We start from the raw sequence: 220,955 nt of genomic DNA, 5'->3' as shown, positions 1-220,955 counted from the left end.
CTGTTCATAGGCCTTGGCCTGGTACTCGGCCATTTGCTTCGATTGCTGGCCTTCCGCCAGCGCGCCGCCGACCGAAAGCGCCGTACCGATAAGAGCTAGTGTGCACATGGTCAGCCTCGTTCGCCGGCGGGAATGAATTTGCTTTTGATGCCGTCGACCGGCGCGCCGATCGCAGGGCGCCGGTCGAGCACGCCGCCCGGGCTGAGGAAGGACAAAAGCAGCCGGTCGGCCTGGATCGCCGGGCGGCTGAGACGCGACGGCGCGGCGGCCCGCGGGCCGGCCATGGCGGTGCGCCGGATGGTGGTCAGGTTGACCTTCAGGCCGACGGCGCCGTCGGCATCGAAAAGGCCGTTGGCGGCGGTGACGGCGCGGCTCAAGGCATCGGCCGCGAACAGCTCCTGGCGCAGCTGTTCGATCAGCCAGTGGACCGTGCGCCAGCGCTCGCCGAGAGCCTCGGCCTTTGTCCTGACCTCGTCGCCGGGCGCCGGCGTGGCGGCGACGGCTTCGGCGGGGGGTTCGTCCAGGGGGGCGCCAACGCGGCGCTCGTCCGCGTTCTCGATGGTTTTCTCGATCAGCGCGATTTCAGCGTTGCAGTCGTCCAATGCGGCACGCGCCGCCGTCAAATTGCCGGCGCCGAAGATCGCGTGAAACTTTTCCGTTTCCAGCTCGCCCTTGCGGGCGATCGCATCGTTGAGGTCGGTGTCGAGCAAGGCGCGGATGGCAGCGAAATCGGCAGCCGTCCGCGCCCTGCCGAGTTGCTCGGCATGGGTTGGGGTCACTGGTGGGTTCCTTGGTTGGGGAAGCGATGGAAGACGGAGCGGGTGATCTCCCCCCTCGAGGGGGAGATGGCCGGTAGGCCAGAGGGGGTCGTCTCGCGTGGAGCGCCGGCGTTCTTCCCCCGCGATGGAGGCGATAGGAGGCCGCGTCAGGACGAACCGACCCCCTCTGTCGCCTTCGGCGACATCTCCCCCTCGAGGGGGGAGATCAGCAGTTTCTACGGCTCGGCGTCGAACACCGGTGTCATCACCCTGATCGTGCAGGGCGTTGGATTGACGTGGCGGATCTTCACCCGCCCCTGCCCTTCCCAGCTATCGTCGATCGGCACCTCGACATTGCCGGTGAACAATTTCGCCATGCCGTCGGGTGCAACCACGGACGGGATGCGAACCTGCTCCCAGCGGCCGCGGATGAACGACTGGACCTGAAGCCCGGTTGTGTCGGTTTCCAGCAGCGAAAGAATGAGCTTGGCCACCTTCTTGCGCCGCCCGACAATCGATCCGTCGCGGCCGCCGACATCGAGCTCCAGCGTGTTGGCTTCGGACTGGTAGCCGAGCCCGACCTGCCATTTGGCTGCCATAGCCCCACCGGGCAGCGAGACCGCGCCAGCGGCCACAGCAAGGCCCTGGTAGACCTTGCCATCGGCCAGGACGTCGGCTGTTTCGCCGTTGAGATGATCAAGCCCTGAGACCGTGCCCACAGCGACGCCACCATAGCTCAGGCCGCAGTCGACTTCGAATGCATCGCCGATCCCGCCATACTCGAACGGCGCGGTCTTTATTTCGATATAGCGCCTGGTCACGCCGCCGATCGTGCGCTTGACGATCAGCCAGAGATCGTCGTTGCCGTCCTGGCCGGGCGTCACCACGGCGCTTTCGACAACGGCCCAGTTCGATCCTGCGAAGCTTCCGGCGATCTGGTGGATATGCATGCCGCGAACGTCCTGCGACGGCTGGTGCGTGTAGCCACCGAGTTCGCCATCCCCGAGCGGGAACCACAGCAGCGGATCGGGGTCGGTCTGGAAGGCGAGTTCGACGACGCCTTTCTTGGGAATGTGCTCCGATATCTGACCGACATCGTCGGAGGTGAAGCGGCCGGTGGCGTTTTGCGTCAGCTCGGCGATCGATTTGCGGGAGCGGGTGACATAGAGGAACGACTGCCCCGCATCGACGGGACGCAGCGGGGCACAACCGAAAGTCCGCGACCGGCGGTTCTTGAACGAGGACGGCGTCAGCGCCTCGTCGATGCCGGAACCCGACAGCGCCCTCACCCCGCCAAGCGTTCCGATGATCAGCGCGCCGTCCGATTCCGCCACCCACGTAATGTCATTGGCCTGGCCGCCACCTGCCTGCACGAATTCCAGCGCGTCGGTGTCTTTCTCACCGGTGGCGAAGTTGTCGAAATCGCCGGTTTGCGAGGCATAGACCGAGAATTTTCGGCTGAACGCCAGGCGCTCCTCGTAAAGCGAACCGCTCTGGACGTACTTGCCGGGCACGAACGTGCCGAGACGCCAGCGGATGATCGGGCTGAGATCGGGCAGAGCATGCCCGTACAACTGGACCGTGACCACCGTGGTGCTGGTCCGGGCAACGATCTTGGCCCAGCGCCAGAAGCCATCCGCGCCAAGCAGACGAATGGCGCGGCCGATATCGCTGGTCTGGAAGCCGATGCCGTCGTTGATGCCGACGATCGAGGAGGCTGAAAGATCGAACGGCGTTTGCGACGGCGCGTATTCGTGCAGGGCCAGTTCGGCGATAGCGGTTCCGTCGCTGCCGCCACCTGAAAACAGCAGCTGATAATATTCGTAGGCAACCGTGTTGTTGAAGCCGTCGAAGAAGCGGGTTTCCGACTTGGACCAGCCGGTCTCTCCGTCCCGGCTGTCGAGCGTCGTCCAGTCGGTGCCGTTGTGCGAGGCCTGGAATTGCCACTGGGTCGGCGATGCAGTGTCTGAGTGATCATTCGTGGCGGTAATCCAGTAGGCGTCGACCGTCTTGGCCCCGCCGCCGAACTGGTAGCGCAGATACCCGCTCGGAAAGCCCGCTATGTTCTCCCCCTTCTGCTTGTCGCCATCGAACACCTGCCACACGTCGGATGAGCCGTTGCTGTTGCTGACCGTGCCGCTTGGCAGCGTATTCGCGACCATGACCGGCATGGCGTTGCCGGTTGCGGCCGGCGTTAGCGTCGTGGCCGTGGTGTTGATCTTGTCGTAAGGGCCGTCGAGAAAGACGAAATCGGCCAGCGTCCAGGTCGTGTGCGCAGTGCGCGTCAGCACTTTGACCGGATGATCCTTGTGGGTGATCCACATCTGGTCTGCCGACTGGACGAATTGCAGGTCGAACAGATCGGCCTCGGGATAAGGCGAAACGACTTCGATCGTGCCGACGCGCGCGCCATAGGCATAGACGCGGATGTAGAGATCGCCGAATTCGAGCGCATAGGCCTGATCGGCCGAGAAGATGAACGGGATCAGCCGTGTCGCCTTTGACGGAGCCTTCACCTGCGCGCAAAAATACGTGCCGCCGCGTTTCCTGATGCCGCCATGCGGCAGCGTGACGAAGTTCGTGCATTTCGACAGCGCCGCCCGGTAAAGGTCGAGCGAGGCGCGAGCATGCAAGCGGGGAGAAATCTCGCCGCGGATGAAAGCATCCTGGACCGGATAGAGCGTGGTCATCGGCCGACGAACCGGCTGTCGCCGCGCTGGAAAGCCCAGGACGTCGTGGAAAATCTGCCGCCGCGCTGGATGGCATTGGCTGAATAGGCGGCGTCCAGCGCCCTGTCATAGGCGCTACGGGCGACGTCGATCATGCTGGCCTTGTGGGTCAACGGATGGGCGATCTTGATGGCGAGCGCCGCCATCAGCACTTCGCTGAACAGCGCGTCCCAGTCGTTGGGATCGGTCAGATTGGCGACATAGCGGATGACGCGCGGTCCGGCCTGATCCGAATAGATCAGCCCGGCCTCCTGCCGCCATGAGAGCGGAACGCCATCCGGCTCGCCATTCCCTGTCAGCGGCAAGGGCCGCAGGCAATCGGCGGGAAGCTCATAGGCGAAGTTCAGCGTGCCAGCGCCGCTGCCGGTGTCGAAGCCGGCGACCGAGGCCGCCAGGATGGCGAAGACAAAGGCGTGCTTGGTCAATTCGGCCTCGCGGGTCAGGTCGAAATGCAGATTGAGCAGGCGTGCCGCCTTGGCGTCCTGGTCGAGGCTTTCGATCGGCGCCTCGTCGAGCACGGCGAGCGCCATGTTGGCGATGTCGAGCGGGGTGATGGCCATGGCTCAGGCCTCTGTCTGTATGGTTGGTCGGAGAAAACGGGGCATGGTGCCTCCACGGCAAAAAGCCGCTTCGAAGCGGCTGGGGATTTTTTGTGATTTGTGGCTTGGGCAGAACGTTGCACGTCTCGTGCATCGAGCGTCACAACGCCAACCGCCCGTCAGGACACGGGTTGCAGGCGCTGCGTGATCCGTCTCTTTTCCGTTCGAAGCAAGGAAGCAATGCTTCGGCTATTGCGGTTCACGACACCGCCGCGCATCGCGGCGATGTCTTGCATGAATTGTGTCAGCCGATGCGTGCGCTGGTCGAGATCCCTGTTTCAGCTGACTTGGCAAAGACGCTTGCTTTCACCCTTCCGGCACCTCCCGCCAAAGCCAAGCCCCTGTCCAGGGCGCCCTGAAGACTTGGCGTGTAGTAGGCGGTGTCTTCCAGGCCGCTGAAGAAGTTTATGCGATGAACTTCCCCCTTCTTGCTCATGACAATGCCCGCTTTTCGGAGCACTTCCTGAACTGTTTTGTACTTCATGTTCATGGTGACCTCCCTTACCAAGACAAGGCAGCATCGCCCTTTCTTGTAACTGTTTGGTGCCGTCGATTGACCGAAGGGCAACACGAATAATGTGGTGAACGCCAAAAGTCGCACTCTGGTGCAGCGCAGTGGGTGAACTTGGGGTTCGCCACATCGGCCGACCTGGCGTCCCGAAGGGGCGGGAGTTCTTCACTCCTGCCCCCTTCCAGCCCGATCAGGCCTCGGTCGTCTTCAGCGCGATGAACGTCATGTGCTTGACGCTAGACGCCGTGCGGTCCCAGTTTGCCGCCAGTGCCAGCTCGGCATCGGTGGCGAATTCGCCGGCCGAGGACGCGTCGAGAAAGCGGGTGCCCGGCACATGCGGCACGAAATGCCGGCGGCCGACCATTTCGGTGACACCACCGCCATGGCCCTGCCGCGGCTTGCGGTCGAACTCGAGCGGGCCGCCTTCGGTGTTGACCGGCAGTTCGTTCCACAGGATTGCCTTGTCCTTGAACATGAACGCCGTGTAGACGCCGCTGGCAACCGGAATGTCGTCGTCGACGACGGCCCTGAGCCCCATGTAATAGGGGATCAGCGGCCCGCCCTGCTCGGACGACGGCACATAGTCGATGAGGTCGGCGAGCTTCAGCGCCTTCATCTGCTTCGAGTGCATCCAGATCGTCTTGAACTTGTCGGCGCGGTCGCCCATCAAATAGGCGGCCTCGATGATGTCGGTGTCGACGATGGAAGCACCGGTGATGCGCACCAGGTCGCCTGCGTCATTGGCAATGTTGTCGGCCAGCACGCCTTTCAGTATGCCCAGCAGCGTCAGCTTGTTGGCGCGCTGCCAGTAGTCGGTCTGGCGGCGCACGATAAGCTTCTGCGGATCGTCGCCGGCAAGGATCGAGGTCAGATCCGGGATGCCCCAGGCCTGCGCACGCACATTGCGGGCCGCGACTTCGCGGCGCGCGCCGATCTTCTTCATTTCGATCGAGTCGGCCGGGTCGTCATTGACCGGCTCGGACGGATCGTTGCCGAGGTCCTTCCAGCCGGGCATGTCGACGGAACGTCCGCCCAGGCTGAGCTTCGAGGCGATCGACGGTTCGGAAAACAGGATCCCGGCCTGGTAAATCTCCAGCGACTGGACGTGCTCCTCGAACGAGTATTGCGCATAGACGGACGGAACGATCGCGTCCGCGATACGGGTATAGGCGTCTGCCATTTTTGTCTTCCTTCAGGTTTGGGTTAAAGAGGATTGTTGGGCATCCACAGGTCGGGATTTTCGCCGGCCTCGCGTGCCAGCCGCCGGGCGCGGGCGGGGTCGCTTTTGACCAGGGCTGAGATGCCAGTCAGGTTGCGCTCGCCGGCGGCATTGCGCTTGAAGGGATTGCCTCCGCTCAAGGCAGCATTGCCGTCGATCGTGTCTTCGCGGAACATCGCCTCGCCGATGGCGTGGAACGCCTTGGCGATCTGCGGGTCGGTCAAGGCACCGTCCGGCAGAAGGATGCCCTTCGCCTTGTAGGCATTGACCAGTCCGAGCTTTTTCATCGCCCGGTTGGCGACCTCGAGCTTCTGGCGAAAGCCATCGCTGCCGGTCGGTCCCCAATCCCTGACGAGGTCGTCGTGGGTCGTCTCGACCGAGCGGGCAACAGCGATTTGCTGTGCCTTGGCCTGCTCGGCCATGTAGCCGACGAAGCGGTCGTGATAGGCCTGTGCGACCTTCGGGGTAGCACCTGCCTCGACTGCCCAGGCCTTGGACGCATTGGCGAGCTCGTCCGAATACGCGAAGTTTTCGGGAAGCCCGTCGGGGCGCCTGTACTCGACCTTGTCGGGCGAGGTCAGCGGACGCATCGCCTCGGGCAGCCGGGCGTGGAACCTGTCCCAGTCTTCCGCGGCTGCATCGGCTGCCGGAACGCGCAGGCTCTCGCCCTGCTGCCGCTCCAGCTCCGCATAGGAGTTGAAAACCCGATCGAGGCTGTCAGGCTTGGTCCAGCCCTTGGTTTCAGCAAGCTTGCGGTTGCCTTCGGAGAGACCGTCAAACCAGCTTGTGGCCGCAGGCGGGGCGGACCCGCTGTCCCCGTTGGCCGGTGGCCGTGCAAGGTTGCCCGCCGGTGGCGCCGCCACCACGGACCCGGCGTCTGCCAGATCTGTCATGAGAAGATTCCTTTTGTTACAGAATTAAAGGCCGGTGATGAGAGCACTGGCGGCGAAGCTTGGTATCTCCCCCCTCGAGGGGGAGATGGCCGGCAGGCCAGAGGGGGTAGCCGCGCGTGGAGCGCCGACCTCATCTGTCGCCGGGCGTCGCGCCCGGTCGAACCGACCCCCTCTGTCGCCTTCGGCAACATCTCCCCCTCAAGGGGGGAGATTAGCGCCTACGCATTATCGCCCCAGTTCTCCCAGAGCAGCGTGATGGTGCCCGACACCGCCAGCGTGCCGTCGGCGTCGATATCGGTGCCGGTCGCAAACGCCAGGTTGAGATAGAGGTCGACCGGCGTCACGGTGCCGTCGAGCGTCAAGGCTGCGGCAACATCGGCAATCGACGCGCTCGACGGCGCGGCACCCGCGCCATCCAGCGTACGTCCGGTCGCGGCCAGCACGTTCACCATGGTGCCGGCAAGCACAGCGCTCGACGCTGCCGCCGAGCCGAGCGACCAGGTCAGCGCGGCATTGTCGTTGATGGTCGAGGCGCGCGGCGTCAGCACGGCGAACTGCAGTCTTGCCGTGCCGCCCTTGATCCGCACCTTGCCATCGAGAAAGTCGAAGAGCTTCTGGCTGGCAAAGCCCTGCGCATCGGTGACCGGCACCGGCATGGCATTGAACGAAAAGGCGGTGCGGTAGGCGCCGCCCTGTCCGGTCGTCCTGGCTATCAGCCCTGCCCTGGGTGGGGCAAGGCCGGCTTCTCTGGCGGCGGCACGCGAAAGCGTCCGGGCAAGACCTCGGGTCATTTGGTATCTCCATTCTTGCGGAATTGAAAACGGGGTCGGCTGGGCCGCCGCACGCAACAGCGGCAAAAGCGCATGGACATTTGGATCAGTTATGTGTATCTATACACAACATGAAGAGCGCCGATGTCATCCACAGGCTGTTGGCGGATGGCTGGTACGAAGTGGCTCGAAAAGGAAGTCACGCCCAGTTCAAGCACAAATCCAGGCCGGGCCGGGTGACAGTTCCGCATCCCAAGCGCGACATCCCGATCGGCACTCTCAAGAGTATTGAAAAACAATCCGGCGTGAAGCTGAGGTAGAGAAATGCGGAACTATATCGGATTGATCCACAAGCAAGCGGACAGCGACTTCGGCGTCTCCTTTCCCGATTTTCCGGGCCTGGTGACAGCCGGCGTCAACCTGGATGATGCCCGTGCCATGGCCGGGGAAGCACTGGCCTTTCATGTCGAGGGGCTGGTCGAGGATGGCGAGGCCATTCCCGAGCCGTCATCCCTGGAGGAAGTGATGTCGGACAAGGACAATCTGAGCGGTGTCGCCATCCTGGTTCCCTTGAAAGCTGAAGCTGCGAAGGTCGTGCGTGTCAACGTCACCATTCCGGAAGATGTCCTCGATCAGATTGACCGATATGCGGAGCGCCACGGCTACAGCCGATCCGGATTTCTGGCCGCTGCGGCGAAGAAGGTAATGCAGATCGAGGCAGCGTAGGGCTCTCGAAGGTCGACTGGAGATGAAGCTCTTTGGGTCTTGTTCGGTTACTTTCTTTGCGGATCAGGCCGTCAGACAAAACAACCATGTCTTATTTCGTGAGGCACGGTGCCTATGTTCCGCCGCAAATGCGACCGCACTTGGCAAAATCGCCCCGTGTATTAGTTCATAGGTTTCAAGGGAGTACCAGACGATGACCATGTCCAGAGCCATTGCCGCCATGCTCGTGACCGCCGCATTGGCAGGCTGTGCGCAGACCGAAGCACAGCAGAGAACCAGCACCGGCGCGCTGCTCGGCGCCGGCGCCGGCGCGCTCGCCGGCCAGGCGATCGGCGGCAACACCAAGAGCACGGTCATCGGTGCCGGAGCCGGCGCCCTGCTGGGCGCCGTCGTCGGCAACGCCACCACGCCGCAGCCGCCGCCCGGCGAACAGCTTTGCCGCTATCAGGACCGCACCAGCGGCCGCATCTACACCGCCCCCTGCGACGACCGGTATTATAACGGCGATTATTGAGCCGGCGCGGGCTGCAAATCACGACAAGGCCGGCGGGACAGCACCCCCCTCTGGCCTGCCGGCCATCTCCCCCTCAAGGGGGGAGATTGGGTATCTTGTCTGCTTCCGCCAATCACCAACGTTGCAGGATTGGCGGCTAGGGCGAAGCTGCTGATCTCCCCCCTGGAGGGGGAGATGGCCGGCAGGCCAGAGGGGGGCGCCTCGCGCCTTTCGGACCTTATCCTACCTCCCCTCCGCCCTCGCCGCCTTCTCCAGCGCAGCCAACTGCGCCTCGTCCAGTGTCAGGAACCCCATAATATGCTGCACCACTTCGGCCCGCGCATTGCTGAGCGCGCTGTGCAGCTCGAAGCCGTTCGGCGTCTTGGTCTTGGCCAACCACTCGCCATAGGACGGGCGGCGGTAATAGCCGGTTGCGGCCGCCAGGTCGGCCAGCACGATCTCGCCGTCCTGGCCCGAGAACACCCTGAGATAGGCCTTGGCCAGCGCATCCCGCGCCTTGGCCGGGCCGCCGGCCTGGCTGGAATGGGCGAAGCGTTTGCCGCTCATGCGCCCTGCCCGCCCGAAGCATCTTGCACAGCCTGCGGCATCAGCCCGTCGAGCAGGCCGCCGTCGCGCGCCTGCACTGCCGCCGGCACGGCATCCCTGGCGACCTTGCCGGCGGCAGCCATCGCCGCCATGCCGGCCTGTTCAGCTTGAGCCTTGGCTCTGGCATCGCGGATGCCGGCCACCTCGTCCTGGCGGCGAAAAATGCGCTGCGGGCTGCGGCCGGCGCCCTGCACGATCTTCAGCGCCTCGTCGCCGTCGATATTGTCCATCACGCCGGGGTCGAACTGCGCCATCTGCATGGCTGTGGTGACCACCTGGATGGTGTCGCGCGCCTCGGCCGAGCGGCGCAGCACGTCGAGCGGACCGGTGAAGGTCGGCCGCAGCGCCTTGCCGGCGAGGCTCGCGGGTGGCAGGAAGCGGCTGTCTTCCTCGTAAAGTCCCTTGTCTTCCAGAATACCCAGCTCGCGGTCGAGATTGCTGGCAAAGCCGGCCTGGATGATCGAACCGGACGGCCCGAGCAGCGCGCCCTTCTCCTCCTGCCGGATCAAGGCTTCGGTCGCCGTCATCTGCGGGTTCTGCACCAGCGTCTGGAACAGGTTGACGAACATCATGTCGCGGATCTCCTCGGCCCGGCTGTCGGCATAATTGAACGCATAGGTCGGGTTCTGGCCGGTGGCGATCGGCGCGATCAGCGGCCGGCCGGCATCGTCGATGAGGCCGGGATAGTTCTCGCCGGGATTGAGCACCGGCACATAGTCGAGCCTGGCCTTGGAGGCGGTCGCCGGATCGGTGATCTGCTGCAGCGCGCGAAGGCCGGAGCGCCGCACCGCGTTCTCTTCGCGCACCGTCGTCAGTGCCTCGATGGTCGGCGAGATGCCGTACGGATCGCCTTCGTAGCGGCGCCAGTTGAAGCACGACACCGGGAACGAGCGAAACCCGCTTTCCCTGACGATCGCCTCCTCGTCCTCGATCACGTGATAGGAAGCGAACGCCGTATCGAGATACTGGTAGGAGCCGCTCAGACTGTACATCTTGCGCTCGTCGCGCGGCTGGACGCACTGGATCAGCGAGATTTTCGTCTCGCATTTGACGGGGTCGTCGACCAGAATCTTGATCCGCGCCGGCAGTCTGTCGTAGCCGAGCAATTGCGCCGCCTGCCGCGCCGTGCGCTCGTAGCGGCGGTGGAAGATGTCGACCTGGCCCCAGCGGTTGCGTGAGAGATAGCCTTCGACCACAGGGATCGAGGCATAGCGGATCAGCGTGCCGCCAAAACCTTCCTCGGCATAGAGATAGGCCGGGCCGTAGCGCACGACATTGCGCAGGCAAGCCTGCGTTGCCGGCACGAAATTGGAATTGGCGGAATAGCGCAGCGAGAACAGGAAGTCGCGCAGCGCTTCCGCCCATTCCTTTTCCTCGTCGGTCTCCTCGTCGTTGATGGCTGCAGTCGACAACCCATGCCATTTCTCCGACTGCGGAATGATCAGGCTTTCCAGCCCCGCGGCCAGCCGGTTGGCGGCCGAGTTGATGGTGTTGGCGTAGACGCGCGCACCGCGCCGCTCCTGCCGCTCAGCCTGCGAATCGACGCCGGCCTGGCGGCGGCCACTCCACATATCGGGCGCGTCGGGATCGCAGAATTCGGACACCGCCTCCCAGACATGCTCATACTGGCTGCGCTCGCTCTCCAGTTCAGCCTGTCGCGCCAGGATATCGCGGGCACGGGAATCGCTCATGGTCAGCCTCGCTTGATGAACTCAATGGGGAAAAGAAAGAAATGGCGGGACGCCGAGGCTGCCGATCTCCCCCCTCGAGGGGGAGATGTCCGGTAGGACAGAGGGGGTCGTCTCGCGTGGATCGGCGACCCCCTCTGTCGCCTTCGGCGACATCTCCCCCTCAAGGGGGAGATTGGAAGCGCCTTATTCCGCCGGCGTCGTCTCCAGCGCCGGGCTCCGCCCAAAGCGCTGCACCACGAAACGGCCCATCTTCTGGCCGGGTACTTCGATCAGCATGTAGGTGATCCAGGACAGCAGGCACACCACTGGCAAGACGACGACAGTGACGATCGCGAAGCGCAGCGGCGCCGACAGCTCGTGGCCGAACTGGGTGATGACCAGAGCCGCAACCGGCTGGAGAACCAGCAGATGGATCAGATAGATGCTGAAGGAAAGCTCACCCATCAAATGAAAGAACCTGTTGGCGAGCATCATGGCGATGTTTCTGGCCACGATACCCGCCATTCCCGGCAGCATGCGGTAGAGAACCAAGGCAAAGAACCCCAGGACGAGCGCTTCGCGCATCAACAGCTTGCTCAGCCCATAGCCGCCGCCGAACGGCAGCGCCGCCAGCAGCATGGCCAATGCCAGATGCACGAAGGGCCGCTTCTGCCTTTGATGGACGACGCCCGCCAGCAGCATCCCGCACAGGAAAATCTGCATCTTCAGCGGCAGGAACGACGGCATCGGAAAATGCACCGACAACTGCCCCATCAAGAACACCATCGCGCTGCCGGTCGCCGCGACCAGCATGGCCGCCCATAGCCAGTCAAGCCTGCGGACCAGCAGCATGATGGCCGGAAACAGTGCGTAGAACTGCATCTCCAAGCCCAGGCTCCAGTCCGGCAGCGGCGTGCGATAGGCGAAATTCGGCACCAGGCCGAACAGGAACAGCAGATGGGCGCCGATATTCTTCAGGCCGCTGTCGAGATAACGCTCGGGCGCCTGCGGCGACCGCAGCAGGAACTCGTCGATGACCATTCTCGACCCGTAGAGATAGGGGCCAAGCGCCAGGGCAACGAACAGCATGATGTAGAACAGCGGCGCTATCCTGAAATAGCGGCGGGTCCAGAATTTCAGCCAGGTTTCCGGCCTTTGCCAGGGCTCCTTGTCCTGTCGCAGCTGGTAGTGGAACACCATCAGGAAGCCGGACAGCATGATGAACAGATCGACGCCGAGATCCGGTTCGCCAAGAACAGGAATCTGCCAGCCGGTCAACAACAAGCAGTGCCCGATGAGCACCCAGATCGCGGCAAGCGCCCGAAGCCCGTCCAGGCACTCGATGCGCGATGACCGGGCTTCTGTCATGCCGAACTCCTCGATTGCCATGTTGCAATGCAGCATGGCGGCTGAGGGAGGAATGTCAACCGTGCGGAAGGAACACGATTTGCGCTGTGCTGTTACGGAAAAGGCGGAAGCTGCCTTGACCTTCTCCCCTTGTGGGAGAAGGTGGCCGAGCGAAGCTCGGTCGGATGAGGGGTGTTGGACCGATCGCTATTTTGCAGAGGTAAGCTCTTCAAATCGCTAAAGGTTTTTTCGCCTCATTCCTTCCAGCACCCCTCATCCGGCTCGGCGCTGCCGCACCGATCCACCTTCTCCCACAAGGGGAGAAGGAAGAGCCCTCATCCCGCCTCTCTTCTTCACCAACCGCGCATGCCGCCGCCAGTACCACCACGCCAGCACCCGGTTGCGGAACACTCTTCTCATGGCGCCCATGTCACACCCCCAGCAGCACGCGGCGCTGGCCGGTGAGCTCACTGGGCGACAAATCGGTCTTCACGGTTCCGGCGGTGCCGTCATTGGCCGCAAGCTGGGCCCGCAAAGCGGCTTCGCGCGCCTGCACGTCCTTGTCGGCAATGGTCGGCGTCGGCGGCAACGGCTTCAGCGCCGGCGGTTTTTGGAAGAGGCACATGGTTTTCTCCAAAGTGAGAGGCTCTTGTCCAGTCGTAGAGCAGAAAATCCTCGCCGTTCCGGCCATAGCCCGGCAGGCGGCAGCGTTGCGTTGCACCCAGCCGGGCAAGCCAGCGCAGCGCCAGTTGATTGGCGGCCAGCGCTCGCGCCTCGACCCGCCAGGCGCCGCGCGCCGCAACTTCAGGCCCGAGCACGGCATGAAAGAATTCCGTAATGCCAGGCACGCAGCGCCTCATGCGACGCGTGCCCCAGCTCCAGGCGATCCAAAGTCCGCTCCGCTGTTCGGCAGCGCCGAAGCCGGCCTCCGGATTGCCGTTTAGCTCGGCGACATAGGCAAAACCCTGCAGCGCCGTCAACGCCAGCAGCGCCGGCGACCAGTCGTCGAACTGGCAGTCGATCTCGGCCCGGTCCTCGGGCCGGAGGTTGGCAGCGATGTAGGAGAGATCGCGCAGCGTGGCGGGAATGATGCGGATTGTCATGCTCGGCGAACCTTACCGTCCACTGCGGCGCTAGAAGGCGGCGGTCGACCTTGCATGCGGTCCAGCATTTCAATCAGCCCGGCCTCGACCGAGCCAGCGAACTGGGTGCCAAGCCTCTATTTGTAAGCCACTGCTGCGCTTGCAGGTCCCGCCAACGGAATAATCTCGCAGCGACTAAACCCTGCCTCTTTGCACCACTCGGTGAACTGGGCGCCGGTGAAGTCAAACGCCTCGCCAAATTCGATCAGCATGTTCAGCGACATCATGAGACCGAAGCCGTTTTGCCTGCGTTCATCGTCGATGATGTTCTCGATGGCGACCAACGCGCCGCCGGTCGGCAATGCACGATAGGCCTTGGCGATCAGCATTTTCTTGTTCTCGAGATTCCAGTCGTGAAGGATCATTCCCATCGTGATGATGTCCGCCTTGGGGAATTCGTCCGCGAAGAAGTCGATCGTCTCGGCGATGACCCGGCCGCCGAGATTGCGCTCCCTCAAGCGCCGTTCGGCGATCGGCTGCACATCGGCGAGATCGCACGTCCGGCATTGCATGTGCGGATGCCGCGCCGCGACGATGGCCGAAAGCTGCCCGGTTGCGCCGCCTATATCGGCCAGCGTCTTATATTTGGAAAAGTCGAATTTCTCGGCAAACGCCGTGAAATTGCCCATGGAGATGCCGCTCATCGCGTCCATGAACTGCTCCAGGCGCGCCGGGTCCGCATAGAGCTCGCCGAACATCGACTTGCCTGTCTCCTTGATCTCGTTTTGAGGCTTTCCGGTTTGCAATGCCGGTGTGAGATCGCCCCAGAACCGATACAGTCGTGCGTTCGCCATCTCAAGGATTCCACCGATGTATTGGGGGCTCCGCTTGACCAGGAACAGCGCGGTCGATGGCGTATTGCCGTATTTGCCGGTTTCGCCGGCGCCGTCCCTCTGCAGCAATCCGAGCGCGACGAGGGTGTCGAGAAAATCATACGTTGCGCGCGGATGCAGCCCCATCGCGCCTTGCAGTTCGAGGCCCGTTTTGGGGCCGTCCGCAAGCAGCGAGAAGAGTCCCAGTTCCACGGCGCTCAACAATGTCTTGGCTGGCCAGAACCCAAAGCCAATTTGCAGTATGTGGTCTGGAGAAATTCCGTTTTGCATCTGATCCTCCCCTATCGGCGAATGCCCCCGTGAGGCCACGCCGATGCGTCCCTTGAGCGGGATCATTCGATGCTACACCACGTCCACGGACGTTCACTACAGTTTTCCAATCGGAGCCGGAGCGCATTGCCTCCCTCCCCGATTTTCCTCACCGAAACGCCCCCAGCGGATCGGCCTGCCCGGCCTTTCGCCGCGCGGCCTTGAACACCGCCGGGTCGACTGCCGCCTCCCTCAGCATCATCACGCCGTAGCGTGTCGCCGCCATCAAATCGTCGCGCAGCTTCACCACCTGGCCGTCCCTGCGGTGGTAGAGCCGGAATTCCTCGAACCAGGGCAAAAGCGTCGAGAACACCTTGAAGCGGCCTGATTGCATGCGGTCCAGCATGTCCATCAGCCCGGCCTCGACCGATACGGAACCGTCGGCGAACTGAGCATGGCTGGCGAGCATGTTCAGCCCACGTGCCGAATATTGCCTGGCAAGGGCGATGCCGGCACCTTCCAGCGTCTCGCGGCGGCCGTCGCGCGGCCATGCCCATGGCAGCCATTCGCCCCACGGTTTCAGCGTCAGCGCCTGCATGGCGGGCGTCTGCTGCGAAGCGCGGCAGGCTTTCGTGACATAGACGACATCGGCCTCCGTATCCCAGGCAAGCTCGACCGCCGCCGAGGGATGGTCCCAGCCGAAATCGAGCGCGCCGAGCCTTGGCCAGTAGCGCGGCAGCGGGAACGGCTCGCAGGCGATCAGCTCCTCGGCCACCGGAAAGATGCGGCCGGAGCCGAGCACCGGAATGCCCTTGGCCCGCGCCTCGCGCTCATGCGCCGGATAGGCGGCAATGATCTCGGCGCGCTGCTGCGGCGTATAATGTTCGGCATCGTCGATGGTCATGAAGGTGACGTGACGGGTCATTGTTCTCACCCTCGCGGCAGTGAATCGTGGTGGCAGGTGCGCGCTCCAACGCCCCGCCTCGCAGCTCCGTTTGCATCGCTCGGAACACCTGCCACGGAGCCGGTCGAAAAGTCGGGATCAGATCGCCCGACGTTTGATGCGCATGACTTTCGGCGCCTGTGCATCCATGAACATGTAGCACCGGCCTAGCAGCGCCTTTTTGCCAAAATCATCGAATACGTTCTGCCCGAGCGGCGTGAACAACACCTCGTCGGTCGTCAGTCCGTCCTGGTGGCGAGCCTCGATCTCTGGCCAATGCGCCTTGGCAATGTCGGTCAGCACGACGTTGAAGGCAGGATGATTGTAACTGACCAACAAATTGCCATCGTCCATATCGGACGGTTTCATGTCCGGGTGGTAGTTGTAGATCTCGGCAAGCGTCTGGATGGCTGCCAAGGATGCAGCGCCATCGGAAAGACCAGCCTCCGTCAGCACACAGGTGCCGTTTTCAAGGATGGCAAAGTCACGCTCCTGGTTGAAGTAGTAGCCAAAGCGCTCCTCGATGCGATCGATGGGCTGCGAAAACGATGGCCGCCATTTCGGAACGGGAGGAAAAGTTGCTGACATGCCGACGTTGCCTTCTGGTGATACGACAATTGACGAAAGGCCGCCGATCAACACCATTCGTCTATTCATAGTTGTGATCTCCCGCCCAATGTAGCCAGTCTAGTTCCGGATCATGGCTTGGCAACCGCGCTGGTCATGAAGGGGACGTGGCGGCTCATGCGAGATACCTTGCTGGAGCAAAACCGGGACGGCGCGCGACGAACACAGGCGGGCCGGCTAATGGCCCTGAAGTATCTTGATCAACTTACTTTCGTAGGTAGGTCGCGACAATCCATTTTTGTAATCCGCATACGTCATTCGTCCGCTCATCGCCGCATCAGTCCAGCGTTTGCAGTACACCTCTGGCAACGCTTCAACACTTGTGTTTATTATTCTAGCCCATTGTTTGCGGTAAGCTAGTGGCTTTGCCCCCAATCCCACCGCACACTGAGTCATAAAATCCTTTTTGAAAGCTGGACTTCTTTGTATTCCAGCGTTGATTGTGTTGAACCGGCTCTCAGTCACTACGCATCCTGAAAGCATTATTGCACCGATCACGACTAGCGACCGATAGTGATTTCCCACTGCCCACCCCTCCGTTACGGCTCTCATCCTCCGTCCAAATAACTACAATTTTGCTGCAAGAGAAGTGCTCCACACTTATTCCGTGCGCCACAGTCAGCTGGGATAATGATTGCGCCGGGCTGGCTTATTCAGCCGATTGCTTCCCCTTTCACCAATGAACTCGACCTGCTCAGCCGACAAGAACAGCAGCACCACATCGCTCATGCCGAGCAACGGCGTGAAGGTGACGATGGTGATGCCGCCGGTGGCGTTGGTACGGGTCAGCCCTTCGGAATAGATGTCGAGCGGCGGCTCCTCGTCGAACCAGACGCCGTGCAGCGTCTCGCCCTGCCATTTCTCGCGACCCTTCTCGTAGCTTTTGAACGACAGCACCGATTCGTCGGCCTGGGCATCGCCGCCGCCGCCCCAGCGCACCACGACGCTGTCGAGCGCGCCCGGCGCCCGCCCCGCCATCGTGCTGACGATGGCGTCGGCCGGGATCATGCCGGTGCCCCAGGCCGCCTGCTGCTGCGGCGGGCCGATCAGGATGCGCTGCGGGTTGTCGCGCGTGCTTTCGCCGGTGACGCCGGCCGCCCACATCCGAACCGGACAGTCGAAAACCTTGCCTTGCCACCAATCTGGATAGCGGCCGGTGAGGTGCATCGCCCATTCGGCGCCGCCGGCCCTGGTCTTGCCGAGCTGGTTGCCGGCCATGAACAGGCGCTCGCGATTGGTCGCGCCGGCTGCATGGAACTCGGCCTGCCTGGGATAGGGCCGATAGGCGGCAAGCTGGTTAGTGCGGCGCCTGCGGTCCAGCTCCGCCAGCAGGCTGAGATATTCTGTCCTTGCCGCCCGGGTCTGCGAGGCCTTTTGCGAAGCCCGGCTTCTCGAGGAACGGCCTAAGGACGGCTTCGAGGCCGCGGATGCGCTGCCTGATTTCGTCATCGCTCAATGCATCCAGATTGTTGATGTTGACATTAAGATCCTTGGGCAGCACCGACAGCACGAGCTTCAGATACTGATCGGGCTTTTCGACGCGCACCTCGGCGATGACGCCGGCGCCATGGGCGCGAAAATCGGCGCGGATCGCTTCGAGAAAGCCGTCGGCCAGCGTCTTCTTCGGCCGCCTGGTTCGGCCGAGCTTGCCGGGTGCTTGATCGTGCGGCTGCGGATCGCCGGCGGAAGGAGCCTTGGCCATGCCCTACTCCGCTGTCCCGGGGGACATCGGCTTCTTGTTGCCTGGCCGCACGATGCGCTTGCGCGGCCTGGCCTTCTTGCCGGCGCGTGCCGACTTCGGCTTCCGCGGCTGGCTTGCCGGTTTCGCATCAGTCGTCGTGCCGGGCCTCATCGCAGCGGCGTCGGGCAAGGCATTCAGCCTTGCCCTGAGAATTGCCACCGCGTTGCCGTCGAGTGCTCCCGACGGGAAGCCGAAGCCGCCGACCGCATCGACGCTACCGCCGCGCACCATGCCGATCCGCACGCCGGCGGCCACCTGCTCGAAGCGGCCATGGCGTGCATAGGGTGCGGCGCCGGCGAACTCGCCAATAGCGCTGACGACCTCGCGGCCGTCATCGTCGGTGATGATCGTGGCGTAACGGTTGGACATGGGGTGTTCTCTGAAATGGGCGCACGGGCGCGTTGGGAAATCTATGGACGATAGGTGGTTGCGGACCGGGATAGTCGGTCGCGTTCATTCGCGCCGACATGCCTCGGCAGCACACGCAACATTCGGTCGAACAGGAGCCCGAAATGAAAAACCCGCCTCGGCGGGCGGGTCGTTGGAGCCAATTGGCACCATACCCAAATTAGTAGCATAGCTGCCGGCACAAAGCAAGAACAAAATGTGGCACGGCGGCAGAAAAATGCGAATTCCGTTCAGCGCCTCGCCTTGTCCGCCTCCCGATTAACGTTCCAAGAAGACCGCTAGGCTGCATTCCTTCGCGCCCCTCTCTGTCCTGCCGGACATCTCCCCACTTGGGGGGAGATCGGCTTTCGCGCCGGCTTTCGCCAATCTCCAGCGTTGCAGGAAGAGCGCAGCGCCGAAACCGCCAATCTCCCCACGTGAGGGGGAGATGGCCGGCAGGCCAGAGGGGGGTACTGTCCCGGGCGCCGTCCCGCCGACTTCACAGCCGGCAACACAAGCAACGTTCGATCGAAAAGAGGCCTGAATGAAAAACCCGCCTCGGCGGGCGGGTCGTTGGAGCCAATTAGCACCATACGCAAATTAGTAGCATAGCTGCCGGCACAAAGCAAGAACAAAATGTGGCGCGGTGGAAGAAAATGCACTGACGACCTCGCACCCTCGTCGGTGAACGGCTGGAAGGAGGGGCGAAAAAGGCGGGCATTGCGTGAGACTTGCGTTGATGGGATGGTGGTTGCGCTTGAGGGGAACGCGTCATGGGCAATGTCACCAGTCACTACGGCAGCGACGGCATCGTCGATCGCATATTGGCCGCGATCCCGGACGCCGACCCGGCCGGAAAACTCGCGGCCGCGCAACTCTATCCATTCGATCAGCTCCATGGCCGCGAACTGATCGCCACGCGGGAGCATGCGGCCCGTCTTGCTCCTTCGCCGACAGATCGGATCCTGGATATCGGCAGTGGCATTGGCGGGCCGGCAAGGTTTCTGGCCTCGACCTATGGCTGCCAGGTCGACGGCATCGACCTGACACCAGCCTTTGTCGCCGCGTCGAGCCGACTGACCGCACTCAGCGGACTGGCAGACAAGATTCGCTTCCATCAGGCCGACGCAACGAAACTGCCTTTTGGCGACAGCACCTTCGATGCGGCGATCTGCTTCTATGTCGGCATGAACATCGAGAACAAGGCCGCGGTCATCGACGAGGCCTGGCGCGTGCTGAAACCGCGAGGCAGGCTGATCTGGACCGAAGCCGTGCTCGCCGGCGGCGAGCCCTACTATCCCATGCCCTGGGCGGTTTCTGCGGCGACCAGCCACCTCGCCGATCGGGAAAAATTGAAAACCCTGTTTGTCGATGCCGGATTTCGCATCGACGAAATCGTCGACGAAACCGGCGAACATGTTGAGCTGGCGCTGAAGAGGGCCAATTCCGGCGTCGTGCCCTCGCCGGCGCAGCAGCAGGCAAATGAAGTCGTCATGGGCGCGGAATTCCTGCAGCGCCGCCGCAACTACATCCGAAGCCTGAGTGACGGAAAACTCGCCTCGCTCGCCGTGATCGTCTCCAAACCGGCCTGAAACAAAAAACCCGCCTCGGCGGGCGGGTCGTTGGAGCCAATTGGCACCATAACCAAATTAGTAGCATAGCTGCCGGCACAAAGCAAGAACAAAATTCACCTGAGACGCGAAAAAATGTGAGAATACCCCTCGCCTGCTCGCTTTGGTGGCGCCGCGCGGACCATTTTGAATTCGGCCTCGTTCCTTCGACCGGCAATAGAAATTTTGCCCAGAACCGCTTATTGCATAGTCAATTCAATGCTTTGCTGCACGCGTTGGTTGAGGACGTGGAATCAAGGTGTCGACATGGAAGACGGTTCGAGCTCTCTGCTCGGCATTATTATCAGCTGGCTCCCGATGGTTCTGATGCTCGGGGTGTTCGGATATTTCGTCATGAAACTGGTGCGCGTTCAGCGCGGGTCAGTCGCGGCTCTCGAGATCATTGCGCAGAAGCTGAGCGACATCGATGCTCGCCTGGCCAAGAACCCTGCAGAGCCATCGCCACCCGACCGGTCGTAGACTGCCCCGCTGTCCCACACTGGATCGCAACACGCGCTGGCGCGTTTGAACCCTAGCCAATGGGAGCAAAAGCCATGAACGTCGCCAATCTGCAACTCGAAGGCCTGCTGATGGCCATCGCATCGATCAATCAGGTCCTGGTCCGCAAGGGCGTGCTCTCCGTCGAGGAGATAGACATCGCCTTGCGCAAGGCCGAAGCCAGCGAGACCAACGAGGAAAGGTCCGAAGGCATGTCGGCGTCGAGCCGCGACGCCGTCAACTTCCCGATCCGACTGCTGGAGTTGGCCAATCAATGTCAGCCGGAGACGGACATGCCGTCCTTTTCGAAACTGGCGCGCATGGTCGGTCAGATCAAGGAACCTTACAACGACCAGATGTGACACCGCGATCGGAGCTGACGCGGCGATACCAGCTTTGCCGCGCCGGGGCGGCAAGACTGCTGGCGGCGCCTGCTAGCGGCCCTGCAGGATCTTGATCAACTTGCTGCTGTCGGCCCCCGGCGAGGAAAGCCTGCGGTAGTCCGCGTAAGTCAGCCTGCCATTTGCAACGGCATTAAAGAGCCGGTTACAAAAGGCGCTGTCGTATTTTGCGACACTGACATTCATGATTGCTGCGTAAGTCTTTCTTTCGTTGAGCGGCGTGGATCTCTCGCGTGCAATGCATTCGTTGATCGCCACGCGCTTGGTGACAGGGCTGCCTTCAAGCGTGGTATGCATCGTGTTGAATTCGCCTTCGGTCAAGGTAGTGCAGCCGGCAAGCAGAGACGTGCCGATCATGGCGGCAGCAAAACGCGTGGCGATGTTCATGAATTCCCCCTCAAGACCCGTGTCTTGCTTAGCCCGCCGAAAGTTGGAAGTACAGAGGGAATGCAGGCGCATCTACAAAAAGCATAAACCTCGAACGCTCGTACTTTAGCTGTCGCTTTTATTGCGCGCGACCTGCGGATGGCCGGAATGACGGTACCCGGCCGCTCTCGATCGTCACGACGATGCTGGTGCGGATCGTGCTGCCGATCTGGCCCTGGTCGCGGTCATAGACCCGACCGCCATTGTCGCAGCCACCCTTCTGAGCGCCTTTACGAGAACGCCGCCTCCGAGATTGGGGATCACCCCCTGCCAAGCCTCAGCGCCAGGACCCTGCCCGGCCCATGCACGGCGGCAAACAGCAGCCCGGCCAGGAAAGTGAAGTGATCGACGAAGAAGCCGAACTCCGCCTGGTTGCCGGCCCAGTGCGACGGCCCGTGGAAGGCAAAGCCGAGGAACAGCACATAGGCGCCGGCGACGAGTGCTGCCCATGAGAAGAAGGCGCCGGTCAGGAAGCATAGAACGAGGACGACCTCGAGCAGGGCTGCGCACCAGGCCAGGAACAGCGGGAACGGAAACCCGGCCGCCGCGATATAGCCGGCGGTGGCGCCGATATCGATGAATTTGAAAATCACGGCCATCAGGAAGACGGCGGCGAAGATCAGGCGGGCGATAAGGATTGCCGCGGTCTGCCACGGCGACTGAACGGATGATTGAGCGGTTTCCAAGGTCATGATGTCCTCCCAAGAGTTACGATGGTTGTGCCCCAAGGACGCACCACCAGCCGCAAGCCCGACATCATCCCCCGAAAAACCTGCAGGATACAAGCGCGGCACCAAAGTGGCGCCTTCCCTTCTCCCCTTGTGGGAGAAGGTGTCGCCGAAGGCGACGGATGAGGGGTGCTCCAGCTTGGCGCCGGCGGCACTCCGTCCAACACTCCTCATCCGTCTCGGCGCTGCGCGCCGATCCACCTTCTCCCACAAGGGGAGAAGGAAGGTTGTACTACCCCACCTTGACCCCCGGCTTGCTGATCGGCTCCCGTACCGTTCCATACTGGCTGCCCCAGCGGTCGGTCATCGCCCAGCGTATGTCCCAGAGTTCCGGGAAGAAGCGGTGGCGGGCGCCGGCTTCCAGCAATTCGACCGGCCGGCCCTTCAGCGATTTCGCGCCGAGGCCGATCGTGCGGTGGATGAGATAGAGGTGGTTGGCGCGGAATTTCTGGAACAGCTCGTCGAACTCGATCAGCGCTTCGGCAACGACATAGCTGTCGCCGTGATCGTAGCCGGTATCGTAGACATCCTCGACCGAAAGGCCGCGGTCGTCGAGGTACGACGCCTTGAAGGCCCGCCACAGATCGGGCGGCAGGCGCAGCAGCTGCTTGAAACCCGGCGATTCCTGGCCGCTGCCATTGCCGAGCTGCAGCCGGATCTGCTGGTACTCCTTGGGCGACATGGTTTCGAGCAGGTCGAGCTGCGCCGTCATCAGCCGCATCAGCCGATGCACGCGCCCCATCAGCGTGACGATGCGATGCGTGTCCTGCTTTTCCAGGAAATCGACGACATCGACCAGCGTATAGGCGATGAGCTTCATCCACAGCTCCTCGACCTGATGAACGATCTGGAACTGCAGCTCGTCGGCATTCACCATCTCGGCCAGCGGCTTCTGGCAGGCAAGCAGCCTGTCGCATTTGAGGTAGACGCCATAGTCGCGCATCTCAGGCGTTTCGATGCGGGCGTAGTAATCCTGCTTGTCCATGGCCATGCTCCTTGCCGCGGCCGTTGGGCCGCAGGCGTTTGTTGGATCCCAGCCCGAGTCTAATCGCTTTCTTGCCGAACATTGTCCCTTTCTGTTATTCGATTGGCGGGAAACGAAGGACGAAAATTGTCACTGAAGCAGATTGGAAGAACGAATGATGCTGGATGCGGTCGACCGGAAGATCGTCGCGGCGCTCGAACGCGAGGCCCGCATCTCCTTTGCCGCGCTCGCCGATGAGGTCGGCTTGAGCAAGACGCCGTGCTGGAAGCGGGTCAAGGCGCTTGAGGACGCCGGCGTCATCCGCGGCTACTCGACCCGGATCGACCCGGCCAAGCTCGGCTTCGGCATCGAAGCCTTCATCCAGGTGTCGATCGATTTCGAGCTATCGGACGCCTTCGAGGCGGCGGTCAAAAAGCATCCGCTGATCCGCCGCTGCCACGCCACGACTGGCGAGGCCGACTATCTCCTGCAGATCGTCACCGTCGACATGATGGCGCTCGACAGGATGCTGCGCGAGGAGCTCAGCCGGCTGCCCGGCGTGCGGCGCACGATCACCTCGATGGCGATGCGCGAGATCAAGGGCGGCATCTCGTTCGCCAATGCCGTCGGGCATACGCAGACCAAGCGATAGACCGGTCAGGCCCTGGTCATCAATTCGCGTCCCAGCCGCTTCGGTTGCTCGGCGCGCAGAACCACATTTGTCGTCACCGTGCCGTAGTGGCCGATGCTGTCGACGATGCTTTCAAGATCGGGCGGTGACGGGACCACGACCTTGACCAGAAAACAATCCTCGCCGGTCACCCGCAGCACCTCGACCACCTCCGGCAATTGGGCGAACTTCTTCAGGCAGGCCTGGATATGCTCATGCGTGGTGCGCAGGCGGATGACCGCCATGGTGCCGAGCCCGAGCGCTGCCGAATTGATCACCGCCTTGTAACCGGTGATGACGCCACGCTCCTCCAGCCGCTTCACCCGTTCCGAGGTGGCGGGCTGGGACAGTCCGACGCGGCGGCCAAGCTCGGAGATGCCGATGCGGCCATCCTCCTGCATGATCTCAATGATCGCCAGATCGGTGGGGTCGAGCCTTGGCCGATAATCGCCGTTCCGCATGATCGCCTTTAATCCATCGGATTTCGTCGCTGCTTTCCGATGATCTCTCATTCCGCCACCTGGGAGAAGACCTAGAATTGCACGCGCTGCATCAGGAAAGAAGGGCTTCGCATGACCGACTTCATCATTGTGCCGGGCATCGGCGGATCGGGCAAAGCCCACTGGCAGACACGTTGGCAGCAGGCAAACCCGGCGATGCGGCGGTTCAACCCGGCGAGTTGGGACGCGCCGGACCTCGACGACTGGGTGGCTGCGCTGGAAACCGCTGTATGCCAGGCAAGGACACCGCCGGTGCTCGTCGCCCATAGCCTCGGCTGTCTGCTCGTCGTACACTGGCAGCGGATCTCCCCCCGCTCTATCGGCGGCGCGTTGCTGGTCGCGGTTCCGGACCCTGCGTCGCCGGCCTTCCCCTCCTCTGCCCGGGCCTTCGCCGACGCACCGCAACAACGGCTTCGCTTTCCGTCGCTGATTGTCGCCAGCACCAACGATCCCTACGGCTCGCTGGACTATGCCAGGGCGAAATCCGAGCGATGGGGCAGCGATCTCCATATCGCCGGACCGCTTGGCCACATCAATGGCGACAGCGGGCTCGGCGACTGGCCGGCGGGAATGGAGCTGCTGACAGCTTTTCTAAGTCAAACGCAGGCAATCGCCCGAGGCGCCGTGCTTCAGCCGTAACCGCACCAGGACGGCTATCGCGCCGCCGCCCTGATCTGGTTTGCGCCGCGCCTCAGTTCGATGCTGCGGCAGGCGTGCTGAGTTCGAGGAACGGTACGGTCGAGCCCGGGATCATCGACTTCGGCAATTCGCCGTTCCATCTCTCCGCCTTGGTCAGTTCGACCAGCAGCGGATTGTTGGCGATTGCGGCGGCGCGAGCCTTGATGGCGCCCGCGGTCGCATCGCCTTCGACCCTGGTCTTGTAGGCGCTGGCCTCGGCTTCGGCCTTGACGCTGTCGGCGCGGCCCTTGGCCTGGGTGACGGCGATATCGGCCTTGATCTTTTCCTGCTGCAGGTTCTGTTCCTGCTTCTGCACCTCGACCTGCGCCGTCATCCTGGCTTCGACCGCCTGCTCGTAGGCGTCGGAGAAGTCGATGTTCTCGACCTGCACGCTGTCTATCATCACCGGGCCGTCGGTTACCGCCGCGATGGCGTCGGCGACGTCCTTGTTGAACTTCGCCCGGTTCTGGATAACCGACACCGCGTCGTACTGGCCGAACACCGTCTTGATCTCCTGCGGTGCTTTCCTGGCAATGACACGGTCGGCCAGTGCCTCGATCGATCCATAATTGGTGTAGACGTTGCTGACTTCGGCGGCCGGCACGTGGAAGTTGACGGTAACGCGCATGTCGGCCGGCTGCTGGTCGCGCGAATAGGCCTGCATGGCCGGCAGGCCGCTGCAATCGTTCTGGTTTTCGCAGCCCCATTTGAGCACCTGCTGGCGCAAGCTGATCTTCTCGACGCGCTGCAGCCACGGCAGCTTGAAATGCAGTCCGGGATCGACGACCGAACTCAGCGCCCCGTTGGTCAAGAGCACGCCGCGGTCGCCCTGGTCGATCGTGTACCAGGACCCCAGGAGCGCAAAGACGCCGAGCGCCACGATGACGAGTGCGATCAGGCCGGAACCGATCGACCCCGATGCCATCCCCGGCTTGCCCTGCGGACGGCTTGAATTGCCTTGCGTTTCGGTCATCACCCCACCCCAACCTGATTGCCCGTGCTGCTTTTGCCCACAATAGTGGCGGCATTGCAATCCTCTGGATATGGAAGGACCTTCGCGCCAGCCGGCCGGACCGGCGGGGTGGTTCAGGCGGTCCAGGGCAATTCCCTACGCCGGAATTGCTTTACGGCACCTGTGTAATGCTGCCGCTGCCTCGGACCTCCGAACGCCGCATGGTCGGGTGCCCGTAGACGTCGACGTCACCGCTGCCGGAAATCGTGACATCCGCATCCGCCTGTGCGGTAATCTCTGCGTCGCCACTGCCGCGAATCTCGATCCGAGCGGATTGGGCGATAAGATTCCTGAGCCGGCCGGTGCCCGAACCGCGGATCTCCAGATCGACCGTCTGGGCGGTTCCGGTTGCGGTAACGCTGCCGCTGCCGCGGATGTTCAGCCGCAACCCGGGCTGATTGATCTGCGACAGGGCAAGGTCGCCGCTGCCGACCACTTTCCAGTCTGAAATTGCCGGCCCCGACACCCTGACATCGAGCCGGGATGCGAACCAGCCCGGTTCGCAATCCAAAGTGAGTCTGCTGCCTTCCATCCGCACATGGTCGATCAGGGTCGACTTGCCGCTGACGACGGCCTCAGCCTTGTCACCCGGCTGATAACGGACTGATGCTGGCAAAGCGATCGCGAAACTGCCGTCGTTGCGGAACGGCAGCGTAACCTCTTTTCTAGTCGATGTGGTTGCTCCGCAGGTTGATTGTCCGCCAATCCATGAACCCCCGGCGTTGATCCAGTCCGGCCCGGCTAGCCCGATGCCCACGGCCAGGAAGAGCGCGGCGCCGGCCAGTCCGGCCGCCGCGACGAATGCCAGTTTTCCAGTCATGGTCCGTTTCCTTCAACGTGATGACAAATTGCGAGCTTGGCACCGCTCAAGCCTGGTTGCGGTCCGGCTGGGTCAGACGGGAATGCATCCGTGCATAGCGCCCGAAGACCTGTATGCCCGCGCTCGAGCCCAGCAACAGCAGGGCGCCGCCGCCGAGGAAACCGCACACCAGTCCGGCGCCGATGAAGACGCGGCCAAGCGTCGCCGTGAGCGTGGCGCCGGGCTCGAACAGCAGCGTGGTGAGAATGATCTTGATGCCCAGCGCACCGATGGCGACAAGCGTGATGCCAAGGCCGAGCGCAAGCACGACCGCGGTGATGAGCAGCGGCAGCAGGAAGACGACGTCGACGAAGGCAAGGCCGGCAAGCGCGAACGTCGCCGCCAACATGTTCGATACGCTCCAATGCGTTTCAAAACGGCGCAGCCCAGCTTCGGCGCGGAGTTCGCGGGCAAGCCTGGCCGGGTCACCCAGGGCCGCGGCGACGTCCGCTTCGCTGCGGCCCGAGGCATCGGCGAAATGGGCGGCGTAGTCGCCAATGATATCCTCGATCTCCTGAGGCGGCAGGCCGGCGAGCTCCAGTCTCAATTTACGCAGGAAGGCATCCCTGGTCATGGCAAATCCTCAAGAAGTTTGTCGACCGCGCCCGCGAGCGAGCGCCAGTCGCGGCGATGGGCTTCGAAAGCGTGCCGGCCGAGCGGCGTGAGCCGGTAATATTTGCGCGGCGGCCCGCTGCTCGACTCGACGATGCGGGTGGCGACGAGGCCGTCATTCTGCATCCGCCGCATCAGCGGATAAATCGTGCCTTCTCCCATGTTCACAGCGGCGACCAGCGTGCTGGCGATCTCGTAGCCATAGCTTTCGCCCCGCGACAGCACGGCCAGGACGCACAGCTCGAGAGCGCCTTTTCGCAACTGCACCTGGATCGATTCGGTCATGCGCAACGTCCAAAATTCAAGGGGTGTATATAACACGCTACCTGTTTATGCAAGGTAGTTGTTGGCAGCTCGCCGTCAGGCTAGGCGGACAATGGAGATCGGCTTTGAAGCCGCTTGTCTGTTTGGCGCAGTTCCGGACGGAAGACCGCCGACACTTTCCTGGAACCGCCCTGGTTTCCGGAACCGCCCTAGCGGATTTCCCCTGCAGCCGCCGCAGCGGGCTGGGACGCGTTGCCTGGCGTCTCCTTCTGCCGTTCGGCATCGCTTTTGCGCTTCGGGCAATCCTCGTAATTGTGGTCGCGCCCGCCGCAGTAGGAGCAGCATTGTGCCGGCGCGTCGGGGCGAAGCATTGTTGGCATGCACAAGAATGCACTAAAACCCGACAGATTGCGAAGCCTTCGGCGCCGGCAAGGTCGATTTCACCACGGAACCGCTGGCGGCGCCTGAAAGTTATCTGCTCATTGCAACCGGAGCACAGGACATGGCCGACGACCAGAACCGCTACGAGACCGGCGCGAGGAAATATCCGGCAAAGACGAGCCCCGACGCGGCCGACGAATTCTCGCAGGATGCGGCCGGCAACAAGCCGCCTCCCGGCGGCATGGGATTGACCAGGCCGGCTGACGATTTCGACGACAAGACCCGGCATTCGGAGGGCCAGAACCCGCCGCGCACAGCGATCCGGCCAGACGGCAAGGCTACCGCCAAGAAGCCCGGCAAGGACGCAAGACGATGAACGTCGCCAATCTCCAGCTCGAAGGATTGATGATGGCGATCGCGGCCGTCAACAACGCGCTGGTCCACAAGGGCCTGCTGTCGGTCGACGAGGTCGACATGGCGTTGCGCCGCGCCGAGGCGGCGATGACCAGCGACGAGCGTCTCTATGAAGACATGTCGCCATCCAACCGCGACGCCGTCTGCTTTCCGCTCAGGCTGCTGCAGGCGGCCAACAATGCCCAGGGTGAAACCGGCGTACCGTCCTTTGCCGAACTGGCCAGGATGGTCGGCCGGACCAAGGAGCCCTATAACGACCAGATGTGATGGAGGACGCCATGGCCGACGACAAATCCAAGACCAAGCAGGATCGCAAACTGGTCTCAGGCGAAGAGCCTTACGAGGTCGCTGCCTTTGCCCGCAAATACGGCATACCGCAAAGCGAGGCCGCGACCATCATCAAGCGTTACGGCCCCTCGAGGAGGAAGCTCGACGCGCATATGGCGAGCCGCAACGCCTGATCCAATTCTGGCGGCGGCCGCCTTCATGCCGGAAGCGTCGCTGCCCTGCCGCCTTGTCGAGAGTATCGGCACCGTCAGCCGTGACCTGTCGGGTTCGCCCCTGTGGGATTCAACGCCTGGTTTTGACAGCCGCGGAATACTCGCGCGGCGCAACAACTCATTTACCTCGACGCTGTACCAGTCCGGTGAGCAAAGCCGGGGGTCGGATGCAGGAACAATTATTGCGCTACGAATGTGTCATGGAGCCGAACGGCCGTTGGATGGTGTGGGACATCGTTCACGATCTGCCGGCGCAATTTTCGGAAATCGCGCTGATCGGCCTGAGCCGTCGTGAAGCGGTTTCGCTCTGCCGGCTGCTCAACGAGACGAGCCGTTCCGAGACGCGGCAGAGCCGGGCCTCCTGAGAAGCGCGTGCGTCTCAGGCCTGCCCAGGCTAAGAGGATTTTACATGCGATCGACAATATTCGGTCTGGTCCTGCTGCTGCCGGCCGCCGCCCTGGCGGAGCCGATCGAGACCCAGAAGATCATCACGGCGGCGACCGGCGACTGGAACGGCGACGGCGCCGCCGATCTGGCGATGATCGTCGAGACCGAGCCCGGCTCTCCCATGGACCTGTATTTTTTCCTCAAAGATCGCAATGACGATTTTCTAAAACCTGCCGGGATCGTGCATGATCAGATTGACGGGGAATGGAAGGATTACGACCGGCCGGGCCCCGCCACATCCGACACCGAGCCCGAACTCACTACGCTCCCCAACGGTTCGATCAAGCTCTATATTCCGGCGATGGAGATCGGCAGCGAGCGGACCAACAAGACGCTGACGCTCGCCTGGCGCAACGGCACGTTCGTCGTCGCCGGTTTTGCCTACGAGTATTGGGATTACATGGACGACAATGTTGCCGGCGACTGCGACTACAATGTGCTGACCGGCAAGGGCAAAAGCAGCAAGAAGCTGGCGGACGGCACCACCAGGCAAGCGACCGTATCGGTCGAAGGCAAGGTCATCCCATTCGCGGAGTGGACCCCGGGCACTGGCTTCAGCGTTTGCGGAGAGTGAGAGGTTTCGGTTGCCTCACTGCAGCGGCGGCTTCCACAGCAGGCTGTTGCGATCGGCGGACTTGACGCGCAGCCAGGTTTCGCGGCCATCGCGCAGCACCCGGAGCGGGATCTCGGCACCCGCCGGGCCGCTCTTCCAAAGCTTGCGATAAAAATCGGCAAGCCCATCGACCGCCGTGTCGCGGACATCCGAGATGACATCGCCTTGGCGAAGGCCCGCCTGGGCGGCTGGACCGCCCTCGGCGACGCTCATCACCACGACCTTGCCGTCGCTCTCGGCCGAGAAGGCGCCGAGCCACGGCCGCGGCGGCCTGGCGACCTGCCCGCGCGTCAGCAGATCGTCGAGGATGGGCGGCAGAAGATCGATCGGCACCACCATGTTGATGTCGGCGACCTCGCCGTTGCGGCTCATCTGCAGGCGCAGCGAACCGATGCCGAGCAGCCTGCCATCCGCGCCGATGAGGCCGGCGCCGCCCCATGAGGGGTGAGCCGGCGCCGTGAAGATCGCCTCGTCGAGCAGATATTCCCAATAGCCGGCGAATTCCTGCTTGGTGACGATCCGCGCCCGCACGGAGCGGCCGACGCCGTCGGCGAGCACGACGGGATCGCCGATCTTGGCCCTGGACGCATCGCCGAGCGCAATGGCGGGCAGCCCGAGCGGCGCCAGCGCCTGCACCAGGCCGAAGCCCGACTCCTGGTCGTAGGCGAGCGCATGGGCGGGAACCACGCGCCCGTCCTGGTCGGCCAGCCAGACCTCCTCGGCCTCAGTGATGAGATAGCCGATGGTGAGTACCAGCCCGTCGCCGCGGATGACCACGCCACTGCCCTCGCGGCGGGTGCCAAGTGTATTTGCCGTGAAGGCGTCCTCTGGCACGGTGGCGCGGACGGCCACAATGGATCGCAAAAGGGGTTCGATATTCATGCTTTGGTTCCTGGCAATGTTCGCAGGCTGATATGGGCTATAGGTATGGCGCAGGTGATCAGGCGCAAGAGGCGGCGCCGGCTTTGGCGTGGACCGGCGCCGCGCCGTTCGCGCCGGGGTTTTGCAACAGCGCCGGCAGCCCTATCTGTACCTACGGCTATCCCAAGCTGCCCTATGCAAAGTTCCTCCGCCATTGCCCACGTTGATATCTGATATCCTCCCAACCCAACCCTTCCAAAGGCCTCCCAAATGAACGACTACGCAACGGACCAATACACGCCGCCAAAAGTCTGGACCTGGAACAAGGCAAATGGCGGCGCTTTCGCCAGCATCAACCGGCCGATCGCCGGCCCGACACATGACAAGCAACTGCCGGTCGGCAAGCATCCGCTGCAGCTTTATTCGCTGGCGACACCGAACGGCGTCAAGGTGACGATCATGCTGGAGGAACTTCTGGCGCTCGGCCACAGCGGCGCCGAGTACGACGCCTGGCTTATCAGGATCAACGACGGCGACCAGTTCGGCAGCGGCTTCGTCGAGGTCAACCCCAACTCGAAGATCCCGGCCATGATGGATCGCAGTGGGAAAAAGCCGGTCCGCATCTTCGAATCCGGATCGATCCTGCTCTACCTCGCCGAAAAATTCGGCGAATTCCTGCCGACGGAGCGGCCGGCTCGCGCCGAGACCCTGTCATGGCTGTTCTGGCAGATGGGCTCGGCGCCCTATCTCGGTGGCGGCTTCGGCCATTTCTACGCCTATGCGCCGACGAAGATCGAATATGCCATCGACCGCTTCGCCATGGAAACCAAGCGGCAGATGGACGTGCTCGACCGACGCCTCGCCGAAAGCGAGTATTTAGGCGGCAGCGACTATACGATTGCCGACATTGCGGTGTGGCCCTGGTATGGCGGGCTGGCCAAGGGCCGTATGTATGACGATTCCGGCGAGTTCCTGCAGGTGGAGCAATACAAGAACGTGCAACGCTGGGCCGACGCCATCGACGCGCGGCCGGCGGTCAAGCGCGGCCGCATGGTCAACCGCACCTTCGGCGAGCCTTCGATGCAGCTGCACGAGCGCCATGACGCCAGCGATTTCGAGACCAAGACGCAAGACAAGCTCGCGGCGGCCAAAAGCTAAGCGGACGACGCGCCGATCTCCCGCCTTGTAGGGGAGATCGGCAGCTTCGGCCGACTGCTCAAGCTCGCCTTCACCGCCGCCATCCACAGCCGGTCGATGTTGGCCAGGAATTTCTCGTCGAGTTTGTCGAGGTGCTTCCAGTACATGCCGTCCTCGAAGAGATAGCCGAGTTCCTTCTCGATCCTGTCGGCCTCCTCCGCCTGATCGAGCCGCAGGCCGGCAAGCATCTCGGCCTTCATTTCCGAAAGCTGCGAGGAAGAAAGCGCGCCGAGTTCATCGAGCGTCAGCCGCGGGAAGATCAGCCGGCTGCGCGGCAGGTCGGATAGGTTGACGCACAGGCAGCCGCGCCGAAGCGCATGGATGAGCAGGCGGGCCGACTTCGCCTCGAGGTTGCGCAGGGTGACGTCGTTGCGCAGCGGATCGGCGCGGCCGACGCCGTAAAAATGCGTGTTGCCGGGCTGGTCGTAGATCATGTCGCAGCCAAGGAATGCCAGCACGTCCGGCTTCTGACTGTGGATCGTCCAGTAGGCCGCCGTCATCGACATGGTGCCGCCGGCATAGACGAAGCCGCCAAAGCTGTTTTGCGCCGGCACGTAATGCGAGGCGCTGAAGATCTGCGCCTGCTGCAGGGGACCGCCTTGCGGCATCCGCTCCGCCGGGAAATCGCCGGCATGGACGAGGAAATCCCAGTCGGGGCGCACGCGCCAGGCGTTGTTGATGGCGACGATCTTGCCGAAGGCCTGCTTGGGCCAGGCGGCGGAGCGCACCACATCGGGGGCGCTACCGATCAGCAAGATCACGTTTGGCGTTCCGTCGATCACCACAACCCTCTCGACCGGCCGAAATGCATCTCGATGACGCCCGGTTGAACGGCTTTATAGCCTCAATGGCCCATCGAAAACACCAGCCGGATTTAAGCTGGCATCAACAAAAGGCAGCTTGCCAGCCGGTTGTAAAATGTGGCCTTAGGCACCGTCCTACAAGCAGCAGGCAGGTTTTCCCGCTAGCCCAAAAACGACGATATGAGTTGGGCGATATATATTAGTTGACTAAACTAGCGGAACGTCCAATGCACATTCCCAGAACCGAACATGTCCTGTCTAGACCATGATATCTATATGGGACATTACTACATAAGCTGAACGCGACCTCGACGGTTCGGCGGCACAGCCCTCAGACGCCGCGGCTTTGCCTCCGCGCTTTTCGCCCCGGATCCGTAGATCAACCGGACGACGAACAGGAAATATCCAACCTGCATGACGATCAAGGTCAAGATCGTCCAGGCCAGCGTCTTCCAGATTGAACCCGTCGCAAGGTAAGTCGAGATCGCCACGATGGACGATGTGGTGGTCAGCCCCACCAGGAACTGTGGAAAGTTCATGATTTTTCTGCGCCGCCCCGGAACTCGCTACAGCCGGGACGAACTCCCCTAACCCATTACCCCGCACCAACATTTCCACCATTTTAGCAATTGCGCAAGCACCAAATAGAACAGCAGTTAACGCATGCTTCCGTGATCAAGGGCTGCATGTCAGGTCACCAAGGTGGGCTGGCTTGGACGGCGGCTGCGCGTCCCCTCCTCCCCAACCAGCTCTCCATACCCCCTCACCGCCCCATCAAGCCCACGTATTCGCCACGTCTCCCCTTCCCGTGCCTCAAGATGGGACGGGCCGAGCGGGACTTTCCCTCCGCCGTCCGGCAGGTCCAGCACGTAGACGGGATTGCAGATGCCCGACAGGCGCGCACGCAAGGCGCTGACCAGCGCCTGGCCCTCGGCGATCGTGGTGCGCCGGTGCGCCATGCCGCGCACGAGATCGCCGTGGTGCAGGTAATAGGGTTTGACGCCAAGGCGATACATCAGCTCGCGGCACAGCTCTTCCAGCACCTCGACCGTATCGTTCACGCCTTTCAGCAGAACGCTCTGGTTCAGCAGCACGAAGCCGCCCTGCCGCAACGTGCGGCAGGCCCGCTCGGTCGCCTCCGTGATTTCGCGTGGATGGTTGAAATGGGTGACGACAGTGACCATCAGCCGGCCCTGCAAGGCTTGCATCAACCCGCCGGTGACGCGCGACGGCAGCGCGACGGGTACGCGAGTGTGGATGCGCAACAGCCGCACATGCTGGATCGCCTCGACACGGGCGCGGATTTCCGCCAGCGCCCTGTCCGGCAGCGATAGCGGGTCGCCGCCGGTCAGGATCACCTCGCGGATTTCCGGATGGGCCGCGATATAGGCGAAGGCTTCGTCGAGAGCTTCGCGCGTATAGCCGCGGCCGATCGACGTCAGCTGCTCCTTGCGAAAGCAGAACCGGCAATAGACCGCGCATTGATAGGTCGGGAACAACAGAACCCGGTCGGCATGTCGATGCGTCAATCTAGGCACGGGACTGAAGGCGTGGTCGGCGATCGGATCGTCGAGTTCGCCCTCCTGCTCTGCCAGTTCGTCGGGCGACGGGATGACCTGAAGCCGTATCGGATCGGCGGGGTCGTTCCAGTCGATCAGGTCGAGATAGGCCTTGGGAATGCGAACCTTGTGGCGCGTGGCCGCGGCTTCGGCCGCCGCCCGCTCGGCTGGCGACAGCGGCAGCGAATCCAGATCGCCTACATGCCGCACGCCCTCGCGAACATCGTCCCGCCATGCGGCATCCGCCTCGCGAGCGCGCCGGTCATCGGCTGCCACGCCGGCCGCATCGACCGCCATGCTGGCGTCGGGGATGTCGGGATGTGAGGTCATCGCAGGCTCCTTGAATTTCGGGCCGGGGTACAGCATTGGAGCCAGGACTTGAAGGCAATAAGCGGTGTTTGGCCGGGTTGGAGGGCGCGGCAGGAAGCCACAACCGGCCACTGATCAGAACAATCGTCCAACATCGCTGACGCAAAACATTAGCTTGCTCTTATATTAGCTTGAGCGTATACACATAAACGGCCGGTGATCTACCCCCCAACCGGTTAGGCTCGGCGCCAGTTCCCTCCCTACCCCTCAGGTCAACGACGCCGGGCCGCTCGGGTTCGCCCGGTCGCCCGCGGTCGAGACCGGATCGTCGACCTCTTCGATGTCGATCATCCCCCTCAAGCAGCACCCAACTGAACATACCAGCTGAACACATCGGCGATGCCCGCGTCTCTCGGCCTTCCCGTCGCCGGCCGCGGTCGCTAATCTCGGATTGCGAAAAAGCTGGAGAAGAGCGTATGGCGAACGACTTGTCGCCAAGGCTTTTGGAGATCGTCAATGCGCTGCCCTTGCGGCAGGGCATGCGAGTGCTGGAGATCGGCTGCGGACCGGGTGCTGCAGCGCGCGAGATCGCGCGCCGGATCGGCGGTGGGCACGTGCTGGCGATCGACCGCTCGGCCAAGGCCATCGCGCAGGCCGGGGCCGCCTCGCGCGCCGAGATTGCGGCAGGCCGGCTGAGCCTTCGCCAGATCGCCATCGAGGATTTCGAGTTGGAGGCCGATGAGAAGCACTTCGACATTGCCGTTGCCGGTGCGCGTCGGCGCGCTGGACGGGCGTCATCCCGAAGCAGGAAAAATTGCCCTGCGACGGCTCAAGGCGGCGTTGACCGCGCAAGGCCGGCTGTTCATCGACGGCGGCGATCCGCTGCGCGAAATTGCGATACATGGCTGAGCACCTCGTGCTTGGCCTCCGGAACCGAGCGTCTACGTGACCGTGAGCGGCAGAGCCGGCCTCAGCTCCGCAACCCCGGCGCCTCCTGCCCGGTGCGCTCGACATATTCGGTATAGCCGCCGCCATAGGTGTGGATGCCCTCGGGCGTCAGTTCCAGCACCCGGTTCGACAGCGCCGCCAGGAAATGGCGGTCGTGCGAGACGAACAGCATGGTTCCCTCGTACTGCGACAGTGCCGTGATCAGCATCTCCTTGGTGGCGATGTCGAGGTGGTTGGTCGGCTCGTCCAGCACCAGCAAATTGGGCGGATCGAACAGCATCAGCGCCATCACCAGCCGCGCCTTCTCGCCGCCCGACAGCACGCGGCATTTCTTCTCGATCTCGTCGCCGGAAAAGCCGAAGCAGCCGGCCAGCGCCCTGAGCGGCGCCTGGCCGGCCTGCGGAAATGCATCTTCCAGCGTCTGGAACACGGTGCGCTCGCCCTCCAGCACTTCCATGGCGTGCTGGGCGAAATAGCCCATCTTGACGCTGGGCCCGCGCGCCACCGTGCCATTGTCCGGCTCGGAAGCGCCAGCGACCAGCTTCAGCAGCGTCGACTTGCCGGCGCCGTTGACGCCCATGATGCACCAGCGCTCGCGGCGGCGCACCTGAAAATCCAATCCCTCGTAGATCGAGCGGCTGCCATAGCCCTTGTGCACGTTCTTCAGCGTCACCACGTCCTCGCCGCAGCGCGGCGCCGGCTGGAAGTCGAACGATACCTTCTGGCGGCGCTTGGGCGGCTCGACCCGGTCGATCTTGTCCAGCTTCTTCACCCGGCTCTGTACCTGGGCGGCATGTGAAGCCCGCGCCTTGAAGCGCTCGATGAAGGCGATCTCCTTGGCCAGCATCGCCTGCTGGCGCTCGAACTGCGCCTGCTGCTGCCGGTCGGCAATCGCCCGCTGCTGCTGGTAGAATTCGTAGTTGCCGGAGTAGGCGGTCAGCGAACCGCCGTCGATCTCGACCACCTTGTTGACGATGCGGTTCATGAACTCGCGGTCGTGCGAGGTCATCAGCAGCGCGCCGTCATAGTTCTTCAGGAACTGCTCCAGCCAGATCAGGCTTTCGAGGTCGAGATGGTTGCTCGGCTCGTCGAGCAGCATGGCGTCGGGCCGCATCAAAAGGATCCTGGCCAGTGCCACGCGCATTTTCCAGCCGCCGGACAGTTTGCCGACGTCGCCGTCCATCATCTCCTGGCTGAAGCCGAGCCCGTCGAGCACCTCGCGGGCGCGCCCGTCCAGCGCGTAGCCGTCGAGCTCCTCGAAGCGGTGCTGTGCCTCGCCGTAACGGACGATGATCTCGTCCATTTCACCGGCGCGATCGGGGTCGCCCATGGCGTGCTCGAGCTCGCGCATCTCGGCCGCCACTTCGCTCACCGGCCCGGCGCCGTCCATCACTTCGGCCACCGCACTGCGGCCCTCCATGTCGCCGACATCCTGGCTGAAATAGCCGATGGTGACGCCGCGATCGACGGAGACCTGGCCCTCGTCGGGCTGCTCCTCGCCGTTGATCATGCGAAACAGCGTCGTCTTGCCCGCGCCGTTAGGCCCGGCCAGCCCGACCTTCTCGCCCTTCTGCAACGCGGCGGAGGCTTCGATGAAGACAATCTGCCTGCCGTTCTGCTTGCTGATATTTTCGAGACGAATCATGGTTTTCCGGGGAAGGCCAAAGGAGAGTTCCCGCGCCAATACGCGATAGGCCGCGCTTGCGGAAGCCCGCAATTGATGAGGCGCCCCGCGCCAAATTGTCTGAACCCGCCAGTTGCTTCCCGGCTGGATCAGGCTTTGACGGCGTAGGGATGAGCCGGCGGATCAGCTATCGGTCAGGGCTTTTGTCGTCGCCAGTTTGACCCCGGCGGCGGCAAATGCCGCATTGTGTCGGGCGATGATCTCCGCGGCGGTCTCGCTGGCGGCGTCGAGCGTGCTGTGGGCGTCGGAAACCACGGTGACGCCCAGGCCCGCTGCAAAGGCGCCCTTCACCGTGGCCGCCACGCAGAAATCGGTCTGCGCGCCGATCAGAACGACCTCGCCGGCGCCCTGCCCGGCCACCCATTCTGCAAGGGCGGCATTGCTGAACGCATCGCCGACACGCTTGGCGAAAGTCGGCTCGTCCTCGGCCTGGCCGAGCGCCGGCCACACCGACCAGCCCGGCTCACCCGGCGCCAGAGGATCGCCCTGCGGGCCGTCATGCCTGATGAAGGCGATCTTGCGCCCGCTGCGCCGTGCCCATTCGATCAGCGCGCGGGTGCGGGCAACCATGCCGTCGGCATCATGGATCGGCGGTTCGGCGACACCGTCGAACATGCCGGTCTGAAGGTCAATCACGATGAGCGGCGCGGTGGCCGCGGGGCTGGTCCCTGACATGGTTTTTTATAGCACGAGGGCGGAGCTGATCAAGGATCAGGGCCGCGATGGCGCGCACGGGCAACCGCAAGTGGCTGGAGTTCGAGATATGTGACAATCCGCTTGCGGCAGCGCTAACATAGCGCGCCATTGGGATGTGGGTCAGTTCGAAATTCTGGCTATCGGCCGTGACCGGATTGCATTCGTGGCAAGCTCCTGCGAAGAAATTACCATGACACATGCAGCCGTAGCTTTCCTTGCGATCGTGACTTCGGTGTTGGTCGCGATCCTACCCGCACAATCGCAAGAGTGGACGCCCTCGGAGGACGCGGTTCGAGATGCAACGGAAACGGTTGGTCGCTATTTCCTTTCGCTCGATAGCCAAGAGTATGGGCGGGTATACGAAATGATAACTGATACCGCCAAAGCTTCGATCCCATCGAACGCCTTCGTGGAGCAAAGTAAACATTTTCATTCTCAGGCCGGCGCTGTGCGCGAGCGCCGGCTACTCAAATTCACGTGGTTGAAGGACCCAGAGAACGCTGCCTTTCCTGGCGTCTATGCCGCAGTCGACATAGCGGCGAAGTTTGAAAACATCGATCGTTACTGCGGCTATATTGTCCTCTATCAGCGGCCGTCAGGTGGAAATTTTCGAGTCATGCGGGTCGTAAGCAACTTCATCGACAACGCTACCGCGAAAAGCATTGAAAAGACCCAATCGAAACTCGAATTGGATCGAGCATGGGCCGAGTTGTCGGCTAACTGTCCGAATTTTCCATCGTGAAGGTGAGGCGGTCCGTTTTTGTACCTTCCGCGACCATCGGCTTTTCGGTTTCCCTCGCTTCGATCAGCGCAACGATGTCGGTGAACTCCTACAGTTTGCCGGCCCGAGGATGATGAACGCGGGGAGAGCGCAGCTTTTGTCCTCACCCAATCCCGCCCATCACGGCATAGGTGCCGGCGGTGCGCTTGTCACTAAACCCAAGCGCGATGTTTATCTCGTCCGATCGCCCTTCGCAAAGTAGCCGGCGGCCCGGACGATCACACCTGGCCCGATGTCCCATCCTCGCCAAAAATCCCGGTCACGCAGTCGATGAACACGCGTACCCGTGGCGCCAGCTGGCGGTTCTGCGGATAGAGCGCCGACAGCGGTGTCGGCGACGGCGGGTAATCCGGCAGCACTTCGACAAGCGTGCCGCGTGCGAAATCACCGGCGAAGCGGTAGTGCGGCGCCTGCACCAGGCCGAAGCCGAGACGCGCCAGCTCCGCCATCGTGTCGGAGCCGTTGACCGTCACCCGGTTGGGCAGGCTGACATAACTCAACGCGCCGCCGACGGTGAATTCGAGCGGCATGACCTCGCCGGTCCGCGACGAGCGGAAGCCGACCATCAGATGGCCTTCGAGATCGTCGAGGGTTGCCGGCAAGCCGAGGCGTTCGCCCGCGAAGCAGCGCGACCAACCTGACGAAAGCGCCAATGACGGCCAATGTCCCCCTCACTTCAATTCCACCCAGACCGGCGCGTGGTCGCTGGCGCCGGTCTCGCCACGCACGTCGCGGTCGATGCCCGCCGCTACCAGCCGGCGCGACAGCTTCTTGCTGAGCAAGATATGGTCGAGGCGCAGGCCGGCATCGCGCGGCCAGCGGTTGCGGCGGTAATCCCAGAATGTGTAGAGCGTCTCGTTCGGGTGCTTCTTGCGCAGCGCGTCAAGCCAGCCCTGATCGAGCAGCCGCTGGAACGATGCGCGGCTTTCCGGCTGGACCAGCGCGTTGTCGTCATAGGAGCGGGTCGGGTAAATGTCGCGCGGCTCGGGCACGATGTTGTAGTCGCCGGCCAGCACCACCGGCAGGCCGGTGTCGAGCAACTGCGCCGCATGCGCCTCCAGCCTTTCGTGCCATTTGAGCTTGTACTGGAATTCGGGCCGGGCTGCGGATTGCCGTTCGGCGCGTAGAGGCAGGCGACGACGATGCCGTTGACCGCAGCTTCGATGTAGCGCGCCTGCTGGTCGCTATCGTCGCCGGGCAGCGCCTCGCGGGTCAGAACGGGTTCTGCGCCACGCGAAAGGATGGCGACGCCGTTCCAGGTCGGCTGCCCGACCCAAACCGCGCCGTAGCCGGCCGCCGCCAGCGCAGTGCGCGGAAACTGCGTCTGTCTCGCCTTGAGCTCCTGCAGGCAGGCGATGTCGGGTTTGGCGGCGGCCAGCCATGCGAGCAGGTTCGGCAGCCGGCTGTTGATGTTGTTGACGTTGAAGGTGGCGATCTTCATCGGCCTGCTTCAGCGCACGATGCGTTCGGTCCACGCTTTCACTGCTTCAGCGAGCGTCTTCAGATGATCGGCGGTGGAGAAGCCGGAGATGTTTTTGCGCGGCTTCAGATCATGGTCGCCGTCTTCCAGCCAGAAAATCTCGATTGCGTCGGACAGAGCATAGGTCGCGACCTCGTCTTTGGTCCCGAACTCGTCGCGCGTGCCCTGGAAGATCACTGTCGGCGTCTTGAGATCGGCGAGGTGCTTTGTCCGAAGCTGCGTCGGTTTGCCCGGCGGATGGAAGGGATAGCCAAGGCAAAGCAGGCCCGAGATCTCGCCCTTTGAAAACATCTCGTCGGCGATCATCGAAGCGACGCGTCCGCCCATCGACTTGCCGCCGATGATCAGCGGACCCTTCACGCCCTTCGCCCGGAGGTCGGCGATCGCCTTGACGTATTCCGGGTTAACCGTCTCGGCGCGCGGCGGCGGCTTGCGGTGGCCATAGCGGCGGGCCGCCATGTAGTGGAATTCGAAGCGCGCAAGGCGGAAGCCGGCCGCCGCGAGCGCCTTTGCCGTGGCTGTCAGCGAGGGGGAGTCCATAGGAGCGCCTGCGCCATGGGCGAGCAAGATGGTGATTGGGGCGGTGTCGGGGCCGTCGAAGAGGAAGGTTGTCATGGGGACTCCAACGCTGGTGACCCCTTCTCCCCTTGTGGGAGAAGGTGGCCGAGCGAAGCTCGGTCGGATGAGGGGTGTTCCAGGGAACGCCGACGCCTCATTTCTTCCAACACCCCTCAACCGTCTCGGCGCTGCGCGCCGATCCACCTTCTCCCACAACAAGGGGAGAAGGAGGCGCTACTACCTCACCCCGCCGACATCCGCGCCAGCTGCAAATCCACGAACTGTATCCCCTTGGCGGCCGTGCGCGCCCATTCGGAGTTGGGATCGAGTTCGAGGTAGCGCACCCAGCGACGCCGCGCCTCGGCGAGATTGCCGGCGTCGAACTCCAGCCTCGCAAGGTTGAATACCGCGTCGGCATAATTGGGATCGAGTGCGATCGCCTTGAGCAAATGCCGGCGCGCCGACGCCGCCCGCCCCTCTTCGCTCATCAGCCCGGCGAGATTGAACCAGGCCTCTACGAAGCCGGGATCGAGCTTTATCGCGCGGGCATAGTCGTGCGCCGCCTCGGCCGCGTGGCCGGCGGCGCGCAGGCAGTTGGCGCGGTTGAAAGCGGCGATGGCATCGCTTGGGTCGATGACCAGGCAGCGCCGGTAGAGCGCCGCCGCCTGCTCGTGGTCTTCAGCCCCTTCCGCCGCCTCGGCATCGGCGAACAGCTCTTCCAGCGTGTCGTCATCCTGCGTTCCCAGATCGAACAGCAGCTGGCCGTCGAGTTCGCTCTGGCCGCCCTCGAGATAGATCGCATCGGCCCGCCCATGCTGTGAGCCGACGGCGAGCGACTTGGCGGTGAGCGAGGCGACCGGGCCCGACCGGTGCACCGAGCGCGCAATCGCCCCCCATGAGGCGCCGCCGGCAACCAGCCCGGCATATTTGCGGGCGAGGATCAGGTCGCGAAAGGAATACGGTTCGCAATCATGCTCGAAGGCATCGAACAGCGACAAAAGGTCGAGATCCTCGCCGGTCAGCCGCGACTGGTCGATCAGCGACTGCCGCGACAGCGCCGAAGCCTCCGGCGCTTTCATCAGGCCGAGCAGGCGCAGGAAGCCGTTCTCGCTGACCAGCTTGCGCCCGGCCGCGCGCTCGGTGACGACGCGGCGCTCAATCTCGGCATCATCGGCCTTGGCGAGGAACGTCCGCCCGAATACCACATGGGTGGTCCGTCTGGTGACTCCGCGCCGCAATTGGCCCTGCCGGCGCGCGACCTCGCGCGCCGCCATGCGAAGCGGAAACGCCGCGAGCGCGCCGATAGTGCCGAAGATCGTGCCAGTGGGCGCCGTCACCCTTTGCTCTTACCGACGGCCTGCAGCAGATTGGCCTTGAGCGGGTTTTCCTTGGCGCCGCCCTTGGCGGACTTTGCTTTGGCTGCCGGTTTCGTCGCCTCATCGGCCTTGCTCTTGGACTTGGCCGGCGGCTTGGCCGATTGGGACAGGCTCGCCTTCAGCGCATCCATGAGATTGATGACATTGCCGCGCTCGGGGGCCGCCGCGATGATCGGCTTATGGCCCTTCAGCTTCTCGCGGATCATCGCCATCAGCGCGATCTCGTAGCGGTCCTCGTAATTCTTCGGTTCGAAGGTGGTTTCCTTCTGCTTGATCAGCGCCTCGGCCAATTGCAGCATTTCGGGATCGGGGTTTCCGGCCGGGATATTGCCGAAATACTCAGCCGTGGCACGCACTTCGTTCGGATTCCTCAAGGTGCAGACGAACATGCCGTTCTCGCGCGCGCCGATCGTCACCACGCGCTCGCGGCTGGACAGCACCAGGCGGGCGATCGCCAGCTTGCCGGATTTGCGCATGGCTTCGCGCAGCACGGCGAAGGTCTCCTCGGCCATTGCGCCGTCCGGCGCCAGGTAATAGGGCGCGTCCTGATAGATGACGTCGACCGAATGCTCGTCGACAAAGGCCTCTATGTTCATCGTATGATTGGATTCGATGCGTACCGCATCGAGATCGGAGTCCTCGATGATGATGTACTGCTTGTCCTCGTATTCGTAGCCCTTGACCAGGTCTGAACGCTCGACCAGCCCGAGTTCGGGGTCGACCGGCTTCATGTTGATGCGGTTGTGCGTCTTCTTGTGCAGCTGGTTGAAGCTGATGCGCTCGCTGGCGCTGGTCGCCGGATAGAGCCGGACCGGACAGCTGACCAGACTGAGCTTGAGGTAACCTTTCCAACTTGCCCTGGGCGCCATGAAATACTCCTACGCGGCCTTGTGCTGTCGAACTGTTCGCAGCGTTCATTCGTCCGGAGGACGAACGGGACTGCCGAAATCCTACATTGCCCCTTACAATACCGGCAAATCCCTAGCGAAATCTTCCTCCGCTGAGAGCCGCCTGCAGGCAAGGGATCCGTGGCGAAGAATAATTCAAATTTTCCGGAGCGTCGATGGATTGCAGATCGGACCGGCGCACCGCCGTCACCATTCTACCGGACGGCTCTGTGCAGCGGCCAAAAGATCGGCCAAACCTGTGCCTCGACCCGCTTTGATGCTGGAGTTTCAATCTGATAACGCCGTTTGCGATCGGCCATGACCGATCGCCGGCCGGCTGGCAGACAATCGGCCAAATGATCGGCCAATTTTTCTATTAATCTAGAAAAAAACTATTTATGATTATGTACTTATTAATTCTGAAGATCGGCCAAAAATTGGAGGCAGCCGTACCATGGAAGAAAGCGTACAGCGGATCGAACCGGCCCGTCTGGAGGAAGTATCCGAGGAAATCTCGGATGCCCTGGCGGAATTGTCGGCGGCGTCCGCTACGTTGGGCGGCAGCCTTCATCCCCGTACAGCTGCCAACCTCGCCGATCTCGTGCGCATCATGAATACCTATTACAGCAACCTCATAGAGGGCCATGACACGCGTCCGCGCGACATCGAGCGCGCGCTGGCAGGAAATTTCGACAAGGATGAGGAACGGCGGAACCTGCAACTTGAAGCCGCCACTCACGTCAGGCTCCAGGCCGAGATCGACCGGATGGCTGCGCGGGGCCGATTACCTGATCCGGCTTCCCGCGCCTTCATCCTGTGGCTGCATCAGGAATTCTATCGGGATGCCGAGGAACTCATGCTGCGTGTCAAGGGTGCAGGGCGCGAATTTCTCATGGTGCCCGGGGAATGGCGATCGAAACTTGAGCACGATGTTGCGGTCGGCAGGCATCAACCGCCATCCAGCGTCCGCGTCGACGATTTCATGTGCTATTTCGAAACGCGCTACGGCTTCGCAAAGCTCGGCAAGGCAGGCCGGATACTCGCCATTCCTGCTGCGCATCATCGCTTCAATTTCATCCATCCATTTCCCGACGGCAACGGGCGCGTCAGCCGCTTGATGAGCCATGCGATGGCACATGAGGCAGGTATCGCCGCTCATGGATTGTGGTCGATTTCACGTGGACTGGCGCGAGGGCTGAAGAGTCGCAAAGACTACAAGACCATGATGGATCATGCCGACATGCCGCGCCAGGGCGATCTCGACGGCAGAGGCAATCTCTCACAGCGCGCGCTAGCGGATTTCACCCTGTGGTTCCTGCGCGTCTGTGTTGACCAAGTGACCTTCATGTCCGGCCTTTTTGATCTCGCCACGCTGGCAAAGCGTCTTCGCGCCTACGCTACAAGCAGCGAGTTGAAGCCGGAAGCCAGCCGTCTGCTGGAAGAGGCGCTGATACGCGGCGAATTCGAGCGAGGCGAAATCTCGCGCATTACCGGACTGCCCGAGCGGACCGCGCGGCGGGTTTTCAATGATGTCATTTCGCTTGGGCTGCTGGAATCCGAGACGCCCAAAGGGCCGGTATCCCTGCGCTTTCCCGCCAAGGCCTTGGACACGCTGTTCCCGAGGCTGTTTCCCGAAACATGAATCAACAGTCAGCCAGCCTCAGGTCCAACCGGCGGCAAATCCCTGGCGAAATCTTCCATGTCGGCCCAGGGATCGCCTGACGTCGCCAGCAGGCCCGGCAGCGACGAATAATTCAGATCCTGCGGAGCGTCGATGGATTCCAGATCGCTCCAGCTCACCGGCGTCGAGGCCGGCAAATTGGTGCGGGCGCGCAGCGAATAGGGAGCCGCAGAAGTGTGGCCGCGCGCATTGCGGTGATAATCGATGAAGATACGCCGCTTGCGGTTATCCTTGCCCATGGTGGTGGTGAAAGTGTCGGGCGCGGTGGCGGCAAGATGCGTCGAGATGGCGCTGGTCGCCTGGTGCAATTTCTTCCAGTTCTGCTTTTGCGTCACCGGCACTGATATGTGGATGCCGTGGCCGCCGGACGTCTTGGCGAACGGCACCAGCCCTAGCGCTTCCAGCTCGCCCTTAATGTGCACCGCCGCCTCAACCACCTCGCGCCAGGCGATCCCCTCGCCCGGGTCGAGGTCGAAAACGATCAGGTCCGGCTTGTCGAGCCGCGTGCGATGGGTGCCCCAGGTGTGGAACTCGACGACACCGAACTGCGCCAGCGCCAGATAGCCCTTGGCGTCTTCCACCGAGAGATAGGATTTGGTCTCGCCCTCCGAATTGGTCGCTTCGAAAGTCGCCACAGAGGACGGCATGCCGGTGAAGGCGTGGCGCTGGAAGAAACAGTCCTGCGGCCTGCCGGTCGGGCAGCGCACCAGCGACACCGGCCGGCCGAGAATGTGCGGCAGCATGAAATCGCCGACCAGCGCGTAATAGACGGCAATGTCGAGCTTGGTCGGGCCGGTCTTGCCGAACAGCCGTCGCGTCGGGTTGGTCACCCAGATGGTGGCGAGGTCGGCCTCGGCGATCAGCCGCTTGCGCTTGGCCGAAACCGGCGTCGACAGGCCGACGTCGCGCAGGCCGCGGAACACGGCATGGCGCAGCGCATTGTCGGTGGTCCGGTTGGCGTAGTGGATATGCGCCGAAAGCAGCGGCCGCACCCAGTTCATCTCGCGCATGATTTCGCGGGGAACCCCTTCGGGCGCGGATGCCCCGGCGCGCAACGGCTCCAGCCGCGCCAGCAACTCGCCGGCGGTGGCGGCGTCGAAGCCGGTGCCGACCTTGCCGCGATAGTGCAATTCGCCATCCTCGAATTCGCCGAGGCCGAGTGCGGCCAGCCCCTCGGCCGCATCGGAGACTGTGTAGCCGGCGATAACGAAATCGCCGGTCTGAAGCGCCTTGGTCTTGGTCCAGGTCTTGGTGCGGCCGCTCTGGTAGACCGCCGTAGCACGTTTCGAGACGACGCCCTCCAGCCCCATTTCCGATGCCTGGTCATAAAGCGCCTGGCCGTCGCCCTCGGCGTGATCGCTGTACTGGATGGCGGAGTTGGCGCCGAGACCGGACAGCAGCTGCGAAAGCAGCGTCTTGCGCCGGCGGAGCGGCACTTGCCTCAGGTCCCAGCCGTCGAGATAGAGAAGGTCGAAGGCATAGAAGTGGAGCTTGTTGCCGGCGCCTTCGGCCAGCGCATCCTGCAAAAGGGCAAAGCGGCTGATGCCCTTGGCGTCGAGCGCGACGACCTCGCCGTCGATGATCGCCTCGCGGCACGGCAGCCTGGCGAAGGCAAGCGGAAGGTCGCCATAGCGCTTCGTCCAGTCGAGGCCGGCGCGGGTGATCAGCCTGACCTTCCCATCGGAAACATGCGCCATGGTGCGGTAGCCGTCGAACTTGATCTCGTGCAGCCAGGCTTCGCGCGTTCGGGCCGCTGGGTCATCGCCGCCCGGCGGCTTCGGAACCTGCGTGGTCAGCTGCGGCTCGATCCGGGAAGGCGGCGGCGCCTTGACGGCGCCCGGCAAAGCGCCGGGTTTCAGCACCACCGGCCTGGCAGGTTTGGCGGCAGGCTTCGGCGTTGCCACCAGCTCCTCGATGCGGCGTCCGGATTTGACGCTTTCCGGCCGGGCTTCCAGTATGTCGAGCTTGGCGTCGGCGGCGAGATCGCGCTCCTTGAACAGCAGCCAGTTCTTCTTGCCCTCATCGTCGCCGGGCTTCGGTTTCAGCCGCGTCAGCATCCAGCCGCCATTCAGCTTTTCGCCGGCGAGGCGGAACTTGAAGGAACCGGTGCGCAGGCTCTTCTCGACATCGTCCATCGGCGCCCAGACGCCGGTGTCCCAGACGATCATCGGCCCGCCGCCATATTCGCCTTCGGGAATGACACCTTCGAAGTCGATATACTCGAGCGGATGGTCCTCGGTCTCGACCGCCAGCCGTTTGTCGGCGGGGTTGAGCGACGGGCCGCGCGGCACCGCCCAGCTCTTCAGCACGTCGCCGACCTGCAGGCGCAGATCGTAGTGGTCGGCGGTGGCGTGATGCTTGTGGACAACGAAACGATTGCCCTCAACCAGACCGCCGGCTGGTTCCGGCGTCCTCGTGAACTCGCGCTTGGCGCGATAAGCCTTGAGCTTCGAAGGAGCTGGCATGGACTAGGCGCGGGTGGTGGGCAAAAGCAACGAGCGCGGCATCAAAATCCCATCGCAGCGGCGCTCCAATGTCACGGCATGGATCCCAGGGTCTCCGCGACGTCGCTTAGCTCCTGCTCCGCCCTGGGATGACGAAGGATGGCAGGTCACGCCGCTCAATCGTCGGTGGCCGGCGTCAATTCGAGTTCGGCCGGCGACAGGCCCTGCTGCAGCTGGCTGAGCCGGAATTCGTCGACCCAATAGGCCTCGCCGTCGACCAGCACGCGCGCGCTGTAGCTGCCGGCCGAAAAACGCTGCGCAGTGATGTACACCTTGTGGCGGTCGAGCGCGTTCCGCACCGCGGCGCGCTTGGATTTCTGACTGGCGACGGAACTGGCCATGCTGGTTACTCACGCACAAGCCGCAAGGCGGCGTGCCTTAAGGATGGCCGAGAGCGGCTCGGCTGTCAATTTGGCGGCCGCACTGAGCCCTCGCGCGGTGGCGCCTCCCGCTCTGTGGAAATCGAGCCGGTGCGCTATATTGCCCTGGCGGCTTGGAACGCGATGCTGGTCCGGAGAGCTTCACATGACAGTGACGATGCGCAAACTCGGCAGCCAGGGGCTGCAAGTCTCGGCAATCGGTCTCGGCTGCATGGGCATGAGCCAGTCCTACGGCCCGGCCGACGAGGCGGAATCGACCGCCACGCTGCACCGCGCCATCGAACTCGGCTGCACCTTCCTCGACACCGCGGAAGTGTACGGGCCGTTCACCAACGAGGAACTGCTCGGCCGCGCGCTGAAGGGCCGGCGCGATGAGGTGACGATCGCGACGAAATTCGGCTTCCGCATTGAAAACGGCAAGCAAGTCGGCACCGAGCGCGACAGCCGGCCCGAACATATCCGCGAGGCTTTGGAAGGTTCGCTGAGGAGGCTCGCCACCGACCACGTCGACCTCCTCTATCAGCACCGCGTCGATCCGGCGGTGCCGATCGAGGATGTGGCGGGCGCTGTCGGCGAGCTGATCGCTCAGGGCAAGGTCCGCTTCTTCGGCCTCTCTGAAGCCGGCGCCGCCAATATCCGCCGGGCGCATGCCGTGCATCCGGTGTCGGCCGTGCAGAGCGAATATTCGCTGTGGGAGCGCAATCTGGAGCCGGAAATCATTACGCTGCTGAAAGAGCTCGGCATCGGCCTGGTGCCGTTCTCGCCGCTCGGCCGCGGTTTTCTCACCGGCGATGTCAGGCGCGCCGAAGACTATCCGGAGGGCGATTACCGGCGCGGCGATCCGCGCTACCAGGGCGCCAACTATGACGCCAACATGCGGGCGGCGGCCACGGTACTCGACATCGCCGCGGCGAAGCCCGTCAAGCCAGGTCAGATCGCGCTGGCCTGGCTGCTCCACAAGGGGAGCGACTTCGGCATCGACATCGTCCCGATCCCCGGCACCAAGCGCAGAAAATACCTCGAGGAGAACGTCGCCGCGGCTTCGATCAGGCTCGACCCAGCCGAGATGCAAGTGCTCGACGACGCGCTGGCGCCGGGAAAGGTCGCCGGGCCGCGCTACGGCGAGCGCACCATGGTGATGATCGATCGGTAGGTCTTGCCTGCCCCCGTTCTTGCGCAAAGCTCCGGCCTTGGCTAGCATCCGCCGGCAGGCACCGAGCGGAGGAGAACGTCGCGGTGGACCGGCTGGAGCGCCGTGCGTCCCTTCAAAGCGAGTTGGGCGCTCAAAGGACACTCCATTTTTGAATCGACGCAAGGAACCTTCCGGAAAACCCATTCCGGTTTCGGGGTCATGCGCTCATCTGGGAGGAGACTAAATTGATCAACAGACGTGAATTCCTGCTGTCGTCGGCGGCGATGGGCGCCTTGGCGCTAGCCGCTCCGCGACTGGCTTTTGCGCAGGACAAGCTGACCATCCTTGGTTCGGTGCCGAGCCTCGGCTTTCCATTCTTCGTGCACATGCTGAACCAGATCAAAGCTGAGGCCCAGGCGCAAGGCGTCAACCTGGTCGAGAGCGACGGCCAGAATTCGGCGCCCAAGCAGACCGCCGATATCGAAGCGGCGCTGGTGCAGAAGGTCAACGCCATCGTCATCTCGCCGCTCGACGTCAACGCGCTGGCCCCAGCCATCGAGGAAGCGGTCAAGGCCGGCGTTCCCGTCGTCACCATCGACCGCCGCGTCGAAGGCGTCGAAGGCATCCTCGCCCATGTCGGCGCCGACAATGTCAAGGGCGGCGAGGCCGAAGCACAGGCCATGGTGGCGGCGTTCCCGAACGGCGCCAAGATCTTCCATCTGCAGGGTCAGCCCGGCGCCGGCCCGGCGATCGACCGTAACAAGGGTGTGCACAACGTCCTCGATCCCATGAAGGACAAGTACCAGATCATCTTCGAGCAGACCGCCAACTTCGCCCGCGCCGAGGCGCTGTCCGTCACCGAGGCCGGCCTTGCCGCCAACGGCAAGCCCGACGCGATCATCTGCGCCAACGACGACATGGCGCTTGGCGCGGTTGAAGCCTGCGCGGCGCGCAACTTCACCGACGTCAAAATCTATGGCTTCGACGCGCTTCCCGAAGCGCTGGTCGCCGTGCGCGACGGCAAACTGGCCGGCACGGTCGAGCAATTCCCCGGCGAACAATCGCGCACCGCCGTGCAGATCGCGGTCGCTTACGCCAGGGACAAGACCGAGCCAAAGGAAAAGCTGGTGCTTTTGACGCCGATCGTCATCGGCAAGGACAATCTCGACAAGGCGGAGAGGCTGGGCGAGACGAAGTAGGCGAAGCCGACGGGACAGCCCCCCTCTGGCCTGCCGGCCATCTCCCCCTCAAGGGGGGAGATTGGATGTCACGTCGGCTTTCGCTAGTTTTCGATCTTGCAGAAGAGGCGAAGCCAATGAAGCTGCCAATCTCCCCACTTGAGGGGAGATGGCCGGCAGGCCAGAGGGGGGCGCTGCCCCGCCAGCCTTGCGTGACAACCGAATGATCGAGGAGCAAACTTTGCCCAAGGCAGCCGCCATCGCGCCCTCTCCCGCCCTGCTCACCGTCGAGGGCGTGACCAAGCGCTTTGCCGGCGTCACCGCGCTGAACGACGTTTCGCTCGAAGTCCGCCCCGGCGAGATACTCGGCCTGCTCGGCGAGAACGGCGCCGGCAAATCGACGCTGCTCAAGATCCTGTCCGGCGTGATGCCGCCGTCCAGTGGTCGCATCGTCTTCGACGGTGTCGAATTCAATCCGCACAATCCGCAGGATGCCAAGCGCCACGGCATCGTCACCATCTACCAGGAACTGAGCCTGATCCCCACGCTGACCGTGGCGGAGAATATTTTCATCGGCCGCGCGCCGCTCGGCCGGTTCGGGCTGGTGAGTTGGCGGCGAATGGAGCAAGATTCGCGCGCGATCATCGCCCGCGTCGGTCTCGACCTCGACCCGGCGACGCCGGTTTCCGCATTGTCGGTGGCCGAGCAGCAGCTGGTCGAGATCGCCCGCGCGCTATCGCTGAAGAGCCGCTTGATCATCATGGACGAGCCGACCTCGGCGCTGACCGAAACCGAAGTGCACAGGCTGATGTCGATCATGGACCGGCTGCGCAAGGATGGCGTCGCCATCATGTTCGTCACCCACCGGCTAGAGGAGGCATCGGCGATCTGCGACCGCATGACGGTGCTGCGCGACGGCAGGCTGGCCGGCCATCTCGACCGCGAAGGCGGGCCGATCAGGTTGCCGAAGATCATCGAGAAGATGGTCGGCCGTGCCGCTTCCGAGCTCTATGCCAGGCCGACGCAGCGCGATGTCGCCGGCGACGTCCGGCTCTCGGTGCGCGGCCTGCGCACGGTGCGCGATCCGCAGGCGCCGCACGCCATCGTGCTCGAAGGCGTCGATCTCGACCTCAAGGCGGGCGAAATCCTCGGCGTCGCCGGGCTCGTCGGCTCCGGCCGCACCGAGCTCGCCCGCGCCATCTTCGGCGCCGACCGCATTGCAGCCGGCACCATCATGCTCGACGGCAAGCCGATCGCGCCCGCCTCACCCGCCGACGCCATCGAGCTCGGCATCGGGCTGGTTCCGGAAGACCGCAAGCACCAGGCAATCTTCGCAGCACTCGCCATCCTCACCAATTTCTCGATCGCCGCGCTCGACCGCTACTCCAATGTCGGCTTCATGGCCGAGCGGCGAGAGCGCGAGGCGTTGGCGAACTACAGGAAGACGCTGTCGATCCGCATGGCCTCGCCCGAGCAGGCGATCGAGGGACTATCCGGTGGCAACCAGCAGAAGGTCATCCTTGCCCGCTGGCTGGCACGCGATCCCAAGGTGCTGATCGTCGATGAACCGACGCGTGGTGTCGATGTCGGCGCCAAGGCGGAGGTGCACCAGATCCTGGTAGAGCTCGCGGCACGCGGCATCGCCATCATGATGATCTCGTCCGAGCTGCCCGAAGTGCTTGCGGTGTCGGACAGGATCGTCACCATGCGGCGCGGGCGCATTACCGGCGAGATGCCCGGCATCGAGGCGACCGAGGAGAAACTGATGGAACTGATGGCGCTCGACCAGAAGCAGGAAGCAACGCAATGACCAGCACGACCGAACGAAGCCAGCGCGGCGGCGTCAATCTTGCGCGCCTGCTGATGAGCTTCGGCCCGCTGATGTTCCTGGCGTTGCTGATTGTCGTCTTCACCGTGCTGAAGCCGAGCTTCATCGACCCGATCAACCTGTTCAACATCATGCGCCAGATCTCGATCACCGGGCTGATCGCGCTCGGCATGACCTTCGTCATCCTGACGGCCGGTATCGATCTGTCGGTCGGCTCGCTGCTCGCCTTCTGCGGCATGGTCGCGGCGGTGGTGGCCAAAGGCGGCACCGCCAACACGCTGTCGCTGTCGACGTCTGGCACGCAAGGCTACGGCTGGTTCGCCGCCCTTCTCGCCGCCGTCGTCGTCGGCGCCATGGCCGGCGGCGTCCAGGGTTTTGCCATCACCAGGCTGAAAGTGCCGCCCTTCGTCGTCACGCTCGGCGGCCTCACCGTGTTTCGCGGCCTGACCTTGACGATTTCCAATGGCGGCCCGATCTCCGGCTTCGACGCCTCGATGCGCTGGTTCGGTACCGGCCTGATCGGCCCGGTGCCGGTGCCGGCGATCATCTTCGCGATTGCCGCGATCCTTTGCCATATCGTGCTGCGCTACACACGTTACGGCCGCGCGGTCTATGCCGTCGGCGGCAATGCCGAGGCGGCACGGCTCTCCGGCCTGCGTGTCGACCGCATCCTGATCTCGGTCTACATCATCGTCGGCTTCTTCGCCGGCCTTGCCGCCTTCGTTTTGTCGGCGCGGCTCAACTCCTCCGAAGCCGTCGCCGGCATCGGCTACGAGTTGACGGTGATCTCGGCGGTCGTTATCGGCGGCACCTCGCTGTTCGGCGGCATCGGCAGCGTCGGCGGCACGGTGGTCGGTGCAGGACTGATCGGCGTCTTGCAGAACGGGCTGCAGTTCAACAACGTCTCGTCCTACACGCAAAGCATCGTCATCGGCCTGATCCTCATCCTCGCGGTGGCCTTCGATCGCTGGCTGAAATCGCGGGTGAGGCGGTGATACAGGTGCCATACCTATCCAGGTCGGCGGGCCAGCACCCCCCCTCTGTCCTGCCGGACATCTCCCCCTCAAGGGGGAGATTGGACGTCGCTCCAGCTTTCGCCAATCTCTAAAGAAGGGAGAACTTTCGGCGAAGCTGCCAATCTCCCCCCTTGAGGGGGAGATGTCCGGCAGGACAGAGGGGGTGTTCAAGCGCAGCATAGAGAAGATGGGCAAGTTTCGCGCTGAGGAATAGAAGTAGTGAATCACTATCCCGTACCTCCCCGTAACCGCGGCAATGCGCGCAAGATGCGCAAGGCCATGACGGCTGCCGAGCTGAAGCTCTGGAATGAGGTCCGGGCGCATCGACTCATGGGGCTGGCATTTCGGCGGCAGATGCCAATTGCAGGCCATATTGTCGATTTTGCCTGCCCGGACAAAAAGCTGATTGTCGAACTGGATGGCTCCCAGCATGCCCGGGCCGATGCCTCAATATGGGACGCTACCAGAAGCGCACGGCTTGAAGCGCTGGACTGGACTATCCTGCGGTTCTGGAACGACGACGTCATTCGCGATATCGATAATGTCTGCCAGCACATAGTCATGGTGGCCGGCGCGGATGTGCGCTGAACTCAGCCGTGCAGGGTCGGCGGGACAGCACCTCTCTGTCTTGCCGGACATCTCCGCTCAAAAGGGGCAGGTTTCTGAGGCGAGGTGCCAATGACCCAGATAAGAACCATGACCGAACAGGACGTTCCGGCGGTGTCGCGGCTGCTTGGAGGGTCCTGGCGCTACACCTATTCGCCGATCCTGGGTGCCGAGACCACGGCGCGGCTGTCGGATGAGAGGCACGCGCCGGAGCGGCTGGCGGCCGAGCTCAGGGACGACAGCAAGATGTCCTTCGTCGCCGAGCGGGCTGACGGCTCGCTCGCCGGTTATGCGATGGCCGCGATGGACGACAAAGGCGAGGTCATGCTCGAGCGGCTCCATATAGACAAAAGCGAGTACGGCACCGGCCTTGCCGCCGACCTGCTGCATGCCGTTCTTGCCGCGCATGCGGGTATTCCCAGCATCGCCCTGGAAGTGATCGAGGGCAACGACCGCGCAATCGCCTTCTATCGCAAGCACGGCTTCGAGGTCGTCGAGCGCCGGCCGGCTGCACACGGCGTGGGCGGCCACGCCTCGCTGATCATGCGCCGGCTGCTACCACGGGCTTAGCAAGCGAAAGCGGCTGAGCGCGTAATCTCCCCCCTTGAGGGGGAGATGTCCGGCAGGACAGAGGGGGGCGCCTCGCGTGAAGCGCCAACCTTCTCTTTCGTCCCACAGGGCGTCGCGCCAGGACGTACCGACCCTCTCTGTCGCCTTCGGCGACATCTCTCCCTCAAGGGGGAGATTGGCGACTTCTCCGACCGCTCAGACCGGCGTTGACGCGCTGTGCGCGCGTTGCCCAGTCGGCAACCGTCGCGCCAGCAACGCTCTCGCCGGCAACCATCCCGCTCGTCTGCGGCGCAAGCAGGTCGTTGCGGCGGGCGAGGGCGACGAAGGCGGACACGGTCCATCTGCCGTTTCGAAGTCGCGCTTTGGAAGCCTGGCCTTAGAAGTCCATGCCGCCACCGCCGGGCATCGGAGGCATGGGCGTTTCCTTCTTCGGCTTCTCGGCCACCATCGCCTCGGTCGTCACCAGCAGGCCGGCAACAGAGGCGGCACCCTGCAGGGCAGTGCGTACGACCTTGGCCGGGTCGATGACGCCTTGACTGTAGAGGTCGCCGAACTCGTTGGTCTGCGCGTTCCAGCCATAGCCGAAATCGGCCGTCTCGCGCAGCTTGCCGACGATGATCGAACCTTCGGCGCCGGCATTTTCGGCGATCTGGCGCACCGGGGCCTCGATCGCGCGACGCACGATCTCGACGCCGGTCTTCTGGTCCGGATTGTCGACCTCGATATTGTCGAGCGCCTTCGCCGCCCTCAGCAGCGCCACGCCACCGCCGGGCAGGATACCTTCCTCGACCGCCGCGCGTGTGGCGTGCATTGCATCGTCGACGCGATCCTTGCGCTCCTTGACCTCGATTTCGGTCGAGCCGCCGACACGGATGACGGCGACACCGCCTGCGAGCTTGGCCAACCGCTCCTGCAGCTTCTCGCGGTCGTAGTCGGAGGTGGTTTCCTCGACCTGCGCCTTGATCTGGCTGACGCGCGCCTGGATTTCATCCTTGCGGCCGGCGCCGTCGACGATGGTGGTGTTTTCCTTCTCGATCAGCACCTTCTTGGCGCGGCCGAGCATCTCCAGTGTGACGTTCTCGAGCTTGATGCCGAGGTCTTCCGAGATCGCCGTGCCGCCGGTCAGGATGGCAATGTCTTCGAGCATGGCCTTGCGGCGGTCACCAAAACCCGGCGCCTTGACAGCTGCAACCTTCAGGCCACCGCGCAGCTTGTTGACGACAAGCGTCGCCAGCGCCTCGCCTTCGACGTCCTCGGCAATGATCAGCAGCGGCTTGCCGGATTGCACGGCGGCTTCGAGCACGGGAAGCATGGCCTGGAGGTTGGAGAGCTTCTTCTCGTGGATCAGCACATAGGGTTCTTCGAGTTCGACGCGCATCTTGTCCTGGTTGGTGATGAAATAAGGCGAGAGATAGCCACGGTCGAACTGCATGCCTTCGACCACTTCCAACTCGGTCTCGGCGGTCTTGGCTTCTTCGACAGTGATGACGCCCTCATTGCCAACCCTTTCCATCGCCTCGGCGAGGAAGCGGCCGATCTCGGCATCGCCATTGGCAGAGACGGCGCCGACCTGGGCGATTTCGTCGTTCCTGGTCACCTTGCGGGCATTGGATTTCAGGTCGGCGACGACGGCGTCGACCGCCTTGTCGATGCCGCGTTTCAGGTCCATCGGGTTCATGCCGGCAGCGACGGCCTTGGCCCCTTCCCTGACGATGGCCTGAGCAAGAATCGTCGCGGTCGTGGTGCCGTCGCCGGCGGTATCGCTGGTCTTCGAGGCGACCTCGCGCACCATCTGCGCGCCCATGTTCTCGAACTTGTCCTCAAGCTCGATCTCTTTCGCCACCGTCACGCCGTCCTTGGTGATGCGCGGCGCGCCGAACGATTTGTCCAAGACAACGTTGCGGCCCTTGGGACCGAGCGTCACCTTCACCGCATTGGCAAGGATATCGACGCCGCGCAACATCTTCTCGCGGGCTTCGGTATGAAATTTCACATCTTTGGCAGCCATTGGAACACTCCTCGATAGGCAGCTTTTCGTTGACTGGAATGCTTGTTCAGGCCCCGCTCAGGCAGCCTTCTTCATTTCGCCCGTGGCTTCGATCACGCCCAGCACGTCGCTCTCTTTCATGATGAGCAGATCCTCGCCATTGAGTTTGATCTCGGTGCCGGACCATTTGCCGAACAAAATGCGGTCGCCGACCTTGACGTCGAGCGGCTGCAACTGGCCGCTGTCGTCGCGCGCGCCGGGGCCGGCGGCAATGACCTCGCCCTCCTGCGGCTTCTCCTTGGCGGTGTCGGGGATGATGATGCCGCCCGCTGTCTTTTCGTCGACCTCGATGCGGCGGACTAGGATGCGGTCATGCAATGGACGGAACGCCATGTCGTTCTCCTCTCGGGACAAACAGATTTTCGAACATCCTCCTGACCGGACCGGCAATATCGGCCCGGCACGGGGTGCGCGACCCCTTCATCAGGCATCGCGCGCATACGAACTAGTCGCGCTTTTTTCAGCTTTCAAGAGGATAATGCAAAAATTTTAGCACTCGACGCCTGAGAGTGCCAATACGCTGTAATTGTTCGCACATTCGCCGTCTCCGGCGCGATGACCCGGCCGGATTTCCAAATCTGTCCGTCTCCTGAGCCGCTTGCGGCGGCTGGAACCTATGTGGAAGGCGAGGCGTTTTGCAGACCGAGGTTCATTGGGAAAGGAAGGATTGCATGACCAGCAGGGACTTTCAGCTCCAGATGCAAGGGTTTGGCCTCACCACGGCGGAGATCCACTACCGTCTGCCCGACCATCGAAGCCTGCTTCAGCTCTATATCTGGCAGGAATACGATATCGCCCCTGATTTCCCGACGCTGAAGCATTTCCTCGATTTCTGGGAGCGCGAGATCGAAGGCCCGCTGCATTCGGTGCGCGTCGCCCATCATCACCTGATCCAGCCCTCCGAATGGCGGGCCGTAAACGGCATTATTACCGTCCACTGAGGAGCAACCCGATCAGCCGCTAGACAGCGGACAAAGTCTCCGAAGCGGGGGAGAGAGGTAGCTAACTCTCCCCCACTTGTTTTGGGTCTCACAATGTCGGAGGGGTCCGGGCTAGCCGGCGTGGTCGACAGGCTTGCGGGCCGATGCGAGCAATCCAGCCTTGCGCGCCGCCCTGACGAAGGCCTTGCGCGCATCACGCGCGGTGCGCCAGCCGTGGAGCGCGTCGCGGCAGGTCCGATAGGCGGCGCGCCAACTCCGGCCGCGTGCACGGTCCGGCCACTGCTGGCGCATGCATTCGATAGCTTCCCAACTGCTGGCGACCTTGCGCTCGCTGGATTGGAATTTCAACGTGATTGGCTCGGCAAAGCGGACGTCGTCCATCACTTCCTCCTTGTTTTCTGATCGTCTTCTTGTTTGAGCAAGCAACGTTATGCTGGCAGGCACCGGCGGCCGGCCGGCGCCGCTGAAGGACATGGTTCGTCTCTCTGCGCGGTTCAAGAGCATCGCGGCAACAGCCGGTTATTCCTCCTCGTCGGGCCCTTGCAGCAGTTCGATCAGCGTCGCTACTCTTGCCGTCGGCAGCGGTCGGCCCTCGTTCACCAACGCCTCGTCGGCGGCGATCCAGGCCAGGGCCTCGCGCAATTCCTGGACCGTCCCGTCCGTCGCCGCAATGTCGGCGATCACGGCTTCGTCGACCGGGCCCAGCACAGAAATGATCTCGTCGCGTGTCATGGTCAGCTCCATCTGCGAGTGCCGGGAACGGGCCCGGCAACACAAGAAATCTGGGTCTTGACCTGCTGCAGACAATAACCGGCCGGGGAAGTCAGCGTTGGCGATTGAAACCAAACAGGCAATCTCCTGCCGGACATCTCGCCGCAAAAAGGGGGATTGGCAGCCTCGCCGAGCCGACCGAAAACCGGCCCCAAAAAACCGGCAAAGCGAAAGCCACCGGGTCTTGACTTGCGGCGGACAATAACCAGATCGAAGGCACCGGTCGCCGAAATGGGGCCGGCGAAGCCAGGGAGCGCCAGCTCTTTGGCGCTCCTCGTATCTATGTTGCTCGATGGAGGATGTAGCTATGAGAACCGCATTCGACTTTTCCCCGCTCTATCGGTCGAGCATCGGCTTCGACCGCGTCTTCAACCTGCTGGAAAATGCGCCGCAGGCTTTCGACGCCTGGCCGCCCTATGACATCGCGCGCAGCGGCGAGAACAACTACCGCATCACTATCGCCGTAGCCGGGTTTTCCGAGGACGACCTCGAAATCACCCATGAACCCAACCTCCTGATTGTCTCCGGCCAGCACAAGGAGCCGGACAACGCGGAGTATCTGCATCATGGCCTCGCCACACGGCCCTTTACCCGCCGTTTCGAGCTTGCCGATCACGTCAAGGTCGCAGGCGCCTCGCTCGACAACGGCCTGCTCAGCATCGATCTGGTACGTGAGGTGCCCGAGGAGATGAAGCCTCGGCGCATCGCCATCGCGACCGATGTCGCCTCGCCGAAGACCGGGCCAAAGGTCGCGCAGGTCGAAGCAAACAAGCAGGCTGCCTGAATGCACCAGTCGAGAAAGGAGACTATGCAATGGCTATTCGTGATCTCATTCCCTGGGGCCGGGAGAACAATCACGCCCCCAGCCTGTTCCGTGACGCCGATCGCGATCCCTTCCTGACGCTGCATCGCGAAATGAACCGCCTGTTCGACGAGGCGTTCCGCGGCTTCGACACGCGGCTGCCGTCGCTCGGTGGCTTCTCCGCTGCCCGCGTCAGCTGGCCCAGTATCGACATCGCCGATGGCGAAAAGGAGATCCGCGTCACCGCCGAGATCCCCGGCATGGACGCGAAGGACGTCGAGCTGCTGCTCGATGACGGCGTGCTGACGCTGCGCGGCGAGAAGCGCGAAGAGACCGAGGACAAGGACAGGCAGTTCTCCGAACGCTTCTATGGCCGTTTCGAGCGGCGTATCCCGCTCGGCTACGAAGTCGACGAAGACAAGGTGAACGCCGCGTTCCGGAACGGTGTGCTCAGCGTGACGCTGCCCAAGACGGAGCGCGCCCAGGCAAAGGCCAAGCGTATCGCCATCAGCGGCGGCGACGGCAAGTCCTGACGGCTCGTAGGACGACACCCCTTCTGCCTGCCGGTTCCGGCGGGCAGAAGCGGGCAAATGTCGATGACCCGTTCTCCCGACGCTCCGGTTCCGCCTGACCAGGCGCAGCACGCCCTGCAGTGCCTGACGACCGAGCATTTCGTCCTGCAAAACGCTCGCGCCGCGACCATTCAGGAAGCGAACCAGAGAGCCGATCTGTTCCTGACCTCGGTCTCGAGCGCAACGATTGCCTTGTCCTTCGTCGCGCAGGTCACGGAGATGGGCAGGCCGTTCGTGTTGTTCAGCCTGATCTTGCTGCCTTGCCTTTTCTTCATCGGACTGGTCACCTTCGTGCGCGCGGTGCAGGTTGCCATCGAGGACATGGTGCATGCCCGCGGGATGGCCAGGATCCGCCACTATTTCGTCGAACTGGCGCCCGTCCTGCAAAGATACCTCGTCAATTCCACGCATGACGACCCCTCGGCGGTGCTGGTCGACAAAGGTCTCAGACCCTCGCCGCTGCAATATTTCATGACCACCGCGGGGATGGTGGGCACGATCAATGGCGCCATCGCCGGCGTCTTCACCGGCATCGTTGTAAAGTCTGCGTTTGGCGGGGGCATGACGCGCGGCGTGATTTGCGGGCTGCTGGTCTTCGCCGCATGCATTCTCATCCTGCGGCGTTACCATAATCGCGCCTGGACGGCGGCCGAACAAAGTTTGCCCGCCCTGTTCCCGGGCGACACGGTCAAAGCGAGGACATAGCCGCCCGGCAAGTTTGCGGAAAGTGGTGGGCGCCGCCCTTGCGTCTTGCGCGCCAATTGACCATCCTCGCCAACATCACTTTGCACCGCGGCCGGGGGGTTCGCACATGCCGACGCTTTATGCGCTGAAACCGGCCTTCCAGGCCAGGTTGCGGCCGCTTGCCGACGGACTGGCCAGAGCCGGCGTCACCGCCAACCAGATCACGTTGCTGGCCGCTGCCCTCTCGCTCGCCACCGGCCTTGTGGTGGCAGCCCTTGACGGCCACCGCGTGGTCTTTCTGCTGATGCCGCTCGTGCTGTTTACGCGAATGGCGCTGAATGCGATCGACGGTATGCTCGCAAGGGAACATGGCCAGGCCTCGAAGCTCGGCATGTATCTCAACGAGTTCTGCGATGTTGTCTCCGATCTCGCTTTGATCCTGGCCTTTGCCGTCATTTTTCCTGTCTGGGGCGTCGTCGCATTTGCGATCGCGGCGGTGATTGCGGAATTCGCCGGCGTGCTCGGCATCGCGGCCGGAGCGGGGCGCAGCTATGCCGGCCCGTTCGGCAAAAGCGACCGGGCGCTGGCGCTTGGCATCCTCGCCGTGCTTATCGCGTCCGGCCTGTGGCTCCCGGCGCTCACGACGCTCGTGTTTCCGGCCATGGCTACACTCTCGCTGGCGACCGCCATCAACCGGATACACAGCGGCCTTAACGGGAGCGGCAGCTGAATTCGGGTCTCGCCAGGGAGAACGACATGCTTCACCAACAGACGGTTGCGGCAGTGGCTTCAGCCAACATCGAGCGGGTGGCGCAGGAGCGCAGCTTCAAGAGCCATGACGGCACCGATATCTTTTACCGCTGTTGGCCGGCGCTGTCGGAACACCGCAAGGGTGCCATCCTGCTGTTCCATCGCGGCCACGAGCATGGCGGCCGCATGGCGCATCTGGTCGACGAACTTGAGATGCCCGACCACGCCTTTTATGCCTGGGATGCGCGCGGCAATGGCCGCTCCGCCGGCGAACGCGGCTATGCGCCGTCGTTTGCGGCGCTGGTGCGCGACATCGATTGTTTCGTGCGCGAGATTGGCAGCGACGGCTTTGCGCGGCGCGACATCGCGCTGATCGCGCAATCCTTCGGCGCCGTGCTTGCCGCCGCCTGGGTGCATGACTATGCGCCTGACATTCGCGCCCTGGTGCTGGCCTCGCCGGCCTTCTCGGTCAAGCTCTACGTGCCCTTCGCCAAGCAAGGCATTGCGTTGTGGCAGAAGCTGAAGGGCCGCTTCTTCGTCAATTCCTACGTCAAGGCGAAATTCCTGACGCATGACCCCGAGCGCATCGCCTCCTTCGACGCCGACCCGCTGATCACCCGGCCGATCGCCTCCAACATCCTGGTCGAGCTCTACGACCATGCCGCGCGCATCGTCGCCGACGCCCGCGCCATCACCGTGCCGACACAGCTTCTGATCTCCGGCAGCGACTGGGTGGTGCGCCATGGACCGCAGCACGAGTTTTTCGTCAATCTGGCGAGCCCGGCCAAGGAGCGGCATATTTTGCCCGGCTTCTTTCACGACACGCTGGGCGAGCGCGACCGCCACAAGGCACTCGACCTGATCGGGCCTTTCCTCGAAAGGCAGTTCACAGCGCCGGAAAAGCCGGTCGACCTGACCGAGGCCGACCGTGCCGGCTACACACGCGACGAGGCCGACCGGCTGGCCTCGCCGCTGCCGCTGCTGTCTCCCAGGGGGCTCTACTGGACAATCAGCCGCGCTTCGATCCGCATGGGCGCCTGGCTGTCGTCCGGCATGAAGACGGGGATTGCCACCGGCTTCGATTCCGGCTCGACGCTCGACTATGTCTATGAGAACGAGGCGCGCGGCATCAGCCCCATTGGCCGCATGATCGACCGCACCTTTCTCGATGCCATCGGCTGGCGCGGCATCCACCAGCGCAAGCTGCATCTGGAAGAGCTGATCGGCAGCGCCGCCGCCTCGCTCAAGGCCGCCGGCCGGCCGGTCCATATCGTCGATATCGCCGCCGGCCATGGCCGCTACGTGCTCGATGCCGTGCAGAAATGCGCCGCGCCGCCGGCAAGCGTGCGGCTGCAGGATTTCTCCGAGCTCAACGTCTCGCTCGGCCGCAAGCTGATCGCCGAGCGCAAGCTGCCGGCGACCGTCTCGTTCCATCGAGGTGACGCCTTCGACGCCACGATGCTGGCCGGGCTCGACCCGGCGCCGGATCTCGCCATCGTCTCGGGGCTCTACGAATTGTTTTCCGACAATGCCATGATCGCCCGCTCGCTCGGTGGACTGGCCAGCGCCATGCAGCCCGGAAGCCTGCTCGTCTACACCAACCAGCCTTGGCATCCGCAGCTCGAGATGATCGCGCGCAGCCTGACCTCGCATCGCGGCGGCCAGGCCTGGGTGATGCGCCGCCGCACGCAGACCGAGATGGACCAGTTGGTGGCGGCCGCCGGCTTCGAGAAGCTCGACCAGCGAATCGACCAGTGGGGCATCTTCACCGTTTCGGTCGCGCGGCGCGTCTGAGCATGGACTTGCCTGCCTCTGCCTTACCTCGCGATGCCCCTGCCCTTCCGGCCTTGCCGCGCGAGCCGTATCCCGGGATAGTCCTGCGCGCCGCATTGTGGCTGTCATTTCTGGCGCCGTTCTTCTACGCCACCTACGGCTTCGCCAACTGGCTGGCGTCGCGGCGCGACGACGTCGGCAGCATCGTCTTCGGCTGGGAGCATGGCATCCCGTTCCTTGCCTGGACGATCGTGCCCTACTGGTCGATCAACCTGTTCTATGGCTTGTCGTTGCTGTTGAACAATTCAAAGAGCGGCGTCGACCGCCTTGCCGGCCGCTATCTGACGGCGCAGATCGTCGCCGTCGCCTGCTTCATCCTGTTCCCGCTGACTGCGACGTTCGTGCGCCCGCAGACGAGCGGCCTGCCCGGCTTCATGTTCGCCGTGCTCGGCGGCTTCGACAAACCCTTCAACCAGGCGCCGTCGCTGCATATCGCGCTGCTGGTCATCATCTGGGACCATTGGCGTCACAGATTGACCGGCATCGCCGGCGTCGCCTGGCATGTCTGGTGTTTCCTGATCGGCGCCTCGGTGCTGACGACGTGGCAGCACCATTTCATCGACATTCCGACCGGCGCGCTGCTCGGCCTTTTCGCGCTGTGGCTGTTTCCGCGCGACGGCGCCTTGCCTTTCGCCGGCTTCCGCCTGACCGCGGACCCGAAAGCGCGGCTTCTGGCGCTGTTCTATGCGCTTGGCGCAGCCTTTGCGCTGGCCGGCGCTGCTGCCGGCGCATTGGTCTCGGCGCTGTGGCTCATCCTGTTGTGGCCGGCACTGGCGCTGGCCATAGTCGCTTTCGCCTATGCCGGCGCCGGCGCCAAGGTGTTCCAGAAAACAGCCGATGGCCGCGTGTCGCTGGCCAGCCGTCTTCTGCTGTGGCCCTACCGGGTTGCCGCCAAGGTCAATGTGTGGGCATGGACGCGAAAGCTTCCGGCGCAGATCGTCATTGCCGACGGTGTTTCCCTTGGCCGTTTTCCGACCGCCGCCGAGGCCGACGCCTTCGGCACGGTGATCGACCTTGCCGGCGAATTGGAAAGGCCGCGTGGCGCCTCGATCCACTGGTTGAGCCTGCCCATGATCGACCTTTTGCCGCCGTCTCGCGAGGCGCGTGCGCAAGCGGTGGCGGCGATCGAGACGGCGCGGGGCCAGGGCACGGTGCTGGTCTGCTGCGCGCTTGGCTTCCAGCGCAGCGCCGCCGTCGTAGCCGAATGGCTGGTCGCCAGCGGCCGGGCCGACACGCCGGATCAGGCGCGAGGCAAGCTCGCTGCCGCCGGCCGGCCTGTGCATCTTGGCGTGGACCACCCGGCATGACCGCCTATCGTGACAGGGCCGAAGCATTCGCTGCCGGGCTGATGGTGCAGGTGGCATGGCCGCTGCTGCTGGTTGCTGCTGCCTTGCTGGCGGCACCGGTCATCGGCCTGGCGGCAGTGCCGCAAACATCATCGCTGTCCGCGGTAGTCTGGCTGATCGCCGCCGCGAGTGCCATAGCCACAATCATTCTCTCGGCCCTGCTTTTGTTCGACGCGCTGCTGTTCCGGCTGATGGCCAGCCACGCCAGCGAAGCAGGCGGCGGTGCGGCGATCGACGACGTGCTGGCGCGCATGCGGCTGAAACCCACGGCGGCCGGTGGCCGCTCGCTCGACCAGCGGATGGCCGGCACGCGCCGTCTGCTCGCCAAGCAGCGTATCGCCTTCAGCCTGTTCGCGGCGGCCTCGGTCGTCGCGGCATTCTTTTGAGCCCGTCCATGACAAAGCTTCGCGTCAGCACCTATACCCTGCTGCAGACGGTGACCTCGGTCGGCCTGTCAGCACTGGCCTGGGTAGTCACCGGAGTGCGGCCGATCTGGAACGGCAGCCAGCCATCGGACCGGCAGCGCATCTACTTCGCCAACCATGCCAGCCACGGCGATTTCATCCTGCTGTCGGCCTGCCTCAGCGAGAAGGAACGCGCCCGTACCCATGCGGTGGCGGCCGCCGATTATTGGAGCAAGACGCGGCTGCGCCGTTTCATTGCCGAGGACATGCTGTCTTCCGTGCTGATCCACCGGCAGTGGACGGATGAAACGCAGCACCCGATCTCGATCATGCTGTCGGTGCTCGACCAAGGCCATTCGCTGATCCTGTTTCCCGAAGGCACGCGCAACATGACCGACGAACCGCTGCTGCCGTTTCGCTCCGGCCTCTACAATCTGTCGATGGCGCGGCCCGATGTCGAACTCATCCCGTGCTGGATCGAGAACATGTCGCGGGTGCTGCCCAAGGGCCAATTCGTGCCGGTGCCGCTGCTTTGCCGTGTCGTCTTCGGCGCGCCGATCGCCATTCAACCGGGTGAGGAACGCCGCGCCTTTCTCGATCGCGCCCGCGAAACGCTGCTGGCGCTCAACCCCCGGCCGCAGCGAGACGATTGAGGACCAAGGCAAAATGCTGCCGATGATGCACGAAACCCTCATTCTGATTGTCGGCCTGCTGGCGGTGCTGATCAGTGCCAGCGTCGTCGCCGGCGTCTTGTCATGGCGCGCGCCAAAGCCGTTGTCGCCGACGCTGGTCAACCTCACCCAGCGCATCAATGCCTGGTGGGTGATGGTGGTGGCGATCACCGTCGCCTTCTTCTTCGGCCGCCCCGGCATGACCATCCTGTTCGCGCTGATTTCCTTCGCCGCCCTGCGCGAATTCGTGACGCTGACGCACAGCCGCCGCAGCGACCACTGGGTGCTGCTCGGCATGTTCGGCATCGTCATCCCGTTCCAGTACTGGTTGGTGTGGACCGCCTGGTACGGCCTGTTCACCATCTTCATCCCGGTCTACTGCTTCCTGCTGATGCCGGCGATCACCGCGCTGCACGGCGACACCGAGCGCTTTCTCGAGCGCGTCTCGGCGCAGCAATGGGCGGTGATGATTTCGGTCTACTGCGTCAGCCACGTGCCGGCGCTGCTGACGCTCGAGGTGCCAGGCTTCGAAGGCCGCAACCTGTTGCTGATCGCTTTCCTGATCATCACCGTGCAAGGCAGCGACGTGCTGCAATATATTTTCGGCAAGCTGTTCGGCCGGCATCTCCTGGCGCCGACGGTCTCGCCGTCGAAGACTTGGGAGGGGCTGGTCGGCGGGCTGGCGGCATCGAGCCTGCTCGGCGCGCTGCTGTCGTTCCTGACGCCGTTCTCGCCGCTGCAGGCAGCCGGCGTCGCCTTCATCGCCTGCCTGATGGGCTTCCTTGGCGGGCTGGTCGCCTCCGCCATCAAGCGCGATCAAGGCGTCAAGGACTGGGGCCATCTGATCGAAGGCCATGGCGGCATGATGGACCGTGCCGACAGCCTGGTCTTCGCCGCCCCGGTCTTCTTCCATACGGTGCGCTATTTCTGGACTCTATGAAGGTTGGCGCCGTTTGCCGCGGCGGACGGTTCAGCGCGACCTTGCGAAGACAACCTGATCCGTTTCGTTATTGCCACTTTCGCGAAAGCGGTAATAACCCGACCTGCCGCAGTCTTCGCCGCGCTCATTTTGCCGCGGCGAGCGGCTCTTTCTTGCGCGCCGGCGTCAGGCGGCGCATGCGGCGTTTGGCGGTGGTCTTCAGCGCCACCGGCGGAGCGCTGGACAACGCACCGAGCACCGCGCCTACCATGCCATGTGCGACGAAATCGGCGTTGATCTCGTTGGCCAATCTGGCATCTGCCTCCTGGTTGTCGCTGTCGGCTTCCGACCACAACACGATGCCCACTCGCAACCTTGGTTTGGCGCGTTTCAGCCGACGGACCAGGAACCGCCCGTGCTTGACGGAATCCCGGTTCAAAAATCCGACGACGACACTATCGACGGGGTCGAGCTCAAGGCGGCGAATGCTCCCCGGTTCCATCTCGGCGAAGCTCGCTCTCAACACCGTAGCGCCCTGGACTTCGAGCACCTGCGCCAGCATGGCGGCAGCCGCGTCGTCGAGCTCGCCGCGCCCTCCGGCGCACAGCACCGACATGCCCGTGCCATCCGGCAGTTCGGTGTCTTCCTCGCCCTGAACCTCCCCCTGAACGTGCTTGTCCTCGCGTGAGCCGTTGTCCTCGGCCGCGGCCGTGTCGTCCGCTTCCGCCTCCTCCTGCGCGCTGTCGTCGAGGTTCGCCACCATCGTCAGCGCGCTGCCCGCGACCTGCTGTCTTTGCTCATCGCTCAACACACCACGCACCCGGTCCTGCTCGCCGAGCAGAAGTGCGGGAATCGCGACCTTGTCGTAGAACTCGACCAGATATTCTTCCTCCAGCATCTCCTCGGCATGGTCCGTCGCTTCCTCGGGATCGCCGGCCAGCAGCCGCTGGTAAAGCCGGGCGTGCGGTTCGAGCACGGGTTCGTTGCCGAACAGAACGTCGAGGAATTCGAACTGCGGCACATGGCGGCCGAGCACGACGAGGCAGACCGTGAGCGGCGTCGACAGAACCAGGCCCAATGGCCCCCAAAGCCAGGTCCAGAAGATCGCCGCAACGATGATGGCCAATGGCGACAGCCCGGTGCGCGAGCCGTAGAGCCAAGGTTCGATCACGTTGCCGGTGATCAGTTCCACCACGACGAAAAGCCCTGCGGTCCAGAGCACGAGCGACCAGCCGGGCGCCACGGCCAGCGCCAGGAACAGAGGCAACAGCGTCGCTATGACCGGGCCGATATAGGGAACGAAGCGCAGCGCCAGCGCCAGCAAGCCCCACAGCAATGGATTGGGTATGCCCAGCAGCCAAAGTCCGATTGCAATTGGGACGGCATAGACGATGTTCACGACCAGTTGCATGAGCAGATAGCGGCCGACGCGCTTGCCGGCATCCTGCAGCGCCTCGGTGGTTCGATGCAGATCGCCATAGCCGACGAGGCGTATGAAGCGATCGCGCAGGTCCTCCCGCTCGAGCAGCATGAATATGACGACCACGACGATCAGTCCGGCCGATGCCAGCGGGCTCAGCAGCGGGCCGATCAGATTCTGGAGAACCTCGAGCGGTCGTTCGCGCGCGACGATTTCGACCGGGATCGGTTCCCGCGGAGGCTGATCGGCGGCGGGTTGTGCGGGCTCGGGTCTGTCGAGCTCCTGGCCGACGCGTTCGATCACCCGGCTCAATCTGGAAACGATGCCGCCGCCGACGCCGGTTTCCTTGAGCGACCGGACCTTGGTCAGGATATTCGCCTGGTAAAGCGGAATGTTCTGCGCCAGTTCACTGACCTGCGTGGCGACGATGAAGGAGAACAGAGCCAGCACCGTGAATGCGCCGAGCACACTGGCGATCACGGCAGGAAGACGCGGAATGCCGGCTCGCTTGAGTGCCGACACCATGGGCACGAGCGCAAAGGTAAGCAGCAGCGCGATTGCGATCGGCAGAAAGACCTCGCGCCCGAAATAGAGCGCCGCGACGGCCGTCACGACCGACGCTACGCTGGGCAACGATGTGCGCGGAAGCGCCCTGGCCGCGGAAACAATGCCCGCCCGCCGGGGCTCCGACAGGTGCGCGTCGTTTCGACGATTTGCCGCCACTTGATACCTCCGCCCCGCCGTCGCCATGATCGGGCATATTGAGCCGGCGTGCAACTTCGCAGCGTCTCACCCAGCTGGACGCCGATTGCCCTGGTCGGCAGCGCGGCAAATTCAGTCATGGTAGAATTTTTTGCATTAATGACGTCACGGGCAATCCTGTTCCATGTCTGCGCCAGAACGTGGAACTTTTGGGTCAAAACACCGTTCCTTCGTAGATCGCTGATGGACAACCTCAAAGCAGCAGCTCAGGAGGAATGATCATGAACATCAAGACGCTTTGCATGGGCGCGATGGCGCTTTCGATGATGACCGGCGCAGCGCTTGCCGCCGGTGCCACTGGCACTTCGGCGCTCGACGATCCGCAGAAAATGAACCCCTTCTTCACCGACGCCGGCATGAAGACCATGAAGTCGGAAGCCGAATTCAAGGCGGCATGGATGGCCATGTCCACGAGCGACCGAGCCATGATGTTGAAGGAATGCAGCGACGCAGGCATTGCCACGATGCATGCCGACTTCTGCAAGATGGCCAACCAGCTCGGTGGCGCCAACAAGTGATCGTTGCCAATTGAAATAACGCACCAAGCGAAAGGGCGGGCAGGTCTGTCACTGCGACCTTCCTGTCCGCACGGGCGGGCGCTCATCTATTTGAACTCGTGCCGGAATATCCGCGTAAAAGGCCACGACTTCGATTGCCGTGGCGCCATTGGCATGGCTTGGCCGGAGCGCATGTCGCGAAGCGGCAATGCCACTACCGCCCAGGGGGTCCCAGTCTGCTCACAATCCGGGTTTTCCGGTCGGCCGTCCGCCTGGCATTAGCGGTCGGCACGCTTGGTTACCGGCACGCTGCCCCCGGCACGCTTGACCTCGCCGCCAACCGTGGGATAGGCCGGGTAATGAGCCAACCACCTCCGCACCGGAGTCCCACGAAAGACCTGCCATGACCGACGCGATCATAAGAGACAGCAATGGCACGGCGCTGCACGAGGGCGACTCCGTGACCCTGATCAAGGATCTCAAGGTCAAAGGCACGTCGGAGACGATCAAGCGCGGCACGCTGGTGAAGAATATTCGCCTCACCGGCAATCCCGGCGAGATCGAATGCAGCACCAGGCAGGTGAAGGGCCTGGTGCTGAAGACCGAGTTTTTGAAAAAGGCGTGATCGCCTCGGCACCCTTCGCTTCGCTTCCATATCAGTCGCTCTCGAATCGCTCATGTGAGTGAATCGCCCACGCGAGGAACTGGAGGAGCCGCGCCCTCCCCCTATGTTGCACTGCGTTAGATTTGTTGCATTGCAATATCGTCGCATCGGGTCGAGCCTCTGCGAGGTGGGCATTCCTTGCATGAGGTGATTGTGTCGGCATCATTTCGGCCTGACATCGAAGGGCTGCGCGCGCTGGCGGTGGCGGGTGTCATCGCCTTCCATTTTGGTCTGTCCGGCCTGCCCGGCGGCTTTGCCGGCGTCGACATCTTCTTCGTCATCTCCGGCTATCTGATCACCCGTCACCTGGTTACGGAAATCACCGAGACCGGGCGGCTGAACCTCTGGCGCTTCTACGCCCGGCGCGCCCGGCGCCTGTTGCCGGCGGCACTGTTCGTCATCCTCGCCACGCTGTTCACGGGTTACTTCATCCTGTCGCCGGAGGAACAGGCGCTTTATTCGAAAGGCGCCATGTTCGCCTCCGCCTACATGATCAACCTTTGGCTGATCCGCTGGTCGTTCGACTATTTCGCCGCCGACGCCACCAACAACCCGTTCATCCACTTCTGGTCGCTCTCGGTCGAGGAACAGTTCTATTTGGCATGGCCGGCGCTGCTTCTCGCCGCCGCTTGGCTGCGTCCCGGCAAGCGCGCCGCTATAATCGTCATCGGCGTCGCCGGCGCGGCCTCCTTCGCCGCCTGCGCCTGGCTGACGGAAGTGTCGCAGCCCTGGGCGTTCTATTTCTCGCCGCTCAGGGCCTGGGAATTCGCCGCCGGCGGCCTCGCGACCATGGCGCCGGCAAAGATCTGGCGCGACCGGCCGCTGCTGGCCACGCTCCAGGCATGCCTCGGTCTGGCACTGATCGCCTGGGCCTATCTGATGCTGGACGAAGACTCGCCGTTTCCCGGGGTGAATGCGCTGGCGCCTGTTGCCGGCACCGTGCTGCTGCTGCTCAGCGGCAGCGGCGGCCGCAATCTGGCGAGCGCCGTGCTGGCGCTGCCGCCCATGCAATGGTTGGGCCGGCTGTCCTATTCGCTCTATCTCTGGCACTGGCCGGTCATCGTCTATGCGGCGATGGTGGTTCCCAGCCTGTCCATCCTGGACCGCCTTGCCTGCGCGGCGCTGACGCTGCTTCTATCGATGTTCACCTATCATTTCATCGAGAACCCGATCCGCCGCAACGGCTGGCTGATGGCCGGAGCAGCGCGGGCGCTGGTGCCCGCCGTCGCGCTGACCGGCGCCGGCGTGGTCGCGGCCTATGGCAATGCGCGCTTTGCCGAGCACAATCTCAGCCCCGAACAGCACGTCATCGCCGACAGCGCCGCCCAGCTCTCCACCGTGCGCGCGACCAATGGCGGCTGCGTGCTCGATTTCGAGACCGTCAAGCCGAAGCCCTGCATGTTCGGCCGCAAGGATGCCCAGCGCTCGGTCGTGCTGTTCGGCGACTCGCATGCCGACCATTGGTCGACGCCGCTGATCAAGGCGGCCGAGAAGAACAATTTTCGCGTCGTCACCTTTCTCAAATCCTCCTGCCGGGCTTCGCGGGTGACGACCTGGAACTGGCGGCTGAAGCGCGACTACACCGAATGCGATCAATGGCGCGAGCAGTCGGTCAAGGACATCATCGCGCTCCACCCGCAACTGGTGGTGATCTCGGAGTTCTCGATCGGAAATGTGATGAAAGAATCGCCCGAGGAGTTGAAGCACGCCGATTGGCAAGCGCAGTGGCGGACCGGCCTCAGCTGGACGCTTCAAGCCTTCAGCCAGGCCGGCATCAAGGTCGCGGTCATCAGGGACGTTCCCTACAATGCAAGCTACGCCGACAAATGCGTGGCGCGGGCGCTGTGGCGGGGCCAGACGCCCGCGACATGCGACACGCCGAGGATCATGGCGGCAAACGACGACATCGCCACCATCGAGCGCGATATCGTGCGCTCGACACCGAACGCTGCTTACATCGACATGACCGACCGCTTTTGCGACCAGACCACCTGCCATGTCTTCATCGACGGCAAACTAGCCTTCCGCGACCGCCACCACTTGGCGACGCCCTTCGCCGAAACGCTGGAACCGGCAGTGGAGCGGGCGCTGTTTTCGGATGTGATGGCGGCGGCCGTAAAGTAACGGTTCCGGATCTTGTCGGATCACGACCCAGCCCTCGGCAAGCAACCATGCGGGGGTCAGCTAAGGATAAGACCCGCCAGGAAAACCGTAAGGATAAGCGACAGCGGAACTGCAAGAAGGCAGCACAGCTCGAAAGCTCGCCAAGAAGTCATTGGGCGCTTTTCCATGTTGGCCTCCTCCCTCAACGGCCAGACCGAGACGGCAGTTCCGCTTAGATAGTGCTCACCCCCACCACTCATCATGCAATTGGCGCAACTCGTTCCGCTTCCTGGTCATCCATCGTGCACGCGCCAGATGTGTCGCCCACGCCCGGAAAGCCCTCTCCGGCTCCTGCTCCGGATCAATGTGCAGAACGATGCGGGCGACCTCACGCCAATCGGTCCCTTCAGCCGACGCGTCGAGCAGCCGGATATAAGTAAGCATGCGATCTTCGTCATAACCGGTCGGCACTGAAGACGTCGGCGCTGCGTTCGCGATATGAGAGTTTGGCGGCTTTGGCATTGCGACCTACCAGCAATGGCGCACCGTAGCAGCCTATAAAGAAGCCCGCGCCCTTTGATCGGAGGATGCGCCGATCGAGATTCGCCTCGACGGTCGGCAAATGGCGGCCTCAGGCGGAGTTCACCGCCCAGCTGGGCTCACGCCTCACCACGTCGTGATCGGGTCGAGGCAATCTATCTATTTTAGTGGAACCTAATTTAGTCGACGCAATTATGCGTGCGTGAGAAAGCGTGAAATCCAGACCGTCACTGAAAGCCGGCTATCGCGAGATCAGTTGGCCGATGATCCAGTGATTGCAGTCGATTTGACGGAACGGATATTACAGGCGGCCGACAACGACAGGATTGTCTGCCTCGTTGTGGCAACGGAGCAACTGGAAACCGACCGCATCGAGAAAGCGGAGCCTAAGGAGACCAGGATTGCCACAAGCTTCGTCCGGGACTTTGAGGTAATGCTGCTTGTTCTTTATGCGGCCTACGCCCTCGCTGTGCTGGGTGCGACCGCGTTCGTTTTGCTGGAATTGGGCCATGTTCTGTAGGCAGACGTCGGCAAAAGACGGGACTGACGCGCGATTGCCGCTGTTTGATGAGAGGAGCGGCCACGCTGCGTCGACGATCCGACCCCGGCGCAGCCAGCGGCGTTTTCGCGCCAGCAGGCGCTAAACTTCGGGCCCGTCCGTTCCTTACATCTTGCCAATCTATGGAACGAGGCTGCCCCTCGGGGGTTTTTCTATTAGAGGGACGTTAAAGAAGGAGGTAGCTATGAAGAAGCTCCTGCTTGCCTCGGTGATCGCCATCGCCTCGGCGGCTTCCGTGATCGGCCCGGCGAATGCCGGCGGCAGCGTCACGATCGGCATCGGCAACGGCTATGACGACGACTATTATTATCGCCACCATCGATATTCCGATTACGACGATGAGTACGTCCCCCGTTACCGCTATGATGTCTACGACGAGGACTACAGGCCGCGCTACCGGTACCACCACCGGCGCTGCCACACCGAAGTCATCAAGCACTGGCGTCATCACCACCGGATTATCGAAAGAATCCGTGTCTGCCGTCGTTGACGGATCGATCCGGCCGGTATTGCCGGCCGGATCGGCGGGGCTTCTCACCTCGGCTTGCGCATCAGCATCATGCCGTAATGCACGGCCAATATGTCGAGCCCGATCTTGAGTAGTTTCACCACCACGTCGCGCGGCTCGCCGGCCTGTTCGGCCAGGCTCTTGACCGTTGCGTCGGCACAGCAGACCTTTTGCACGATGCCGGCGATCTCCCAATGGACAAGCGCCCTGGTTGCCTCGGCATGGTCGCGGCCGGCGGACAGGATGTGTTCGGCGACGCCGCTGCCGGTACGGCCGCCGTCGACGCGCTCGGCCCAAGCCATCGGCTTGGCGGTTGCCTCGGACGAGTTGCGGAAATCCTGGCGGTAGCGCATGCCCGCCTCGCGCTGCTGGCGCGACAGCGAGGTGAGGCCGCTCAGCGGGTCGACGTTGCGCACCCGCACGATGCCGCCGGTCGCTGTGTGGCCGTCATTGGAAACCTCATAGAGGCGCGCGCCCTCCTGCGTCCCCTTGGCCAGCCGCTTGCGGCCGAACCTGTCGTCCTTCAGCGCGAAATTATGGCCGATCTCCTTGCGGATGCGCACCTGCTCGGCCTCGCCTTTCGGCAATCGCGGCGGCCTGGCTTTGATCTTCTGGACGGTTTTGGTGCTCATCGGCTCGGTCCTCCTGGGTTTTGGTCGTCGGGCTCTGGCGAACTTCCGTCATCCAACGGGCTCAAATCGCTTCGGCCGGCAGCGTGCGCAGGAAGCGCGCCGCGTGATAGGCGCAGTAGCTTTTCGATGGGTTCGTGCGCAGTCCGCAGCACAGCATGTCCAAACCGGGCCGGCTGCCGGGGGCATCGTTTTCCGCATCCTCCTGCAGCGTCGTGTCGAGCGGCGCGCGGCAGCGCTCGAACAGGCAATCGATGAAGCGCATGGCAACGAAATGCGGCTGGCGACCGCCGGCGGCGATCGGGCGCGGCGCCGGCATTTCGAGCGGCGCGCCATCTGACCCGGTGATCCGAGCCGGACCCGGCTGCCAGGCCGGCGGCGCCAGCCTGGCCGACAGCCTTGCCGGGCGGCAGCGTGGCTCGGCCTTCGGAGCCGACTCCGCTTGATCAGCAGTGCTTGATGGCTCAGGCGCCGAATTTCCGAGCCGGCCGCCAGAGCGTCGGCCACACCAGCCTTTGGATCTGGCAAGGCCGATGGCGCGCAGACGGGCGGTGCGGTGGACGATGCCGATGATGGCCGCGCGCGAGGCCGGGCGGCCGCGCAGCGCGGTCAACCGGGTGGCGATCTTCGCGGCCGACAGCCCGCTCATCAGCCAGTTCTCGATTTGTTCCAGTTCCGAGGCGGAATAGCGGGCGGCCATGATGTTTCATTTCCTGCAAAAATGGTTGTGTGCGGCGCCGGCTTCGCCGGCCTCAGGCTCGAAAGCCGGTCAGCCTTCGCGTGGTCTGCTGCGATCGAGCTTCATCTCGGCCGCCTGCCTTGTTGCGCCGGACACTGCCTTGCCCGTCCGCTCGTCGAAGGCGATGACCGCGCCGTCTTCGGTGCGGGTGCAGGAAACTGCGGCATCCGCATTGCCGGCCGGCAGGTAATTCGTGGCCGGAGCCGTGAGGGGAACGGCTCCGGCCGTTCCGGCCGCTTGCGCTGCCGGATCCGAGGCGCGAGCCTCGGGCATCGTCCCGGCCGGGGAGGAGGACAGCCGCGACGAAGGGGAAAGGTTTGGCACATGCATGGCCTTGGCGACCGGTTGTGGTACCGCCTCCAGGAGAGCGCTGCCGGCGCGCTGAAGGGCGGATTCGAGGACCGAAAGCTGGTGAAGCGACTTGTGCATGACCGTATAAGAGCATAACTCAATCAATTATGCAAGCGATTCTTGCATAGACGAAACCGATTCTTATGCCTCAGATGGAGCCATGGCGAAAACTGCACTGTCGATCAAGGTCGGAGCGGCGATCCGCCGGGCGCGCAAGCAGCGCGGCCTGGTGATGCGCCACATTGCCGAGCACAACGACACCGACGTCGCTGCCGTCGGCAATTGGGAAACCGGGCGCAACCTGCCCAAGACCGAGAACCTTTTGAAGACCGCCGCGTTCCTGCGCGTCGACCCGGTGGCACTCGGCAAGGGCGAGGTCGTTTTCCTCGAAGATGCCGGACCGGTCGCCGATGCCGAGATCGTCACCGATCCCGGCCCCCTGCCCGCCGGGCCGATGGACATCCAGCTTCTCGGCACCGCCGTCGGCGGCGACGATGGCGACTTCACCTTCAACGGCCAGCCGGCCGGCTATGTCCAGCGGCCGCCGGGGATCCGGCATCTGCGCAACGTGTTTGCGCTGCACGTGCTGAGCGATTCGATGGTGCCGCGCTACGAGCCCGGCGAGATGATCTATTGCGGCGGCCGCGAAGCGTTGCCCGGCGACCATGTGGTGATCGAGACCCTGCCCGAGGAGAACGAGCAAAACGGCAAGGCCTTCATCAAGAAGCTGGTCAAGCGCACCGCCGCCGAGCTGATCGTCGAGCAGTACAACCCGCCCAAGACGCTGTCCTTCAACCGCTACGCCATCAAGAACGTCTTCCGCGTCATCCCGCTCAAGGAATTGCTGGGGTATTGAGGGCTTGTTGCCTTCTCCCCTTGTGGGAGAAGGTGGATCGGCGCACAGCGCCGAGCCGGATGAGGGGTGCTGGAAGGAACGCGGCGGAGGAAATGTAGAAGCGATTTTTAAGCACTTACGCCATCAAGGTAGCGATCCGTCCAACACCCCTCATCCGACCGAGCTTCGCTCGGCCACCTTCTCCCACAAGGGGAGAAGGGAAGAGCAGCACGCCCGCCCCCTCAAGCCCGCCTCGACTGCAGCTCTCGACCGTTGAGCAGGCGCGCCTCGGCGCGGGTCCGTTGCCGGTCGTCGATGAAGGCGGCCTGGATCGAGACCGGCGGCGCCCGGCAGGCCGTCGGCCCGGCAGGCCTTGCAAATCAGGCGCCCCGAAAGTGCTGATAGCGGCGTCTCCGGCCTCACCCCATGCCGCTTGAGCTCGGCCGGCTTCCACCACCTGTTACGGCCGCAGTCGATGCATTCGACGGCAATCGAGACAACATCGGCGATCGTCGCTTCCTTGCCTGCCAATGCCATGGTCATCCCCATCATCGTTCCTGCTTTGTTCGCAACATTATCGGTTTTTGGAGCGGAGTCGAGTCGGTTCCGCTTACATCAACGTGAAAGTTTCACTTGTTCGATTATTTGAGTTATGCTTATACATGGTGTGGACTGGAATCGGCGCGAGCAACAGAACCGCAGCCGGCCGGCAGCAAGGGAATGACGATGGACCCAGCCCAGTTCGCCCATGCTTGCGGCTATAGCGGCGACAGCCCGGCCATGTTTGCCGCTTTCGCGGCCATCCGCCAGGACGGCATCCGCAAGGCACGCCAGGGTCATCGCCAGCGCAAGGCGGCGATCGACCGGTTGAAGCCGAGCCGCGCTCTGTTCCTGGCGGCGATCCGCCCGGCGCAGTCAGCCGAGGAGGCACTCGAGGATGCCGCCCGCTTCCTGTCGATGTTCCGCAACATGCCGTACTGGCGACAGGAAAGGCGCGCCGCCGACCTCACCCGCGCCAGGCAGCAGCGCCTGTTCGCCCGCTTCTTCCGCCGCTACGGCCACCGCCTCTGGGCGCTCGAGGCGGCGTAAGCCCGAGCGGAGCGGCCAGCCAGCCGATCAAAGCTGCTGGCTGCGAGCGAAAATGCGGCCGTAGCTGGCATCGTCGATCTCTGCGAAGTGATGGGAGCGCAGGAAACGCTGCAGCCGGGGATTCGGTGTGGCGCAGGTGGCGGCATGGACATTCCAACGGATCAGCTTGAATTGCCGATCGATGGCATAGGCCCGGACAAGCCTCCACAAGACGAGCAGGACGCCTTCGCCACCGCCGTCGATATGGGCAAAATTGACCAGAAGCGTGCCGCCATTGCGATTGAATTCGGCCAGGACGGTGGCGCTGCCCATGGCGAAGGAGATCGGCCGGCCGAAGGCCAGCAACGCATCCTGGTCCGCGCGCGACAGCGCCCTCAACGTCTCCAGGGAGACACCCTCGATTTCGATCCGCATTGAAGGGTTGACCCTCGCTAAGTTGCTCGCCTCGCCCATTGCCCTAGTCTGCTTGCCAGAAAGACAGCTGATAATCCTCCAGGTCTCTGGAGTCTGAAGCGAAAAACTCGACGACAAACCTTCGGTTCGCAAACTGCCATTGCAGTTTTGCCTCATAAATCTCCTTGAGAACCGAGCCGAGAAACACGAGTTTGTCGCGAGAGATGTCGGCGGCGCCCAAGGCGTGAATGTCGGCAATGTGCAGGTGGTTCATAACCGCTTCCACGGACTGTCGTGTGGCGTTGGGGTCTCGTTCAAAGCTTCGCAGGCCTTCCTCGCTAAACCCTTCCATCAAAACGTAGCGTTCGAACGTCACGAATTTCGGCCAGAAAATGGTGCTGTATCCCACAGCAAGCGCAAATCGGCCCTCGCACCCGACCCAGCTTTGTAGATCGATGCCGGACCCATTGTTCCAGGCTGCCAATTCAGCCTTCATGCTGGCTGGAACATCCATATCGTAGCCTCCCGATCTCGCCTGTCATAGGTCTTTCAACGGCTGCTTTCCAGTAGACCGGCAAAGTTGCATCCCTTCACGCTTGTCGTCCCCAAATCCGCGCCGTATGTCTCCACGCGATGAGCGAGATCGAATTCCGTCGCGCGCAGGCGCCCGACCTGCCGGCGATCGTTGCAATGCTTGCCGACGATGTGCTCGGCGCAGACCGGGAAGACCCGTCCACGCCGCTTGCGCCGTCCTATCTCGATGCCTTCAGCGCAATCGATACCGATCCCAACCAGTTGCTGGCCGTCGCCGTCAACGCCGGGCAAGTGGTCGGAACGCTGCAGCTCAGCTTCCTTCCAGGCATTTCGAGAAAAGGCGCCTGGCGCGGCCAGATCGAAGGCGTTCGCGTCGCCCGGCAATGGCGCTCGCGCGGCCTCGGCAAGCTGATGATCGAATGGGCGATTGAAACATGCCGTTCGCGCAATTGCAGCTTCGTCCAGCTCACCACGGACAAAGGTCGACGGGAGGCGCACGCTTTTTACGAGCGCCTCGGCTTCACCGCCAGTCATCTCGGCTACAAGATGGCGCTGTAGCGCTCGGCTGATTGCCGAAGTCGGCGCTGCCCCTCATCCGCCTGCCGGCACCTTCTCCCCGTATAGCGACGGGGAGAAGGGGCTGTCCGCAAACTCGGCACTTTCCTGCAACGTTAGTGATTGGCGAAGCCATCGACGAAAGCGTCCTTCTCCCCGTCACTATACGGGGAGAAGTGCCCGGCAGGGCGATGAGGGGCGGCGCCAACCTGAAGCGATTGCCCCTTCACCTGTCGTCCGCGCTGCTTGACAATTCACCCACAATGTTCTCTTTATGTTCTCATCACAACTCGAGACAATGCGGCGTTCGAACCGCCGCGGGCGAACGGGCCGGATGGAAGCCAACATCCTCCACGCGGATCTGGATGCCTTCTATGCCTCGGTCGAACAGTTGCTCGACCCGGCCTTGCGCGGCAAGCCGATTGCCGTCGGCGGCGGGGTAGTGCTTGCCGCATCCTATGAAGCCAAGGCGTTCGGCGTGCGCGGCGGTATGCCGGGACGGCGCGCGCGGGAACTCTGCCCGCAACTCATCTTCGTCGGCGGCCATTTCAAGGACTATCAGCGGCTGGGCGATGCGGCAATCAAGGTGCTCGGCGATTTCACGCCGGTGGTCGAGCGGATTTCGATCGACGAGGCCTTTGCCGACGTCGCCGGCTGCACCCATTTGTTCGGCTCGCCGGCCGAGATCGCCGGCAAGATCCGCGGCCGCGTGCGGGCCGAGCTCGGCCTGCCGATCTCGGTCGGCGTAGCCCGCACCAAGCATCTGGCCAAGATCGCCTCACAGGTCGCAAAACCGGACGGGCTGGTGGTGGTCGATCCGCGCCACGAGCTGGAGTTCCTGCACCACCTGCCGGTCGAGTTGATGTGGGGCGTCGGCCCGGTCACCAGGCAGCGGCTGGCCGGCATCGGCGTCAACACCATCGGCGAGCTGGCGAAGACCAATGGTGGGGCGCTTGAGCGCCTGCTCGGGCCGGCGGCGGGAGAGAAACTCAACGCGCTGGCGTGGAACCGCGATCCGCGCAAGCTCGAGACGCAGCGCCGGGCGCGCTCGGCGGGTGCGCAGTCGGCGCTTGGCCGAAAACCGGCCGAGGAGCAGGTCTTCGTGCCCGCTTTGCTGCATCTGGCCGACAGGGTCGCCACAAGATTGCGGGCGAAATCCCGGCCCGGCCGCACGGTGACGGTTCGCGTCCGCTTTGCCGATTTGCGCTCGGTGACGCGCTCGATCACGCTCGACCAGCCGATTTCGGCAACCGCCATGCTGGCCGAGATCGCCGAGGCGCTGGTGCGCAAGGTGCTCATCGACCATCCGCACGAAAAGACAATCTCGCTGCTGGCGATCGCCGTATCGCATCTGGAGCAGCATGCCGGCCTGCAACTGGAACTGCCGCTCGGGCTCGACGACGACCGCCGCCGCCCCGGCACCAGCAAGGGCGCGGCGCGCTGGACCGCGGATCGCGCCGTCGACAAGATCCGCGACCGCTTCGGCTGGGAGGCGGTCGGCTACGCCTCGGTCGCGCTCGGACTGCGGCGATCGGTTCCCGACGCATTTCGGGAGCTGGCCGAGAAGGAATTGTGAGCCTCGATTACACTTTGGTTGCCAAGTCGCCGGAATGACGTTGAAGGCTGCGGACTTGTGAATTTATCTTCGGTCCAGTTGGTCGTGCACCGGTTTGGGTATCGGCCAGACAGGGTAGCACCCGCCCGCAAATCCTTCCGCACCTTCATTTCGAACGACAGGAGATCGGCATGGGACAGAACGCCGGATATTTCGCACTCATCGTTGCCGGACTGGTGACCAATGCAACGACGCTGGCCAAGCCGCTCAACCCGGACCGGGCGATTCCATCCCTGGGCGATATCAACTCGCCGCTGGCCAGCCCGCTATTCAAGCAGGTCAAGGCTGGGCCGCTGGAGATAAAGCTTGAGGAAACCACGCTTGCCGATGTCGAAAAAGCCTTCGGCGGAGCCATGCACGATGAAGGTGACGCCGGAGATTCACGCCACTGGCTTTGCTATGCCGGCCCCGACGCCGGCGGATCGCCGTCGATCTTCTGGTTCGTATCCGGCGAGATGGGCGGCTCCGACCACGGTGTCCTGTCCGTCGCCCTGCAGCCGAACCCGGAAGGTAAGGTGCCGGAAGGATGCGCCGGCGCGCCTGCCAGCCTGACAGCTGTTGAACTCGATACGCCCGGCGTCGGAGCGCCGCTGAGCGACGTGGCCGCGAAATTTGGCGCCGCCAAGCCCGATCGTTACGGCCATTTCGGCTTCGCCGCCTCTTATCCTCCTTCGTCTCCCGACCAGAAGGACGCCACGGTCACGCAGACGCTCACCTACACAGCCGGGAACGGCAGGATAACCGGCGTGGCGGTGACGCAAGTCACCACCAATTAGGGTGTCCCCGCTCGGTTGGCGAATGGTTCACGTGTGAATGATCTGCCGCGCCCAAGCCAGGCGGCCTGGTTGCTGGCCACCTCGTAATGCAGACTGGTTCTGATGTGCCGCCCGGGCCCGCCCTCCACCTGCAAATTCCTGATCTTGAAATATTAGACCGCCATCATACACCTGCGCCGGCCGCACCGCCATCCTGTCGCGCCCACAGACGGCAGGCCAACGCAGTTTCTCGTCGAAATGGGTGAACATCCGCCCTGGAGTTGGCAAGGCCGATATCGGAACGGCAGAAATTGGGTCGGAACGGCCCTTCCGATCGCACCCGCGAAGGTCCCGAAATGACCCAGAAGCGGGCGTTCGGCAGCGATCCGAGCAGCAACCATTTTGGCAGGACAGGAAATCGGCATGGAATGCTGCAATCATCATCATGTCCCGTCCAAGTTGTGGACAGTTCCTTCTCAAAGGCGCACTCTTAGCGTGCGAAACGCGAGCTGGCGTTTCGTGCAATGCTTCACATGCTTGACTTGCGTCGGTGATTATCTGACCTACCCGGATACTTCCGGGTGGGCAGACCTCACATTGTGTCGCCTATCCGTGATCAGGCTACGGCCTAAGGCACGTTGCAGCCCGTTCCGGATCAACTGGGAGGTAAACAACATGCCTGATTTTCAGCGCAGAGAACTTCTTGTTCAAGGAAGCGCGGCTCTTGCCGCAATTGCTGCTCTCTATACCTCGCGCCGGGCTTACGCTTTTCCAACACGGCCGAACGAGGAAGTTATTCCATGGCTGGATCAGCCGACCGAAAATCCCGATCCGGCGGGTATCCAGAAGCAGCTTGTTTGGGAGGATTTGGATAGCTGGATAACGCCAAACGACAAGTTCTTCAGCATCTCGCATTTCAACCGACCAACGATCGACGAGAAGACATGGTCGATGGAGATCGGAGGCCTGGTTAAGAAGCCCCTGGAGTTAACGCTCGCCGACATCAGGGCGCGACCGCGGCAGGAGGTCGTTTTCACAGTGGAATGCTCGGGCAACCATGGGTTTCCCTTTTTCACCGGCGGCATCGGCAATGCTCGCTGGGCAGGGACGCCGCTCGCCCCGATCCTCGAGGAAGCCGGCGTTCTGGAGAAGGGCATCGAGGTCGTCTTTTTCGGTACCGACACAGGCGAGATCCCGATACGCGACGTCAAGATGCGGCAGAACTTCGCTCGCAGCATGTCGCTCGCCGACGCGATGAACCCGGACAATCTCCTCTGCTATGAAATGAACGGGGCCGCCTTGCCGGCGCCCAATGGCTTCCCGGTACGGCTCATTGCGCCAGGCTGGTACGGGATCGCCAACGTCAAGTGGCTAAAGCGCATCGAGGTTCGCGATACGCGGTTCATGAGCCTTCTGATGGCCCGCGACTATGTCACCATCCGGGAGGAGGACCACAACGGCGAGACCGTATGGGCCGAGACGTCAGTCGGGCGAGCGCTGATAAAGTCCGCGCCTGCGAAGGTTACCCGGAAAGACTCGGATTACCGCATCGTTGGGGCAGCCTGGGGGGCGCCGATCGACCGGGTCGAAGTGCAAATCGATCAAGGGCCTTGGACACCAGCGACCATTGACCACAGTGAGGAGGCAGAACACGCTTGGAAAATCTGGTCCCTGGCTTGGGCAAATCCCTCTCCTGGAGAACACACGGTGACCTCGCGCGCGGTCAGCACCACAGGACAAATTCAACCGGCGATGGACGATCCCTTGATTGCCAAGAAGCACACATACTGGGAAAGCAATGGCCAGGTGACGCGCCGCGTGCGTATCGGCTAGAGCATTTTGCAGCCAAAAGGAAGCATTTGGCGTCCGCATAGATGCGGGAAAGCAGATAGTTAGAGCGAGTTACCGGTTCCAAGAGAACCGGAACCGCTCTAAGAACGTGCTGCCATGTGGCAATTGCGTTTGGGTCACCCAGGAGGAGGCTGCCTGATCGCCATCTCCGTACCATTCCAGCCTTCTACTCACCCGTCCACCGTTTCAATCTCCGCGTCGACCAGACACCAGGGCGCATAGCGGAAATCGCGGATCTGGATGACCTGATCGTCCCTCCATTCGACCAGCATGAAGCCGCGCACAGCGCCGTCGGCCGCCTGCGGGTCGCGGATGAGGATCGCCGGCCGGCCGTCGACCACGCCGAGCGACAATGTCCAGTCGCGCAAACGATCGTAATTGCCGAAATAGGTCGAAACCTCGGCCTTGCCGCGCAGGCGGACGCGGTTGACGACGTCGAGCCGGACGTCCTCGGCGATCAGTGCCCGCACGGCGTCGAAGTCGCGCGCGTTGAACAGGTCGACATAGCGCCGCAGCCGGCGCTCGTCATCGGCGTCGAGCCTCGGCGCGAGCGCCTGCTCGGGCTGCAGCGCCAGCAGCTTGAGCTGCGGCCGCCCGCGATGCAGCGCGGCCTTGGTGGCGGCGAGCGTCGCGCCGGTCACTTCGCAGGTCTCATGCAGGCTGAGGCCGAGCACGTCGACCAGGATCACAGCGCTGCGCTGCGGCACCGAAAGCTGCATGAAGGAGCGCAGGCTGGTCTGGGCGGCGAGCCGGCTGTCGGCGCTGCCGGAGGGATCCTCGATGACGCTCATGTCGGCCTCGGTCATGCGCGACCTTTCCCGATTGCGCCGCCGCAGATGATCCTGCGCGGCATTGTGGGCGATGCGAAACAGCCATTGCTCGGGACGTTCGACGATCGCACCGCCGTCGATCGCCTGCAGCGCCTTGATCAGCACCTCCTGGACGATGTCCTCGCCGTCGATCACCGAGCCGGCCATACGCGCGCAGTAGCGATGCAGCCTTGGCCGCAACCCGACGAGCATCACCTCCAAAGTCGCCCTGTTCATTTTCGGCGTAGCGTCCCATTTCTGCGCGAGCGGCATGGCAGGCGCTACCCGGCTTTCTGATCCGCCAGCATACGGTAATTGCCGATGACTTTGACAGGCGATCGCAATGCCGGGGTCGAACGGCGCTCGGCGTGGTTTTCCGTAAACGCCTTGAAGGCCGCAAGCCCGGTCAGCGCCGACGAATCGCCGTCCTGGCCGACGATGTGGACGAACGAGCCGTCGTCCAGCTCGAGCACGAGATAACACACCGTCGGCGGTGCCGCCTCGCCCAGCGCTTCAAATACTTTTTCGACCAGCACGCGGTTATCTTCCAGGTCGGCTTGCTTCACACCGTATCGAATGAGCGCGTAGTTCATCGTCGTCTCCTGACTGGTTGGTATGAACGAAGGACGACCGGCTGCGCTGAAAAGATTCTCCTTGCCGAAGAATCTTTTCGGTTGCCCGCATCGTCTTTCCCGCGTGGGCGGCTGCGCGGCAGCCGTCAAGCAGGAGAGACGATCATGCATATCCAGTTTGCCGAGCTTCCGGTGTTCGAGCAGGACCGCGCCAAGGCGTTCTACACCAGGCATCTCGCCTGCCAGGTCATGGCCGACCAGAAAATGGGTGATGGCGGCTGGCGCTGGATCGAGCTGGCATTTCCGCATGCCGTGACGAACCTGCATTTTGTCAGGCGCGCCGACGACGCACCCGGCGCGGAGCCGGTATTGGTGCTGGTCGACGAAAATGTCGGGGCAATGATCGCAGCCATGAAAGCGGGCGGCGTCGAGATCGTCACCGAAGCGCATGAGGCGCCGTGGCAGCCGGGGCGCACGGTGGCGGAGTTTCGCGACAGCGAAGGCAACCGCATGGTCCTCGCCAGCCGATAAGGCACCGGAGCCCTCTGTCCGGCGGGGCGTCGTACCTAAGTCCTACCTCCGGCCGGACCATCGGCCGTACTTCCTTCGTATTATTATTTCGTGACCTCTGCGCGCCGGAACCTTCCCTTGCATCGGGCGTTCGGGCGCTGTATCGCGATGCCTCATATTTAGGCAGGCGGAGGAAATACGAATAGGGCGGGTGGCAAAACAAACATGGGCCGGGGAGGAGCATCTTACCATGTCGAACCGTAAAATCGGAATGTCCCACAGTTTGGGGCTGCGCGTCGCTGACCTCAAATCCAGAATGCAAAGTGCCCAGATTACCGAGCATGAGATCAAGACATTTCAAAAGGTTGCGGCCATTATGGGCGGCGCCAAAGGCTCACTGCGCCTCGATGCGGACGATCTGATCGCCGCGTCCTTCCTTGTCGATCCCTTGGAAGATCTCCCGCTCTCCAGTTGAAGGCGCTGAACGCAGGTCGAAATCCTATCGGGTTTGAACCTGCGATTGCCGCCGGCGGAGCATCCGCCAGCCCAAACCGCATGCGAGGATGACGTTGGCCAGCGCCAGACCGGAAAGCGCGGCCAACGTCCCGTGCGGGCCGAAGCGCTCCAGCAGCAATGCGCCGGCCGAGGGTGCCGCCGCCTGGGCGATCAGGCTCGGCATGGCGAGGCGGCCCATCAGCTTCGCATAGCCGTTCGAGCCGAACAGCGCGAGCGGCAGCGTTCCCCGGGCGATGGATTCGAGGCCGATGCCCGCGCCGTAGAAGCCGAGCGCCAGCGGGATGATCGGCATGCCGGCCCAGAGCGTCGAAACGCCGATCGCCACAAACGTAACCGAGGCAAACTTGGTGAAAATCGGATGGTGGTAGCGCGCGATCATCATCTCGATCGCGCGGGCCGCCACCTGGGACGGGCCAACCAGCACGCCGAGCCCGACGGCTGCGGCAAGCGCCATGCCGCTGCCTTGCAGGATGGTGAGCAGATGCACCGACAGCGTCGAGGAGATCACAGCCGCAAGTGTCAGGGTCGCGGCCAGAACGATCACGATCGACGGATCGGCTTGGTTGTCGAGAATGGGTGCCGCCTCCTTCAATCCTGGTTTGACTGCCGGTTGCGGCGGCTCCCGGGGCAGGATCACCAGATAGAGCGGAAGCGCAATTGCCAGCTGAAAGGCGGCGTAGACCAGGCAGGTGCCGCGCCAGCCGACCTCCCCCAGCAGCAAGGCTGAGATCGGCCAGCAGATGGTGCTCGCAAGGCCGCCGAACAGCGTCAGCATGGTGATGGCGGAGCGCGCGCCGTGGCCATAGTGGCGGCCAAGCGTTGCGAAAGCGGCATCGTAGAGCCCCGCCCCCATGCCCAGGCCGACGATCAGCCAGGCAGCGATATAGGCCACAAGGTTGGGGGCAACGGCCAGCCCAACCTGGCCGACCCCGATGCATCCAGCGCTGAACGCCAGGACATTGCGGCCGCCACGCCGCTCGATCGACGACCCGACGCGCGGAGAGATCAATCCGGCCACAAGCAAGCCAAGGGACAGGCCGCCGACAACCCATGCCAGCGGCCAGCCGGTATCGGAGGAGACTGCCGGCGCGATGACCGCGGGAAGATAGTAGGAAGAACCCCACGCCATGATCTGCGTCAGGCCAAGCGCGGTGATGATCGCGCCGCGGCTGCGCAGGATGGCCGGCGAAGGCGGCGAAAGACTCATGCCGCGACGCTGCAGCCACAGCCGCCTTTGCCGACCGCCTTCGCCTTGGCGTCGGCGACACAGCACGCATCCACCGCTGCCGGCGCCGGACCGCCGCAGCACCCCTTGTCGGCCACGCCGATCCGCGGCACGGTGCAGACGCCGGTCTCGGGCAGCACGAGCTGGACATTGTCGGCCGCCACCATGTCGCCGGCGATCGCCGCCGCGACCGAGCGGACCTGCTCATAACCGGTCAGCAGCAGGAAGGTCGGCGCGCGGCCATAACTCTTGATGCCGACTGTGTAGAACCCGTGCTCGGGATGGCTGAGCTCACGGTGGCCGTGCGGCGGCACGTCGCCGCAGGAGTGCTCGTTGGGATCGATCAACGGTCCCAGTGCCTTGACGCTTTCCAGCCATGGATCGAGCTCGAGCCGAAGCTCACGGGTCAGCGACAGATCCGGGCGTTGTCCGGTCGCGGCGATGATGCGGTCGACCGGGCCAAGCGCCTGCAAACCGTCCCTGGTCTGGCCTTCGACGACCAGCCGGCCGTTGGCATCGCGGATCGAAACAGCCGCAAAGCCCGTCACCAGCCTGACGCCGCCGCTCTCGGCGAGTTCGCGCACTTCGGCGCCGAGTTCGCCGCGTGCCGGCAATTGGTCGGCATCACCGCCACCATAGATGCGCACCAGGTCGGTGCCGCGCGTCGTCCAGATGAAAGCCGTGCCGGGCTCCACCTCCGCCAGCCTGGCGAGATCCAGCAAGGCATTGGCGGCCGAATGGCCGGAGCCGGCGACCAGCGTCGTCTTCCCCGCATAAAGGCTGCGGTCGCGGCCGAGAATATCGGGGATGCCGTAGGCTATGCGGTCGGCAAATTGCGCTTCGCCTACGGCATGAATTCCGCCGGCGCCGAGCGGGTTCGGCATCTGCCAGGTTCCCGACGCATCTATGACGGCGCGGGCGCTGTCGCGCCGCGTGCCGCTGGCGGTTTCGACCACCAGCATGAACGGCCGGGTTTCGCGTTCCTTGCTCGAGACCTTGTCGGCGCCCCAGCGCGAAATGCCAACGACGCGGGCGCCGGTTTCGATCGACGGCGACAATTGCGGAAGCTTTGCCAGCGGCTCGAGATAATCCGCGACGAGGTCGTTTGCGGTCGGGAATGCCTCGGGCTCCGGCATCCGCCAGCCATGCACCTCGAGCAGGTTTCTAGCCACCTGATCGACGCAATAGCGCCAGGGCGTGAACACCCGGACATGGCCCCAATCCCTGAGATTGGATGCAACCGCATTGCCGGCTTCGTAGACTTTGACAGGAATGCCCCGCGCGATGAGGTGGACCGCTGCCGCCAGGCCGACCGGCCCGGCGCCGATCACCGCAACGGGGAGCTTTTCGATCATCTCCATATCTTCTATCCTTCCGGTAGTTTCGAATTATACTGCCAAAAAAATCACGCCGCCGTCTTTGCCGTCGCTTCCGCCGATGCCGGCGCACAGGTGGCGTCGGCGCAGCATTCGTCTGCGAGGTATCCGATGAGCCCGTTCATGGCGGGATAGTTGGCCCGGCAGATCAGCGTCGTCGCCTGGCGCTCCTGTGTCACCAGGCCGGTGTCGACCAGCCGCTTTAGGTGATGCGACAGCGTCGAGGCGGCGATGCCGAGCCTGTCCTGGACGCGTCCGACCGGCAGCCCCTCATCGCCCGCCCGCACCAGCGTCCGATAGAGCTGCAACCGCGTCGGGCTGCCGAGGGCTTCAAGTTGCGAGGCTGCTTTTTCGAGTTTCATGGAAATAAGCTATTTCCAGAATCGCTGCACGTCAAGAGAATTTCGACAAAGATCGAAATAAGGCGATATCTAGACGACGCGCTTGCCGCTGGCGTCGATGACCACCTCGCCGTCCTCCTTGGTGAACGGGCCGATATCCGGATTGGGCAGGATATCGAGCACGGCTTCGGATGGTCGGGCGAGCATGGTGCCGAGCGGCGTCACCACGATCGGCCGGTTGATCAGGATCGGATGCGCCAGCATGAAATCGAGGATCTCGTCGTCGCTCCACTGCGGCTCGCCCAGGCCAGGTTCGGCATAGGGCGTGCCCTTTTCGCGCAGCAATTGGCGCGGCGTCATGCCCATCGCTGCGATCAGCTCGACGAGCTTTTCGCGCGACGGCGGATTTTTCAGATATTCGACCACCTCAGGCTCCTCGCCGGACTGCCTGATCATGGCCAGCGTGTTGCGCGAGGTGCCGCAATCGGGGTTGTGATAGATGGTGATGGTCATTGCGCAGCTTTCATCTGTCCGGCTGGTTTCGGTTGGGCGAGCAGCCACCCTGCCAATGTCATGGCGAGCAACGCGCCCAAAAGTTCGGCGCCGATGAAGCCCGGCAGATCGGCGGGGCGGATCCCGGCAAAAGTGTTGGAGAACGCACGGGCGATGGCGACGGCCGGATTGGCGAAGGATGTCGATGCGGTGAACCAGTAGGCGGCGGTGATATAGAGCCCGACCAGCCAGGGGATCGAATCCGGACGGGAACGCAGGCCGGCAAGGATGGTGAAGACCAGCCCGAATGCGGCGACCAGCTCCGCAATCCATTGCCCGCTTCCGGTCCGCACCGTCGCCGACACTTGCAGGATCGGCAGTTCGAACATCGCATGCGCGAGCAACGTTCCAGCGATGCCGCCGGCAATCTGGGCGGCGACGTAAGCCAGCGCTGCGTTCGTTTCGATCTCGCGTCGAAGCGCGAATACCAGCGTCACCGCCGGGTTGAAGTGCGCTCCGGATATCGGTCCGAATATGGTGATGAGCACGACCAGGATCGCCCCGGTCGGCAAGGTGTTGCCGAGCAAGGTGAGTGCGACCTCGTCGGTCAGCTTATCGGCCATGATACCGGAACCGACCACGGTGGCGACCAGAAGAGCCGTGCCGAGGGCTTCGGCAACAAGGCGGCGGGAGAGGTTGGCCAAGACGAACCTCCCCTAGCAGTTGCAGGTCACAGCCTGGATGACAGGCTGGCAAAGTTCCGGCGCGCCATTGCAGCAATCCTCCATGAGGTAGGCCAGCAGATCGCGAAACCTGGTCATGTCGGCGAAGTAGCGCACGCTGCGGCCCTCTCGTTCGGTCCGCACCAGGCCGGCATGCGACAGGATCTTGAGATGGGCCGACATCGTATTCGGGAACGCGGCGAGCCGTGAGGCGATCTCGCCCGCAGCCACGCCCTCGGCGCCGGCCCGCACCAAAAGGCGAAAAACGTCCAGCCGGGTCTCCTGGCCGAGCGCGGCAAGTGCCGAAAGGGCGAGCGTCTTATCCATGTTTCCAGATTTCCAGAAATGGGGAATAGAGTCAACGCGCGGTGTCGGTGGCGCAATGCAATCGCTCGAGGTTTGAAGTCGCCCTCTGCTCTGAGCGTTGGCGCTGCCCCTCACCTGCCTGCCGGCACCCTCTCCCCGTATAGTGACGGGGAGAGGGGTGCTCTCGTCGCTGCTTTCGCCAATCGCCAGCATTGCGAGAAGGGCGCCGAGGCCGCGGTCAGCCCCTTCTCCCCGTCCCTATACGGGGAGAAGTGCCCGGCAGGGCGATGAGGGGCGGCGCCGACTTCGATAATTGGCCGTCTCCAACACCAACCTGGCGCAATCGCCTGTCCAAAGCGATTGCCCCGCGCCGGCGACGGCCCACCCCGGCTGATCAGCCAGGCACTGTGGCGGCGACCGCATCAGCGCGACCAAGGCCGGCAACCGCTTTTCTGACCCGCTGCAAATGCGCCTGGCGTCCCGCGGCCGAGACGCTGTCCATCCGGTAGAGCGCCAGGAATTTGGTCCGGCACAGCGGATGGCAGACGGAGCGGAAGCCGCGCAGCAGGGTCCGCCGGCCGGGCTGTCCCATGATCCACGACATCAGCGGCGTGGCGCCACATGTGGTCATTGCGATCACCCGGCGTATGTGCCGCAATTTGGGCCGCGGGCCGCGTCGTTCCGTCGGCATCTCGAAAGCGAAGCCCGGCACCAGCACACGCTCCAGCCAGCCTTTCAGCATCGCCGGAAGGCCATACCACCAGGTCGGATAGATGAAGACGACCGCCTCCGCCCAGAGCAGCTCCTGCGCATGTTCGTGCACCGGTTGCAGGTTCGCCGCCTTGTCGTGGTAACCGCGCCATTCCCGCGTGCGCATGACTGGATCGAAGCCGGTCGCATAAAGGTCGAGCAGGTGGACCTGATGGCCGCTTTCGGCAAGCGTCTCCAGCACCGTGTCGCGCACGGCGCCGTTGAAGCTGTCGGTGCAGGGATGGCAATAAACGACGAGGACCTTCATCTTGGGCTCGGTCGCGAGAGTGCATGCAAGCGCGTCGCATGCAAACAAGCCACCCGCAGACGTAGTCGATCAGCTGTTTTCATGTGAAGCCCCGCAGCCCCGGTATCAAGACGCAACAGCTCCGGTCGCGTCAAGGCCCGTTCGTGCGCAGACGTGGGCTTGCTGGGGCCAAAACCTAACAGTGGATTCGGTTTTCGATCAGCATTGTTGCCCGAAAGCCTGCGCCCTAGCTTCACGGCGTGTCCAAAGCGTCAGGAGAGAAAACATGCACACAGGAAAACTGAGCGGCAAGATCGCCTTGGTGACGGGCGCCTCTTCCGGCATAGGCGAGGCGACCGCCTTGGCGCTGGCGGCCGAGGGCGCCACGCTGGTGATTGCCGCGCGGCGCACTGAGCGCCTAGACGACCTGGCGAGGCGGATCCGTGAGACCGGCAGCGCGGCACTGCCGATTGCCGTCGACGTCACCGACGAAACGCAAGCCACGGCGATGGTCGAGCGGGTCCAGCAGGAGTACGGCCGGCTCGACATGCTGCTTGCGGTTGCCGGCGTCGGCGTCGCCGCGCCGTTCCGCAACACGACGCCGGAAGAATACCGCCGGATGGTCGACGTCAACATCCTGGGCCTGCTTTATCCGATCCATGCGGCACTGCCGTCGATGCAGCGGCAAGGCGCCGGCCACATCGTCGTGGTCTCGTCCGGCACCGGCCGTTACATCCACCCTTCGGTGGTCTATTCCGGCACCAAGCACGCGGTGAGCGCGATGGCGGAATCGCTGCGCCGCGAGATCGGCAAGGATGGCATCCGCGTCACCTGCATCGAGCCTGGCGCCGTCAAGACCGAGTTCACCCAGAATATGCGCGCCGATGTGCGCCAGGCGGTCGAGCAAAGGCTGGGCGACATGGAGCAGCTGGAAAGCGAGGACATCGCCGCCGCCATCCTGTATGCGGTGAGCCAGCCGCCACGGGTCAACGTCAACATCCTGACGCTCTATCCGACCGAGCAGGCGTGAGGGCCGCAAAGGTGGTACCCTGCGCCCCCGCAGCCCTGCAGCATCATCCGCCGATCATCAGCGTGAACACAAGCTGCCGCAACTTGCCGCCCGGGCCGAATTCGACCCGGTCGAAATCGCGGCTCGCCTGCCGTTGTGCCTGCGAGATTCCGGCGAGCCGTCTCGTCACTTCGATCCTGATCTTGCTGCAGCCACGGTCATCGGCGACGGTCAGGCCAATGGTGGCCGCCTCGATCTTGTGCACCATGTCGACGATGCTGGCGCCGTGCACCTTCTCGTGGGCGGCGAGGCCAGCTGCGAAAACCTCCCAGTTCTTCTGGATTGCGCCCGGCAGCCGCGCGGCCGGCTTCGGCAAGGTGTAGGTGATGATCAGCTTCGGCTGCGCCGACACCAGCACGCAGGCGTCGCCTTGCGGCTTGTAGTCCCTCACCCAGGTCAGCTTGAAATTGGTATGCGCGATGACGCGGCGTTCGCCGAGCAGCGGCCCGCGCCCGCCGATCGAGGCGTAGAGCTCCGGCCCGGATTGCCCTGAGATGGCATAGGTCTCGACCTTCTCGACCGCCTGCCAGCCGGCATGCGCCGGCGATATCGGCAGGAAGGCGAGCAGCAGGCAAAGGCGAATGGCTGTTTTCATGCAAGTCCTCGCAGCCGCTGCGCACGACGCAAACGATATGCAGTTCCCTTCCGTGGACATAGCCGGCGGCCGGCTATAGTGGGATGCTCGTATACAAGAATCCACAGGCAACATCATGTCGCCGCGACCGAACATTGCCCGGCAACGCCCTGCCCCCGGGGCCCAGCCTCCCGGCGTCAGCCTCTGTCGCGCGCTGTCGAAGCTTGGCCTGTGCTCGCGCAAGCAGGCCGAGCTTCTGGTTGCCGAGGGGCGCGTGCGGGTCGCCGGCAAGATCGTGCGCAACGGCTCGATGCGCGTCGATCCAGGCCGCGATCGCATCGAGGTCGACGGCCGCCGCGTCGCCGCCGAGCGCAAGGTCTATCTGATGCTCAACAAGCCGCGCGGGCTGGTCACCACTCGCGACGACCCGCAGGACCGCGGCACCGTCTATGATTGCCTGGCAGGCCTCGACCTGCCTTTCGTCTCCCCGGTCGGCCGCCTCGACAAGGCCAGCGAAGGCCTGCTGTTGATGAGCAACGACACGCGCTTCGCGCAGCGCCTGCTCGATCCCGCCTCGCATGTCGCCAAGACCTATCACGTGCAGATCGGCGCGCTGCCCGACGAGGCCATGCTGGCGCGGTTGCGCGCCGGCGTGACAGTCGACGGCGAATTGCTGACGGCCCGGTCCATCGAGCTGCTGCGCGGCGGCACCAGCACCGCCTGGCTGGAGATCGTGCTCGACGAGGGCCGCAACCGTCATATCCGCCGGCTGCTCGCCGCCCACGATATCGAGGTGCTGCGCCTGGTACGGATCGCGATCGGCCAATTGCAGCTCGGCGAGCTTGCCAAAGGCAAGGCACGCCATCTGAGCGCGGAAGAGCTGGCGATGCTTCAGGCCTAGCCGGCTGGCGGCGACTCGATAGTCAGGCAGCTGCCAGTCGAAGCCCACGTGACGCAGCAAGCAGCGCGGGCGGACAAGGGTCGCTTTCGACTCCTGGCGGATATTCCTGACCGACCGCTCACACGGGTTCGACCGATATCAATGTCTGTCGGTATTACATTCCGTCAGCACACCACAGATCGCAGCCGGCGGCGTTGATTTCCTGCATAAAAATCTTGAGCGATTCTTGGGCAGGCATGGGAAGCTGGCCAACCAACGGGACAAACAAATCGATCAGGGCCTGGCGATGGTCTGGAGAGATGCTCTGCGCGAGATAGGGACCATCTGCTCTCAGCGATTCAACAAGAACTATCTTGTTTCCCTCCTTCAGAGCCGGGTCAGCCAGAAAAATCGAGGCGCCACGAAACATTTTCTCTATGCCTCCTCGAGCTTTGGCTCCGTTGGGGCGCAACATTTCGGCAGCGTTAGGTTGGTGCGCTAGGAAATCATTGAAAGCTATCTGCGAAGCGGCAGCAGCCCGAATCAAAAGCGCGAATGTCTGCGTAGCTTCATCCTGCAGAGGCAATGAGCTATTTTGGCTATAGAGCGCGAGTAGCGACCGACTTCTGTCCATTACGAAAGACAGTGCTACCAGGTCGCCCTCATCGTATGGCGGCGAACCTATCAAAGCCCCGCCGTCCCAAATCTTGTGCAGTAGATCCCGGTCCGTTGGATCTTCAAGATTTGGCAATTTGCCTTCAATCCGGCGCTGCTGCAAAAGTTCATCCAACTTGGCGAACAAATCCTTCGCATAAGCCGAGCCTGTTGGTGGAACATGGGCGTGAGCCCATGTCGAAAATAGGATGGCAAAAATCGACCACACCAAACGTTTCACGGCCGTTCCTTTACTTGACTACCTTCAGAGGGCGACGGCGTTGTGCAATCAAGGCCAAGCGATAATCGATATTGTCAATCGGAGCACCATGTTCCTTTGCTTCGAGTAGAAATTTGCGAGCCTCCTCGAACCTCAGCAAGCGCTTCTCATACAGGACCGCCAAAGCGAGCCTATGGGACCACTCGGTCGGTTCCATTTCGATCGCGTGCAACAACGCCTTTTCTGACTCGTCGTACCGGTCCGTCAATTCGCGAAGAAAAATACCGTATTGATTATAGGTCCAAGCTGAAACGCCCGAGAGTCCGAACACCTTGTCGAACGCCTTTTGAGCCTCTGTGGGCGTGTCTGTTTCGAACGCCATCAGAGCTGCCAGATTTTCCCACACCTTGACATAATCCGGCTTGAGTTCAATCGCGCGTCGATACGCCGCCTTGGCGTCGGCGAAACGGGCCAGATGATGATGATAGACAAAGCCGAGATTGAACCACGACCATGCGTGCTCCGGATCGATTTCAACGCACCGCAGTGCAAGCTTTTCAGCTTCATGGTAGCGGGCCAACCGGCGACGTAGCAGTCCCGACAACTTCCCTGTCGCCCAGCGATAGCGCGGATCAATTTCTATTGCCTGGCGATAGGCCTCTTCAGCCGATAAATAGTTGCCGATTGCATCGAGCATCTGACCGAACGATGCCCAGGCGACGCAGGCATCTTCTGTGGTTGCATCGAGGCGGCATTGCTTGAATGACTGATAGGTGGATTCCGCGATCTCCCGCGCCGAGTTCCCAAGGCGGTGTGTGTCGGCAACGCAATCCCAGATGATCGCGTTGCGCGGGTGCGCGGCTATTCCCCGTTGCAAGGCGGCCAAAGCCAGCTGCGGCGTTTCCATTTTGTCGCGCAGGAACAAGGCAAGCAGGATATAGTCCCGCCCGGTGTGCACCTCGCCCTCTGCGCGCGTAACGTTCTCGGCACATAAGTCAGGGAGATTGAGCTTCTTGAACTGCTGAGCGAAGAAAAGGCTCGTCTGCGCGCTACGGTGCGTATCGATTTTCCACCGCTCGTAGAAGGCATGGACGCTCGCTTCGCTCAAAGCCATAGTCGGCCCTTCGGCAACTCCGCAAAACCAGACAAAATTGTCGACAAATCGCCAAAGCTGTTCCCTGTCGGATACAGCATCAATTGCCCGCAAGAGAACCGACACCGCGGTGTCCAGGCTGCTTTCCTCGGCCTCCAGTTCGACAAGCCCTGTCCAGGGATCGAGGTTAGCGGGATCACGCTCTATCTTCGCAACCAACGTCTCGCGCGATTCAAATTGAAATGTAAGGGGTTCATCAGTTGTCATTGTCGGAAGAAGCCTTGGCTTTGCCGCACTGGGCCAGCACCTTGCCGATGGCGGCGGATGAGCCGGCAAGCGGAAAGCTGTTCTCGCCATATTTGCCCGAGGCGACCGTGACCTCGCCCTTGGAGCGCAGCAGGGCCAACAGCGGGTCGGTGCTGCTCAATTCCACGGTGAAGGTGTTGTACATTTCTTCGAGTTGAAGCGTCTTGGTCACCGCCTTGCCGCCGGCCTTGAACGCGAACGAAGCGATGCCGGGTTCCAGTTGCGGACCGCTGTCGCCCAAATCATAGCTCAGCGTCGGCTTGCCGAAACAGGCCAGCGTCAGCTGGGCGCCGCCATTCGATCCGCCGCAGACCGACGCCATCAGCACTTTGCCGCCCTCCTCTTCCTCCAGTTTCGCCGTCCAGCCGCACGGCGCGGCAAACGCCGGCTGCGCCGCTTGCAGGACGACCTGAGCGGCGACGCAACCCGCCACGACGAATTTCGCCAATCCGCTTCGCATGATCTTCCCTTCCCAAGTCATCGAACCATCGTCGGCCACGTGGCATCAAGGACTATACAAAACAAATTGTCCCGTGGCATTACCGGCGACACCAGGGCGCTGTAGCAATTCAGGCGATTGATTTTCGATCGAGTGGAAGCGGCACCAGCACCGCCTGGCTGGAGATCGTGCTCGACGAGGGCCGCAACCGCCATATCCGCCGGCTGCTCGCCGCCCACGACATCGAGGTGCTGCGCCTGGTACGGATCGCGATCGGCTCGCTGCGGCTCGGCGACCTTGCCAAGGGCAAGGCACGCCATCTGAGCGCGGAAGAGCAGGCGCTGCTTCCGGCCTGAGCGACCAGGCACTGGAGGCCCCTCGAACCGAAGCGGCAATTGACATTTGCATCTCTGTTTCATATTTTCCATTTGTGAAATCGAAATGCGCCGATGCAGTCAAAGTGTCAGGCTGACACGCATGGGCGAAGCTGGCTTGGAAGCCGGAGAGAAAACATGGCTACGGCGTTGCGGGCGGTTCCCAGATTCCTGGACGAATTGGGCACGTTTGGCGGTCTCAAGGGAACCGATATTGCAAACATCACCGACGTGTCCAAGGCCACGGTTTCGAGGTGGAAGGCCGGCGACATCAAGCCCCAGCCGCGCAGCGAGCTCATTCTATCGGACCTGCACTATATCGTCGGCCGACTGCAGGAATTCTACGAGCCAAGCGATATCCGCACCTGGCTTTACGCTCGCCACCCGCAATTGAACGGTGAAAGGGCGATAGATCTCATTCACGACGACCGTGCTCTCGACGTGCTCAAAGTCATCGATCGGCTTGAGAACGAGGTCTTTCTCTAGTTGGCGATCGCCGGGCGGAAACGACGCGATAGCCGGCTCATCGACGCTATCGAGGCAATAGTTCCGGTCGAATACTCCGGAACGGTTTGGCGTGTGGTGCGCCAGGGCCGCAGCCCGATCCAGTGCTCGAGCTCCGGTGGCCGTTGGGACGATGGAACATTCGACGTGCTCTACACCTCGCAGGAGCGCGAAGGTGCCTTGAGCGAGATGAGATTCCACCTGACGCGGGGGCAGCCAGTGGTCCCTTCGCGTGTCAGATACAATCTCTTCGAGATCGATCTTGCTTTGGACCGGACGCTCAGACTGCTCGACCTGGCAGCCTTGCAGATCCTTGGCCTCGACACCTCGCGCTACGGGCAGCTTTCGTATCAGGAAAAGCACGTGGAATATCCGAGGTCGCAAGACATCGGCGAGGCCGCGCATTTCCTCGATTATGACGGTCTGATCGTGCCCGGCGCGCGATATGACTGCCTGAACGTCGTCGCGTTTTGTGATCGGCTGCCGGCTGGAGCGATGACGATCAGAACCGATCACGGGGAAACTGCCTGGGCTAGCGGCGGCCCCGCTGCCGTCCATCCCCCGCACGGGTGATGCGGCCAGCGGAAGTGGCGCGCTAACATTGCCTCCAAGTGTAGAGCGTCTAACGCGCAAGGGAGGATCCATGCATATGCTCCGACTGATACCGACGCTGCTGGCGCTGCTGGCCGTCATGCCATTGAACGCTGAAGCGACCACGAAGAGGTACCCCAAGGGCCACGGCACGAATTGCGCCGAGAAGGACCAGGCGTGCCAGAAGAAATGCCAGGCTGTGCCGATCGACTACAATAGCGTCAGATCCATCAAGGGACGCAACGAATGTCTGAATAATTGCACCATCGGCTACGATCAGTGTCTCGGGGCACCCGCCCGAATCCAGGAACAGACAATCCAGGAAGACGCCGCGCAATAGAAGCCCGCTAGAGATGGCTCCAATGCGCAAGAGACATAGGTGTGATCGAATGACGGCGACAGTCCGCCGGTCGCCTTCATGTGCGGCCGCCGACTTCGTCGACATGGCGCAGCATGTCGTCGGGATCTTCATAGACGCGAAACGCGCCCGATTGGCGGAGCTCCTCGGTGCTGTAGCCGCCGCTGAGCAGGCCGACGCCGTCTCGATGCCCCCGCTGGTGGCGATCGCCCACGATATGCCCGCCTTCGTCAGCCAGACCAGCAATTCGCGCGCACCGGGGAGCGGACGGATGCGGCTCGCCGGGCGCTGATAGGCTTCGGCATGGCGCCGCCGCAGCCGGTCGACGCGCTCGGTGCTGATCTCAATGTCGGTTTCGCGCAGCAGCTGGTTGGCGAACAGCCCGCCACTCATGCCGATCTTGCGGTGGATGCGCCAGACCGACAGCTCGATATCCTCCTCGTCGAGCGCCTCCTTCCGGGCCAGCACATGCTGGTAGACGCTGTCGACCAACGTGCCGTCGAGATCGAACAGGAAAGCGGGTTGCATACGCATTGTTTTTCTCCTGGATGCTTTTCGATTGGTCGGACGTAGCGCGAGCTGACCGCAAGCACAGGCCGGGTAGTACCGCCACAAACCCGAGAATCGATCCATCCTCGCTGCCGAGTTGTGCGACCTGCCGGGCCGGCGCGATGTGTGCGCGCCGCGTCATGGATTTCGGCAAAATCCAGCCCATATTCCTAGATGTGGAGCTTTGAGCGTGAAACTCGCGCGTGCGGTCCTGCTTGCCGCGGCTTTCGTGGCTGTTGCGGCCGTTTGTCCCTCTTCCGCAACCGGAGAGGCGGACGGCCGGGAGAAAATTGTGTTGCGCGTCGAGATAGACGGCGCCATCGGTCCGGCGAGTGCCAGGCAGCTCGAGGAAGCGCTGGCGGTGGCCGCGGACCGAAACGCCCAGGCTCTCATCCTGCAGATGGACACGCCCGGCGGGCTGGTCACCAGCATGCGCGAGATGATCGCCGGCATTCTCGCCTCGCCGGTTCCCGTCATCGGCTATGTCGCGCCCGCCGGCGGGCACGCGGCGAGCGCCGGAACCTACATCCTCTACGCCACCCATCTGGCGGCGATGGCGCCCGGCACCAATCTGGGCGCGGCAACGCCGATCGAGATGGGCGGGCCGCTGCCATCGTTTCCCGGCGGCAAGAACGATGGCCCCGAGGCGGACAAGGACAAGAAGAACGCACCCGCGGGCGATGCGATGATCGCCAAGGCGACGAACGATGCCGTTGCCCTGATCCGCAGCCTGGCTGAATTGCGCGGGCGCAATGCCGAATGGGGAGAAAAGGCCGTGCGCGAGGCGGCCAGCCTGTCGGCCGGCGCGGCGCTGCAGCAGCATGTCATCGATTTCGTCGCCCGCGACACCACCGAACTGCTTCAACTGGCCGACGGCCGGACCGTCGAGATCGCCGGCAAGAAAGAGGCATTGGCGACGAAAGGGCTGCCGGTCGAAACGCTCGAGCCAGGCTGGCTCATCCGGCTTCTCGCCGTGATCACGGACCCGAACATCGCCGTCATCCTGATGCTGGTCGGCGTCTATGGCCTCGTCTTCGAATTCACGAGCCCGGGCGCGGTCGCGCCCGGCGTGATCGGCACGATTTGCCTTCTGCTCGGACTCTATGCGCTCAATCTCCTGCCGATCAGCTATGCCGGCCTTGCCTTGATGCTGCTTGGCATCATCTTCCTGGTCGTCGAAGCCTTGAACCCGACTGTGGTCCTTGGGCTGGGAGGCGTGGCTGCGTTTCTGCTGGGCGCTGCCATGCTGCTCAGGATCGAGGGGCCCGGCTTCGAGATGTCGTGGGCCGTTATCGGCACCGCCGCCGTCCTGACGCTCGGCCTGGCGCTGCTGACCGGCAGCTATCTGTGGGCGGCCCGCAAGAACGTTCCGCGTGTTGGCGCACAGGCCATGCAGGGGCTGCCGGCGGAGGTCCTCGACTGGCAGGGCAGCGAGGGCCACGTGCTCGCCCGGGGCGAGCGCTGGCGGGCAAAAGCCGACGAACCGCTTGCAGTGGGCGACAGCGTCGAGGTGGCCGATGTCAGGGATCTTGTGCTGACGATACGGCGCCGCAATGTGAGAAGCGATGGAGCAAGGCAATGATCATCGGTTATGTGGCCTATCTGGCAGCAGCGCTCGTCGTGGTCATGTTCCTATCCGCGGCCATTCGCATCCTGCGGGAATATGAGCGCGGCGTGGTCTTCACGCTCGGCCGCTTCACCGGGGTCAAGGGCCCCGGCCTTATCATCCTCATCCCCTTCGTGCAGCAGATGGTGAAGGTCGACCTGCGAGTGGTGGTCCAGGACGTGCCGCCGCAGGACGTGATCTCGCGCGACAACGTCTCGGTGAAGGTCAACGCGGTGCTGTATTTTCGTATCGTCGACGCCGAGCGGGCGGTGATCCAGGTTGAAGACTTCATGACCGCCACCAACCAGCTGGCACAGACCACGTTGCGCTCGGTGCTCGGCAAGCATGAGCTCGATGAAATGCTGGCCGAACGTGACAAGCTCAACAGCGATATCCAGGAGATTCTCGACCAGCGCACCGATGCCTGGGGCATCAAGGTCTCCGATGTCGAGATCAAGCATGTCGACCTCAACGAGAACATGGTCCGCGCCATCGCCAAGCAGGCCGAAGCGGAACGGCTGCGGCGTGCGAAAGTGATCAATGCCGACGGCGAACAGCAGGCGGCGGCAAAGCTCGTCGAGGCCGGCAAGATGCTGGCCGAAGCACCGCAGGCCATGCAGCTACGCTATTTCGAGGCTCTCCATGACATCGCCGGTGAGCGCTCGTCGACGGTCGTGTTTCCGGTGCCGATGGATCTGCTCGGTCATTTCATCAAGCAGGGTGGTGGAGGCGGAGGCGGCTGAGCGCGTAATCTCCCCCCTCGAGGGGGAGATGGCCGCGAAGCAGCCAGAGGGGGTCGTCTCACATAGATCGCCGACGCCTTCCTCTACGAGAGACGGCGCTGACGCTCCACGCGCCGCGACCCCCTCTGTCGCCTTCGGCGACATCTCCCCCTCAAGGGGGGAGATCAGCACCCTCACCTCCGCCACGGCGGGACCGGCGCAAAGCGTTTGCCGATCCAGTCGGCGAAGGCACGTGTCTTGGCGGCTTGCCCCTTGGCCGAAGGCATGACGACATAGACGGCGCCCTCGTCGGCAAGCGTCCAGTCCTCCAGCACTGGCACCAGCCGGCCGTCGGCGAGCTCGCGTCCGACCAGCCAATCCGTGCTCATCATCAGTCCGACGCCTTGCACGGCGGCTTCGACCAGCACCTCGGCGTCGTCGGTGACCAGCGGCCCGGAGACCTCGATACTGACGCGCCGGCCCGAACTGTCGGTCATCTCCCAGGCCGGAAAGGTCTGGAAACCCGAGAAGCCCAGGCAACTGTGTTCCAGCAGCGCCTCCGGCGCAGTCGGCGTGCCCCGGCGGGCGAGGTAGGACGGCGCGGCGCACAGCAGCCGCCGCCGTGTCGCGACCTTGCGCGCCACCAGCCGCGAATCCTGCAGCGCGCCGAGACGCACGGCGACGTCGAAATTCTCGGCGACGAGATCGACGAAACGGTTGGAGAACTCGGCCTCGATACGAACGTCGGGAAATTCGGCGAGAAACTGCGGCAGCAGCGGGCCGATCCACATGCGCCCGAACGAGCCGGGCAGCGCCAGCCGCAGCACGCCGCGCGGCCCGCCGCCGGCATGCGCCGACGCGGCAGCCTCGGCCTCGTCGACCGCAGCCAGGATGGCGCGGACGCGAACGAGAAATTCCGAACCCGCCTCGGTTAGCGACACGCTTCGTGTCGTCCGGTGCAGCAGGCGCACGCCCAACCGCTCTTCCAGCGAGGCAAGGCGCCGCGACAGGATCGTCGCGTCGCGGCCGATGCGAGCAGCCGCCTTGGTGAAGGAGCGTGCTTCGGCGATTGCCGCGAAGGCGGCCATTTCGACCAATGCTGCCGGTTCGTGCGATTGCTGCATCAGGCGCAGAGCTCAAATGTAAAACACAAGGATTATATACCAATAGCGCAGCAGCTAGTTTCACTCAATCCCGGCCCGTCAATCGGCCATCAACCGGAGTGAGACATGAAAGCGATCGAACTGACTGCCCCGAGACTGGACGCGTTTCGCGCGGCCACCGTTCCCACGCCTGAACCGCAGCGCGGCGAAGTGCTGATCCGCCTGCGCGCCGCAAGCCTCAATTTTGTCGATGTCGCGATAGCGAGCGGCAACTATCCAGGTCCGAGCTTTCCGCTCATTCCCGTCGTCGACGGCGCCGGCGAGATCGTCGGTATCGGCGAGGGCGTGTCGAGGCTCGCCATCAACGACCGCGTCATCGCCCATGCAAAACCGCGCTGGATCGGCGGCCGTCCGCGGCCTTATGAGACCAGAGAGATGCGCGGGCTGACACTGCCCGGCTCGCTCGCCGAATATGTCGCGCTGCCGGCCAATGCCGTTGTGCCGATGCCGGCGCATCTGTCCTTCGAAGCGGCAGCGACGCTGCCGATCGCCGGCACCACCGCGTGGAATGCGCTTCGCGCCGCCGATGCCGGGCCGGGGTCGGTCGTCGTCCTGCTCGGTACCGGTGGTGTCTCGATCTTGACCCTGCAGCTGGCCAAGGCAGCCGGCGCCACGGTCATCATCACCTCGTCGTCTGACGAAAAGCTGGCGCGCGCCAAGGCCTTGGGTGCGGATCATCTCATTAATTATCGTGAGACGCCGGACTGGGACGCCAAGGTGCTCGAGTTGACCGACGGGCTCGGCGCCGATCTGATCGTCGAAACCGGCGGCGCGGCCACCTTCGCCCGCTCCATCAATGCCGCGGCGCCCGGCGGCACGGTGTTCGCCATCGGCTTCGTCACCGGCGCCGAGGCCACCACGAACCTGCTGCCGATCATCATCAAGGCACTCAAGGTGGTGGGCAACAACACCGGTTCAGTATCCGACCTGCGCGACGCGGCGCGCGCCATCGGCGCCGCCCGTATCGATCCGGTCATCGACACGGTCTACGGCCAGCACCAGGCGACCGAGGCCTACGCCCATATGGCAGCCGGCGGCCGGCATTTCGGCAAGCTTGCGTTTACGTTGACGTGGTGAGCCTGGAAAGGCAGAGCGCGGCTTCATTCCAGCTTGGGTTCCTCACCCCACGAAAGTGGGGAGAGGTGGCTCGGCGAAGCCGAGACGGAGAGGGGAAACCGCGCTCTACGAAGGACCCCTCTCCGGGCGCGGAGCCTGTCCTCGGGCTTGCCGAAGGCAAGACCCGTGGGCGGCCACCTCTCCCCCGCCTCGCGGTGGGCGAGGAACCCAAGTCTTGAGAGGAGATTGGCAGCCTCACCGTCTGCCCCTAAATCAGCTTCTCCAGCGTGATCGGCAGATCCCGCACCCTTTTCCCGGTGGCGTGAAATACCGCGTTGGCGATCGCCGGCGCCACGCCGACAATGCCCAGCTCGCCGACCCCCTTGCCGCCAAGCGCCGAGGAATGCGGATCGGGAATACCGACCGAGATCACCTCGATGTCGGGAATGTCTGCATTGGTGGCGATGAGATAGTCGGCGAGGTTGTTGTTGACGATGCGGCCGTGGCGGCGGTCGACGATGCCCTCCTCGAGCAGCGCCTGGCCGATGCCCATGATGATGCCGCCCTTCCATTGGCTTTCGGCGAGCTTGGGGTTGTAGAGCCGGCCCGAATCCAGCGCCGACACCACGCGGGAAACGCGAACCGTGCCAAAGTCCTCGTCGACGCGGACTTCGATGAAATGCGCGCACCAGCTGTGGCGGGAATAGTCGCCCTCGGTGTGCGGCAGCGCCATGGCAATGGTGGTGTAGTTCTTGTAGCGGTCCTCGACCGTCGAATTGGCCGGCATGGTGTCGCCCTTCGCCTCGATATGCTCGCGCCCGACGCTCCTGAGCAGTTCGGCGATGGAAACTTCAGGGCCGTTGCCGCGCGGTGAAGCGATGCGGCCATTGGCGGCGACGAGCGTGTTGGCCTGCAGTGCATGGAACGGCGAAGCCGGATCGCTGATGGCGAGCCCGATCAGTTGGTCGAGCGCGGCACTCGCCGCCTTGTGGACGGCGCCGGTCATCACCCCGGCCAGCCGCGAACCGCCGGTGACGCCGGCACGGGCATAGCGGGAATCGCCAAGCTTGACGACGACGTTTTCCGCCGGCACGCCCACCACCTCGGCGGCGGTCTGCGCCAGGATCGTGTAGGTGCCCTGCCCCATGTCGATCGATGAGCTTTCGACCTCGACCGAGCCGTCGGCGAGAATGCGCACGACCGCCTCGCCATAGGCGCGCCGCACCGGGTAGGTGCCTGCCGCGACACCCCAGCCGATCAGCTGGTTGCCGTCGCGCATCGAACGCGGCCGGGGGTTCCGCTTCGACCAGCCAAAGGCTTCGGCGCCGGCCGCGAAGGCCTCACGCAGCTGCCGTGTCGACCACGGCTTCTTCGCATGCGGATCCTGCTCGGCATAGTTCCTGAGCCGGATTTCCAGCGGATCGATACCGACCTCATAGGCGAGCTCGTCGATGGCGCTTTCGATGCCGAAGGCGCTCGGGTTCTCGCCCGGCGCGCGCAATGCCCCCGGCACCACCGTGTTGACCCGCACGACGTTCTGCCGCGACGAGAAATTCGGCGTCGCGTACATGACCGAGGTGACCGAGCCGAGCGGCTCGACCCACATGCCGTCGACCGAGGTCTCGTTGACGCCGCGATGCACGATCGACTGGATCTGGCCCTCCGCGTTGGCGCCGAGCGCCACGGTCTGGCGCGTCGCCGCCCGTCCGCCATAGGCGGTGAAGGTCTGCGGCCTGGTGACCGCCAGCTTCACTGGCCGTCCCAGCATTTTCGCGGCGACTGCCGCTACAGCGCCGTAGCCATAGGCAAACGCCTTGGAGCCGAAGCCGCCACCAATATAGGGCGAGACCAGTCGTACATTCTCGAACGGCACGCCGAACCATTCGGCATAGGTCCGCGCCATGCCGTCGAGCCATTGGCTCGGCTCCCAGACCGTCAGCTGGTCGCCCTGCCACTTTGCGATCAGGCCATGCGGCTCCATCGGCGCCTGGTATTCGCGCGGCGTGTTGTAGGCGTTGCAGATCCTGACCGGAGCCGAGGCGAACGCTGTCTCCGCCTCGCCCCATTCCTTGGTCATCGCATCGACGGGGATGCCGTCGCCGGCCTTTGGATCGCTGAGGTCGACGATCGCCGGCGCCTCGTCATAGGCAATCTTGACCAGCGCTGCGGCCGCGACCGCCTGCTCGAAACTCTCGGCCACCACCGCCGCGACATGCTGGCCGCTGAAGGTGATGTCGCGCGCCAGCGGGCAATAGGCGACGTCCGGCGGCGGCGTACCCAGCCAGTCCGTTGCGGTTCTCAGCGGCAGGATATTGTCGGGCGTCAGCAACAGCAGCACGCCGGGCGACGCCTTGGCCGCGGCCGTGTCGATCGAACGCACCCGGCCGGCGGCAATGGTGCTCTCGACCAGCACCGCATGGGTAAGCCCCTCGAGCTGCTGATCGACGGCGTATTTGGCGGCACCGGTGATCTTGGCCGGGCCGTCGACGCGCGACAGCCGGCCGCCGACCTGATCGGGGAGGACGGCACCGTCCGAAGCGTCGCCGCGTTTGGCATCGCCGGGTCTTGTTCTCAACTCGTGAACGGTCATGCCGTTTCTCCCATTTTGAGGATGGCGCGGGCGACGACGCGCGGCGCCAGTTCGATCTTGTAGTGGTTGGCGCCATGGTCGACGGCGCCCTCGACGGCGAGCAGGCTGGCTTGCCTGACGACCTCCGGCTCGAGCACTTTGCCTTTCAGCGCCTCTTCGACGGCAAGGGCGCGCCATGGCTTGGTGGCAACGCCGCCAAGCGCGACGCGCAGATCGCGAATTGTCCTTCCGTCGGCCTCGAATTCAATGCCGACCGCAGCACTTGCGGCGGCGAATTCATAGGACTGGCGGTCGCGGACCTTGAGATAGGTCGAGCGGCGGGCGGCGGCCGAAGCGGGAATGCCGATCGCGGTGATCATCTCGCCGGGCTCGATCGCATGTTCCCTTTCGGGCGTGCTGCCAGGCAACAGGAAAAAATCATCGACGGCGACCTGACGGTCGCCGAGATGGACGATCGCGTCGAAGGCGACGAGTGCAACCGCCAGGTCGCCGGGATAGGTGGCGATGCAGGCCTCGCTGGTGCCGAGCACGGCATGGCCGCGGGTGACGCCGCCGATCGCCGAGCAGCCGCTGCCGGGCGAGCGCTTGTTGCAGGCGGGGAAATTCGCCGGATCGCGGAAATAGGGGCAGCGCGTACGCTGCATCAGATTGCCGCCGATCGTCGCCATGTTGCGCAGCTGAGCCGACGCCGCCTGCCACAATGCTTCCGAGACTGCGGGGAACCGACTCTTGATATCGGCATGGTCGGCGACGCGGCTCATCCTGGCCAGCGCGCCGATCGTGGCGCCCCGGTCATCAACGGCAATCGTGTCCAGTCCCTTGAGATGGGTGATGTCGACCACGGTCTCGGGTTCGGCAACGCCGCATTTCGCGAGATCGACAAGCGTCGTGCCGCCGGCCAGAAGCATGGCGCCGGGAAGTGCTGCTGCCTCACGGGCTGCATCGACGGAGCCGGCGCGGAGATACGAAAAGTCCCTCATGACGCGGCCTCCATGGCCGCCTGCCGCACGGCGGCGACAATATGCGGATAGGCGCCGCAGCGGCAGAGATTGCCGGCCATGTATTCGCGGATCTCCTCATCCGAGCCGGCATGGCCTTCGCGAATGCAGGCGACCGCCGACATGATCTGGCCCGGCGTGCAATAGCCGCACTGAAAGGCATCCTGTTCGAGGAAGGCGGCCTGCACCGCATGCAGCGTGCCATCCTCCCCGGCAAGCCCTTCGATGGTGGTGATGTCCCTGCTTTCAGCCTGAGTGGCAAGCGTCAGGCAGGCCAGCACGCGCTGGCCGTCGATATGAACGGTGCAGGCGCCGCACTGGCCCTGGTCGCAGCCCTTCTTGGTGCCGGTCAGGCCGAGATGGTCGCGCAAGGCGTCGAGCAGGGTAACGCGCGGTTCGACCTCCAGCTCATGTCGATGTCGGTTGATTCGAAGTTGGATTGAAGTTCGGGTTTTGCTTGTCATGGGGCGTCTGGCTCCGGTTGCTTGACGCGGGAGGGGATGATCTGGTGCCCGGCCGGCGAGCGGCAAGATCAGCTTATGGCTAGGTGAGCTAATCTCCCCCCTTGCGGGGGGAGATGCCCGGCAGGGCAGAGGGGGTCGGTTCGACTTGGCGCGAGCTCCGGGAAGGCTGCGGCTTGCGAGGTCGAAAGACGTGACATACCCGATCCCGTGATTACATGAGAAAGGCGCTCCACAATCGGAGGCGCCTCCGGTTATTACCTAAGGGCCTGCTCCGCCCTGTTCAAGCCCAGGATCGAAAATGATCAAAATTGGAGGAAATTGGCAGGGCAGCCGGCCGTCATGCCTGGAGACAAAAAAGCACCACCGGCCCAAGCCGGTGGTGCTCTCTGAACTGTCTGTAGGGGCAGGACAGTCCAATGATCCTGAGGGGATCGTGCTCAACGTGGGCTCATTTTTGCCCCACGGCATCGGCCGAACAGATGAGGAGTGCCAGCCGCGAGGAAATATCCTCCGTCGTCATCCACCGGCCGTGCACCGGAGGCGGGCAAGATGCCTCGCCTGCCGCAACGCCGACCCAGACTCGATCCTGTGATTATATTTACTTGCGATTATATTTGTCGGAGACGTAACGAAGGTGGAAGCGTCTGCGCTCTTGAAACGTGGCCTGCCTGTTCGGTTATGCTTCGGATCAACACTGGAGAAAAAATTGGCCGCGGAGCCGCCCGTCATTTCTGGAGACAAAACCGAAGCCGCCGTTGCAAAGCCGCTGCGCGCCGACGCGCAGCGCAACCGCGATGCGCTGGTCGAGGTCGCGGCAAAAGCCTTTGCCGCGCAAGGCGTCGATGCCTCGCTGGAGGAGATTGCGCGCCAGGCCGGCGTCGGCATCGGCACGCTTTACCGGCATTTCCCAACCCGCGAGCACCTGGTCGAGGTGGTTTATCGGCGCGAAGTGGAAGGACTGTGCCAGGCGGCCGACGAACTCGCCCACGATTATGCGCCCGACATGGCGCTCGAACAATGGATGCAGCGCTTCGTCGATTACATCGCCACCAAGCGCGGGCTGTCGACAAGCCTGCGCATCCTGCTCACGACCAACTCAACCCTGTTCTCCGACGTTTCGGGCAGGGTGACGCTCGCCTTGCGGCGGCTGATCGATGCCGCGGTCGCCGACGGCTCGATCCGCGGCGATGTCGATGCTTCCGACGTGCTGCATGCGCTGGGCGGCATCTATTCGGCACCGGACACCAAGGACTGGCGCGACCGCTCGCGCCGATTGGTGTCGCTGCTGATGGATGGGCTGCGGTTTGGAGCGGCCAAATCCGGCCCATCCAAGGAATAACGAATGCAGTGACTGTCCTTATTTCAGCGAGATGCTCATACCGCTGAGATCGGCATTGACTTGCAGGCCTACCTGCCTGCCCGTGAGTTCGAGTTGGGCACCCTTGTCATTGGTCATGACGATCACCTGGGCTCCTTTGCCGAGCGCGCCGCCACCGCCCGCTGCACCGTACACCCCCGTCACATCCCGGGCGCGGCGTATGTGGCGCACGGTACCTTTGAAATAGGTCTTGGAGGCGCCGAAGGCGAGGCCGCCCGAGATGCCGCCGACCGAGATGGGATATCGGCGACCATGGAAGGTCAGTGTGCCCTCGCCTCCGGAGCCGCCGATGAAAAAGGCCGCCTTGTAGATGGCGAAGCGGATCGTACCGCTGTCGGCATGCGCGACGCTGGCAAAGCTAACTGCCGCCGCAGCGATGACGGCAACTGCGACTGAACGAAATCTGGACGAAATCTTCATGATGAGAACTCCTCAAGATCGCCGCATGCCCAGCCGGCCGGGCACGTCGGCGTCATATCAAAGTCATAGCTGAACAGTCTCGCCCGTCATTGGTTCCAAGCACGCGGCCTGAATTCCGGCCGCAAGAAGACCGCCACGAAACGAGGCGGATGGCGAGCATAGTCCTGGCTGTAAGAACAGTGGCCGACCAGCGGGGATCTGTCGCCGGCGCTCCTATGAAAACGTAAGTGTTGAAGCGGAATGGTATTAGTCTGCGCTGTCTGGGGTTTCGGGAGCGCGGCAAAGGAATGGACTTCAACTCACGCCATGGCTACCTGCTGATCGGCGGCCTGATCCTGGTCGGCGCCGGGCTCCTGGTCGTTTCGCTGATCGTCAATCTTCGCGTGGCGCACAGTGTGCGTGACGACGTACGCCATCGTGAAAAGCTGCTGGAATATTATCGCAATATCTTTTCGCAGCTGGGCGTGATCCTGATCGGGATTGGCGTGTCCCTGTTCATCTTCTTTTTCCAGCAGAATTATCAGGACCAGCGCAAACGCGAAACGGAGCTCCAGCAGGTTCTCGCCAAACTGGCGGCGCGTGTTGCCCGCGACAGCGCTGTCGTGGAGGCCCTCGGCGAATTCGATGAGCTGCTGGATGATGGCGGCGCCTATGTCAGTCCGGAACTCGGCGGAAACAATGCCGCCGTCAGCGCCGACGGAACGGCGCTCGCCAAGCAGGTTTCGCAGATCCTTCTGGTCGAGCGCGACGTCGATGTTCAGGGGTTCGATATTCTCAATCTGTCACGCGATTTCGAAGCATCGTTCGTCGTCAACGAGCTCAACCCAATGCTATGGTTCAACATCGTCCGGGACGAGAGCGACATCAAATATGCCACTACCCAGATCGCCCTGGATTACAAGGACCTGCAGGATGCGATCGGCGGCGAGCCGATCGAGGTTGCGATCGCCAATCCCGAAAAGGAGCGGAAGATCAAGCAGGAGGTGCTCGACATCTTTTATGATGCCGACCTCCTGCGCCAGCGCAGCAGGCGGTTTCTCGGCCGCGCGTGCTGGCTTTTCAGCAACGGGCGCGGCTTCGTCAAGCTTGCGCCGGTCAACGAGATCGAAGCCGATGCCAGATCGCACCAGGAATGGCTCGACCGGTCGAAACCCTTCCTGACGCAGGCGACATCGGGCAGCGGCGATTGCTTCAAATTGCTCCGGTTCGGCCCGGCATCCTGAACCGGCAAAGGCTCCCTGATCGCCGGTGGCTAATCCCCCACGCGCTGCAGCGTACCGAGATGATTATCGTCGAGAAATTCGACGGTCATGGCCGACGCCTTGCCGTCGGGGCCGACGGCAAAGCTGACGGCCGAGGGCCTGTCCGGCATCTCGGCATCAGGGAAGGTCACGAAGAGGTCGCGGTCGAAATGCTTCAATGAATAGGACCGCACACCGGCGGGCCCGACCTTGAGGACAAGAGGGTCTCCTTCGCCCGACACAACCGCATCGCCGATGAAGTCGTTGAAGTAACGGCCTGCATAGGCACTGGCCGGCTCGGCCGGACTTGCTGGAGAGGGCGGCGCGGCATAGGTGGCCTTGGCCGCCGCAATGACCGGGCCGAACATGCTCGCATAGATATCATTCCATGCCTTTATCTTATCCTTGCCCAGCGTTCCGTCGAAGACGAGATCGGCGAAGCTGTCGGACAGTCCCTCCGGCACGCCTGTCGGAAAGGCGTTGGCGATGACGACGATGCCAAGCTTCTCCTCGGGAAAGAGCATCACCAGACTGCGGGCGCCGGCGCTGAAGGCGCCCGCATGACCCCAGATCGGCCCGTGCCGGCCGAATTCGACATTCCACCCGAGGCCGTAGAAGGCCTCGCCTCCGGAGACGGGGTTCTTGCCGCGAACCATCAAGGGAATATGTGTCTGGTCCAGCGCATCGGCGGCAATGAGTCTCTTGCCGGCGTAGGCCCCGTTGCCGAGCACAAGGCGCATCCATTGCGAGAGGTCGCGTGCGGTGGAACTGACGCCGCCTGCTGGCGCCTGCGCATCCGGATAGCGCTGGACCTTCGCGGTCCACGCGCCATCGATTTTGGCGTGGAGTTCGGCGCGGTTGGCGTGCTTGATGAAGTCCGAATGACGGGAGCTGGTCGAGGCCATTCCAAGCGGACGGTAGAGCTTCTCTTCGGCGACCTCTTCCCATGATTTGCCTGTCGGCTTCGCAGCCGCGACGGCACCCTCGGTCAGTCCGAAATTGCTGTAGGAATAGCCCGCACGAAAGCTCGATGACGGCGACACGAACCGCAGGCGGCGCAGGATCTCCGCGCGGTCATAGCCGATGTCCTCGAGGTCGTCGCCGGCGGTGCCGGGAAGCCCGCTGCGGTGCGCAAACAGGTCGCGGACCGTGAGTTCGCTGGTCGGATAGGGCTGGGCGAGCCGGAAAGCCGGATCGAGGTCGGCGATCTTCGAATCCCACGAAGCGATCCCCCCGCTGACCAGCGCCGCCACGACCGTGGCGGAGACAGGCTTGGAGAGCGAGGCAATCTGGAAGACTGTGTCAGCGTCGACGATCTCCGGTTTTCCGGCCTCGCGATGCCCAAAACCCTTGAGGAAGATCACCTCGTCGCCGTGCACGACGCCGATGGCCAGACCGGGCACGCTACCATCCGCGACGACGCCTTCGGCCAGTAATTCGAGCTTCGCAATGGCCGCGGCGATCCGGTCGGGCGTAATGGTGTCGGCCGACGCCACTTTCGGCGAAAGCGTAATGAGGGCGATGAAGGCCAACCTCCTCCACCGGAGGTGATTCCGGTTTGTGAATAGCCGCATGCTCAGCCCCTCCGCCTCACCGGCGTCCACTATTGCAGCCTGACGCAGGGGAGGCCAGCCCCAACGATCGCTTCCATCGACGGATGTCCGCTTCACACCAGTCGAAATTCAGACAGCCGCGCCTGAGCTAGGATGCGGCACGCATGCGGAGGCGCCGTCTGCTGGCGCGGGCCTTCTCCGCCACCGCGGCGGTGATCTCGACCACGCCGTCTTCACGCGGTCTGGCGTTGGTGACCTTGTGGAGCCGCTCGTAGGGCAACAGTTCCTTGACCCGGGCTTGAAGCGACGCGACTTCGGCTCGCAGATCCTCGCATTCCTGCCTCTGGACGTCGAACTGTATCTGTTCGGAAGCCTGCTGCAGGGAAAGCTGCGAAAAATTCGCGCTGACCGCGGAAAGGGTCATCTTGTCGTTTTCGCTCTCCTTCGTGAGAGCGGACAATTTTTGCTCGACAATTTGCTTTTCGGCCACCGCGTCGCTCGCTTGGGCCTTGAGCCTGGCGATCTCGCTGGCGGCTTCGCTGTTCTGGTTGGAGGCGGCCTCCAGCCGCGATCGAAGGTCCTCGATTTCAGAACGCAAGCCGGTCATCTCCGCGACACCGCGTGCAAGTTCGGCTTCCCTGTCACCGTCCCTGATGCGGGCCGCTTCCGTCATTTCCGACAGCTTCGTCTGCGCCATATCGAGCGATTTCTGCAGCCGCATTTCCTCTTTCTCGCTCTTGCCAAGCGCGGCCAGCAGTTCCGAAACCTGCGCGGCGTCATTGGCATGGATAGTCGAGAGTTCGTCCAGCCTGTGCCGCGCCTCGGCCTCCCGTTTCAGCGCCTTGTCGAGATCGATCGACAGACTGACATGCTTCTCCCGCAGCATCTCGTTCTCGCGCGAGCGTCTGTTGGCCTCGACCGCTCTGGCCGAGAGCGTTTTGACAAGCTCGCCGAACTCGGCTTCGCGTTTTGCGCTCGCATTGCCTGCCACGACGAGTTCCAGCCTTGCTGCAGCCAGCGCGCCGCGAAGTGCTTCCTTGTCCTCGACCAGGCTCGCCTCGTGCTGCTGCAGGGCCTCGATAGCGCTGTCGCGCTCGCGCTGCTTTCTGGTCGCTTCGTGGAGCTGTTCGGACAGCACTCTTTGCTGCGCGGTCAGGCCGGTATTTGCCAGCTCCAATTCGTTGGCGCGAAGAATGTCGCCGTGGAGCAGTTTCAGGAATTCGCCCGTCAGATGATGCGAGGTCGCGATCTCCGACAGTTTCGCATTGATCTCCCCCAGATACTCCTGCGCGTCGTGAAAGAGCCCATCGACCGCACTTAAGGCAGCCAGCCGGGTTTGCGTATGGGGGGACAGCCGTCGTGCGGTCTCGAAGGCGTCCGCATTGGCCTCGAGCTGCGAGCTGTCATCCGTTGCCGCGAGATTCTCATCCGACACAGTCTCATCCGGCACAGTGACGTCGTTCAACGGCGAATGATCGTCCACGTTGAGACATTCGCTAAACGCATCCGCCAAATCGGTTTCGAGCTCCTTGAACGCTCTCTCCACAGTCTCGGCACGCTTGATCAAACCTTTGAAATTCATGACCGAATATCCCTCTCGTGCAGCGCCGTTAAGGAGCGGACTTTCAACACTTGACCCTCGCCTCCCCCGAATGCGGGTTCATCTCCTGACGTGCGCTCTGGCCGACGCACGCTAGGGACAGGCTTGGCCACTGTCCTCGTGTGTTTGAATGACATGTTCTGCCGCGCTCCATACCCGAGGCGTTGGCACCGCTCGCAAAATGCCCACTCATTTCACCCGAAACGGATATGAAGCGGCGCAAGCCTGAGGATCGCCTGGTGACTGTTGTAAGGATCGGCCGAGCGCCTCGGTGCTCTGCAGCAGCTACAAGTCACACTCGGACGAGGCGCGTTACGGCCGGGAGGCCTGACCTAATAAATGATTGTGTTGAATACGTTTCGCTGATTAGCTGCTGTGCATTGACCAGGGACAAGACCGATAAATGTTGTCCCGGGAGGACCGCGATGCCGGTGCTTGAGGTTCGCCACGTCTCCAAGAATTTCGGGGCTATCCAGGCCCTGACTGACGTCAGCTTCCAGGTGGAGCGAGGCGAAGTCGTTGGTCTGATGGGGGATAACGGGGCCGGCAAGTCGACGATAGTCAAGGCTGTGGCCGGGAATTTTCCTCCGAGCGACGGCGAAATTGTAGTCGAGGGCGAGGTGTGCCACTTCCACCAGCCCGTGCAGGCCCGCGCCAAGGGGATCGAAGTTGTTTATCAGGACCTGGCGCTCGCCGATAATCTGACGGCCGCGCAGAACGTCTTTCTGGGGCGCGAGATCAAGAAAGGCTTCTGGCCGATCAGGATTCTTGACAAGCAGGCGATGATCGATCGCTCGGCAGCGCTGTTCAAGGAACTCAAATCGGAAACCCGGCCGCGCGACCTCGTCAGGAAGATGTCGGGTGGGCAGCGCCAGGCGGTCGCCATCGCGCGGACCCGGCTTTCAAATGCTAAGCTGGTGCTGATGGACGAACCAACGGCCGCCATCTCCGTGCGCCAGGTGGCGGAAGTACTCGAACTGATCCGACGCCTCAAAGCACAAGGAGTCGGCGTCATGCTGATCAGTCACCGAATGCCTGACGTGTTCGCCGTGGCAGATCGCATTATCGTCCTCAGGCGGGGCTCGAAAGTTGCCGACAAGCCAGCTGACAAAACATCGCCCGAGGAAATCACTGGACTGATAACGGGGGCCATCCGTGGCGAATAGTGTTCAGGAGTCAGTTGGCGTTCAGGGCTCAGTCGAAGAACATGGCCGGCCGGCCATGTCGGATTTCGTCCCGACCAAGGAAAAAACAGTTCTCCAACGTGTGATTTCAAGTCAGCCCTTCTGGGTGACGATCGCGCTCATCGCGCTCGTCATGTTGATGACTGCGATGGAGCCGAGCTTCGGCACCTCTGAAAACGTCGCCAATGTGACGCGCAATTTCGCACCTTTCGGCATCATGGCCCTCGGCATGACGATCGTCATCATCACCGGCGGTATCGATCTGTCGGTCGGCTCCGTCATGGGTCTCGTGGTCATCGTCGCCGGCCTGTTCCTCACCTGGCATTATCCCTGGTACGTCGCCTTCGCCATGGGCCTTTTCTCCGGTCTGGCCTGTGGCGCGGTCAACGGATTCTTTGTCGCCTATGTCGGGATGCCGTCCTTTGTGGTCACCCTCGGTATGCTGTCCGTCGCGCGCTCGCTGGCGGTCGTATTCTCGGCCAACCAGATGCTCTACCAGTTCGGGCCCGATGCTCCGATCGTGAAGGCAATCGGTCAGTGGAAATGGCCGCGGCATGGTCCGAACGACTGGGCACCGCATTGGATACCAGAACTGTCGTCACAATTCTGGACCATGGTGATCTTGGCCCTGATTGTCGGCTTCGTATTCAACTTCACAGCCTGGGCCCGGCATCTCTTCGCCATCGGCGGCAATGAGGAGGCGGCACGGCTCACCGGCGTTCCGGTCAACTGGATTAAATTCCAGGCCTATGTCTTCTCGGCTTTCACCGCCGCGCTCGCCTCGCTCCTGCTCCTCGGCTATAACGGCTCGGCCATCAATGCCATGGGCCAAGGCTACGAGCTGCGCGTTATCGCCGCGACAGTCATTGGCGGCGCCAGCCTCATGGGCGGCGCCGGCACGGCCTTCGGTGCGATCATCGGTTCGGCCTTCCTCGAGGTGATCAGGAATGCGCTGCTGATGGCCGGCATCGATTCAAACTGGCAGGGTGCCTTCGTCGGCGCCTTCATCGTTCTTGCGGTTCTTTTGGGCATGCAAACCGGCGGCAAATCGATTCTCGCCGCGTCGCTGGCAGTCTTGATGCCCAAAAAACGCCGCTAGAAACCCGCCGGCGGGAGGCTTGCGGGATCACACCCAGGAGGAGAACGTCACATGAAAAAACATCTGCTGACGGCCGCCGTGGCGCTTGGCGCAATGGTGCTCGCCGTTTCCGGCGCCCAGGCGAAATACACCTTCGCCCTGGTGCCGAAGAACATGAACAATCCTTTCTTCGACCAGGCACGCGACGGCTGCAAGAAGGCCGAAGCCGAATCCAATGGCGCCGTGGAGTGCATGTATATTGGCCCCGGCGAGCATGGCGGCGGCGACGAGCAGGTACAGATCGTACAGGATCTCGTGGCCAAGAAGGTGGACGGCATCGCCGTGTCGCCATCGAACGCCGCGGCGATGGCGGTTGCGCTGCAGGCCGCCAAGGAAGCCGGCATCCCGGTCCTCACCTGGGATTCCGACCTCCTGCCCGAAAACAAGGATCTGCGCGTCGCCTATATCGGCACGCACAATTATGAGATCGGCGAGAACCTCGCCAAGCTTGTCATGCAGATCAAGCCCAAAGGCGGCACGATCTGCATCCAGTCCGGCGGCGCCGCGGCGGCCAACCACAACGAGCGCATGCAGGGCATTCGCGATACACTTTCGGGCACCAAATCGGCGGCCTCGCCCGGGGATCGGCTGACGGGCCAGAACGGCTGGACCGAAATCGAAGGCTGTCCGCTCTACACCAACGATGATTTCCCGCTTTCGGTGCAACAGTTCGAGGATATCATGGCGAAAAACCCGAACCTCGACGCATTCGTCCCAACCGGTGGCTTCCCGCAGTTCATTCCCGATGCCAACCGCGCCGCGGTCGCACCGTACAAGGACAAGATCGCCTCGAAAGCCCTGGCCCTTGTCGTTGCCGACACGCTTCCGGTACAGATCGACCAGATGAAGGAAGGTTTCTCCCTTGGCCAGGTCGGCCAGCGGCCGTTCGAGATGGGCTACAAGACGATGATGGCGCTGAAGGAAATGAAGGAGGGCAAGGCTCCGCCGGCCGACCCGACCTACACGGGCCTCGATGTCTGCACTCCGGAGACAGCCGACACTTGCGTCGCCAAATAGTGCTTTTGGGCGGGAGGAAACTCCCGCCCTTTTCATAGGGGATCTCAATGCCGGAATTGTTCTCGCTCAAGGGCCGTGTCGCATTGGTCACGGGTGCCTCGCGTGGTCTTGGTTTTGCCATGGCCAAGGCACTTGCGGAAAACGGCGCGACGGTGATCGTCAATGCGCGCGACATGGCCGCCCTTTCCGCGGCCGCCGAAAGGATCGGTGCAGAAGCCCTGCCGTTCGATGTCACCGACGCGGCGATCTCAAGGGCGTCGCTCGAAGGAATCGTCGAACGCCACGGCCGCCTCGATATTCTGGTCAACAACGCCGGCATCCAGCATCGGAAACCGCTGGTCGAATGGCAGGACGAGGATTTCAACCATGTGGTTGCCGTCAATCTGTCGGCTTGCTTCCGCATGATGCGCGACGCGGTGCGCCTGATGCTGCCAAACAAGTTCGGGCGCATAATAAACACCGGATCGGTCGCAGCGATCCTTGGCCGTCCCACCATTCACGCCTATGTGGCGGCAAAGGCGGGCCTGCACGGGCTGACACGCTCCACTGCCGCTGAGCTGGGCCGTCACGGCATCACCGTCAACGCGATCGCCCCCGGCTATTTCGCCACCGAGCTCAACACCGCACTTATGCGCGACGAGGCCTTCACCAAATGGGTCGAGGCACGAACCCCCGCGGGCCGCTGGGCCCAGCCTGAGGAGCTCGGCGGAGCCGTGGTGTTTCTCGCCTCCGACGCTGCCGCTTACGTCAACGGGCACGTGCTGGCGGTTGACGGCGGGCTATCGGTTTCCCTGTGATTTCAACCGGCGACACCGTGCCGGCAGGGCGTGCCTGCTAGCCGCCTGAAATGACGACTTGCTGCATGCGCTGCTGGCCCGGTCCCCTGCACGGACGCCGACGCCAGACGATTGGATGGCGCGCCGTATTGCAGCCGCCGACTTTCGATTCGCAACGGGTTATTTCGACGTCCGGCGGCATCGATGCTTGATGCCGCCAATATTTCATTCCACACACCGGTCACAATGAGAGACGACATAAGGGATCAGCGCCGGGTATTCGGGTGGGCCTTGCCTGCCTCCGCGGTCGTGCATTTGCTCGCCGCCGCGCTTCTTTTGTCCGCACTGCCGCTGTCGCCCCCGCAGCCGCAGAAGGAGCAGCCCATCGCAGTGGATATTGTGCCGCCGCCTAAACCGCCGGAAAAAACCAAACCTCCGTCCCCCGCTGAACCGCCCAAGCCGGAAAAGCAGCCGGAAGCCAAGGTCGAGACGCCGACGAGCCGTGAGGTCGCCGCGCAGAGAGCTGTCTTCGAATTCGGTGAGAAGGACGCCGGTCCTCGCAAGTCTCTGGACGGCAACAGTGCGGAGGATGGTTCGGAACAACCGCCAGCGCCGCAAGATCCCAATAAACAGGACCTTGCACAGGCGCCGGACGTGACCGCGGTCGGCGGCAAAGTCTCGGCTCCGCCGCCTGGCGTATCCGCGCCGCCTAAGCCCAAGCCAGCGAACGTCGCCAAGGAGCAAAAACCCTTGAAGCTTCAGCAAGCCAAGACGTTGTTCTCGGAAGCAGCAACCGGTGATCCGATAGCGACAAGCGCAATGGGTAATATACCCCGCCCCGTGCGGATCGGTCAGCTCTGCCTCACGGAATTGCGCGAACAGTTGCGCCGCGCCTCGCCCCCCTATTTTCCCGACCTCTTGCGTTCATTCAGGCTGAAGGAAGGCACTATCATGCAAGTTCCCAGGACCGCCTTCCGTGCCAACGGGCAGTGGTACGATTTGAGCTTTCGCTGCGAGGTCGACCCGGACGCGACGAGAGTCGTGTCGTTTGCCTTTCGTGTTGGAAATCCGGTGCCGCGCAGCGAATGGAAGCGCCGCGGGTTGCCCGCCGAATAGGTGGTCGAGGCCACGGAGGCTGGCTGGCCGGCGCCATCAAATCCGGCCGGCGATGTCTTCGCGCGCTCCGGGCTGCCGAACCAACACGCGCCAAAAGTGGCTTTCGTCAGCGGCTGCCGAAGTCTAGCATACGGCTTTGGGAGGAGGCTTCGATGACTTCAAGTTTCAACGTTCACCATGCTGCCGGCTATGAGCAGCTCATGGGCCGCTGGAGCCAAAAGCTCGCGCCGCTGTTCATCGGCTTCGCGGGCCTCAAGGACGGCGAAAAGATCCTCGACGTCGGATGCGGCACCGGCAGTCTGACCTTCGCGCTCGTCAAGGCCGCTGACCTCGGTGAGGTCGCGGCGATCGACTTTTCGGCCGTTTTCGTCGAGGAGGCAATCCGGCGCAACACCGATCCGCGGATAAAAATCCGTCAGGCGGATGCCTGCGCCCTGCCCTTTGAGGATGGCGCGTTCGACCGTGCCCTAGCCCTGCTCGTGCTCCATTTCGTGCCGGAAGCCGGCAAGGCAGTCGCCGAGATGCGCCGCGTCGTGCGGCCGGGCGGCGTCGTCGCGGCGACGGTATGGGACCATCTCGGCGGCATGCCGGGGATGCGCATGATGATCGACACGGTGGCGGTGCTCAGTGAAGGCGGACGCCAGCTGCGTGCCCGCTATTGCACGCAGCCGATGATGCAGCCGGGTGAAATGAAACGGACCTTTGTCGAACAGGGTCTCCGCGACGTTACGGAAACCCAGTTGATGATCCGCATGGACTACCAAAATTTCGATGATTACTGGGCGCCGATTGCCGCCGGCGAAGGGCCGCTCGGTAAGTATGTGGCCACGCTCGACCCGGAAGAGCGGGCGCGCACCGACGCCGCCATGCGCGACGCCTATGAGGCCGGCCGGCCCGACGGCCCGAGGTCCTTTGCCAATGTCGCCTGGGCCTGCCGCGGCGTCGTTGCCTGACCTTGGCGCTAATGCATGCCGCGCAAAAAGCGCGTCGCATGAGGCCGATCGAACGCGACGCGCTTTAGCCGATCCCGTAGACCAGCCCGACGCGGCCGTCCGAAAGCTGTTCGACCTTGCGCAGTTCGAGCCCACGACGATTTCTCGCCGTCCCAAACAGCGCCTTTCCTTCACCGGCGAGCAGCGGATAGACGATCAGCCTGAGCTCATCGACCAGCCCGGCATCGATAAGGCTCGCGGTAATTCGGGCGCCGCCCATAAGGTAGATGTCCTTGCCGGGCTGCTGTTTCAGTGCAGCGATATCCTCGAAATTCCGCACGAAGCGCGTCTTTGGCCAGGCCGCCGAAGTCATTGTGTTCGACAGCACATAATGCGGCGTCTGCGCGGCGAAGCGGGCCCATTCGAGCTCGGCCGGCTTAGGTAACTTGCCGGTCATCGGCAGCGGCTTGTCGGGCTCGTTCTGGATGGCGCTCCAGTAGCGCTCGTAGCCGGCATACATGACGCTGCCAAGCAGGCAAGCGTCGATTTGCGGCGTCAGGCCGTATTCGTCCGACCACGCGTCGACCCAATCGGCATAACCCTCGGGCCCCTCCATCTTGCCGTCGACGGAAATTTTCATTCCAGCGATCAATTTGCGCATGACTTCCTCCATCAGGCTTGCGGGATGCAAGCACGTTTCATCGTTTCAGCGTTGCTTCGTGTTGCTGGCGGCGACCTCAGGGATGGCCGCCGCGAGTTACATCAGGCCGGCAGGCGGCGGTCGTATTCTTCCCGCAGGCGGCTCCAGCCGTCCCAGAACGAGGTCGGCGTCTTGCCCGCCAGGCGGGCGGCCAGCAGGTCGAGGTGTATGTGCCAGCCGGCCGTGATGTTGAGCTGGATTGCACGTTCCGGCAGGCGGCGATGAACGACGGTGAGCAGCACATCGTTACCCTTCGCCTCCAGCAAGAAGGAGACGCCGCCGGTGTTTCCCCAGGTGATGGAAAGCTTGCGCGGCGGATCGAGTTCGGTGATCCGGCCCTCCATCCGATGCTCTTCGGGAAAGCCCGCGGGGCGCTGCCCAGGCGGGTCCGTCAGCTCGTCGTTACGCCAGACCAATTCGAACGAGCTGCCGGCCTTCATTTCCATCTGGCCCGCGGCCATCCATTGCCGGCGCAAGTCACTCTCGGTGAGATAGGCCCAGACGCGCTCGATGGGGCCGGGCAAGAGGCGCTGGATGGTGAACGTGGCGGGCTCGCTCAGCTCGCCATAGGCGTCGATGCTTCTCATCTGGTTCATTGCTCGTCTCCTTCTTTCGGGTTGGGCGATTTCCTGGACTCATCCTGGGCTTTGCGTGCGTCCTCTTCGCGAAGAAGGCGTTCGAGAACATCGAGACGACCGGTCCAGAAGCGCTCGTAGAAGCTGAGCCACTGATGGGCGCTGGCCAGCGGTCCAGGGGCTAGTCGGCACAGATGCGTGCGGCCCCTCACCTCTCGACGAATAAGCCCTGCGTTCTCCAGCGCCTTGATGTGCTTGGAGGCCGCCGCGAGCGACATCGCGAAGGGTTCCGCCAGCTGGCTTACCGTTTTCTCGCCATCAGCGAGATCGCGAAGCATGTGCCGCCGGGTGGCGTCGCCAAGGGCGTGAAAAACCGCATCCATCTTGGGTGTCTCTAATTCAACCATGTAGTTGAATATAGACGCACGCTTTGAGATAGTAAACCGTTTGGTTGAATAATTTATGTGAAGCGCCGCGGGGCCGTTTGCGCCATCGAGCGTGTCGACGTGACGGGAGATACGGACGCGCCCCGCGACAGTAAGGGCGAGGCCCTTATTTGCCGTTGAAGAAACTGTGGATCGCGGCTTCCAGCTTTTCGATAAGCTGAGGGTTGTGGCAGCTGCCAGCCCAGATCAGGGCGTTTAGCCTCATCTCTTTGTTGATAAAGCTCACTTTCCCAGAATCCAGCAGGTATTCCGCGATCTCGTAGTGCCGCCCCTTGATAGCCTCGATGAGCGCGTTGTTTCTCCCCGTCTTGTCGGTCAGATTTACTTCCGCGCCATTCTCCACGAGCAACTTGACGACTTCGAGATGCCCGTTCTTCGCCGCCTCGATAAGAGCCGTTCTGCCGTAGTAGTCAGCTCGCGCGTTGATCTCTATTTGGGGGTGTCTCACGAGGACTGAGATACACGCGTAATGTCCCTTGGCCGACGCAAGGCTCAAGGGCGTGCTCTTCCACTTGTTTCTGGAATTCACGTCGATTTCCGGGTCTTCGATCAGCGCCTCCACCACAGCTGTGCGGTCATTGAGGGCTGAAAGGTGAAGTGCAGACCAGCCGCCGTCGTCCGACTGATTGATGTCGGCGCCAGCCGCCAACTCCGATCGAACCGCCTCCGCATCGCCTTGTTCTGCCGCGACCAGCAGGGGCGACCAGTCTCTTGCCCCTTCGGCTTCCAAGCTGTTGGTCAACGCAGTCGCCTCCTCGGATAGCTCACAGAATACCACAGAATCCGCGATAGTGGGGTCGTCCTGCATAGAGTTCCCTGGAGCTCGTGGGTCACAGAGAGCTGTCGGCCCGAAGCGGAGGATCAGCGCTTCACGTCCGTCTCCTCACATTCTCCTGATATCGACTGGCTTTGGCGGCCATTCAGACTAGATAGAGCCTGCGCCGGGCGGAACGATGCAGAAGGACCTGAACATGCCTGAACAGATTACCCTGAATAGACCTGAACAAATCAGATTGAACGACGGCTCCGCCATTCCGCAAATCGGCCTCGGCGTGTGGCAGGTCGATCCAGCCATCACCGCCAAGGTGGTGCGCTGGGGAATCGAGGCCGGCTACAGGCTGATCGACACCGCCGAAGGCTATCAGAACGAGGAAGGTGTCGGGCAGGCGATCCGCTCGGCCGGCGTCCCGAGAAGCGAGTTGTTCATCACCTCGAAACTGCGCAACGGCGCGCATCAGCGCGACGCCGCCTTGCGCGCCTTCGACGAAACGATGAGCAAGCTCGGCATCGAACAGATCGACCTGTTCCTGATCCATTGGCCGGTGCCCAGCCAGGACAGATATGTCGAGGCCTGGAAGACGCTGATCGAACTCAGGCAATCAGGCCGAATCAAGTCGATCGGCGTTTCGAACTTCAACCAGGACCACCTCGAAGGGATCATCGGCGAGACCGGCGTCACGCCGACCGTCAACCAGATCGAGCTCCACCCCCGCTTCCAGCAGCGTGACAAACGTGAATTCCACGACAGGCACAACATCCGCATCGAGAGCTGGAGCCCGCTGGGCAGCGGCCGGCTGTTGAGCGATCCGACGCTTGAAAGCATCGCCAGGAAACACGGCAAGTCGGTGGCGCAGACGATCGTCAGGTGGCACCTTCAGGAAGGGCTGATCGTCATTCCAAAGTCGATCCACCAGGACCGCATCGCCGCCAATTTCGATGTCTTCGATTTCGAGCTGGAAGCGAAGGACCTCGAGCTTATCCGGGGCATGGATTCGCCCGACGGCCGCACCGGCCCGAACCCCGCTACAGCTGCATTCCTGTTCTGAGGGCCGACAGTGAAGCTGCCTATCTCCCCCCTTGTGGGGGAGATGTCCGGCAGGACAGAGGGAGGCGCTGTCCAGCCAGCGATCAAAACTACCTTCCCGCTAGCTCATATCCCGGAGCCATCCACCAGCGGCACATCTTCGCCCTCCCAGGGGCTCGGCATCGATCCCTTGCTGAGATTGGCCGACGGCAGCGGCATCCAGCATTTCAGTTCGGGTTCGGCATATTCGACGATGCGTCCTGGAGACGAGTCGGAGGCGCGCCAGCCTTCGCTGCCGAACTGATCGGCGCGGGCCCAGTAAGCCATGTCGACCTCGGCCGGACCCTGTTCGGACGGCCGAACCGTGACAAGGATTCTGCTGCCGTCCCTTGGCGCGCTCGACATGTGGCGCCACTGACCGGGCTCGTCCATTGCATTTCCTCCTGCGATCTTCGCCTCGAACGGATAGTCGCTTCGCGTTCGGAAGCGGTCAACCCGAACTTTTTTGCCTGAGACAAAACCCCTGTCCGGTCGTCGCGGAACAAGTCATGGCACGCCGGGTTTGGGCAAGTTGTGGAAGGAAGCAAAATGAGACCAGCGCCGCGACCGATCCTTACCATTATTGCATGGCAGGCCGCGTCTTTCGTTCGCAACCCGGTCCGGTCGCAATGAGGCAGGCCGGTTCCGATCATTCCATCCCACCGAAGGAGGGCAAAGGCGGCATAGGACGAGCGCTCGGCCTCGGCCTGATAACAGGGGCGGCCGACGACGATTGTTCCGCGATAGGCACCTATGCCAGTGCCGGCGCCCGTTTCGGACCCGACCTGCTCTGGACGGCTCCGGTGACGTTGCCGATGATGTACGCGGTCGTCTATCTGTCGTCGAAGCTCGGCCAGGTGTCGGGGCGCGGATTGTTCCACGTCATCAAGGACTTCTACCCGCGGTGGCTGCTCTGGTCGGTGCTGTTGGGTGTGCTCGTCGGCAACACCATCGAGGCAGCGGCCGATCTTGGTGGAATGGCGGCGGCGATCAACATATTCGTGCCGCTTCCCATTCCGCTGATCGTGCTGTTCGTCGCCGCCCTCATCTTCGCCCTCCAGGTTTTCGGCTCCTACACTTTGATCCGCAACATCTTTCGCTGGCTGGCGCTGGCGCTGCTCGCCTATGTCGGTGCCGCCATTCTGGCCAAGCCGGACGCCGCGGCGGTGCTGCGCGGGACGCTGCTTCCGAGGATCGAATTCAATCGCGAGTTCCTGTCGATCCTGGTCGCTATCATCGGCACGACGCTGTCCGCCTATCTCTACACGTGGCAGTCCAATGAGGAGGTCGAGGAGGAGATTGCCCAAGGGCGAACGACGCTCAGGCAAAGGAAGGGCGCCACCGCCGGCGAACTCCGCCGCTCGCGCCGGGACATCCTCATCGGCATGATGTTTTCAAATCTCATCATGTATTTCATCATCCTGTCGACGGGTGCTACGCTCTACAAGGCGGGCCACCACGATATCGACACGGCCGCGCAAGCCGCGGAGGCGCTGCGCCCACTCGCCGGCCAGGCCGCAAGCGTTCTGTTCGCCGCAGGCGTGATCGGCGTCGGTTTCCTAGCGGTTCCTATCATGACCACCGGCGCTGCCTATGATGTGGCACAAGCCATCGGCTGGAAAAACAGCCTGCACGCCCGGGCTCAAGAGGCGCCCAAATTTTATCTCGCCATCGGATTTTTTACGGCGATCGCCGCCGGCCTCAACTTCCTCGGCTTCAATCCGATGAAGGCGCTGATCTGGTCCGGCATCGTTCAGGGTTTCTCGACGCCGCCCTTGCTGCTGCTCATCATGCTGATGACGAACAGCCGCAGGATCATGGGGGAGCAGGTGAACAGCCGCAGCACCAACATACTCGGTTGGGCAACGACCGCCGCTATCTTCTCGGCGACGATCGGCCTGGTGGCCACCTGGTTCATGTAAATCCGGCAGGACAAGGGACGCCGCTAGTTGGATTACCCGTTCCCGCTTGCGGATTGCCCCAGCTTTGCCGGCCTTGGAAACTCCACAACATCTCCCACCGGCCGCTTGTATTGCGCTGCGACAATTGCATCGATCAGGAGATCCAGAGCCGCACGAGCCGTGCGGCTCGTCTCGTCCTCGCCGCTCAAATAGTGGCAGGCTCGTTCAAGGTGCAGGTGTGCGGCGGCAAAGTCGCTTGTCATAGGCATCTCCCTGTTGCCCGCCCGCCGGCAAGATGACCGCCTCGATTTAGCTAAAAGCAAATATCCACAGCCGGATTTGAATCAAATTGGCCTGACTCACCGTAGCCCGAGGGACAAGGTGCTGGCAGGCCTTTGCATCGCTGGTCGATGCACTGCGCCGGCGCGGTACGCCGCGTTGAATGAACCAATAACGGGCGGTGTTCCGCAAACTCAGTTCGCTCACCGCGCTGCTTTTGAAATTTTCTCGCTCTTTTAATTCTACAAACTCTCTAGACTTAAAATAGATCGCTAGAACCAAGATCTTAAAATAGAGCGCTTGAGAGGGAGCCAGGAATGTCGAAAAAGCTCGTAGTGGGGCTGTCGGGCAATTTGACCCGGCCATCGAAGACCAAGGCGTTCGTCAGCCACATTGTCGGGCAGGCCGCCGAAAGCATCGGCGCGGCCTCGGCCGTCTTCGACATCGAGGATCTCGGCGCGTCTCTGCCGCAGGCAAGGCGCCTCGGCGACCTCGACCCGGCGGCGCGCAACATCGTCGAACGGCTGCTGGGCGCCGACATCCTGGTGGCCGGCTCGCCGACTTTCAAAGGCAGCTATACCGGGCTTTTCAAGCACTTCTTCGACCTGCTCGATCCGTCATCGCTGAGGGGCAAGCCCGTCATTCTCGCCGCGACCGGCGGCGGCGAGCGCCATTCGCTGATCGTCGAGCACCAGTTGCGGCCGCTGTTCGGCTTCTTCGAGGCGCTGACCGTACCGACCGCGATCTACGCCTCCGACAAGGATTTTGCCAATGGCGTGCTGGTGTCGGAAGCCATCCACGCCCGCGCCCGGCAGGCGGTCGCCGAGGCATGCCGTGTAACCGGGGTGCCCTACGGCGTCGGCCTTGCCGCCTGAACGCACCACTGACCCGAGATCCCCTTTCCGATCCGTCCAGGAGCACGCCGCGATGACCAGATCCACCAAATCCAGGCAAATCAAACTGGGCGCTTTCCTGCCCGGCGGCGGACAGCATATCGCCGCCTGGCGCCACCCCGAGGCGCCGGCCGACGGCGCCACCAATTTCGAGTTCCACAAGCAGCTCGCCCTGACCGCCGAGCGCGGCCTGTTCGATGCCTATTTCCTCGCCGACAATCTGACGGTCGGGCTCGGAGCCCGCGAAGGCGGCAATGCCAAGATCGCCGGCTTCGAGCCGGTGACGCTGTTTGCAGCGCTGGCGCCGCTCACCACGCATCTCGGCTTCATCGCTACCGCCTCGACCACCTACGAGGAGCCCTACACGCTCGCCCGCAAATTCGCCTCGCTCGATCATCTGTCGAATGGCCGCGCCGGCTGGAACGTCGTCACCTCGGCCGGCGACGAAACCGCGCGCAACTTCAATCGCGAGACGCAGCCTGCCCACGCCGAGCGCTATGCCCGCGCGCATGAGCATGTCGAGACGGTCAAGGCGCTGTGGGACAGCTGGGAGGACGATGCCTTTATCCGCGACAAGAAATCGGGGCGCTTCTACGACAAGGACAAGCTCCACGACATCGACCACAAGGGCGCGCATTTCAGCGTGAAAGGGCCGCTCAACGTGCCGCGCCCGGTGCAGGGGCACCCGGTCGTGGTGCAGGCGGGGCAATCGGAAGACGGTCGCAAGCTCGCCGCCCACTCGGCGGAAGTCATCTTCACCGCCCATCAGAACCTGGCGTCGGCGCAGGAATTCTATCGCGATATCAAGGCGCGCGTGACGGCCGTCGGCCGCGATCCCGAGCAGGTGCTGATCATGCCGGGCGTGGCACCCTTCGTCGGCCGCACCGAAGAAGAAGCGCGTGCCAAGTACCAGCAACTGAATGATCTCATCCTGCCCGAAGACGGCGTCGCCCTGCTCAATGGGCTGGCCGGCCAGACGCTCGACATCACCGGCTATCCGCTCGATGGACCGCTGCCGCCGAGCAAGGAGACCGAAGGCATGAAGAGCCGCCAGGCGCTGATCCGCCAGATTGCCGACGAGCACAACTTCACCATCCGACAGCTCTACCAATGGGTGGCAACGGCCCGCGGCCATTATACCGTCATCGGCAGCGCCACGCAGGTCGCCGATCAGCTGGAGGAATGGTTTGGCAACGAAGCCGCCGACGGCTTCAACATCCTGCCGCCCTGGCTGCCCGGCGGGCTCGACGACTTCGTCGAGCTGGTGATCCCCGAACTGCAGCGCCGCGGTCTGTTCCGCACCGCCTATGAAGGCAGGACACTGCGCGAGAACCTCGGCCTCAGGCGGCCGGAAAACCCCTGGACCGCCGCCCGCTCGGCGGTGCTGGCCGCCGAATAATCCCGAGAAGCCCGATATTTTCCAAGCAGGAGGCAAGACGATGACCTTGCAGCACATCGAACAGGCCGCCAGCCTCGGCACGCCTGACAGCACGACAAGCCTCGGCACGGACTTCCTGCGCCTCGGTGGCCGGGCGGGCATCCGCTTCCTGTCGCGCTACGGCGTCCTCATCGCTTTCCTCGCAATCTGGCAAGTGTCGAGCAGCGCGGGCTGGGTCAACGCGGCCGTGCTGCCGCCGATCGACATGATTGTCGCAGCACTTTGGAAGGGGCTGGCCGGCGGCACTCTGCTCGGCGACATCGCCATCAGCCTGCAGCGCGCCGGTCTCGCTTTCGCGGCCGCCGTGCTGGTCGCCATCCCACTTGGCCTGTTCATGGGTCAGGTGCGCACGGTCGAAACCGCGCTCGATCCCATCCTGCAGGTTTTCCGCCAGACCTCGGCGCTGGCGCTCTATCCCGTATTTATCCTGCTGCTTGGGCTCGGCGAGGCGTCCAAGGTATTCGTCATCTTCTGGGCGACGCTGTTCCCGCTGCTGCTCAACACCATCGGCGGCGTCAAGCAAGTCGATCCGAAACTGCTGGAGATGGCCCGCGTCTATGGTGCCAGGCAGCTCACCGTCTTCCGTCGCGTCGTGCTGCCCGGCGCCGTGCCGTCGATCTTCGTTGGGCTTAGGCTCAGCGCCACCACGGCGCTGCTGCTGTTGATCGCTTCCGAAATGATCGGCGCCAACAAGGGCATCGGCTTCCAGGTGATGAACGCGCAATACAACTTCCAGATCCCGCTGATGTTTGCGGCAATCGTCATCCTCGCCGGCCTCGGCCTGATTGCAAACCAGGCGCTGGTCAGCCTGCAGCGCCGGCTCTGCCGCTGGAGCAATGCCGTCGACTGACCACCCGCCCTTACCAATCTCAACCAGGCCAGAACTCAAATCAAGAAAGACCCGAACCATGAAAATCACCCGCCGTTCCCTGCTTGCCGGCGCGCCCTTCGCCGCCGGCCTTCTCGCCGCCGGCCTGCCGCGCTTCGCCTTTGCCGAAGCGGCACCCGTCAACTTCCGCTCCCTCGCCAGCCGTGGCAGCATCTCTCCGCATGAGCTGGCCGGCGAGCTCGGCTATTTCAAAGGCCTCGGTATCGAGGTCGAGAATGTCGGCTATTCCGGCGGCGGCCCGGAATCATTGTTTGCGCTCGCCTCCGGCAGCGTCGATATCGGCTCGGCCGCAACCGCCGCCGTGATCAATTCGATCTCCGGCGGCAACGACTTCGTCGCCGTCTATCCGAGCAACGGCATCAACAGCAAGGTGCGCAGCGTCTTCTACGTGCTCGACGACAGCCCAATCAAATCGATCGCCGACATTGCCGGCAAGACCATCGCCGTCAACACGCTCGGCGCCCATCTCGACTACACCGTGCGCGAGGCGCTGCACAGCGTCGGCCTGTCGCCGGACGCCGCCAATCTCGTCGTCGTGCCCGGACCGCAGCTCGAACAGACCTTGCGGTCCCGCCAGGTCGACATCGCGGCGCTGGGCTATTGGCAGGCGACATTTGCCGGGGCGCTGGTCGACAATGGCGGCGTGCGTGGCGTGTTCAATGACACCGACGTGCTGGGCGAGCTGGCCGGCGGCTTCGTCGTGCTCAGGCGCGACTTCATCGCCGCGCATCCCGACGCCGTCCGCAATTTCGTCGAACAATCGGCGCGCGCCTCCGACTGGTCGCTGCAGAACCCCGACGAAGCGCGCAAGGTGCTGGCAAACATCCTCGACAAGCGCGGCGAGAACGGCGAGCTGGCGCGTTACTGGACCGGCTTCGGCCTGCGCCAGGGCGCCAAGGCGACGGACCGCGACATCGACTTCTGGGTCAGCGTGCTCGAGCGCGACGGCCGCCTGCCAAAGGGCAAGCTGAAGGCAACAGACATCCTCTACCGGCCGGGCGAAACCAAGACCAACTGACAAAAGCGACCGACCAACCAGTTGGGAGACGCGCGCGATGAGCAGCACAAGCGGCGGTCAGGTCAGCATACGCGACCTGTCCAAATCGTTCAGCATCGGCGGGCGCTCGCTCGCCGTGTTGAGGACCCTCAACCTCGACATCCGCTCGGGCGAGTGCCTTGTCATCGTCGGCGCCAGCGGATCGGGCAAGACCACGCTGCTGCGCATCCTAGCCGGGCTGGAGGCTGCCGACAGCGGCGGCGTCGCCATCGACGGCAAGCCGGTGCACGGCGTCGGTGCCGAGCGTGCGGTGATTTTCCAGGAACCGCGCCTGCTGCCCTGGCTGACCGTGCTCGGCAATGTCGCCTTCGGCCTCGAAGTGCGCGGCGTGCCCAAGGCCGAGGCCGAGGAAAGGGCGCGCTTCTATATCGCGCTCGTCGGCCTCGCCGAATTCAGCGATGCCTTTCCCCGGCAGCTATCGGGCGGCATGGCACAGCGCGTCGGCATCGCCCGCGCCTTGACCGTGCAGCCCGAAATCCTGCTGCTTGACGAGCCGCTGGGCGCGCTCGACGCGATGACCAAGATCGGCATGCAGGAGGAACTGGCGCGCATCTGGAGCGAGGAGAACGTCACCATGGTGATGGTGACGCACGACCTCGAGGAAGCGATCTACCTTGCCGACCGGGTGCTGATCCTGCCCAAGGAGAAAGGCGGCGCGGCGCGGCTGATCGACATCGACCTGCCCCGCCCGCGCGAGCGCAGCGAAAGCCGTTTCGTACGCTACCGCGAGGAACTGCTGCGCGAATTCGGCCTGCACTGAAAGCCGCCTAAGAGGCCTTGGTTCCTCGCCCCGCGAAGCGGGGAGAGGTGTCTCGGCGAAGCCGAGACGGAGAGGGGCCCCTCTTTGAGTGCCCCGCGCTTTCCTGGAACCGGATTCCCCGCCCCCGCATTTCCTTAACCGGGAGGCGAAGGAGCGCGGCATGAAAGCCTTGTTCGCAATCTTTGGCGGCTTCGTGCTGACGCTTGCCGTATTCGCCAGCGGCCTCGCCTTCGCCACCTGGCTTCTAATAGCCAAGCCGGTACGGCCGGCCGCCCCGGTCTCCAGCGTCGCCGAACTGTGGGCCAAGGACCCGCGACCGGTGAACCCGGCCTCGCAGCGCCTCGAGCGCCTCCCGGCCCGCCCGGTCCCCGTTCGCACCTCGGAAGTTGATCGCAGCTCGAAACCCGCCGATGCCGCAGCGTCGACAACCGACATCACCGCGACCGGCTCTACCCAGCCACCAGCGGAAGAGCAGCAGACGCTACCCGCCGCCCATGTCGAATGGTGCGCCAGCCGCTACCGCTCCTACCGGCCGGACGACAACCGCTACACGTCCTACAGCGGACAACAGCGCCCCTGCATCTCGCCCTATCTCGACATCACCGATGACGGCAGCTACGTCGAGGCGAGCGATAGGTCGTCACTGGAGGGCTACCCGCCATCGGACGAAACCGGCGCCGCCGAGCTCTCATCCGATCACGTGCAATACTGCTTCAGCCGCTACCGGTCATATCGACCGGAGGACAACAGCTATCAGCCGTATTCCGGGGGGCCGCGCAGGCAGTGCGAGTAGGCAGGCCGGGGGGTGGCTGGCGGCCGCAGTGCATGGCGCCTTGTGCGACCCACCCAACGATCACGCAGATTTCTTGGATCGTTCGGGTTGGCGCGGCGTTCATCCGATACCCAAAGGAGAAGTCAACATGGGCGACGACCGGGAAGACAAGATTCGTGAGCGCGCATACCAGATCTGGGAACGCGAAGGCGGGATCCATGGCGATCCCAAGCGGCACTGGCACCAGGCCGAGGCCGAGATCGACAGGGAGGCAGCCCTGCCACTGACGGCAGGCGATGCCCTGCCGGAAACCCGCGAGGTCGCGAGCTCCGACGTTTTGACGGTGGAGGCCCTGGCGGTGCGCACCGGCATATCGGGCGAACAGGCGCAGGAGCTGATCGACAGGCTGGGAAACGACAGGGCGGCTATCGAACAAGCCGCGCGCAACCTTAAGGGGAAGCAGCGGCTCGGGGAGTGACAGATGATCAGAAAACTCAAGGACGGAAAATACCGCCTCTATTCGCGCAAGAAGGACGAAAAGACCGGCAAGCGCCGCAATCTCGGCACCTTCGATACCCGCGAGGCCGCCGAAAAGCACGAACGCGAGGTGCAGTATTTCAAGAGGCATTGAGGGGCGTGCTGTCGCTTCCCAGGCAGCCGCGCCGGAGGGCAGCCTCCTAGGCTGTCCAGCGTCACGATGTGGTCCTTGGCGGTGCCTCCAGCGTTCCTGTTGAAATTGAACAAAACGGGAACAAAAATGTCAAGAGCGAATTGACTCTGCGAGGAATGCCTTCCTATTTGTCAGTAGGCGGGGCGGTTGCTCACAAATCGAGGAGAGCCGCGATGGGCAGACGAAAAAGCCGGTTTGACAGGCTGTCGGCGAGGGATGCGGAGGCGATCATCAGGGACACTTTGAGCCTGCGCAAGACGGTGCTGTCGTCGCAGCTGCATCTGAAGGCGCATGGCGAGCTGTTCTGGCAGCTTTGCGGGCTTGTCGAGAAATTGCACGAGGTGCTGGCCAGCGTCGCGGAGAAGGAGCCCGATTACCGGATGGCGGAGCTTGGCCTGCTTCCCCTCCCCGAGGATTACTCGACCCGGAAATGAGCCATGGCCGGGCCGATGGACAGCGTTGGGCGTGCCGCCAAGGCCAACATGCTGCTCATCGTGGAGTGCGGCCATTGCTACCATGTCGGACGCTTCAGGGCGAATGACGTGGCCCAGGTGGTGGGCTGGAACAAGCCGCTGGAAGCGATCGGGTTCAGGTGCAAACGATGCAGCCGCAAGGACACGACGGTGAAGACGCAGTTCATCGACCAGGACCATCCACCCAAGGGCTACATCTGGGTGCTGCAGAAGTTCAAGCGCTAAAACAACGAGCCTTGCACCGGCGCCTGCTGCGGAAACTTGATCTGTGTCGCCGGCTTGTCGACGATCACCAGCGCGTCATCGGGCGCCGTGCGCTGCAGGTGCCTTGCCTCCGACCACGGCGCGGTGAGCCAGGCCTCGGTTTCTTCCGGCGTGGTCAGGATCACCGGCATCGCCTTCTCGTGGATCGGCGCGATCAGCGCGTTGGGCTGGGTCGTCATGAAGCCATAGACCTGGTGATCGGCGGGGCCGTCCTTGATCTTGCGAATGCCCTGCCAGCGCGTCCACAGGCCGGCAAAGAAGAATAGCGGGCGGTCCTCGCCGAGTGCAAACCAGTAGTTGCGCTGAATGCCGGTCTCGGGGTCCTTGTCGCCGGGCGTCGGGCTGGGCTCGGCGAAGCTGGTGACAGGCACCACGCAGCGGTTCTCGATGCCGAGATATTGCTGCCAATGGCCATATTGCGGATTGCGGATATTGGTGGTGCCATAGTCGGCCTTGCCCTTGACCCGCTCCAGTGGCGTCGGCATGCCCCACAGCAGATTGGCCAATTCGCGTTCGCCGTCCGGCGCGTTGCGCACCACCGGGCCGGGCTGGTTGGGATAGATGTCGATGGAGGGTTCGAGATTGCCGAGGATGTCGCGCAAGGCGCGGGTCCACTGGCGGATAGCCTCCTGGCTGGTCGTGATGTTGTAGAGATTGCACATTTTCAGGCCGTTCCCGGATGCTCAGGCATCTTGTTGGAAACGGCCCGGAATTTCCAGCGCTGTCCGTTGAGTTGCTGACACGGCAGGCCGTGTCAGCAATGGCTTTGTGAGACCTACCGCGCCGATTGTCTCATAGCTTGTGCGGCTACCGCCGCGAGAAAAGCCCTCGCCGCGGCATCGCAGGCCGCTCGAGACGGGCCTTTGGCGAAAAGAAGAAGCTCGGCGGCTCGAATGTTGAGCCCGTGCTTCCTTGCGAATGTGGCTAGATCGTAAGGCTTGTTGTCGTAAGGTTCGTCGTAATCGATCGTCAGATCGTAGTTTTCTTTCATTTTCTTCCTCCCGTTAGCGATCTCCCCCCTCCTGTCGCTAACGCAAAATTAACGTCGATGGCGGCGGGCGAGTCCACCAATCACAGATTGTGTAAAAAACGTACGAGCTCGCATGCTCGCCCTCGCAACGGGCCTGCGAGCAATCGCCGCCGACCGGACCGGTCGAAAGAGCCGATTATGATGGCAATGTTGGAAAGGCTGCCACGGCCTGGTGCTACGAGGTGTCCGCGACGCCTAGCGTGCCTAAATGGCCGGCATTTTCATCTTCCGGGCCCCGGTCCGCAGCCGGCCTCGTTGGGTCCAGCTAAAGGATAAATCCGGCTAATAATACCGTAAGGAGTAGTGATAGCGGAACGGCCGCAAGACACCAGATCTCCAACGTGTTGTTTTGCATCGGGTCCATCATCAGCCTCACTTTTTGGTTTGTCATTGTGACACTAACGGTTGGTCGGAGGTAGCGGTTCCAAGCGACCCCGTTCATAGAGCGCTGCCTGTGCTGCATATTAGCAACAGCTTGACGACCGCTGAGCCCGTACCGCTTGGACAACTTCACTGGCGCCGGTGGATGCGTATTCCGCAGGACTGCAAGCGCCCCTCGGCATCAGTCGTGCGGGGATCGATCGCCGCCCATCATCAGCGCCGAGCCGGTCATGCCCCGGAACCCAATGGCTGCATCTATCTCCGGCCGAAGTTTCGCTACCACCGAGCCGATCCGATGTTCACTCCAGCCAGCGATGCGCGTTTACAGGGACCTAAGTCTGACCTGCCTGCGCAATGGTCTTGTGTACGGCCGGCGTCGGGAACAACTGCGCCCGTCTTCAGTTGATGGCGTCACCTCCTCGAGGAGACATCGGCGCAGAATCAGTCCCTTCATGCGCTGATTAGGGTCCGCCTGCCATTGCTGGATTTGGCAGGCGGACCCTTGGTTCGGTACGCTCCAGATGGAAAGCGGGTAAGCTCGGGATCACTCATCATCCCAGAAATCCCGTAGAGACGTATGGCGGAGGTCTTCCTCGCCCCTGAGATGCTTGACCTGGCTTGACATCCGAGACGACCTCCCAGCGCGCGCATGCAGCGGGGTCGCCCTCAGCCTTCCAGCGCCTCGTGCTGGTAAAGCTCGTCCATGCTGAGCGTCGCCAGGGCGGCGAAGGGTGCCTGCTTTTTCACGCGGCCGTGGCTCAGGATCACGACGTCGTCGCAGAACGAGATGGTGCTGCGATGATGGCTGATGACGATGGTGGTGCGACGGCCGGCGCGCGACTTGAGCGTCTCGACGATTGCCGCTTCCGACAGGCCGTCCACCGCATTGGTGGCTTCGTCGAGGATGAGGATATCGGGATCGCGCACCAGGGCCCTGGCCAGCGCGATCCGCTGCCGCTGTCCCGCCGAGAGATTGACGCCACGATAGCCGACGACCGTCCAGTAACCCTGCGGCAGTTGCTCGATGAAGCCATGCGCTTCGGCCAGTTTTGCCGCGCGCTCGGCGTCATCGGCCGAGGCCGCGTCCTGGCCGTAGATGATGTTGTCGAAAATCGTGCCGTCGACCAGCTCCAGCTCCTGGCTGGCGAGCGCGATGTGCTTTCGCCATTGGCTGGGGTCGATGCGGTCCAGAGGCGATCCATCAACGAGAATCCTGCCGCTATCCGGTTCGACGAAGCGGCACAAAAGGTTGACGATCGTCGTCTTGCCGGCGCCCGACCGGCCGATCAGCGCGGTCGAGCGGCCGCTACCGATATCGAAACTCGCCGCATGCAGCACCACCGCGCGCTGCTCCGAGCCGGAATAGGTAAAGGTGACGTCCTCGAACTTGATGCCTTGGCTGAGCCCGGGGAACGCTGCGCTGCCTTGCGGCGGCTGGGGCTTGTCGGACGGGTCCAGCATCCACGTCACCTCTTCCAGCGATCCGCTCAGGCCCTGCAGCTGGCTCCAGGCCATTTGCAGCGACCGCATGTAGGGCTGCAGCCGGTAGAGCAGGATGACGAAGGCGACGATCAGCGGGAAGGAAACATTGGCGAACCAGGCGCCGATCACCACCGCCAGGAACAGCATGGCGTGCAGAACCTCGGTCAGCGGCGGCAACGCTCCCTGGCGGGTTAAAAGCACGAAGGCCGCCCGGCGCACCGCGTCGGATGCCTGGTCGAAAGCCGCTTTCTCGCGTTGCTCCTGGCCAAAAATGCGGATCAGCCGCCCGGCATGCACCAGATGCAGCATCTGCGATGCGAGCTGGCTGTTGCGGGAGGCGACGCTGCGGCTCGGCGCCTTCAGATTGGCCGACAGCACGGCGTGCGCGACCTGGACCAGCGCCAGCCCGAGCGTCACCAGCAGCGTCATCTGCCACGACAGGAGCAGCAGGAAGGTCAGGAGGATGATTGCGGCCGACGCGTTGACGATTGCTCCCAGCGTGATCTGGATGGCATCCGAGGCCCGCCAGGATTCGTTGGAGATGATGTTGAGCAGCCGTCCGGGGCTTTGCTGCAGGAAGAACGGGTAGCCCACCCGCAGCAGCTGCTCCGACAGCGCGCTGCGGATCGAATGGCTTGCCTTGCCGTAGATGAAGGTGGTCAGCAGCGTGTTGGCAAAGGCGAACAGGTTCTTCAGCACGATCGAGCCGAGGATGGCGACCGAAATGACGATCAGCCGGTCGCGCTCGCTCAAGCTCGATCCGACATGCTGGAAGACGGCGGAGAAGCCAGCCATGCCGGTCTGCCCCTGTTGCCCCATGATTATGTTCAGCAACGGAATGATCAGGCCGATACCAAAACCTTCAAGCGCGGCGCTGAGCAGCCCGAGCACCACCACGGCAGGAAGCAGGCGCAACTGCTTTCTTCCGAGCGCGCGGCGCAGCATCGGCAGGCTGGGCGGCATCAATCGCATGGTGGCGGATCACCTCGCCTCGGCATTTGCCTGTTGCTCCTGTCGCATTTGCGCCGGTTGCGGCGATTTCGCCAGCAAAAGCACCGCGAACTTGGCCGCGCCGAGCAAATTCATGCCGACGATCGGCCAGTGCGACAGCTTGAGTTCGCGGTCGAACAGAGGGCCTTTCCTCAGTTCGCGTAAGGCCGCCCTCATAGACCAGTAGAAATGGCGAAGCAGCCACGGCGCGTGGCGGATATGTTTCAGGCAAAGCCCGCCATTGCCCATGCTGTAGTCGCGGTGCAGCTTTTCGATGGCCTTGCGGTCGCGCCGGCCGTGATGGTGATAGATGGTCATGTCGGGCACATATTCGACCGGAATGCCGAGCAGCACCGCCCGCACGAGATAGTCCGTATCCTCGGCGGAGCGCAGCGGGCCGCCGGCGCCGAACCGTTCGTCGAAACGGCCGATGCGGGCTGCAACATCGCGGTGCATCGTCATGTTGCAGCCAAGCACGAAGCCGCCGGGATGGACGTCTGGGGTAAGCCGCGCGCGCACCGACGACCGCTTGATCGTGAACGGCAGGTCGCGGGGATCGCCGATCTCGACGCGGCCGCCGCGGATGACCCGTTCGCCGGCCGCATAGTGCCGCTGCAGATCGCGCAGATAATCCTTGTGGACCGCGCAATCGTCATCGACGAAGACCAGCACGCGGCCCCGCGCGCGCTCGAGCCCGGCATTGCGCGCGGCCGCCAGTCCAGGTCGCGGTTCGCGAATAGCCGTGAACGGAATGTCCGAAAGTTCGGCGATGCTGGCCAGCCGCTCTGCTGTGCAGTCGGTGGAACCGTTGTCGACAACCACCAGTTCGGCAGAGAAGGCAGCGTAGGCGCGGCACGCGGCCTGGATCGACTTTATGCAAGGCTCGAGCACGTTGACGCGGTCGCGTGTGCAGACAATGAAGCTGACCTCCGGTGCCGGCCCGTGCTGCGGCCGGGGCGACATGGCCGCCGGCACCGTCGAGCGGCCGCGCTGCTGGAGCTGATGGGATTTGACGAACATGCGCTGCTAGCTCAACTGGTTCGAAGGCAAAACCGCCGCGGCCGGCACGGATTGCAGATACCGCGACAGGGCATCCACCTGCCTGGTGACCGACATCGAGGCGAGACTGAAACGCGGCGCGAAGGCACCGGTGCGAAACACGTACTGCTCGCGCCGCCGGATGAGTTTCCATTTCGCCGTCCGCGTCAGGAATTCGTGCATCAGCAGCGGCTGTCTTTCCCCCGATATCAGCTGATAGAGGAAATAGAACAGGTTCAGCGTGCCAGCCTGGTAGCTCGGCCTCGTCTCGGCCGGCAGCGCGGCAATCCTTTCTTCAAGCGAAAGGATCCATTCGGCGGCACGGCGAACCGTGTCCATCGACAGGACTTCACCGATGCCGCGGAGGTCCTGCGTCTCTTGTACGAGCCCTTCGCGCTCAAGGTTCTCGGCGACGATCTTCAAATGCGTCCTGCGCATTTCGCGCTTGTGCCTGTTGGTCACGCTGTCGTCATGGATACGATAGGCGATCAGGCTTTCGGGGCTCATGGCCGCCGGGTAGCGGTCGGTCAGCCGCCTGAACAGGTCGAAATCCTCGGCATGCTTGTAGCTGGTATCGTAATATAGAACATCTTCTTCTATGACATTCCTGTTGTATACCACGGTGGAATGCATGAAGATCGTGAAGAACATCGACAATATACGCAGCGGATTGTCCTGGAATATCGGATCGGGCGAACCCCTGACGACGCGGTTGCCGAGCAAGGTATCGAAACCCGCGCCGCATAGAGCGAGGTCAGGCTGCTGGTTGAACAGCGCGACCTGCCGCGACAGGCGCTGGGGATAGGCGATGTCGTCGGCGTCCATCCTGGCGACCAGATCGCCGCGCGCCACGGCCAGGCCTTCGTTCAAAGTTGCGATCAGGCCGCGGTTTTCGCGTGAGATGATCGAGATGCGGCTGTCGGCCTGGCGGTATTTCTGCAGGATCTGCAGCGAGTTGTCGGTCGAGCCGTCATCGATGGCGATGACCTCCAGACGCTCGTAATCCTGCCGCAGGATGCTGCCCAGCGCAGCGGCGAGATAAGGTCCGGCATTGTAGATCGGCAGCACGACGGACACCAAGGGAGCAGCCATGATCAGCTCCGATCGGTTCGCTGCAGCTTGCGGGGGAAGCGTGATGCGCCATCGAGCGGCCTGCCCGGATATGCTCCCGCCGCGAGCCATCCGGCATTGCCCACGTCGATGCCTGCCGGGATGGCGCCGCGGCCCTTTCGAGCAACATAGGGGAAGTGGCGTTTGAGGCTGTTGAGCGGCTTCTCGAAAAGCAGCCACGAGACCGAGGCCAGCATGAGCGTCGCAGTTCCCGCGACCAGGAACCGTCCCGGCCCTTGTTCCGAGACGTTGAGCGGGATCCACGGCTGCGATTTGACGACCAGCGCCAGCACTATCGGATGGTAGAGATAGACGCCGTAGCTGATGCGGCCAAGGCCAAGCAGCGGCGGCAGTTCGAGAAGTTTTCCGATATAGCCGCCAACCCCTGTCGAACAGCTTGCAACGATGACCACCAGCGGTACGAGAGGCAGTATCTGCAACAGCAGCCAGAGGCCCCATTCCTGCACCGGATTTGCCGGCGCCGGCGCAAACCACTGCAGAACGAAAAACGCCACAGCGAGCCCCGGCCAGCCATTTCGAAGCCATTGCGGCAAGCCGGCTGTTCTTGACCGGTAGGCGGCAAGCAGCGCGCCTGACGCCAATGCGTCCATCGACGCCGGCGGCAGCAGGTCGCGTGCCAAACCCGGCGTTCCAGCGATCGGCCAATAAAACCGATAGGCCAGCGACAGCACGATAACGCCGATGCAGATCGATTCCAGGCGCCGGCGCGGCGCCAGCAGGACGATCAGCGGCCAGACGATATAGAACTGCTCCTCGATGCTCAGGCTCCAGAAATGGCAGAGCAGCCAGGGCGTCCATTCATTCTGCGCCGCGTACCAGAAATTCGACAGATAGAACGCATGCCAGACCAGTGATCCTCTAGACTGCTCCAGGTCCACCAGCCAGACGAAACCCAGCACGGCGAAATAGGGCGGGAATATCCGCAGCGCCCGCCTGATATAGAAGGATCTCAGCGCCGGTCCGGTTTCGAATTCGGCGGTCGAGCGGGCTTCGAGCAGCAGGCGGGTGATCAGAAAGCCGCTCAGCACGAAGAACAGACGCACGCCGATATGGCCCCAGAACGAGGACCCTCCAGCCGCGAAGAAATGGGAGTACAGCACCATCGTCACGGCGATGGCCCTCAGCGCGTCCAATTGGGTGTCGCGCGCATTTCCCATTAGCGGCGTACGCCGGCGGGACGGCGAAACTGCCAATCGGTCAACATGGCGGCGTCGTTCACGGCGCATTTCCAATCGGAAGCGCCCCCCTTGCGCAGAATAGGGCCATCATTGTGCAACGCAACACAAAAAGTTGACACATTTGAAACAGGAACGTGAGGCGCGGCTAATAAAAGCCAAAAAACCGCAGGAAACAGCCTGAATTATCCATTCTTGACGATTTTCTCGCACTCCCTTGGCCCGCCGATATCGGCGGCAGGGTGCTGCGATGCAGCATGTTCGCCGCCATCACGGGCGCGCAAGATCTGGATCTGGACACAGATGCCCCCCACAGGACCGGCCGGCAACCGACGCTCGGCGACCTTTTTGCTGCGCTGGCGCGGCTGCTGTTAACGCGACAACAGTGGGAGCAAGCGCAAGCTTCCCGCCTCCGAGTTACGCCTCCTTGCTGGCATTCGCGAGCACCACTGCGCGACGCTCCGGGAGCCCCAATCCGACGAGCGCGCCGGCGAGCGAGAGCAGAGCGGAGACGTCGATTGCCGAGGTGAAGCCATCGCTGAACGCGTCGGTGGACGAGAAGCTTCCAGTGCCGGCGAACACCGCACCGGCGATCGCGATCCCGGATACGCCGCCGAGGAAGCGGAATGTGTTGAACGTGCCGGCAGCCTTGCCGACCTCCGGCAGGGCGACCGCATTGAGAACCGCGTTCTGCGCGGCAGGCATTGCCATCGACACGCCGGCACCGGTAATGATCAGTGGGGCGACTAGCTGGACGTAGGGCAGATCAGGTGCGGCGATCTGCGCCAGCCAGGCCATTCCAGCCGCTTGCAGGATCAGTCCGGCCACGACAAGCCAGCGCTCGCCGACGCGGTTGATCAGGCTGCCGGAGATCGGTGCGACCACGAAAAGCGTCGCGGTCCAAGGCAGCAATCCCATGCCGGCGCCGAGCGGCTCACGGCTCTGGGCAAACTGCAGAAACTGCGGCAACAGGAACACGAGGCCATACATGGCGGCGCAAAGCAGGAAGTTCGCCCCTACGCCCGAGGAGAATACGCGCGCCCGAAAGAACCGCAAAGGCAGCATGGGCTCACGGGTACGCAGCTGCCAAAGGACGAACGCGATGGCGAAAAGCAGCCCGGCCGTCAGCGCCGTCAGCACTTCAGAGCTGCTCCAGCCCACAATGTTGCCGCGCATCAGACCCCAGACCACTCCAAATGCCGCCGCGGTTACCAGGACGACGCCGAGGACATCGATTGCCGTGCCCGGCCCGTGACTCTCCGGAATCCGACGCAGCACCAGCGGAATGAGAACGATACCGACCGGGACATTGAGCCAGAAGATCCAGTGCCAGGAGAGCCCTTCGGAAATCGCACCGCCCGCCATCGGGCCGATGATCAGGGCCAGGCCGGTGATGCTGCTGAAGATACCCAGCGCCTTGCCTCGCTCCTCCGGGGGAAAAGCGACGCTCAGCAGCGCCATGGCCAGCGGCATGACCATTGCGGCACCTGCGCCCTGGATCGCACGGGCCGCAATCAGCAATCCGGCATTGCCGGCGAGCGCGCAGGCAACCGACGCTGCGACGAACAACGCCAATCCGGCAACGAGCGTACGGCGGCGGCCGAACCGGTCACCGAGCGCAGCCCCGGTCATGAGCAGGACGGCAAAACTCAAATTATAGGCGTTCATCGTCCATTGCAGCGTCTCCAGCGAGGCATCGAGCTCGACCCGCATCGTGCTCAATGCCGTCGCCACAACCATCGCATCGAGAACGACCATCAAGGAGCCTATCGACGTGAGGGCGAGAACCCAGACCTTCGTTGATCCCGCACTTTGCTTGCTCATGACTATGGCGCCTCCGGCTTGAACAAAGGGCCCGCCAGGTTACGGGCCCGTGATCCAGAGACGCGTAGGAACCATCAAAGGATTCCAGCTAGAGAAAGTTTTTTCGACCGAATCCTTTTGCCATCGTCGAGCGTCTATAAGACGCTGCGCCTGATGACGGGCGCCCTGCCTGGGAGATACGCATGAAATTGATCCTTGTGCGATGACCGGATCCGCAACCGGCACCCCAGAAGGACGGGAGCCATTTGACCGGCTGCTCGGCGAATTGCGGCCGAAACTGCACCGCTATTGTGCCCGCATGACCGGTTCGGTGATCGATGCCGAGGATGTCGTCCAGGAAGCTACGGTCAAGGCGCTCGAGGCGTTCCCCGGGACCGGGCCGATAGCCAATGTCGAGGGCTGGCTGTTTCGCATCGCGCACAATGCCGCGCTCGACCACCTACGCCGTCGTGCCAGGTTGGATGCCGCGCATGTCGTTGAGGATATCGATATGATCCCTGACCCCGGTATGTCGGCCGAGGGTCGACACACTGCAGCCGCAAGCCTGCAGACTTTCATGCGCCTGCCCGCGGCGCAGCGTAGCAGCGTCATCCTCATGGATGTGCTCGGCTATACGATCGAAGAGATCGGCAACATTATCGACAGCAGCGTTCCGGCGGTGAAAGCCGCACTGCATCGCGGCCGTTTGCGCCTGCGCGAAGTCTCCGGCGAGCCTGACGATCGGCCTGTGCCGGTGTTGGCCGAGCCCGAGCGGGCGCGTCTGGCAGCCTACGTGGAGCGGTTCAACGCCCGCGACTTCGATGCGATCCGCGACATGCTGGCCGAGGACGTCCGGCTTGACCTCGTCAACCGGCTCCGGGCGAGCGGCCGCACGAAAGTGGGCCGGTACTTCCATAATTACGCGGGTATCCACGATTGGCGGCTGCTTCCAGGCCTGGTGGATCGGCAGCCAGCCATTCTTGTGATCGATCCGGACGACTCGGCCGGAGGGCTAAAATACTTTATCCTGCTGGAATGGGCCGGCGACAGATTGGCGAGAATTCGCGATTTCCGCTATGCGCGCTACACGCTTGACGGCGCCGAGGTGGTGCCTCTGCGGGCATAGCAATTCGCGTTTCATAATGCCGAACAAACACTGCCAGCTATTTTTGGATCGCGGCCGCTTGCCATCCAAGCGGCCGCCCTTTTCCGCCGATCCTGCTTTAAGCCGGTTGCAACTCCCTGCGCGGCAGCGGCGGGAAGGCGATCGCAATCGCCATCGCGCCAAGCCCGACAAGGGCCGAGCCGATGAACAGCCAGGAATAGCTGGCATAGGCATCGAACACCATGCCGCCGGCGAGCGGGCCGAAAGCCATGCCGAGGCTGGACAGCATGGTTACTGCACCGAACACCGTACCGAGGATGCGCTGGCCGAAATATTCCCGCGCCAGCACCGCATAGAGCGGCATGACGCCGCCATAGGTGGCGCCGAAGATGACGGCGAGCGTGTAGAATTGACCAAGCTCGCTGACCGCAAGATAGGCTGCGATGACCACGGCCTGTATGGCCAGCCCGGTGATCAGCACCGGCTTGACGCCCAGCCGATCGGCAAGCACGCCGTAAAGCAGCCGGCCACCCAGCCCTGCCAGGCCCTCGATGCTGTAGATGCTGACCGCCGCCATCGGCGCTATGCCGCACAGCATCGCATAGCTCACCATGTGGAAGATCGGCCCGGAATGCGCCGCGCAGCAGGCAAAGAAGGTCAGTCCCAACACGATGAATTGCGGCGAGCGCAGCGCCTGCGGAACCGTCATGCCGGCACCCTCGGCGGCAACGCTTGGGGTAGCGCTGTCGGCAGCGGGTTGGGGCGGCTGGCGCACCAGAAGCGCGGCCGGCAGTAGCAGCACCCACGCGGTTATGCCGATGTCGAACATCGCGGTGCGCCAGTCGTAGGCCGAAATCAGCCAGCGGGCGAACGGCGAGATGGTCATTGGCGCCACGCCCATGCCGGCCGAGACCAGCGAGACGGCAAGGCTGCGGTTCGTATCGAACCAGGCGGAGGTCAGCGCGATCATCGGCGCGAAGAAGGCACTTGCCGCGAGGCCGACGAGCACGCCGTAGGCCAACTGGAAAACGAGCAGCGAACCGGTGCGGCTGGCGAGGACCAGCGCCAGGCCGAGCAGCACGGCGCCGGTCATGACGACGATGCGGGCGCCGAAGCGGTCGTAAATGGCGCCCCAGGCGAAGCCGCCGAGACCCATTACCAGGAAGTTCAGCGTCATCGCGCTCGATATGCCGGCGCGCGACCATTGTGTGTCGAGCGCCATCGGTTCGAGGAAGATCGCCAGCGAGAACATCGCCCCGAGGGCGACACAGGTCATCAGCGCGCCAGCCGCGACGATAACCCAACGATAGGGAAGGCTCATTTCACTTTTCTCCCATGCCGGAAGCGTTGATACGGCACGACCTTTTTCGAGCTCCGCCGAGCCGCTTGCGTACGAAGGACGTTGGACATGTCTTGAATCCGACAATCCGGTTGCATTTTTTATCCAGTCGGCGTGATGGCGCCATTCCACGGCTTTCTGGATTGACCGCGCACCATTCGAAGCTAGATTTCCAACCGGCGATCAGGAGCTGTCAAGCATGGCAAATCAGGAACTTCATCGCGGCCGTCTCATCGACCACCTCCAGTTGGTGGTCAGGGATCTCAAGGCCAGCCGTCGTTTCTACGAGGCGGTTCTCAACGTGCTCGGCATACCGATCGGTGGCGCCGGCAATGATTATTTCTGGGCCGACGAGCTGTTCATTTCCAGCCCCGACAGCCCGGCGGCCCTGGGAAAGCTGACCGGGCGCCACCACCTGGCCTTCCAGGCAAAGGACCGCGCCATGGTCGACGCATTCTACAGGGCCGGCCTCGACGGCGGCGGCACCGACAATGGCGCGCCCGGCGAACGATCCTACCATCCCGGCTATTACGCCGCCTTCCTGCTCGACCCCGACGGCAACAACATCGAGGCCGTCCACCACGGCGCGGCCAACCGCAGCGCCGATTCAGTGAAGATCACGTTCTAGCTTCGGGTAAGGGTGATTCGCTTGCGCAAACGGCCGGCACGGTTGGTCTCCGGCAAAAGCTGGGTGTTTGCGTCATAGACCATGCGTCTGCCCTATCGCGTCAGCGCAGCCATTTGGCCTGCAAGGAAATCGACGAACAGCCGCGCCCGGACCGGCAGCTGTCGCCCGTACGCATGGACGATGTGCACCGGCATGGTTGGCATCGCCACCTCGGGCAGGATGCGGACCAGGCGACCCGTGTCGAGATCGTTCTGCACGGCAAACCGCATCAGATGCGCGATGCCGGCGCCGGCAAGTGCTGCATTGCGGATGGCGCCGCCGTCATCGGTATCGAGCCGCCCATCCGGCACGATCATCGTACCGTCGGCAAACGTGACCGGATAAGGCCGGCCAGCCATCTGGTGGCGGACGAATTCATGATCCCGTAAATCCTCGACCGATGCCGGACGGCCGCGCCGCTCGACATAGGCCGGTGAGGCCACCAGCACGATCGGCAGATTGGCGATCTTGCGGGCAACCAGCCCCGTGTCCGACAGCGCCCCCATGCGCACGGCAACATCATAGCCTTCGCGGATCAGATCGGCGTGACGGTCGGTGACGCTGAGCTCGACCTTCACTTCGCCATGCTGCGCAAGGAACGCTTGCGCCCATGCCGCGATCAGGCCGCGACCGATTTCGACCGGCGCTGTAACGCGCAGCAGGCCGCGCGCCGTATCGGCCATCTGGACGATGTCTTCGGCATCGTCCAGCGCCCTTAGCAGTGGCGCCACGCGCTCGTAGTAGGCGAGGCCTTCGCTGGTGAGCCCGAGCCGACGCGTCGAGCGCTGGATCAGCCTGACGCCGAGCCGGCGCTCGAGCCGCGCCACGCTTTTCGACACCGCCGACGGGCTGGAGCCGACCAGCCGGCTGGCGGCATGGAAAGAGCCGGCATCGACGGTTCGGACGAAGGCGACGAGACCGGCGGTCTTTTCGAGGATGGTGGTCATTCCGGAATTCCAGGCATGAAAGAATGGATCATGATGATCCTAATACGCGTTTCGATCATGATTAAATACCGCTCATCGTCAACAAAGGAGAGATTTGATGAGCAAGCTGAACGGCAAGGTCGCCATCGTCACCGGCGCCTCCAAGGGTATCGGCGCCGCCATCGCCAAGAGTCTTGCCACGGCCGGCGCCGCGGTGGTCGTCAACTACGCCTCGTCACGGGAAGGCGCCGACCGCGTCGTCGCCGAGATCGAGGACCGTGGCGGCCGCGCCGTCGCCGTCCAGGGCGACGTGTCGCAAGCGGCTGATGTGCGCCGCCTGTTCGAGGCGGCGAAATTGGAGTTTGGCGGGCTCGACATACTGGTCAACAATGCCGGAGTCTTCGCATTCGAGCCGCTGGAAGCGGTTACCGAGGCCGAGTTTCACCGCGAGTTCGACACCAATGTGTTGGGCATCATTCTGACCACGCAAGCAGCAGTGAACCATTTTGGCGCGGGCGGCGGCAGCATCATCAACATAAGCTCGGTCGCCAGCCGCAATCCGCAGCCGAACTCGCTCGTCTATGCCGCGACCAAAGGTGCGGTGGACACGATCACGCTGTCGATGTCGCGGGAGCTCGGCGCACGCAACATCCGCGTCAACGCCATCGCGCCCGGCGGCATCGATACCGAGGGCCTCGCGCGCATCGGCATCATCGGCAGCGAATTCGAGAAGCAGATTATAGCCATGACGCCGCTCGGTCGCTTCGGCCTGCCCGACGACGTCGCCCGCGTCGCGGTGTTCCTCGCCTCCGACGAAGCGTCCTGGCTGACCGGCGAGCGCATCACCGCCTCCGGTGGCTGGCGATAGGCATGGAGGGCGCGAACCAGCCGGCTCGCGGACCGTGCTACCCGCGGCGCGACGCACTGCAATCGATGACGAGAGCGATCTAAGCCCTATGTAGCAGCGAGGGAGGAGCGCCGTGCGCCATCGATGACGGCGAGATGCCAGGGAGGTAACGGATGACGGGCGACGAAAAAGCAATCCGAAAGCTGGTCGAGACGTGGATGGATGCGAGCAAGCGTGGAGACATCGCGACCGTCCTCAGCTTGATGACGGACGATGCGATCTTCATGGTTCCCGGCCGGGAACCCTTCGACAAGGAGATCTTCGCGGCAGCCGCGCTGGAGACGGCCGGCGTTCATATCGACGGCACGAGCGATATCGTGGAACTACAGCTTCTCGGCAATTGGGCTTTCATCCGCAGCCGCATCAATATGACCGCGACCCCGCCGAATGGCGAGCCGGTCCATCGATCGGGATATGCGCTGACGCTCCTGCGCAAGGAGGCGGATGGTGAGTGGCGGCTCGCGCGCGACGCAAACCTGCTGACCCAGCAAAGCTAGAGCCGGTCTCCGGCATCGCTGCACCCGAAGGCGCGCCAGGGGGAGCGATTAGATGGCGAAGATGCGATGCAGGTCGCCCTGAACAGCGTTCCCCTCCTCTACCCGATCACACCGGCAAAAGGGCGTTCGGCTTGACATCGGCGATGGAGGCGAAGGTGTGCGTTTCGCGCACGCCGGGCAGCGGCAGGATGACCCGCTGCAGGAAATCCTGGAACACCGCCATATCGGCGATCCGCGCCTTGACCAGATAATCGAAACCGCCAACCACCATATGGCACTCCAGAACCTCCGGAGCTTTCGCCACGGCTTCGGCAAAGCGGTCAAAGACGTGCGGCGCCGTGTGGTCAAGCCGGACCTCGATGAACACCAGCGTTCCCCGGCCGATCTTGCGCGGATCGAGCACGGCCCTGACCGCGGTGATAAAGCCGTCGCGGAACAGGCGCTTCACCCGCTGGCTGGTTCCGGTCGGCGACAACCCGACGCGCCCGGCAAGATCAAGCGTCGTCCGACGGCCGTCTTCCTGGAGCAGCCTGAGCAGGCTGCGGTCTAACTGGTCGAGATCCTCCATTCCACAATCCACGCTATCTCAGAGATTTTTGTGCTTATTTCACGCAGAGATGCCAAAAACAACGTATTTCATCACATAAAACGTCGCAATAACCTGCGCTTCCCTCTCTCACCTAAGCAAACGCGGTGAGCCGATTTCGACGACCACAGGAGTGCAGGATGACCAAACAAGCGTTCAGCCCAGCCGGCAGGAGTGCGGCGGAAATCAGCAAGGGAACGACCGAGATCCTGGTGCTGAGCGAAGCCGACGTGATGGCATGCATCGACCTCAGCCAGCTTCTCGATGTTCTGGAAGACGGCTTCAAGGCGCTGTCACAAGGCAAGGTCGTCAATCCACCCCGACCACAACTCGACATCCCCGGGGCCGGCTACAGCCTCGCCATGCCGGCCTGGATGGAGGGCATGAACCTGACCGTCAAGATCGTCAATGTCTTCGAAGGCAACCTGGCAATCGGCCTGCCCAGCCACCTCGCCACCATCAGCCTGTTCGATCCGCTGTCCGGCCTGCCGGTCTGCATCATGGACGGCACCTTCATAACCGCGGTGCGAACCTCCGGCTCCGCCGTGCTGTCGGTGCGCGCGCTTGCGCGCCGGGATGCCAGGATAGCGACAGTGGTCGGCGCCGGCGTGCAGGCCAACCAGCACCTGCATCTGTTGCCGCTGGTGCGCGATTTTGCCGAAATCCGTGTCGCTTCGAAGAGCTTCGACGATGCGGCAGCACTTGCCCGGCTGCATCCGTCGGTGGTGGCGGTCGCCGACCTCGAGACGGCAGTGCGCAGTTCCGACGTGGTGTGCCTGGCGACCCACTCCTACCAGCCGGTGATCGACGCAGGCTGGGTCCAGCCGGGCACGCATGTCTCCTCGGTCGGGGTGGCGCCGCCCGGCGGTGAAATGCCGATCGAGCTCATCGGCAGATCCAGTCTTTTTGTCGAAACCAAGGATGCATTCAAACCGACCCCGGTCGGATCTTGCGAGCTTGCCGGCTTCGACCCGGATTTCGGCACCGAGCTTGGCGCCATGCTGCTCGACCGCGCGCCGGGCCGCGTTTCGGATCAACAGATCACCACCTACAAGGCGATGGGCATTGCGATGGAAGACATGGTCGCCGCCGACCTCGTCTATCGTTGCGCCCGGCGTCTGCGCAAGGGAAAGCTCATCGTGCTGTAGGCGCGTACCGCGCGCCATGCGGGATCGACGGTGCTGACAATGGCGCTTTCGCGCAAGCGGCCGGGCTAAAGGCCGGCCCCTCAGGCCGGCTCGCGCTTCAGCGCCTGCGCCATGCAGTGAATGCCGCCGCCGGTCTTCGAGATCTCGCTCATGTCGATGGCCGCCACCTCGAAGCCGCGCGCCTTGAGCTGACCGATCAGCGTCTGGCTCGAGGTCGGCGCGATTACCCGATCCTTGCCCAGCGACATGAAGTTGCAGCCGAGCGCCATGGTATCCTGGAACGGCACGTCGATGATTTCGTGGCCCTTGCCCTTCAGCCAATCGACGATGCCCGGCTCCGTGCAGGCGAGGCAGACGGCGGTCAGTTTTTCAGCGATCGGCACCACCATCAGGTCGATATGGACATAATATTCGTCGATGAAGGCGATGCGGGTCTCCCAGCCATCCTTGTCGAACCAGGCCTGCACTTGGCGCGCGCCCTCCTCCTGCGTGCGGGCGCCACCGCAGCCGATCAGCACGACGCCGTCCTCGATGACGTTGAAGTCGCCGCCCTCGAACGTGCCCGCGGTGACCATGTCGTAGATCGGGATGCCGAGCTTCTCATAGGTGCGGATCGCCGCGTAGTTCTCGCCGCGCCGCCACCACTGGGCCATGGCGGTGATGATGGCGCCATACGGCGTCATGACGCTGGAATCGCGCGAGTAGACCTGCATCGGCAGTTCCGGCGTCGGCTCGTGCCAGTGGATGTTGACACCGAAATGCTCATAGGCGGCGACCAGATCCTTGTGCTGCGCTTGCGCGATCTGGACGTTGCATGGCGCTTCGCGCAGATGCTTGCGCGACAGCGAGCTGGTCGAGAGATGGCGCAGGAAATTCGGCGAGCCGAGCAGCACGTCGGTCAGAACATCGGTTTCGTTGGCGAAACCCCAGGCGGTCAGCGGCTTGGTGCCGCCGGCCGGGTTGCGGCGCTGCAGCGAAAACGGCTCGGTGACGATGCGGTCATGGACGGTCATGGGGTTTCTCCTCGTGAAGGGCGGCTTGGTTGATCATGCGGCTTGGTTGCTTGGTATCCACCAATCCCGCCCGCGCGGGGTGGTGATGTATTCCGGCCAGCGAAATCCAATCGGCGGATCGTAGTCGCAGAGCGGCGCGATCCAGTTCGAGCCGCCGATGCCGCCGCCGGTGCGGGTGACGAATTCATCCATCGCCGCGTCGCGCGCAGCCTCGTCTTCCAACAGGCGAAGTGCTGCCAGCGCGACCGTCTTTGCGGCGCAGATGACCATCGGGTCGATGGTGGCAGAAATGCCGCCCAGCGCATTCATCGCCCAGGACGGAAACGCGTGGCCGTTCTCGGATCGCAGCGCCGGCCGGGCGACGTAGAATCGTGCCGTCGGTGTATGCCACGACATGTCGGTGTAATCGTCGGAGGTGGAATTGAGCTGCCAAGGCGGCAGGTCGTGGCGCAGTAGCGTCTCGGCCGCCTGTGGTGCAATCAGCCGCTCCAGTTCGTCGATGAATGGTTCCTCGGTCGCCTCGCCCCCGGCATTGACCTGGATTTCGCGGGCGATCGCCTTGGCCGTCTCGTCCCAGCACGGCGGCCCGACCGCCGCCAGCGCGTCGAAGGCAATGCCGGCCATTGCGTGGTTGGCAAGCCCCGGCCGCGACTTCGACACCCAGTGCCGCTCATAGCGGCAGCCGCTCATCCTGGCTGCGGCTTCCGCATTGCGGTCGAGCATGGCGGTGACCTGCTCCGCCATGGCAAGCGTCGGCACGCGGATCATGTACTGGATCTCAGCCAGCCCGGCCGGCAGATTGTCGGCGGTCGCCTGGCCCGCCGTCAGGATCGCCTCGCTGATCGACCAGCCGCCCTGGTGCGGCAGCATGGAATCGCGCAGCGCCTTGGACGCCATATACATCATCATGAGCGCGTCGTTGGCGCCGGGCGCCCTGACTGCCGAATGCGCCTGCGGGATGGGTGCTGCATCGCTTGCGCGAACCCAATTTTCGGGTTCGTCGCACACAAAGCGGTAGATCATCGCATAGGCCGCACCGCAATGCGTGTCCCAGCGCGCCGTGTTGCACAGCGGCAGCATGTAAAAAGGATGGAAGGAGATCATGCCCGCCAGCCCATCGTAATAGCCCTTCGCGGCATGGATCGGCTTCGATCCCCTCACCTTCTCCGCCGGCTCGCCGGTGAAGCGCAGCGTGCCTGATATGCCGTGGCGCTGCATCGCAACCTTGGTCGCCAGCAGCCCGCCGAGGCTGGCAATGCCGAGGCCGGAATGCGGATCGGTGTGGCCGCCGGCCTGTTCGCCCAGCCCCGGGCGCGGTCGCTTCACCGTCGCCGCATCCTGGCAATTGCCAGGTACCGCGTCGTACTCGGCATACATGCCGATCGTCGGGCCGGTCCCGTTGGTCCAGTGGGCGCAGAAGGCGGTCGGCATGCCGCCCGATCCTTCCTCGACCGAAAACCCTTCGTGCTTCAACTGCTCCACATACCAGGCCGCCGACTGGTATTCGCGCCAGGCGGTCTCGCCGAAATCGAAGATGGTCCGCGTCCACGCCGACAGCGACGGCTGGATGTCGTCCAGACAGGCAAGCGCGGTCGCTTGCGCCGAGGTCACCGGTTTCTCCATGGCGGAAAGAAAGCAGTGAAGCGCCCCGCCAAAAAGTGATATGTTTTCCCGGCTCATGCAAATTCGGTTCACCTCTTGAGAATTCCCTCGACGCAGGCGCTGCGCGCCCTCGACAGTTTTGCCCGCCACGGCAGCGTCTGGCGCGCCGCTGACGAACTGCATCTGACCCGCAGTGCCGTCAGTCATCAGTTGCGCCTGCTCGAACGCGATCTCGGCTTCGATCTGCTCGAACGCATCGGCAAGGGCGTGGCGCTGACGCCACGCGGCCAACGCTATGCCAGCGACGTGCGCAAGGCGCTGACGGTGCTGGGCGACGCGGTGACACGCCATGCCGGCACCGGCATCGGCGGCTCATTCAGTGTCAGTTGTACGCCGGGTTTCGCCTCCCTGTTCCTGTGCACCCATATCGGCGAGTTCCGGCAGATGTACCCCGATGTCGCGCTACGCATCCTGACGCCGCGGCGTCTCGACGACGTGAGCAATGCCGAGGCCGATGCCTTCATCGCCTTCGGCGTCGGCAATTGGCCCAACCGCGCGGTCGAGCTGTTGTGCGGGATCTCCTTTACGCCGCTGTGCAGCCCGACGCTGCTCAACAAGATCGGCGGCTTCTCCAAGCCGGCCGACGTGCTGCGCGCCAATCTCCTGCATCTCGGCGATACCGAGGACTGGGCGCGCTGGCTGGCGCTGTCCAAGGTCGAGAACCCCGACCCGGAAGGCGGCATCTTCTTTTCCGACATGAACCTGGTCTTTTCGGCGGCGATCGCCGGCCAGGGCATCGCCATGGGCGACGAGCTGACCAGCGGCCGGGCACTGAGCGAAGGCCGGCTGGTCCGCCCCTTCGACATAGCGATCAATTCACCGCGCTCGTATTTTCTGGTTTCCGAGCACGCCAAGGCGGCGCATCCGGTGCTGGAGGCGTTTGGGCGGTGGCTGAGGTCGAAGCTGTCGGAGAACCAGCGTTAATCTCCCCCCTCGAGGGGGAGATGGCCGCGAAGCGGCCAGAGGGGGTCGGTCCAACTGGGCTCGGCCTGCTGCTGCAGAGGAGGTTGGCACTTCAAGCGAAGCGACCCCCTCTGTCGCCTTCGGCGACATTTCCCCCTCGAGGGGGGAGATTGGCGCATAGATGAATCAAATTTGCCGATCAGGCGAAAACTATTCGGTTGCGGTGAGCCGCCGCCCTGCCTACGATTTCGCCTACGCTAAGGAAAGGGCAGGATGCAGCAACCCGGCCGGGCCGCAGAGATCAAGGCAATCGGGATCGGCAAGAGCTTCGGCTCGTTCCGTGCGCTGGACGATCTGACGCTCGATATCGGCCGTGGCGAGTTCCTCACCCTGCTCGGCCCCTCCGGTTCCGGCAAGACCACCTTCCTGATGATCCTTGCCGGCTTCATTCAGCCGACCGACGGTCGCCTTTACAGCGACGGCATCGACATCACCGAGCGGCCGGCCGAGCAGCGTGCCGCCGGCATGGTGTTCCAGGGCTATGCGCTGTTCCCGCATATGAGCGTCGAGGCCAACATCGCCTTTCCGCTCAGGGTGCGAAAGAAACCGGCGGCCGAGATCAAACGCCGCCTCGGCGAAATGATCGAGCGCGTCGGGCTGAGGGGCCACGAGAAGAAACTGCCGTCGCAATTGTCCGGTGGCCAGCAGCAGCGGGTCGCACTGGCGCGGGCGCTGGTGTTCGAGCCGGGCGTACTTTTGCTCGATGAGCCGTTTTCGGCACTCGACAAGAGCCTGCGCGGCCAGATGCAGGCCGAGATGAAGCGGTTGCACCAGGAGACCGGCACCACCTTCGTCTTCGTCACCCATGACCAGAGCGAGGCGCTGGCGTTGTCATCTCGCGTCGCCATCTTCAACCATGGCAAATTGCTGCAGGTCGGCGCGCCGGACGAGGTCTACGACCGGCCGGACAACCGCTTCGTCGCCGAGTTCCTGGGCGAGATCAACATGCTGCCGCTGAAGGGCGTGCGCCCGGCCGACAATGGCTCGACGGGCCTCTGCGAAGACCGCGCGATCAGCATGCGCTGCAGGGCAGAGAAGGTCCGTGGCGATGCCATCCTGGCGATCCGGCCGGAATACATGTCGATCGCCCGCGAAGCCGCGGCAGGCGAGAACGGCATTGCCGCGACTGCCGTCGCCTCGACCTATCTCGGCGCTGCAACGCGGCTCGATCTGACGACGCGCCAAGGCGCCAAGGTGACGGTCTCGGTGCCGAACGAGGTCGCCGCCTCTGCCCTCAGCAAGGGCAATTCCGTCTGGCTGACCTGGCCCGCGGAGAAAGGCTTCCTCCTTCCGGATGGAGAGCAATGACGATCGGCGTGGCGAATTCGCCAAGCTGACATTCAGGAAATACCAACGACAAAAAAGGGGAACTGACATGACAAACCAAACCAAGAAAAATTCCATCGAGGCGCTGTCCGCCAGGGCAGTGCGCGGCGAGATCTCGCGCCGGCAGTTCACGCAGCTGGCCGCACTGGTGCTGGCCGGCACGCCGATGCTGCTGCGCTCGACCGGCGCCTTTGCCGCGGCTAAGGAACTGGTGCTGGTCAACTGGGGCGGCGACGCCATTACCGCCTATGACGCCGCTTACGGCCAGGCCTTCACCAAGGAGACCGGCATCACCGTCAAGATGGACGGTTCCGGCCCGACCGAAGGCGCAATCGCAGCGCAGTTCAAGAGCGGCGCGCCGACCTGGGACCTGGTCGACGTCGATCCGTTCTCGGCCATCACACTCGGCGCCCAAGGTATGCTCGAGCCGATCGACTATGCGGTCGTCGACAAGAAGAAGATGCGGCCGGGATTCGGCTGGGAGTACGCTGCCTCGACCTATTTCTTCTCCTACGTCATCGCCTACGATGCCGAGAAATACGGCAGCCAGGCACCGACCGGCATGGCCGACTTCTTCGACGTGGCAAAATTCCCCGGCAAGCGCTCGCTCTACAAATGGGGCGTGTCGAGCTGGGAAGCGGCACTGCTCGCCGACGGCATCGCGCCGGCCTCGCTCTACCCGCTCGACCTCAAGCGCGCGCATGACAAGATCGCTGCCTTCAAGGAAAACGTCGTCGCCTATTGGGGCGGCGGCGCCGAAAGCCAGAGCGTGCTGCTCAATGGCGAGGCCTCGATGGCGATCGTCTGGTCGACCCGGGCTTCGCTCATCGAGCAGGATTCCGGCGGCAAGATCAAGTTCATCTGGGACCAGGGCCTGATCTCGCCCGGCGCGCTCGCCGTGCTCAAGGGCAATCCCGGCGGCAAGGACGCGGCGATGAAGTTCATCGCCAGCACCCAGGACCCGGAGAAGGAACTCATCATGTTCGACAAGCTCGGCCAGGGTCCGGCCAACCCGGCCACCGATGCGCTGATCCCCGCCGACAAGAAGCGCATCAACCCGGTCGATCCCGAGAACATGAAGAAGCAGATTCCGCTCGACATGGATTGGTACGCCAAGAACTACGGGGCAGCACTCGACGAATACACGAAGATCATCTCCGCCTGACAAGCCGGGATAACCGGATGAGAGCATACCTCTCCGACAGGATGGGCGCGGCGCTGTTGATGGCGCCGCTGCTCCTCTTTCTTGTGCTGGCCTACGCCTGGCCATTCCTTGGCGTGGTTAAATGGGGCTTCACCCTGCCCACGCCGGGGCTGGGGCAGTACAATGCGCTGCTCACGGATCAGTTGGTGCAGTCGGTCTTCATCCGCACGCTGCGTATCGCCGCGATCGTGACGATCGTTTCGGTTGCCGCCGCCTACGCCATCACCGTTGTCTGGGTACGCGGCACGCCGGTGCAGCGCGTCGTGGCCGAGTTCTGCATCCTGGTGCCGTTCTGGATCTCGGTGCTGACGCGCGCCTTCGGCTGGGTGGCGCTTTTGTCCAATCGCGGCCTGATCAACACCTGGCTGCAGGCGGTCGGCTTCATCTCGGAGCCGCTGGCGCTGGTGCGCAACGAGTTCGGCGTTATCGTCGGCATGACGCATTTCCTCATCCCCTTCGCGGTGTTTCCACTGGCCTCTTCGATGCGAAGCCTCGACGACCGTGTGCTGCTGGCGGCGCGCGGCCTCGGCTCCAGCCGCATGCGCACCTTCTGGTCGGTGTTCGTGCCGATGACCCGCTCCGGCATCATCGGCTCGGCGCTGATCGTCTTCGTCTTTTCGCTCGGCTTCTTCGTCACGCCGGCGATTCTCGGCGGCGGCCGCAGCGTGATGATCGCTGAGCTGATCTATCTCCGCATCTTCCAGAGCCCAGACTGGGGCCTGGGCGCGGCGATCAGCGTGGTGCTGGTGTTATTCGTCGGCGCGCTGATGGCGCTGCTTTTCCGCTATATCAGGCCGAAGCAGTTGGTGTAGCGCGATGCCGACCTACCGCCCCGGTCCCGTCTCGCTGATCCTCGCCGCCCTGGTCGCGCTATTCCTGCTGTTGCCGCTGCTCGCCGTCATCCCGGTATCGCTGACGCCGAGCCGCATGCTGGCGATGCCGTCGGGCGAACTGTCGCTGCGCCATTACCAGGCGCTGATCGAGGATCCGCGCTGGATCAATTCGATCCTGCTCTCGATCAGGATCGGCATAGTCAGCAGCGCCTTTTCCACGGTGCTGGCACTGTGCTTCAGCCTCGGCGTCTGGATGTTCCAGCCGCGCTTCACCGCCGCTCTCGTCGGCTTCGTGCTGCTGCCAATGGTGGTGCCGCCGGTGGTCTCGGCAATCACGCTCTATTTCCTGCTGACCTCGATCTCGGGGTTCTCGTCGTTCTTCGGCTATGACACCTGGCTGGGTGTCGCCATGGCGCATGCGGTGATGACGGTGCCCTTCGCCACGGTGCTGATCCTGGTGTCGCTTAGCCAGCTCGACCGCCGCATCGACCTCGCAGCCCGCGGCCTCGGCGCGACCGTGTGGGAGCGCGCCACCCGCATCATCATGCCCAACATCAAGTTCGGCATCGTCACCGCAGCACTGCTGTCCTTCGTGCTGTCCTGGGAAGAGATCGGCGTCACCCTGTTCATCACCTCGGTCAACGCCATCACGCTGCCGCGGCTAATGTGGATGGGCCTGCGCGACAACATCGACCCGGCGATCGCAGCACTCTCGGTGATCCTGATCGTCATCACCGTGCTGGTGCTTGTGGCGCGCAGCGTCGTGGTCAGGCTGCGCGAGGCGCAGTGAGGGCCGCCTCACGCCGTGGTGACTGGCGCGAATGAAACCTTGCGCTACGATTTTCGTTATAGATGGTTCAACACGTCGAGGGCTCTGCCATGAACCAGGGATGGTTTGCCAAGCCGGTTGCGGTTGCGGCCGGCATCGTGGGAGATATCCGCAACATTTCCAACGCACGGCAGGCTGTCGAGTTGCTGACAACCCACTGGCGTGACGCCGGCAGCGCCAAACACGGATTGGCACTGCGCACATGCCACCGCGCCATGAGCGACGACCGCTGGACCGAAGCCGCCAGGGACGCGTTCGTCGAGGCCGCGCGGGAAGCGCATGTCCTGGTCGAACGAGCCGTTGAACCGCAGGACCGGTCCAGGCAGGCGGGACCGTGATCGATTTGTGAGAGCCTCGGTGGTTCGGCCGATCTATTGCATCTCAGGCAGCATGCAGCCTTGGAATGGCGCTGACGTCAACCTCGCGTTCCGCGTGCCACGCATCATAGGCGGCCTGCATCCTGAGCCAGATCGCGGCGCCGTCGCCGAACATCTTTCCAAGACGGGCAGCGACAGCCGGCGACACCGGCTTCTTTTCGCGGATGATGTCATAAAGCTGCTGGCGCGAGATTCCGAGCAGATTGGCGATCTCCACCTTGGTCTTTCCGGTTGCCGGGATAATGTCGTCAAGCAGCGCTCCAGGGTGGGATGGGCAGCGCTCCATCGGACGCATCGGCTCATACACGCTCATAAATCGCCTTCTCCAATCTGGCCGCCTCAATGGTACTGTTCGAAATCGACGCGGGCGGCATCATTGGCGTCGAATTCGAATGTGATGCACCACGGCCCGTTGACATGCACCGTGTAGCGGATCGGGTTGAAGCCCTTCAAAGCGTGGAAGTCGAAGCCGGGCAGGTCCATGTCATCCGGCCTTTCCGAAACCTCCAAACGGTCAAGCCGGACAAGGATGCGCTTATGCATCTTGGCGTCTATCTTTCCGGTCTTTCCGGTTTGAAAGAGATCCGCCAGCGCCTTGTGCTTGAACGACTTTATCATGCGCTATGTAAGCATATTGCTTACGCACGTCAACTAGGCGTAAGCAAATAGTTTACAGAGCAGTTCAAGCCTATGAAAGGCAATGATCGCGCCCATGGACGCTTGGCCGGATCGGGCGAATACCTGGCAGAGCTATGTCACAGTGCCGCTATCCCATGGCGTGGCGAATAGTCTTGGACAGGCGGCTCAAAAATGCCGGCCTCGACGATGCGTCGAGCTTCCACGACAGCACTGCCGTCGCCATTTTCCGCGGCAACAGCCCGACCGACAAGAACCAGGCGGCAAGGATGGCGCGCCGCCGCAAGGATGCGGTCATTTCGAGGCTGGCGACGGCGCCGGCCGCCCCGAGCGCCAGCCGGGAATCATCGGCCACGGGGTGTCGGCCGCTGTCGGCGCAGAGCGACGCCAGCCGCTCTTCCAGGTGGACCGGATCGTGGCGGACAGCATCCGACGGCACGATGGTCAGGCCGATCCCCGAGGCCTGGTCCGACAGCGCCTGCATGCGGCGGAAATCGTGGGTTACCCGCCAGCGTGCCCGCTCGGCGAGCTTTTCACCGAAGACTGAATGGTTGGCGCCGTGGATCCGGTAGGCGCCGAGGCATTCGTCGATCGATTGGACATGCCCGTACATCGGCGCCAGCGTTGCCAGATAGCCGTCGGCGCCCTGGCGGAATTCCGGCTCCGGTATCGGCATGATCGATTCGAGCGTTGCGCGGTCAAAGGCCAGCCCGCTGGTCACTGTCGTCTGATAGCGGCCCTTGTGCAGGAGTTTCGGCATGACGTCGCCGCTGTCGAAAGGCAATTCGGGCGGCGGAAAGACATCCTTGATGCGTTGCCCCTCGTCGACGATATGCAGTCTGGACTGGACCTGGGCGGTTGCCTCGTCCCAGGTGTCGACGATGGTGGAGACGGCGGTTGGATAAAGATAATCGTCGGCGTCGAGGAACAGGACGATCTTGCCCGAGCTCGCCGCAAATCCGGTGTTGAACGCCGCCGCGTGTCCGCCATTTTGCGCCCGCGGGCATGCGAGGATCTCGTCGCGATAGGATTCCATGATTGTCGTGGAATTGTCCTGCGATGCATCGTCGACGACGATGACTTCGACTTCCGCGTAGTCCTGCTCGAGGGCGCTGTCGATGCTGCGTTTGAGGAACCGCGCATAGTTGTAGTTCGAGATGATGATGGATACCGGAATGACAGGCTGCATCGCGTTTGGCCTCGCATCTTGCTTTGGTTCGGCAAAGGCCCTCATGGGCCTGCCCCTCTTCAAGTGCCCCTCTTCAGGCGCGACGAGTTCCCTCAGAAAAGCTTGCGCTTTCCACCAGGAGGACGGGTCACGTTTCGCTTGCGACTTCGCAGTGAGGCCGCCATTGCCTTCGAGGGCTGCCGCCATAGTCAGAACGCGGTCGGCAGCAAAAGCTCCGACGGTTCGGCAAGGATGATGTTGCAAACCGAGCCCGACGGAAATGTCTCGCTTCACGATCAGGTCGGGAGCGAAGCGGACGGGTGCCCTGAAGGCATGGCGGATACTGGCCTGCAAATGCGGCTGGAACAAGCCCCGCGTCGAAAATAGCGCCACTTCAGGTTGCGTTTCAGGCGGCATGCCGCGACCGCCGGCCCTTTTGCCCCGGAGCCGGCGAACCGCCTCCGGGGCCTTGTGGTCATGTGGCCTAGACGGTCAGGCGGCCTGCAAACCCGGCAGCGACAGGTCGACTTCCTCCGGCAAGTCGCCGGCCATGGCGGCGGCGAACTTCGTCTGGTCGAGTTCTCCCTCCCAGCGCGCCACCACCACTGTCGCCACCGCGTTGCCGATGAAGTTGGTCAGCGCTCGGCATTCCGACATGAAGCGGTCGACACCGAGGATCAGCGCCATGCCGGCGACCGGCACGGTGGGGACGACTGAAAGCGTTGCCGCCAGGGTGATGAAGCCGGCGCCGGTGATGCCGGCGGCACCCTTGGAGCTCAGCATGGCGACAGCGAGCAGCAGGATCTGGTCGCCGTAGGTGAGCGGCGTGTCGGTCGCCTGCGCGATGAACAGCGCCGCCAGCGTCATATAGATGTTGGTGCCGTCCAGATTGAAGGAATAGCCGGTCGGGATGACCAGACCGACCACCGAGCGGTTGCAGCCGGCGCGCTCCATCTTGGCCATCAGGCCCGGCAATGCCGCTTCCGAGGACGAGGTGCCGAGCACCAGCAGCAGCTCTTCCTTGATGTAGCGGATCAGCGCCAGGATCGAGAAGCCGTTGTAGCGGGCAACCGCGCCGAGCACCACCAGCACGAACAGCAGCGCGGTAAGATAGAATGTGCCGATCAGCATGGCGAGATTGGCGATCGAGCCGATGCCGTATTTGCCGATCGTGAAGGCCATGGCGCCAAACGCACCGATCGGCGCGGCCTTCATCAGGATGGCGACGAGGCGGAAGATCGGCGTGGTCAGCGCCTGCAGAAAATCGACGACCGGACGGCCGCGATCGCCGACCAGCGCCAGGGCGACGCCGAACAGCACCGAAAAGAACAGCACCTGCAGGATGTCGCCCTGCGCGAAGGCGCCGGTGATGGTGTCGGGGATGATGTTCATCAGGAAGCCGACGATGGTTGTGTCGTGCGCCTTCTCGGCATAGGCCGCCACCTTGGTGGTATCGAGCGTTGCCGGATTGATGTGCATGCCGGCGCCGGGCTGGACGACATTGGAGACGACCAGGCCGACGACCAGCGCCAGCGTCGAGAACACCAGGAAATAGATCATCGCCTTGCCGGCGACGCGGCCGACCTTCTGCAGGTCGGAAACGCCGGCGATACCGGTCGCCACCGTCAGGAAGATCACCGGCGCGATCACCATCTTGACCAGCTTGATGAAGGCGTCGCCGAACGGCTTCATCGCCTCGCCGGTTTCGGGATAGAAATGGCCGAGCAGCACGCCGGCGGCGATCGCCGCCAGCACCTGCACATAAAGATGCCGGTATAAGGGAAGTTTGCCGCGCGGCTCGGCGGCAGCGATTGCTGTCTGCATGACGTCCTCCATGGCGCCCCGATCGAAAGCTCGACTCCCCGGGGCAGTTGTTTTGACCAGCAGCCTCGCGACTGCTGAATTCGTGCTTGCAACAGCCGTGCCAGATACGCAGAAGAGCTTTTCATCATTGATTTTGTTGAGCATTCGACAACGTCCGCACTGCTGGACACCTAGCCAAGTGCGAATCTCCGCATAGGTCGAATTGTGTTTTGTGCGAGTTCATGCACAAATGGGCGATGCTGCAACGCCCCGCCGGTGCCTTGTCTTCGACGCCCGAGCAACTCGCCAGGCGGGCGCGCCGAGCCTGGCTGCTGTTTGCGGCCATCGCGCTTTTGATCGTCACGGCAGCGCTCTACGGCGCCGGCCTCTATGGCCGCACCGCCGAGATCGGGACCCTGGCGGCGCAGGGGCGTACCGACGCCAATCTGAAGGTCGCGCTGCTGCGCGCGGTGCTCGAAAGCCCGCGCGCCCTGCCGCTGCTTTTGTCCGCAGACCAGCAAGTGCGTGACGCGCTGTCGCAGAAGAATGCCGCGGCAATCGATGTGCTGAACCGCAAGCTCGAGGGGCTGGTCTCGGGCACCAAGGCGTCGGTACTCTATGTCGTCGGCACCGATGGACTGGCGATCGCCTCCAGCAACTGGCGCGAGCCGATCAGCTTCGTCGGCAATGACTACCGTTTCCGCGATTATTTCTCCGGCGCGATGCAGGCCGGAACCGCCGAGTATTTTGCGCTCGGCAATGTCAGCAAGCGCCCCGGCCTCTACATTTCGCGCCGCGTCGGCGATGCAGCCGCACCGCTCGGCGTCGTCGTCGTCAAGATGGAGTTCGACCAGCTCGAAGCCGACTGGCGCGAGGCGAACCGCCCGGCTTATGTCAGCGACGAGAATGGCGTCGTGCTGATCACCAGCGTGCCGTCCTGGCGCTTCATGACAACCGCACCGCTGGCCGCACCTAAGCAAGCCGCGATCCGCGACAGCCAACAGTTCGGCGACGCGCCGCTTGTGCCGTTGCCGATCAAGCACCTGCGGGCGCTCAGCCCGGATGTGTCGATCGTCCACGCGGTGACGCCCGGCGGCAGCGACGCGGAGTATCTCAGCCTTTCCACGACGGTTCCTTCGACCCCCTGGCGGCTCGACTATCTTGTCCCGGTCGAAGCGCCGATCGCCGCCGCCGTCCGCGAAATGCGGCTTCTGGCGCTCGGCGTCGTCGTCCCGCTGCTCGGCCTTGCCGCGTATCTGTTGTGGCGCCGGCAGTCGGCGCAGATGCGGATTGCCGCTGAACAGGCGGCCCGCACCGAACTCGAACGCCGCGTCGTCGAACGGACCGAGGATTTGAGCCGCGCCCGCGACCGGCTGCAGGCCGAGATAACAGGCCACCGCAGCACGGAAGCCAAGCTCCAAATCGTGCAGCAGGATCTGGTCCAGGCCAACCGCCTCGCCATCCTCGGCCAGGTCGCTGCCGGCGTCGCCCATGAGATCAACCAGCCGGTCGCCACCATACGCGCCTATGCCGACAATGCCCGCACCTTCCTCGACCGCAAGCAGACCGGGCCGGCCGAGGAAAACCTCGGCGCTATCGCAGCCCTTACCGAACGCATCGGCTCAATCACCGAGGAGTTGAAGGCATTTGCCCGCAAGGGCCGCACCGCCGCCGAGCCTGTCGAATTACGTGGTGTTATCGAAGGCGCCGTCATGCTGTTGAGAAGCCGCTTTGCCGGCCGGCTCGACGCATTGGCCATCGACCTGCCGCCGCCGAGCCTCAAGGTCATGGGCAATCGGGTGCGGCTCGAACAGGTGCTGATCAACCTCTTCCAGAACGCGCTCGAAGCACTCGACGGCCGCGACGACGCTCATGTGCAGGTGTCGATCGAGGAGACCGCGGACGGCGTGACCGTCGGCGTGTTCGATAACGGACCGGGCATTCCACCCGCGATCCTCAAATCGCTGTTCACGCCGTTCAACACCTCCAAGGAAAAAGGCCTTGGCCTTGGCCTCGTCATCTCGAAGGACATCGTCGCCGATTATGGCGGCCGCATCGAGGTTTCGAGCGACGACAGCGGCACCCGCTTCACCATTCATCTCCAGACAGCAGCGTAAGCCATCATGACGAACGACAATGCCGCGCCGGTGATCCTGATCGACGACGACCGCGATCTCCTCAAGGCCACCGCGCAGACGCTGGAGCTTGCCGGCTTCTCGGTCTCGGCCTTTGCGGTGGCGGCCGAGGCGCTGGCCGGGCTCGACGCCGGTTTTGTCGGCGTCGTGGTGTCCGATATCCGCATGCCTCAGATTGACGGCTTGCAGCTTTTCAACCGCATCCTGCGGCTGGATACCGACATTCCCGTCATCCTCGTCACCGGGCATGGCGACATCGCCATGGCCGTCAAGGCGATCAAGGACGGCGCCTACGACTTCATCACCAAGCCTTTCGCCGCCGACCGGCTGGTACAGAGCGTGCGCCGCGCAGCGGAAAAGCGCCGCCTGGTGATGGAGAACCGGGCCTTGCGCGAGGCGGCCGGAGAGGCGCAGGACGGCCTGCCGCTGATCGGCCAGACGCCGGCGATGGACAGGCTGCGCCGCACACTACGCCAGATCGCCGACACCGACGTCGATGTGCTGGTGACCGGCGAGACCGGCTCCGGCAAGGAGGTGGTGGCAAGCCTTCTGCATCGCTGGAGCCGCCGCGCCAAGGGCAATTTCGTCGCGCTGAATTGCGGCACGCTGCCGGAGACCGTCATCGAGAGCGAGTTGTTCGGCCATGAGGCCGGCGCCTTCACCGGCGCGCAGAAGAAACGGATCGGCCGCATCGAGCACGCCAGCGGCGGCACGCTGTTCCTCGACGAGATCGAAAGCATGCCGGTCTCGACGCAGGTGCAGATGCTGCGCGTGCTGGAGATGCGCGAGGTCACCCCGCTCGGCACCAACGAGGTGCGGCCGGTGGATCTGCGCGTCGTCGCCGCCGCCAAGGTCGATCTCGGTGATCCGCGCCAGCGCGGCGCTTTCCGCGAGGATCTCTATTATCGGCTCAACGTGGTGACGATCTCGATCCCGCCGCTGCGCGAACGCCGCGACGATGTCGCCCTGCTGTTCTTCTATTTCGCCGAGCGCGCCGCCGCCCGTTTCCACCGCCAGGTGCCGGCAGTGCCGGCTTCGGTGCATCGCCATCTGAGCGACCATGACTGGCCGGGCAATGTGCGCGAACTGGCGCATTTCGCCGAGCGGTTCGTGCTTGGGTTGGAGGAAGGCGCCGAAGCACAACCCCCTGCCCCGACCCAATCGAACACCGCCATGAGGCTGCCGGAGCGGCTGGAGCGCTACGAGGCCGACATCATCCGCGAGACGCTTGGCCGCAACGACGGCGACGTCAGGCGCACGATCGAAGCGCTGGGGATTCCGCGCAAGACTTTCTACGACAAGCTCCAGCGCCACGGCATCGTGCGCAGCGATTTTTCCCGGTAACCGCCGCCGGGCCTCGACCGGGCGGCTCGGTTACTTGGCGTCGTGGAAGATGATACCGACAGTGTGGCGCATGCCGGAGCGAAGCCGGCTGACGCCGTGCCTGAGATTGACCCGGTAATTGCCCTTGCTGCCCTGGACCGGTCGATTGTGGACCGCGAAGGCGACCGCATCGCCCCGGCGCAGCGGCACCACCTCGGCGCGGCTTTGCATGCGCGGACGCTGCTCGGTCAGCACGAACTCGCCGCCGGTGAAATCCTTGCCTGGTTCCGACAACAGGATCGCCACCTGCAGCGGGAACGCCAGATCGCCGTAGAGATCCTGGTGCAGGCAGTTGAAGTCGCCGGGAACATATTGCAGCAGGAGCGGCGTCGGCCGCGTCTGGCCCTGCTCGTGGCATTGCTCGAGGAACGCGGCGTGTTCGTCGGGATAGCGCTGCGCAATACCCATGCGCTCGTTCCAGTCGTTGGCGACCGCGGCCAGGCGCGGATAGAGCGCGGTGCGCAAGCCGCCGATCAAGTCGGGCAAGGGATAGCGGAAATAGCGGTACTCGCCTTTGCCGAAGCCATGCCGCGCCATATGGACATGGCTGCGGAAATGGCTCTCGTCCGAATAAAGTTCGGCAATCTGCCGGCACTCCTGCGGCGTCAGCAGCTTTTCCATCACCGCGCAGCCATAGCCGCTCAGCTCATCGGCCAGCTTCCGCCAGTCATATCCGGCAACGCGCACCTCCGCCGATTTCACCGCCGCTTTCGCGCCTATCGAATGGATGGTCATGGCTTCGCCTCCTGTGGCTTCTCTGTCATTGAGATGGGTGAAACGGCGCGCGCGGACCACCCGTTTCTTGCCGGGTGAACTCGTTAGCGATTGTCTCGGGGATTTCGTTGAATACAATGCAGCGGGGCTTGCCGCGATGGGGGGTGATTTGATCGGACGGGTTCGACAAAGGGACGGGGCAGTCCGGCAATTCCTCGTTTGCCTCGTCGTCATGCTGGTCTCGGCGCTCCCGGCCTTGTCCGCCAGCAGCGACTGCGTCAGCGACGATGAGGTCGATCCGGCGGTGCGGATTCCCGCCTGCACGCGCATGATCGAGGATGCGACAGAGCCCGTCGAAAACCGCGGTATTGCCTATTTTAAGCGCGGCAATGCCCTGACGGAACGAGGCGACTATGACCGCGCGATCGCCGACTACAGCGCGTTCATCGGCATCGCACCGACCGTCGCCAGCGGCTACTACAACCGGGGCATCAGCTGGGTCTTCAAGGGCGGCTACGACAAGGGCATCGCCGATCTGGACAAGGCGATCAGCCTGGACCCGAAATATGGCGATGCCTACTACAACCGCGGCGTCGCGTGGACCTTCAAGGGCGAGGACGACCGGGCTTTGGCCGACTATGACAGGGCAATCAGCCTCAATCCGGGAGACGGCAGAAATTACCACAATCGCGGGCTGATCTGGTCACGCAAAGGCGACGACGACCGCGCGATAGCCGACTTCGATCGGGCCATCAGGCTCAACCCGAACGACGCCGGTTCCCTGAATGGCCGAGCCGATGCGTTGACCGGCAGGGGCGAAGAGGAGCGCGCGCTGGCCGACTATGACAAGGTGATCAGCCTCGATCCGAAAAACGCGCATGCCTACTACCGGCGCGGCAACGCCCGGCTGATGGCCGGCGATTTTGACGGCGCCATCGCCGACTACAACCAAGTCATCAGCCTCGATCCGAACGATGAGAGCATCTGGTTCAACAGAGGGGTGGCCTGGTCAGGCAAGAGCGACAATGACCACGCCATCGCCGACTACGACAAAGCGATCAGCCTCGATCCGAAAGACCCCAAAGCGTACTTCAATCGAGGTATCGCCTGGGCTAGCAAGGGAGACAATGATCGCGCCATCGCCGACTACGACCAGGTAATCAAGCTCGACCCGAAACAAGCCCTCGCATATAATAATCGGGGCTTGGCCTGGGTGGCAAAGGGGAACGATATTCGCGCCTTCGCGGACTACAGTCGCGCAATCGATATCGACCCAACACTTGCCATCGCCTACAGCAACCGAGGCTTTCTCTGGAACAAGCGAGGTGAGTACGATCGGGCCATCGCCGAATACGACCGGGCGATTGGTCTCGATCCGAAAAATGCAAGAATTTACCACAACCGTGGCATTGCCTGGATGGGAAAGGCCGGCGATGGTCGCGCCATTGCTGACTTCGATCAGGCGATCCTGCTCGATCCGAATTATCCGTACAGCTACTCAAACAGGGGTGTTCTTTATTTCTATTCCGGCTCGCTGGCCAAGGCGCAGGCTGACTTTGAAAAGGCGGCCGCTCTCGAGCCCGACTACGCCTATTTTGCCATGTGGCTGGATATTGTTGAGCGACGCAACGGCGCGGCGAGCCATTTGCGGGAGGCAGCTTCCAAGCTCGACATGACGAAGTGGCCAGCGCCTGTGGTTCGAATGCTGCTTGGCGAAAAGACGCCCACCGCGACATTGAACGACGCCGATGACCCGGACCCAGCCAAGAAACACGGCAAGTTTTGCGAGATCGGTTTCTACGGCGCGGAACTCAGCCGGCTCAAAGGGCAACGCGATCAGGCCCTATGGCTTTACAGGCATACCATCAGCCATTGTCCAAAGAATTTTATCGAATACCGTGCCGCCAACGCTGCGTTACGCGAGTTGGGTGTTTCGCCGTAACTCTGCCCGACGGATGTTCGTTTGCTAAGAAGACTGATCCGAACACGATAGAGGTGCATTCTGCCAGACTGATCCAAGCCGGCCGGCGTCCATATGTCAGGAGCCTTCGCCAGCGCGATTCCGGTTTTCACTGGCCCGCGCTAGACTGGCAGCAACCGTAACCGGACTGCCCCCGGCATGATCGTCCAGACCTGCATCAATGGCGCGCGCAGCGCCGATTTCCACCCGCGACTGCCGCTTGATCCCGAAGCCATGGCGCGCGACGGTGCCACCTGCGTCGCCGCCGGTGCCGCCGAACTGCATGTTCATGCCCGCGGGCTGGACGGTCGCGAAAGCCTGGCTCCGGCGGCGATGGATCGGACGGTGCTGGCGCTCCGCCGCGCCTGCCCTGGAACGCTGATCGGCGTGTCGACAGGGGCCTGGATCGAGAATGACGATGCGCGCACGCTGGCCGCGATCGCCGCTTGGAGCGAACTGCCCGACTATGCCTCGGTCAATCTCAGCGAAGACGCCGCGCCCGCTATCATGGAGCGTCTGCGCCAGCGCGGCATTGGCATCGAGGCGGGGCTTGCCTCCGTCGCCGACGCCGAACGCCTGGTGAGCCTCGACCATGGCAAACGCGTGCTGCGGATCCTGATCGAAATCTCCGAGCAGGAGCCGGACGCTGCGCTGGAGATCAGCGACGATATCGCTGCCGTGCTCGACGGCGCCGGAATGCGCCGGGCAATCCTGCTGCACGGCGCCGACGCCACGGTCTGGCCTTTCGTGCACCGGGCGGCGGAACGCCGTTGGTCGACGCGCGTCGGACTGGAAGACGGCAAGGAGCTCCCTGATGGAACAGTAGCATCTAGTAACGCTGCGCTGACAGCGGCAGCCGTCGCTATCTTCGAGTCCAGCCGTTAGCGCGGGAACGGCCAATCTCCTCTTCACTGGGGAGATGCCAAGTTTGGCAACGAGGCAGGCCAAAGTCGGCCGAGCATAAGTGTGGCGGCACGCTATATCAATAAAACTTATCTAAAACTTTACGTGTTAATTAAACCAACAATTAATCGGCACATCAACGATCACGTATGTTAATGCTCTCCTGCACCGGGGACCATTTTTTGATGAACATCATTCCACAGAATGATCACGCTGCGCCGCGTCGGATTCAACAGTATACATCGATACAGGTACTGCGGGGGCTGGCAGCTCTCATGGTTGTTATCTATCATCTTCCGGCCGCGCTGGGCATGCTCGATCTGCGTATTCCCGTTCTAAACAGCGGCGTCGACCTGTTTTTCGTCATTAGTGGTTTTGTAATGGTTCTCTCGACAGAGAACAGACGCGCCGACCACCGTGCTTTTTTGATGCAGCGCTTCACGCGCGTCGTTCCGTTCTATTGGGTTATGACCTTCCTTATGGTCGCCGCACTTTGGTTGTTTGCCGGTCGTGCAGTGTTTCTTGAGCAGATAACCAATAGCCTGCTTTTCATAGCCTATCTCGATACGGTCACAGGCTATGTCCAACCGGTGCTTGGCGTGGGTTGGACGCTCAATCTGGAAATCCTGTTTTACATTCTGTTCGCGGCGACTATGCGTTTCGGCACGCTGACGCAAATGGCCATGGTCGGCGTTGTCTTTGCAACCGCCGTAGCGGCGCGCATCGTCTTCAAACCCGCCGCCGACACTGTGCTGTTTTTCTATACCACGCCAATCCTGTTTGAGTTCCTTGCCGGCATGGCGCTCGGCCACCTGGTCGGCAGACTGGCGCGTTTGCCTACCGTCCTGGGTGTCTCGGCGCTCGTGTTCGCCATCGTGTCCATGCTGGTGATGGTACTTGGCTTCAACTTGCCGCGAACCCTTGCTCAGGGAATCCCGGCCTTGATCCTTGTCGCCGGTTGCATCAGCCTGGAAAGCTACTTCCGGCTTTTTGCTCCTCGCCTGCTGGCAAGGTTGGGCGATGCCTCCTACTCTCTCTATCTGACGCATCCTATCGTGCTGCTTGCGACCGCTCCTGTCGTTGCAAGCGCCAATCTGTCACCATGGCTTGCAGGCGCGGTTATTGTCACCGCCTGCATTGCCGTCTGCCTGGCCAGCTACAGTTTTATTGAAAAGCCGCTTTTGGCCATATTGCGGATGAGCCGTTCCGCCCATCAGGTGAAGGCACAATGAGTTGCGGCTGCGCCCCCACCAACTTGGTCGGCGTGCTATGGAGGTGCGTTGCACCTCTTGCGCACCCTCGAATACAGCGCGTCCCGAACGGCGCTGTCCCGCCAGCCTCAAACCGGCGGCGCTGAACCTCCAAAGGTATCCTGAACACAAAAAAACCGCCTCGGCGGGCGGGTCGTCGGTGTGAATCAGCACCATACCCAAATTAGTAGCATAGCTGCCGGCACAAAGCAAGAACAAAATGTGGCGACATCGACGAAACTGCCGATAGGCACAGCGGCACGGCGGATGACATGGCTCTTGCCGTTGTTAAAAATCTCTCATAAGGTATTTTCATATAAGAAAGAAAATACGATCGTTTCTTTCCATTTATGAAAGCCTGAGCGTTTGCGGGAACATCTCGATCAGACCGACCGGCGACTGGTCAAGCTGCTGTCGCAAGATGCGCAGCTTGGCGTCAACCGCCTCGCCGAGAAGATGGCGATCTCGGTGCCGACGGTGCGCATGCGGCTGCGCAACCTGCTCGACCGCAACCTGCTCAAGATCGTCGGGCTGCTCAACCTGACCGAACGCCCCGAACTGATCTCGGCGATCGTCGGCATCAATGCGCAAGGGCGCGGCCGGGCACGAGAACTGGCGCAGCGCATCTCCGAACTGCCTTTCGTGAACTCGGCCGCCGTCGTCACCGGGCGCTTCGACATCATCGTCGACGTGACCGTGGCCGGCGATGTCGCCGATCTCTACCGCGTCACCAGCGAGTTGATCCCCGGCGCCGGCGAGCCGGGCGAGGTCGTGCGCAGCGAAACCTTCGTCGTCATGGCGTCCTGCAACAAATGGGTCAGCCTGCCGGAAGGCTGCTGGTCGGACGAGACGCGGAAGGAAATGGCATGAAGATCGCGGTTCTCGGCGGCCTCGGCCTGCAAGGCCGGGCGGCGATCGCCGACCTCGTTGCCAGCGACGGCGTCGAGCAAGTGGTCTGCCTCGACACCGCAACCGACGGCGCTGCGCGACTTGGCGGCCTGACCGACCTTGCCCGGGTGCGTTTCGTCGTGCCGGAGGGCGCGATCGGCCCAGCATTGGCCGATGTGATGAAGGACGTCGACGCGGTCATCGACCTGTTGCCGCAACCGCTGATGCGCGAGGCGGTGCAGGCGGCGATCGCCACGCGCACGCCGCTGGTCACCACCAATTACGGCAAGGCCATCGGCGACCTCGCGCCCGAGGCCGAAAAGGCCGGCGTTTCGATCGTGACCGAATGCGGGCTCGACCCCGGCATCGACCTTGTGCTCTACGCGCGCGCCGCAAGCCAGTTCGACACCATCACCGCGATCGATTCCTACTGCGGCGGCATTCCCGAGCCGAAAGCGGTGGTCGAGCCGCTGCGCTACAAGGTGAGCTGGAATTTCGACATGGTTCTGGCCAGCCAGAATCGCGACAGCGTGCTGGTCGAGGACGGCAAGCGGGTCGATGTGCCGGCCGCCCGCCAGCACGACAATCGTTTCATCCACGAGATCGAGGTGGCGGGGCTGGGCAGGCTGGAAGCCTTCCCCAATGGCGACGCGCCGCATTATGCCGGCATGCTCGCCGCCGCCAAGGGACTGCAGCGCTCCGGCCGCTATTCGCTGCGCTGGCCCGGCTGGTCGGCGTTCTGGGCGCCGCTGAAGCAGCTCGGCTTCCTGTCCGAGGACAAGGTGCCCGGCACCGGCGTCAGCCCACGCGAATTCCTCGGCCGGCTGCTTGGCCCGCAACTGCAATATGGCGCGGACGAAAAGGACCTTTGCGTCATGCGCAACGTCTTTGTCGGCAGCGAAGGCGGCCGCCGCAAGACGGTGACCTCAGAGCTGGTCATCGAGCGCGACCTCGCCTCCGGCCTGTTCGGCATGAGCCTTGGCGTCGGCTATCCCGCCAGCATCGTGGCGCAGATGCTGGCACGGCGCGAGATCGCCGCGCCCGGCCTGCTCAACCCGCTGCTGCATGTGCCGGATGGCCGCTTCCTCGATGAGCTGGCCAAGCGCGGCATCAATGTCGCCGAAACGGTGAGCTGGGATTGAAGATTTTCGAACGGTGGTTGCCGCCGGCAACGGCGCCGCCGCTCAAAAGGCACCCCAAGGGGGTGAAACGACAAGTGGAACAACAAACGACAACAAGGAGGAATGCCCAAATGAACATTGCCAAGCTTTTCATCGCCGGACTTGCGCTCGCCGGCCTTACCGCTGCCGCCAGTGCGGGAACGCTCGACGAGATTACCAAGCGCGGTGAGTTGCGCGTTGCGGTGCAGACGCAAGGCCCGCCCTTCTCGCTGGTGGGTGCCGCCGGCGAACGCACCGGCAGTTCGGTCGAACTCGCCGAACTGATGGCCAAGGAAATGGGCGTCAAGATCACCTTCCTCGACTTCGACTGGGACGGCCTGATCCCGGCGCTGCTGTCGGGCAAGGCCGATCTTCTGGTCGCCGACATGACCCCGACACTGGCGCGTGGAATGAAGGTCGCCTTCACCAAGCCTTACATGTACACGGGCAGCACAGTCTTCACCAAGGCTGGGACCGCCTTCAAGTCCACCGAGGACTGCAAGGCCAAGGGCACCAAGATCGCGGTGCTACTCGGCGCCACCGGCGAGAAGGAAGCCAAGGCCGCCTTCCCCGATGCCGATATCAAGAGCTACAAGGGCGGCGGCCCGCTGCTGCTCGACGCCGTCAACAACGGCCAGGCCGATTGCGGCGTCAACGACGTCTCGGCGGTCAAGGGCCAGTCAACCGCTTACCCGGCCGGCAGCTTCATCATCATGCCGGACATGCTGTCGAAGGAGCCGCTGGCCTTCGCCACGCGCTATGACGAGCAGGACCTGCTGGTCTGGATGAACCTGTTCCTCGACCAGGTCAGCCTCGACGGCCGCCTGCAGAAGAACCTCGATTACTGGGTGAATTCCGACGCCTGGAAGAAGGATCACTGAGTAGAGTGAATGGTGAATGGTGAATGGTGAATAGTGAGTAGGGAATAGGGAGCAGAGAAGAGCTACTCGCTACTCGCTACTCGCTACTCGCTACTCGCGTACGCCTTACTCACTACTCACTACTCACTACTCACTACTCACTATTCACTATTCACTATTCACCATTCACTATTCACATTCACCGCCCCACCATGCTCGAAAACTTCAGCTTCCGCACCATCGTCGAATATCTGCCCCTGTTCGGGCAGGGCCTCGTCACGACCGTGTGGCTGTCTGTCCTCTCCTTTGCCGGCGCGCTCGCCGTCGGCATCGTGCTCGCCGCCATGAACCTGCAGCGCGGCCGGCTGTTCCGCGTCCCGGCCAAGGCCTATATCGACGCGGTGCGCGCCACGCCGCTGCTGGCGCAGCTTTATTTCCTCTATTTCGGCCTGCCGCGGCTCGGCTTCGTCCTGCCCGAGCTCGTCGTCGGCATCTTAGCCCTGTCGCTGAACAGCGGCGCCTACGTCGCCGAGATCATCCGCGCCGGCATCCTGTCGATCCCGCGCGGCCAGGTGGAGGCCGGCGTCGCTTCGGGCATGACCTATGTCCAGCGCATGCGCCTCGTCATCCTGCCGCAGGCGTTCAAGGTGACGATCCCGCCGCTGCTCGGCCAGGCGATCGTGCTGGTCAAGGATTCCGCCCTACTGTCGCTGATCTCGGTCGCCGAATTGACGCGCGCCGGACAATTGCTCGCCTCCGACCGCTTCATGCCGGCCGAGGGTTTCATCACCATCGCCGCCTTCTACCTGCTGCTCTATTACGGGCTGAAGGGTCTGGCGGCGCTCTCCGGGCGCTGGCTCGGCCTGGCGGGGGCACGGACATGATCTGGCAGCAGCTGCAAAGCGTCGCCGGCAGCTATCCCCTGGCGCTGCGCGGCCTCGGCATGACCGTGGTGCTGTCGCTGATCAGCCTGGTGCTGGGCACGCTGCTCGGCTTCGGCCTCGGCATCCTGCGCACCGGCGGCAACCGGCTGATCAGCGGCGCGATCGGTGCCTGGGTCGACCTGATCCGCGGCACGCCGTTCCTGGTGCAGATCTTCCTGATCTTCTTCATCCTGCCGGAACTCGGCATCGAGCTCGACGCCTTCACCGCCGGCATCATCGCGCTGACCAACCTGGCCGCCTGCTTCATCTGCGAGATCGTCGTCGCCGGCATCCGCTCGGTGCCGACCGGCCAGGTCGAGGCAGCACTTGCGTCCGGCCTGTCGCGCTGGCAGCGCATGCGCCAGGTGGTGCTGCCGCAGGCGATGCGCATCGTGCTGCCGCCGCTGGTCGGGCAATATGTGCTGCTGATCAAGGATTCCTCGGTCGTCTCGGCCATCGGCCTCACCGACCTCACCCGCGTCGGCTGGCTGGTGGTGCAGCGTGTACCCAATGGGCTGCTGGTCTTCTTCCTCGTCGGGCTCGGTTACTTCATCGTCTGCTACCCCCTGATCATGCTGGCCCGCCGGCTGGAGCAACGTATCGGCGCGGCGCATGGCGAGGTGCAATTGTGATGTCGAACCCCAGCAAAAATGGCACCGGCATGATCGAATTTCGCGGCGTCAACAAATGGTTCGGCCAGCTCAACGTGCTCAGGGATATCACGCTGAGCGTCGAGCCTCGCGAAGTGGTCGTCGTCTGCGGCCCGAGCGGCTCGGGCAAGAGCACCTTGATCCGCTGCATCAATGGGCTGGAGACGATCCGCGACGGCGACCTGACGGTCGACGGCCAGCGCCTCGGCGACCCCGCCACCAACATGACGCGGCTGCGCACCGAGATCGGCTTCGTCTTCCAGTCGTTCAACCTCTACCCGCACAAGACGGCGCTCGAGAACGTCACCCTGGCGCCGATCCATGTCCGCAAGATCCCGCGCGCTGAAGCCGAGAAGGCCGGGCGCGAATTGCTCGCCAAGGTCGGCCTCGCCGACAAGGTGAACGCCTATCCGGCGCAGCTGTCTGGTGGCCAGCAGCAGCGCGTGGCGATCGCCCGCTGCCTCGGCATGCGCCCCAAGATCATGCTGTTCGACGAGCCGACCTCGGCCCTCGATCCCGAGATGATCTCCGAAGTGCTCGACGTCATGGTCGCGGTGGCCGAGGAAGGCATGACCATGATGGTGGTGACGCACGAAATGGGCTTTGCCCGCAAGGTCGCCCAGCGCGTTGTGTTCATGGACGCCGGCGCCATTGTCGAGAGCGGCACCCCGGACGAGTTCTTCTCCAACCCGAAGACCGACCGCAGCCGCGCCTTCCTGAGCAAGATCCTGCGGCATTAGGGCTAACAACTCAATTAGCTGACTGCCGGCTGCGACCGAGATGAGTGGAAATCGACCTTAGGACTCGCGCACCGTGACCTTGGTCACAGCTCTGTCGCCACGCTCAATCTTAATGCGCTTGTCACTCGGGATAGGCGGTGGAGCTACGTTAGCAATCTTTCCATCCTCTAACCGATCCGCAGTCAAAAGCTCTTCCCCTTTCGCCGTCTTTAGGCGCTCTAATTGATTGATTACAATCCTGACATGCCGGCCTCCCAAACGAAAAAATCGGACAAGAATATTGTTAATAGCGAGCAGGCAGGCGGAAGAAGCAACTTGCGAATTAGAGAAAGCGCATCACGCTTTCAATATAGCGGCCGAGTCCCTGGCCCTCAATATCAACTAACGGACGTGGTTTACACAGCATGCCGAGAGGTCTGCAGAGGGTTCAACTCGGTCGTTCAGAATGATTGGGTTTTGACCTAAAACGTCAGCCGGCCGTGGCCGGCGTCTTCAGCCAAACGTCGCCAGAGGGTCGGCGCTGATCTCGACCCAGCCGACGGGCTGAAAGAAGCACAGTTCCGGCTCGATGGCGCCGGCAGAGCCGATGGTCCCGCCAGCGCAATTCCTTTCTCTGCCCGTTTCGGACCGACGCTTCTCAGAACGCGAAATCCGCGGACTGAACGACATCGGCTGGGAGCCAAGTTTCATGAACTTGCAAGATCTCGGGCCCCCGGCTGTAGCCGCGATCGCGGACCACCATCGTCGTGACCCGGCCATTGTTCGGTTGATCGGAGTCCTTCGCGTCGCGTTGCCATTCGTGGTAGTTCACGACCGCCAGGTCGGCGCTTTGATGGCTGATCCGGATGTCGCGTATCTTGATACGGAAGGCCGGATTCGATCCGTAGATGCTCTTCATGTAACCTGCGAAGTCTTTTTTCCCGAACGCCCTGCCGCCTGGCATGATGGCGACCAGATCTTCGCTGATCCGGTCGAGCGCGTTCTTCTTGAACGTCGCACCGTCGCCACGGCATCGGCCCGTCACCCAGTCGGTGAAGAATTCGTGGACGTCGTGGATCGTCGCTTCGATTTCCTTCGTTTGAAGGGACATTTTTTCCTCCTGTCTTACGATGATGCTGGATCAGGCGCTTTGCGCTGTGGCTTGCCCGACCGGAGGCTCCTTGAGGACAGCCCGTACCACGCGAGCCACAGGCACATGAGAAGCGAGGAAATCAGCCAGATCGGACCTCCGATGCCGATCCCGAGCTGCTCACCGAGTGTCCACCCGGTTGCCGAAAGGATACCGAACGCCGAGCCGACGATCGCGGCCCATCGGGGCAGTATCCCGACGTCATCGCGGGCGTCGTGATACGCGACAAGCGCTGTCGCCAGGGCGAGCGCCCAGAATCCGTTACCCATGCCGCCGGAAAACGCCCACCAGGTCATGAAGGCGCTGGTGTCACCCCGGTCCGCCGCGACCGCGACCACCGATGCCTCGGCGACTGCGGTGGAGAACGTGGTCAGGGCGCCGAGAGCCATCACCATCCAGGCAGAACTCAGCATCGGCGAATGCCGGACCCGGGGGTTGAGCGCCAGGTTCAGGAACGAAGCGCCGGCGATCAGGAACAGCGCCGCTGCCGCCGTCCAATGGACCGTAGCCCATCGCCCATGGCCCTCGGCGATATTCTGCATCTGAACAGACAAATCCGCGTCCGGTGGCCCGTGAAAGACGAGCGCAGCCGCCAGCAGCAGCGTTCCGGTGGCGAGCCAGACACCGCCCGGCCCGCTCATGTTGTTATTATTCGTTTGCATCGGGAAAACCTCCTGCGGCCTTTACCACGCCATGAGGTTTAGACCCGCGCCACGGTTGCCCGCTTCGGCGTAAGTACCCACGCAACGAGAAATTTTGGCTTGGGTAGGATTACCCAAACACGTCCATGCCGATCAGGGCGTGCTCGACCGCATAGGCCGTGGCTGCCGCGCGCGTGCGCACGTTCAGCCGCGTCAGGATATCGCTAACGTGACGGTCTACCGTCCGCTGGCTCAGACCGAGCTCGCCGGCAACTTCCGGGTTGGTCAGGCCTGACGCGATCAGGCGCAGAACCTGCGTCTGTCTGGGGGTGAGAACTTCGCTGCCTATCGCCGTCATGGTGACCCGCAGCTTGCCGGCAACGGCCTCGTCGGGGCGCGCGCCGAGCTCGCGGAAAAGTCTTATCGCTTCGTCCAGTTCGGTCCGCGCCGCTTCAGTATCGCCGGTTGCGAGACAGGCCCGCGCTGTCAGCACTCGCATCCGGGCAAGATGATAGGGCGCCCGAAGCTCCCAGAGGATCGCTACCGCGCGCCGGATATGGGCCAATGCCTCCGCGGCTCGACCAGCATGGATCAGCACCCGCGCGGTAGCCTCGGCGGCTGCGGCGCGGACTGCATCCGCGGAATATTGGCGCGCGCAGTCGTGCAGTGTTTCGCACAGCTCCCAAGCGTCATCGGCCGAACCGACAGCGAGAGTGATTTCCACCGCAGCCGGCAAGAGGCGGAGTTTGCCCGGCATGTCGTCGACGGACTGCAGTGCGCGGCGGATCGCCGAAAGGGCCGGCTGCTCGTGCCCCTGCTGCAATCGCATAAGCGCCAGCCCCGGCTGCGGATCGAACCCGAGCCTGCTCGCTGCGCGATAGGCGGCATCGGCCTCGTCCCATTGGCCGCGGAGGCGAAATACCTCGCCCTTCTGGTAGAATGCCGGACCCGCGTGGTGCTTCGAGGGCCCCTGCTGAAGGCGGATGCTGGCGACACCGGCCTCGCGGCCGGCCTCGTCCCAGTGGCCGTCGAGGATCAGGATTTCGGCTCGGTGGATCAGGCATCTGCCGGTGAAGGCAACGATGTCGGGCTGTCCCGCGCACCATCCGACCAGCGCCGATGTCCATTCCCTCGCACGACCCGTGGCATGAAATTTCTGACAGATCTCGATCACGCTACAGTAGACCAGCCCGGTAACGATCGGTGAGAGCCGGCCCGAGGTGACCGAAACCATCGCCTCGTCCAGCAGTTCGAAGCCGCGCACATAGTCGCCGCGCAGGATCAATATCCGGCCCTGAAGATGGCGCGCGATAGCCAAGAGGTCCGGATCTTCGCAGCGCTGTCCGATCTCCGCGGCACGTGTTGCGTGCGCGAATGCTTCGTCCGGACTGTCGGCGGCGAGGCGTTGTTCGACCATTGGGAGCTGAAGGTAACCGTGTTCTGCACATTCCTGCGTATGGTCCTCGACCAGCCGGTTGGCGCGGGTCAGCCATCCGCTGCCTTGGGCGAATTCACCGCGAAACATCAGGGTGAGCCCGATCCAGAAGCCGCAACGCGCTGCGGATCGTTCGCGTCCGTTCCGGAGATGCTCTTCGAAGGCCCTCTCGTAGTCCCGAACGAATTCCTCCTCGCGCCCAAGCATGTAGGCGGCTTCCCCGAGGCGCTGGAGCTCGGCGCCGTCAAGTTCACTGCAGCGGTCTCTGTCTGACAGTTCGCGGTGAAGCCTGGACCAATCGCCGCGATTGGCTAGCTCCGCATACGGATCCGATGCAACTGCACCGTCTTCCGGCAACTTGTCGGGTGATCGGTCGGAGGGCGCGGGCATAGTCTCAGAATAGCACATATCTTGCCGAGGAGGTGGCGCCAGATTACCGATGTGACAGAAGTTGGTTTCGGGCTCAATCGAGCCGTTCATCGCGTCCGCCGCCGAGGACCGGGAAGGGTGGAATGCTGCCATTCGTCTCGTCGACGGGAACGAGTAGGTAGCGCCAATATCGCGACATTCATGGCGCTTCTCAAAGCTCCCCTCGCGCAACGGCTCGATCGACCCATTTCTGCCGTTCCAGCATCGGCCTCACCATCTCCAAGGCGGACATTCACCCATTATTCGGCGAAAAATCTCATTCCGATCAAAGCCGCCCTACTTCGTTGCAGCGGCTGCGGTTTCCCCCGGCGGCATAATCCGCATCATGAAGGTCGACACCGCTTCCCCGGGTTTGAACGGGCCGGGAACCTGGTGGCTGACCGGCTTCACACTTTGGAGGAATGCCGCGATCGCCATGGCGTCATCCGCGGTGAGATGCGCAAAATCGCGCCAAGGCATGATCGGCGCCAGGATGCGGCCGTCCGGCCGTTCGCCGGTCTGGATCGCGGTGACGATCTGCTCCGGGGTCCAGCTTCCGATACCGGTCTCCTTGTCAGGCGTGATATTACGGCCGACAAAGACACCAAGGCCAGGAATCTCGAAGCCCACATCTGAACCGCCAAGGAAGTGCGACATGTCGGGCTTCCCGAAGAAGTAACCGGATGTGTGACAGTCGCTGCAGCCGGCAATCGTAACCAGATATTCGCCGCGTGCGATCTGTGTGTCATCGGCCATGGCCGCGTAAGATGGCAGGGCAACAATCGACGCTGTCAAGAATGCAAGATGAACTGGTGTCCGAAACATTGCTTCCTCCCTGTGGTCTGTTCGTGGTTTGTCCGTCGACCTCCCGCGCCGTCAACCGGTCGCAATTCCCCGATTTTAACCGCGTCGGGGACGCTAAATTCTAGCATGGCCAGCACGTATTAACTATCAGCGATCAATTGGACCGTCGGCACTTGTCGTGCCCCGTTGAGCGCAAGTGTGATGGAGCGTGCTCAGCCGACGCACAATGCCTTGTTTTGGCGCGATCGAGCCACGCACGGTGATGGATCGACTTCGTCGCCTGAAATGCCTTGTACGGTCGGACCGGGTCGAACTCGGTCGTTCAGAATGATTGGGTTTTGACCTAAAACGTCAGCCGGCTGTGGCCGGCGGCTTCAGCCGAACGTCGCCAAAGGTTCGGTTCGGACCTCGACCCACTGGCAGCGCCGGTTCTCGTGGTAGAAGGACAGGAAGGGCGGCGGGAACGCAGGGTCCGCGAAAGCGCCCACCGGGATGGCGGTCAGACCGGGCTGAGTGTCGATCCGGTAATGGACGGTGGTGCCGCAATCGGGCAGAAGCTGTAGATGACGCGGCCGCCCTCGTCGCCAATGCGCGTGAACTCCGCAGAGCGGCCCTGGACAGAAACGTCACCGTCCAAAAACCGCGCGTTGAAGCTGAACGCGCTGCCGGTGCGTCGCTTGCAGGCCAAGCAATGGCAGAGCGAGACGCGTACCGGCTCGCCCGAGCAGGTGGCTGACAGCTGACCGCAGGAACATTCGGCGCGCCGCGTGATCATGGCTGGCTCCTCTCACGATTCCCTGAACGATATCACTGCGTATCGGTGCTCAATTCGGCCCGCTTCTCATCCGACACGACTGCGAGGTCGAGCACCTTCTGCAATTCGGCCGCATGGCGGAATGACGGTTCGGCCTGGACGCCGTTGCGGACCGCATCGACGAAGCGCTGGTAGTTGGTCGGTACCGTTCCGGCGTCCAGAACTTGCCATTTGGCGTTCTCGACATCCTCGCCGATGCAGGCCTTCAGCTCCGAGCCGGTCAGATTGTGCACGACTTCGATGCCGCCCTTGTCGCCGTAGATGCGCAGGCGGAGTTCGTTCAGATGGCCGGTTGCCCAGCGGCTGGCATGGACGACGCCGAAGGCGCCATTGCTGAAATCGAGCGCCATGGTGAAACTGTCGTTGGCGTCGAGCTCGTATTCGCCGATCCGGTTGCCGGGCGCCTTGTCGAAGGATCTCAGGCGGCAGAACACATGGTCGATGTCGAGCGCCGCGCCATAGCTGGCGAAATCGAGAATGTGGATGCCGACGTCGCCCAGCACGCCATTTGAGCCGTGGCCGCGCGACAGCCGCCACAGCCATTTCGGATCGGTGCGCCAGTCGCCCCAGAATTTGGATATCAGCCAGCTCTGCAGATAGGACGCCTCGACATGCCTGACCGTGCCGATCTCGCCGGCCAGCACCATGGCGCGCGCCCTCTGCAGCGGCGCGACGTTGCGATAGGTCAGGTTGACCATGTTGATGATGCCGGCCCGCTCGGCGGCATCGGCCATCTCACTGGCCTTCTCGAAGTTTTCGGCCAGCGGTTTCTCGCACAGCACCGGCTTGCCCGCCGCGATCAGCATCATGGTGGTCGGATGGTGGATGCGATCGGGCGTCACGTTCGCCACCGCGTCGAACTTGCCCCACGCCAGCGCCTCGTCCAGCGACGCGAACCGGTTGGGGATACCGTAGATGTCCGAAAATTTGTCGACACGCGTACGGTCGAGATCGACGGCGCCGATCAGTTCGACGCCCTCGATCTTGCCGAACTGCCTGGCGTGCTCCTCCGCCATCCAACCGGTGCCGAGTATCAAGAGGCGCATGATTCTTATCCTTAGGACAGGGCTTTATCTTCTTGTTCGATCATGGATTTGGTCTAGCGAAAGCCGGCTTCGCCCGCGGAATGAAGTTTTCCGCCGCGCTCGACGATCGGCTCGAGCGCCTTTTCCACCGGCACGTTCGGCGCATCGAGGATGGCCGGATTGGAGCCTTGCGGGTTGTGCGCCCATCTCACCGCATTGCGCAGCACCTTGTGGACGTTGGCGTCGTGATAGGTCGGATAGGTCTCGTGGCCGGGCCTGAAATAGAAGATGTTACCGGCGCCGCGGCGATAGGTCAGCCCCGACCGGAACACTTCGCCGCCCTGGAACCACGAGATGAAGACGGTCTCCAGCGGCTCCGGCACGGCGAACTGCTCGCCATACATCTCCTCGTTCTCGAGCTCGAAATACTCGCCGATCCCGGCAGCAATAGGGTGGTTGGGGCTGGTCACCCAAAGCCGTTCGCGCTCGCCCGCCTCGCGCCATTTCAGCGTGCAGGGCGTGCCCATCAGCTTCTTGAAGATTTTCGAGAAATGGCCGGAATGGAGAACGATCAGCCCCATGCCTTCCCAGACGCGGCGCGCCACGCGCTCGACCACTTCGTCGGCGACGGCGCCATGGTCCTTGTGCCCCCACCACAGCAAGACATCGGTCTCGGCCAGACGGTCGGCCGGCAGCCCATGCTCCTTCTGCTCCAGCGTCGCCCACGACACCGAAATCTCCGGGTCGAGCTTCAGTGCATTGGCGATCGTCGCATGCATGCCCTCGGGATAGATGCCCGCGACCACCTCGTTGGTCCGCTCATGAATATTCTCGCCCCAGACGACAGCGTGTATTGTCATGATGTCCTCGCGATTGTTTGAAGCTGGAGCCGCCCTTACGGGTCAGTCATAATATCCTCGGCCGGGAATGAAAACCTTCGAGATTGGCCAAACCTCCCCAGCTTCGTCATCCCAGGGCGGAGCAGGCGCGAAGCGACGTCGCGAAGACCCTGGGATCCATGCCGTGACCTCTCCGCGCTGCAACGGGCGGGACTTTTTGATGCGGGAAGGACAGGAGGTGAAAGGGATCGCTACAGAACGGCTTTCAATCTGCGTCGTTGCATTCTTCGGCTGACGTAACGGCATGGATCCCAGGGTCTGCGCTCCGCTTCGCGTTCGCTCCGCCCTGGGATGACGAAGCCATGAAGGGCTGCCGCGAGCAATCTACGCCCCTCGCCCCTCTTGGGCGACGCGTGTCAGCGGCTTCGACAGGCGCGGCACGACGACAAGGCGCTTGATCTTGCCTTTCTTGTAGGCGGCGAGGAAGCGGGCATAGTCCTTGAAGACGACGCAGCCATTCGATTCGGCGCGGCCGCCGCGCAGCATGTAGGTGTGGGCGAGCAGGCCGTCGCGGCCATATTTGTTGCTGCCGCTGGCCGGCGTCAGACGGATCGCCTCGACACCGTGGAAGCGCGATTCGCGCATCGTCAGATTGTAGGTGTCCGGCGGCGTCGGGCCGACATTCTTCTTGTGGACGTAGCGTGGCTGGTCGACCATCGCGCCCAGTCCCGAATGTGCCTCCAGCCGCGAGCCGTCGGGCATGTAGACGGTCTTGGCCGAGATGTCGTAGACGGCGACGCCGCTGCCCAGGTTAGGCGTGGTGAACAGGTTCCTGAAGGCTCCGCCGAGACCGCCGGAAGACATGTCGGGCTTGGCATAGGCCAGCATATCGCCGCCCTGCGTCTTCGACCGTTTGCCCGGCTTGCCCGACACGGCCGGCACTGCCGCTTGTGACGAATTGCGAGGCGACAGGCTGCCGGGCGTCTCGACCGGCGGGGCGTCGGCCGTCTGCACCTTGCTCGCCTTGGCGGTCCTGGAGGCCTGCGCCTTGGGCGGCTCCGTTTTCAATGCCTGATCCTTTTGCGCCTGGGCCTTTGGCGCCTGGTCTTTTGGCGCCTGATCTCTTGACGCTTGAGCCCGCGGCGCCTCGGCCGGCTTATCGATGTCCGCCCGCGGACGCAGCGTCGGCAGCGGAATGCTGTCGGACATGTCGTCCTGCGGCGGCAGCGAGGCTAGCTGGACCTCAGGTTCTTGCAGCTCTTGTGAGGCTGCGGGCTCGCTTGCCGCGATGGCGGCCGGGAGCACATCGATCATCTGCTCCGGCAATGTATTCGCCAGCGCCAGCGCCAGGCGCGACGAGCGTTCGATCTCCGCCACCGCCGGCCCGAAGCGCACCGACGCCGGGCCGTTCGGGTCGGGTATGCGTACCGGCTCGGCGAACCGGGCGTCGGCCGGCAGGCTTGCGAGCATGACGGGTGAGCCGGCACGGGCAAAGGCGGCGGCAAGCTTTTGCGGCGACAGCCCTGCTTTGGCCACCACGTCGTCGAAGCTCGATTGCCGCGACGCATCGGCGACAAGCGGCACGGTGTTGCGCTTGAGGCGGGCCGATTTTCCCTGGTGGACGAAGTTCGACGCCGACCGCAGGCAGTTGGCATCGCACCCGTGCTGCAGCAGCTTGGCCGACAGCGCCGCGTTGGCCGCGGCCCATGTCGGGGCCTGCGCCTTTGCAAGGCTGCGGCGAGGATCGGCAAGCGCGATGGTGCGCGGCGCGAGCAGGCTTTGCGGGAGACCGTTGGAAGCGGCGCTGAGCGAGGTTCCCACTGAATAAAGGCCGGCCAAAGTCGCCACCGACCATAAAGCAATGGCTGCGCCGACGGCCGGAACCGCGACCCAGCGTAGGCCGGGCCTCATCGAAGTCAATCCAGTTGCAGGACTGTCACCCCGGGTTTTCGCACTTACAAACGTCATTCAACCACTCTCAATCGGCCGATGCCGGCTAGCGGATTTCGCAGCCGTGACATTCACAGTTCGCCTGGTGCCCCCAGCACGCTTTGCGTCTGTTGCCGATTGATTCAAAAGATGGACAAAGTTGGTTAACCAATCCCTCTACCGACCGCCGATTGGGCGACGGTCACACCGAAAAACGCCCTCCAAAACCTGCATAGTTGGCAAAACTGCCCTCCAATGATGACTTTGCTGCCCGTTTTTGTCGGCCGAGTCAAGAAAGCGAAATGACTAGACCTTGCTGGGCGGAGTCGGCCATGGCTGCGAAAGTGAAGCCGGGCCGACCAGAATCTTGCGGCCGGCAGCCGCCGCCATCAAGCCCCGGCGATCGATCAGACCGGCGATTATCGAGCGGGCACTTGTCGACCTGCCACTCGGCGAATGAACGATTAACGTCTGAGAATTCGGGACAGCGGCAAGATGTTTGCCGCGCAGCAGCTGAATGTCGCCAAGTGCCGGAGCGGGATATCCAACACCTAGGCCACAGCCACCACTATGTGAGCCTGGATTTTGGCGGCAACCTTGCCGCTGCCATGCCTGTCTGCAATGGCGGCTGCGGCATAGTCGGTTGCAGCGTCCAGTTTTCCCGCCTCTCTGGCCTCGATTTCATTGCGAAGGAGAGTGCCCTGGCAATAAGCAACGGCCGGAAGGCGCGGCGAGGAGGCACGGCTTTGTTCGGCTCTCGTCTCGATCACCGCACCGGAAAAACCTGCGTCCTCCAGCTCGCTACGGATCAGTGCCGTATCGTGGTAGCCATGCGGCGTGCGTGCCAGAAAGCGCGGCGGATCGTTCGGAAAAATCCTCGCCAGGGCATTCGTCACATCGTCCGCAAATACATTCTCTTCGATGCGATCCCATACGCTGAATAGAAAATGTCCTCCGGGCTTCAGGACTCGCCGGGCTTCGCGATAGGCAGATGAGCGGTTGGGAAAGAACATCGCGCCGAACTGACAACAAACGAGATCGAAGGCCGCATTTTCAAACGGTAGCGCCAGAGCATCCGCCTGACGCCATTTGATGCGATCGTCGGGAGCTTGCCGCGAAGCGGCGTAGTCGAGCATCGGCTGGTTGAGGTCGGTTACGACATAGCTTGCACCGGGCGACAGTTTTGGCGCCAATGCGCGGGTGACAACCCCGGTGCCCGCGGCGGTTTCCAAAACGGCGCTTGGCGACAAGGACGCTGCCCGTCGTGCAAGATCTGCGGCGAACGGCTCGAAAATCAACGGCACCATATAGCGGTCGTAGTTTTCCGGAATTGAGCCGGCGAATACCTTGTCCGTTTCCAACATTGCTATCCCCCGCCGTCCGTTTGATGGCTCGTCAGCATAGCATGGAATTGTTTGCTATTCGGTCGCATTCGACCGGGAGGCGGTTCGCTCCCGGAAGCTCCGAAACGCCGTGCTGCAATTATCTGCATATGTGTTAATATATTGTGGTCATGCGCATTGGTGCGTGGCCAAACATAAAATGGGAGGATGCGATGAAAACCATAAATCGCAGGTCTGCAATCGCGCTTGGCGTGACGGCGGCAGCGGTAACGCCTTTGTTCACGCTGGCGGCTGCTGCAAAGGTCAAGAAATACGGCCCGAAGGAAGGCAAGGAGATAGCCCCCGGCGTCAGATTGGTCGTGGTCGGCACCGGCAATTCCGATATCCCCGCTTACAAGAGCATCTCAATTGTCGATATAGTCTTTCAGCCCGGAGCAGCCGCCCCTCAAATGGTGATGGACAACGACATGGTCTGCACCATTGCTGCCGGTGAATTCACGATCAAGAAGGCGGACAAGGAATTCAAGCTCAAGGAAGGTGACGTGTACACCTGCTCCAAGGGCAAGACCGACGAGGCAGCCAACACCAGCAAGGTGGTCGGCATCCACCGCATCGCCGTCTTGATACCTGCCTAGGGCATGCCGCCGAAAATCGGGCCCGCGTCCTCCATCAGGGACGCGGGCCTTTTGATGACGTGCGTGGCCTTGAGCGGTTCATCGTTTCACCGCTTCGACCCGGTCGACTTCGTCCAAATGTGGTGAGGCTCATGCTGTTCATGGTTTTCCTCCGATTTTTACTTATGAGCGGTTCTCCCTCCGCCCGCTTTGAAAGGGTGCGATTATATTAGAGATCGCGCAGGTTTCCGGCTGACTGCTGCATTGGCGGAGTGGCAATCGGCAGCGCGCTGAGCGTTTTGGAGTTCACGAAATGGCCCGGTGCTCTTCCCGAGCTGCCTCCCAGACCTCGCGCGCCGCGTCTGCATTCAGTGCCGCGATTCCCAGGCCGACGATCAGATCCGGCCACGCCGAGCGCCACAGGAAGGCCGTCACCAATCCGGCCAGTATGATCGCAACATTGGCGACCGCATCGTTGCGGGCCGAGAGGAATGCCGCCCTGGTAAGACTGCCGCTGTGATGGCGGTAGCGCGCCAACATGTAGGCGCATGACAGATTGACCGCGAGAGCGCCCAACCCCGCCAGCGTCAGAGCCGTTGGCTGCGGCGGCACCGGCATGTTGAACTTTTCCCACGCGGTCCACAGCGTCGCCAGGCCCGGCACCAGCAGGATAAGCGCCAGCGCCATGCCGACCCGCGAGCGGGCACGCAGCGACCATCCCATGGCGAGCAGTATGAGGAGATTGACCGAGGCATCTTCCAGAAAATCGACGCTGTCGGCGAACAGCGACACCGAGCCGATCGCCAGCGCGACGGCGAATTCAATGCCGAAATAACCCAGGTTCAGCAGTGCGACGACAAGCACCACCCGGCGAAGGCCGTCCGACGTGATGGCTTGCTGCATGGTCTGCCCTTGGCATGATGCCGTTGTCGCTCTTACCAGCTGCTTTTCCAACGCAACAGCCGCATGGAATTGGCCGTCACCAGCACCGTCGCCCCGGTGTCCGCGAGAATGGCGGGCCAGAGGCCGGTGATGCCGGCGATCGTCGTCACCAGGAACACTGCCTTCAGGCCCAACGCAATGGTGACGTTCTGCTTGATGTTGGCCATGGTTGCGTGGGACAGCCTGATCATGGCCGCAACGTCGCCGACGCGTCCATGCAGCACCGCTGCGTCAGCCGTTTCAAGGGCCACATCGGTGCCGCCGCCCATGGCAATGCCGACATCGGCCGCGGCAAGTGCCGGCGCATCGTTGATGCCATCGCCGACCTTGGCTACCCTAAGCCCCTGCCCCTTCAACTCGCCGAGGATGCCCTGCTTGTCCTCCGGGAGCAGTTCGGCGCGCACCTCGATGCCGAGCTGTTTGCCGATGGCAGCCGCCGTGCGCTTATTGTCGCCGGTTAGCATGACTGTCCTGATGCCTGCATTGGTCAGCGCCTTTAGCCCGGCGAAAGCATCCGGCCGGGGTTCGTCGCGCATGGCAATGAAGCCGGCCAGCGCGTTGTCTACAAGCAGCACCGCCACTGACTTGCCTTCATCGTTCAATGCCACGATGCGCGCCGCCTGGTTTGCTGGCAGCGGGTTTATCTCGCCCGCCGCGACTGGCGATCCCAGAAACAGGTTCTTGCCGCCGACACGACCGATAACCCCTTTACCGCCGATCGCTTTGGCTTCGGCGGCAGGCGGCACGGGAATGTTGCCGGCTTTGGCCCTTTGGAGGATGGCCAAAGCGAGGGGATGGCTCGAGCCGATCTCAAGCGCTGCCGCGAGCGAAAGGATGTCGCGTTCACTGGCACCCACCGTAACGACATCGGTGACCTGCGGCTTGCCGAGCGTCAGCGTGCCGGTCTTGTCGAGCGCCACGGCGGTGATGGTCGCGAGCCCTTCCAGCACCGCCCCACCTTTCATCAGCAGGCCGCGCCGGGCTCCGGCCGAAAGCGACGCCGCGATCGCCGCCGGAACTGAAATGACCAGCGCGCACGGGCAGCCGATGAGCAGCAGCGCCAGCCCCTTGTATATCCATTCGTTCCAATCGCCGCCCAAGAGCAGCGGCGGTGTGGCGGCCACGAGCGCCGCGACGGCGACAACGCCGGGCATGTACCAGCGCGAAAAGCGATCGATGAAGCGCTCGGTCGGCGCCTTGTTTTCCTGCGCCTCCTCGACCAGCTTGATCACGCGTGCAATCGTGTTGTCTGCGGCGGTCGCCGTCACCTTGACGCGCAGCACGCCGTCGCCGTTGATAGTGCCGGCAAAGACCGTGTCGCCGACGTCCTTGCGCACCGGCACGCTTTCACCGGAGACGGGTGATTCATCGATGGCGCTCCCGCCTTCGGTGATCTCGCCGTCAGCCGGAATCCGGTCGCCCGGCCGCACGAGGATGATGGCGCCCACAGCCAGGCTTTCGGCCGGCACCTCGCGGGTCTGGCCGTCTTTCTCGACGAACGCGGTTTTGGGAACGAGGGTCGTGAGCGCTTGAATACTGGACCGTGCCTTGCCGGCCGCAACCCCTTCGAGCAACTCGCCGATCAGGAACAAGAAGACCACCGTCGCCGCTTCCTCGCCGGCACCGATGATGACGGCCCCGGCCGCCGCCACAGTCATCAGCATTTCGATTGTGAACGGAATGCCTGCCGCTGCGGCCATGGCCGCTCGGCGCGCGATCGGAGCCAGGCCGAGCAGCATTGCGGCGATGAAGGCCCACGGGCCGGTCGCAGGCCAGGCGTAATCAATCGCGAAAGCCACGGCCAAGGCGACCCCGCTGGCGATGGCCAGGCGGCCCTTGGCGCTGTCCCACCATAGCTCCGACGCCGGCGCATCATCGTTATCATGTAACCCCGCTACGTTCTCGTCGTGATTGCGCCTTCCGTCGGCATGGTTGTCGGATTGATCGGACGCCGGCGTCCCAGGCTTGGAGGTCAGCGGAGCGACGGCGTAGCCGAGGCCGGTGACCTTCCTCTCGATCGCGCCGAGATTGCTTTCGGGAGTATGAGTGACCGTCAGAGTGCCCGCCGAAACGGATACGTTGATGTCCTGAACACCAGGCATCCGCCGCACGGCCGTACCGATTTTGCTGGCGCAACCGGCGCAATCCATGCCTTCCACGCGGTAGCGGGTCTGTTGTTTGGTCGCAGCCATGGTGAACCTCTTGTATCTTCGAGCGCGACGCTACATCCTCTAGCGACTAGAGGAGCAAGCGAAATGCCAGCAGGTGTGACCATCGGTGAAGCGGCCCGACACAGCGGCGTGAAGGTTCCAACCATCCGCTACTATGAGCAGATAGAGTTGCTTCCTGCCGCTGCCCGCAGCGAAGCCAATCGCCGGCAGTATGAAGCGGCAGACTTGCGCCGGCTCGCCTTCATCAGGCACGCGCGCGAGTTGGGGTTCGGGATCGAAGCCATCAGGGCGCTGCTGACGCTGCAGGATAATCCCAGCCAGCCTTGTGCGACCGCCGACGCCATTGCCCAGGCGCGTCTGGCCGACGTGGTTCAGCGGATACGCAGCCTTACAGCGTTGAAAGCCGAGCTGGAGCATATGGTCGAAGGCTGCCGGCACGGAAAAGTCTGCGAATGCCGTGTCATCGAAGTGCTGGCGGATCACGATAAATGCGAGCATCCTCACCATTGATTTGCCAGAGCAGAGCTCGCGTCAGCCCCGATGTCGCGGCATCCGGAGCTTGCAAAAGCCGCATTTTACGGTCAACCTGAGCGGATGATGGCACGCCTGTCACCAAAACACCTTCTGGTCATGCTTCTCGCGGTCATCGTGACCGCCGGGTTCAGCCTGTCCGCCGCTCAGGCTGCTGTGATGTCGGCCAGGATGGGAGTCGACGGCCGCATGACCATGGCCGCAGATACCGGCACCACCGACGCCGACATGGCCAAGATGGCCGATGCCAGGGACGGTGACTGCAACGCTTGCCTCAAGGGCTCGGCCGGCAATGACAAACCGATGCAATGTGCGCCGACCTGTGTCGCACCGGTTCTGGCGGTGCTGCCGGAGGCTCTCCCCGTGACGGGACTGCCGCAGCCCGAGCTGCCGTCGGCGCGTCCCGCCCCGTTCCTGCACGGGCGAAGTCTGCTGCCCGAGCCATTCCCTCCAAGACCCAGCGCTCTCGTCTGACGCCGTTTCTGCCGTTCCACGGCTGATTAGCGGCGTTTGATCGCCCGGTTGCGCGTACTGCGCAGCGGGCGCGGTAGCAATTCAATCGACGTCGCGACGTTCGCCGTCGGTTACCGCAAGGGTCACAAAAGTGAATTCGTTTCAAATCCGTTCATAACGCGCCGCAAATTCCTGCTTGCGGCAGCAAGCATTGCCGCCGCGCCGATCCGCCCTACGCTGGCGATGGCCACGGGCGAATACCGGATCAGGGTGGCGCCGAGCCAGGCACGGTTCGCCGGCCCTGATGGTCCGCGCACTCCGGTATGGGCCTATGATGGCACGATCCCCGGCCCGACACTGCGCTTGCGCCAGGGGCAGCCCGCTCGGATCATCGTCGAGAACGGACTGGACGAAGACACCACGGTTCACTGGCATGGCATCCGGCTGCCGAACGCCATGGATGGCGTGCCCGGCCTGACGCAGAAGCCGATCAGGCCAGGTGAAAATTTCATCTATGAATTCACCCCGCCCGATGCCGGCACCTTCTGGTATCACCCGCACGCCAACAGCCTGGTCCAGCTCGGCCGTGGCCTTGCCGGCGCACTGGTCGTCGAGGAGGTCGAGCCGGTCGCCGTCGACCGTGACATTCTGTGGCTGCTGCAGGACTGGCGGCTTGCGGCCGATGGGCAGATCGCCGGCGGCTTCGGCAGTGCCATGGATGCGTCGATGTCGGGCCGCGTCGGCAATGTCGTCACCGTCAACGGCACGGGGCCAGGCGATCGGAGCGTGCAGGCCGGCGAGCGCGTCAGGCTGCGGCTCGCCAATGCCTCGCTTGCCCGCATGATGGCGCTGCGCTTCGAAGGCCACCGTCCGGTCGTCGTCGCCATCGACGGCCAGCCCTGCGATCCGCATGAACCGGAGGGCGGTCGCCTGGTGCTGGCGCCCGCCATGCGCATCGACATCGTGCTCGACATGCAGGGCCACCCCGGCAGCCGCCACGCGGTGATCGACGATTTCTACGACGGCCTCGCCTATACGCTGACCACGCTGGCCTATGACGCAGCGCCGCCGCTGAGAACCCATCCGCTCGACACGCCTGTCGGCCTGCCGCGCAACCCCTTGCCCCAGCCCGACCTCGCTGGCGCCGAGCGCCAGGAGATCGTCCTGCAGGGCGGCATGATGGGCGGCGGCAAGCTCAAGGGCGTCGGCGGCATGATGGGCATGGGGATGATGGGCATGAACGGCGGTGCGGCCTGGGCGATCAACGGCATGTCGATGACCGGCGACGGCCATGCCGGCATGGCGCCGCAGTTCACGCTGAAACGCGGTGTGACCTGCCATCTCACCATGCGCAACGAAACCGCCTGGTGGCACCCGATGCATGTCCACGGCTTCAGCCTGTCGGTCATCTCGCGCAACGGCTCGCCGGTGCCGCACCGGCAATGGCAGGACACGGTGCTGCTCGCCCCCAAGGATACGATCGAATGCGCCTTCGTCGCCGACAATCCGGGCGACTGGATGCTGCACTGCCATGTCGCCGATCACCAGATGGCCGGCCTGATGACGGCGTTCCGCGTGACCTGAAACGTTTTATCCAACCAAGGAGAACTGCAATGAAACTGACCCACCGCCTTGCCGCACTGTCCCTGCTGATCGCAACGCCGCTGCCCGCCTTCGCCGCAACGATCAACGCCGTCATGTACAAGAACCCGCAATGCAGCTGCTGCGAGTCCTACGCCAACTATCTCGAGCACAACGGCTTCAAGGTCGACATAAAGCCGGTCAACAATCTCTCCCAGATCAGCAGCGATGCCGGTGTGCCGGCCGACCTCGAAGGCTGCCACACGCTGATGGTCGACGGCTATATCGTCGATGGCCTGGTGCCGGTCGAGATCGTCAAGAAGCTTTTGACCGAGCGCCCTGCCATCACCGGCATAACGCTCGCCGGCATGCCGGCCGGCGCCCCAGGCATGGGTGGCGAGAAGCAAGGCCCCTTCGTCGTCTACGCCTTCACCAAGGACGGCAAGGCGCCCACCGTCTACGCGACCGAGTGAGGACATTGTGAGCAAACTAGCTATGGTCCTGGTTGGCATGCTGCTGGCGTTTTCGTGGCCGGTATCAGCCGCTGAGCCGCCGCAGAACTTTGCCGTTCACGAGGCGCCCGTCCCCGTGCCGGAAATCAGCTTCGAGGATGGCAATGGCAAGCCGAAAATGCTTGCGGATTTCCACGGCAAGGTCGTGCTGCTTAACGTCTGGGCGACATGGTGCGCGCCCTGCCGCAAGGAGATGCCGACGCTCGATCGCCTACAGGCCAAACTCGGCGGTCCGGATTTCGAGGTCGTCGCGTTGTCCATGGACCGCGCCGGTCCTGAGATTGTGAAGAAGTTCTTCGCCGACATCGGCATCAAGCACCTCGCCCTCAACATCGACGTCTCGGGCAGGGCCATGTTCGCCATCGGCACCGTCGGCCTTCCGGCAACCCTGCTGGTCGACCGCGACGGCAAGGAGATCGGCCGGCTGATTGGGCCGGCCGAATGGGACGTCCCCGACATGGTCGACTTCATCCGCAGCCGCATCGCCGCCAAGTGAGAAAGGGACAGATATGTTCGGGCTAAAGGCTCGCTGCGTTGCATCGGCTTTGAACGAATGGAGGTGCTTGCTGCTAAACGTAATTGCCATTGCGGCGCTGACCGCGGGCTTTTCGTATCAGGCGCAAGCCCACTCGCTCGACGAAATCGACGCCACGCTTGAGGCCGACGAGAAATATTTCCAGCCGATCGACAAGCCGGCGCCTGATTTCACGCTGCGCACCGCCGACGGGCGTGTCGTGCGGACGGCCGATCTGCGCGGCAAGGTGGTCGTCCTCCACTTCATCTACACGTCGTGCCCGGATGTGTGCCCTCTTCATGCCGAGAAGATCGCCGAGATCCAGAAAATGGTGAACGGCACGCCGATGAAGGACCGGGTCAGCTTTGTGACCATCACCACCGACCCGACCAGGGACACGCCGGACGTGCTCAGCAAATACGGGCCGGCGCACGGGCTCGATCCCGTCAATTGGCTGTTCCTGACCACGATGGAGGATCAGCCGGAGGATGCGACCCGCAGACTGGCGGAGGCCTTCGGCCACAAGTTCACGCTGACGGATGATGGTTATCAGATGCACGGCACCATCACCCATGTGATCGACAAGGAGGGCGGCTGGCGGGCGAATTTCCATGGCCTGGATTTCGCATCGGTCAATCTCGTCACATTCGTCAATGCGCTTACCAACAATGTCGAGCGCCCGCACCATGAGCAGGAAACGGGATGGTGGGCGAAAATCAAGGGCATGTTCTGAGGCATCATTTGCACGTGCCGGCGGTCCGGCGAAACAGAGGGAAGGAGAACCCTGTGACCCACAAGTCCAATCCATTGAGCGGAGCCGTCGGCAAAATGGCCCGTGCCGTCATGCTGGCCGGCGCGACGATCTGGCTCGCGCTCGGTCTCCACAATCAGGCGATCGCCGCGGGCGAGATGTCCCAGGACCAGTTCGACCAGCGCATTCACGACTACATTCTTGCGCATCCCGAGGTGCTCGTGCAGTCGCTGCAGAGCCTCGACGCCCGCCAGCGCGAGGCTGCCGCAAAAGAGGCGAAAGCCGCTTTGACGGACAAGGCGGACGAGATTTTCCGGGACCCGGCGAGCCCGGTCGGCGGCAACGCCGAAGGCGACGTCACCATGGTCGAGTTCTTCGACTACAACTGCCCCTATTGCCGGCAGGTTGCGCCGATCATGGCGCAAGCAATGGCCGACGATCCGCAGCTCAAGATCGTCTACAAGGAATTCCCGATCCTCAGCACGGATTCCGTATTTGCTTCCAAGGCGGCTCTCGCCGCCGTGCGCCAGGGCAAATACATGGCGTTCCACAAGGCCTTGTATGCGGTGAAGACGCGGGTGACCGAAGCGGTCGTACTGAAGGTGGCTGCCGACGTCGGTCTCGATGTGGCTAAACTGAAGACCGACATGCAGCAGCCCGATATCCAGGCGTCGATCGACCGGAATACGCAACTGGCCCAGGCGCTGAAGATCAGCGGAACGCCAAGCTTCGTCGTTGGCGAGCAGATTTTCCCCGGCGCGACCGACCTCGCAACGATGAAGAAACTGATCGAGCAGGCGAGGACCAGCAAATGAGCCGAATATTTTGCCCAAACCGACGGACGGTTGTTCTGGGGAGCGCCTTTGGCGCCGCTGCGGTCGTGAGCCTGCTCAAGGGGCCGGATTTGGCGATCGCCGCTGAGGATCCCGATCTGGCACGCCGTTTCAGATATCTCAGCCAGAACGGCAACAGCACGTGTTCGACCAAGTTCACGGAATCGATCGCGACCATGCCGGCGATGTCGCGGATCACGGGCTCGTGCTGCAGCCCAATGGAGACGAAGCGCTATGCCGAGCAGGTGAGCGGCCTGGCCAGGTACCGCGAGATCGCGATGATCCCAAGCGATCCGTACGATATTCCGGCCGGCATCGCACAGAAGATGATGCCCTACTACGATGTGAAACTCTCCGGCGAAGAGCAGCAGGCCTACGACTATGCGATGGCCAATTCCAACGAGAAAGGCCCATGCTGCTGCCAATGCTGGCGCTGGAAAGTGTATGGCGGGCTGGCGAAGTTCCTGATCCGCGAGCACGGTTTCACCGGCAAGCAGGTCGTCGACGTCTGGGATCTCTCAGACGGTTGCGGCGGAGGAGAGTAGAGCCGGCGACAACTCGGCTGCGGTTCAACAAGCGCTCTCAACCTGTTCTACCTTCTTGAAAGGAGCGCTTGACCTCCCGGTGGCTGGAACCGTTAGGCTCATTGCTAACTTCCGGAGGTCGTCCAATTGCGGACCGAACCATGAATTTCGAAAGGCAGCTACTGGCCCTGTTAGAGAGGCATATCGGCAAGGCAGATCAGATGTCGCGGAACACTTGCTGCGGGCACTGGAGGCGCTGGATTAAAGCCTTGCCCTTTCGGAGTTACCGCGCGGTCAGCATGTTCTGACAGAAGCCTATTATGAACTCGTTCGTCGATAGCGTTGAACGTGCCTTGATTGACCGGCAAGCCACTGCCTTCGTGGGCTGATCGAGTTCGCCTTGACGGGCGTACATGGCGAACTAGTTCCCCTCGCAATCGCCGGTGGCAGCGGCGGCGGGAGGGATGATTGTGATGATGATGGACGGTTCAATGTGGATGATGGGCGGCATGGCGCTCATTTGGGTCCTGGTGCTTGTCACCCTCGTGCTCGCGATCGCGGCGCTGGTCAAATATTTGCGAACCTGACGGCATAGGCAGTCGGGGTCAAAAGAGCAAAAAGGGCGGAAAGTTGTAGTCGTCATCGGAAGCAGCAGCGTCATCGGGTCGGCGTCGGAACTGGTCCGGCCCCTCGGCTCTTAACGTCTGTCGCCTTCGGCCCTCTCAGGAGTGGCAAATCGCCGGCTATGAGGTCTGGATGGCGAAGCGCAAAGACACGGTTATTGTTACCGGCAGCACCGGCTTCATCGGCTCGGCTCTGGTCAACAGCTTCGCCGACCGGTTTGCTCTCGTCGGCCTCGACCGGGCGGCGACGCGTCAGCCGCCGCCGGCCGCGGAGTGCGTCTGCATCGACCTGACATCGGAGGACGCCGTGGCAGCCGGTTTGGCGCGCGTGCGGACGGCCTATGGCGCCCGCCTCGCCTCGGTGATCCATCTTGCGGCCTATTTCGATCTCACAGGCGAACGGAACCCGCTCTACGAAGAGATTACGGTTGGCGGCACCGAGAAGCTCCTGCGCGCCCTGAAACAATTTGAGGTCGAGCAGTTTGTCTTCATGAGTTCGATGCTGGCGCACAAGGGTGGCCGACCGGGCGACATCATCGATGAGGATTGGCCGCTCGAATCGAACCTACCCTACCGCACCTCGAAGATCGAGACCGAGCGCCTGATCCATGAGCAGCACGGGGCGATCCCTGTCGTCTATGCCAGGCCGGCCGGCGTCTATGATGATCTCGGCCGTAACGCATTCCTCGCCAATCAGATTGCGCGTATCTACGAAGAGGATCCGACCGGGCATGTATATCCGGGTGACCTGCGCACAGGGCAGTCGTTTCTGCATCTGGAAGACCTCACCGATGCGGTGGCGCGCCTTATAGATCGGCGGAAGAAACTTCCCACGGAGCTGGCGCTGCTTCTCGGCGAGCCTGAGGTCATGGGCTACGGCGAACTTCAAGCCGAGATTGGTCGGTTGATCCGTGGCGAGAACTGGGAGACACGGGAGGTGCCGAAGGCGCTCGCCAAGGCGGGTGCCTGGGTCCAACAGGACGTGCTGGGCGAAGAATCATTCGTTCGTCCCTGGATGGTCGATATCGCCGACGACCACTACGCGATCGATATCAGCCGTGCCCGCAATGTCCTCGGCTGGCAGCCCCGGCATTCCCTGCGCGAGACGTTGCCGCGGATCGTCGACGCGCTCAAGGCAGATCCCGCCGGCTGGTATCGGGCCAACAAGCTCAACGCCGCCAAGGTGGCCGGCAGCGGAACAAAAGCGCGAGAGAAAGACAAGGCGTTCGAGGCCAAACACGACAAGATGAAACCCGGACACATGGCCGAGATGGCGGGGATGGGCAAGCAGATGCTCTGGGCTCATTTCCTGGTCATCACGCTTGGCGTGTGGCTCCTCACCAGCCCGCTTCAGTTCGCGCTGTTCGATCCGGCGGCGGCCGGCACTGTGCGTGACGTCACGCAAGAGCGTGGACTGTGGGAACCGGTGCTGCGCAACGCGCTCACCGGCTGGAGCGACATTGTCTCGGGCTTGCTGCTGATGCTGTTTGGCGGGCTCGCACTGTCGCCGCGTTTTTCCTGGGCGCAATGGGGCACGACGATCGCCGGCCTGTGGCTGCTGTTCGCGCCGCTGTTCTTCTGGACGCCGAGCGCCGCCGCCACCATGAACGACACGATCGTCGGCGCGCTGGCCATCGCTTTCTCGGTGCTCGTCCCGATGATGCCGGGCATGAGCCACGAAGGGATGATCGACGAGAGCACCGTTCCGCCTGGCTGGACCTACTCGCCGTCATCCTGGCTGCAGCGCCTGCCGATCATCGCGCTCGGTTTCTTCGGTTTCCTCATCGCCCGCTATCTCACTGCCTACCAGCTCGGCCATGTGGGTGCTGTCTGGGAGCCGTTCTTCTCCGGCGGAGACGGCAGGAACGGCACGGAATTCATCATCACATCCGACGTTTCTCAAGCCTGGCCAGTCGCTGATGCCGGGCTTGGCGCCGTGGCCTATATGATCGAAACCCTGATGGGCGCGATGGGCACGGCGACCCGCTGGCGCACCATGCCCTGGATGGTGACCTTCTTCTTCATCCTGGTGGTGCCGCTCGGCGGCGTCTCGATCTTCTTCATCATCATCCAGCCGATCATGATCGGCACCTATTGCACACTGTGCCTCATCGCGGCGGCGGCCATGCTGGTCATGATCCCGCTGACGCTGGACGAGGTGGTCGCCATGGGCCAGTACATGCTGCGCAGCGTGCGGGCAGACCGTCCGTTCTGGCGCACCTTTTTCCAAGGCGGGCCGGAGCCGAACGGCGAGGCGGACAAGAACGATCCCGGCTTTTCCGCCGCGCTTGCCGCACAGTCCGCCGCAGCCATTCGCGGTGTCACGTTTCCATGGACGCTGGTCGCATGCTGTATCGTCGGCGGTTGGCTGATGGTCTCGCGGCTGGTCTTCGGCACAGCCGGCGCCATTGCAAACAGTGATCACCTCTCGGGCGCCATGATCATCACGATCGCGGTCTGCGCCATGGCCGAGGTGGCACGGCCGTTGCGTTTCCTCAACCTGCCGTTCGGGTTATGGCTGATCGCAGCGCCCTGGCTGCTCGACGGCGCGACCAGAGGTTCGACATTGAACAATGCCGTTGCAGGGCTAGTTGTGATCGGCCTCAGCCTGCCTCGGGGGCTCCGAAGCAAGGAGCACTACGGCTCATGGGACCGCTATGTCGCCTAGACGAAGCCTGGAACCGGCTTGGTCTTGCCGCTCAGTTGCGCGCCCAGCGTCAGTGCCTGCGGGAAATTCCGGACGATCGCCGCCATCAAGGTGGCGCTGCCGGGGCGAAGGGCAATTCCGGCAACGGCCGCGGCGGCGTAGACCCGGGTCGAAAACAGTCTTTTCCAGGCCGCCTCGTAGCGTCTGGCGGCAGCCTCGCGCCCTGCTCGGCCACTTGGCGCGCATTCGAGTTCGCAAGCCAGCAGCCAGCCGGACTGAAGCGCCATCGAGATGCCCTCGGCGATGACAGGATGAGACTCTCCGGCTGCATTGCCGACGCGGAAGATGTCCCCTTCGTAGCACGAGCGAATTCCCGGCCGGATCGGACCTGCGGCAAGCCACGGACCGTCGAGGAGAGCCGGTTCCAGGGCGTCCCGCACGCCCCGGCATGAATTCAGGAGATGCCGGGAGACCGCATCGGCGGCCGACACGTGGCTCCGTTGTTTGGGGCCATATTGTTTACGCAGCCGCGCGAGCATATCGCGCCGGATGCAGCACGAGATCGACAACCGGCCATGATCCGCCGAAACCATGCCGCCATAGCCGCCGGGGAAGGCCAGCAGAGGCATCAAATCCGGCGCCAGGGACGACCCGGTGAAATGCGCCTTGAAGCCGAGCAGGTCCGACGGGCGATTGGCCTTTCCGAGCTGGCTGGGCAATGGTCCCGGTTCCCAGGAGCCGTGAGCGGCGACAATCACCGGCGCACGCAACATCGCCGCTTCATCCCCGGCCTGAATTCGCACCCTTTGCATCTCACCGTCCGGCTCGATGGCGACGGCGCGGCAGGGTTGAAAGATTTCGACACCCGCCGATCGCGCCGCTTGCAAAAGCAGAGAGTCGAGAATGTCCCGGCCGAGCGCCCGGCCGAAGCTGTCTTTCCCACGAGGCCCAGCTCCTGCACGTGGCATTGCCGCCTCGACGCAGGTCTCGCCGGAAAACAAGCCGACGCGGCGGATTTCGGGGCCGGCATTGGTACGCCAGGCATCGCCGATCTCGAGCCGGTCGAGAAGCGCAAGATTGCTTGCCGAGATGTATTCGCCGCAGACCTTGCGGCGCGGAAATGCGCTTTTTTCCACAATTGCCACGGCCCATCCGCGCCGGGCCAGCGTGAGCGCGACGGAGGTGCCCGCCGGGCCGGCACCAATGACAATCGCGTCATGACTCGACAATCGCGTCATGACTCGACACTGGCACTGGCGCCGACGAAGATGTGGGAAAACAGGCCGGCGCGCCGCTCCTCGACCGGTTTGCCGTTGGCCGCAAGCCAGAGACGGGAAAGCTCGCTGCCGCGAAAGCCGGCACGCACGCTTTGCGCCGCGTCGTTTCGTGTGACGTCGTTGGCGCCGATTGCCGGCAGAAGACGGGTCGCGGCCAGCGGCAGTTTCGCCCGCAGCGGCTCTGTCGCGATGAGCAACGGGGCTTTCGGCCTGATCAGCGAAAACAGACGCACGAGCTGCGCATTGTCGAGGTGATGCAGGAACAGATTGACGGTGACGGCGTCGAACGGCGCACCCTCGATCTTTCCTGCCCAGTCGAAGACATCGGCGGTGACGCCTTCGGCCTTCCATCCCAGCCTGTCAAAATCACCGCGCAATTGCGCGGTGACGAGGCCGACGCGGTCGAGCATTACCAGTTCGACCCCGGGCCAATGCGTGGCCATGCGCCGCGCCACCGCCAGCATGAAGGAGCCGTCGCCGGCGCCGATCTCCAGGATGCGGCGTGGCGGCGTTGGCACGAACCTCCTGAGCAACGACGTCATGATCGGCACCTGAAACATCAGCATATTGATGCGCCGAAGGTCGCGGCGCGCGGCCAGCGCTCGCGGATCTTCGGCCGCAAGTCCGTCGAGGATTTCCGGCGCGAGCTGCCGGTGCTCCAGGCCGCTCATGACACCGTTCGAAAGAGCATGGTTTCGGCCGTCAGCCCGGGTCCGAACGACATGCCGCAGCCGAGCAGGCCGGGTGGCGCCTTCAACATCTCCTTCATCACGAACATGACGGTCGCCGACGACATGTTCCCATACTGGCGCAACACCTCGCGCGATGGTTCCAGCGCGGTGGGCTCCAGTTCCAGGGCCCTTTCGACGGCGTCGAGCACCGAACGTCCACCCGGATGCACGGCCCAAAGGTCGATTGCCTCGGTCGGCCGGCCGCCGAGCATGGCGGCCTGGCTGTTCCGCAACGCCTCATGAATCGCTGCCGGCACCTGGCCGGAAAGAACCATTTCGAAGCCGTGGTCGCGAATATTCCAGCGCATCAGATCCCGCCGCTCCCTCGCCACCAGACAGTGAAAGCTATCGAGCTCGATGCCGGCCGGCTCGGCGGTAATGAGCGTGGCCGCGCAGCCGTCGCCCCAGAGGCAGAACGACAGCAGTTTTTCCAGTTCGGTGGTTTCGCGCAGATGCATCGTGCAGAGCTCGATATTGACCAGCAGGATCTTGGCCTGCGGGTCCGAGCGGACGATGTGACGGGCCAGCTTGAGGCCGTTGATCGCCGCGTAGCACCCCATGAACCCGATCATCGTGCGTTCGACACTATCGGGCAGCCCGCAACGCGCAATCAGCTCCAGATCGATGCCCGGCGCCGAAAAGCCGGTGCAGGTGGTGACGATCAAATGGGTGATGCGGGAAGCGTCGTCGCCAAGCTGCAATCCGTCGATGCCCTTTTGCGCCAGAACAGGTGCGGCATCGTCGAACATCGCCATTCTCATGGCCGTTCCGGGAAACGCGCCCCGGATGAAGGTCCCGGCCAGGTCGGCAGTTTGTCCTTCGGGGTCGGACGCCGGCGCAAAGCAGGAATAGCGGTGCTCGATGCCGGCAAGATCGGCCATGCGTTCGAAGATCCTCCGGCGATCGGCTGCGAGCATGGAGGCCGCGAAACGCAGGTAGAATTGATGAACCTCGTGCTCCGGCACCGCCGTCGCGATCCGGTTGATATAGGCGTTGACGGGCATATTCTGTCTCCTCGGCGTGTGCACGGTGTAACGTGCCGCCGGAGGGTCCTTGCTCATCGGCACCCGGTGTCGAACACCGGGTTTTGAGCGCTGTTCGATAAACGTTTCCGAAAACTGATTTCTTCCCGAAGGTTTAGTCTGCGCTGTTGGCAGGCAAACGGTTGGAGCGGGCGGGCGGTTGCGTCGGGCATCCAAAATCGCCACATCATGTTGACCTTCCATCTACTGGAAGGTCTATTTCCTCCGACAAAGGAGATTTCCACCATGAACATCGGTATCGCATCCGAAAAATCCGGCCTGCCGGCCAAGACGATCCGTTACTACGAGGATATCGGGCTCTTGCATCCGGCTCGGACAGACAATGGCTATCGCGATTACTCGACGGCCGATATTCACCGGCTGCGCTTCCTGCAGCGCTCGCGAAGCCTGGGGTTTTCGGTCGACGAATGCCGCCAGTTGCTCTCGCTGTATCAAGACAGGGAACGTGATAGCGCCGACGTGAAGGCCATCGCGAGCGCCAAGCTGGTGGAGATCGACAGGAAGATCGCCGAACTGGTCGGATTGCGCGGCTTGCTCCACCATCTGGTCAGTCACTGCCACGGCGACGAGCGGCCGGATTGCCCGATCATCGACGAGCTGGCAGGACAAGGCGTCGCCCAGTGAGGCTCGCAGCCGCTGTAACGGTGCTGTCGCTTGCCTGCGCCTCTGTCGTGCTCGCCGCCGCCCATTCGAGCCGTGATGCGATCATCGAGGCTCGCCAGGCCTCGATGAAGGAAATGGCCGCGGCGGCAAAGGCGATCGCTGGGATGTTCGACGGCAAGCAGGCGTACGACGCCGCAGCCTTCAAGGCGGCGGCCGAGACCATCCGCGCCCGCACCGGCCCTGCCCTGATTGCCGGATTCCCCGGCGCGACATTGGGTGCGCCTTCAGGCGCCAAGCCGGATATCGACCCCGCCCGCGCGGAGTTCGAAGCGCTGGCTCGCCACATCGGAACGCTGGCCAGCGCCCTGGCCTCCGACGCCGAGCGGGCGCCGCCGCGCATCACCGACGACATGAGAATGGGTTCCGGCCTGGCAATGGGCGGTGGCAGCCTGCTTGGCAAGCGACCATCACTCGCGGAAGCCGATCCCACTAAATTGCCGGCGGAGCACCTCCTGCATCTCATCTTGCAGGATTGCTCGAGCTGCCATTCGAAGTTCAGGCAAAAGGTCGAGTGATAGCGTCAGCTTCGCTGCAGCTGACCCGCCATGAAATTGCGCCAGCCGCCGAAATGCGAAATCTCCTTTGCATCGGTGCGGCCGGCACTTTCGACGAGGAAGCCTTTCGGCGAAGTTCCGTCATCGAGCAGTAGCGTGCCGATGCCGAGCGGCGGCGGGATCGCGGCAACAAAACGGCCGAAGGCTTGCGGCGAGAGCCGCCAGACTTCAACCTCGATCGCTGTCCCCTTGCCGTTGCAGATCCGTTCGAGCCCCGGTCTCGGCACCGACTGGCCGGCAAGCGCGTAAAGCCGGTAGAGCGGCGCCGTTCTTGCAGCCCGGGCGAACATCGCGCCGAGCTGCTGCAGCTGGCCGTTCAGCGCCATCCCCGACAGATGCGCGCCGACCACGGCCAGCTCGATCGTGCCTTCATCCACGCCCGCCTGAACATCGCCGCGCTGCGGCTGCGGCCAGCCGGTAGCACCAAGCGAAAGGCCGCTTGCCGCATGGATGTCGCGGGCGAGCGATGCCGTCAGGTGGTCCTTGCCAGCCGCGGCAAGCAAGGTGACGCTCATCGGCAAACCGTCGCTACGAGTTCCGCTCGGTACCGAAATGCCGCACATGTCGAGCAGATTGACGAAATTGGTGTAGGTGCCGAGCCGGCTGTTGGTGACGATGGGGTCTGCCAACACCGCTTCAACCGTATAATGCGTCGGCGCGGTCGGCACACAGAATAGGTCGACCGAGGCGATGACCGGCGCCAGTCTGGCGTTGTAGCCTTGCAAGGCATAGAGCCCGTTGAAAGCGTCCGCGGCTGAAAGTGTTCGTGCGCCGCCGATGATCTGCCGCGTCACCGGATGCATGGCGGCCTCGTTGGCATCCATGAAGTCCCTGATCGCGGCATAACGCTCGGCCACCCAGGCGCCTTCGTAGAGCAGGTTGGCGGTGGCGTAGAAATCACCGAACGGGATTTCGACCAGCCGGCAGCCCAGCGTCTCCAGAGAGGCAAGAGCGGCCTCGAAACACGCCTGCATCGCCTGGTCGCCGAAGAAGGTCCAGTCCGCCCTGGCCGGCACGCCAACCGTCAGCACCGGCGGGCGCGCGGCAAGAGCCTGAATGCAGAGGTCACGCGAATAGGGATCGGCGTCGTCCTTTGCCGCCGCCGCCTCGAACACGTGATAGGCGTCATCGACGGTGAGCGCGAAAACCGAGACGCAGTCGAGCGTCCGGCAGGCCGGCACGACGCCGGCGGCTGACAGCGCGCCGACGCTCGGCTTCAGCCCGACGATGTTGTTGAGGCCGGCGGGTATGCGCCCCGAACCGGCGGTGTCGGTGCCGAGCGCGAAGGAGACGATGCCGCGCGCCGTCGCCACGGCCGAGCCGCATGAGGAGCCGCCAGGCACCAGTTTCGGGTCGATCGCATTCCTCGGGATCGGATAGGGCGTGCGCACACCGACCAGGCCGGTGGCGAACTGGTCGAGGTTGGTCTTGCCGACGACCAGCGCGCCGGCGGCCTTGAGCCGCGCGACGACGGTGGCGTCTTTCGCCGGCAAGTAGGCATATTCCGCACAAGCCGCCGTGGTCGGCATGCCGGCAACATCGATGTTGTCCTTGACCGCGAACGGTACGCCCCACAGCGGCTTTGCCGCTGGATCGAACGGGCCGAGCTTTTCCGCCTCGACCAACATCTCCGCCCTGCTCGCCAGATGGATGAAGATGCCCGGATCGTCGGCTGTCGCGAGCCGCGCATTGATCGTATCGATCACCTCGCAGATGCCGACGCCGGCCTGATAGGCGGCGTGCAAGCTCGCTATATCGAAGCGGATGTCGCTCATTTGGCCTCGTCCAGAATGACTACCGGCAGGTTCCACTGGATGAGTACGACGCAGCCATCCTTCGTCCACACCGAATGCTCGGTTCCGACCAGGTTCAGGATCACGCTGCCCGCGGCATGATCGCCGTTCTCGTCGCTCTGCGTGCCTTCCAGCACGATGATCGTTTCCAGCCCGGCATGGCGATGGCGCGGCACGCCGGCGCCGGGCCGATAGTTCAGGATCGCGACCGACGGTTCCGTCGGTCCGCCCTTGAGCAGCCAATGCGCCGTAATGCCATCGCGGAAAGGCTCGAACGGCAGATCGCGCCAGCCACCATTGAAGAGGCCGGCAAAGGCAAGATTAGGCATTGGCAATCCCCTCGAGCACCTGGTCTGTCGTCGCCGTCCAGCCGACGATGGCGCCCTGTGCCCTGATCATCGCCAGGGCGGCCGCCTTGAACTCGGCAAAATAACTCTCGGTAGCATCCTCGGCCAGCAGGCATTCATAGCCGCGGTCGTTGGCCTCGCGCATCGTCGTCTGCACGCAGACCTCCGTCGTCACTCCGGCAAAGACCAGTTGCTGTGCGCCGAGCCGCTTCAGGTCATCGCCGAAGCTGGTGGCATAGAACGCGCCCTTGCCCGGCTTTTCGATGACGATCTCGCCAAGCAGTGGCGCAAGTTCATCGAGGATCGCCGTTCCCGGCTCGCCGACGATCAGCACGCGACCCATCGGCCCGACATCGCCGATCCGGATCGACGGATTGCCGCGATTGCGCTTGGCCGGCGGCAGATCCGAAAGGTCTGCCTTGTGGCACTCCATCGTGTGGATCACCGGCAGGCCGGCGGTGCGGAACCCCTCGATCAATCTCTTCACCGTCGGCACAATCGCCACCACCCGGCTGACGTCGTTGCCGAGGCTGGCGCCGAAGCCGCCGGGTTCAGCGAAATCGCGCTGCATGTCGATGACGACCAGCGCCATCGCCTCAGGCTTGAAGGCGAACGGAAACGGCAGCGCCTCGATCTCCGCCATCAGTGATGTCCCGCCATGTGCTCGCCGATCGTCTGCACGCTCGCCTGCGCGATCGGCGTCTCGTAGACCAGCGCGCCGTCCGACATGACGAAGATGCGGTCCGAGAGCTCGAGCAGCTCATCAAGGTCCTCCGACATAAGGAGCACCGCGGCGCCGGCATTGCGCGCCTTCATGATGCGGGCGCGTATTTCGGCGACGGCGGAGAAGTCGAGGCCGAAGCAGGGGTTCGACACGATGAGCAAATCGACCTCGCCGGTCAGTTCCCGCGCCAGCACCGCGCGCTGCACATTGCCGCCCGAGAGCGACGAAATCGGCGAAGCAAGCGATGCCGTCTTGACCTTGAACTGTTGGACCAGACGGGCCGCGTAGTCCCTGATCGCACTCATCCTGATCCAGTTGACCGGCTTGCCGGCCTCGTTGAGGTCGAAGGTCCGGAAGGCCATGTTTTCCGCCACCGTCATCTTCGGTGCGCAGGCATTGCGCAACGGCTCCTCCGGAATGAAGCGGACATTGAGCGTGCGCGCCTCGCTGCGGCTGGCGCCATAGGGCGAGCCTTTCACCAGAACGTCGCCGCCATTGCGCGCCCGTTGTCCGGCAAGGACTTCGAGAAACTCCTTCTGGCCGTTGCCGGAGATGCCGGCAATGCCGACGATCTCACCCGACTTCACATCGAGTTCGCCGATGTCGATGGTTTTCAAACCGGTGCGGTCGGGCGCCTTCAGCGACTTTACCGTCAGCACCTGTCTGGCGCCGGCCGGCACCGGGGCGCGGCTGTCGAGTGCGGCGATCGGTTGGTCGCCGATCATCATCGCCGCCATCTGCTTGTGGGAAAGTTCGGAGACCTTTCCGGTTCCGGTCAGCCTGCCCTTGCGCAGCACGGTGATATCGTCGGCAAAGGCCGTCACCTCGTGGAATTTATGCGAGATCATCAGCACGGTGAGGTCGCCGGTCCTGGTCATGTCGCGCACCAGGCCAAGCACTTCGTGTGCCTCGCCGGGAGTGAGCACCGAAGTCGGCTCGTCGAGCACCAGGAAACTGCGGCCGAGATAGAGCTGCTTGATGATTTCGAGCTTCTGCTTCTCGCCGGCCGCAAGTTCCGCCACCTTGACGTCGAGCGGCAGCTTGAACGGCATCCGCTGCATGAATTGCGCAAGTGCGGCGCGCTCCTTGCGCCAGTCGATGACGCCGGGCACCTTCTCGCGCGAAATGACCAGGTTCTCCGCGCCGGTCAGCGACGGGACGAGCGTGAAATGCTGGTAGACCATGCCGAGCCCCAATGCCGAGGCATCCTTCGGACTGGCGATCGCGACCTCGCGGCCATCGACCAGCATGTCGCCGGCGGTCGGATGGTAAAAACCCATCATGCATTTGACCAGCGTCGACTTGCCGGCGCCGTTTTCGCCGAGCAGCGCATGGAACGATCCCGCCGGCACCTTGATCGAGACATCGTCCAGCGCGGTGAAGGCGCCGAAGCGCATGGTCATGCCGATGGTCTCGACGCCGACGGCTTTCTTGCCGATGCTTCCGCTCAAGATCGTGTCCTCACGGCAGCTGCGCGACGAAGGATACCGAATTCGACACCGCGCCGAACACGCCGCCCTGCATCTTGATCATCTTGATCGCGGCGAGATGGTTGCCGTAATCGGTCGCGCCGCAGCAATCCTCCAGCATGACGCATTCAAAGCCGCGATCATTGGCCTCGCGCATCGTCGTGTGGACGCAGACATCGGTGGTGATGCCGGTCAGCACGATGTTTTCGATGCCGCGCTGGTGCAGGATCAGCTCCAGGTCGGTGGCGCAGAACGAGCCCTTGCCCGGCTTGTCGATGATCGGCTCGCCAGCCGCCGGATAGAGGTCGGGGATGATGTCCCAGCCGGGTTCGCCGCGCACCAGGATGCGCCCGCAAGGCCCGGGGTCGCCGATGCCGGCATTGATGCGGCGCGAGCGCCAGCGCTTGTTGGCCGGCAGGTCGGCGAGATCGGGCCGATGGCCCTCGCGCGTGTGGATGATGGTGTAGCCCTTGGCCCGCATGGCTGCGAGCACCGACTTGATCGGCTCGATCGGCGCCCGCACTAGCGAAAGATCGTAGCCCATATGATCGACATAGCCGCCCGGCCCGCAGAAATCGGTCTGCATGTCGATGATGATCAATGCCGTATTGTCCGGCCGCAGCTCGCCATTATAGGGCCATGGATAGGGGTCGGCATCGATGTAGCGCTGGGTGATCTCGGCTCTGGCGTTCATCGGAAAAAACTCCAGTCATTTGGTGATCGACAACTCGCCCGGCGCGCCGGCAAGCGAGCGGTTCGGCGACGATGTGGCGATCATGATAATGAGCGTGAGGATGTAAGGTGCGGCGTAGAAGAGATAGTAGCCCTGCGTCACCCCGACCGATTGCAACGCCGGGCCCAGCGCGCCGGCGCCGCCGAACAACAGTGCCGCGGCAAAGCAGCCAAGCGGGTTCCAGCGCGCGAAGATGACCAGCGCCACCGCCATCAGCCCCTGCCCCGACGAGATGCGTTCGGTCCAGCTGCCGGGGTAATAAAGCGACAGATAGGCGCCGCCGATGCCGGCGAGCGCACCGCCGACGCCTGTCGCAAGCAGGCGCACGGTGTTCGGATTGAGGCCCATGGCGCGCGCCGCATCGGAGCTGTCGCCGACGACGCGCACGACCAGGCCGGCGCGGGTGTTGCGGAAGGCCCACCACAGGAACAGCGCAAGTGCGGCCCCGATCAGGAACAGCACGTTGACGTTGAGCGCCGCCTGCACCTGCGGGATATCCGACCAGCCACCGAAGGCGAGGGCCGGCAGGTCTGGTGCCGAGGGCTGGATGAATGGCTTGCCGAAGAAGAAGGCGAGACCGGAGCCGAACAGCATAAGCGCGATGCCGATGGCGATGTCGTTCACCCCGCGGAATTTGCAGATCCAGCCGTGGAACAGCCCGAAGCAAAGACCGGCACCTGCGGCAGCCAGCAGGCCGAGCCATGGCGAGCCGGTCATCACCGCGACGGCGTAGGCAGTCATCGCACCGAAGACCAGCGTGCCTTCGAGGCCAAGATTGATGCGGCCGGAGCGCTCGGTAATGGCTTCGCCGAGCGAGACGAAGATGAAGGGCGTCGAAACGCGGATGGCGCCGCCGAGAATGGCGAGCGGCACGCCCCACAGGCCGATCTCGGTCGCGTCCATCAGGAGCCCCTCTTCCACAGATCGGGATTGAAGACCTTGAAGCGGCCGTAAAAGGTTTCGCTGAACAGGATGACGACGAAGAGCATGCCTTGCAGCACCAGCACGGTGGCGTCGGGAAGGTCCATGCGGCGCTGGATCAGCCCGCCGGAAGCGCCGATACCGCCGAGCAGGAAAGCGACCGGGATGATGGCGAGCGGATTGTGGCGGGCGAGGAAGGCGACGAGGATGCCGGTATAGCCATAGCCGGCGGCGAGCGAGGCGTTGGCGCTGCCTTGCACGGCGCCGACCTCCAGCATGCCGGCCAGCCCGGCAAAGCCGCCGGCGAGCCCGGTGAAGCCGACGATCAGCGGCCCGACGGCAAGCCCTTGCACCTGAGCTGCCCTGACATTGCCGCCGGCGATGCGGGCGGCAAACCCCCAGCGCGTCTTTTCGATCAACAGCCAGGACAGGACGCAGGCGAGAATGCCGACGACCAGGCCCCAGTGCACGTCCATGCCTGGAATGTTGCCGATGCGGTAGGCATCCGCCAGCGGCTCGGTCGAGGGTTTGTTGAGCGAAGCCGGATCGCGCAGCGGCCCTTCGACCAGATGGTTCATCAGCGCGATGGCGATATAGGCCATCAGCAGGCTGGAGATGGTTTCGTTGACGGCGCGGTAGTGGCGGAGTGCGCCGACGGCACCGATCCAGATGCCGCCGGCGACCGCGCCCGCCACGCCCATCAGCAGGATGACCAGAAAAGCCGGCGCGCCATTCGCCGCGACGCCGATGGCGGCGGCGGCAACGCCGCCCAGCACGATCGCGCCTTCGCCGCCGATGACGACGAGGCCGAGCCGGGCCGGCAGCGCCACGCAGAGCGCTGCCAATAAAAGCGGTGCTGCCCGCGACAGCGAGTTCTGGATCGAGAACCACGAGCCGAAGCCGCCGCGCCACATCGTCTCGTAGAGTTGCACCGGCGATTTGCCGACCAGCGCGATGAACACGCTGAACAGCGCCATGCCGACGATCAGCGCCGCGAGCGGTATGACGAAGGCTTCCGCCTGCCGCGCCGCCCATTCGAGCGCCGCCGGATAATTCCTGGCGCCAAACAGCGCCGGTGCGCCCGCAGTGCTGACAGTGTCTGCCATGGCCCCGTCTCCGATCCGGTTCAGGCGGTCGAACCGACGACGCCCTCGACCAGGTAGTCCATGCTTTCGAGTTCGAGCGCGGTCTCGGCGAAGGCCTGGCCTTCGGTCGCGACGACGACGCCCTTGTTGCTCTTCAGCGGACCCTTGATGACGGAAAAGCCGCCTTTCATCATTTCGGCCAGCGTGCCGTCGAACTGCTTGCGGGCGGCCTCGCCGACAGCGGGGCCGAGCGGCCTCATCTTGACGAAGCCGTCGGCCAGGCCACCGCGCGTGAAATTGGGCAGCGGCGTGCCGGCCACCAGATCGTCGACGAACATCTTGTAGACCTTGGCCCAGTTCCATTCCGCGCCGGTCAGGTATTTTTCCGGCGCCAGCGGGCTCTGGTTGGCATGATAGCCGCAGACGAAGGCGCCACGCCCGGCCGCCGTCTCGACCACCACCTTGGGGCTATCGACATGGCAGGTGATGACGTCGGCACCCTGGTCGACCAGCGCATTGGTGGCCTCGGCCTCCTTGACCGCTAGCGACCACTCGCCGGTGAAGATCACCTGGCAGGTGATGGTCGGGTCGACCGAGCGCGCGCCGAGCAGGAAGGAATTGATGTTGAGCAGCACCTGCGGGATCGGCTTTGCCGCGACGAAGCCGAGCTTCTTGGTTTTGCTGGTGTGACCGGCGACGACGCCGTTCAGATACTGGCCCATGCCGATATAGCCGAAATAGGAACCGGCATTCATCGGATGCTTGTCCTTGTTCCACATGCCACCACAATGGCGGAACTGCACGTCGGGGAATTTCGCGCACATGGCGAGCATGTGCGGATCGAAATAGCCGAACGAGGTCGGGAAGATCAGCGACGCACCGTCGAGATTGATCATCGATTCCATCGTCTTCTGAACGTCGACCGTCTCCGGCACGTTCTCCTCCTCGACGACGGAAATTCCTTCGATCCCCTTCAGCGTGGCGGCCCCTTCGGCATGCGCCTGGTTGTAGCCGTAGTCGTCCTTTGGCCCGACATAGATGAAGCCGACGGTGGCCGTCGCGGCGAAGGCCCTGCTGATCGGAAACGATGCGGACGCAAGGCCGAGCGCCGCTCCGGCGGCGGAGGTCTTGAGCAGGTCGCGGCGGCTAAGCATGAATCTCTCGGACATTGAATGCTCCCTCTGTGGGGCCTTTGGGGCCGGTTAACACCTCAATGAAAGAAGTGTATGCAATCGGCATGCCAGTTTCAGAAATGAGATTTATTCAGCAATATCAATGAGTGTGCCGATGTGGACTGCACAAAGCCGGAGCAATTGCATACACTTTTTGCCTCCAAAATCGCCAATTTGACATGAAGGCTAAAACATAGGCATACAGAGATGCGGAGGAATCGAAGCCGGTGAGTGGCTTACGGCTCTAGCGAACAGACTGGACGGAGGAGACGTGTCGGGAAAGCGCAATTTGATCAGGTCGGGCACGACCGTCGATCAGATGGTGAGGGCGATCAGCGACCGGATCGTCACCGGTTTCCTGCGCCCGGGCGAAAAGCTCGACGAGGCCTCGCTCGCCGCCCGCTTCGACGTCTCACGCACGCCGATCAGGGAAGCGCTCAGCCGGCTCAGCGCCATGGGGCTGGTCGAAAGGCGGCCGAACCGCGGCGCTACCGTCGCCGTGGTGACGCAAGAGCACCTCGCCTCGATGTTCGAAAGCATGGCCGAGCTTGAAGCGATCTGCGCGCGGTTCTCGGCCGAGCGCATGACCGCTGGCGAGCGCCGCACGCTGGAGGCCGAGCACCAGGCCTCGGCGCGCTTGGTGCAACTCGGTGCCGAGGAAGAGTATGAGTTTTTCAACACCGAGTTCCACACCCGGCTCTATCGCGGCGCCCACAGCAAGCACATTTATGAACTGACAGTCATGACCCGTGGCCGGCTGGCGCCGTTCCGGCGCGCGCAATTCATGCTGCCCGGCCGGCTGGCCCAGTCATGGCGGGAGCATGACGCCATCGTGACAGCAATCATGCGCGGCGACAGTGCGGCGGCCGGAACAGCCGCCAAGGATCATGTCTCGATCGTCAGCGAGGCGAGCGCCGTCTTTGCCATCGGCGATCGCCCCAAAGGCAGGACCGAGCCGTTCCCGACATCGGCTTCCTAACCGTCAATCGACCAGCACGGCGACCACGGCAGCGCAGTCGCCGGCCTTGACCAGCCCCGGAAAATGCCGCGCCGCCAACAGACCGGACATTTTGGCCCGGATCTCCCGCGGAGCGCCGCCGGTGCGGCCTATGGAATGGATACGTGCCAGCACCTGGTTCTCTGCCACCGCCTCGCCGAGATCGATCATGGTTTCGATCATCCCGTCGTCCTCGGCGAACGAGAAGCAATCGCCCGATGGCATGTCGAGCCAGCGGGTTGGCTGCATCTCGACCGCGCCGGCGACGATGCCGGCATGGCGCAGCACATTGAGCACGCCGCGACGTGCGATCCGCACCGTTTCCGCGCGCGAAGTCCCGCCGCCGCCAAGCTCTGTGGTGATGAACAGCTTGCCCATCTCTTCGGCGGCAGTGTCGAACATGCCGACCGCGTCGATCTCCAGCATTTTCATCGACCATGGTGCGGAAAAGGCTTCAACCGCAGCGAAACCCTTTGCTTCCAGCACCTTGTCGGGCCGGATGTGGGCGGCGCAGAACGGCACGAAGTCGAGCGTCTTGCCGCCGGAGTGGAAGTCGAGCGCGATGTCTGTACGGGGCAGAAGCTCGCGCTGGAAATAATCGGCGATCTTCTCGGTCACCGTGCCGTCGGGCCGGCCGGGAAAGCTGCGGTTGAGATTACCCTTGTCGATCGGCGAGGTGCGCGTGCCGACGCGGAACGCCGGATAGTTCATCGCTGGCACGATGATGATCGTGCCGCTGACTTGCTTCGGGTTGAGCGTACGGGCGAGGTCATAGAGCGCCAGCGGCCCCTCGTACTCGTCGCCATGATTGCCGCCGGTGAGCAATGCGCTCGGCCCCTTGCCGTTGCGGATGACGCAGATCGGGATCATCACCGATCCCCAGGCGGAATCGTCGCGGCTGTAAGGCAGGCGCAGGAAACCGTGCTGCACGCCGTCGCGCTCGAAATCGACGGTCGGCGTGATCGGTGACGGGCGAAGGCTGGACATCGGGCTCAATTCTTCACCACCAGTTTGCGCGGCACATTCGCCAGGCACTCGACGCCCGTCTCGGTGATCAGGATGGATTCGGTGATTTCCAGCCCCATCGTCTCAAGCCACAAGCCGGTCATGAAATGGAAGGTCATACCGGGCTTCAACTCGGTGCGGTCGCCTGGACGCAGGCTCATCGTGCGCTCGCCCCAGTCAGGCGGATAGGAAAGCCCGATCGGGTACCCGGTGCGGTTGTCCTTGACGATGCCGTACCGCTTCAGCACCGCGAAGAAGGCGTTGGCGATCTCCTCGCATGTGTTGCCGGGCTTGGCGGCGGCAAGTCCCGCCTCCATGCCTTCCAGCGTCGCCTTTTCGGCATCGAGGAATTCCTGCGTCGGTTTACCAAGGAACACGGTCCGCGACAGCGGGCAGTGATAGCGGTTGTAGCAGCCTGCGATCTCGAAGAAGGTGCCCTCGCCCGATTTCATCGGCCGGTCGTCCCAGGTCAGATGCGGCGCCGATGCGTCGGCGCCCGACGGCAGCAGCGGCACGATCGCCGGATAGTCGCCGCCGATGCCGTCGACGCCGCGCGTGCCGGCATCGTAGATCTCGGCGACCAGGTCGCATTTGCGCATGCCGACCTCGATCTTGTCGACGATGCGCTGGTGCATCGCTTCCACGATGCGGGCGGCCTTGCGCATGTAGTCGATTTCGGTCGGGCTCTTCACCGCGCGCTGCCAGTTGACGAGTGCCGTGGCGTCGACGAAGCGGGCATTGGGTAAGTGCTTCTGCAGCGCTGCGAAGGCAGCGGCCGAGAACCAGTAATTGTCCATCTCGACGCCGATGCTGAGCTTGCCCCAGCCGCGATCGGAGAGCACGCTGGACAGAAAATCCATCGGATGGCGCTGGGTCGACTGCACATAGTGGTCGGCATAGCCGACGATGTTGTCGTGCGCGAGATAGGCGGTGCGCTTGGCGCCGTTGGCGTCCTGGCCGCGCCCGTACCACAGCGGCTCGCCCGACGGCGGCACGATGACAGCCTGATGCACATAGAACGACCAGCCGTCATAGCCGGTCAGCCAGGCCATGTTGGACGGATCGCTGACGACGAGCAGATCGACGCCCTTGGCCTCCATCGCCTTCCGCGTCTTGGCGAGGCGCTCCGCATATTCGCCGCGCGAGAATTTCAAGTTGGGCTGCATTGTTCTTGGTCCTCGTTTGTTGGGCCTTGCGGCCAGCATCAGCTTTCGAAAATCGTACCGGTCTTGGCCGCACGCGCACGGTCGCGGGCGAGCGTGGCGATCGCCGTGTCCTGCACGCCGGTGCCGGTCAGGTCGGCAATGGTGATGTCGCTGTCCGAGCGCCGGCCATGCCTTTCGCCGGCGATGATGTGGCCAAGCTCGGTGATTTCGGCATCGGACGCCATCACGCCCGCCGCGATAGCATGGTGCAGTTCGCCCAGCCGCCGCGTCTGTTTGGCGCTATCGGCGACGTAGAGATCGGCCATGCGCAGGATCGCCGGCGCGATCTCGTTCTTGTGCTCGGCATCCGAGCCCATGGCAGTGATATGCTGGCCGGCGGAAACGAAGCCGGCCTTGATCAGCGGCTCGGTCGACGGCGTCGTGGTGACGATGATGTCGGCATCGGCCGCAGCCTTTGCCGCGTCGGGCTCGGCGTGAACGGCGATGCCCAGTCTTTCGGACAATGCGTCGGCCGCGGCCTCGGCCTTGGCGGCATCCCTTGCCCAGATGCGAGCCTCGGTGATCGGCCGCACCAGCATCAGCGCTTCGAGCTGCAGTCCGGCCTGAACACCGGCGCCGAAGATCGCGGCAACGGAGGAACCCGGCCGCGACAGATGCTTGGCGGCAACCGCGCCGGCCGCCGCCGTGCGGATGTCGGTGAGATAGCCATTATCGAGCAGCAGCGCCTCGACCAATCCGGTTTTCGCCGACAGCAGCACCATCATGCCGTTGACGCTGGGCAGGCCGAGCTTGGGATTATCGAAAAAGCCGGGGCTGATCTTGATCGCAAAACCGTCGATACCCGGTACATAGGCGGTCTTGACGTCGACCTCGCCGCGATGCTCGGGAATGTCGAGCCGAAGGATCGGCGGCATCGCCACCGGCAAGGTGGCGAGCGCCCGGAACGCGTTCTCGACGCAGGCGATGGCATCAAGATCGAGCTTCACGATCTTGCGCAATTCAGCTTCGGTGAGGATCGTCATCCGGCTCATGCTGCGCTCTCCGCAATTGCTTCGCCGCAGATGATCTTGCGGTGCAGTGTCATATCGATGTTGCGGCCGGACAGCACGAGCACCGTCGGGCCGCTCGCCCTGACCTTGCCGGCAAGCACGGCTGCGATGCCGACCGCGCCGGCGCCTTCGACGATCTCGCGCTCCTGTTCATAGGCATGGCGGATGCCGGTGGCGATCTCGTCCTCGCTGAGCAGGATCACATCGTCGAGCAGGTCGCGGCACATGGAAAAGGTCAGCCGGTTGTCGAGGCCTATGCCGCCGCCGAGGGAATCGGCCAGCGTCGGCAGTTCCTCGACCAAAACCGAATGTCCGGCGTCGAGGCTCGCCTTCATCGCCGCACCGCGCGCCATTGAAACGCCCATCACCTTCGTCGCCGGGCTGACGCCCTTCACGGCAGCAGCGACGCCAGCCGCCAGCCCACCGCCGGAAAGCGGCACCAGCACCAAGGCGGCGTCCGGAACCTGTTCGATGATCTCCAGCCCGAGCGTGCCTTGCCCGGCGACAATGGCAGGATGGTCGAAGGGCGGCAGCATGATCAGCCCCTCTTCCGCGACCAGCCGTTCGACCTCCCGCTGCGCATCGTCCTGGCTGTTGCCGACGATGCGGATCTCGGCGCCGAGCCGACGGATCTCGTCCAGCTTGTTCTGCGGCACCAGCCGCGACATGCAGATCGTCGCGTGGATGCCTTGCAGTCGAGCAGCATAGGCAAGCGCCCGGCCGTGGTTGCCGGTCGAGGCAGCGACGACGCCACGCGCCCTCTCCTCGTCTGTCAGCGAAGCGATAGCGTTCGAGGCACCGCGCAGCTTGAAGGCGCCGGTGGTCTGCCGATGTTCGAGCTTGAGATAAACAGGAGCGCCCAAGTGCTGGGAAAGACTCCGGGAAGGAACGGTCGGCGTACGCTCGATCTTGCCTGCGATGCGCTCGCGCGCGGCGCGGATATCGGAGAGGCTTATCCTGGACGTGGTCATGGCTCTGCAATCAGTTCAGCGGCAGCGTCATCAGACGGCCGAATTCAGGACGCGACATCTTATCTCCGCAAAGCCGCAGGCAATTCCAGGCCGTCGCCTGGTTGCTGGTGACGACAGGGCGGCCGATGGCCTCTTCCATACCCACAACTGCCGCCGCGGACCGCAGTGCCGTGCAGGAGACAAACAGCGCGTCCGAGTGTTCGGCCGTCGCCTCGCGAGCCAGATCGACCAAGGATTTCGGCGCAATCCGCGCCATCTCGCGGTCGTCCTCGAAGCCGAGGCAAGTGAAGCTGGCGATCTCGAATCCATGCTCGCTGAAATAGGTCGCCATCGGCCGGCTGGTCTCGACCGTATAAGGGGTAAGAATGCTGATCGTCCTGGCGCCCAGCGCCTTCAGGCCGCGCACGCCGGCCATCGGCGGCGTAACCACCGGCGCGCCGGGTTTCGCGGCCTGCACCGCCGCCTCGATTTCGGCATCGCCGATCACGACGGAAGCTGAGGTGCAGGAATAGCAGATCGCATCGAGCGGCTCGTCGGGCAGGATCAGGGCCGCGGCCGCCGTCAGTGACGGCTGCATCTTGCGCAAATTGTCCGGCGTCGTCGGGTTGGCGTAGGGGATGCGCGCGACATAGATGCCGATGCGGTCGCTTGCCACCATGCGGTGAAAATCCGGTTCGCTCGTATGGTCGGTGGCAAGGATGATCAGGCCGACCCGCTTTTCCAGCGGACGCGCATCGAGCGGCGGCCGGGCCGAGTGCAGGCGGATATCGGGTGCAGCGCTCATCGTTCGATCCGCCCATAACGGTGTTCCAGCCAGCGCAGCAGCACCACCGAGAACAGGCTGATGGCGAGGAAGAAGGCGCCGACCAAGGTGATCGGTTCGATATACCGATAATAGGTATTGGCGACGCTCTTGGCCTGGTTCATCAGTTCCAGCACGGTGATCGCCGACAGCAGCGGCGTCTCTTTGAACATGGCGATGAAATAATTGGCAAGCGCCGGGATCATCGGGGGGATCGCCTGCGGAATGATGATGTGCGTCCAGGTCTGGGTGGCGTTTAGATTGCAGGCCTTGGCCGCTTCCCACTGGCCGCGGGGCACATTGTCTATGCCGGCGCGGTAGACCTCGGCCGTGTAAGTTCCGTAATGCAGCCCGAGACCGATGACGCCCGCCACCAGCGGCGGCAACAGGATGCCGAAATCCGGCAGCACGTAGAAGATGAAATAGAGCTGCACCAACAGCGGCGTGCCACGGATGAACTCGGCAAGGAAACCGACGGTGCGCGACAGAGCCCTGTTCGGCGACCGGCGCGCCAACGCGATGCCCAGCCCAACGATGGCCGCCAGCACCGAGCCGAGCAGCGTCGCCAGGATGGTGATCTTCACCCCCTCGATCAGCGTCGGCAGGATCTGCCGGACAAAATCCCAATCCCATTCCATTAGCAGGCCCGATCCATCATACGCGCACCCCGTCGAGGCCACGAGCCATGCGGCGTTCCAGCGACCGCACGCCCCAGGAGATGAGCAGCGCCAGCACGAAATAGATGACGAGGATGGTGCTGAACGGCACCAGAGTATTGCCGGTCTGCGAGCGCACCACCTGCGCCTGGAAGGTCAGGTCGGCGAGCGAGATTAGCGAAACGACGGCGGTGGCCTTGAGCAATTCAATGGCGTTGTTGCCGAAGGTTGGCAGCATCACCAGAAGCGCCTGCGGCAGGATGATATGGCGCATGGCTTGCCAGCGGCCGAGATTGAGGGCGGTGCAGGCCTCATATTGTTCGCGGCCGATAGACTTGATGGCGCCACGCACCACTTCCGCCGCATAGGCGCCGACATTGAGGCCCAGCGCCAGCACCCCGGCCTGCAGCGGCGTCAACGAAATGCCGGCAAAAGGCAGCACGAAATAAGCCCAGAACAGCTGCACGAAAATCGAGGTGCCGCGGAAGAACTCGATATAGGCGGTGGCCAGCGCGCGTAGCACGAAAAACCGCGACAGCCGCCCCAGCCCGGCAAGAAAGGCCATGACCAAGGCCAGCACCGACCCCATCAGCGTCAGCTCGATGGTGACAAGCGCTCCTTGCAATATCAGGCCGAAATAGCCGGACCATTGGGTCATTGGGGCTAAGCGTTTCCTCGCTTGGTGATCATTGCAGAACGCCGGCGCCGCCCCTCATCCGCCTGCCGGCACCTTCTCCCCGTTATAGGGACGGGGAGAAGGGTGAAGCTCCAGCGTTGACGCCCCCCTCTCCCCGTTTTTGACGGGGAGAGGCTAGGGTGAGCGGCACTTTTTACTTCGCCGAGCAGAGCTTGTCGCGGCTCGTCGACATTGCCGCCGCCGCCGAGAAGCCGTAAGGCTCGATGATCTTGGCGAACTCGCCGGACTTCTTCAGTTTCGCCAGCTCGACATCATAGGCGTCGCGCAGCGCTTCGTCGCCCTTCTTGAAGGCCGCGCCGTCGCAATAGACCGGCGCACCGACCACCGGCGCGATGACTTCGAGGTTCGGATCATTGGCTTTCTTGACCAGGTCGTTGATCGACAGCACGGGCAGCGAATAAGCATCGATGCGGCCGTCCTGCAGCATCTTCAGGCCGCTCTGGCCGTCCGGCACGACGATGACGCGCTCGCGCGGCACACCTGCGGTGAGCGCCAGCTTCTCTTCAGTGCCGCCACCCGGCGCGCCGATCGTGGCGCTCGCGTCCTTCGCGACGTCCTCGTAGCTCTTGAAACCCTTCGGGTTGCCCTTCTTCACCAGCATCGCCTCGGCGTCGCACAGCACCGGTTCCGAATAGGCGACCGCAGCACAACGTTCCGGCTTCATGAACAGGCCGGCAGTGACGACGTCGAAACGGCCGGCCTGCAGGCCGGGAATCATGGCGCCATATTCCGAGATCGAGGCGACGATATCGTTGACGCCAAGGCGCTTGAAGATTTCACGGGCAACGTCAGGCGCCGCACCCGAAACCTTGCCGTCGGCAGCGACCGCCGTATAGGGCGGCTCGTTGGCGATGGCGACGCGGGCAAAGCCTTGCGCCTTGAGCTCTTCGAGCTTGCTGTCGTCGGCCGAGCCGGCCGTCGAGGCGGCCAGCACCGCCGTCAGCGCAATACCGGCGACGCCGGCCAAAATGGCAAATTTCTTCATTGTTCCCAACTCCTTGTTTGTCTGTCTTCTTGGCTTGCTTGAGGCGTCGCCGCCTCGCATGGCAGTCAGACCCGATGTCCGGCCGCAATGATCTTCTTCAGGAAACCTTGCGTACGCTCCTGTTTGGGATGGCGGAAAATCTCGTCGGGCTTGCCCTCCTCGACTATTCTGCCGCGATCGAAGAACAGCACCCGGTCGGCGAAGTCATGGGCGAAACCCATCTCGTGGGTGACCAGCAGCATGGTCATGTCGGTCTCGGCGGCGAGCTTGCGCATGACGTTGAGCACCTCGTCGACGAGCTCAGGGTCGAGCGCCGAGGTGACCTCGTCGAACAGCATGATTTTCGGCGACAGCGCCAGCGCCCGCGCAATCGCGACGCGCTGCTTCTGGCCGCCTGAAAGCTGCGCCGGCATCGCCTTGGCCTTGTCGACCATGCCGACCATGTCGAGCAGTTCCATCGCCCGCTTTTCGGCGGCGGCCCGCGGCACGCCTTTGGTCAGCATCGGTGCCAGCGTCACATTGTCGATGACGCATTTGTGCGGAAACAGATTGAACAGTTGGAAGACCATGCCGATCTTCTGGCGCATCTTTGCCAAATGCCGTTCATCGGCCGTCAGCAGCCGGCCGTTACGCTCCATGTGGTACAACTGTTCGCCGTCGACCTGGATGTGGCCGCTGTCGATACGCTCTAGCGTCATCAGGATGCGCAGGATCGTCGTCTTGCCCGAACCCGATGGACCGATCAGTGCCAGCTTCTCGCCGGGCATGACTTGCATCGAGAGGCCGTCCAGCACCCTGAAGGTGCCGAAGCTTTTTGAAATGCCGTCGATCTTGATGATGGGAGCCGACAATGAATTTCCCGTGCTGGAGAAGCTTGCCTTTAACGATGCGGATCGCGGCAAATCATGTCAATCAAGAAAATAATATCATGACAATATTTCGGATTCCGCACAATTTCGCGCCATTTGTCGCCTAGATCGCAAGCAGGAGATGCTCGGGATCGCCGAGCAGAAGCTTGGTGACAACGCCGAGACCGGCACGCAGTTCCCCCTCCGTGGTCGAGCCCAGCGAAATCCGTACGGCTGGATGCCAAGGCATCTGCGAAATGCGAAACGACGTGCCGGGCGCGATCGCCACGCCCTGCAGGCGGGCCTGGGAAACAAAGCTTTCCTCACCGCGGTCATCGGGCAGTTGCAGCCAGATATGCAGCCCGTCGCGATGAGCCCGATAGTCCACTCCGGCGAGCACCTCGGCGGCGATGTCCAGACGCCGCCGCAAAGCCATACGCTGCCATCGAACGAGTTCCATCGCGGTGCCGTCGGTCACCCATTTGCTGGCGATCTCGGCCACCATCGGAGTCGCCATCCAGTTCGAGACCAGGTGGCGGTTGGCAACCGCGGCGACATAACGATCGGGCGCCGCGAGATAGCCGATGCGCAGGCCCGGCACCACGATTTTAGTGAAGGAGGTGACATACAGCGTGCGCTCGGGGGCAAACGCCGCGACGGGCGGCGGCCGATCCTCGACCAGCGGGCCGAGCACGTCGTTCTCGATGATGGCGATGTCGTGCCTGCGCGCCACCGCCGCGATCTGCTCGCGCCGGCCGGCATCCATCAGGGTGGCCGTAGGGTTGATCACCGACGGCTGCACGAACACGGCGCGGATGTCCGACAGCCGGCAGGCCTCGTCCAGCGCTTCCGGGATCAGCCCATTGTCGTCGATCGGCAAACCCTCGAGATTGAAGCCGAGATAACGCGCCAGCGGGATCAGCGTGTGGTGACCGATCGCCTCGGTGGCGACGGTCGAGCCGGGCGGCGCCACGCTCATCAGCGCCACTGTCATCCCTGCGGTGGCGCCGTTGGTCAGGCTGATGTTCTGCGGCGACGCGTCGAGGCCACAGAGGCGTAGCCACTCGACACCCACCGCGCGGTGGCGCGGGAACACCATGTTCGGCCTGAACGACAGTGCCGAGCTCGACGGCAGGTTTTCGGCGAGCCAGCCCAGCGCCTGCCTCAGCCGCTCCAGATGCATCGGTTCGCAGACCGGCTTCAGGATGGAGAGATCGATGACCTCGCCCAGCCGCTCCGGCAGATAGGGGGGCTCCGGCTCGCGGCGCTGTGTCTGCACGAAGCTGCCGCGGCCGACCTCGCCGGACACCAGCCCGCGGCGGATCAGCTCCTCATAGGCGCGGCTGACCGTCTGCACGGAAAGTTGCAGATCGTCAGCCAACTGCCGGTGCGTCGGCAATCGCGCACCGTTGGCCAGGCGCCCGTCATGGATGGCCCGCGCGAACTGGTCGGCGAGCGATTGATAGGCCGGCCGCCGGATAAGAGCGGGATCTGGTCGCCAAAATGTCATGACTTATTAGAGATCGAAATCAGTGCAATTGACAATCGAAATAATGCGCCGTCATGGTGTCCGGCACTGGAAGTGGGCGATCATGGCTGCAGCGAAACTCGATCCGATCGATATGAAAATCCTCGACGCCATCCAGCGCGACGGGCGCATCACCAAGCTGGCGCTGGCCGAGAAAGTCGGCCTGTCGCCGACGCCGTGCTGGATGCGGCTGCGCAAGCTGGAAAAGGCCGGCATCGTCTCGGGCTACCATGCCAGGATCGCCATGCGCGCCATCGCGCCGGTCGCTACCGTGCTGATGGAGGTGACGCTGGCTAGCCACCGCCAGGCCGACTTCGACCGTTTCGAGCGCGTCATCCGCGACATCCCCGAGATCGTCGCCTGCTGGTCTGTCGGCGGCGGCGTCGATTACCTGCTGAAGGTGATGGCGCGCGACATCGACGCCTATCAGCGGCTGGTCGACACTCTGCTCGAGCGCGAGATCGGCATCGACCGCTATTTCACCTATATCGTCACCAAGACGGTGAAGGAGGAGAGTGTGCTGCCGGTGGCGGACCTGTTGCCGGCGCAGTCGTGAGGTCGATCTGCCGGACCACACGTCTAGGAGATTGGTCGAGACATTTGTTGCTTCGTCATCCTGGGGCGAAGCAAGGAGCGAAGTGACGCGGCGCAGACCCCAGGATCCATTCCGTGACATCAGGGCGCCGCCACGGCGCAGAATTCTGCTCCGCTGCATTCCCTCTGCGAAGGTCACGGAATGGATCCCAGGGTCTCCGCGACGGAGCTTCGCTCCTGCTTCGCCCAGGGATGACGAGGCTGAGGAGGTGCAGCCAATCTCTCCACGGTTTGCTACAGTCTGACGTACGGCCGGAGAGATCGTCTGCCCGCTCGGTGCAATAGAGACAATCTCTCTACGTGCAGGCACGCAAACAGCCTCTCTGTTTGCGCGGCAGAGATAGTCTTGCGGCATCACCCGAACCGGGAGCCCGATGATGTCCGCACATTTTGCCCGCTCGCACCGCCATGAAGCGCTTGATCGCCTTGCCGACCGGCGGCTGCTGCGCGAACTCGCCTATGTCGCTGGCCACTGGACGGCGAGCGAGACCGCGGAGAGTTTCGAGGTGACCGATCCGGCCACCGGATCCACCGTCGCTTTCGTTGCCGCGCTCGATGCCCGGCAGACCACATTGGCGATCGATGCGGCATCGCGCGCCTTTCCTGCCTGGCGCGCATTGCTGCCGCAGGAACGGTCGAAAATCTTGCGAAAATGGTTCGATCTGATCGTCGCCGCCAAAAATGACCTGGCCCTGCTGATGACGCTAGAACAAGGCAAGCCGCTGAAGGAATCGCGCGGCGAGATCGACTACGCCGCCTCTTTTGTCGAATGGTATGCCGAGGAGGCCAAACGCCTCAACGCCGAAAGCGTCACCAGCCATCTGCCAAACGCCGAGATGGTGGTGCGACGCGAACCGCTTGGTGTCGTCGGCGTCGTCACCCCGTGGAATTTTCCCGCGGCCATGCTGACCCGCAAGGCGGCGGCCGCCCTCGCCGCCGGCTGCACCATCGTCGCGCATCCTTCCTCGGAAACGCCGCTGTCTGCACTGGCGTTGGCCGAGCTTGGCGAACGTGCCGGCCTGCCGGCTGGCGTGTTCAACGCCCTCACCGGCAGGGCTTCGATCATCGTCGGGCGGATGTGCGAAGACCCGCGGGTTCGCGCCATGAGCTTCA

At 63.3% G+C, this 220,955-nt stretch carries 232 protein-coding genes and 6 pseudogenes (2 of these 238 cut by a window edge); 113 read left to right on the top strand and 125 right to left on the bottom strand.

Annotated features, from left to right (window positions below; all coding sequences use genetic code 11):
- The 8 genes from NKI70_RS11150 to NKI70_RS11115 all read right to left on the bottom strand — a co-directional run.
- A protein-coding gene (locus NKI70_RS11150) for a hypothetical protein (protein ID WP_352724591.1) crosses the window boundary here: on the bottom strand, positions 1-108 show its 5' portion. It extends 384 nt beyond the left edge of the window; the window shows 108 of its 492 coding nt (coding positions 1-108); its start codon is at positions 106-108; its stop codon lies off the left edge, out of view.
- 2 nt (positions 109-110) lie between these two features.
- Positions 111-779: a hypothetical protein gene (locus tag NKI70_RS11145; RefSeq protein ID WP_352724590.1), complete on the bottom strand. Its 669-nt coding sequence runs from the start codon at positions 777-779 to the stop codon at positions 111-113.
- 215 nt (positions 780-994) lie between these two features.
- Positions 995-3,448, bottom strand: a complete 2,454-nt coding sequence (locus tag NKI70_RS11140) for a phage tail protein (RefSeq protein WP_352724588.1) — start codon at positions 3,446-3,448, stop codon at positions 995-997.
- Complete coding sequence (locus NKI70_RS11135; protein WP_352724587.1) at positions 3,445-4,047, bottom strand: phage connector family protein; 603 nt, start codon at positions 4,045-4,047, stop codon at positions 3,445-3,447. Before NKI70_RS11135 ends, NKI70_RS11140 begins: the two co-directional genes overlap by 4 nt.
- A 283-nt stretch (positions 4,048-4,330) precedes the next feature.
- Positions 4,331-4,576, bottom strand: a complete 246-nt coding sequence (locus tag NKI70_RS11130; protein ID WP_352724586.1) for a hypothetical protein — start codon at positions 4,574-4,576, stop codon at positions 4,331-4,333.
- Positions 4,577-4,787: 211 nt separating this feature from the next.
- Positions 4,788-5,777: a Coat protein gene (locus NKI70_RS11125; protein WP_352724585.1), complete on the bottom strand. Its 990-nt coding sequence runs from the start codon at positions 5,775-5,777 to the stop codon at positions 4,788-4,790.
- Positions 5,778-5,800: 23 nt separating this feature from the next.
- Complete coding sequence (locus tag NKI70_RS11120; protein ID WP_352594191.1) at positions 5,801-6,709, bottom strand: hypothetical protein; 909 nt, start codon at positions 6,707-6,709, stop codon at positions 5,801-5,803.
- Positions 6,710-6,927: 218 nt separating this feature from the next.
- The gene (locus NKI70_RS11115) at positions 6,928-7,500 is read right to left on the bottom strand and encodes a hypothetical protein (protein ID WP_352699845.1); all 573 of its coding nucleotides are present in this window, start codon (positions 7,498-7,500) and stop codon (positions 6,928-6,930) included.
- 110 nt (positions 7,501-7,610) lie between these two features.
- On the opposite strand from NKI70_RS11115, the gene NKI70_RS11110 reads away from it, so the two are divergent.
- The 3 genes from NKI70_RS11110 to NKI70_RS11100 all read left to right on the top strand — a co-directional run bounded on the left by NKI70_RS11110 (position 7,611) and on the right by NKI70_RS11100 (position 8,719).
- On the top strand, positions 7,611-7,799 hold the full coding sequence (locus NKI70_RS11110) for a type II toxin-antitoxin system HicA family toxin (RefSeq protein WP_352699843.1): 189 nt from the start codon (positions 7,611-7,613) through the stop codon (positions 7,797-7,799).
- Positions 7,800-7,803: 4 nt separating this feature from the next.
- Positions 7,804-8,205, top strand: a complete 402-nt coding sequence (locus NKI70_RS11105) for a type II toxin-antitoxin system HicB family antitoxin (protein ID WP_352541138.1) — start codon at positions 7,804-7,806, stop codon at positions 8,203-8,205.
- A gap of 193 nt (positions 8,206-8,398) precedes the next feature.
- Positions 8,399-8,719 carry a YMGG-like glycine zipper-containing protein gene (locus NKI70_RS11100; RefSeq protein ID WP_352472074.1) on the top strand — a complete coding sequence of 107 codons (321 nt, stop codon included), beginning with the start codon at positions 8,399-8,401 and terminating at the stop codon, positions 8,717-8,719.
- 222 nt (positions 8,720-8,941) lie between these two features.
- Here the strand turns inward: NKI70_RS11100 and NKI70_RS11095 are convergent, their stop codons facing one another.
- The 10 genes and pseudogenes from NKI70_RS11095 to NKI70_RS11050 all read right to left on the bottom strand — a co-directional run bounded on the left by NKI70_RS11095 (position 8,942) and on the right by NKI70_RS11050 (position 18,225).
- Positions 8,942-9,265 carry a Bbp19 family protein gene (locus NKI70_RS11095; protein ID WP_352699840.1) on the bottom strand — a complete coding sequence of 108 codons (324 nt, stop codon included), beginning with the start codon at positions 9,263-9,265 and terminating at the stop codon, positions 8,942-8,944.
- Positions 9,262-10,995 (bottom strand): portal protein, encoded by a 1,734-nt coding sequence (locus NKI70_RS11090; RefSeq protein ID WP_352699838.1) that lies wholly within the window; start codon positions 10,993-10,995, stop codon positions 9,262-9,264. The genes NKI70_RS11095 and NKI70_RS11090 overlap by 4 nt, the downstream gene beginning before the upstream one ends.
- A gap of 183 nt (positions 10,996-11,178) precedes the next feature.
- Positions 11,179-12,342, bottom strand: a complete 1,164-nt coding sequence (locus NKI70_RS11085; RefSeq protein WP_352699836.1) for an acyltransferase family protein — start codon at positions 12,340-12,342, stop codon at positions 11,179-11,181.
- A 488-nt stretch (positions 12,343-12,830) separates the two neighbouring features.
- Positions 12,831-13,424, bottom strand: coding sequence for a hypothetical protein (locus NKI70_RS11080; protein ID WP_352724584.1), 594 nt, complete (start codon positions 13,422-13,424; stop codon positions 12,831-12,833).
- Positions 13,425-13,540: 116 nt separating this feature from the next.
- Positions 13,541-14,632 (bottom strand): methyltransferase, encoded by a 1,092-nt coding sequence (locus NKI70_RS11075; protein ID WP_352724583.1) that lies wholly within the window; start codon positions 14,630-14,632, stop codon positions 13,541-13,543.
- A gap of 82 nt (positions 14,633-14,714) precedes the next feature.
- A complete protein-coding gene (locus NKI70_RS11070) occupies positions 14,715-15,470 on the bottom strand; it encodes a phage terminase large subunit family protein (protein WP_352724582.1) in 756 nt (251 codons plus the stop codon).
- Between the two features lie 117 nt (positions 15,471-15,587).
- Positions 15,588-16,133, bottom strand: a complete 546-nt coding sequence (locus NKI70_RS11065) for a hypothetical protein (protein ID WP_352571339.1) — start codon at positions 16,131-16,133, stop codon at positions 15,588-15,590.
- Positions 16,134-16,817: 684 nt separating this feature from the next.
- Positions 16,818-17,435: pseudogene (locus tag NKI70_RS11060) on the bottom strand (terminase large subunit domain-containing protein); the annotation flags it as partial.
- Complete coding sequence (locus NKI70_RS11055) at positions 17,413-17,817, bottom strand: hypothetical protein (RefSeq protein ID WP_352645407.1); 405 nt, start codon at positions 17,815-17,817, stop codon at positions 17,413-17,415. The gene NKI70_RS11055 and the pseudogene NKI70_RS11060, both read right to left, overlap by 23 nt.
- Positions 17,818-17,820: 3 nt before the next feature.
- Positions 17,821-18,225: a hypothetical protein gene (locus tag NKI70_RS11050; RefSeq protein ID WP_352645409.1), complete on the bottom strand. Its 405-nt coding sequence runs from the start codon at positions 18,223-18,225 to the stop codon at positions 17,821-17,823.
- 791 nt (positions 18,226-19,016) lie between these two features.
- Between NKI70_RS11050 and NKI70_RS11045 the strand changes: the two genes are divergently transcribed.
- The 3 genes from NKI70_RS11045 to NKI70_RS11035 all read left to right on the top strand — a co-directional run bounded on the left by NKI70_RS11045 (position 19,017) and on the right by NKI70_RS11035 (position 20,713).
- Entirely contained in the window at positions 19,017-19,835 is an 819-nt protein-coding gene (locus tag NKI70_RS11045) for a class I SAM-dependent methyltransferase (RefSeq protein WP_352645411.1), read from the top strand.
- A 285-nt stretch (positions 19,836-20,120) separates the two neighbouring features.
- The gene (locus NKI70_RS11040; protein ID WP_352594205.1) at positions 20,121-20,333 is read left to right on the top strand and encodes a hypothetical protein; all 213 of its coding nucleotides are present in this window, start codon (positions 20,121-20,123) and stop codon (positions 20,331-20,333) included.
- A 74-nt stretch (positions 20,334-20,407) separates the two neighbouring features.
- Positions 20,408-20,713: a hypothetical protein gene (locus NKI70_RS11035; protein ID WP_023675713.1), complete on the top strand. Its 306-nt coding sequence runs from the start codon at positions 20,408-20,410 to the stop codon at positions 20,711-20,713.
- Between the two features lie 72 nt (positions 20,714-20,785).
- Here the strand turns inward: NKI70_RS11035 and NKI70_RS11030 are convergent, their stop codons facing one another.
- From NKI70_RS11030 to NKI70_RS11020, 3 genes are all read right to left on the bottom strand, one after another.
- Positions 20,786-21,139: a hypothetical protein gene (locus tag NKI70_RS11030; RefSeq protein ID WP_352465355.1), complete on the bottom strand. Its 354-nt coding sequence runs from the start codon at positions 21,137-21,139 to the stop codon at positions 20,786-20,788.
- Positions 21,140-21,438: 299 nt separating this feature from the next.
- Complete coding sequence (locus tag NKI70_RS11025; protein WP_352594206.1) at positions 21,439-21,870, bottom strand: DoxX family protein; 432 nt, start codon at positions 21,868-21,870, stop codon at positions 21,439-21,441.
- 268 nt (positions 21,871-22,138) lie between these two features.
- Positions 22,139-22,891 (bottom strand): tryptophan 2,3-dioxygenase family protein, encoded by a 753-nt coding sequence (locus NKI70_RS11020; protein ID WP_352472085.1) that lies wholly within the window; start codon positions 22,889-22,891, stop codon positions 22,139-22,141.
- Positions 22,892-23,045: 154 nt separating this feature from the next.
- On the opposite strand from NKI70_RS11020, the gene NKI70_RS11015 reads away from it, so the two are divergent.
- Entirely contained in the window at positions 23,046-23,522 is a 477-nt protein-coding gene (locus NKI70_RS11015; protein WP_245274655.1) for an Lrp/AsnC family transcriptional regulator, read from the top strand.
- 5 nt (positions 23,523-23,527) lie between these two features.
- On the opposite strand, the gene NKI70_RS11010 is transcribed toward NKI70_RS11015, so the two are convergent.
- Entirely contained in the window at positions 23,528-24,001 is a 474-nt protein-coding gene (locus NKI70_RS11010; protein ID WP_352453704.1) for an Lrp/AsnC family transcriptional regulator, read from the bottom strand.
- A gap of 111 nt (positions 24,002-24,112) precedes the next feature.
- Between NKI70_RS11010 and NKI70_RS11005 the strand changes: the two genes are divergently transcribed.
- Entirely contained in the window at positions 24,113-24,679 is a 567-nt protein-coding gene (locus NKI70_RS11005) for an RBBP9/YdeN family alpha/beta hydrolase (protein ID WP_352638128.1), read from the top strand.
- Between the two features lie 52 nt (positions 24,680-24,731).
- On the opposite strand, the gene NKI70_RS11000 is transcribed toward NKI70_RS11005, so the two are convergent.
- From NKI70_RS11000 to NKI70_RS10985, 4 genes are all read right to left on the bottom strand, one after another.
- Positions 24,732-25,691, bottom strand: a complete 960-nt coding sequence (locus NKI70_RS11000) for a prohibitin family protein (RefSeq protein ID WP_352571346.1) — start codon at positions 25,689-25,691, stop codon at positions 24,732-24,734.
- A gap of 151 nt (positions 25,692-25,842) precedes the next feature.
- Positions 25,843-26,550, bottom strand: a complete 708-nt coding sequence (locus tag NKI70_RS10995) for a GIN domain-containing protein (protein WP_352699823.1) — start codon at positions 26,548-26,550, stop codon at positions 25,843-25,845.
- 46 nt (positions 26,551-26,596) lie between these two features.
- Positions 26,597-27,163, bottom strand: coding sequence for a DUF1700 domain-containing protein (locus tag NKI70_RS10990; RefSeq protein ID WP_352699821.1), 567 nt, complete (start codon positions 27,161-27,163; stop codon positions 26,597-26,599).
- Positions 27,160-27,486: a PadR family transcriptional regulator gene (locus NKI70_RS10985; RefSeq protein ID WP_352699819.1), complete on the bottom strand. Its 327-nt coding sequence runs from the start codon at positions 27,484-27,486 to the stop codon at positions 27,160-27,162. The genes NKI70_RS10990 and NKI70_RS10985 overlap by 4 nt, the downstream gene beginning before the upstream one ends.
- Positions 27,487-27,967: 481 nt before the next feature.
- On the opposite strand from NKI70_RS10985, the gene NKI70_RS10980 reads away from it, so the two are divergent.
- From NKI70_RS10980 to NKI70_RS10960, 5 genes are all read left to right on the top strand, one after another.
- On the top strand, positions 27,968-28,222 hold the full coding sequence (locus tag NKI70_RS10980; RefSeq protein WP_023675704.1) for a hypothetical protein: 255 nt from the start codon (positions 27,968-27,970) through the stop codon (positions 28,220-28,222).
- Complete coding sequence (locus NKI70_RS10975; protein WP_023675703.1) at positions 28,219-28,527, top strand: hypothetical protein; 309 nt, start codon at positions 28,219-28,221, stop codon at positions 28,525-28,527. Before NKI70_RS10980 ends, NKI70_RS10975 begins: the two co-directional genes overlap by 4 nt.
- Before the next feature lie 11 nt (positions 28,528-28,538).
- Entirely contained in the window at positions 28,539-28,721 is a 183-nt protein-coding gene (locus tag NKI70_RS10970) for a DUF3606 domain-containing protein (RefSeq protein ID WP_023675702.1), read from the top strand.
- A 221-nt stretch (positions 28,722-28,942) separates the two neighbouring features.
- A complete protein-coding gene (locus NKI70_RS10965; RefSeq protein WP_245274654.1) occupies positions 28,943-29,125 on the top strand; it encodes a hypothetical protein in 183 nt (60 codons plus the stop codon).
- A gap of 44 nt (positions 29,126-29,169) precedes the next feature.
- Positions 29,170-29,781, top strand: a complete 612-nt coding sequence (locus NKI70_RS10960; RefSeq protein ID WP_352724581.1) for a hypothetical protein — start codon at positions 29,170-29,172, stop codon at positions 29,779-29,781.
- Positions 29,782-29,796: 15 nt separating this feature from the next.
- On the opposite strand, the gene NKI70_RS10955 is transcribed toward NKI70_RS10960, so the two are convergent.
- Positions 29,797-30,702 (bottom strand): S1C family serine protease, encoded by a 906-nt coding sequence (locus NKI70_RS10955; protein WP_023675699.1) that lies wholly within the window; start codon positions 30,700-30,702, stop codon positions 29,797-29,799.
- A 249-nt stretch (positions 30,703-30,951) separates the two neighbouring features.
- Between NKI70_RS10955 and yghU the strand changes: the two genes are divergently transcribed.
- The gene (yghU, locus tag NKI70_RS10950) at positions 30,952-31,839 is read left to right on the top strand and encodes a glutathione-dependent disulfide-bond oxidoreductase (RefSeq protein WP_352699815.1); all 888 of its coding nucleotides are present in this window, start codon (positions 30,952-30,954) and stop codon (positions 31,837-31,839) included.
- On the opposite strand, the gene NKI70_RS10945 is transcribed toward yghU, so the two are convergent.
- From NKI70_RS10945 to NKI70_RS10935, 3 genes are all read right to left on the bottom strand, one after another.
- Positions 31,836-32,639 carry a hypothetical protein gene (locus tag NKI70_RS10945; RefSeq protein ID WP_352571352.1) on the bottom strand — a complete coding sequence of 268 codons (804 nt, stop codon included), beginning with the start codon at positions 32,637-32,639 and terminating at the stop codon, positions 31,836-31,838. The genes yghU and NKI70_RS10945 overlap by 4 nt on opposite strands.
- Positions 32,640-32,968: 329 nt before the next feature.
- Positions 32,969-33,220 (bottom strand): exopolysaccharide production repressor protein, encoded by a 252-nt coding sequence (locus tag NKI70_RS10940; RefSeq protein ID WP_023675695.1) that lies wholly within the window; start codon positions 33,218-33,220, stop codon positions 32,969-32,971.
- Positions 33,221-33,370: 150 nt separating this feature from the next.
- Positions 33,371-34,537: a KamA family radical SAM protein gene (locus NKI70_RS10935; RefSeq protein WP_502896728.1), complete on the bottom strand. Its 1,167-nt coding sequence runs from the start codon at positions 34,535-34,537 to the stop codon at positions 33,371-33,373.
- 488 nt (positions 34,538-35,025) lie between these two features.
- Between NKI70_RS10935 and NKI70_RS10930 the strand changes: the two are divergent.
- Positions 35,026-35,458: pseudogene (locus NKI70_RS10930) on the top strand (SAM-dependent methyltransferase).
- 61 nt (positions 35,459-35,519) lie between these two features.
- Here NKI70_RS10930 and NKI70_RS10925 read toward each other — a convergent pair.
- Complete coding sequence (locus tag NKI70_RS10925; protein WP_352699811.1) at positions 35,520-37,142, bottom strand: ABC-F family ATP-binding cassette domain-containing protein; 1,623 nt, start codon at positions 37,140-37,142, stop codon at positions 35,520-35,522.
- Positions 37,143-37,304: 162 nt separating this feature from the next.
- A complete protein-coding gene (locus tag NKI70_RS10920) occupies positions 37,305-37,856 on the bottom strand; it encodes an isochorismatase family protein (RefSeq protein ID WP_352699809.1) in 552 nt (183 codons plus the stop codon).
- A gap of 211 nt (positions 37,857-38,067) precedes the next feature.
- Between NKI70_RS10920 and NKI70_RS10915 the strand changes: the two genes are divergently transcribed.
- Positions 38,068-38,619: a DUF4019 domain-containing protein gene (locus NKI70_RS10915; protein ID WP_352699807.1), complete on the top strand. Its 552-nt coding sequence runs from the start codon at positions 38,068-38,070 to the stop codon at positions 38,617-38,619.
- 257 nt (positions 38,620-38,876) lie between these two features.
- Here the strand turns inward: NKI70_RS10915 and NKI70_RS10910 are convergent.
- The 5 genes and pseudogenes from NKI70_RS10910 to ku all read right to left on the bottom strand — a co-directional run.
- Positions 38,877-39,272: pseudogene (locus NKI70_RS10910) on the bottom strand (LysR substrate-binding domain-containing protein); the annotation flags it as partial.
- Between the two features lie 57 nt (positions 39,273-39,329).
- Positions 39,330-40,099: pseudogene (locus NKI70_RS10905) on the bottom strand (exodeoxyribonuclease III).
- A 9-nt stretch (positions 40,100-40,108) separates the two neighbouring features.
- Entirely contained in the window at positions 40,109-40,753 is a 645-nt protein-coding gene (locus tag NKI70_RS10900; RefSeq protein WP_352699803.1) for an alpha/beta hydrolase family protein, read from the bottom strand.
- Between the two features lie 185 nt (positions 40,754-40,938).
- Positions 40,939-41,970 (bottom strand): tetratricopeptide repeat protein, encoded by a 1,032-nt coding sequence (locus tag NKI70_RS10895; protein WP_352699877.1) that lies wholly within the window; start codon positions 41,968-41,970, stop codon positions 40,939-40,941.
- Between the two features lie 59 nt (positions 41,971-42,029).
- Entirely contained in the window at positions 42,030-42,941 is a 912-nt protein-coding gene (gene ku / locus NKI70_RS10890) for a non-homologous end joining protein Ku (RefSeq protein ID WP_352638110.1), read from the bottom strand.
- 472 nt (positions 42,942-43,413) lie between these two features.
- Between ku and NKI70_RS10885 the strand changes: the two genes are divergently transcribed.
- Positions 43,414-44,601 carry a Fic family protein gene (locus NKI70_RS10885; protein WP_352571360.1) on the top strand — a complete coding sequence of 396 codons (1,188 nt, stop codon included), beginning with the start codon at positions 43,414-43,416 and terminating at the stop codon, positions 44,599-44,601.
- 8 nt (positions 44,602-44,609) lie between these two features.
- Here NKI70_RS10885 and ligD read toward each other — a convergent pair whose 3' ends face one another.
- Together ligD and NKI70_RS10875 are read right to left on the bottom strand one after the other, a co-directional pair.
- Positions 44,610-47,105 carry a DNA ligase D gene (ligD, locus tag NKI70_RS10880; RefSeq protein ID WP_352699801.1) on the bottom strand — a complete coding sequence of 832 codons (2,496 nt, stop codon included), beginning with the start codon at positions 47,103-47,105 and terminating at the stop codon, positions 44,610-44,612.
- A 155-nt stretch (positions 47,106-47,260) separates the two neighbouring features.
- Positions 47,261-47,485 carry a hypothetical protein gene (locus NKI70_RS10875; protein WP_023675682.1) on the bottom strand — a complete coding sequence of 75 codons (225 nt, stop codon included), beginning with the start codon at positions 47,483-47,485 and terminating at the stop codon, positions 47,261-47,263.
- Positions 47,486-47,669: 184 nt separating this feature from the next.
- On the opposite strand from NKI70_RS10875, the gene NKI70_RS10870 reads away from it, so the two are divergent.
- From NKI70_RS10870 to NKI70_RS10845, 6 genes are all read left to right on the top strand, one after another.
- Positions 47,670-48,677: an aldo/keto reductase gene (locus NKI70_RS10870; protein WP_352724580.1), complete on the top strand. Its 1,008-nt coding sequence runs from the start codon at positions 47,670-47,672 to the stop codon at positions 48,675-48,677.
- Between the two features lie 227 nt (positions 48,678-48,904).
- The gene (locus NKI70_RS10865) at positions 48,905-49,855 is read left to right on the top strand and encodes a substrate-binding domain-containing protein (RefSeq protein ID WP_023675680.1); all 951 of its coding nucleotides are present in this window, start codon (positions 48,905-48,907) and stop codon (positions 49,853-49,855) included.
- A 220-nt stretch (positions 49,856-50,075) separates the two neighbouring features.
- Positions 50,076-51,644, top strand: coding sequence for a sugar ABC transporter ATP-binding protein (locus NKI70_RS10860; protein ID WP_502896743.1), 1,569 nt, complete (start codon positions 50,076-50,078; stop codon positions 51,642-51,644).
- Complete coding sequence (locus tag NKI70_RS10855; protein WP_352571364.1) at positions 51,641-52,657, top strand: ABC transporter permease; 1,017 nt, start codon at positions 51,641-51,643, stop codon at positions 52,655-52,657. Before NKI70_RS10860 ends, NKI70_RS10855 begins: the two co-directional genes overlap by 4 nt.
- 240 nt (positions 52,658-52,897) lie before the next feature.
- Positions 52,898-53,266 carry an endonuclease domain-containing protein gene (locus tag NKI70_RS10850; protein ID WP_352571365.1) on the top strand — a complete coding sequence of 123 codons (369 nt, stop codon included), beginning with the start codon at positions 52,898-52,900 and terminating at the stop codon, positions 53,264-53,266.
- 90 nt (positions 53,267-53,356) lie between these two features.
- Positions 53,357-53,854 (top strand): GNAT family N-acetyltransferase, encoded by a 498-nt coding sequence (locus NKI70_RS10845; RefSeq protein ID WP_352571366.1) that lies wholly within the window; start codon positions 53,357-53,359, stop codon positions 53,852-53,854.
- A gap of 376 nt (positions 53,855-54,230) precedes the next feature.
- Here NKI70_RS10845 and groL read toward each other — a convergent pair whose 3' ends face one another.
- Both groL and NKI70_RS10835 read right to left on the bottom strand, forming a co-directional pair.
- Positions 54,231-55,862, bottom strand: a complete 1,632-nt coding sequence (gene groL, locus NKI70_RS10840; RefSeq protein ID WP_352569187.1) for a chaperonin GroEL — start codon at positions 55,860-55,862, stop codon at positions 54,231-54,233.
- Positions 55,863-55,919: 57 nt separating this feature from the next.
- A complete protein-coding gene (locus NKI70_RS10835) occupies positions 55,920-56,234 on the bottom strand; it encodes a co-chaperone GroES (protein WP_352457303.1) in 315 nt (104 codons plus the stop codon).
- A gap of 338 nt (positions 56,235-56,572) precedes the next feature.
- On the opposite strand from NKI70_RS10835, the gene NKI70_RS10830 reads away from it, so the two are divergent.
- Complete coding sequence (locus NKI70_RS10830; RefSeq protein WP_023718102.1) at positions 56,573-56,842, top strand: usg protein; 270 nt, start codon at positions 56,573-56,575, stop codon at positions 56,840-56,842.
- Between the two features lie 111 nt (positions 56,843-56,953).
- On the opposite strand, the gene NKI70_RS10825 is transcribed toward NKI70_RS10830, so the two are convergent.
- Positions 56,954-57,223, bottom strand: coding sequence for a DUF982 domain-containing protein (locus NKI70_RS10825; RefSeq protein WP_352724579.1), 270 nt, complete (start codon positions 57,221-57,223; stop codon positions 56,954-56,956).
- A 138-nt stretch (positions 57,224-57,361) separates the two neighbouring features.
- The gene (locus tag NKI70_RS10820) at positions 57,362-57,574 is read right to left on the bottom strand and encodes a hypothetical protein (RefSeq protein WP_245274651.1); all 213 of its coding nucleotides are present in this window, start codon (positions 57,572-57,574) and stop codon (positions 57,362-57,364) included.
- Positions 57,575-57,920: 346 nt separating this feature from the next.
- Here NKI70_RS10820 and NKI70_RS10815 point away from each other — a divergent pair, with 346 nt between their 5' ends.
- From NKI70_RS10815 to NKI70_RS10775, 9 genes are all read left to right on the top strand, one after another.
- Positions 57,921-58,397: an Hsp20 family protein gene (locus tag NKI70_RS10815; protein WP_352724578.1), complete on the top strand. Its 477-nt coding sequence runs from the start codon at positions 57,921-57,923 to the stop codon at positions 58,395-58,397.
- 29 nt (positions 58,398-58,426) lie between these two features.
- Positions 58,427-58,948 carry an Hsp20/alpha crystallin family protein gene (locus NKI70_RS10810; RefSeq protein WP_352724577.1) on the top strand — a complete coding sequence of 174 codons (522 nt, stop codon included), beginning with the start codon at positions 58,427-58,429 and terminating at the stop codon, positions 58,946-58,948.
- A gap of 63 nt (positions 58,949-59,011) precedes the next feature.
- A complete protein-coding gene (locus NKI70_RS10805; protein ID WP_352724575.1) occupies positions 59,012-59,692 on the top strand; it encodes a hypothetical protein in 681 nt (226 codons plus the stop codon).
- Positions 59,693-59,798: 106 nt separating this feature from the next.
- Positions 59,799-60,401, top strand: coding sequence for a CDP-alcohol phosphatidyltransferase family protein (locus NKI70_RS10800; protein WP_352724573.1), 603 nt, complete (start codon positions 59,799-59,801; stop codon positions 60,399-60,401).
- Between the two features lie 26 nt (positions 60,402-60,427).
- The gene (locus NKI70_RS10795) at positions 60,428-62,215 is read left to right on the top strand and encodes a bifunctional alpha/beta hydrolase/class I SAM-dependent methyltransferase (protein WP_352724572.1); all 1,788 of its coding nucleotides are present in this window, start codon (positions 60,428-60,430) and stop codon (positions 62,213-62,215) included.
- 2 nt (positions 62,216-62,217) lie between these two features.
- A complete protein-coding gene (locus NKI70_RS10790; protein ID WP_352621317.1) occupies positions 62,218-63,561 on the top strand; it encodes a phosphatase PAP2/dual specificity phosphatase family protein in 1,344 nt (447 codons plus the stop codon).
- The gene (locus NKI70_RS10785; protein WP_352642804.1) at positions 63,558-63,986 is read left to right on the top strand and encodes a hypothetical protein; all 429 of its coding nucleotides are present in this window, start codon (positions 63,558-63,560) and stop codon (positions 63,984-63,986) included. The genes NKI70_RS10790 and NKI70_RS10785 overlap by 4 nt, the downstream gene beginning before the upstream one ends.
- An 8-nt stretch (positions 63,987-63,994) precedes the next feature.
- Positions 63,995-64,657 (top strand): lysophospholipid acyltransferase family protein, encoded by a 663-nt coding sequence (locus NKI70_RS10780; protein ID WP_031211476.1) that lies wholly within the window; start codon positions 63,995-63,997, stop codon positions 64,655-64,657.
- Between the two features lie 22 nt (positions 64,658-64,679).
- A complete protein-coding gene (locus tag NKI70_RS10775; RefSeq protein ID WP_352679358.1) occupies positions 64,680-65,615 on the top strand; it encodes a phosphatidate cytidylyltransferase in 936 nt (311 codons plus the stop codon).
- 124 nt (positions 65,616-65,739) lie between these two features.
- On the opposite strand, the gene NKI70_RS10770 is transcribed toward NKI70_RS10775, so the two are convergent.
- Positions 65,740-67,737, bottom strand: coding sequence for an AI-2E family transporter (locus tag NKI70_RS10770; RefSeq protein WP_352724571.1), 1,998 nt, complete (start codon positions 67,735-67,737; stop codon positions 65,740-65,742).
- 260 nt (positions 67,738-67,997) lie between these two features.
- Here NKI70_RS10770 and NKI70_RS10765 point away from each other — a divergent pair, with 260 nt between their 5' ends.
- The 3 genes from NKI70_RS10765 to NKI70_RS10755 all read left to right on the top strand — a co-directional run bounded on the left by NKI70_RS10765 (position 67,998) and on the right by NKI70_RS10755 (position 71,061).
- The gene (locus NKI70_RS10765) at positions 67,998-68,294 is read left to right on the top strand and encodes a hypothetical protein (RefSeq protein WP_023675661.1); all 297 of its coding nucleotides are present in this window, start codon (positions 67,998-68,000) and stop codon (positions 68,292-68,294) included.
- A 382-nt stretch (positions 68,295-68,676) separates the two neighbouring features.
- On the top strand, positions 68,677-68,898 hold the full coding sequence (locus NKI70_RS10760) for an alkylphosphonate utilization protein (RefSeq protein ID WP_023675660.1): 222 nt from the start codon (positions 68,677-68,679) through the stop codon (positions 68,896-68,898).
- Positions 68,899-69,090: 192 nt separating this feature from the next.
- Complete coding sequence (locus NKI70_RS10755; protein WP_352569179.1) at positions 69,091-71,061, top strand: acyltransferase family protein; 1,971 nt, start codon at positions 69,091-69,093, stop codon at positions 71,059-71,061.
- Positions 71,062-71,283: 222 nt separating this feature from the next.
- Here the strand turns inward: NKI70_RS10755 and NKI70_RS10750 are convergent, their stop codons facing one another.
- Entirely contained in the window at positions 71,284-71,562 is a 279-nt protein-coding gene (locus NKI70_RS10750; protein ID WP_352453505.1) for a hypothetical protein, read from the bottom strand.
- A 274-nt stretch (positions 71,563-71,836) separates the two neighbouring features.
- Here NKI70_RS10750 and NKI70_RS10745 point away from each other — a divergent pair, with 274 nt between their 5' ends.
- A complete protein-coding gene (locus tag NKI70_RS10745) occupies positions 71,837-72,100 on the top strand; it encodes a hypothetical protein (protein WP_245274650.1) in 264 nt (87 codons plus the stop codon).
- 223 nt (positions 72,101-72,323) lie between these two features.
- Positions 72,324-72,629, top strand: a complete 306-nt coding sequence (locus NKI70_RS10740) for a hypothetical protein (RefSeq protein WP_023675656.1) — start codon at positions 72,324-72,326, stop codon at positions 72,627-72,629.
- A 44-nt stretch (positions 72,630-72,673) separates the two neighbouring features.
- Here the strand turns inward: NKI70_RS10740 and NKI70_RS10735 are convergent, their stop codons facing one another.
- From NKI70_RS10735 to NKI70_RS10725, 3 genes are all read right to left on the bottom strand, one after another.
- Entirely contained in the window at positions 72,674-73,279 is a 606-nt protein-coding gene (locus NKI70_RS10735; RefSeq protein WP_352724570.1) for a DUF6456 domain-containing protein, read from the bottom strand.
- Between the two features lie 61 nt (positions 73,280-73,340).
- The gene (locus NKI70_RS10730) at positions 73,341-73,976 is read right to left on the bottom strand and encodes a high mobility group family protein (RefSeq protein WP_352569176.1); all 636 of its coding nucleotides are present in this window, start codon (positions 73,974-73,976) and stop codon (positions 73,341-73,343) included.
- A gap of 69 nt (positions 73,977-74,045) precedes the next feature.
- The gene (locus NKI70_RS10725; RefSeq protein WP_352569175.1) at positions 74,046-74,444 is read right to left on the bottom strand and encodes a hypothetical protein; all 399 of its coding nucleotides are present in this window, start codon (positions 74,442-74,444) and stop codon (positions 74,046-74,048) included.
- An 82-nt stretch (positions 74,445-74,526) separates the two neighbouring features.
- Between NKI70_RS10725 and NKI70_RS10720 the strand changes: the two genes are divergently transcribed.
- Both NKI70_RS10720 and NKI70_RS10715 read left to right on the top strand, forming a co-directional pair.
- Positions 74,527-75,222: an XRE family transcriptional regulator gene (locus NKI70_RS10720; protein WP_352457320.1), complete on the top strand. Its 696-nt coding sequence runs from the start codon at positions 74,527-74,529 to the stop codon at positions 75,220-75,222.
- Between the two features lie 705 nt (positions 75,223-75,927).
- The gene (locus tag NKI70_RS10715) at positions 75,928-76,290 is read left to right on the top strand and encodes a hypothetical protein (RefSeq protein WP_352569173.1); all 363 of its coding nucleotides are present in this window, start codon (positions 75,928-75,930) and stop codon (positions 76,288-76,290) included.
- Between the two features lie 27 nt (positions 76,291-76,317).
- Here the strand turns inward: NKI70_RS10715 and NKI70_RS10710 are convergent, their stop codons facing one another.
- Both NKI70_RS10710 and NKI70_RS10705 read right to left on the bottom strand, forming a co-directional pair.
- Positions 76,318-76,704, bottom strand: a complete 387-nt coding sequence (locus tag NKI70_RS10710) for a hypothetical protein (protein WP_051406100.1) — start codon at positions 76,702-76,704, stop codon at positions 76,318-76,320.
- Between the two features lie 43 nt (positions 76,705-76,747).
- On the bottom strand, positions 76,748-77,197 hold the full coding sequence (locus NKI70_RS10705; RefSeq protein WP_023675649.1) for a hypothetical protein: 450 nt from the start codon (positions 77,195-77,197) through the stop codon (positions 76,748-76,750).
- 119 nt (positions 77,198-77,316) lie between these two features.
- Here NKI70_RS10705 and NKI70_RS10700 point away from each other — a divergent pair, with 119 nt between their 5' ends.
- From NKI70_RS10700 to NKI70_RS10685, 4 genes are all read left to right on the top strand, one after another.
- Complete coding sequence (locus NKI70_RS10700) at positions 77,317-77,775, top strand: GNAT family N-acetyltransferase (RefSeq protein WP_352569172.1); 459 nt, start codon at positions 77,317-77,319, stop codon at positions 77,773-77,775.
- Positions 77,776-78,106: 331 nt separating this feature from the next.
- The gene (gene dinB, locus NKI70_RS10695) at positions 78,107-79,348 is read left to right on the top strand and encodes a DNA polymerase IV (protein ID WP_352569171.1); all 1,242 of its coding nucleotides are present in this window, start codon (positions 78,107-78,109) and stop codon (positions 79,346-79,348) included.
- 170 nt (positions 79,349-79,518) lie between these two features.
- Positions 79,519-80,163 (top strand): hypothetical protein, encoded by a 645-nt coding sequence (locus NKI70_RS10690; protein ID WP_352569170.1) that lies wholly within the window; start codon positions 79,519-79,521, stop codon positions 80,161-80,163.
- A gap of 654 nt (positions 80,164-80,817) precedes the next feature.
- Positions 80,818-81,975, top strand: coding sequence for a sulfite oxidase (locus NKI70_RS10685; protein WP_352569169.1), 1,158 nt, complete (start codon positions 80,818-80,820; stop codon positions 81,973-81,975).
- 188 nt (positions 81,976-82,163) lie between these two features.
- On the opposite strand, the gene NKI70_RS10680 is transcribed toward NKI70_RS10685, so the two are convergent.
- A complete protein-coding gene (locus tag NKI70_RS10680) occupies positions 82,164-83,039 on the bottom strand; it encodes a sigma-70 family RNA polymerase sigma factor (protein WP_352724569.1) in 876 nt (291 codons plus the stop codon).
- A 44-nt stretch (positions 83,040-83,083) separates the two neighbouring features.
- Positions 83,084-83,395: a hypothetical protein gene (locus NKI70_RS10675; protein WP_352569167.1), complete on the bottom strand. Its 312-nt coding sequence runs from the start codon at positions 83,393-83,395 to the stop codon at positions 83,084-83,086.
- Between the two features lie 144 nt (positions 83,396-83,539).
- On the opposite strand from NKI70_RS10675, the gene NKI70_RS10670 reads away from it, so the two are divergent.
- Both NKI70_RS10670 and NKI70_RS10665 read left to right on the top strand, forming a co-directional pair.
- The gene (locus tag NKI70_RS10670; RefSeq protein ID WP_352569166.1) at positions 83,540-83,905 is read left to right on the top strand and encodes a VOC family protein; all 366 of its coding nucleotides are present in this window, start codon (positions 83,540-83,542) and stop codon (positions 83,903-83,905) included.
- Positions 83,906-84,134: 229 nt separating this feature from the next.
- Positions 84,135-84,359 (top strand): hypothetical protein, encoded by a 225-nt coding sequence (locus tag NKI70_RS10665; protein ID WP_031213090.1) that lies wholly within the window; start codon positions 84,135-84,137, stop codon positions 84,357-84,359.
- Between the two features lie 24 nt (positions 84,360-84,383).
- Here NKI70_RS10665 and NKI70_RS10660 read toward each other — a convergent pair whose 3' ends face one another.
- From NKI70_RS10660 to NKI70_RS10630, 7 genes are all read right to left on the bottom strand, one after another.
- The gene (locus NKI70_RS10660) at positions 84,384-85,607 is read right to left on the bottom strand and encodes an MFS transporter (RefSeq protein ID WP_352569165.1); all 1,224 of its coding nucleotides are present in this window, start codon (positions 85,605-85,607) and stop codon (positions 84,384-84,386) included.
- A complete protein-coding gene (locus NKI70_RS10655) occupies positions 85,604-86,980 on the bottom strand; it encodes an NAD(P)-binding domain-containing protein (RefSeq protein ID WP_502896712.1) in 1,377 nt (458 codons plus the stop codon). The genes NKI70_RS10660 and NKI70_RS10655 overlap by 4 nt, the downstream gene beginning before the upstream one ends.
- A gap of 50 nt (positions 86,981-87,030) precedes the next feature.
- Positions 87,031-87,363: an ArsR/SmtB family transcription factor gene (locus NKI70_RS10650; RefSeq protein WP_023680363.1), complete on the bottom strand. Its 333-nt coding sequence runs from the start codon at positions 87,361-87,363 to the stop codon at positions 87,031-87,033.
- A 69-nt stretch (positions 87,364-87,432) separates the two neighbouring features.
- The gene (gene arsC, locus NKI70_RS10645) at positions 87,433-87,855 is read right to left on the bottom strand and encodes an arsenate reductase (glutaredoxin) (RefSeq protein WP_352457334.1); all 423 of its coding nucleotides are present in this window, start codon (positions 87,853-87,855) and stop codon (positions 87,433-87,435) included.
- Entirely contained in the window at positions 87,852-88,538 is a 687-nt protein-coding gene (locus NKI70_RS10640; RefSeq protein ID WP_352569163.1) for an aquaporin, read from the bottom strand. Before NKI70_RS10640 ends, arsC begins: the two co-directional genes overlap by 4 nt.
- Positions 88,539-88,550: 12 nt before the next feature.
- A complete protein-coding gene (locus NKI70_RS10635) occupies positions 88,551-88,883 on the bottom strand; it encodes an ArsR/SmtB family transcription factor (RefSeq protein ID WP_352457336.1) in 333 nt (110 codons plus the stop codon).
- 373 nt (positions 88,884-89,256) lie between these two features.
- On the bottom strand, positions 89,257-89,880 hold the full coding sequence (locus tag NKI70_RS10630) for an NAD(P)H-dependent oxidoreductase (protein ID WP_352569161.1): 624 nt from the start codon (positions 89,878-89,880) through the stop codon (positions 89,257-89,259).
- Between the two features lie 265 nt (positions 89,881-90,145).
- On the opposite strand from NKI70_RS10630, the gene NKI70_RS10625 reads away from it, so the two are divergent.
- Positions 90,146-90,889, top strand: a complete 744-nt coding sequence (locus NKI70_RS10625) for an SDR family oxidoreductase (RefSeq protein ID WP_352724568.1) — start codon at positions 90,146-90,148, stop codon at positions 90,887-90,889.
- 43 nt (positions 90,890-90,932) lie between these two features.
- Here the strand turns inward: NKI70_RS10625 and NKI70_RS10620 are convergent, their stop codons facing one another.
- Entirely contained in the window at positions 90,933-91,523 is a 591-nt protein-coding gene (locus tag NKI70_RS10620) for a DUF922 domain-containing Zn-dependent protease (RefSeq protein WP_352724567.1), read from the bottom strand.
- Between the two features lie 115 nt (positions 91,524-91,638).
- Here NKI70_RS10620 and NKI70_RS10615 point away from each other — a divergent pair, with 115 nt between their 5' ends.
- Entirely contained in the window at positions 91,639-92,403 is a 765-nt protein-coding gene (locus NKI70_RS10615) for a pseudouridine synthase (protein ID WP_352724565.1), read from the top strand.
- A gap of 154 nt (positions 92,404-92,557) precedes the next feature.
- Here the strand turns inward: NKI70_RS10615 and NKI70_RS10610 are convergent, their stop codons facing one another.
- From NKI70_RS10610 to NKI70_RS10600, 3 genes are read right to left on the bottom strand one after another with little or no spacing between them, the layout of a single operon-like run.
- On the bottom strand, positions 92,558-93,277 hold the full coding sequence (locus NKI70_RS10610) for a hypothetical protein (RefSeq protein ID WP_156937484.1): 720 nt from the start codon (positions 93,275-93,277) through the stop codon (positions 92,558-92,560).
- 10 nt (positions 93,278-93,287) lie between these two features.
- Entirely contained in the window at positions 93,288-94,616 is a 1,329-nt protein-coding gene (locus tag NKI70_RS10605) for a tetratricopeptide repeat protein (RefSeq protein WP_352724564.1), read from the bottom strand.
- Positions 94,606-95,115, bottom strand: coding sequence for a hypothetical protein (locus NKI70_RS10600; RefSeq protein WP_245274855.1), 510 nt, complete (start codon positions 95,113-95,115; stop codon positions 94,606-94,608). The genes NKI70_RS10605 and NKI70_RS10600 overlap by 11 nt, the downstream gene beginning before the upstream one ends.
- A 140-nt stretch (positions 95,116-95,255) precedes the next feature.
- On the opposite strand from NKI70_RS10600, the pseudogene NKI70_RS10595 reads away from it, so the two are divergent.
- From NKI70_RS10595 to NKI70_RS10580, 4 genes and pseudogenes are all read left to right on the top strand, one after another.
- A pseudogene (locus NKI70_RS10595) lies at positions 95,256-95,450 on the top strand (pseudouridine synthase); the annotation flags it as partial.
- A 156-nt stretch (positions 95,451-95,606) separates the two neighbouring features.
- Positions 95,607-95,954, top strand: coding sequence for an antitoxin Xre/MbcA/ParS toxin-binding domain-containing protein (locus NKI70_RS10590; protein WP_254819704.1), 348 nt, complete (start codon positions 95,607-95,609; stop codon positions 95,952-95,954).
- Positions 95,955-96,545, top strand: coding sequence for an RES family NAD+ phosphorylase (locus NKI70_RS10585; protein ID WP_352724563.1), 591 nt, complete (start codon positions 95,955-95,957; stop codon positions 96,543-96,545).
- A gap of 76 nt (positions 96,546-96,621) precedes the next feature.
- Positions 96,622-96,903 carry a hypothetical protein gene (locus NKI70_RS10580; protein ID WP_352621346.1) on the top strand — a complete coding sequence of 94 codons (282 nt, stop codon included), beginning with the start codon at positions 96,622-96,624 and terminating at the stop codon, positions 96,901-96,903.
- A 76-nt stretch (positions 96,904-96,979) separates the two neighbouring features.
- On the opposite strand, the pseudogene NKI70_RS10575 reads toward NKI70_RS10580, so the two are convergent.
- Positions 96,980-97,455 (bottom strand): annotated as a pseudogene (locus NKI70_RS10575) (HAD family hydrolase).
- Positions 97,456-97,660: 205 nt separating this feature from the next.
- On the opposite strand from NKI70_RS10575, the gene NKI70_RS10570 reads away from it, so the two are divergent.
- Positions 97,661-99,052 (top strand): NfeD family protein, encoded by a 1,392-nt coding sequence (locus NKI70_RS10570; protein ID WP_352541189.1) that lies wholly within the window; start codon positions 97,661-97,663, stop codon positions 99,050-99,052.
- Positions 99,049-99,819: a slipin family protein gene (locus NKI70_RS10565; RefSeq protein ID WP_023680344.1), complete on the top strand. Its 771-nt coding sequence runs from the start codon at positions 99,049-99,051 to the stop codon at positions 99,817-99,819. The genes NKI70_RS10570 and NKI70_RS10565 overlap by 4 nt, the downstream gene beginning before the upstream one ends.
- A 173-nt stretch (positions 99,820-99,992) precedes the next feature.
- Here the strand turns inward: NKI70_RS10565 and NKI70_RS10560 are convergent, their stop codons facing one another.
- Positions 99,993-100,922, bottom strand: coding sequence for a LysR family transcriptional regulator (locus NKI70_RS10560; RefSeq protein WP_352621348.1), 930 nt, complete (start codon positions 100,920-100,922; stop codon positions 99,993-99,995).
- A gap of 105 nt (positions 100,923-101,027) precedes the next feature.
- On the opposite strand from NKI70_RS10560, the gene NKI70_RS10555 reads away from it, so the two are divergent.
- The gene (locus NKI70_RS10555; RefSeq protein ID WP_023677329.1) at positions 101,028-102,038 is read left to right on the top strand and encodes a zinc-dependent alcohol dehydrogenase family protein; all 1,011 of its coding nucleotides are present in this window, start codon (positions 101,028-101,030) and stop codon (positions 102,036-102,038) included.
- A 247-nt stretch (positions 102,039-102,285) separates the two neighbouring features.
- Here NKI70_RS10555 and NKI70_RS10550 read toward each other — a convergent pair whose 3' ends face one another.
- From NKI70_RS10550 to NKI70_RS10540, 3 genes are read right to left on the bottom strand one after another with little or no spacing between them, the layout of a single operon-like run.
- On the bottom strand, positions 102,286-104,607 hold the full coding sequence (locus NKI70_RS10550; protein WP_352699778.1) for a xanthine dehydrogenase family protein molybdopterin-binding subunit: 2,322 nt from the start codon (positions 104,605-104,607) through the stop codon (positions 102,286-102,288).
- Positions 104,604-105,587 (bottom strand): FAD binding domain-containing protein, encoded by a 984-nt coding sequence (locus tag NKI70_RS10545; protein WP_352458226.1) that lies wholly within the window; start codon positions 105,585-105,587, stop codon positions 104,604-104,606. Before NKI70_RS10545 ends, NKI70_RS10550 begins: the two co-directional genes overlap by 4 nt.
- Complete coding sequence (locus NKI70_RS10540; protein ID WP_352458225.1) at positions 105,584-106,069, bottom strand: (2Fe-2S)-binding protein; 486 nt, start codon at positions 106,067-106,069, stop codon at positions 105,584-105,586. Before NKI70_RS10540 ends, NKI70_RS10545 begins: the two co-directional genes overlap by 4 nt.
- Before the next feature lie 706 nt (positions 106,070-106,775).
- Here NKI70_RS10540 and NKI70_RS10535 point away from each other — a divergent pair.
- Positions 106,776-107,408, top strand: coding sequence for a TetR/AcrR family transcriptional regulator (locus NKI70_RS10535; RefSeq protein ID WP_352699776.1), 633 nt, complete (start codon positions 106,776-106,778; stop codon positions 107,406-107,408).
- An 18-nt stretch (positions 107,409-107,426) separates the two neighbouring features.
- Here the strand turns inward: NKI70_RS10535 and NKI70_RS10530 are convergent, their stop codons facing one another.
- Entirely contained in the window at positions 107,427-107,867 is a 441-nt protein-coding gene (locus tag NKI70_RS10530; RefSeq protein ID WP_023677323.1) for a lipid-binding SYLF domain-containing protein, read from the bottom strand.
- Between the two features lie 287 nt (positions 107,868-108,154).
- Between NKI70_RS10530 and NKI70_RS10525 the strand changes: the two genes are divergently transcribed.
- Positions 108,155-109,090, top strand: coding sequence for a hypothetical protein (locus NKI70_RS10525; RefSeq protein ID WP_352458223.1), 936 nt, complete (start codon positions 108,155-108,157; stop codon positions 109,088-109,090).
- A gap of 29 nt (positions 109,091-109,119) precedes the next feature.
- Here NKI70_RS10525 and NKI70_RS10520 read toward each other — a convergent pair whose 3' ends face one another.
- On the bottom strand, positions 109,120-110,682 hold the full coding sequence (locus tag NKI70_RS10520) for a serine hydrolase (RefSeq protein ID WP_352724562.1): 1,563 nt from the start codon (positions 110,680-110,682) through the stop codon (positions 109,120-109,122).
- Positions 110,683-110,809: 127 nt separating this feature from the next.
- Positions 110,810-112,243, bottom strand: a complete 1,434-nt coding sequence (locus NKI70_RS10515) for a coiled-coil domain-containing protein (RefSeq protein ID WP_352724561.1) — start codon at positions 112,241-112,243, stop codon at positions 110,810-110,812.
- Positions 112,244-112,686: 443 nt separating this feature from the next.
- Between NKI70_RS10515 and NKI70_RS10510 the strand changes: the two genes are divergently transcribed.
- The 6 genes from NKI70_RS10510 to NKI70_RS10485 all read left to right on the top strand — a co-directional run bounded on the left by NKI70_RS10510 (position 112,687) and on the right by NKI70_RS10485 (position 118,445).
- Positions 112,687-113,427, top strand: a complete 741-nt coding sequence (locus tag NKI70_RS10510) for an ATP-binding cassette domain-containing protein (protein WP_023677318.1) — start codon at positions 112,687-112,689, stop codon at positions 113,425-113,427.
- A 55-nt stretch (positions 113,428-113,482) separates the two neighbouring features.
- Positions 113,483-114,544: an ABC transporter permease gene (locus tag NKI70_RS10505; RefSeq protein ID WP_023677317.1), complete on the top strand. Its 1,062-nt coding sequence runs from the start codon at positions 113,483-113,485 to the stop codon at positions 114,542-114,544.
- A gap of 51 nt (positions 114,545-114,595) precedes the next feature.
- Positions 114,596-115,600, top strand: a complete 1,005-nt coding sequence (locus tag NKI70_RS10500; protein ID WP_023677316.1) for a sugar-binding protein — start codon at positions 114,596-114,598, stop codon at positions 115,598-115,600.
- Between the two features lie 47 nt (positions 115,601-115,647).
- On the top strand, positions 115,648-116,397 hold the full coding sequence (locus NKI70_RS10495; RefSeq protein ID WP_352451446.1) for a glucose 1-dehydrogenase: 750 nt from the start codon (positions 115,648-115,650) through the stop codon (positions 116,395-116,397).
- A 183-nt stretch (positions 116,398-116,580) separates the two neighbouring features.
- Complete coding sequence (locus NKI70_RS10490; RefSeq protein ID WP_352724560.1) at positions 116,581-117,492, top strand: DUF930 domain-containing protein; 912 nt, start codon at positions 116,581-116,583, stop codon at positions 117,490-117,492.
- A 152-nt stretch (positions 117,493-117,644) separates the two neighbouring features.
- The gene (locus NKI70_RS10485) at positions 117,645-118,445 is read left to right on the top strand and encodes a class I SAM-dependent methyltransferase (RefSeq protein ID WP_023677312.1); all 801 of its coding nucleotides are present in this window, start codon (positions 117,645-117,647) and stop codon (positions 118,443-118,445) included.
- A gap of 64 nt (positions 118,446-118,509) precedes the next feature.
- Here NKI70_RS10485 and NKI70_RS10480 read toward each other — a convergent pair whose 3' ends face one another.
- The 4 genes from NKI70_RS10480 to NKI70_RS10465 all read right to left on the bottom strand — a co-directional run bounded on the left by NKI70_RS10480 (position 118,510) and on the right by NKI70_RS10465 (position 120,887).
- Entirely contained in the window at positions 118,510-119,085 is a 576-nt protein-coding gene (locus NKI70_RS10480) for a dihydrofolate reductase family protein (protein WP_352724559.1), read from the bottom strand.
- A gap of 101 nt (positions 119,086-119,186) precedes the next feature.
- The gene (locus NKI70_RS10475; RefSeq protein ID WP_352724558.1) at positions 119,187-119,720 is read right to left on the bottom strand and encodes an SRPBCC family protein; all 534 of its coding nucleotides are present in this window, start codon (positions 119,718-119,720) and stop codon (positions 119,187-119,189) included.
- Complete coding sequence (locus tag NKI70_RS10470) at positions 119,717-120,106, bottom strand: ArsR/SmtB family transcription factor (RefSeq protein ID WP_352458214.1); 390 nt, start codon at positions 120,104-120,106, stop codon at positions 119,717-119,719. Before NKI70_RS10470 ends, NKI70_RS10475 begins: the two co-directional genes overlap by 4 nt.
- A gap of 145 nt (positions 120,107-120,251) precedes the next feature.
- Positions 120,252-120,887: an ankyrin repeat domain-containing protein gene (locus NKI70_RS10465; protein WP_352569141.1), complete on the bottom strand. Its 636-nt coding sequence runs from the start codon at positions 120,885-120,887 to the stop codon at positions 120,252-120,254.
- 229 nt (positions 120,888-121,116) lie between these two features.
- Here NKI70_RS10465 and NKI70_RS10460 point away from each other — a divergent pair, with 229 nt between their 5' ends.
- Positions 121,117-121,971: an aldo/keto reductase gene (locus NKI70_RS10460; RefSeq protein WP_352724557.1), complete on the top strand. Its 855-nt coding sequence runs from the start codon at positions 121,117-121,119 to the stop codon at positions 121,969-121,971.
- Positions 121,972-122,075: 104 nt separating this feature from the next.
- Here NKI70_RS10460 and NKI70_RS10455 read toward each other — a convergent pair whose 3' ends face one another.
- On the bottom strand, positions 122,076-122,381 hold the full coding sequence (locus NKI70_RS10455; RefSeq protein WP_023677305.1) for a hypothetical protein: 306 nt from the start codon (positions 122,379-122,381) through the stop codon (positions 122,076-122,078).
- Between the two features lie 236 nt (positions 122,382-122,617).
- Here NKI70_RS10455 and NKI70_RS10450 point away from each other — a divergent pair, with 236 nt between their 5' ends.
- From NKI70_RS10450 to NKI70_RS10400, 11 genes are all read left to right on the top strand, one after another.
- Positions 122,618-123,910 carry an Nramp family divalent metal transporter gene (locus NKI70_RS10450; RefSeq protein ID WP_352724556.1) on the top strand — a complete coding sequence of 431 codons (1,293 nt, stop codon included), beginning with the start codon at positions 122,618-122,620 and terminating at the stop codon, positions 123,908-123,910.
- Positions 123,911-124,485: 575 nt separating this feature from the next.
- A complete protein-coding gene (gene msuE / locus NKI70_RS10445) occupies positions 124,486-125,043 on the top strand; it encodes an FMN reductase (protein WP_023677302.1) in 558 nt (185 codons plus the stop codon).
- A gap of 52 nt (positions 125,044-125,095) precedes the next feature.
- A complete protein-coding gene (locus NKI70_RS10440; protein ID WP_352587123.1) occupies positions 125,096-126,460 on the top strand; it encodes an LLM class flavin-dependent oxidoreductase in 1,365 nt (454 codons plus the stop codon).
- Between the two features lie 40 nt (positions 126,461-126,500).
- On the top strand, positions 126,501-127,349 hold the full coding sequence (locus NKI70_RS10435; RefSeq protein WP_352458210.1) for an ABC transporter permease: 849 nt from the start codon (positions 126,501-126,503) through the stop codon (positions 127,347-127,349).
- Positions 127,350-127,407: 58 nt separating this feature from the next.
- Positions 127,408-128,406: an ABC transporter substrate-binding protein gene (locus NKI70_RS10430; protein WP_352699759.1), complete on the top strand. Its 999-nt coding sequence runs from the start codon at positions 127,408-127,410 to the stop codon at positions 128,404-128,406.
- A 37-nt stretch (positions 128,407-128,443) separates the two neighbouring features.
- Positions 128,444-129,205, top strand: a complete 762-nt coding sequence (locus NKI70_RS10425; RefSeq protein ID WP_352699757.1) for an ABC transporter ATP-binding protein — start codon at positions 128,444-128,446, stop codon at positions 129,203-129,205.
- Positions 129,206-129,365: 160 nt separating this feature from the next.
- Entirely contained in the window at positions 129,366-129,998 is a 633-nt protein-coding gene (locus NKI70_RS10420; protein WP_352621361.1) for a BA14K family protein, read from the top strand.
- Between the two features lie 127 nt (positions 129,999-130,125).
- On the top strand, positions 130,126-130,455 hold the full coding sequence (locus tag NKI70_RS10415; RefSeq protein ID WP_352621363.1) for a DUF2934 domain-containing protein: 330 nt from the start codon (positions 130,126-130,128) through the stop codon (positions 130,453-130,455).
- 3 nt (positions 130,456-130,458) lie between these two features.
- A complete protein-coding gene (locus NKI70_RS10410; protein WP_023677295.1) occupies positions 130,459-130,608 on the top strand; it encodes a hypothetical protein in 150 nt (49 codons plus the stop codon).
- Positions 130,609-130,820: 212 nt separating this feature from the next.
- A complete protein-coding gene (locus NKI70_RS10405; RefSeq protein WP_352621365.1) occupies positions 130,821-131,081 on the top strand; it encodes a hypothetical protein in 261 nt (86 codons plus the stop codon).
- A 3-nt stretch (positions 131,082-131,084) separates the two neighbouring features.
- Positions 131,085-131,345 carry a hypothetical protein gene (locus NKI70_RS10400; RefSeq protein WP_352621366.1) on the top strand — a complete coding sequence of 87 codons (261 nt, stop codon included), beginning with the start codon at positions 131,085-131,087 and terminating at the stop codon, positions 131,343-131,345.
- Here NKI70_RS10400 and NKI70_RS10395 read toward each other — a convergent pair.
- From NKI70_RS10395 to NKI70_RS10365, 7 genes are all read right to left on the bottom strand, one after another.
- Entirely contained in the window at positions 131,342-132,046 is a 705-nt protein-coding gene (locus NKI70_RS10395; RefSeq protein WP_352587144.1) for an SOS response-associated peptidase, read from the bottom strand. The genes NKI70_RS10400 and NKI70_RS10395 overlap by 4 nt on opposite strands.
- Before the next feature lie 113 nt (positions 132,047-132,159).
- Positions 132,160-132,375, bottom strand: coding sequence for a hypothetical protein (locus NKI70_RS10390; RefSeq protein WP_023677289.1), 216 nt, complete (start codon positions 132,373-132,375; stop codon positions 132,160-132,162).
- A gap of 1,086 nt (positions 132,376-133,461) precedes the next feature.
- On the bottom strand, positions 133,462-135,249 hold the full coding sequence (locus tag NKI70_RS10385; RefSeq protein ID WP_352645515.1) for an ABC transporter ATP-binding protein: 1,788 nt from the start codon (positions 135,247-135,249) through the stop codon (positions 133,462-133,464).
- A 9-nt stretch (positions 135,250-135,258) separates the two neighbouring features.
- The gene (locus NKI70_RS10380; RefSeq protein ID WP_502897785.1) at positions 135,259-136,287 is read right to left on the bottom strand and encodes a glycosyltransferase family 2 protein; all 1,029 of its coding nucleotides are present in this window, start codon (positions 136,285-136,287) and stop codon (positions 135,259-135,261) included.
- Between the two features lie 6 nt (positions 136,288-136,293).
- A complete protein-coding gene (locus tag NKI70_RS10375; RefSeq protein WP_352587150.1) occupies positions 136,294-137,397 on the bottom strand; it encodes a glycosyltransferase family 2 protein in 1,104 nt (367 codons plus the stop codon).
- A 2-nt stretch (positions 137,398-137,399) separates the two neighbouring features.
- Entirely contained in the window at positions 137,400-138,593 is a 1,194-nt protein-coding gene (locus NKI70_RS10370; protein ID WP_352621374.1) for an acyltransferase family protein, read from the bottom strand.
- 435 nt (positions 138,594-139,028) lie between these two features.
- On the bottom strand, positions 139,029-140,435 hold the full coding sequence (locus tag NKI70_RS10365; protein ID WP_352699489.1) for a DHA2 family efflux MFS transporter permease subunit: 1,407 nt from the start codon (positions 140,433-140,435) through the stop codon (positions 139,029-139,031).
- Between the two features lie 202 nt (positions 140,436-140,637).
- Between NKI70_RS10365 and NKI70_RS10360 the strand changes: the two genes are divergently transcribed.
- Complete coding sequence (locus NKI70_RS10360) at positions 140,638-141,540, top strand: sigma-70 family RNA polymerase sigma factor (protein WP_352690803.1); 903 nt, start codon at positions 140,638-140,640, stop codon at positions 141,538-141,540.
- Between the two features lie 97 nt (positions 141,541-141,637).
- Here NKI70_RS10360 and NKI70_RS10355 read toward each other — a convergent pair whose 3' ends face one another.
- Positions 141,638-142,840 (bottom strand): MFS transporter, encoded by a 1,203-nt coding sequence (locus tag NKI70_RS10355; RefSeq protein ID WP_352569124.1) that lies wholly within the window; start codon positions 142,838-142,840, stop codon positions 141,638-141,640.
- 217 nt (positions 142,841-143,057) lie between these two features.
- Here NKI70_RS10355 and NKI70_RS10350 point away from each other — a divergent pair, with 217 nt between their 5' ends.
- A complete protein-coding gene (locus NKI70_RS10350; protein WP_352699487.1) occupies positions 143,058-143,486 on the top strand; it encodes a VOC family protein in 429 nt (142 codons plus the stop codon).
- A 92-nt stretch (positions 143,487-143,578) separates the two neighbouring features.
- Here the strand turns inward: NKI70_RS10350 and NKI70_RS10345 are convergent, their stop codons facing one another.
- Positions 143,579-144,472 carry a LysR family transcriptional regulator gene (locus tag NKI70_RS10345; RefSeq protein WP_023677278.1) on the bottom strand — a complete coding sequence of 298 codons (894 nt, stop codon included), beginning with the start codon at positions 144,470-144,472 and terminating at the stop codon, positions 143,579-143,581.
- A gap of 97 nt (positions 144,473-144,569) precedes the next feature.
- On the opposite strand from NKI70_RS10345, the gene NKI70_RS10340 reads away from it, so the two are divergent.
- Complete coding sequence (locus NKI70_RS10340) at positions 144,570-145,319, top strand: SDR family NAD(P)-dependent oxidoreductase (RefSeq protein ID WP_352578478.1); 750 nt, start codon at positions 144,570-144,572, stop codon at positions 145,317-145,319.
- Positions 145,320-145,471: 152 nt separating this feature from the next.
- Positions 145,472-145,855 (top strand): YybH family protein, encoded by a 384-nt coding sequence (locus NKI70_RS10335; protein WP_352569120.1) that lies wholly within the window; start codon positions 145,472-145,474, stop codon positions 145,853-145,855.
- A 106-nt stretch (positions 145,856-145,961) separates the two neighbouring features.
- Here NKI70_RS10335 and NKI70_RS10330 read toward each other — a convergent pair whose 3' ends face one another.
- Complete coding sequence (locus tag NKI70_RS10330; protein WP_352724555.1) at positions 145,962-146,423, bottom strand: Lrp/AsnC family transcriptional regulator; 462 nt, start codon at positions 146,421-146,423, stop codon at positions 145,962-145,964.
- Between the two features lie 158 nt (positions 146,424-146,581).
- Here NKI70_RS10330 and NKI70_RS10325 point away from each other — a divergent pair, with 158 nt between their 5' ends.
- A complete protein-coding gene (locus tag NKI70_RS10325) occupies positions 146,582-147,589 on the top strand; it encodes an ornithine cyclodeaminase family protein (protein ID WP_352569118.1) in 1,008 nt (335 codons plus the stop codon).
- An 80-nt stretch (positions 147,590-147,669) separates the two neighbouring features.
- Here the strand turns inward: NKI70_RS10325 and NKI70_RS10320 are convergent, their stop codons facing one another.
- Positions 147,670-148,602, bottom strand: coding sequence for a dimethylarginine dimethylaminohydrolase family protein (locus NKI70_RS10320; protein WP_352455436.1), 933 nt, complete (start codon positions 148,600-148,602; stop codon positions 147,670-147,672).
- Positions 148,603-148,635: 33 nt separating this feature from the next.
- Positions 148,636-150,225, bottom strand: a complete 1,590-nt coding sequence (locus NKI70_RS10315) for a zinc-binding metallopeptidase family protein (RefSeq protein ID WP_352587514.1) — start codon at positions 150,223-150,225, stop codon at positions 148,636-148,638.
- 75 nt (positions 150,226-150,300) lie between these two features.
- On the opposite strand from NKI70_RS10315, the gene NKI70_RS10310 reads away from it, so the two are divergent.
- The 6 genes from NKI70_RS10310 to NKI70_RS10285 all read left to right on the top strand — a co-directional run bounded on the left by NKI70_RS10310 (position 150,301) and on the right by NKI70_RS10285 (position 155,757).
- The gene (locus NKI70_RS10310) at positions 150,301-151,188 is read left to right on the top strand and encodes a LysR substrate-binding domain-containing protein (protein WP_023677271.1); all 888 of its coding nucleotides are present in this window, start codon (positions 150,301-150,303) and stop codon (positions 151,186-151,188) included.
- 252 nt (positions 151,189-151,440) lie between these two features.
- On the top strand, positions 151,441-152,535 hold the full coding sequence (locus tag NKI70_RS10305) for an ABC transporter ATP-binding protein (RefSeq protein ID WP_352587175.1): 1,095 nt from the start codon (positions 151,441-151,443) through the stop codon (positions 152,533-152,535).
- 67 nt (positions 152,536-152,602) lie between these two features.
- Positions 152,603-153,718, top strand: coding sequence for an ABC transporter substrate-binding protein (locus NKI70_RS10300; RefSeq protein WP_352587178.1), 1,116 nt, complete (start codon positions 152,603-152,605; stop codon positions 153,716-153,718).
- Positions 153,719-153,735: 17 nt separating this feature from the next.
- On the top strand, positions 153,736-154,569 hold the full coding sequence (locus NKI70_RS10295) for an ABC transporter permease (protein WP_352724554.1): 834 nt from the start codon (positions 153,736-153,738) through the stop codon (positions 154,567-154,569).
- 4 nt (positions 154,570-154,573) lie between these two features.
- Entirely contained in the window at positions 154,574-155,380 is an 807-nt protein-coding gene (locus tag NKI70_RS10290; protein ID WP_352724553.1) for an ABC transporter permease, read from the top strand.
- A gap of 89 nt (positions 155,381-155,469) precedes the next feature.
- On the top strand, positions 155,470-155,757 hold the full coding sequence (locus tag NKI70_RS10285; RefSeq protein WP_352724552.1) for a DUF982 domain-containing protein: 288 nt from the start codon (positions 155,470-155,472) through the stop codon (positions 155,755-155,757).
- Between the two features lie 43 nt (positions 155,758-155,800).
- On the opposite strand, the gene NKI70_RS10280 is transcribed toward NKI70_RS10285, so the two are convergent.
- The 4 genes from NKI70_RS10280 to NKI70_RS10265 all read right to left on the bottom strand — a co-directional run bounded on the left by NKI70_RS10280 (position 155,801) and on the right by NKI70_RS10265 (position 159,424).
- Positions 155,801-156,109 carry a HigA family addiction module antitoxin gene (locus NKI70_RS10280; RefSeq protein WP_352455430.1) on the bottom strand — a complete coding sequence of 103 codons (309 nt, stop codon included), beginning with the start codon at positions 156,107-156,109 and terminating at the stop codon, positions 155,801-155,803.
- A gap of 26 nt (positions 156,110-156,135) precedes the next feature.
- Positions 156,136-156,414, bottom strand: a complete 279-nt coding sequence (locus tag NKI70_RS10275) for a type II toxin-antitoxin system RelE/ParE family toxin (RefSeq protein WP_352679068.1) — start codon at positions 156,412-156,414, stop codon at positions 156,136-156,138.
- A gap of 148 nt (positions 156,415-156,562) precedes the next feature.
- Positions 156,563-157,621 carry a glycosyltransferase gene (locus tag NKI70_RS10270; RefSeq protein ID WP_352724551.1) on the bottom strand — a complete coding sequence of 353 codons (1,059 nt, stop codon included), beginning with the start codon at positions 157,619-157,621 and terminating at the stop codon, positions 156,563-156,565.
- Between the two features lie 471 nt (positions 157,622-158,092).
- Entirely contained in the window at positions 158,093-159,424 is a 1,332-nt protein-coding gene (locus NKI70_RS10265) for a dicarboxylate/amino acid:cation symporter (RefSeq protein ID WP_352587190.1), read from the bottom strand.
- A gap of 236 nt (positions 159,425-159,660) precedes the next feature.
- Here NKI70_RS10265 and NKI70_RS10260 point away from each other — a divergent pair, with 236 nt between their 5' ends.
- Both NKI70_RS10260 and NKI70_RS10255 read left to right on the top strand, forming a co-directional pair.
- Positions 159,661-161,520 (top strand): sensor histidine kinase, encoded by a 1,860-nt coding sequence (locus tag NKI70_RS10260; protein WP_352724550.1) that lies wholly within the window; start codon positions 159,661-159,663, stop codon positions 161,518-161,520.
- Between the two features lie 6 nt (positions 161,521-161,526).
- Positions 161,527-162,882: a sigma-54-dependent transcriptional regulator gene (locus NKI70_RS10255; protein WP_352724549.1), complete on the top strand. Its 1,356-nt coding sequence runs from the start codon at positions 161,527-161,529 to the stop codon at positions 162,880-162,882.
- 30 nt (positions 162,883-162,912) lie between these two features.
- On the opposite strand, the gene NKI70_RS10250 is transcribed toward NKI70_RS10255, so the two are convergent.
- Complete coding sequence (locus tag NKI70_RS10250; RefSeq protein ID WP_352724548.1) at positions 162,913-163,656, bottom strand: 2OG-Fe(II) oxygenase; 744 nt, start codon at positions 163,654-163,656, stop codon at positions 162,913-162,915.
- Between the two features lie 37 nt (positions 163,657-163,693).
- Between NKI70_RS10250 and NKI70_RS10245 the strand changes: the two genes are divergently transcribed.
- From NKI70_RS10245 to NKI70_RS10205, 9 genes are all read left to right on the top strand, one after another.
- Positions 163,694-165,577 (top strand): tetratricopeptide repeat protein, encoded by a 1,884-nt coding sequence (locus NKI70_RS10245; protein WP_352699479.1) that lies wholly within the window; start codon positions 163,694-163,696, stop codon positions 165,575-165,577.
- 177 nt (positions 165,578-165,754) lie between these two features.
- Complete coding sequence (locus NKI70_RS10240; protein WP_352699478.1) at positions 165,755-166,480, top strand: 3-keto-5-aminohexanoate cleavage protein; 726 nt, start codon at positions 165,755-165,757, stop codon at positions 166,478-166,480.
- A 203-nt stretch (positions 166,481-166,683) separates the two neighbouring features.
- Positions 166,684-167,730 (top strand): acyltransferase family protein, encoded by a 1,047-nt coding sequence (locus NKI70_RS10235; RefSeq protein WP_352699476.1) that lies wholly within the window; start codon positions 166,684-166,686, stop codon positions 167,728-167,730.
- A 384-nt stretch (positions 167,731-168,114) separates the two neighbouring features.
- Positions 168,115-168,618, top strand: a complete 504-nt coding sequence (locus NKI70_RS10230; protein ID WP_023677254.1) for an Lrp/AsnC family transcriptional regulator — start codon at positions 168,115-168,117, stop codon at positions 168,616-168,618.
- Positions 168,615-169,778 carry a saccharopine dehydrogenase family protein gene (locus NKI70_RS10225; RefSeq protein ID WP_352699474.1) on the top strand — a complete coding sequence of 388 codons (1,164 nt, stop codon included), beginning with the start codon at positions 168,615-168,617 and terminating at the stop codon, positions 169,776-169,778. Before NKI70_RS10230 ends, NKI70_RS10225 begins: the two co-directional genes overlap by 4 nt.
- A 110-nt stretch (positions 169,779-169,888) precedes the next feature.
- Positions 169,889-170,677, top strand: coding sequence for an ABC transporter substrate-binding protein (locus tag NKI70_RS10220; protein ID WP_352587204.1), 789 nt, complete (start codon positions 169,889-169,891; stop codon positions 170,675-170,677).
- A gap of 191 nt (positions 170,678-170,868) precedes the next feature.
- Positions 170,869-171,540: an amino acid ABC transporter permease gene (locus tag NKI70_RS10215; RefSeq protein ID WP_023720609.1), complete on the top strand. Its 672-nt coding sequence runs from the start codon at positions 170,869-170,871 to the stop codon at positions 171,538-171,540.
- Positions 171,537-172,211, top strand: a complete 675-nt coding sequence (locus NKI70_RS10210; protein WP_352587207.1) for an amino acid ABC transporter permease — start codon at positions 171,537-171,539, stop codon at positions 172,209-172,211. Before NKI70_RS10215 ends, NKI70_RS10210 begins: the two co-directional genes overlap by 4 nt.
- A gap of 29 nt (positions 172,212-172,240) precedes the next feature.
- Positions 172,241-172,969, top strand: coding sequence for an amino acid ABC transporter ATP-binding protein (locus tag NKI70_RS10205; protein WP_352744094.1), 729 nt, complete (start codon positions 172,241-172,243; stop codon positions 172,967-172,969).
- Between the two features lie 637 nt (positions 172,970-173,606).
- Here NKI70_RS10205 and NKI70_RS10200 read toward each other — a convergent pair.
- From NKI70_RS10200 to NKI70_RS10190, 3 genes are all read right to left on the bottom strand, one after another.
- Positions 173,607-174,059 (bottom strand): nuclear transport factor 2 family protein, encoded by a 453-nt coding sequence (locus NKI70_RS10200; protein ID WP_352699470.1) that lies wholly within the window; start codon positions 174,057-174,059, stop codon positions 173,607-173,609.
- Between the two features lie 14 nt (positions 174,060-174,073).
- Positions 174,074-174,760, bottom strand: coding sequence for a hypothetical protein (locus NKI70_RS10195; protein WP_352569100.1), 687 nt, complete (start codon positions 174,758-174,760; stop codon positions 174,074-174,076).
- Positions 174,761-174,869: 109 nt separating this feature from the next.
- A complete protein-coding gene (locus NKI70_RS10190) occupies positions 174,870-176,057 on the bottom strand; it encodes a helix-turn-helix transcriptional regulator (protein ID WP_352724547.1) in 1,188 nt (395 codons plus the stop codon).
- On the opposite strand from NKI70_RS10190, the gene NKI70_RS10185 reads away from it, so the two are divergent.
- Positions 176,040-176,447: a hypothetical protein gene (locus NKI70_RS10185; protein WP_352724545.1), complete on the top strand. Its 408-nt coding sequence runs from the start codon at positions 176,040-176,042 to the stop codon at positions 176,445-176,447. The two genes, NKI70_RS10190 and NKI70_RS10185, sit on opposite strands and share 18 nt — an antisense overlap.
- A gap of 432 nt (positions 176,448-176,879) precedes the next feature.
- Here the strand turns inward: NKI70_RS10185 and NKI70_RS10180 are convergent, their stop codons facing one another.
- From NKI70_RS10180 to NKI70_RS10155, 6 genes are all read right to left on the bottom strand, one after another.
- Entirely contained in the window at positions 176,880-177,407 is a 528-nt protein-coding gene (locus NKI70_RS10180) for a c-type cytochrome (protein ID WP_031211934.1), read from the bottom strand.
- Positions 177,408-177,885: 478 nt separating this feature from the next.
- The gene (locus NKI70_RS10175; RefSeq protein ID WP_352569098.1) at positions 177,886-178,161 is read right to left on the bottom strand and encodes a GFA family protein; all 276 of its coding nucleotides are present in this window, start codon (positions 178,159-178,161) and stop codon (positions 177,886-177,888) included.
- 32 nt (positions 178,162-178,193) lie between these two features.
- Positions 178,194-179,246: a Gfo/Idh/MocA family protein gene (locus NKI70_RS10170; RefSeq protein ID WP_352569097.1), complete on the bottom strand. Its 1,053-nt coding sequence runs from the start codon at positions 179,244-179,246 to the stop codon at positions 178,194-178,196.
- 53 nt (positions 179,247-179,299) lie between these two features.
- Entirely contained in the window at positions 179,300-180,085 is a 786-nt protein-coding gene (locus NKI70_RS10165; RefSeq protein ID WP_352569096.1) for a ThuA domain-containing protein, read from the bottom strand.
- Between the two features lie 363 nt (positions 180,086-180,448).
- Positions 180,449-181,975 carry a DUF2778 domain-containing protein gene (locus NKI70_RS10160; RefSeq protein WP_352699466.1) on the bottom strand — a complete coding sequence of 509 codons (1,527 nt, stop codon included), beginning with the start codon at positions 181,973-181,975 and terminating at the stop codon, positions 180,449-180,451.
- A gap of 569 nt (positions 181,976-182,544) precedes the next feature.
- Entirely contained in the window at positions 182,545-183,357 is an 813-nt protein-coding gene (locus tag NKI70_RS10155; RefSeq protein WP_352699464.1) for a class I SAM-dependent methyltransferase, read from the bottom strand.
- A 191-nt stretch (positions 183,358-183,548) separates the two neighbouring features.
- Between NKI70_RS10155 and NKI70_RS10150 the strand changes: the two genes are divergently transcribed.
- Complete coding sequence (locus NKI70_RS10150; RefSeq protein WP_352724543.1) at positions 183,549-183,971, top strand: cupin domain-containing protein; 423 nt, start codon at positions 183,549-183,551, stop codon at positions 183,969-183,971.
- A gap of 285 nt (positions 183,972-184,256) precedes the next feature.
- Here NKI70_RS10150 and NKI70_RS10145 read toward each other — a convergent pair whose 3' ends face one another.
- Together NKI70_RS10145 and NKI70_RS10140 are read right to left on the bottom strand one after the other, a co-directional pair.
- The gene (locus NKI70_RS10145; RefSeq protein WP_352645553.1) at positions 184,257-184,853 is read right to left on the bottom strand and encodes a cation efflux transmembrane domain-containing protein; all 597 of its coding nucleotides are present in this window, start codon (positions 184,851-184,853) and stop codon (positions 184,257-184,259) included.
- 32 nt (positions 184,854-184,885) lie between these two features.
- On the bottom strand, positions 184,886-187,084 hold the full coding sequence (locus tag NKI70_RS10140; protein WP_352699462.1) for a heavy metal translocating P-type ATPase: 2,199 nt from the start codon (positions 187,082-187,084) through the stop codon (positions 184,886-184,888).
- A gap of 63 nt (positions 187,085-187,147) precedes the next feature.
- Here NKI70_RS10140 and NKI70_RS10135 point away from each other — a divergent pair, with 63 nt between their 5' ends.
- The 9 genes from NKI70_RS10135 to NKI70_RS10095 all read left to right on the top strand — a co-directional run bounded on the left by NKI70_RS10135 (position 187,148) and on the right by NKI70_RS10095 (position 196,053).
- Positions 187,148-187,573: a MerR family transcriptional regulator gene (locus NKI70_RS10135; protein ID WP_352645557.1), complete on the top strand. Its 426-nt coding sequence runs from the start codon at positions 187,148-187,150 to the stop codon at positions 187,571-187,573.
- A gap of 87 nt (positions 187,574-187,660) precedes the next feature.
- On the top strand, positions 187,661-188,068 hold the full coding sequence (locus tag NKI70_RS10130; RefSeq protein ID WP_352645559.1) for a hypothetical protein: 408 nt from the start codon (positions 187,661-187,663) through the stop codon (positions 188,066-188,068).
- Between the two features lie 222 nt (positions 188,069-188,290).
- Positions 188,291-189,631, top strand: a complete 1,341-nt coding sequence (locus NKI70_RS10125; protein WP_352724605.1) for a multicopper oxidase family protein — start codon at positions 188,291-188,293, stop codon at positions 189,629-189,631.
- Positions 189,632-189,660: 29 nt separating this feature from the next.
- Positions 189,661-190,101: a DUF411 domain-containing protein gene (locus tag NKI70_RS10120; RefSeq protein ID WP_023677230.1), complete on the top strand. Its 441-nt coding sequence runs from the start codon at positions 189,661-189,663 to the stop codon at positions 190,099-190,101.
- A 7-nt stretch (positions 190,102-190,108) separates the two neighbouring features.
- The gene (locus tag NKI70_RS10115) at positions 190,109-190,636 is read left to right on the top strand and encodes a TlpA family protein disulfide reductase (RefSeq protein WP_156937355.1); all 528 of its coding nucleotides are present in this window, start codon (positions 190,109-190,111) and stop codon (positions 190,634-190,636) included.
- 67 nt (positions 190,637-190,703) lie between these two features.
- Entirely contained in the window at positions 190,704-191,387 is a 684-nt protein-coding gene (locus NKI70_RS10110) for an SCO family protein (protein ID WP_352699458.1), read from the top strand.
- A gap of 53 nt (positions 191,388-191,440) precedes the next feature.
- Positions 191,441-192,220 carry a DsbA family protein gene (locus tag NKI70_RS10105; protein WP_031211922.1) on the top strand — a complete coding sequence of 260 codons (780 nt, stop codon included), beginning with the start codon at positions 191,441-191,443 and terminating at the stop codon, positions 192,218-192,220.
- Positions 192,217-192,783, top strand: a complete 567-nt coding sequence (locus tag NKI70_RS10100) for a hypothetical protein (protein ID WP_352569087.1) — start codon at positions 192,217-192,219, stop codon at positions 192,781-192,783. The genes NKI70_RS10105 and NKI70_RS10100 overlap by 4 nt, the downstream gene beginning before the upstream one ends.
- Before the next feature lie 735 nt (positions 192,784-193,518).
- The gene (locus tag NKI70_RS10095) at positions 193,519-196,053 is read left to right on the top strand and encodes an NAD-dependent epimerase/dehydratase family protein (RefSeq protein ID WP_352724542.1); all 2,535 of its coding nucleotides are present in this window, start codon (positions 193,519-193,521) and stop codon (positions 196,051-196,053) included.
- Here the strand turns inward: NKI70_RS10095 and NKI70_RS10090 are convergent.
- Genes NKI70_RS10090 through NKI70_RS10080 form a run of 3 tightly spaced genes read right to left on the bottom strand, consistent with a single transcriptional unit; the run spans position 196,050 to position 199,044 of the window.
- Positions 196,050-197,270, bottom strand: coding sequence for an NAD(P)/FAD-dependent oxidoreductase (locus NKI70_RS10090; RefSeq protein ID WP_352699454.1), 1,221 nt, complete (start codon positions 197,268-197,270; stop codon positions 196,050-196,052). The genes NKI70_RS10095 and NKI70_RS10090 overlap by 4 nt on opposite strands.
- On the bottom strand, positions 197,267-197,980 hold the full coding sequence (locus NKI70_RS10085) for a methyltransferase domain-containing protein (RefSeq protein ID WP_352635969.1): 714 nt from the start codon (positions 197,978-197,980) through the stop codon (positions 197,267-197,269). The genes NKI70_RS10090 and NKI70_RS10085 overlap by 4 nt, the downstream gene beginning before the upstream one ends.
- On the bottom strand, positions 197,977-199,044 hold the full coding sequence (locus NKI70_RS10080; protein ID WP_023677219.1) for a type III polyketide synthase: 1,068 nt from the start codon (positions 199,042-199,044) through the stop codon (positions 197,977-197,979). The genes NKI70_RS10085 and NKI70_RS10080 overlap by 4 nt, the downstream gene beginning before the upstream one ends.
- Positions 199,045-199,308: 264 nt before the next feature.
- On the opposite strand from NKI70_RS10080, the gene cueR reads away from it, so the two are divergent.
- Both cueR and NKI70_RS10070 read left to right on the top strand, forming a co-directional pair.
- Entirely contained in the window at positions 199,309-199,707 is a 399-nt protein-coding gene (gene cueR, locus NKI70_RS10075) for a Cu(I)-responsive transcriptional regulator (protein ID WP_352699452.1), read from the top strand.
- A complete protein-coding gene (locus NKI70_RS10070) occupies positions 199,704-200,261 on the top strand; it encodes a cytochrome c (RefSeq protein ID WP_352699450.1) in 558 nt (185 codons plus the stop codon). The genes cueR and NKI70_RS10070 overlap by 4 nt, the downstream gene beginning before the upstream one ends.
- Before the next feature lie 5 nt (positions 200,262-200,266).
- On the opposite strand, the gene atzF is transcribed toward NKI70_RS10070, so the two are convergent.
- The 8 genes from atzF to NKI70_RS10030 are packed head-to-tail and all read right to left on the bottom strand — an operon-like array spanning position 200,267 to position 208,541.
- The gene (atzF, locus tag NKI70_RS10065) at positions 200,267-202,075 is read right to left on the bottom strand and encodes an allophanate hydrolase (RefSeq protein ID WP_352724541.1); all 1,809 of its coding nucleotides are present in this window, start codon (positions 202,073-202,075) and stop codon (positions 200,267-200,269) included.
- The gene (locus tag NKI70_RS10060) at positions 202,072-202,422 is read right to left on the bottom strand and encodes a cupin domain-containing protein (protein WP_352699446.1); all 351 of its coding nucleotides are present in this window, start codon (positions 202,420-202,422) and stop codon (positions 202,072-202,074) included. The genes atzF and NKI70_RS10060 overlap by 4 nt, the downstream gene beginning before the upstream one ends.
- Complete coding sequence (locus NKI70_RS10055; RefSeq protein WP_352699444.1) at positions 202,415-203,083, bottom strand: cysteine hydrolase family protein; 669 nt, start codon at positions 203,081-203,083, stop codon at positions 202,415-202,417. Before NKI70_RS10055 ends, NKI70_RS10060 begins: the two co-directional genes overlap by 8 nt.
- Positions 203,083-204,615, bottom strand: a complete 1,533-nt coding sequence (locus NKI70_RS10050; RefSeq protein WP_352452342.1) for an ABC transporter ATP-binding protein — start codon at positions 204,613-204,615, stop codon at positions 203,083-203,085. The genes NKI70_RS10055 and NKI70_RS10050 overlap by 1 nt, the downstream gene beginning before the upstream one ends.
- 10 nt (positions 204,616-204,625) lie before the next feature.
- Complete coding sequence (biuH, locus tag NKI70_RS10045; protein WP_352452343.1) at positions 204,626-205,327, bottom strand: biuret amidohydrolase; 702 nt, start codon at positions 205,325-205,327, stop codon at positions 204,626-204,628.
- A gap of 15 nt (positions 205,328-205,342) precedes the next feature.
- Positions 205,343-206,269 (bottom strand): ABC transporter permease, encoded by a 927-nt coding sequence (locus tag NKI70_RS10040; RefSeq protein ID WP_352452344.1) that lies wholly within the window; start codon positions 206,267-206,269, stop codon positions 205,343-205,345.
- A complete protein-coding gene (locus NKI70_RS10035) occupies positions 206,269-207,393 on the bottom strand; it encodes an ABC transporter permease (RefSeq protein ID WP_352699442.1) in 1,125 nt (374 codons plus the stop codon). Before NKI70_RS10035 ends, NKI70_RS10040 begins: the two co-directional genes overlap by 1 nt.
- 20 nt (positions 207,394-207,413) lie before the next feature.
- Positions 207,414-208,541, bottom strand: coding sequence for a BMP family ABC transporter substrate-binding protein (locus NKI70_RS10030; RefSeq protein ID WP_352724539.1), 1,128 nt, complete (start codon positions 208,539-208,541; stop codon positions 207,414-207,416).
- A 322-nt stretch (positions 208,542-208,863) separates the two neighbouring features.
- Here NKI70_RS10030 and NKI70_RS10025 point away from each other — a divergent pair, with 322 nt between their 5' ends.
- Entirely contained in the window at positions 208,864-209,523 is a 660-nt protein-coding gene (locus tag NKI70_RS10025; protein ID WP_352724604.1) for a GntR family transcriptional regulator, read from the top strand.
- A 3-nt stretch (positions 209,524-209,526) separates the two neighbouring features.
- On the opposite strand, the gene doeB is transcribed toward NKI70_RS10025, so the two are convergent.
- The 10 genes from doeB to ehuR all read right to left on the bottom strand — a co-directional run bounded on the left by doeB (position 209,527) and on the right by ehuR (position 219,230).
- The gene (doeB, locus tag NKI70_RS10020) at positions 209,527-210,528 is read right to left on the bottom strand and encodes a N(2)-acetyl-L-2,4-diaminobutanoate deacetylase DoeB (protein ID WP_352724538.1); all 1,002 of its coding nucleotides are present in this window, start codon (positions 210,526-210,528) and stop codon (positions 209,527-209,529) included.
- Between the two features lie 5 nt (positions 210,529-210,533).
- Positions 210,534-211,712 carry an ectoine hydrolase DoeA gene (gene doeA, locus NKI70_RS10015; RefSeq protein ID WP_352724537.1) on the bottom strand — a complete coding sequence of 393 codons (1,179 nt, stop codon included), beginning with the start codon at positions 211,710-211,712 and terminating at the stop codon, positions 210,534-210,536.
- A 38-nt stretch (positions 211,713-211,750) separates the two neighbouring features.
- Positions 211,751-212,743 carry a cyclodeaminase gene (locus tag NKI70_RS10010; RefSeq protein ID WP_352724536.1) on the bottom strand — a complete coding sequence of 331 codons (993 nt, stop codon included), beginning with the start codon at positions 212,741-212,743 and terminating at the stop codon, positions 211,751-211,753.
- Positions 212,740-213,732, bottom strand: a complete 993-nt coding sequence (eutB, locus tag NKI70_RS10005) for a hydroxyectoine utilization dehydratase EutB (protein WP_352455381.1) — start codon at positions 213,730-213,732, stop codon at positions 212,740-212,742. Before eutB ends, NKI70_RS10010 begins: the two co-directional genes overlap by 4 nt.
- Positions 213,733-213,742: 10 nt before the next feature.
- A complete protein-coding gene (gene eutA / locus NKI70_RS10000; RefSeq protein ID WP_352455380.1) occupies positions 213,743-214,516 on the bottom strand; it encodes an ectoine utilization protein EutA in 774 nt (257 codons plus the stop codon).
- Positions 214,513-215,172 (bottom strand): ectoine/hydroxyectoine ABC transporter permease subunit EhuD, encoded by a 660-nt coding sequence (ehuD, locus tag NKI70_RS09995; RefSeq protein ID WP_023677202.1) that lies wholly within the window; start codon positions 215,170-215,172, stop codon positions 214,513-214,515. The genes eutA and ehuD overlap by 4 nt, the downstream gene beginning before the upstream one ends.
- Before the next feature lie 16 nt (positions 215,173-215,188).
- Positions 215,189-215,848, bottom strand: a complete 660-nt coding sequence (ehuC, locus tag NKI70_RS09990) for an ectoine/hydroxyectoine ABC transporter permease subunit EhuC (protein WP_254819481.1) — start codon at positions 215,846-215,848, stop codon at positions 215,189-215,191.
- Between the two features lie 172 nt (positions 215,849-216,020).
- Complete coding sequence (gene ehuB, locus NKI70_RS09985; protein WP_023677200.1) at positions 216,021-216,872, bottom strand: ectoine/hydroxyectoine ABC transporter substrate-binding protein EhuB; 852 nt, start codon at positions 216,870-216,872, stop codon at positions 216,021-216,023.
- A 65-nt stretch (positions 216,873-216,937) separates the two neighbouring features.
- A complete protein-coding gene (gene ehuA / locus NKI70_RS09980) occupies positions 216,938-217,723 on the bottom strand; it encodes an ectoine/hydroxyectoine ABC transporter ATP-binding protein EhuA (RefSeq protein ID WP_352699431.1) in 786 nt (261 codons plus the stop codon).
- A gap of 121 nt (positions 217,724-217,844) precedes the next feature.
- A complete protein-coding gene (gene ehuR / locus NKI70_RS09975; protein WP_352569064.1) occupies positions 217,845-219,230 on the bottom strand; it encodes a MocR-like ectoine utilization transcription factor EhuR in 1,386 nt (461 codons plus the stop codon).
- 82 nt (positions 219,231-219,312) lie between these two features.
- Here ehuR and NKI70_RS09970 point away from each other — a divergent pair, with 82 nt between their 5' ends.
- Entirely contained in the window at positions 219,313-219,804 is a 492-nt protein-coding gene (locus NKI70_RS09970) for an Lrp/AsnC family transcriptional regulator (RefSeq protein WP_352569063.1), read from the top strand.
- 415 nt (positions 219,805-220,219) lie between these two features.
- On the top strand, positions 220,220-220,955 hold the start of the coding sequence (locus NKI70_RS09965; RefSeq protein WP_352569062.1) for an NAD-dependent succinate-semialdehyde dehydrogenase. The gene runs 758 nt beyond the window's last position; only the first 736 of its 1,494 coding nucleotides appear in the window; its start codon is at positions 220,220-220,222; its stop codon lies beyond the right edge, outside the window.

The organism is Mesorhizobium sp. M0500 (genome assembly GCF_040321165.1).
Taxonomy (GTDB): Bacteria; Pseudomonadota; Alphaproteobacteria; order Rhizobiales; family Rhizobiaceae; genus Mesorhizobium.
Note: the sequence above shows the minus strand (reverse complement) of the source record. Positions and strands in the feature narration are given on the sequence as shown.

What these genes read in the sequence shown, in the direction of transcription:
- NKI70_RS10340 (WP_352578478.1), top strand. Translation starts at nt 144,570, where the DNA reads ATGAGCAAGCTGAACGGCAAGGTCGCCATCGTCACCGGCGCCTCCAAG.
- NKI70_RS11020 (WP_352472085.1), bottom strand. Translation starts at nt 22,891, where the DNA reads ATGGACAAGCAGGATTACTACGCCCGCATCGAAACGCCTGAGATGCGC.
- NKI70_RS10455 (WP_023677305.1), bottom strand. Translation starts at nt 122,381, where the DNA reads ATGGACGAGCCCGGTCAGTGGCGCCACATGTCGAGCGCGCCAAGGGAC.
- NKI70_RS10405 (WP_352621365.1), top strand. Translation starts at nt 130,821, where the DNA reads ATGGGCAGACGAAAAAGCCGGTTTGACAGGCTGTCGGCGAGGGATGCG.
- NKI70_RS10730 (WP_352569176.1), bottom strand. Translation starts at nt 73,976, where the DNA reads ATGGCCGCCCGCTATTCCGCCTCGGAACTGGAACAAATCGAGAACTGG.
- NKI70_RS10495 (WP_352451446.1), top strand. Translation starts at nt 115,648, where the DNA reads ATGCCGGAATTGTTCTCGCTCAAGGGCCGTGTCGCATTGGTCACGGGT.
- NKI70_RS10390 (WP_023677289.1), bottom strand. Translation starts at nt 132,375, where the DNA reads ATGAAAGAAAACTACGATCTGACGATCGATTACGACGAACCTTACGAC.
- NKI70_RS10900 (WP_352699803.1), bottom strand. Translation starts at nt 40,753, where the DNA reads ATGACAACCTTCCTCTTCGACGGCCCCGACACCGCCCCAATCACCATC.
- NKI70_RS10150 (WP_352724543.1), top strand. Translation starts at nt 183,549, where the DNA reads ATGAAAACCATAAATCGCAGGTCTGCAATCGCGCTTGGCGTGACGGCG.
- NKI70_RS10325 (WP_352569118.1), top strand. Translation starts at nt 146,582, where the DNA reads ATGACCAAACAAGCGTTCAGCCCAGCCGGCAGGAGTGCGGCGGAAATC.
- NKI70_RS11135 (WP_352724587.1), bottom strand. Translation starts at nt 4,047, where the DNA reads ATGGCCATCACCCCGCTCGACATCGCCAACATGGCGCTCGCCGTGCTC.
- NKI70_RS10025 (WP_352724604.1), top strand. Translation starts at nt 208,864, where the DNA reads ATGGTGAGGGCGATCAGCGACCGGATCGTCACCGGTTTCCTGCGCCCG.
- dinB (WP_352569171.1), top strand. Translation starts at nt 78,107, where the DNA reads ATGGAAGCCAACATCCTCCACGCGGATCTGGATGCCTTCTATGCCTCG.
- NKI70_RS10500 (WP_023677316.1), top strand. Translation starts at nt 114,596, where the DNA reads ATGAAAAAACATCTGCTGACGGCCGCCGTGGCGCTTGGCGCAATGGTG.
- NKI70_RS10870 (WP_352724580.1), top strand. Translation starts at nt 47,670, where the DNA reads ATGACAGTGACGATGCGCAAACTCGGCAGCCAGGGGCTGCAAGTCTCG.
- NKI70_RS11085 (WP_352699836.1), bottom strand. Translation starts at nt 12,342, where the DNA reads ATGACAGAAGCCCGGTCATCGCGCATCGAGTGCCTGGACGGGCTTCGG.
- NKI70_RS10140 (WP_352699462.1), bottom strand. Translation starts at nt 187,084, where the DNA reads ATGGCTGCGACCAAACAACAGACCCGCTACCGCGTGGAAGGCATGGAT.
- NKI70_RS10135 (WP_352645557.1), top strand. Translation starts at nt 187,148, where the DNA reads ATGCCAGCAGGTGTGACCATCGGTGAAGCGGCCCGACACAGCGGCGTG.
- NKI70_RS10200 (WP_352699470.1), bottom strand. Translation starts at nt 174,059, where the DNA reads ATGTCCCTTCAAACGAAGGAAATCGAAGCGACGATCCACGACGTCCAC.
- NKI70_RS10715 (WP_352569173.1), top strand. Translation starts at nt 75,928, where the DNA reads ATGGACCCAGCCCAGTTCGCCCATGCTTGCGGCTATAGCGGCGACAGC.
- arsC (WP_352457334.1), bottom strand. Translation starts at nt 87,855, where the DNA reads ATGACCATCACCATCTATCACAACCCCGATTGCGGCACCTCGCGCAAC.
- NKI70_RS10090 (WP_352699454.1), bottom strand. Translation starts at nt 197,270, where the DNA reads ATGACGCGATTGTCGAGTCATGACGCGATTGTCATTGGTGCCGGCCCG.
- NKI70_RS10120 (WP_023677230.1), top strand. Translation starts at nt 189,661, where the DNA reads ATGAAACTGACCCACCGCCTTGCCGCACTGTCCCTGCTGATCGCAACG.
- NKI70_RS10665 (WP_031213090.1), top strand. Translation starts at nt 84,135, where the DNA reads ATGTCGAACCGTAAAATCGGAATGTCCCACAGTTTGGGGCTGCGCGTC.
- NKI70_RS10655 (WP_502896712.1), bottom strand. Translation starts at nt 86,980, where the DNA reads ATGATCGAAAAGCTCCCCGTTGCGGTGATCGGCGCCGGGCCGGTCGGC.
- NKI70_RS10560 (WP_352621348.1), bottom strand. Translation starts at nt 100,922, where the DNA reads ATGCAGCAATCGCACGAACCGGCAGCATTGGTCGAAATGGCCGCCTTC.
- NKI70_RS11105 (WP_352541138.1), top strand. Translation starts at nt 7,804, where the DNA reads ATGCGGAACTATATCGGATTGATCCACAAGCAAGCGGACAGCGACTTC.
- NKI70_RS10470 (WP_352458214.1), bottom strand. Translation starts at nt 120,106, where the DNA reads ATGGTTGAATTAGAGACACCCAAGATGGATGCGGTTTTTCACGCCCTT.
- NKI70_RS10425 (WP_352699757.1), top strand. Translation starts at nt 128,444, where the DNA reads ATGAGCAGCACAAGCGGCGGTCAGGTCAGCATACGCGACCTGTCCAAA.
- NKI70_RS10690 (WP_352569170.1), top strand. Translation starts at nt 79,519, where the DNA reads ATGGGACAGAACGCCGGATATTTCGCACTCATCGTTGCCGGACTGGTG.
- NKI70_RS10855 (WP_352571364.1), top strand. Translation starts at nt 51,641, where the DNA reads ATGACCAGCACGACCGAACGAAGCCAGCGCGGCGGCGTCAATCTTGCG.
- NKI70_RS10540 (WP_352458225.1), bottom strand. Translation starts at nt 106,069, where the DNA reads ATGACAAGCAAAACCCGAACTTCAATCCAACTTCGAATCAACCGACAT.
- NKI70_RS11015 (WP_245274655.1), top strand. Translation starts at nt 23,046, where the DNA reads ATGATGCTGGATGCGGTCGACCGGAAGATCGTCGCGGCGCTCGAACGC.
- NKI70_RS10795 (WP_352724572.1), top strand. Translation starts at nt 60,428, where the DNA reads ATGCTTCACCAACAGACGGTTGCGGCAGTGGCTTCAGCCAACATCGAG.
- NKI70_RS10130 (WP_352645559.1), top strand. Translation starts at nt 187,661, where the DNA reads ATGGCACGCCTGTCACCAAAACACCTTCTGGTCATGCTTCTCGCGGTC.
- NKI70_RS10555 (WP_023677329.1), top strand. Translation starts at nt 101,028, where the DNA reads ATGAAAGCGATCGAACTGACTGCCCCGAGACTGGACGCGTTTCGCGCG.
- NKI70_RS10180 (WP_031211934.1), bottom strand. Translation starts at nt 177,407, where the DNA reads ATGTTTCGGACACCAGTTCATCTTGCATTCTTGACAGCGTCGATTGTT.
- ligD (WP_352699801.1), bottom strand. Translation starts at nt 47,105, where the DNA reads ATGCCAGCTCCTTCGAAGCTCAAGGCTTATCGCGCCAAGCGCGAGTTC.
- NKI70_RS10780 (WP_031211476.1), top strand. Translation starts at nt 63,995, where the DNA reads ATGACAAAGCTTCGCGTCAGCACCTATACCCTGCTGCAGACGGTGACC.
- NKI70_RS10185 (WP_352724545.1), top strand. Translation starts at nt 176,040, where the DNA reads ATGGCGCGCGATAGCCAAGAGGTCCGGATCTTCGCAGCGCTGTCCGAT.
- NKI70_RS10885 (WP_352571360.1), top strand. Translation starts at nt 43,414, where the DNA reads ATGGAAGAAAGCGTACAGCGGATCGAACCGGCCCGTCTGGAGGAAGTA.
- NKI70_RS10100 (WP_352569087.1), top strand. Translation starts at nt 192,217, where the DNA reads ATGAGCCGAATATTTTGCCCAAACCGACGGACGGTTGTTCTGGGGAGC.
- NKI70_RS10970 (WP_023675702.1), top strand. Translation starts at nt 28,539, where the DNA reads ATGGCCGACGACAAATCCAAGACCAAGCAGGATCGCAAACTGGTCTCA.
- NKI70_RS10550 (WP_352699778.1), bottom strand. Translation starts at nt 104,607, where the DNA reads ATGACCGTTCACGAGTTGAGAACAAGACCCGGCGATGCCAAACGCGGC.
- NKI70_RS10160 (WP_352699466.1), bottom strand. Translation starts at nt 181,975, where the DNA reads ATGAGGCCCGGCCTACGCTGGGTCGCGGTTCCGGCCGTCGGCGCAGCC.
- NKI70_RS10350 (WP_352699487.1), top strand. Translation starts at nt 143,058, where the DNA reads ATGGCAAATCAGGAACTTCATCGCGGCCGTCTCATCGACCACCTCCAG.
- NKI70_RS10960 (WP_352724581.1), top strand. Translation starts at nt 29,170, where the DNA reads ATGCGATCGACAATATTCGGTCTGGTCCTGCTGCTGCCGGCCGCCGCC.
- NKI70_RS10815 (WP_352724578.1), top strand. Translation starts at nt 57,921, where the DNA reads ATGAGAACCGCATTCGACTTTTCCCCGCTCTATCGGTCGAGCATCGGC.
- ehuR (WP_352569064.1), bottom strand. Translation starts at nt 219,230, where the DNA reads ATGACATTTTGGCGACCAGATCCCGCTCTTATCCGGCGGCCGGCCTAT.
- NKI70_RS10240 (WP_352699478.1), top strand. Translation starts at nt 165,755, where the DNA reads ATGATCGTCCAGACCTGCATCAATGGCGCGCGCAGCGCCGATTTCCAC.
- NKI70_RS10355 (WP_352569124.1), bottom strand. Translation starts at nt 142,840, where the DNA reads ATGAGCCTTCCCTATCGTTGGGTTATCGTCGCGGCTGGCGCGCTGATG.
- NKI70_RS10520 (WP_352724562.1), bottom strand. Translation starts at nt 110,682, where the DNA reads ATGCGGCTATTCACAAACCGGAATCACCTCCGGTGGAGGAGGTTGGCC.
- NKI70_RS10590 (WP_254819704.1), top strand. Translation starts at nt 95,607, where the DNA reads ATGGCTACGGCGTTGCGGGCGGTTCCCAGATTCCTGGACGAATTGGGC.
- NKI70_RS10415 (WP_352621363.1), top strand. Translation starts at nt 130,126, where the DNA reads ATGGGCGACGACCGGGAAGACAAGATTCGTGAGCGCGCATACCAGATC.
- NKI70_RS09970 (WP_352569063.1), top strand. Translation starts at nt 219,313, where the DNA reads ATGGCTGCAGCGAAACTCGATCCGATCGATATGAAAATCCTCGACGCC.
- NKI70_RS11025 (WP_352594206.1), bottom strand. Translation starts at nt 21,870, where the DNA reads ATGACCTTGGAAACCGCTCAATCATCCGTTCAGTCGCCGTGGCAGACC.
- NKI70_RS10385 (WP_352645515.1), bottom strand. Translation starts at nt 135,249, where the DNA reads ATGCGATTGATGCCGCCCAGCCTGCCGATGCTGCGCCGCGCGCTCGGA.
- NKI70_RS10765 (WP_023675661.1), top strand. Translation starts at nt 67,998, where the DNA reads ATGAACATCAAGACGCTTTGCATGGGCGCGATGGCGCTTTCGATGATG.
- NKI70_RS10485 (WP_023677312.1), top strand. Translation starts at nt 117,645, where the DNA reads ATGACTTCAAGTTTCAACGTTCACCATGCTGCCGGCTATGAGCAGCTC.
- NKI70_RS10760 (WP_023675660.1), top strand. Translation starts at nt 68,677, where the DNA reads ATGACCGACGCGATCATAAGAGACAGCAATGGCACGGCGCTGCACGAG.
- NKI70_RS11115 (WP_352699845.1), bottom strand. Translation starts at nt 7,500, where the DNA reads ATGACCCGAGGTCTTGCCCGGACGCTTTCGCGTGCCGCCGCCAGAGAA.
- NKI70_RS10420 (WP_352621361.1), top strand. Translation starts at nt 129,366, where the DNA reads ATGAAAGCCTTGTTCGCAATCTTTGGCGGCTTCGTGCTGACGCTTGCC.
- NKI70_RS10505 (WP_023677317.1), top strand. Translation starts at nt 113,483, where the DNA reads ATGTCGGATTTCGTCCCGACCAAGGAAAAAACAGTTCTCCAACGTGTG.
- NKI70_RS10085 (WP_352635969.1), bottom strand. Translation starts at nt 197,980, where the DNA reads ATGAGCGGCCTGGAGCACCGGCAGCTCGCGCCGGAAATCCTCGACGGA.
- NKI70_RS10680 (WP_352724569.1), bottom strand. Translation starts at nt 83,039, where the DNA reads ATGAACAGGGCGACTTTGGAGGTGATGCTCGTCGGGTTGCGGCCAAGG.
- biuH (WP_352452343.1), bottom strand. Translation starts at nt 205,327, where the DNA reads ATGAACGCCAGAGCCGAGATCACCCAGCGCTACATCGATGCCGACCCC.
- NKI70_RS11075 (WP_352724583.1), bottom strand. Translation starts at nt 14,632, where the DNA reads ATGATCCCGCTCAAGGGACGCATCGGCGTGGCCTCACGGGGGCATTCG.
- NKI70_RS11045 (WP_352645411.1), top strand. Translation starts at nt 19,017, where the DNA reads ATGGGCAATGTCACCAGTCACTACGGCAGCGACGGCATCGTCGATCGC.
- NKI70_RS11130 (WP_352724586.1), bottom strand. Translation starts at nt 4,576, where the DNA reads ATGAACATGAAGTACAAAACAGTTCAGGAAGTGCTCCGAAAAGCGGGC.
- NKI70_RS10980 (WP_023675704.1), top strand. Translation starts at nt 27,968, where the DNA reads ATGGCCGACGACCAGAACCGCTACGAGACCGGCGCGAGGAAATATCCG.
- eutA (WP_352455380.1), bottom strand. Translation starts at nt 214,516, where the DNA reads ATGAGCGCTGCACCCGATATCCGCCTGCACTCGGCCCGGCCGCCGCTC.
- NKI70_RS11080 (WP_352724584.1), bottom strand. Translation starts at nt 13,424, where the DNA reads ATGACAATCCGCATCATTCCCGCCACGCTGCGCGATCTCTCCTACATC.
- NKI70_RS10720 (WP_352457320.1), top strand. Translation starts at nt 74,527, where the DNA reads ATGGCGAAAACTGCACTGTCGATCAAGGTCGGAGCGGCGATCCGCCGG.
- msuE (WP_023677302.1), top strand. Translation starts at nt 124,486, where the DNA reads ATGTCGAAAAAGCTCGTAGTGGGGCTGTCGGGCAATTTGACCCGGCCA.
- NKI70_RS10820 (WP_245274651.1), bottom strand. Translation starts at nt 57,574, where the DNA reads ATGACACGCGACGAGATCATTTCTGTGCTGGGCCCGGTCGACGAAGCC.
- NKI70_RS10775 (WP_352679358.1), top strand. Translation starts at nt 64,680, where the DNA reads ATGATGCACGAAACCCTCATTCTGATTGTCGGCCTGCTGGCGGTGCTG.
- NKI70_RS10710 (WP_051406100.1), bottom strand. Translation starts at nt 76,704, where the DNA reads ATGCGGATCGAAATCGAGGGTGTCTCCCTGGAGACGTTGAGGGCGCTG.
- doeB (WP_352724538.1), bottom strand. Translation starts at nt 210,528, where the DNA reads ATGTCCAGCCTTCGCCCGTCACCGATCACGCCGACCGTCGATTTCGAG.
- ehuC (WP_254819481.1), bottom strand. Translation starts at nt 215,848, where the DNA reads ATGACCCAATGGTCCGGCTATTTCGGCCTGATATTGCAAGGAGCGCTT.
- NKI70_RS10940 (WP_023675695.1), bottom strand. Translation starts at nt 33,220, where the DNA reads ATGAACTTTCCACAGTTCCTGGTGGGGCTGACCACCACATCGTCCATC.
- NKI70_RS10525 (WP_352458223.1), top strand. Translation starts at nt 108,155, where the DNA reads ATGGACTTCAACTCACGCCATGGCTACCTGCTGATCGGCGGCCTGATC.
- NKI70_RS10785 (WP_352642804.1), top strand. Translation starts at nt 63,558, where the DNA reads ATGACCGCCTATCGTGACAGGGCCGAAGCATTCGCTGCCGGGCTGATG.
- atzF (WP_352724541.1), bottom strand. Translation starts at nt 202,075, where the DNA reads ATGAGCGACATCCGCTTCGATATAGCGAGCTTGCACGCCGCCTATCAG.
- NKI70_RS11070 (WP_352724582.1), bottom strand. Translation starts at nt 15,470, where the DNA reads ATGACCCGTCACGTCACCTTCATGACCATCGACGATGCCGAACATTAT.
- NKI70_RS10740 (WP_023675656.1), top strand. Translation starts at nt 72,324, where the DNA reads ATGAAGAAGCTCCTGCTTGCCTCGGTGATCGCCATCGCCTCGGCGGCT.
- NKI70_RS10205 (WP_352744094.1), top strand. Translation starts at nt 172,241, where the DNA reads ATGATCGAATTTCGCGGCGTCAACAAATGGTTCGGCCAGCTCAACGTG.
- NKI70_RS10175 (WP_352569098.1), bottom strand. Translation starts at nt 178,161, where the DNA reads ATGATCACGCGGCGCGCCGAATGTTCCTGCGGTCAGCTGTCAGCCACC.
- NKI70_RS11095 (WP_352699840.1), bottom strand. Translation starts at nt 9,265, where the DNA reads ATGAGCGGCAAACGCTTCGCCCATTCCAGCCAGGCCGGCGGCCCGGCC.
- NKI70_RS10275 (WP_352679068.1), bottom strand. Translation starts at nt 156,414, where the DNA reads ATGATAAAGTCGTTCAAGCACAAGGCGCTGGCGGATCTCTTTCAAACC.
- NKI70_RS10440 (WP_352587123.1), top strand. Translation starts at nt 125,096, where the DNA reads ATGACCAGATCCACCAAATCCAGGCAAATCAAACTGGGCGCTTTCCTG.
- NKI70_RS10300 (WP_352587178.1), top strand. Translation starts at nt 152,603, where the DNA reads ATGACAAACCAAACCAAGAAAAATTCCATCGAGGCGCTGTCCGCCAGG.
- NKI70_RS10630 (WP_352569161.1), bottom strand. Translation starts at nt 89,880, where the DNA reads ATGAAGGTCCTCGTCGTTTATTGCCATCCCTGCACCGACAGCTTCAAC.
- NKI70_RS10430 (WP_352699759.1), top strand. Translation starts at nt 127,408, where the DNA reads ATGAAAATCACCCGCCGTTCCCTGCTTGCCGGCGCGCCCTTCGCCGCC.
- doeA (WP_352724537.1), bottom strand. Translation starts at nt 211,712, where the DNA reads ATGCAGCCCAACTTGAAATTCTCGCGCGGCGAATATGCGGAGCGCCTC.
- NKI70_RS10265 (WP_352587190.1), bottom strand. Translation starts at nt 159,424, where the DNA reads ATGCAGACAGCAATCGCTGCCGCCGAGCCGCGCGGCAAACTTCCCTTA.
- NKI70_RS11000 (WP_352571346.1), bottom strand. Translation starts at nt 25,691, where the DNA reads ATGACCGAAACGCAAGGCAATTCAAGCCGTCCGCAGGGCAAGCCGGGG.
- NKI70_RS10515 (WP_352724561.1), bottom strand. Translation starts at nt 112,243, where the DNA reads ATGAATTTCAAAGGTTTGATCAAGCGTGCCGAGACTGTGGAGAGAGCG.
- NKI70_RS10975 (WP_023675703.1), top strand. Translation starts at nt 28,219, where the DNA reads ATGAACGTCGCCAATCTCCAGCTCGAAGGATTGATGATGGCGATCGCG.
- NKI70_RS11065 (WP_352571339.1), bottom strand. Translation starts at nt 16,133, where the DNA reads ATGGTGTTGATCGGCGGCCTTTCGTCAATTGTCGTATCACCAGAAGGC.
- NKI70_RS10895 (WP_352699877.1), bottom strand. Translation starts at nt 41,970, where the DNA reads ATGGCGGCGCGCGAGGTCGCGCGCCGGCAGGGCCAATTGCGGCGCGGA.
- NKI70_RS11125 (WP_352724585.1), bottom strand. Translation starts at nt 5,777, where the DNA reads ATGGCAGACGCCTATACCCGTATCGCGGACGCGATCGTTCCGTCCGTC.
- NKI70_RS10705 (WP_023675649.1), bottom strand. Translation starts at nt 77,197, where the DNA reads ATGGATGTTCCAGCCAGCATGAAGGCTGAATTGGCAGCCTGGAACAAT.
- NKI70_RS11120 (WP_352594191.1), bottom strand. Translation starts at nt 6,709, where the DNA reads ATGACAGATCTGGCAGACGCCGGGTCCGTGGTGGCGGCGCCACCGGCG.
- NKI70_RS10295 (WP_352724554.1), top strand. Translation starts at nt 153,736, where the DNA reads ATGAGAGCATACCTCTCCGACAGGATGGGCGCGGCGCTGTTGATGGCG.
- NKI70_RS10320 (WP_352455436.1), bottom strand. Translation starts at nt 148,602, where the DNA reads ATGACCGTCCATGACCGCATCGTCACCGAGCCGTTTTCGCTGCAGCGC.
- NKI70_RS10280 (WP_352455430.1), bottom strand. Translation starts at nt 156,109, where the DNA reads ATGAGCGTGTATGAGCCGATGCGTCCGATGGAGCGCTGCCCATCCCAC.
- NKI70_RS10305 (WP_352587175.1), top strand. Translation starts at nt 151,441, where the DNA reads ATGCAGCAACCCGGCCGGGCCGCAGAGATCAAGGCAATCGGGATCGGC.
- NKI70_RS10700 (WP_352569172.1), top strand. Translation starts at nt 77,317, where the DNA reads ATGAGCGAGATCGAATTCCGTCGCGCGCAGGCGCCCGACCTGCCGGCG.
- NKI70_RS10380 (WP_502897785.1), bottom strand. Translation starts at nt 136,287, where the DNA reads ATGTTCGTCAAATCCCATCAGCTCCAGCAGCGCGGCCGCTCGACGGTG.
- NKI70_RS10675 (WP_352569167.1), bottom strand. Translation starts at nt 83,395, where the DNA reads ATGAACTACGCGCTCATTCGATACGGTGTGAAGCAAGCCGACCTGGAA.
- groL (WP_352569187.1), bottom strand. Translation starts at nt 55,862, where the DNA reads ATGGCTGCCAAAGATGTGAAATTTCATACCGAAGCCCGCGAGAAGATG.
- NKI70_RS10460 (WP_352724557.1), top strand. Translation starts at nt 121,117, where the DNA reads ATGCCTGAACAGATTACCCTGAATAGACCTGAACAAATCAGATTGAAC.
- NKI70_RS10480 (WP_352724559.1), bottom strand. Translation starts at nt 119,085, where the DNA reads ATGCGCAAATTGATCGCTGGAATGAAAATTTCCGTCGACGGCAAGATG.
- NKI70_RS10985 (WP_352699819.1), bottom strand. Translation starts at nt 27,486, where the DNA reads ATGACCGAATCGATCCAGGTGCAGTTGCGAAAAGGCGCTCTCGAGCTG.
- ehuB (WP_023677200.1), bottom strand. Translation starts at nt 216,872, where the DNA reads ATGAAGAAATTTGCCATTTTGGCCGGCGTCGCCGGTATTGCGCTGACG.
- NKI70_RS10250 (WP_352724548.1), bottom strand. Translation starts at nt 163,656, where the DNA reads ATGACCATCCATTCGATAGGCGCGAAAGCGGCGGTGAAATCGGCGGAG.
- NKI70_RS10225 (WP_352699474.1), top strand. Translation starts at nt 168,615, where the DNA reads ATGAAGATCGCGGTTCTCGGCGGCCTCGGCCTGCAAGGCCGGGCGGCG.
- NKI70_RS10670 (WP_352569166.1), top strand. Translation starts at nt 83,540, where the DNA reads ATGCATATCCAGTTTGCCGAGCTTCCGGTGTTCGAGCAGGACCGCGCC.
- NKI70_RS10285 (WP_352724552.1), top strand. Translation starts at nt 155,470, where the DNA reads ATGAACCAGGGATGGTTTGCCAAGCCGGTTGCGGTTGCGGCCGGCATC.
- NKI70_RS10580 (WP_352621346.1), top strand. Translation starts at nt 96,622, where the DNA reads ATGCTCCGACTGATACCGACGCTGCTGGCGCTGCTGGCCGTCATGCCA.
- NKI70_RS10635 (WP_352457336.1), bottom strand. Translation starts at nt 88,883, where the DNA reads ATGGATAAGACGCTCGCCCTTTCGGCACTTGCCGCGCTCGGCCAGGAG.
- NKI70_RS10270 (WP_352724551.1), bottom strand. Translation starts at nt 157,621, where the DNA reads ATGCAGCCTGTCATTCCGGTATCCATCATCATCTCGAACTACAACTAT.
- NKI70_RS10725 (WP_352569175.1), bottom strand. Translation starts at nt 74,444, where the DNA reads ATGCACAAGTCGCTTCACCAGCTTTCGGTCCTCGAATCCGCCCTTCAG.
- NKI70_RS10395 (WP_352587144.1), bottom strand. Translation starts at nt 132,046, where the DNA reads ATGTGCAATCTCTACAACATCACGACCAGCCAGGAGGCTATCCGCCAG.
- NKI70_RS10475 (WP_352724558.1), bottom strand. Translation starts at nt 119,720, where the DNA reads ATGAACCAGATGAGAAGCATCGACGCCTATGGCGAGCTGAGCGAGCCC.
- NKI70_RS10055 (WP_352699444.1), bottom strand. Translation starts at nt 203,083, where the DNA reads ATGGCGGAGATCGAGGCGCTGCCGTTTCCGTTCGCCTTCAAGCCTGAG.
- NKI70_RS10170 (WP_352569097.1), bottom strand. Translation starts at nt 179,246, where the DNA reads ATGCGCCTCTTGATACTCGGCACCGGTTGGATGGCGGAGGAGCACGCC.
- NKI70_RS10810 (WP_352724577.1), top strand. Translation starts at nt 58,427, where the DNA reads ATGGCTATTCGTGATCTCATTCCCTGGGGCCGGGAGAACAATCACGCC.
- NKI70_RS10145 (WP_352645553.1), bottom strand. Translation starts at nt 184,853, where the DNA reads ATGCAGCAAGCCATCACGTCGGACGGCCTTCGCCGGGTGGTGCTTGTC.
- NKI70_RS10830 (WP_023718102.1), top strand. Translation starts at nt 56,573, where the DNA reads ATGACCAGCAGGGACTTTCAGCTCCAGATGCAAGGGTTTGGCCTCACC.
- NKI70_RS10125 (WP_352724605.1), top strand. Translation starts at nt 188,291, where the DNA reads ATGGCCACGGGCGAATACCGGATCAGGGTGGCGCCGAGCCAGGCACGG.
- cueR (WP_352699452.1), top strand. Translation starts at nt 199,309, where the DNA reads ATGAACATCGGTATCGCATCCGAAAAATCCGGCCTGCCGGCCAAGACG.
- NKI70_RS10365 (WP_352699489.1), bottom strand. Translation starts at nt 140,435, where the DNA reads ATGAGCAAGCAAAGTGCGGGATCAACGAAGGTCTGGGTTCTCGCCCTC.
- NKI70_RS10195 (WP_352569100.1), bottom strand. Translation starts at nt 174,760, where the DNA reads ATGCAAACGAATAATAACAACATGAGCGGGCCGGGCGGTGTCTGGCTC.
- NKI70_RS11040 (WP_352594205.1), top strand. Translation starts at nt 20,121, where the DNA reads ATGGAAGACGGTTCGAGCTCTCTGCTCGGCATTATTATCAGCTGGCTC.
- NKI70_RS10545 (WP_352458226.1), bottom strand. Translation starts at nt 105,587, where the DNA reads ATGAGGGACTTTTCGTATCTCCGCGCCGGCTCCGTCGATGCAGCCCGT.
- NKI70_RS10400 (WP_352621366.1), top strand. Translation starts at nt 131,085, where the DNA reads ATGGCCGGGCCGATGGACAGCGTTGGGCGTGCCGCCAAGGCCAACATG.
- NKI70_RS10450 (WP_352724556.1), top strand. Translation starts at nt 122,618, where the DNA reads ATGAGGCAGGCCGGTTCCGATCATTCCATCCCACCGAAGGAGGGCAAA.
- NKI70_RS10935 (WP_502896728.1), bottom strand. Translation starts at nt 34,537, where the DNA reads ATGGCGGTCGATGCGGCCGGCGTGGCAGCCGATGACCGGCGCGCTCGC.
- ku (WP_352638110.1), bottom strand. Translation starts at nt 42,941, where the DNA reads ATGGCGCCCAGGGCAAGTTGGAAAGGTTACCTCAAGCTCAGTCTGGTC.
- NKI70_RS10040 (WP_352452344.1), bottom strand. Translation starts at nt 206,269, where the DNA reads ATGGACGCGACCGAGATCGGCCTGTGGGGCGTGCCGCTCGCCATTCTC.
- NKI70_RS10660 (WP_352569165.1), bottom strand. Translation starts at nt 85,607, where the DNA reads ATGAGTCTTTCGCCGCCTTCGCCGGCCATCCTGCGCAGCCGCGGCGCG.
- NKI70_RS10620 (WP_352724567.1), bottom strand. Translation starts at nt 91,523, where the DNA reads ATGAAAACAGCCATTCGCCTTTGCCTGCTGCTCGCCTTCCTGCCGATA.
- NKI70_RS10600 (WP_245274855.1), bottom strand. Translation starts at nt 95,115, where the DNA reads ATGCGAAGCGGATTGGCGAAATTCGTCGTGGCGGGTTGCGTCGCCGCT.
- eutB (WP_352455381.1), bottom strand. Translation starts at nt 213,732, where the DNA reads ATGACCACGTCCAGGATAAGCCTCTCCGATATCCGCGCCGCGCGCGAG.
- NKI70_RS10955 (WP_023675699.1), bottom strand. Translation starts at nt 30,702, where the DNA reads ATGAATATCGAACCCCTTTTGCGATCCATTGTGGCCGTCCGCGCCACC.
- NKI70_RS10360 (WP_352690803.1), top strand. Translation starts at nt 140,638, where the DNA reads ATGACCGGATCCGCAACCGGCACCCCAGAAGGACGGGAGCCATTTGAC.
- NKI70_RS10030 (WP_352724539.1), bottom strand. Translation starts at nt 208,541, where the DNA reads ATGTCCGAGAGATTCATGCTTAGCCGCCGCGACCTGCTCAAGACCTCC.
- NKI70_RS10790 (WP_352621317.1), top strand. Translation starts at nt 62,218, where the DNA reads ATGGACTTGCCTGCCTCTGCCTTACCTCGCGATGCCCCTGCCCTTCCG.
- NKI70_RS10510 (WP_023677318.1), top strand. Translation starts at nt 112,687, where the DNA reads ATGCCGGTGCTTGAGGTTCGCCACGTCTCCAAGAATTTCGGGGCTATC.
- NKI70_RS10995 (WP_352699823.1), bottom strand. Translation starts at nt 26,550, where the DNA reads ATGACTGGAAAACTGGCATTCGTCGCGGCGGCCGGACTGGCCGGCGCC.
- NKI70_RS10260 (WP_352724550.1), top strand. Translation starts at nt 159,661, where the DNA reads ATGCTGCAACGCCCCGCCGGTGCCTTGTCTTCGACGCCCGAGCAACTC.
- NKI70_RS11030 (WP_352465355.1), bottom strand. Translation starts at nt 21,139, where the DNA reads ATGAACATCGCCACGCGTTTTGCTGCCGCCATGATCGGCACGTCTCTG.
- NKI70_RS10805 (WP_352724575.1), top strand. Translation starts at nt 59,012, where the DNA reads ATGACCCGTTCTCCCGACGCTCCGGTTCCGCCTGACCAGGCGCAGCAC.
- NKI70_RS10750 (WP_352453505.1), bottom strand. Translation starts at nt 71,562, where the DNA reads ATGCCAAAGCCGCCAAACTCTCATATCGCGAACGCAGCGCCGACGTCT.
- NKI70_RS10835 (WP_352457303.1), bottom strand. Translation starts at nt 56,234, where the DNA reads ATGGCGTTCCGTCCATTGCATGACCGCATCCTAGTCCGCCGCATCGAG.
- NKI70_RS10345 (WP_023677278.1), bottom strand. Translation starts at nt 144,472, where the DNA reads ATGACCACCATCCTCGAAAAGACCGCCGGTCTCGTCGCCTTCGTCCGA.
- NKI70_RS11050 (WP_352645409.1), bottom strand. Translation starts at nt 18,225, where the DNA reads ATGTCCAACCGTTACGCCACGATCATCACCGACGATGACGGCCGCGAG.
- NKI70_RS10010 (WP_352724536.1), bottom strand. Translation starts at nt 212,743, where the DNA reads ATGAGCCGGATGACGATCCTCACCGAAGCTGAATTGCGCAAGATCGTG.
- NKI70_RS10490 (WP_352724560.1), top strand. Translation starts at nt 116,581, where the DNA reads ATGCTTGATGCCGCCAATATTTCATTCCACACACCGGTCACAATGAGA.
- NKI70_RS11110 (WP_352699843.1), top strand. Translation starts at nt 7,611, where the DNA reads ATGAAGAGCGCCGATGTCATCCACAGGCTGTTGGCGGATGGCTGGTAC.
- NKI70_RS10990 (WP_352699821.1), bottom strand. Translation starts at nt 27,163, where the DNA reads ATGACCAGGGATGCCTTCCTGCGTAAATTGAGACTGGAGCTCGCCGGC.
- NKI70_RS10530 (WP_023677323.1), bottom strand. Translation starts at nt 107,867, where the DNA reads ATGAAGATTTCGTCCAGATTTCGTTCAGTCGCAGTTGCCGTCATCGCT.
- NKI70_RS10925 (WP_352699811.1), bottom strand. Translation starts at nt 37,142, where the DNA reads ATGATTCGTCTCGAAAATATCAGCAAGCAGAACGGCAGGCAGATTGTC.
- NKI70_RS10915 (WP_352699807.1), top strand. Translation starts at nt 38,068, where the DNA reads ATGACACATGCAGCCGTAGCTTTCCTTGCGATCGTGACTTCGGTGTTG.
- NKI70_RS10685 (WP_352569169.1), top strand. Translation starts at nt 80,818, where the DNA reads ATGCCTGATTTTCAGCGCAGAGAACTTCTTGTTCAAGGAAGCGCGGCT.
- NKI70_RS11010 (WP_352453704.1), bottom strand. Translation starts at nt 24,001, where the DNA reads ATGCGGAACGGCGATTATCGGCCAAGGCTCGACCCCACCGATCTGGCG.
- NKI70_RS10845 (WP_352571366.1), top strand. Translation starts at nt 53,357, where the DNA reads ATGACCCAGATAAGAACCATGACCGAACAGGACGTTCCGGCGGTGTCG.
- NKI70_RS10800 (WP_352724573.1), top strand. Translation starts at nt 59,799, where the DNA reads ATGCCGACGCTTTATGCGCTGAAACCGGCCTTCCAGGCCAGGTTGCGG.
- NKI70_RS10825 (WP_352724579.1), bottom strand. Translation starts at nt 57,223, where the DNA reads ATGGACGACGTCCGCTTTGCCGAGCCAATCACGTTGAAATTCCAATCC.
- NKI70_RS10035 (WP_352699442.1), bottom strand. Translation starts at nt 207,393, where the DNA reads ATGGCAGACACTGTCAGCACTGCGGGCGCACCGGCGCTGTTTGGCGCC.
- NKI70_RS10165 (WP_352569096.1), bottom strand. Translation starts at nt 180,085, where the DNA reads ATGACAATACACGCTGTCGTCTGGGGCGAGAATATTCATGAGCGGACC.
- NKI70_RS10080 (WP_023677219.1), bottom strand. Translation starts at nt 199,044, where the DNA reads ATGCCCGTCAACGCCTATATCAACCGGATCGCGACGGCGGTGCCGGAG.
- NKI70_RS11005 (WP_352638128.1), top strand. Translation starts at nt 24,113, where the DNA reads ATGACCGACTTCATCATTGTGCCGGGCATCGGCGGATCGGGCAAAGCC.
- NKI70_RS10210 (WP_352587207.1), top strand. Translation starts at nt 171,537, where the DNA reads ATGATCTGGCAGCAGCTGCAAAGCGTCGCCGGCAGCTATCCCCTGGCG.
- NKI70_RS10315 (WP_352587514.1), bottom strand. Translation starts at nt 150,225, where the DNA reads ATGGAGAAACCGGTGACCTCGGCGCAAGCGACCGCGCTTGCCTGTCTG.
- NKI70_RS10650 (WP_023680363.1), bottom strand. Translation starts at nt 87,363, where the DNA reads ATGAAACTCGAAAAAGCAGCCTCGCAACTTGAAGCCCTCGGCAGCCCG.
- NKI70_RS11035 (WP_023675713.1), top strand. Translation starts at nt 20,408, where the DNA reads ATGAACGTCGCCAATCTGCAACTCGAAGGCCTGCTGATGGCCATCGCA.
- NKI70_RS10875 (WP_023675682.1), bottom strand. Translation starts at nt 47,485, where the DNA reads ATGGCCAGTTCCGTCGCCAGTCAGAAATCCAAGCGCGCCGCGGTGCGG.
- NKI70_RS10060 (WP_352699446.1), bottom strand. Translation starts at nt 202,422, where the DNA reads ATGCCTAATCTTGCCTTTGCCGGCCTCTTCAATGGTGGCTGGCGCGAT.
- NKI70_RS10290 (WP_352724553.1), top strand. Translation starts at nt 154,574, where the DNA reads ATGCCGACCTACCGCCCCGGTCCCGTCTCGCTGATCCTCGCCGCCCTG.
- NKI70_RS10565 (WP_023680344.1), top strand. Translation starts at nt 99,049, where the DNA reads ATGATCATCGGTTATGTGGCCTATCTGGCAGCAGCGCTCGTCGTGGTC.
- NKI70_RS10335 (WP_352569120.1), top strand. Translation starts at nt 145,472, where the DNA reads ATGACGGGCGACGAAAAAGCAATCCGAAAGCTGGTCGAGACGTGGATG.
- NKI70_RS10370 (WP_352621374.1), bottom strand. Translation starts at nt 138,593, where the DNA reads ATGGGAAATGCGCGCGACACCCAATTGGACGCGCTGAGGGCCATCGCC.
- NKI70_RS10735 (WP_352724570.1), bottom strand. Translation starts at nt 73,279, where the DNA reads ATGAGCACCAAAACCGTCCAGAAGATCAAAGCCAGGCCGCCGCGATTG.
- NKI70_RS10330 (WP_352724555.1), bottom strand. Translation starts at nt 146,423, where the DNA reads ATGGAGGATCTCGACCAGTTAGACCGCAGCCTGCTCAGGCTGCTCCAG.
- NKI70_RS10625 (WP_352724568.1), top strand. Translation starts at nt 90,146, where the DNA reads ATGCACACAGGAAAACTGAGCGGCAAGATCGCCTTGGTGACGGGCGCC.
- NKI70_RS10615 (WP_352724565.1), top strand. Translation starts at nt 91,639, where the DNA reads ATGTCGCCGCGACCGAACATTGCCCGGCAACGCCCTGCCCCCGGGGCC.
- NKI70_RS10215 (WP_023720609.1), top strand. Translation starts at nt 170,869, where the DNA reads ATGCTCGAAAACTTCAGCTTCCGCACCATCGTCGAATATCTGCCCCTG.
- NKI70_RS10255 (WP_352724549.1), top strand. Translation starts at nt 161,527, where the DNA reads ATGACGAACGACAATGCCGCGCCGGTGATCCTGATCGACGACGACCGC.
- NKI70_RS10375 (WP_352587150.1), bottom strand. Translation starts at nt 137,397, where the DNA reads ATGGCTGCTCCCTTGGTGTCCGTCGTGCTGCCGATCTACAATGCCGGA.
- NKI70_RS10155 (WP_352699464.1), bottom strand. Translation starts at nt 183,357, where the DNA reads ATGTTGGAAACGGACAAGGTATTCGCCGGCTCAATTCCGGAAAACTAC.
- NKI70_RS10605 (WP_352724564.1), bottom strand. Translation starts at nt 94,616, where the DNA reads ATGACAACTGATGAACCCCTTACATTTCAATTTGAATCGCGCGAGACG.
- NKI70_RS10235 (WP_352699476.1), top strand. Translation starts at nt 166,684, where the DNA reads ATGAACATCATTCCACAGAATGATCACGCTGCGCCGCGTCGGATTCAA.
- NKI70_RS10435 (WP_352458210.1), top strand. Translation starts at nt 126,501, where the DNA reads ATGACCTTGCAGCACATCGAACAGGCCGCCAGCCTCGGCACGCCTGAC.
- NKI70_RS10410 (WP_023677295.1), top strand. Translation starts at nt 130,459, where the DNA reads ATGATCAGAAAACTCAAGGACGGAAAATACCGCCTCTATTCGCGCAAG.
- yghU (WP_352699815.1), top strand. Translation starts at nt 30,952, where the DNA reads ATGAACGACTACGCAACGGACCAATACACGCCGCCAAAAGTCTGGACC.
- NKI70_RS11055 (WP_352645407.1), bottom strand. Translation starts at nt 17,817, where the DNA reads ATGGCCAAGGCTCCTTCCGCCGGCGATCCGCAGCCGCACGATCAAGCA.
- NKI70_RS11100 (WP_352472074.1), top strand. Translation starts at nt 8,399, where the DNA reads ATGACCATGTCCAGAGCCATTGCCGCCATGCTCGTGACCGCCGCATTG.
- NKI70_RS10095 (WP_352724542.1), top strand. Translation starts at nt 193,519, where the DNA reads ATGGCGAAGCGCAAAGACACGGTTATTGTTACCGGCAGCACCGGCTTC.
- NKI70_RS11140 (WP_352724588.1), bottom strand. Translation starts at nt 3,448, where the DNA reads ATGACCACGCTCTATCCGGTCCAGGATGCTTTCATCCGCGGCGAGATT.
- NKI70_RS10220 (WP_352587204.1), top strand. Translation starts at nt 169,889, where the DNA reads ATGAACATTGCCAAGCTTTTCATCGCCGGACTTGCGCTCGCCGGCCTT.
- NKI70_RS11090 (WP_352699838.1), bottom strand. Translation starts at nt 10,995, where the DNA reads ATGAGCGATTCCCGTGCCCGCGATATCCTGGCGCGACAGGCTGAACTG.
- NKI70_RS10920 (WP_352699809.1), bottom strand. Translation starts at nt 37,856, where the DNA reads ATGTCAGGGACCAGCCCCGCGGCCACCGCGCCGCTCATCGTGATTGAC.
- ehuD (WP_023677202.1), bottom strand. Translation starts at nt 215,172, where the DNA reads ATGGAATGGGATTGGGATTTTGTCCGGCAGATCCTGCCGACGCTGATC.